Annotated in this window: 212 protein-coding genes, 2 tRNA genes and 2 riboswitches (2 of these 216 cut by a window edge); of the genes, 94 read left to right on the forward strand and 120 right to left on the reverse strand. The window is 63.0% G+C overall.

Annotated features, from left to right (window positions below):
- From H7F36_RS20860 to H7F36_RS20880, 5 genes are all read left to right on the forward strand, one after another.
- Positions 1–82 carry the end of a Gfo/Idh/MocA family protein gene (locus tag H7F36_RS20860; protein ID WP_187052563.1) on the forward strand. The gene continues 1,082 nt to the left of window position 1, outside the view, so the window shows 82 of its 1,164 coding nt (coding positions 1,083–1,164); the start codon falls outside the window, past its left edge; its stop codon occupies positions 80–82.
- 13 nt (positions 83–95) lie between these two features.
- Positions 96–1,295 carry a dihydrodipicolinate synthase family protein gene (locus H7F36_RS20865; protein ID WP_187052564.1) on the forward strand — a complete coding sequence of 400 codons (1,200 nt, stop codon included), beginning with the start codon at positions 96–98 and terminating at the stop codon, positions 1,293–1,295.
- Positions 1,296–1,303: 8 nt separating this feature from the next.
- Positions 1,304–2,182, forward strand: coding sequence for a sugar phosphate isomerase/epimerase family protein (locus H7F36_RS20870; protein WP_187052565.1), 879 nt, complete (start codon positions 1,304–1,306; stop codon positions 2,180–2,182).
- A gap of 102 nt (positions 2,183–2,284) precedes the next feature.
- The gene (locus H7F36_RS20875) at positions 2,285–3,379 is read left to right on the forward strand and encodes a DNA glycosylase AlkZ-like family protein (protein WP_187052566.1); all 1,095 of its coding nucleotides are present in this window, start codon (positions 2,285–2,287) and stop codon (positions 3,377–3,379) included.
- Between the two features lie 107 nt (positions 3,380–3,486).
- A riboswitch (FMN riboswitch) is annotated at positions 3,487–3,642 on the forward strand.
- Positions 3,643–3,745: 103 nt separating this feature from the next.
- The gene (locus H7F36_RS20880) at positions 3,746–4,258 is read left to right on the forward strand and encodes a 6,7-dimethyl-8-ribityllumazine synthase (protein WP_187052567.1); all 513 of its coding nucleotides are present in this window, start codon (positions 3,746–3,748) and stop codon (positions 4,256–4,258) included.
- A 34-nt stretch (positions 4,259–4,292) separates the two neighbouring features.
- Here the strand turns inward: H7F36_RS20880 and H7F36_RS20885 are convergent, their stop codons facing one another.
- A complete protein-coding gene (locus tag H7F36_RS20885; RefSeq protein ID WP_187052568.1) occupies positions 4,293–5,549 on the reverse strand; it encodes an MFS transporter in 1,257 nt (418 codons plus the stop codon).
- A 55-nt stretch (positions 5,550–5,604) separates the two neighbouring features.
- Entirely contained in the window at positions 5,605–6,858 is a 1,254-nt protein-coding gene (locus H7F36_RS20890) for an MFS transporter (RefSeq protein WP_187052569.1), read from the reverse strand.
- A gap of 89 nt (positions 6,859–6,947) precedes the next feature.
- Between H7F36_RS20890 and H7F36_RS20895 the strand changes: the two genes are divergently transcribed.
- Both H7F36_RS20895 and H7F36_RS20900 read left to right on the forward strand, forming a co-directional pair.
- Entirely contained in the window at positions 6,948–7,829 is an 882-nt protein-coding gene (locus tag H7F36_RS20895) for an AraC family transcriptional regulator (RefSeq protein WP_261802422.1), read from the forward strand.
- Between the two features lie 49 nt (positions 7,830–7,878).
- Complete coding sequence (locus H7F36_RS20900) at positions 7,879–8,271, forward strand: DUF2501 domain-containing protein (RefSeq protein WP_187052571.1); 393 nt, start codon at positions 7,879–7,881, stop codon at positions 8,269–8,271.
- Here H7F36_RS20900 and H7F36_RS20905 read toward each other — a convergent pair.
- Positions 8,246–8,656: a hypothetical protein gene (locus H7F36_RS20905; protein ID WP_222620410.1), complete on the reverse strand. Its 411-nt coding sequence runs from the start codon at positions 8,654–8,656 to the stop codon at positions 8,246–8,248. The two genes, H7F36_RS20900 and H7F36_RS20905, sit on opposite strands and share 26 nt — an antisense overlap.
- Before the next feature lie 303 nt (positions 8,657–8,959).
- On the opposite strand from H7F36_RS20905, the gene H7F36_RS20910 reads away from it, so the two are divergent.
- Positions 8,960–10,639: a SulP family inorganic anion transporter gene (locus H7F36_RS20910; RefSeq protein WP_187052573.1), complete on the forward strand. Its 1,680-nt coding sequence runs from the start codon at positions 8,960–8,962 to the stop codon at positions 10,637–10,639.
- A 25-nt stretch (positions 10,640–10,664) separates the two neighbouring features.
- On the opposite strand, the gene H7F36_RS20915 is transcribed toward H7F36_RS20910, so the two are convergent.
- The 12 genes from H7F36_RS20915 to H7F36_RS20970 all read right to left on the reverse strand — a co-directional run bounded on the left by H7F36_RS20915 (position 10,665) and on the right by H7F36_RS20970 (position 22,467).
- Positions 10,665–11,054 (reverse strand): response regulator, encoded by a 390-nt coding sequence (locus tag H7F36_RS20915; protein WP_187052574.1) that lies wholly within the window; start codon positions 11,052–11,054, stop codon positions 10,665–10,667.
- A gap of 90 nt (positions 11,055–11,144) precedes the next feature.
- Positions 11,145–11,555, reverse strand: coding sequence for an alternative ribosome rescue aminoacyl-tRNA hydrolase ArfB (arfB, locus tag H7F36_RS20920; protein WP_187052575.1), 411 nt, complete (start codon positions 11,553–11,555; stop codon positions 11,145–11,147).
- A 7-nt stretch (positions 11,556–11,562) separates the two neighbouring features.
- Positions 11,563–12,747, reverse strand: a complete 1,185-nt coding sequence (locus tag H7F36_RS20925; RefSeq protein WP_187052576.1) for an acetyl-CoA C-acyltransferase family protein — start codon at positions 12,745–12,747, stop codon at positions 11,563–11,565.
- Between the two features lie 7 nt (positions 12,748–12,754).
- Positions 12,755–13,069, reverse strand: a complete 315-nt coding sequence (locus H7F36_RS20930; protein WP_261802423.1) for a hypothetical protein — start codon at positions 13,067–13,069, stop codon at positions 12,755–12,757.
- Positions 13,070–13,077: 8 nt separating this feature from the next.
- A complete protein-coding gene (gene clpB / locus H7F36_RS20935; RefSeq protein ID WP_187052578.1) occupies positions 13,078–15,717 on the reverse strand; it encodes an ATP-dependent chaperone ClpB in 2,640 nt (879 codons plus the stop codon).
- A 157-nt stretch (positions 15,718–15,874) separates the two neighbouring features.
- Positions 15,875–16,372, reverse strand: a complete 498-nt coding sequence (locus tag H7F36_RS20940) for a molybdenum cofactor biosynthesis protein MoaE (RefSeq protein ID WP_410003052.1) — start codon at positions 16,370–16,372, stop codon at positions 15,875–15,877.
- Positions 16,373–16,385: 13 nt separating this feature from the next.
- A complete protein-coding gene (locus H7F36_RS20945; protein ID WP_187055133.1) occupies positions 16,386–16,637 on the reverse strand; it encodes a MoaD/ThiS family protein in 252 nt (83 codons plus the stop codon).
- Positions 16,638–16,668: 31 nt separating this feature from the next.
- Positions 16,669–17,922, reverse strand: coding sequence for a gephyrin-like molybdotransferase Glp (gene glp / locus H7F36_RS20950; RefSeq protein ID WP_261802424.1), 1,254 nt, complete (start codon positions 17,920–17,922; stop codon positions 16,669–16,671).
- Complete coding sequence (gene mobB, locus H7F36_RS20955; protein WP_187052579.1) at positions 17,915–18,457, reverse strand: molybdopterin-guanine dinucleotide biosynthesis protein B; 543 nt, start codon at positions 18,455–18,457, stop codon at positions 17,915–17,917. Before mobB ends, glp begins: the two co-directional genes overlap by 8 nt.
- Positions 18,458–18,463: 6 nt before the next feature.
- The gene (gene thrC / locus H7F36_RS20960) at positions 18,464–19,891 is read right to left on the reverse strand and encodes a threonine synthase (protein ID WP_187052580.1); all 1,428 of its coding nucleotides are present in this window, start codon (positions 19,889–19,891) and stop codon (positions 18,464–18,466) included.
- An 8-nt stretch (positions 19,892–19,899) separates the two neighbouring features.
- Positions 19,900–21,222: a homoserine dehydrogenase gene (locus H7F36_RS20965; protein ID WP_187052581.1), complete on the reverse strand. Its 1,323-nt coding sequence runs from the start codon at positions 21,220–21,222 to the stop codon at positions 19,900–19,902.
- Between the two features lie 21 nt (positions 21,223–21,243).
- Positions 21,244–22,467: a pyridoxal phosphate-dependent aminotransferase gene (locus H7F36_RS20970; protein WP_187052582.1), complete on the reverse strand. Its 1,224-nt coding sequence runs from the start codon at positions 22,465–22,467 to the stop codon at positions 21,244–21,246.
- 99 nt (positions 22,468–22,566) lie between these two features.
- Between H7F36_RS20970 and H7F36_RS20975 the strand changes: the two genes are divergently transcribed.
- From H7F36_RS20975 to H7F36_RS20985, 3 genes are all read left to right on the forward strand, one after another.
- Entirely contained in the window at positions 22,567–22,953 is a 387-nt protein-coding gene (locus H7F36_RS20975; RefSeq protein ID WP_187052583.1) for an Mth938-like domain-containing protein, read from the forward strand.
- A 121-nt stretch (positions 22,954–23,074) separates the two neighbouring features.
- The gene (locus H7F36_RS20980; protein WP_187052584.1) at positions 23,075–23,551 is read left to right on the forward strand and encodes a peroxiredoxin; all 477 of its coding nucleotides are present in this window, start codon (positions 23,075–23,077) and stop codon (positions 23,549–23,551) included.
- A 187-nt stretch (positions 23,552–23,738) separates the two neighbouring features.
- Complete coding sequence (locus tag H7F36_RS20985; RefSeq protein ID WP_187052585.1) at positions 23,739–25,541, forward strand: PhoH family protein; 1,803 nt, start codon at positions 23,739–23,741, stop codon at positions 25,539–25,541.
- 153 nt (positions 25,542–25,694) lie between these two features.
- Here the strand turns inward: H7F36_RS20985 and dnaB are convergent, their stop codons facing one another.
- The 7 genes from dnaB to ppsA form a co-directional block, all read right to left on the reverse strand.
- Entirely contained in the window at positions 25,695–27,098 is a 1,404-nt protein-coding gene (gene dnaB / locus H7F36_RS20990) for a replicative DNA helicase (protein WP_187052586.1), read from the reverse strand.
- A 224-nt stretch (positions 27,099–27,322) separates the two neighbouring features.
- Positions 27,323–27,775 (reverse strand): 50S ribosomal protein L9, encoded by a 453-nt coding sequence (gene rplI, locus H7F36_RS20995; protein ID WP_187052587.1) that lies wholly within the window; start codon positions 27,773–27,775, stop codon positions 27,323–27,325.
- A gap of 13 nt (positions 27,776–27,788) precedes the next feature.
- On the reverse strand, positions 27,789–28,070 hold the full coding sequence (gene rpsR / locus H7F36_RS21000) for a 30S ribosomal protein S18 (RefSeq protein ID WP_068632397.1): 282 nt from the start codon (positions 28,068–28,070) through the stop codon (positions 27,789–27,791).
- 18 nt (positions 28,071–28,088) lie between these two features.
- The gene (gene priB / locus H7F36_RS21005) at positions 28,089–28,403 is read right to left on the reverse strand and encodes a primosomal replication protein N (RefSeq protein ID WP_261802425.1); all 315 of its coding nucleotides are present in this window, start codon (positions 28,401–28,403) and stop codon (positions 28,089–28,091) included.
- Between the two features lie 4 nt (positions 28,404–28,407).
- Positions 28,408–28,785, reverse strand: a complete 378-nt coding sequence (rpsF, locus tag H7F36_RS21010) for a 30S ribosomal protein S6 (RefSeq protein WP_187052588.1) — start codon at positions 28,783–28,785, stop codon at positions 28,408–28,410.
- Between the two features lie 126 nt (positions 28,786–28,911).
- A complete protein-coding gene (locus H7F36_RS21015) occupies positions 28,912–29,475 on the reverse strand; it encodes a hypothetical protein (RefSeq protein ID WP_187055136.1) in 564 nt (187 codons plus the stop codon).
- Between the two features lie 202 nt (positions 29,476–29,677).
- Positions 29,678–32,071, reverse strand: coding sequence for a phosphoenolpyruvate synthase (gene ppsA, locus H7F36_RS21020; protein ID WP_187052589.1), 2,394 nt, complete (start codon positions 32,069–32,071; stop codon positions 29,678–29,680).
- 182 nt (positions 32,072–32,253) lie between these two features.
- Here ppsA and H7F36_RS21025 point away from each other — a divergent pair, with 182 nt between their 5' ends.
- Positions 32,254–33,075: a pyruvate, water dikinase regulatory protein gene (locus tag H7F36_RS21025; RefSeq protein ID WP_187052590.1), complete on the forward strand. Its 822-nt coding sequence runs from the start codon at positions 32,254–32,256 to the stop codon at positions 33,073–33,075.
- Between the two features lie 43 nt (positions 33,076–33,118).
- Here the strand turns inward: H7F36_RS21025 and ahpF are convergent, their stop codons facing one another.
- The gene (gene ahpF, locus H7F36_RS21030; RefSeq protein WP_187052591.1) at positions 33,119–34,714 is read right to left on the reverse strand and encodes an alkyl hydroperoxide reductase subunit F; all 1,596 of its coding nucleotides are present in this window, start codon (positions 34,712–34,714) and stop codon (positions 33,119–33,121) included.
- 87 nt (positions 34,715–34,801) lie between these two features.
- Complete coding sequence (gene ahpC / locus H7F36_RS21035; protein WP_187052592.1) at positions 34,802–35,365, reverse strand: alkyl hydroperoxide reductase subunit C; 564 nt, start codon at positions 35,363–35,365, stop codon at positions 34,802–34,804.
- Between the two features lie 248 nt (positions 35,366–35,613).
- Here ahpC and bfr point away from each other — a divergent pair, with 248 nt between their 5' ends.
- From bfr to hemP, 11 genes are all read left to right on the forward strand, one after another.
- Entirely contained in the window at positions 35,614–36,090 is a 477-nt protein-coding gene (gene bfr / locus H7F36_RS21040; protein ID WP_187052593.1) for a bacterioferritin, read from the forward strand.
- A 215-nt stretch (positions 36,091–36,305) separates the two neighbouring features.
- Positions 36,306–36,971 (forward strand): PepSY-associated TM helix domain-containing protein, encoded by a 666-nt coding sequence (locus H7F36_RS21045; protein ID WP_187052594.1) that lies wholly within the window; start codon positions 36,306–36,308, stop codon positions 36,969–36,971.
- Between the two features lie 21 nt (positions 36,972–36,992).
- A complete protein-coding gene (locus tag H7F36_RS21050) occupies positions 36,993–37,526 on the forward strand; it encodes a DUF2271 domain-containing protein (protein ID WP_187052595.1) in 534 nt (177 codons plus the stop codon).
- Between the two features lie 52 nt (positions 37,527–37,578).
- Positions 37,579–38,385, forward strand: a complete 807-nt coding sequence (locus H7F36_RS21055; RefSeq protein ID WP_187052596.1) for a DUF4198 domain-containing protein — start codon at positions 37,579–37,581, stop codon at positions 38,383–38,385.
- Positions 38,386–38,387: 2 nt separating this feature from the next.
- Positions 38,388–39,467 (forward strand): FAD:protein FMN transferase, encoded by a 1,080-nt coding sequence (locus H7F36_RS21060; protein WP_187052597.1) that lies wholly within the window; start codon positions 38,388–38,390, stop codon positions 39,465–39,467.
- Positions 39,464–40,912 carry a sulfite reductase subunit alpha gene (locus H7F36_RS21065; protein WP_187052598.1) on the forward strand — a complete coding sequence of 483 codons (1,449 nt, stop codon included), beginning with the start codon at positions 39,464–39,466 and terminating at the stop codon, positions 40,910–40,912. Before H7F36_RS21060 ends, H7F36_RS21065 begins: the two co-directional genes overlap by 4 nt.
- A 132-nt stretch (positions 40,913–41,044) precedes the next feature.
- The gene (locus H7F36_RS21070) at positions 41,045–41,317 is read left to right on the forward strand and encodes a bacterioferritin-associated ferredoxin (RefSeq protein ID WP_187052599.1); all 273 of its coding nucleotides are present in this window, start codon (positions 41,045–41,047) and stop codon (positions 41,315–41,317) included.
- Between the two features lie 98 nt (positions 41,318–41,415).
- The gene (locus tag H7F36_RS21075) at positions 41,416–42,114 is read left to right on the forward strand and encodes an energy transducer TonB (RefSeq protein ID WP_410003095.1); all 699 of its coding nucleotides are present in this window, start codon (positions 41,416–41,418) and stop codon (positions 42,112–42,114) included.
- Positions 42,115–42,127: 13 nt separating this feature from the next.
- Positions 42,128–42,844, forward strand: a complete 717-nt coding sequence (locus tag H7F36_RS21080) for a MotA/TolQ/ExbB proton channel family protein (protein WP_187052600.1) — start codon at positions 42,128–42,130, stop codon at positions 42,842–42,844.
- A 5-nt stretch (positions 42,845–42,849) separates the two neighbouring features.
- Positions 42,850–43,263: an ExbD/TolR family protein gene (locus H7F36_RS21085; RefSeq protein WP_187052601.1), complete on the forward strand. Its 414-nt coding sequence runs from the start codon at positions 42,850–42,852 to the stop codon at positions 43,261–43,263.
- Positions 43,264–43,399: 136 nt separating this feature from the next.
- Positions 43,400–43,615, forward strand: a complete 216-nt coding sequence (hemP, locus tag H7F36_RS21090; RefSeq protein WP_187052602.1) for a hemin uptake protein HemP — start codon at positions 43,400–43,402, stop codon at positions 43,613–43,615.
- 196 nt (positions 43,616–43,811) lie between these two features.
- Here hemP and H7F36_RS21095 read toward each other — a convergent pair whose 3' ends face one another.
- Complete coding sequence (locus H7F36_RS21095) at positions 43,812–44,219, reverse strand: GlcG/HbpS family heme-binding protein (protein ID WP_187052603.1); 408 nt, start codon at positions 44,217–44,219, stop codon at positions 43,812–43,814.
- 162 nt (positions 44,220–44,381) lie between these two features.
- On the opposite strand from H7F36_RS21095, the gene H7F36_RS21100 reads away from it, so the two are divergent.
- Positions 44,382–45,092 carry a Bax inhibitor-1/YccA family protein gene (locus H7F36_RS21100; protein ID WP_187052604.1) on the forward strand — a complete coding sequence of 237 codons (711 nt, stop codon included), beginning with the start codon at positions 44,382–44,384 and terminating at the stop codon, positions 45,090–45,092.
- An 81-nt stretch (positions 45,093–45,173) separates the two neighbouring features.
- On the opposite strand, the gene rlmD is transcribed toward H7F36_RS21100, so the two are convergent.
- Genes rlmD through surE form a run of 4 tightly spaced genes read right to left on the reverse strand, consistent with a single transcriptional unit; the run spans position 45,174 to position 49,177 of the window.
- Positions 45,174–46,607 carry a 23S rRNA (uracil(1939)-C(5))-methyltransferase RlmD gene (rlmD, locus tag H7F36_RS21105; RefSeq protein WP_187052605.1) on the reverse strand — a complete coding sequence of 478 codons (1,434 nt, stop codon included), beginning with the start codon at positions 46,605–46,607 and terminating at the stop codon, positions 45,174–45,176.
- A 46-nt stretch (positions 46,608–46,653) separates the two neighbouring features.
- Positions 46,654–47,607 (reverse strand): peptidoglycan DD-metalloendopeptidase family protein, encoded by a 954-nt coding sequence (locus tag H7F36_RS21110; protein WP_187052606.1) that lies wholly within the window; start codon positions 47,605–47,607, stop codon positions 46,654–46,656.
- Positions 47,608–47,617: 10 nt separating this feature from the next.
- Positions 47,618–48,400 carry a protein-L-isoaspartate(D-aspartate) O-methyltransferase gene (locus tag H7F36_RS21115; protein ID WP_261802426.1) on the reverse strand — a complete coding sequence of 261 codons (783 nt, stop codon included), beginning with the start codon at positions 48,398–48,400 and terminating at the stop codon, positions 47,618–47,620.
- A gap of 9 nt (positions 48,401–48,409) precedes the next feature.
- Complete coding sequence (gene surE / locus H7F36_RS21120) at positions 48,410–49,177, reverse strand: 5'/3'-nucleotidase SurE (protein WP_187052607.1); 768 nt, start codon at positions 49,175–49,177, stop codon at positions 48,410–48,412.
- 126 nt (positions 49,178–49,303) lie between these two features.
- On the opposite strand from surE, the gene H7F36_RS21125 reads away from it, so the two are divergent.
- Positions 49,304–50,290, forward strand: coding sequence for an NADPH:quinone oxidoreductase family protein (locus tag H7F36_RS21125; protein WP_187052608.1), 987 nt, complete (start codon positions 49,304–49,306; stop codon positions 50,288–50,290).
- Positions 50,291–50,455: 165 nt separating this feature from the next.
- On the opposite strand, the gene H7F36_RS21130 is transcribed toward H7F36_RS21125, so the two are convergent.
- The 10 genes from H7F36_RS21130 to uvrC form a co-directional block, all read right to left on the reverse strand.
- Entirely contained in the window at positions 50,456–50,794 is a 339-nt protein-coding gene (locus H7F36_RS21130; RefSeq protein ID WP_187052609.1) for an H-NS family nucleoid-associated regulatory protein, read from the reverse strand.
- 140 nt (positions 50,795–50,934) lie between these two features.
- Positions 50,935–51,010, reverse strand: a tRNA-His gene (locus tag H7F36_RS21135).
- Positions 51,011–51,040: 30 nt separating this feature from the next.
- Positions 51,041–52,954 carry a SurA N-terminal domain-containing protein gene (locus H7F36_RS21140; protein ID WP_187052610.1) on the reverse strand — a complete coding sequence of 638 codons (1,914 nt, stop codon included), beginning with the start codon at positions 52,952–52,954 and terminating at the stop codon, positions 51,041–51,043.
- 87 nt (positions 52,955–53,041) lie between these two features.
- A tRNA-Val gene (locus H7F36_RS21145) sits at positions 53,042–53,117 on the reverse strand.
- Positions 53,118–53,133: 16 nt separating this feature from the next.
- On the reverse strand, positions 53,134–53,406 hold the full coding sequence (locus H7F36_RS21150) for an HU family DNA-binding protein (protein WP_187052611.1): 273 nt from the start codon (positions 53,404–53,406) through the stop codon (positions 53,134–53,136).
- Between the two features lie 251 nt (positions 53,407–53,657).
- Entirely contained in the window at positions 53,658–54,743 is a 1,086-nt protein-coding gene (locus H7F36_RS21155; protein WP_187052612.1) for a tartrate dehydrogenase, read from the reverse strand.
- 22 nt (positions 54,744–54,765) lie between these two features.
- Positions 54,766–55,653, reverse strand: a complete 888-nt coding sequence (locus H7F36_RS21160) for an alpha/beta fold hydrolase (protein WP_261802427.1) — start codon at positions 55,651–55,653, stop codon at positions 54,766–54,768.
- 62 nt (positions 55,654–55,715) lie between these two features.
- On the reverse strand, positions 55,716–56,591 hold the full coding sequence (locus tag H7F36_RS21165; protein ID WP_187052613.1) for a DMT family transporter: 876 nt from the start codon (positions 56,589–56,591) through the stop codon (positions 55,716–55,718).
- Positions 56,592–56,604: 13 nt separating this feature from the next.
- Entirely contained in the window at positions 56,605–57,171 is a 567-nt protein-coding gene (pgsA, locus tag H7F36_RS21170) for a CDP-diacylglycerol--glycerol-3-phosphate 3-phosphatidyltransferase (protein ID WP_187052614.1), read from the reverse strand.
- Positions 57,172–57,227: 56 nt separating this feature from the next.
- Positions 57,228–59,207: an excinuclease ABC subunit UvrC gene (gene uvrC / locus H7F36_RS21175; RefSeq protein WP_187052615.1), complete on the reverse strand. Its 1,980-nt coding sequence runs from the start codon at positions 59,205–59,207 to the stop codon at positions 57,228–57,230.
- Between the two features lie 74 nt (positions 59,208–59,281).
- Here uvrC and earP point away from each other — a divergent pair, with 74 nt between their 5' ends.
- The 3 genes from earP to H7F36_RS21190 all read left to right on the forward strand — a co-directional run bounded on the left by earP (position 59,282) and on the right by H7F36_RS21190 (position 62,142).
- Positions 59,282–60,406, forward strand: a complete 1,125-nt coding sequence (gene earP, locus H7F36_RS21180; RefSeq protein ID WP_187052616.1) for an elongation factor P maturation arginine rhamnosyltransferase EarP — start codon at positions 59,282–59,284, stop codon at positions 60,404–60,406.
- Between the two features lie 128 nt (positions 60,407–60,534).
- Positions 60,535–61,089 (forward strand): elongation factor P, encoded by a 555-nt coding sequence (gene efp, locus H7F36_RS21185; RefSeq protein ID WP_068632364.1) that lies wholly within the window; start codon positions 60,535–60,537, stop codon positions 61,087–61,089.
- 189 nt (positions 61,090–61,278) lie between these two features.
- Positions 61,279–62,142, forward strand: a complete 864-nt coding sequence (locus H7F36_RS21190) for a TIGR00730 family Rossman fold protein (RefSeq protein ID WP_187052617.1) — start codon at positions 61,279–61,281, stop codon at positions 62,140–62,142.
- On the opposite strand, the gene H7F36_RS21195 is transcribed toward H7F36_RS21190, so the two are convergent.
- From H7F36_RS21195 to pncB, 5 genes are read right to left on the reverse strand one after another with little or no spacing between them, the layout of a single operon-like run.
- Positions 62,130–63,338, reverse strand: a complete 1,209-nt coding sequence (locus H7F36_RS21195; protein ID WP_187052618.1) for an MFS transporter — start codon at positions 63,336–63,338, stop codon at positions 62,130–62,132. The genes H7F36_RS21190 and H7F36_RS21195 overlap by 13 nt on opposite strands.
- A complete protein-coding gene (locus H7F36_RS21200; RefSeq protein ID WP_187052619.1) occupies positions 63,335–64,696 on the reverse strand; it encodes a DNA recombination protein RmuC in 1,362 nt (453 codons plus the stop codon). Before H7F36_RS21200 ends, H7F36_RS21195 begins: the two co-directional genes overlap by 4 nt.
- Before the next feature lie 9 nt (positions 64,697–64,705).
- Positions 64,706–65,692 (reverse strand): 2-hydroxyacid dehydrogenase, encoded by a 987-nt coding sequence (locus tag H7F36_RS21205; protein ID WP_187052620.1) that lies wholly within the window; start codon positions 65,690–65,692, stop codon positions 64,706–64,708.
- Positions 65,693–65,713: 21 nt separating this feature from the next.
- Positions 65,714–67,051 (reverse strand): sodium:proton antiporter, encoded by a 1,338-nt coding sequence (locus H7F36_RS21210; RefSeq protein ID WP_187055140.1) that lies wholly within the window; start codon positions 67,049–67,051, stop codon positions 65,714–65,716.
- A gap of 25 nt (positions 67,052–67,076) precedes the next feature.
- Entirely contained in the window at positions 67,077–68,285 is a 1,209-nt protein-coding gene (gene pncB, locus H7F36_RS21215) for a nicotinate phosphoribosyltransferase (protein WP_187052621.1), read from the reverse strand.
- Between the two features lie 213 nt (positions 68,286–68,498).
- On the opposite strand from pncB, the gene H7F36_RS21220 reads away from it, so the two are divergent.
- A complete protein-coding gene (locus H7F36_RS21220; RefSeq protein WP_187052622.1) occupies positions 68,499–68,732 on the forward strand; it encodes a CsbD family protein in 234 nt (77 codons plus the stop codon).
- Between the two features lie 43 nt (positions 68,733–68,775).
- The gene (locus H7F36_RS21225; protein ID WP_187052623.1) at positions 68,776–69,180 is read left to right on the forward strand and encodes a hypothetical protein; all 405 of its coding nucleotides are present in this window, start codon (positions 68,776–68,778) and stop codon (positions 69,178–69,180) included.
- Positions 69,181–69,248: 68 nt separating this feature from the next.
- Here H7F36_RS21225 and H7F36_RS21230 read toward each other — a convergent pair whose 3' ends face one another.
- The gene (locus tag H7F36_RS21230) at positions 69,249–69,713 is read right to left on the reverse strand and encodes an acyl-CoA thioesterase (protein ID WP_261802428.1); all 465 of its coding nucleotides are present in this window, start codon (positions 69,711–69,713) and stop codon (positions 69,249–69,251) included.
- 186 nt (positions 69,714–69,899) lie between these two features.
- Here H7F36_RS21230 and H7F36_RS21235 point away from each other — a divergent pair, with 186 nt between their 5' ends.
- Complete coding sequence (locus H7F36_RS21235; RefSeq protein ID WP_187052625.1) at positions 69,900–70,451, forward strand: phasin family protein; 552 nt, start codon at positions 69,900–69,902, stop codon at positions 70,449–70,451.
- 143 nt (positions 70,452–70,594) lie between these two features.
- The gene (locus tag H7F36_RS21240) at positions 70,595–71,350 is read left to right on the forward strand and encodes a 3-hydroxyacyl-CoA dehydrogenase (RefSeq protein WP_187052626.1); all 756 of its coding nucleotides are present in this window, start codon (positions 70,595–70,597) and stop codon (positions 71,348–71,350) included.
- Positions 71,351–71,374: 24 nt separating this feature from the next.
- Here H7F36_RS21240 and H7F36_RS21245 read toward each other — a convergent pair whose 3' ends face one another.
- Complete coding sequence (locus H7F36_RS21245) at positions 71,375–72,301, reverse strand: YihY/virulence factor BrkB family protein (protein WP_187052627.1); 927 nt, start codon at positions 72,299–72,301, stop codon at positions 71,375–71,377.
- 97 nt (positions 72,302–72,398) lie between these two features.
- Here H7F36_RS21245 and dnaG point away from each other — a divergent pair, with 97 nt between their 5' ends.
- From dnaG to H7F36_RS21260, 3 genes are all read left to right on the forward strand, one after another.
- Positions 72,399–74,330, forward strand: coding sequence for a DNA primase (gene dnaG / locus H7F36_RS21250; protein ID WP_187052628.1), 1,932 nt, complete (start codon positions 72,399–72,401; stop codon positions 74,328–74,330).
- Between the two features lie 281 nt (positions 74,331–74,611).
- Positions 74,612–76,987 (forward strand): RNA polymerase sigma factor RpoD, encoded by a 2,376-nt coding sequence (gene rpoD / locus H7F36_RS21255; protein WP_187052629.1) that lies wholly within the window; start codon positions 74,612–74,614, stop codon positions 76,985–76,987.
- Positions 76,988–77,090: 103 nt separating this feature from the next.
- A complete protein-coding gene (locus H7F36_RS21260; protein WP_187052630.1) occupies positions 77,091–78,320 on the forward strand; it encodes a multidrug effflux MFS transporter in 1,230 nt (409 codons plus the stop codon).
- A 25-nt stretch (positions 78,321–78,345) separates the two neighbouring features.
- On the opposite strand, the gene H7F36_RS21265 is transcribed toward H7F36_RS21260, so the two are convergent.
- Positions 78,346–79,284, reverse strand: coding sequence for a LysR family transcriptional regulator (locus H7F36_RS21265; protein WP_187052631.1), 939 nt, complete (start codon positions 79,282–79,284; stop codon positions 78,346–78,348).
- Between the two features lie 107 nt (positions 79,285–79,391).
- On the opposite strand from H7F36_RS21265, the gene hpaH reads away from it, so the two are divergent.
- The 4 genes from hpaH to H7F36_RS21285 are packed head-to-tail and all read left to right on the forward strand — an operon-like array spanning position 79,392 to position 83,543.
- On the forward strand, positions 79,392–80,195 hold the full coding sequence (gene hpaH / locus H7F36_RS21270) for a 2-oxo-hept-4-ene-1,7-dioate hydratase (protein ID WP_187052632.1): 804 nt from the start codon (positions 79,392–79,394) through the stop codon (positions 80,193–80,195).
- A gap of 7 nt (positions 80,196–80,202) precedes the next feature.
- The gene (locus H7F36_RS21275) at positions 80,203–81,675 is read left to right on the forward strand and encodes an aldehyde dehydrogenase family protein (RefSeq protein WP_187052633.1); all 1,473 of its coding nucleotides are present in this window, start codon (positions 80,203–80,205) and stop codon (positions 81,673–81,675) included.
- Positions 81,676–81,687: 12 nt separating this feature from the next.
- Positions 81,688–82,596, forward strand: a complete 909-nt coding sequence (locus H7F36_RS21280) for an extradiol ring-cleavage dioxygenase (RefSeq protein WP_187052634.1) — start codon at positions 81,688–81,690, stop codon at positions 82,594–82,596.
- Positions 82,593–83,543, forward strand: a complete 951-nt coding sequence (locus tag H7F36_RS21285) for a fumarylacetoacetate hydrolase family protein (protein WP_187052635.1) — start codon at positions 82,593–82,595, stop codon at positions 83,541–83,543. Before H7F36_RS21280 ends, H7F36_RS21285 begins: the two co-directional genes overlap by 4 nt.
- Here H7F36_RS21285 and H7F36_RS21290 read toward each other — a convergent pair.
- The 5 genes from H7F36_RS21290 to thiC are packed head-to-tail and all read right to left on the reverse strand — an operon-like array spanning position 83,500 to position 89,274.
- A complete protein-coding gene (locus H7F36_RS21290; protein WP_187052636.1) occupies positions 83,500–85,188 on the reverse strand; it encodes a bifunctional hydroxymethylpyrimidine kinase/phosphomethylpyrimidine kinase in 1,689 nt (562 codons plus the stop codon). The two genes, H7F36_RS21285 and H7F36_RS21290, sit on opposite strands and share 44 nt — an antisense overlap.
- Positions 85,185–86,036 (reverse strand): thiazole synthase, encoded by an 852-nt coding sequence (locus H7F36_RS21295; RefSeq protein WP_187052637.1) that lies wholly within the window; start codon positions 86,034–86,036, stop codon positions 85,185–85,187. The genes H7F36_RS21290 and H7F36_RS21295 overlap by 4 nt, the downstream gene beginning before the upstream one ends.
- Before the next feature lie 15 nt (positions 86,037–86,051).
- A complete protein-coding gene (gene thiS, locus H7F36_RS21300; protein WP_261802429.1) occupies positions 86,052–86,309 on the reverse strand; it encodes a sulfur carrier protein ThiS in 258 nt (85 codons plus the stop codon).
- On the reverse strand, positions 86,306–87,343 hold the full coding sequence (locus H7F36_RS21305) for an FAD-dependent oxidoreductase (protein WP_187052638.1): 1,038 nt from the start codon (positions 87,341–87,343) through the stop codon (positions 86,306–86,308). Before H7F36_RS21305 ends, thiS begins: the two co-directional genes overlap by 4 nt.
- Positions 87,344–87,378: 35 nt before the next feature.
- Positions 87,379–89,274 (reverse strand): phosphomethylpyrimidine synthase ThiC, encoded by a 1,896-nt coding sequence (gene thiC / locus H7F36_RS21310; RefSeq protein ID WP_187052639.1) that lies wholly within the window; start codon positions 89,272–89,274, stop codon positions 87,379–87,381.
- 79 nt (positions 89,275–89,353) lie between these two features.
- A riboswitch (TPP riboswitch) is annotated at positions 89,354–89,456 on the reverse strand.
- Between the two features lie 116 nt (positions 89,457–89,572).
- On the opposite strand from thiC, the gene H7F36_RS21315 reads away from it, so the two are divergent.
- From H7F36_RS21315 to H7F36_RS21325, 3 genes are all read left to right on the forward strand, one after another.
- Entirely contained in the window at positions 89,573–90,301 is a 729-nt protein-coding gene (locus H7F36_RS21315) for a Coq4 family protein (RefSeq protein WP_187052640.1), read from the forward strand.
- Between the two features lie 22 nt (positions 90,302–90,323).
- Positions 90,324–90,797, forward strand: a complete 474-nt coding sequence (locus H7F36_RS21320) for a C40 family peptidase (protein WP_187055142.1) — start codon at positions 90,324–90,326, stop codon at positions 90,795–90,797.
- Positions 90,798–90,861: 64 nt separating this feature from the next.
- Positions 90,862–91,305, forward strand: a complete 444-nt coding sequence (locus H7F36_RS21325; protein WP_187052641.1) for a universal stress protein — start codon at positions 90,862–90,864, stop codon at positions 91,303–91,305.
- A gap of 14 nt (positions 91,306–91,319) precedes the next feature.
- Here the strand turns inward: H7F36_RS21325 and H7F36_RS21330 are convergent, their stop codons facing one another.
- The gene (locus H7F36_RS21330; protein WP_187052642.1) at positions 91,320–91,535 is read right to left on the reverse strand and encodes a hypothetical protein; all 216 of its coding nucleotides are present in this window, start codon (positions 91,533–91,535) and stop codon (positions 91,320–91,322) included.
- An 83-nt stretch (positions 91,536–91,618) separates the two neighbouring features.
- Entirely contained in the window at positions 91,619–92,581 is a 963-nt protein-coding gene (locus tag H7F36_RS21335; RefSeq protein WP_187052643.1) for a helix-turn-helix domain-containing protein, read from the reverse strand.
- A gap of 179 nt (positions 92,582–92,760) precedes the next feature.
- On the opposite strand from H7F36_RS21335, the gene H7F36_RS21340 reads away from it, so the two are divergent.
- Both H7F36_RS21340 and H7F36_RS21345 read left to right on the forward strand, forming a co-directional pair.
- Positions 92,761–93,831 carry a carbon-nitrogen hydrolase family protein gene (locus H7F36_RS21340; protein WP_187055143.1) on the forward strand — a complete coding sequence of 357 codons (1,071 nt, stop codon included), beginning with the start codon at positions 92,761–92,763 and terminating at the stop codon, positions 93,829–93,831.
- A gap of 37 nt (positions 93,832–93,868) precedes the next feature.
- On the forward strand, positions 93,869–94,933 hold the full coding sequence (locus tag H7F36_RS21345; RefSeq protein WP_187052644.1) for a phenylacetaldoxime dehydratase family protein: 1,065 nt from the start codon (positions 93,869–93,871) through the stop codon (positions 94,931–94,933).
- Positions 94,934–95,008: 75 nt separating this feature from the next.
- Here H7F36_RS21345 and H7F36_RS21350 read toward each other — a convergent pair whose 3' ends face one another.
- Both H7F36_RS21350 and orn read right to left on the reverse strand, forming a co-directional pair.
- Positions 95,009–96,994 (reverse strand): DEAD/DEAH box helicase, encoded by a 1,986-nt coding sequence (locus H7F36_RS21350; protein WP_187052645.1) that lies wholly within the window; start codon positions 96,992–96,994, stop codon positions 95,009–95,011.
- 264 nt (positions 96,995–97,258) lie between these two features.
- Positions 97,259–97,891, reverse strand: coding sequence for an oligoribonuclease (gene orn, locus H7F36_RS21355; RefSeq protein WP_187052646.1), 633 nt, complete (start codon positions 97,889–97,891; stop codon positions 97,259–97,261).
- Positions 97,892–97,949: 58 nt separating this feature from the next.
- Between orn and H7F36_RS21360 the strand changes: the two genes are divergently transcribed.
- Genes H7F36_RS21360 through rsgA form a run of 3 tightly spaced genes read left to right on the forward strand, consistent with a single transcriptional unit; the run spans position 97,950 to position 100,576 of the window.
- Positions 97,950–99,221: a M48 family metallopeptidase gene (locus H7F36_RS21360; RefSeq protein ID WP_187052647.1), complete on the forward strand. Its 1,272-nt coding sequence runs from the start codon at positions 97,950–97,952 to the stop codon at positions 99,219–99,221.
- A 27-nt stretch (positions 99,222–99,248) separates the two neighbouring features.
- The gene (locus tag H7F36_RS21365) at positions 99,249–99,599 is read left to right on the forward strand and encodes a 4a-hydroxytetrahydrobiopterin dehydratase (protein WP_187052648.1); all 351 of its coding nucleotides are present in this window, start codon (positions 99,249–99,251) and stop codon (positions 99,597–99,599) included.
- A gap of 26 nt (positions 99,600–99,625) precedes the next feature.
- Positions 99,626–100,576: a ribosome small subunit-dependent GTPase A gene (gene rsgA, locus H7F36_RS21370; protein WP_187055144.1), complete on the forward strand. Its 951-nt coding sequence runs from the start codon at positions 99,626–99,628 to the stop codon at positions 100,574–100,576.
- Here the strand turns inward: rsgA and H7F36_RS21375 are convergent.
- From H7F36_RS21375 to rpsP, 8 genes are all read right to left on the reverse strand, one after another.
- On the reverse strand, positions 100,570–101,607 hold the full coding sequence (locus tag H7F36_RS21375) for a TraB/GumN family protein (RefSeq protein WP_187052649.1): 1,038 nt from the start codon (positions 101,605–101,607) through the stop codon (positions 100,570–100,572). The genes rsgA and H7F36_RS21375 overlap by 7 nt on opposite strands.
- Positions 101,607–102,695, reverse strand: coding sequence for a histidinol-phosphate transaminase (gene hisC, locus H7F36_RS21380; protein WP_187052650.1), 1,089 nt, complete (start codon positions 102,693–102,695; stop codon positions 101,607–101,609). Before hisC ends, H7F36_RS21375 begins: the two co-directional genes overlap by 1 nt.
- A gap of 5 nt (positions 102,696–102,700) precedes the next feature.
- Positions 102,701–103,702 (reverse strand): CobD/CbiB family protein, encoded by a 1,002-nt coding sequence (locus H7F36_RS21385; protein WP_187052651.1) that lies wholly within the window; start codon positions 103,700–103,702, stop codon positions 102,701–102,703.
- Between the two features lie 40 nt (positions 103,703–103,742).
- Positions 103,743–104,471, reverse strand: coding sequence for a CoA pyrophosphatase (locus tag H7F36_RS21390; RefSeq protein ID WP_187052652.1), 729 nt, complete (start codon positions 104,469–104,471; stop codon positions 103,743–103,745).
- A 190-nt stretch (positions 104,472–104,661) separates the two neighbouring features.
- On the reverse strand, positions 104,662–105,054 hold the full coding sequence (gene rplS / locus H7F36_RS21395) for a 50S ribosomal protein L19 (protein WP_187052653.1): 393 nt from the start codon (positions 105,052–105,054) through the stop codon (positions 104,662–104,664).
- Between the two features lie 112 nt (positions 105,055–105,166).
- Entirely contained in the window at positions 105,167–105,922 is a 756-nt protein-coding gene (trmD, locus tag H7F36_RS21400) for a tRNA (guanosine(37)-N1)-methyltransferase TrmD (protein ID WP_187052654.1), read from the reverse strand.
- Positions 105,923–105,953: 31 nt separating this feature from the next.
- Positions 105,954–106,505, reverse strand: coding sequence for a ribosome maturation factor RimM (gene rimM, locus H7F36_RS21405; protein WP_187052655.1), 552 nt, complete (start codon positions 106,503–106,505; stop codon positions 105,954–105,956).
- Positions 106,506–106,518: 13 nt separating this feature from the next.
- On the reverse strand, positions 106,519–106,782 hold the full coding sequence (gene rpsP / locus H7F36_RS21410) for a 30S ribosomal protein S16 (protein ID WP_187052656.1): 264 nt from the start codon (positions 106,780–106,782) through the stop codon (positions 106,519–106,521).
- Positions 106,783–106,989: 207 nt separating this feature from the next.
- On the opposite strand from rpsP, the gene H7F36_RS21415 reads away from it, so the two are divergent.
- Complete coding sequence (locus H7F36_RS21415) at positions 106,990–107,514, forward strand: GNAT family N-acetyltransferase (protein WP_187052657.1); 525 nt, start codon at positions 106,990–106,992, stop codon at positions 107,512–107,514.
- 9 nt (positions 107,515–107,523) lie between these two features.
- On the forward strand, positions 107,524–107,970 hold the full coding sequence (locus H7F36_RS21420) for a hypothetical protein (protein WP_187052658.1): 447 nt from the start codon (positions 107,524–107,526) through the stop codon (positions 107,968–107,970).
- Between the two features lie 36 nt (positions 107,971–108,006).
- Here H7F36_RS21420 and H7F36_RS21425 read toward each other — a convergent pair whose 3' ends face one another.
- The 5 genes from H7F36_RS21425 to hda form a co-directional block, all read right to left on the reverse strand.
- Positions 108,007–109,017, reverse strand: a complete 1,011-nt coding sequence (locus H7F36_RS21425) for an inorganic phosphate transporter (protein WP_187052659.1) — start codon at positions 109,015–109,017, stop codon at positions 108,007–108,009.
- 14 nt (positions 109,018–109,031) lie between these two features.
- Positions 109,032–109,676 carry a DUF47 domain-containing protein gene (locus H7F36_RS21430; protein ID WP_187052660.1) on the reverse strand — a complete coding sequence of 215 codons (645 nt, stop codon included), beginning with the start codon at positions 109,674–109,676 and terminating at the stop codon, positions 109,032–109,034.
- Positions 109,677–109,770: 94 nt separating this feature from the next.
- Positions 109,771–110,373: a 2-amino-4-hydroxy-6-hydroxymethyldihydropteridine diphosphokinase gene (gene folK / locus H7F36_RS21435; protein WP_187052661.1), complete on the reverse strand. Its 603-nt coding sequence runs from the start codon at positions 110,371–110,373 to the stop codon at positions 109,771–109,773.
- A complete protein-coding gene (gene pcnB / locus H7F36_RS21440) occupies positions 110,370–112,031 on the reverse strand; it encodes a polynucleotide adenylyltransferase PcnB (protein ID WP_187052662.1) in 1,662 nt (553 codons plus the stop codon). The genes folK and pcnB overlap by 4 nt, the downstream gene beginning before the upstream one ends.
- Before the next feature lie 15 nt (positions 112,032–112,046).
- Entirely contained in the window at positions 112,047–112,733 is a 687-nt protein-coding gene (gene hda / locus H7F36_RS21445) for a DnaA regulatory inactivator Hda (RefSeq protein WP_187052663.1), read from the reverse strand.
- Positions 112,734–112,866: 133 nt separating this feature from the next.
- Here hda and purM point away from each other — a divergent pair, with 133 nt between their 5' ends.
- Together purM and H7F36_RS21455 are read left to right on the forward strand one after the other, a co-directional pair.
- Positions 112,867–113,919, forward strand: coding sequence for a phosphoribosylformylglycinamidine cyclo-ligase (purM, locus tag H7F36_RS21450; protein WP_187052664.1), 1,053 nt, complete (start codon positions 112,867–112,869; stop codon positions 113,917–113,919).
- A 51-nt stretch (positions 113,920–113,970) separates the two neighbouring features.
- Positions 113,971–115,086, forward strand: a complete 1,116-nt coding sequence (locus H7F36_RS21455; RefSeq protein ID WP_187052665.1) for an AI-2E family transporter — start codon at positions 113,971–113,973, stop codon at positions 115,084–115,086.
- 15 nt (positions 115,087–115,101) lie between these two features.
- Here the strand turns inward: H7F36_RS21455 and yccS are convergent, their stop codons facing one another.
- The 4 genes from yccS to murJ all read right to left on the reverse strand — a co-directional run bounded on the left by yccS (position 115,102) and on the right by murJ (position 120,417).
- On the reverse strand, positions 115,102–117,378 hold the full coding sequence (yccS, locus tag H7F36_RS21460) for a YccS family putative transporter (protein ID WP_187052666.1): 2,277 nt from the start codon (positions 117,376–117,378) through the stop codon (positions 115,102–115,104).
- Positions 117,379–117,506: 128 nt separating this feature from the next.
- On the reverse strand, positions 117,507–117,935 hold the full coding sequence (locus H7F36_RS21465; protein ID WP_187052667.1) for a bleomycin resistance protein: 429 nt from the start codon (positions 117,933–117,935) through the stop codon (positions 117,507–117,509).
- Positions 117,932–118,780, reverse strand: a complete 849-nt coding sequence (locus H7F36_RS21470; RefSeq protein WP_187052668.1) for a SirB1 family protein — start codon at positions 118,778–118,780, stop codon at positions 117,932–117,934. Before H7F36_RS21470 ends, H7F36_RS21465 begins: the two co-directional genes overlap by 4 nt.
- Positions 118,781–118,854: 74 nt before the next feature.
- A complete protein-coding gene (murJ, locus tag H7F36_RS21475; RefSeq protein WP_187052669.1) occupies positions 118,855–120,417 on the reverse strand; it encodes a murein biosynthesis integral membrane protein MurJ in 1,563 nt (520 codons plus the stop codon).
- Between the two features lie 108 nt (positions 120,418–120,525).
- Here murJ and rpsT point away from each other — a divergent pair, with 108 nt between their 5' ends.
- Positions 120,526–120,840 carry a 30S ribosomal protein S20 gene (rpsT, locus tag H7F36_RS21480; protein WP_187052670.1) on the forward strand — a complete coding sequence of 105 codons (315 nt, stop codon included), beginning with the start codon at positions 120,526–120,528 and terminating at the stop codon, positions 120,838–120,840.
- A 126-nt stretch (positions 120,841–120,966) separates the two neighbouring features.
- On the opposite strand, the gene H7F36_RS21485 is transcribed toward rpsT, so the two are convergent.
- On the reverse strand, positions 120,967–121,284 hold the full coding sequence (locus tag H7F36_RS21485; protein ID WP_187052671.1) for a DUF3579 domain-containing protein: 318 nt from the start codon (positions 121,282–121,284) through the stop codon (positions 120,967–120,969).
- A 157-nt stretch (positions 121,285–121,441) separates the two neighbouring features.
- On the opposite strand from H7F36_RS21485, the gene H7F36_RS21490 reads away from it, so the two are divergent.
- From H7F36_RS21490 to kynA, 5 genes are all read left to right on the forward strand, one after another.
- A complete protein-coding gene (locus H7F36_RS21490) occupies positions 121,442–122,647 on the forward strand; it encodes an aspartate aminotransferase family protein (protein WP_187052672.1) in 1,206 nt (401 codons plus the stop codon).
- Positions 122,644–123,576 carry an ornithine carbamoyltransferase gene (argF, locus tag H7F36_RS21495; RefSeq protein ID WP_187052673.1) on the forward strand — a complete coding sequence of 311 codons (933 nt, stop codon included), beginning with the start codon at positions 122,644–122,646 and terminating at the stop codon, positions 123,574–123,576. Before H7F36_RS21490 ends, argF begins: the two co-directional genes overlap by 4 nt.
- Positions 123,577–123,689: 113 nt before the next feature.
- Positions 123,690–124,340, forward strand: coding sequence for an arylformamidase (kynB, locus tag H7F36_RS21500; RefSeq protein ID WP_187052674.1), 651 nt, complete (start codon positions 123,690–123,692; stop codon positions 124,338–124,340).
- Positions 124,337–125,650 carry a kynureninase gene (kynU, locus tag H7F36_RS21505; RefSeq protein ID WP_261802430.1) on the forward strand — a complete coding sequence of 438 codons (1,314 nt, stop codon included), beginning with the start codon at positions 124,337–124,339 and terminating at the stop codon, positions 125,648–125,650. The genes kynB and kynU overlap by 4 nt, the downstream gene beginning before the upstream one ends.
- Positions 125,651–125,676: 26 nt before the next feature.
- Complete coding sequence (gene kynA / locus H7F36_RS21510; protein ID WP_187052675.1) at positions 125,677–126,513, forward strand: tryptophan 2,3-dioxygenase; 837 nt, start codon at positions 125,677–125,679, stop codon at positions 126,511–126,513.
- A gap of 7 nt (positions 126,514–126,520) precedes the next feature.
- Here the strand turns inward: kynA and H7F36_RS21515 are convergent, their stop codons facing one another.
- The 15 genes from H7F36_RS21515 to H7F36_RS21585 all read right to left on the reverse strand — a co-directional run bounded on the left by H7F36_RS21515 (position 126,521) and on the right by H7F36_RS21585 (position 158,293).
- A complete protein-coding gene (locus tag H7F36_RS21515) occupies positions 126,521–127,693 on the reverse strand; it encodes a Wadjet anti-phage system protein JetD domain-containing protein (protein ID WP_187052676.1) in 1,173 nt (390 codons plus the stop codon).
- Positions 127,690–131,064 (reverse strand): ATP-binding protein, encoded by a 3,375-nt coding sequence (locus tag H7F36_RS21520; RefSeq protein ID WP_187052677.1) that lies wholly within the window; start codon positions 131,062–131,064, stop codon positions 127,690–127,692. Before H7F36_RS21520 ends, H7F36_RS21515 begins: the two co-directional genes overlap by 4 nt.
- On the reverse strand, positions 131,057–131,743 hold the full coding sequence (locus H7F36_RS21525) for a DUF4194 domain-containing protein (protein ID WP_187052678.1): 687 nt from the start codon (positions 131,741–131,743) through the stop codon (positions 131,057–131,059). The genes H7F36_RS21520 and H7F36_RS21525 overlap by 8 nt, the downstream gene beginning before the upstream one ends.
- Positions 131,744–131,760: 17 nt before the next feature.
- Complete coding sequence (locus tag H7F36_RS21530; RefSeq protein WP_222620411.1) at positions 131,761–133,209, reverse strand: DUF3375 domain-containing protein; 1,449 nt, start codon at positions 133,207–133,209, stop codon at positions 131,761–131,763.
- A gap of 2 nt (positions 133,210–133,211) precedes the next feature.
- Complete coding sequence (locus H7F36_RS21535; RefSeq protein ID WP_187055146.1) at positions 133,212–134,288, reverse strand: YhcG family protein; 1,077 nt, start codon at positions 134,286–134,288, stop codon at positions 133,212–133,214.
- Between the two features lie 179 nt (positions 134,289–134,467).
- Positions 134,468–135,652 (reverse strand): FAD-dependent monooxygenase, encoded by a 1,185-nt coding sequence (locus H7F36_RS21540; protein WP_187052680.1) that lies wholly within the window; start codon positions 135,650–135,652, stop codon positions 134,468–134,470.
- A gap of 5 nt (positions 135,653–135,657) precedes the next feature.
- Positions 135,658–135,909 carry a DUF6587 family protein gene (locus H7F36_RS21545; RefSeq protein ID WP_187052681.1) on the reverse strand — a complete coding sequence of 84 codons (252 nt, stop codon included), beginning with the start codon at positions 135,907–135,909 and terminating at the stop codon, positions 135,658–135,660.
- A gap of 15 nt (positions 135,910–135,924) precedes the next feature.
- Positions 135,925–137,829 carry a ferrous iron transporter B gene (locus H7F36_RS21550; protein WP_187052682.1) on the reverse strand — a complete coding sequence of 635 codons (1,905 nt, stop codon included), beginning with the start codon at positions 137,827–137,829 and terminating at the stop codon, positions 135,925–135,927.
- Positions 137,822–138,133, reverse strand: coding sequence for a ferrous iron transport protein A (locus tag H7F36_RS21555; protein WP_261802431.1), 312 nt, complete (start codon positions 138,131–138,133; stop codon positions 137,822–137,824). The genes H7F36_RS21550 and H7F36_RS21555 overlap by 8 nt, the downstream gene beginning before the upstream one ends.
- A gap of 123 nt (positions 138,134–138,256) precedes the next feature.
- Positions 138,257–141,127 carry an aconitate hydratase gene (locus tag H7F36_RS21560; RefSeq protein ID WP_187052683.1) on the reverse strand — a complete coding sequence of 957 codons (2,871 nt, stop codon included), beginning with the start codon at positions 141,125–141,127 and terminating at the stop codon, positions 138,257–138,259.
- A 104-nt stretch (positions 141,128–141,231) separates the two neighbouring features.
- Positions 141,232–143,352: an HlyD family efflux transporter periplasmic adaptor subunit gene (locus H7F36_RS21565; RefSeq protein ID WP_187052684.1), complete on the reverse strand. Its 2,121-nt coding sequence runs from the start codon at positions 143,350–143,352 to the stop codon at positions 141,232–141,234.
- Positions 143,346–144,698: an efflux RND transporter periplasmic adaptor subunit gene (locus H7F36_RS21570; protein WP_187052685.1), complete on the reverse strand. Its 1,353-nt coding sequence runs from the start codon at positions 144,696–144,698 to the stop codon at positions 143,346–143,348. Before H7F36_RS21570 ends, H7F36_RS21565 begins: the two co-directional genes overlap by 7 nt.
- A gap of 34 nt (positions 144,699–144,732) precedes the next feature.
- On the reverse strand, positions 144,733–145,518 hold the full coding sequence (locus tag H7F36_RS21575) for an efflux RND transporter periplasmic adaptor subunit (protein ID WP_187052686.1): 786 nt from the start codon (positions 145,516–145,518) through the stop codon (positions 144,733–144,735).
- Positions 145,515–147,416, reverse strand: coding sequence for a TolC family protein (locus tag H7F36_RS21580; protein WP_187052687.1), 1,902 nt, complete (start codon positions 147,414–147,416; stop codon positions 145,515–145,517). Before H7F36_RS21580 ends, H7F36_RS21575 begins: the two co-directional genes overlap by 4 nt.
- A 35-nt stretch (positions 147,417–147,451) precedes the next feature.
- Positions 147,452–158,293: a VCBS domain-containing protein gene (locus H7F36_RS21585; RefSeq protein ID WP_187052688.1), complete on the reverse strand. Its 10,842-nt coding sequence runs from the start codon at positions 158,291–158,293 to the stop codon at positions 147,452–147,454.
- Between the two features lie 299 nt (positions 158,294–158,592).
- Here H7F36_RS21585 and H7F36_RS21590 point away from each other — a divergent pair, with 299 nt between their 5' ends.
- Positions 158,593–159,093 (forward strand): pyridoxamine 5'-phosphate oxidase family protein, encoded by a 501-nt coding sequence (locus tag H7F36_RS21590; RefSeq protein ID WP_187052689.1) that lies wholly within the window; start codon positions 158,593–158,595, stop codon positions 159,091–159,093.
- Positions 159,094–159,199: 106 nt separating this feature from the next.
- On the opposite strand, the gene H7F36_RS21595 is transcribed toward H7F36_RS21590, so the two are convergent.
- The 4 genes from H7F36_RS21595 to H7F36_RS21610 all read right to left on the reverse strand — a co-directional run bounded on the left by H7F36_RS21595 (position 159,200) and on the right by H7F36_RS21610 (position 164,620).
- On the reverse strand, positions 159,200–161,809 hold the full coding sequence (locus H7F36_RS21595) for a bifunctional aconitate hydratase 2/2-methylisocitrate dehydratase (protein WP_187052690.1): 2,610 nt from the start codon (positions 161,807–161,809) through the stop codon (positions 159,200–159,202).
- 118 nt (positions 161,810–161,927) lie between these two features.
- Positions 161,928–162,575, reverse strand: coding sequence for a hypothetical protein (locus tag H7F36_RS21600; protein WP_261802432.1), 648 nt, complete (start codon positions 162,573–162,575; stop codon positions 161,928–161,930).
- A gap of 28 nt (positions 162,576–162,603) precedes the next feature.
- The gene (locus H7F36_RS21605; RefSeq protein ID WP_187052691.1) at positions 162,604–163,599 is read right to left on the reverse strand and encodes an HpcH/HpaI aldolase/citrate lyase family protein; all 996 of its coding nucleotides are present in this window, start codon (positions 163,597–163,599) and stop codon (positions 162,604–162,606) included.
- 34 nt (positions 163,600–163,633) lie between these two features.
- A complete protein-coding gene (locus H7F36_RS21610) occupies positions 163,634–164,620 on the reverse strand; it encodes a malate dehydrogenase (protein WP_187052692.1) in 987 nt (328 codons plus the stop codon).
- A 156-nt stretch (positions 164,621–164,776) separates the two neighbouring features.
- Here H7F36_RS21610 and H7F36_RS21615 point away from each other — a divergent pair, with 156 nt between their 5' ends.
- The 19 genes from H7F36_RS21615 to accD all read left to right on the forward strand — a co-directional run bounded on the left by H7F36_RS21615 (position 164,777) and on the right by accD (position 184,266).
- Positions 164,777–165,532, forward strand: a complete 756-nt coding sequence (locus H7F36_RS21615) for a GntR family transcriptional regulator (protein WP_187052693.1) — start codon at positions 164,777–164,779, stop codon at positions 165,530–165,532.
- 144 nt (positions 165,533–165,676) lie between these two features.
- On the forward strand, positions 165,677–166,123 hold the full coding sequence (gene sdhC, locus H7F36_RS21620) for a succinate dehydrogenase, cytochrome b556 subunit (RefSeq protein ID WP_187052694.1): 447 nt from the start codon (positions 165,677–165,679) through the stop codon (positions 166,121–166,123).
- Positions 166,124–166,133: 10 nt separating this feature from the next.
- On the forward strand, positions 166,134–166,499 hold the full coding sequence (gene sdhD / locus H7F36_RS21625; protein WP_187052695.1) for a succinate dehydrogenase, hydrophobic membrane anchor protein: 366 nt from the start codon (positions 166,134–166,136) through the stop codon (positions 166,497–166,499).
- Between the two features lie 4 nt (positions 166,500–166,503).
- Positions 166,504–168,312, forward strand: a complete 1,809-nt coding sequence (sdhA, locus tag H7F36_RS21630) for a succinate dehydrogenase flavoprotein subunit (RefSeq protein WP_187052696.1) — start codon at positions 166,504–166,506, stop codon at positions 168,310–168,312.
- 48 nt (positions 168,313–168,360) lie between these two features.
- On the forward strand, positions 168,361–169,062 hold the full coding sequence (locus H7F36_RS21635; protein WP_187052697.1) for a succinate dehydrogenase iron-sulfur subunit: 702 nt from the start codon (positions 168,361–168,363) through the stop codon (positions 169,060–169,062).
- Between the two features lie 10 nt (positions 169,063–169,072).
- On the forward strand, positions 169,073–169,387 hold the full coding sequence (locus tag H7F36_RS21640) for a succinate dehydrogenase assembly factor 2 (protein ID WP_187052698.1): 315 nt from the start codon (positions 169,073–169,075) through the stop codon (positions 169,385–169,387).
- Positions 169,388–169,405: 18 nt separating this feature from the next.
- The gene (gltA, locus tag H7F36_RS21645) at positions 169,406–170,716 is read left to right on the forward strand and encodes a citrate synthase (protein ID WP_187052699.1); all 1,311 of its coding nucleotides are present in this window, start codon (positions 169,406–169,408) and stop codon (positions 170,714–170,716) included.
- Between the two features lie 177 nt (positions 170,717–170,893).
- Positions 170,894–171,034: an entericidin A/B family lipoprotein gene (locus tag H7F36_RS21650; RefSeq protein ID WP_187052700.1), complete on the forward strand. Its 141-nt coding sequence runs from the start codon at positions 170,894–170,896 to the stop codon at positions 171,032–171,034.
- A 160-nt stretch (positions 171,035–171,194) separates the two neighbouring features.
- Positions 171,195–172,163: a LysR family transcriptional regulator gene (locus H7F36_RS21655; RefSeq protein WP_187052701.1), complete on the forward strand. Its 969-nt coding sequence runs from the start codon at positions 171,195–171,197 to the stop codon at positions 172,161–172,163.
- 42 nt (positions 172,164–172,205) lie between these two features.
- Positions 172,206–173,657, forward strand: a complete 1,452-nt coding sequence (gene leuC, locus H7F36_RS21660) for a 3-isopropylmalate dehydratase large subunit (RefSeq protein WP_187052702.1) — start codon at positions 172,206–172,208, stop codon at positions 173,655–173,657.
- A gap of 36 nt (positions 173,658–173,693) precedes the next feature.
- The gene (leuD, locus tag H7F36_RS21665) at positions 173,694–174,359 is read left to right on the forward strand and encodes a 3-isopropylmalate dehydratase small subunit (RefSeq protein ID WP_187052703.1); all 666 of its coding nucleotides are present in this window, start codon (positions 173,694–173,696) and stop codon (positions 174,357–174,359) included.
- 42 nt (positions 174,360–174,401) lie between these two features.
- A complete protein-coding gene (gene leuB / locus H7F36_RS21670; protein WP_187052704.1) occupies positions 174,402–175,502 on the forward strand; it encodes a 3-isopropylmalate dehydrogenase in 1,101 nt (366 codons plus the stop codon).
- A gap of 82 nt (positions 175,503–175,584) precedes the next feature.
- Positions 175,585–176,757, forward strand: coding sequence for an aspartate-semialdehyde dehydrogenase (gene asd / locus H7F36_RS21675; RefSeq protein WP_187052705.1), 1,173 nt, complete (start codon positions 175,585–175,587; stop codon positions 176,755–176,757).
- Positions 176,758–176,921: 164 nt separating this feature from the next.
- On the forward strand, positions 176,922–179,648 hold the full coding sequence (locus tag H7F36_RS21680; RefSeq protein ID WP_187052706.1) for a FimV family protein: 2,727 nt from the start codon (positions 176,922–176,924) through the stop codon (positions 179,646–179,648).
- Positions 179,649–179,675: 27 nt separating this feature from the next.
- A complete protein-coding gene (gene truA, locus H7F36_RS21685; protein ID WP_187052707.1) occupies positions 179,676–180,488 on the forward strand; it encodes a tRNA pseudouridine(38-40) synthase TruA in 813 nt (270 codons plus the stop codon).
- Positions 180,485–181,174, forward strand: a complete 690-nt coding sequence (locus H7F36_RS21690; protein WP_187052708.1) for a phosphoribosylanthranilate isomerase — start codon at positions 180,485–180,487, stop codon at positions 181,172–181,174. The genes truA and H7F36_RS21690 overlap by 4 nt, the downstream gene beginning before the upstream one ends.
- Before the next feature lie 54 nt (positions 181,175–181,228).
- Positions 181,229–182,509: a tryptophan synthase subunit beta gene (gene trpB, locus H7F36_RS21695; protein ID WP_187052709.1), complete on the forward strand. Its 1,281-nt coding sequence runs from the start codon at positions 181,229–181,231 to the stop codon at positions 182,507–182,509.
- Positions 182,506–183,363, forward strand: a complete 858-nt coding sequence (trpA, locus tag H7F36_RS21700) for a tryptophan synthase subunit alpha (RefSeq protein ID WP_187052710.1) — start codon at positions 182,506–182,508, stop codon at positions 183,361–183,363. Before trpB ends, trpA begins: the two co-directional genes overlap by 4 nt.
- Positions 183,364–183,393: 30 nt before the next feature.
- Positions 183,394–184,266, forward strand: a complete 873-nt coding sequence (gene accD / locus H7F36_RS21705; protein WP_187052711.1) for an acetyl-CoA carboxylase, carboxyltransferase subunit beta — start codon at positions 183,394–183,396, stop codon at positions 184,264–184,266.
- Positions 184,267–184,285: 19 nt separating this feature from the next.
- Here accD and H7F36_RS21710 read toward each other — a convergent pair whose 3' ends face one another.
- A complete protein-coding gene (locus tag H7F36_RS21710) occupies positions 184,286–184,846 on the reverse strand; it encodes a YggT family protein (RefSeq protein WP_187052712.1) in 561 nt (186 codons plus the stop codon).
- A gap of 49 nt (positions 184,847–184,895) precedes the next feature.
- On the opposite strand from H7F36_RS21710, the gene H7F36_RS21715 reads away from it, so the two are divergent.
- The 4 genes from H7F36_RS21715 to H7F36_RS21730 all read left to right on the forward strand — a co-directional run bounded on the left by H7F36_RS21715 (position 184,896) and on the right by H7F36_RS21730 (position 189,119).
- On the forward strand, positions 184,896–185,543 hold the full coding sequence (locus H7F36_RS21715) for an LON peptidase substrate-binding domain-containing protein (RefSeq protein WP_261802433.1): 648 nt from the start codon (positions 184,896–184,898) through the stop codon (positions 185,541–185,543).
- A 194-nt stretch (positions 185,544–185,737) separates the two neighbouring features.
- Positions 185,738–187,303: a lysine--tRNA ligase gene (gene lysS, locus H7F36_RS21720; protein WP_187052714.1), complete on the forward strand. Its 1,566-nt coding sequence runs from the start codon at positions 185,738–185,740 to the stop codon at positions 187,301–187,303.
- Positions 187,300–188,580 (forward strand): Hsp70 family protein, encoded by a 1,281-nt coding sequence (locus tag H7F36_RS21725; protein ID WP_187052715.1) that lies wholly within the window; start codon positions 187,300–187,302, stop codon positions 188,578–188,580. The genes lysS and H7F36_RS21725 overlap by 4 nt, the downstream gene beginning before the upstream one ends.
- Before the next feature lie 29 nt (positions 188,581–188,609).
- Positions 188,610–189,119 carry a M48 family metallopeptidase gene (locus H7F36_RS21730; protein ID WP_187052716.1) on the forward strand — a complete coding sequence of 170 codons (510 nt, stop codon included), beginning with the start codon at positions 188,610–188,612 and terminating at the stop codon, positions 189,117–189,119.
- A gap of 2 nt (positions 189,120–189,121) precedes the next feature.
- Here H7F36_RS21730 and nagZ read toward each other — a convergent pair whose 3' ends face one another.
- The 22 genes from nagZ to H7F36_RS21840 form a co-directional block, all read right to left on the reverse strand.
- The gene (nagZ, locus tag H7F36_RS21735; RefSeq protein WP_187052717.1) at positions 189,122–190,195 is read right to left on the reverse strand and encodes a beta-N-acetylhexosaminidase; all 1,074 of its coding nucleotides are present in this window, start codon (positions 190,193–190,195) and stop codon (positions 189,122–189,124) included.
- On the reverse strand, positions 190,192–190,584 hold the full coding sequence (gene acpS, locus H7F36_RS21740) for a holo-ACP synthase (protein WP_187052718.1): 393 nt from the start codon (positions 190,582–190,584) through the stop codon (positions 190,192–190,194). The genes nagZ and acpS overlap by 4 nt, the downstream gene beginning before the upstream one ends.
- 13 nt (positions 190,585–190,597) lie before the next feature.
- Positions 190,598–191,356 carry a pyridoxine 5'-phosphate synthase gene (locus H7F36_RS21745; RefSeq protein WP_187052719.1) on the reverse strand — a complete coding sequence of 253 codons (759 nt, stop codon included), beginning with the start codon at positions 191,354–191,356 and terminating at the stop codon, positions 190,598–190,600.
- A gap of 21 nt (positions 191,357–191,377) precedes the next feature.
- Positions 191,378–192,151 carry a DNA repair protein RecO gene (recO, locus tag H7F36_RS21750; RefSeq protein WP_187052720.1) on the reverse strand — a complete coding sequence of 258 codons (774 nt, stop codon included), beginning with the start codon at positions 192,149–192,151 and terminating at the stop codon, positions 191,378–191,380.
- Positions 192,152–192,154: 3 nt separating this feature from the next.
- The gene (gene era, locus H7F36_RS21755) at positions 192,155–193,204 is read right to left on the reverse strand and encodes a GTPase Era (protein WP_261802434.1); all 1,050 of its coding nucleotides are present in this window, start codon (positions 193,202–193,204) and stop codon (positions 192,155–192,157) included.
- Positions 193,201–193,908: a ribonuclease III gene (rnc, locus tag H7F36_RS21760; RefSeq protein WP_261802435.1), complete on the reverse strand. Its 708-nt coding sequence runs from the start codon at positions 193,906–193,908 to the stop codon at positions 193,201–193,203. The genes era and rnc overlap by 4 nt, the downstream gene beginning before the upstream one ends.
- A 26-nt stretch (positions 193,909–193,934) precedes the next feature.
- A complete protein-coding gene (locus tag H7F36_RS21765) occupies positions 193,935–194,282 on the reverse strand; it encodes a DUF4845 domain-containing protein (protein WP_187052721.1) in 348 nt (115 codons plus the stop codon).
- Positions 194,283–194,313: 31 nt separating this feature from the next.
- Positions 194,314–195,285, reverse strand: a complete 972-nt coding sequence (gene lepB, locus H7F36_RS21770) for a signal peptidase I (protein WP_187052722.1) — start codon at positions 195,283–195,285, stop codon at positions 194,314–194,316.
- Positions 195,286–195,290: 5 nt separating this feature from the next.
- Positions 195,291–197,102, reverse strand: coding sequence for a translation elongation factor 4 (lepA, locus tag H7F36_RS21775; protein ID WP_187052723.1), 1,812 nt, complete (start codon positions 197,100–197,102; stop codon positions 195,291–195,293).
- 532 nt (positions 197,103–197,634) lie between these two features.
- Positions 197,635–199,173, reverse strand: a complete 1,539-nt coding sequence (locus H7F36_RS21780; RefSeq protein ID WP_187055150.1) for a DegQ family serine endoprotease — start codon at positions 199,171–199,173, stop codon at positions 197,635–197,637.
- A 121-nt stretch (positions 199,174–199,294) separates the two neighbouring features.
- Positions 199,295–200,365, reverse strand: coding sequence for a MucB/RseB C-terminal domain-containing protein (locus tag H7F36_RS21785; RefSeq protein WP_187052724.1), 1,071 nt, complete (start codon positions 200,363–200,365; stop codon positions 199,295–199,297).
- Between the two features lie 21 nt (positions 200,366–200,386).
- The gene (locus H7F36_RS21790; RefSeq protein ID WP_187052725.1) at positions 200,387–201,103 is read right to left on the reverse strand and encodes a sigma-E factor negative regulatory protein; all 717 of its coding nucleotides are present in this window, start codon (positions 201,101–201,103) and stop codon (positions 200,387–200,389) included.
- A 13-nt stretch (positions 201,104–201,116) separates the two neighbouring features.
- Complete coding sequence (gene rpoE / locus H7F36_RS21795) at positions 201,117–201,809, reverse strand: RNA polymerase sigma factor RpoE (RefSeq protein WP_261802436.1); 693 nt, start codon at positions 201,807–201,809, stop codon at positions 201,117–201,119.
- A complete protein-coding gene (locus H7F36_RS21800; protein WP_187052726.1) occupies positions 201,806–202,291 on the reverse strand; it encodes a hypothetical protein in 486 nt (161 codons plus the stop codon). Before H7F36_RS21800 ends, rpoE begins: the two co-directional genes overlap by 4 nt.
- 13 nt (positions 202,292–202,304) lie before the next feature.
- Positions 202,305–203,549 carry a beta-ketoacyl-ACP synthase II gene (fabF, locus tag H7F36_RS21805; protein WP_187052727.1) on the reverse strand — a complete coding sequence of 415 codons (1,245 nt, stop codon included), beginning with the start codon at positions 203,547–203,549 and terminating at the stop codon, positions 202,305–202,307.
- Positions 203,550–203,607: 58 nt separating this feature from the next.
- The gene (acpP, locus tag H7F36_RS21810; protein WP_187052728.1) at positions 203,608–203,847 is read right to left on the reverse strand and encodes an acyl carrier protein; all 240 of its coding nucleotides are present in this window, start codon (positions 203,845–203,847) and stop codon (positions 203,608–203,610) included.
- A 99-nt stretch (positions 203,848–203,946) separates the two neighbouring features.
- Positions 203,947–204,690, reverse strand: coding sequence for a 3-oxoacyl-ACP reductase FabG (gene fabG, locus H7F36_RS21815; RefSeq protein WP_187052729.1), 744 nt, complete (start codon positions 204,688–204,690; stop codon positions 203,947–203,949).
- Between the two features lie 40 nt (positions 204,691–204,730).
- Entirely contained in the window at positions 204,731–205,684 is a 954-nt protein-coding gene (fabD, locus tag H7F36_RS21820; RefSeq protein WP_187052730.1) for an ACP S-malonyltransferase, read from the reverse strand.
- A gap of 31 nt (positions 205,685–205,715) precedes the next feature.
- Complete coding sequence (locus H7F36_RS21825) at positions 205,716–206,693, reverse strand: beta-ketoacyl-ACP synthase III (RefSeq protein WP_187055152.1); 978 nt, start codon at positions 206,691–206,693, stop codon at positions 205,716–205,718.
- Entirely contained in the window at positions 206,693–207,745 is a 1,053-nt protein-coding gene (gene plsX, locus H7F36_RS21830) for a phosphate acyltransferase PlsX (protein ID WP_187052731.1), read from the reverse strand. The genes H7F36_RS21825 and plsX overlap by 1 nt, the downstream gene beginning before the upstream one ends.
- A 97-nt stretch (positions 207,746–207,842) precedes the next feature.
- Entirely contained in the window at positions 207,843–208,025 is a 183-nt protein-coding gene (gene rpmF / locus H7F36_RS21835) for a 50S ribosomal protein L32 (RefSeq protein ID WP_007830466.1), read from the reverse strand.
- A gap of 121 nt (positions 208,026–208,146) precedes the next feature.
- Entirely contained in the window at positions 208,147–208,695 is a 549-nt protein-coding gene (locus H7F36_RS21840; RefSeq protein WP_187052732.1) for a YceD family protein, read from the reverse strand.
- 36 nt (positions 208,696–208,731) lie between these two features.
- Here H7F36_RS21840 and H7F36_RS21845 point away from each other — a divergent pair, with 36 nt between their 5' ends.
- The 3 genes from H7F36_RS21845 to H7F36_RS21855 are packed head-to-tail and all read left to right on the forward strand — an operon-like array spanning position 208,732 to position 211,240.
- Positions 208,732–209,313, forward strand: coding sequence for a Maf family protein (locus tag H7F36_RS21845; RefSeq protein WP_187052733.1), 582 nt, complete (start codon positions 208,732–208,734; stop codon positions 209,311–209,313).
- Positions 209,310–210,068: an SAM-dependent methyltransferase gene (locus H7F36_RS21850; RefSeq protein ID WP_187052734.1), complete on the forward strand. Its 759-nt coding sequence runs from the start codon at positions 209,310–209,312 to the stop codon at positions 210,066–210,068. The genes H7F36_RS21845 and H7F36_RS21850 overlap by 4 nt, the downstream gene beginning before the upstream one ends.
- A 2-nt stretch (positions 210,069–210,070) precedes the next feature.
- The gene (locus H7F36_RS21855; protein WP_261802437.1) at positions 210,071–211,240 is read left to right on the forward strand and encodes an MFS transporter; all 1,170 of its coding nucleotides are present in this window, start codon (positions 210,071–210,073) and stop codon (positions 211,238–211,240) included.
- 45 nt (positions 211,241–211,285) lie between these two features.
- Here H7F36_RS21855 and H7F36_RS21860 read toward each other — a convergent pair whose 3' ends face one another.
- From H7F36_RS21860 to H7F36_RS21875, 4 genes are read right to left on the reverse strand one after another with little or no spacing between them, the layout of a single operon-like run.
- Positions 211,286–212,329 (reverse strand): S49 family peptidase, encoded by a 1,044-nt coding sequence (locus H7F36_RS21860; RefSeq protein WP_187052735.1) that lies wholly within the window; start codon positions 212,327–212,329, stop codon positions 211,286–211,288.
- Positions 212,330–212,341: 12 nt separating this feature from the next.
- Positions 212,342–212,707, reverse strand: coding sequence for a Rieske (2Fe-2S) protein (locus tag H7F36_RS21865; RefSeq protein ID WP_187052736.1), 366 nt, complete (start codon positions 212,705–212,707; stop codon positions 212,342–212,344).
- On the reverse strand, positions 212,704–213,390 hold the full coding sequence (locus tag H7F36_RS21870; protein WP_187052737.1) for an HAD family hydrolase: 687 nt from the start codon (positions 213,388–213,390) through the stop codon (positions 212,704–212,706). Before H7F36_RS21870 ends, H7F36_RS21865 begins: the two co-directional genes overlap by 4 nt.
- On the reverse strand, positions 213,387–214,460 hold the full coding sequence (locus tag H7F36_RS21875) for an RluA family pseudouridine synthase (protein ID WP_410003053.1): 1,074 nt from the start codon (positions 214,458–214,460) through the stop codon (positions 213,387–213,389). The genes H7F36_RS21870 and H7F36_RS21875 overlap by 4 nt, the downstream gene beginning before the upstream one ends.
- 553 nt (positions 214,461–215,013) lie before the next feature.
- Between H7F36_RS21875 and H7F36_RS21880 the strand changes: the two genes are divergently transcribed.
- From H7F36_RS21880 to H7F36_RS21925, 10 genes are all read left to right on the forward strand, one after another.
- Complete coding sequence (locus H7F36_RS21880; protein ID WP_187052739.1) at positions 215,014–218,253, forward strand: Rne/Rng family ribonuclease; 3,240 nt, start codon at positions 215,014–215,016, stop codon at positions 218,251–218,253.
- 535 nt (positions 218,254–218,788) lie between these two features.
- A complete protein-coding gene (locus tag H7F36_RS21885) occupies positions 218,789–219,511 on the forward strand; it encodes a sugar transferase (RefSeq protein ID WP_187052740.1) in 723 nt (240 codons plus the stop codon).
- Positions 219,508–220,950 carry a mannose-1-phosphate guanylyltransferase/mannose-6-phosphate isomerase gene (locus tag H7F36_RS21890; protein ID WP_187052741.1) on the forward strand — a complete coding sequence of 481 codons (1,443 nt, stop codon included), beginning with the start codon at positions 219,508–219,510 and terminating at the stop codon, positions 220,948–220,950. Before H7F36_RS21885 ends, H7F36_RS21890 begins: the two co-directional genes overlap by 4 nt.
- 20 nt (positions 220,951–220,970) lie before the next feature.
- On the forward strand, positions 220,971–221,957 hold the full coding sequence (locus H7F36_RS21895) for a GDP-L-fucose synthase family protein (protein ID WP_187052742.1): 987 nt from the start codon (positions 220,971–220,973) through the stop codon (positions 221,955–221,957).
- The gene (gmd, locus tag H7F36_RS21900; RefSeq protein ID WP_187052743.1) at positions 221,954–223,078 is read left to right on the forward strand and encodes a GDP-mannose 4,6-dehydratase; all 1,125 of its coding nucleotides are present in this window, start codon (positions 221,954–221,956) and stop codon (positions 223,076–223,078) included. Before H7F36_RS21895 ends, gmd begins: the two co-directional genes overlap by 4 nt.
- Positions 223,079–223,088: 10 nt before the next feature.
- Entirely contained in the window at positions 223,089–224,600 is a 1,512-nt protein-coding gene (locus H7F36_RS21905; RefSeq protein ID WP_187052744.1) for a lipopolysaccharide biosynthesis protein, read from the forward strand.
- Positions 224,597–225,871, forward strand: a complete 1,275-nt coding sequence (locus H7F36_RS21910; RefSeq protein WP_187052745.1) for a hypothetical protein — start codon at positions 224,597–224,599, stop codon at positions 225,869–225,871. The genes H7F36_RS21905 and H7F36_RS21910 overlap by 4 nt, the downstream gene beginning before the upstream one ends.
- A complete protein-coding gene (locus H7F36_RS21915; RefSeq protein ID WP_187052746.1) occupies positions 225,868–227,091 on the forward strand; it encodes a glycosyltransferase in 1,224 nt (407 codons plus the stop codon). Before H7F36_RS21910 ends, H7F36_RS21915 begins: the two co-directional genes overlap by 4 nt.
- 1 nt (position 227,092) lies before the next feature.
- Entirely contained in the window at positions 227,093–228,043 is a 951-nt protein-coding gene (locus tag H7F36_RS21920) for a glycosyltransferase family 2 protein (protein ID WP_187052747.1), read from the forward strand.
- Positions 228,040–228,914, forward strand: partial view of a glycosyltransferase WbuB gene (locus H7F36_RS21925; RefSeq protein ID WP_187052748.1) — the 5' portion only. It continues 349 nt past the right edge of the window; the window shows 875 of its 1,224 coding nt (coding positions 1–875); the start codon lies at positions 228,040–228,042; its stop codon lies off the right edge, out of view. Before H7F36_RS21920 ends, H7F36_RS21925 begins: the two co-directional genes overlap by 4 nt.

Raw genomic sequence — 228,914 nt, forward strand, 5'->3', positions numbered from 1 at the left:
CAAGGGCGTGCAGTTGGTCGAAGCCGCGCTCGAAAGCTGGGGCGAGCGCCGTTGGGTGGACGTGCCTGCGCTGAGCATCTGACGAGGTCGACAGCATGGCGTTGACCCTCACCCTCCCGACCGCCGACGGCGCGCTGTCAGCCTATTCGTTGCGCGGCGCTATGCCCGCCAAGCCGGCGGCCGGCGTCGTTTTCAACCGCATCGCCTATTCGGCAGCACACGTCGTCGCCGATCCGGTGGCCGCCATCGATCCGTGGTTGCAATGCGCGGTCGACTGGGACGCGACCATTGGTTATCGCCGGCATCTGTGGTCGCTTGGTCTTGGCGTCGCGGAAGCGATGGATACAGCGCAACGTGGCATGGGCCTCGACTGGCCGACCTCGCTGGAGCTCATCCGCCGCTCGCTCGATGCGGCGAAGGACTTCTCTTCGAAAGACGGCAGCGCGCTCGTCGCGTCAGGCTGCGGCACCGACCATCTCGACATCGACAGCGTCAAGAACGTCGACGATGTGATTCGCGGCTACGAAGAACAGATGGCCGCCATCGAAGCGCTCGGCGGCAAGCTGATCGTCATGGCAAGCCGCGCACTGGCCCGCGTCGCGAAGAGCCCGGCCGATTACGAGCGCGTGTACGACCGCGTGCTGTCGCAGGCGAAGCAGCCGGTCGTGCTGCATTGGCTCGGCCCGATGTTCGACCCCGCGCTGGCCGGTTACTGGGGATCGGCCAATGTCGACAAGGCCATGGACACCGCGCTCGGCATCATCGCCGCGCACCCGGACAAGGTCGACGGCATCAAGATTTCGCTGCTCGACAAGGACAAGGAAATCGCAATGCGGCGACGGCTTCCGCCGGGCGTGCGCATGTACACCGGCGACGACTTCAACTATGCCGAGCTGATTGCCGGCGATGGCTTCGGCAGCGACCCGACACACGGTCAGAGCGACGCGCTGCTTGGCATCTTCGACGCGATTGCGCCAGCGGCCAGCGCGGCGCTCGGTGAGCTGGCTCTGGGCAACGTCGACAAGTTCCACGCCATCCTCGGCCCGACCGTGCCGCTGTCGCGCCACATCTTCGCGGCGCCCACGCGCTTCTACAAAACCGGCGTCGTGTTCATGGCGTGGCTCAACGGCCACCAGTCGCACTTCACCATGGTCGGAGGCCAGCAAAGCACGCGGTCGTTGCAGCATCTGGCCGAGTTGTTCCGCCTTGCCGATGCGGCCGATCTGCTGGAGCATCCGGCGTTGGCCGTGCACCGCATGAAGACCTTGCTCGCAATGCACGGCGTCGAAGCCTGAGGCGACGTATGCGCGACTTCTCGCAGAACCACGACGGGCTGTCGATCAACACCGCGACGGTGCGCAAACAACGCGGCGTCGAAGTCCCGCTCGACCGCATCGTCGACCAATGCGCCGAGCGCGGCATCAGGGCGATCAGCCCGTGGCGCGATCAGGTCGCAGCGGTGGGCATCGACAAGCTCGCCAAGCAACTCAAGGCGCATGACATCGGCCTTTCGGGCTACTGCCGCGGTGGCTTCTTTCCGGCACCCGATTCGGCTGGGCTCAAAGCCGCACTCGACGACAATCGCCGCGCGATCGACGAAGCAAAGACGCTCGCCGCACCGTGTCTCGTGCTCGTGGTGGGCGCGCTGCCCGGCGCGCTCGATGGCAAGGCGGCTTACAAGGACATCGGCCGCGCGCGCAACGAGGTGCGCGACGGCATCGCGGCATCTCTGGAGTACGCACGCGAAGTCGGCATGCCGCTCGCCATCGAGCCGCTGCATCCGATGCAAGCCGCGGACCGCGCCTGCATCAACACGCTGGAACACGCATTGGACCTGTGCGACGCGCTAGACCCCGGCAAGACCGGCGCACTCGGCGTGGCGCTCGACATCTATCACGTGTGGTGGGACCCGAAGCTGCAGCAGCAGATCGAACGCGCGGGCAAATCGCGCTTGCTGGCGTACCACGTTTGTGACTGGTTGACGCCGACACGCGACCTGTTGTCCGACCGCGGAATGATGGGTGATGGGGTGGTGGAGCTGAAGAAGATTCGGGGCTGGATGGAGGCTGCGGGCTTCGAGGGATTCAGCGAAGTCGAGATTTTTTCCAATCTCGACTGGTGGCAACGTACCGGAGAAGAGACGCTCGACGTTTGCATTGCGCGGCACAAGACTGTGGTGTGAACACGAAGGCGGGGGACATGAGCGGAAGGGGGTCACCCGGCGCCATCGGCCACCCCACAAAACGCCGCTCCAGCAAACAAGCGTTGTGCTGCAATCACCAGCATGTCAGACCCGACCCTCGATGAGCTGCGCCGCTACGCCGTAGCCCGCACCCTCTTCAAACCGACGACATTGCCGCGTGCGATCCAGCGTCTCGGGTTCGTGCAAGCCGACCCGATTCGCGCACCCGCAAGAGCGCAAGACCTCACGTTGCGTCATCGCGTGAAGGACTACCGCGCCGGTGACCTCGAAGCGCGTTACCCAAGACTTGCGATCGAAGAAGACAGCCTCGTCAACTACGGCTTTCTGCCGCGCGAACATTTGGCGTTGATGCACCCGCGTGAGCCCAAGTTGGCTTGGGATGCGGAGACTCGGCGCAAGGCTGCGGACGTGCTGGCCTTCGTGCGCGAGCGCGGGCAAGTGCATCCGCGTGATGTCGATGCGCACTTCTCGCACGGCCGCATGACCAACTATTGGGGTGGATCGAGCAACGCGAGCACACACCTGCTCGACGGCATGCACTACCGCGGCATGTTGCGCGTAGCTCGGCGCGACAGCGGCACGCGCGTCTACGAAGCGGTCGACCATGCACCACCGATCGATGACAGCCCGACCGGTCGCGCATTGCGTGCTGCGGCGCTGCTCGAACTCATCGTGCGCAAGTACGCCCCGCTGCCAGCCGCGAGCCTCACCTACCTCGTGCGCTTGCTCAATTACGGTGCGCCACATCTGAGCACGCACACCCAGGCCGCGCTGAGTGAAGCACGCGAGGTGCTCGCCAGCAACCGCATCGACGGCACGATCTGGTACTGGCCGGTCAACGAGAACCCAGCTTCCAAGCGTCACGCGCCTGACGATGCGGTTCGGCTGCTGGCGCCGTTCGATCCGGTGGTGTGGGACCGTCGCCGCTTCGAGTTGCTCTGGGGCTGGACGTACAAGTTCGAGGCTTACATGCCAGCGCCGAAGCGGCAGTTCGGCCACTACGCATTGCCATTGCTGTGGCACGACCGGGTGATCGGCTGGGCGAACGTGACAGCCACGGCAGGACGGTTGAAGCCGAGCTTCGGCTATATCGACAAGAAGCCGAACGGCGCTGCGTTTCGTGCGGCCCTCGACGACGAGTTTCAACGCATGACGGCCTTCATGGCGCCGCGCTGAAGGTCCCGAAACCGCAGCACGACTCGCCGTGGGGCTTTGGCTCGTGCGTGACAGCGCCGCCCTGCGCTCGTCTCTAGAATCGACATCGCTCCGATGCAAGTCGGGGCAAGCGTTCTCAGGGCGGGGTGCAATTCCCCACCGGCGGTAATGGCGACTCGTTCGCACAAGCCCGCGAGCGCCCGGTCTTCCACGAAGGTCGGGGTCAGCAGATTTCGGTGCGATTCCGGAGCCGACGGTCACAGTCCGGATGAAAGAGAGCGCGAACCGTCTGCATTGCCGCGCGCATTACGTCGCGTGGCTTTGCCGTCGCCTTCGTGCGCCCTGATTCAGGAAACCTGCTTTTTTTCAAAAGGCATCAGAGGCACCATGAGTCAGATCAACGACCTTCCCCTTTCCGTCACGGCCGCCACCGATGCGCCACGCGGTAACCGTATCGCCTTCGTCGAAGCGCAATGGCATGCCGACATCGTGCATCAGGCACGCGACGCTTTTCTCGCCGAGATGGAGCGCCTGGGCGTGCCTGCCGACACCATCGATGTGTTCGACGTTCCAGGCGCTTTCGAGATTCCGCTGCACGCCAAGCGGCTGGCCAACTCGGGCAAGTACGCCGCCATCGTCGGCTGCGCGCTGGTGGTCGACGGCGGCATCTACCGTCACGAGTTCGTCGCGACCACCGTGGTCAACAGCCTGATGGCGTTGCAGCTCGAAACCGGCGTGCCGATCTTGTCTGCCGTGCTCACACCGCATCACTTCCACGAGCATGCGGAACACCGCAAGTACTTCCACCGCCACTTCGCGATCAAGGGCACTGAGGCTGCCGAAGCCTGCGTGAAGACGATCGAAGGGTTGCGAAAAGTCGACGCGCTCTGCGCGAGCTAGAGAACGCGGGCTGAAAGACGCGAAGTAAAAGACTTCAGACGGCTGCGGGCACAGCGCCGTGCAACCGACGGGTTCGCAGCAAGAGCATCGCGGCGATCGACATGTTGAGCAGGTTCCAAGCGATGCCGTTGACAAAGGCCGCGTGATAGCTGCCGGTGAGATCGAACACCTTGCCCGACATCCAGCCACCGAGCGCCATGCCCAGCAACGTGCAGCCGATGACGGTGCCCACGCGCGCGCTGGCCTCGGCCGGCGGAAAGTATTCGCGCACGATGATCGCGTACGACGGAACGAGGCCGCCCTGGAACAAGCCGAACATGGCCGACACCACGAAGAGCGGCACCATGCCGTCGAACGGCAGGAACATGAAGAGCGCGACGCATTGCAGCATCGATCCGAGCAACAGCGTGCGCAAGCCACCGATGCGGTCGCAGAGGGCACCGGAGACAAGGCGACTCACGATGCCGCAGGCGAGCATCAACGACAGCATTTGCGCCCCGCGTGCAGCGCCGAAGCCGAGGTCGGTGCAGTAGGCGACGATGTGAACCTGCGGCATCGCCATTGCCACGCAACAGGCGGTGCCAGCTACGCACAGCAACCCTTGCGCCGTCCCTAGGCTGAAGCCGAAGGGGCGGGCCGCCGCGTCGATACCAGCGCGGCCCGCAACCGCCGCGGGCGGCGCATCCATGACGTTCGCCGGTGGCCGCGTTCGCATGAACAGCGACAGCCCCGCCATCGCCAGCCCGCAAAACAGGCCCAGCCCCACATAGGTCGCTCGCCAACCGGAGGCCTCCACGAACTTCTGCACGATGGGCGGCCACACCGCCCCCGCGAGGTAGTTGCCGCTGGCGCACACGGCCACCGCCATGCCGCGGCGCTTGACGAACCACAACGAGGTGTCGGCTACCAGGGGCGCGAACACCGCACCGCTGCCCAGCCCGACGAACACTCCCTGCACCACAGAAAAAGCAACGATACCGGTCGCGAAACTGGAGGCCACGAAGCCGACACCCACGCACACTGCGCCCAGCAGCAGCGGCCACATCACGCCATGGCGGTCGGCCAGCTTGCCCATGACGATTCCGCCAAGACCGAAGCCGATCATCAACAGCGTATAGGGCAGCGAGGCCTCGGCCCGCGCCACGCCGAAGTCGGACTGGATTGCCGGCAACACCACCGACACGACATACATGCCGCAACTACCGACCGTCATGATCAGCAGCGTGACGAAGAGCCGCAGCATCGCGTATCGCGAATCGGGCTGATGACGTTGCAAGGCGTTGGTCGACATGGTGCTCAGTGTGCGCGCCGACCCTGCAACGGCAGCGCGGGCAGTGCAGCAGCGCTCAAGCAGTCGCGGAGACCAGTGACGTGCGCCGCACGCGCGTCACATTGAACGCGCTCGCTATCAACACACCCTGCACCACTGCCAGCCCGACGATCACGCTCATGTACTGGCCGTTGTCCATCAAGCGGCCGAACACCAGCGGCGCCAGAGCCTGGCCGATGTCGAGTCCGGCGTAGACCACGCCATAGACGCGCCCCGTCGCATTGGGCGGCGTCGAGCGCTTGACCAGCAGATCGCGCGAAGGCCCCGCGATGCCGGACGCGAAGCCCATCGCCCCGAAGATCACCGGCACCAGCATGCCGGGGAAGTCTCCAAAGGCCAGCACCAGCGCCAGCGCAGCCGCGACGCCAAAGCCCGCGCCGACGATGCGCGCACAGCGTGTCGGGTCCGACGCGAGAAAGCCGCCGAACACCATGCCCGCGGCACTCGCAACCATGTAGACCGTCAGGCAAACCGCGACCAGGGCGACCGGCACGTCGTGCAGATGGCCGGCCGCGACGGGCGCGAAGGTCTGCACCACGCTGATGACGGCGGCGTAGAAAAAGAAGAAAGCGAAGCACATCCACACCGCCGGAATGCGCAAGAAATCGAACTCTCCGCCGATGGGCGCAGCGCCGGCATGCCCGGTCGCTTTCTGCACCGTCTTGACGTCGAGCGACAGCACACTGCGGTAGATCCAAAGCACCAGCAGCACGACCACGGCGAGTACACCGGCCGATGCCAATGCCACGCGCCATGAATACGCGATGGCGATCGGCACCACGAAGGCCGGCGCCAACGCCCAGCCCAGACTGCCAGTGATGCCGTGCACGCTGTACGCATGGCCGAGCCGCGTCGGCGCGACCTTGCGGTTGAAGAGCGTGTAGTCGACCGGATGAAAGACACCGTTGCCGATGCCGCCCAGCACCGCGAAGGCCAGCAGCATCCAGTAGCTCGTCGCCATCGCGTAGCCAAAGGCCGCCAGCGCCAACGCGCCGAGTCCGACGAACAGCACCGGACGCGGGCCGAGCTTGTCGACGATGAATCCCGACGCCGCCTGCACCAGGCAAGAGACCACGAAGAACACGGTCAACACCGCGCCCAACTCGGTATAACTCACGTTGAAAGCATCTTTCAACCACGGAAACAGTGGCGCCAGCACCAACTGGCTGAAGTGGCTGACGGCATGCGCGAGGCCCACAAGGCCGATCAACTGGGCGTCGGCACGCAAGGTGGGTGTCGAGGATGAAACTGCTGTGGCTGAAGACGACATGGATTGCTACAAATATGACGGGCGGGCCTTGATCCTATGTCGCCAGCTGCCGTCAGAATGACGATACAGCGACAACATTTGTCGGAACCATGCCAGCCACTGCTTCTATACCTGCCGCTCTTCCAGCATCGCCGCCATCATCGACCGTCGTGCAACCGTCGCTGGCACCGTCGATCAGCGTGGGCCCGCTCACGCCGCATCTCTATGCGCCTGATGCCGTGCGGCCGCTGCGCGCCAAAGAGCATTTCCTCAAGGCCGACACGCTGGTCGAGCTCCATGCGCATCCGTGGCCCCAGCTGACCTTCTCGACCCGCGGCGTGATCCGGCTCAGCACCGAAGACGGCAGCTACATCGTTCCGCCGTCGCGCGCGCTCTGGGTGCCGGCTGATATGCAGCACAGCATCACGCTCATCGAAGATGCTGAGCTGCGCACCATCTACCTGCATGCTTGGCTCGCACCTAGCTGGGAGAAATGCGAGGTGCTGGAGATCAGCCCGCTGCTGCGCGCATTGATGCTGGCGCTCGACACCACGCCCGATGGCTTGCCGCCGGTCGATGCCGAAGCCGCGCCGCGTGAACGCATGATCGCGCCGTTGCTCATCAGCGAACTGGAACGCGCGACGCAGATTCAGATCGATGTACCGCTGCCCAACGACAAGCGACTGCGGCAGCTCTGCGAGACGTTGCTGCGCAACCCGGCCGATCGCGCAACGCTGGCGGAACGGGCCGCCGCCATCGGCGCCAGCGAGCGCACCGTGGCGCGACTGTTCAGGGTTCAGCTCGACACCAGCTGGCAGCAATGGCGACAGCAAGCCGTGATGGCGCATGCCCTTCCTTTGCTGGCGCGCGGTATGGCGGTGAGTCGTGTCGCAGCGGCCAGCGGCTACGCCACGGACAGCGCGTTCTGCGCCATGTTCAAGGCCGCGACCGGGCAATCACCGACCGCGTTCCAGCACAAGAAACGACAGTAAACATCGCGCTCATCCATACCACCCAACTCATCTTCAAAGAATAGCCACCATGAAAACACGCACCGCTCTCGCTTCACTTCTTCTGGCGTCCATCGGCGCATCGGTCGGCGCATCCGCTGGCGCTTCGAACCTGCTCGACTCGCTCAAGTCACAGGCCGGAAACTACGCGATGCCGGCGATGGGCAGCAACACGGTCGGCAATGCGGCCGGCGTGCTGCAGTACTGCGTCAAGAACAACTACCTCGGCGGCGATGCAGCGTCGATCAAGGACAAGTTGCTCGCCAAGGTCACGGGTCAACCCCAGCAACAGACCGGCTTTGCCAACGGTGCCAAAGGGTTGTTGCAGGGCGACGGCAAGTCGATCGACTTGAAGTCGGTGTCTGGCAAAGTAAAAACGAAGGCCTGCGACTACGTGCTTAAAAACGCGAAGTCGTTGATCTAGCGTCGGCGCCGACGCCGTCTGCCCAGCGCATGGCTGGTGAGTCGAGCGTGCGCACCGCTTCGGCTGCACCGGGCAACCAGAGCTGCACTGTCGTCAGATAAATGCGCAGCAGAAAACGCATCGCCTCCATTGCAGCCTCTTCGCGGCCAATCGCTTTGAGCAGCGCCCAGTCGGCTTCTGCGGCCAGCGGCAGGCCGGTCGCCTGCGCGTCCTGCAGCGCGTACCAGACCGATACCGTCGCACGCGACGCAGGCTGGCCCAAGGCGGGCCGCGCACGCTCCGCGAGCGTGACGTCGAGCCAGCGTCGAAGGCCATCGTCGATCCCGGTGACCGAATGGACCAGCGCATGGGCCAACGGTACTGCCGTCAAAGGCAACGCTTGCACTGTGAGGCCGTAGGGACCAAACCGGTCGAAGCGATCGAACGAGCGTCGCGTCTGCCAGCTCCGGAGATCGGCGAATGGGCGAAACCATTTGTGCATAGTCGAGCGTCGCTGAAGCAATCGGTTTGCGATGTAGGCGCAGTCTGAATCGTGATGCGTTTTTCGACGCATTTCTCTGTGATTCACGCCTCTATACTTGGCGTTCATCCTCAATCAAAAACAAGTGAGAGGCGCGCCAAGACGCCACTCCAAGCTACGGTTTTGATAGCAACCACGCCTTCTTTGCGGCAGCGGCTCGCCCGCTGGATGCCCTGCCTCGCATGGCCGTGCCCGAGTCGCACGCTGTTGCAAGGCGAGGCACTCGCCGGAATCACGGTCGCGCTGATGGTGATCCCGCAAGGCGTTGCGTACGCAGCCCTCGCCGGCATGCCGCTGGTCACCGGCGTGTACGCGGCCCTGTGGCCCGCACTGGTCGCGGTGCTGTTCAGTTCGTCGCAGCGCCTGTCGGTCGGGCCGACTGCCCTCACCAGTCTGCTGGTCGGTGCTTCGCTGGCGCCCCTCGCGGTCGCGGGCAGCGCCGAGTGGGTGGCAATGGCGGTGTGGCTGACCCTACTGTCGGGTGGCATCCAGATCCTGATCGGTGCCGGGCGACTCGGCTGGATACTGCGACTGGTCAACTCGCCGGTGCTCACCGGATTCACGCAGGGCGCGGCGATTTTGATCGCGGTGTCGCAGCTGCCTTCGCTGCTCGGGTTCACCGGTCGTACCGTGCCGCAGCTTCTGCGCGGTGGCTCGCCTCCGGACTGGACTGCGATGGCTTTCGGCCTTGGCAGCATGGCCGTGCTGTGGGCCGGCAAGCGCTGGCTGCCGCGCTTCCCCACGACCATGGCGCTCGTCGCCGGCGCAGCGGCGTTGAGCTGGTCGCTCAGCTATGCGCTCCTCGGCGGCGCCGTGGTCGGCGCACTGCCTTCGGGCTTGCCGTCCCTGTATTGGCCAAGCGCTCTGCCAGGCGGCACGCTGCACACGCTGGGCATGTTGCTGCTGCCCGCGCTCACGATCACCTTGGTGAGCTTTCTCGAAACGGCATCGAGCGCGAAGATCGACAACGCACGCGCGGGCACGCTGTGGAACGAAAACCAGGACTTGATCGGCCAGGGCCTCGCCAAGGTGGCGTCGGGCCTGACCGGTGCTTTTCCGACCAGTTCGTCGTTCTCTCGTTCGGCCATCACGCTGTATGCGGGCGCGCAGACCGGCTGGGCCACGCTGTTCAGCGTCGTCGTGGTGGCGCTCACATTGCTATGGCTGATGCCGCTGCTCTATCACGTGCCGCAGGCCGTGCTGGCCGCAGTCGTGATGACGGCCATCATCGGGCTCATCAAGCCGCGCAGCTTCGCGGTGCTGTGGCGTGTGTCGCGCATCGAGGCCGGCATCGCCATCGGCACCTTCGCACTCACCATCGCGACCGCGCCGTCGATCTACTGGGGCGTGCTCGGCGGGCTGCTTGCGAGCCTCGCGAACTACATGTACCGCCACCTGCATCCGCGCATCATCGAGGTCGGCTTGCACGGCGACGGCAGCCTGCGCGACCGGCATCTGTGGCATTTACCACCGCTGGCGCCCACTCTCTACGCACTGCGCATGGATGCGGAGCTCGACTTCGCTTCTGCGGGCACGCTCGAGCGCGCGATTGCCGAAGTGCTTGCAGCGCGGCCTGAAGTCACCGACGTCTGTCTCTTCGCGCATCCCATCAACCGCATCGACATCAGCGGCGCCGAGGTGTTCGGCTCGCTGCGTCGCTTGCTCGAGAGCAAGGGCGTGCGGTTGCACCTCAGCGGCCTCAAATTACCGGCGCAGCAAGTGCTCGACCGTGCGGGCTTGCTGGTGCCCGGACCCATGCTCTTCAACTACCGTACCGATGCCGATGCGCTGCAAGCGTTGATGAAGCACTGCGCGCGGGACGAGTCGCGATCGCCGCCAGCGGGCTAGGCATATGGGCCGCGACGCGCGGCCGCTACAACGCCGAAAACTGCGAAGGCCGATCGGTATTGCAGAAGTCGAAGAACGCGTCGAGCTCGTTGGACTTGTCGAACACCGCATCGGCGCCCAACTCAGTACAGCGGTTGCGCATTTCCGGCGTCGCGTAGTTACTGAGCACCACGACCCGCTGCTGTTCACCGCGCTGCCGGCATGCGGCCAGCACGCCCAGACCGGAGCCCTGCTTCAGGAACAGGTCGACGACCGCCAGGTGCCAATCGTCGCGGTGGGAAGCGAGCCAGTCGATCGCATCTGCCTCGGATTCCGCGAAGCCGGCCACCTCGGCGTTTGCCAGATCTTCCAGTGTCGGGATGAGGTTCTCCCGAATCGTGGGGTTGTCTTCGACGATAAAGGTGATGAGCGACATGGCGGGTGATGAGCGTCGCCAGTTTATGCCACGCCGCGGCGTTGTCGGAGCGTCCACTGAAGATCGTGCGGCTTCGCGGCCAGACCAGACTCAGTCCTGCACACGTCCCCGCAGGTTCTTGATTTCCGAGCGCTGGCTCTTGCCTTGCAGCCGTCGCTGCTTCGAACCATAGGTCGGCTTGGTGGCCCGACGCACCAGGGGCGCCGTGGCCACGCTGTCGACCACCTCCTGCAACCGCGCCAGCGCGTCGCTGCGATTCATCTCCTGGGTGCGGTGCTGCTGCGCCTTGAGCACCAGCACGCCTTCTTGCGTGATGCGGTTGTCGCGCAAGGACAGCAGTCGCTCCTTGACGTCGTCCGGCAGCGAGCTGGCCGGAATGTCGTAGCGCAGATGCACCGCACTCGAAACCTTGTTGACGTTTTGGCCGCCCGCACCCTGCGCACGAATGGCGCTCAGTTCGACTTCGTTCTCGTCGACAAGGATCGGCTTGCGCAGCGGCATCGTCCGCTCAAACTCTCTCGAAAATCGCCGCGATCCCCTGCCCGCCGCCGATGCACATCGTGACCAACGCATAGCGCCCGCCGGTGCGGTGCAACTCGGCAATGGCCTTGGTCGTGATGATGGCGCCGGTCGCGCCGACCGGGTGTCCCAGCGAGATGCCCGAGCCGTTGACGTTGACCTTGGCCGGGTCGAAACCCAGCTCCTGGATAACGGCACAAGCTTGCGCCGCGAAGGCTTCGTTCGACTCGATCACGTCGAGGTCGCTCACCTTCAAGCCGGTGCGCTCCAGCACCTTGCGCGTGGCCGGCACCGGGCCGATGCCCATGTAGGCGGGCTCGACGCCGGCATGTGCGTAACCGACCAACCGGGCCAGCGGCTTGAGGCCGAGCGCCTGCACGCGTGAGCCTTCGGCCAGCACCACCGCGGCAGCACCGTCGTTGATGCCCGACGCATTGCCCGCCGTCACCAGGCCGTCCTTCTTAAAGGCCGGTTTCATCTTGCCCAGCGTTTCCATCGTGGTGTCGGCGCGCACATGCTCGTCGGTGTCGAACAGCACGATGCCCTTGCGCGTCTTGACCTCGACCGAAACGATCTGCTCCTTGAAGCGGCCAGCCGCGATGGCCGCAGCAGCGCGCTGCTGGCTCATGACCGCCAGCTCGTCCTGCTGGCCGCGCGAGATGTTGTAGCGCGCTGCCACGTTCTCGGCAGTGATGCCCATGTGCATCTTTTCCCAGGGGTCGTGCAGGATGCCGAGCATGTAGTCGACCAGCACGGCATCGCCCATGCGCGCGCCATAGCGCGCCGAGGTGTCGAAGTAAGGGCCACGACTCATGGATTCGGAGCCACCGCCGATGGCGATGTCGCAATCACCGAGCTGGATCGCCTGCGCCGCCGAAATGATCGCCTGCAGGCCGGAGCCGCAGAGCCGGTTCACGTTGAATGCGGGCGTCTCGATCGGGCAGCCGGCATCAATGGCGGCGACCCGGCTCAGGTACGCGTCCTTGACGTCGGTGGGGATCACGTTGCCCATGACGACGTGGCCAATGGCGTCGGGCGCCACGCCGCTGCGCTGCAGGGCGGCCTTGACGGCGGTGGTGGCCAGCTGGGTGTTGGGCACGTCTTTCAGCGAGCCGCCAAAAGTGCCGATGGCGGTGCGGGCGGTGCCGACCACGAAGATGTCTCGTTGAGTCATGTCAATCTCACTTGGGTTGAACGTCTGTCACGCCGCCGCCAACGCCATGCACACGCACCGGACGCTCCGAAGACTCACCCAGCGCGCGGGCGCTGACGACGTCGGCGGCCGAAGGTTCGACTGGCTGCGCCGCTGCGCGAAACCGGTTGAAACCTGCCCCTGGGTTGAAGCGCATGACCCACGGCGTGACGGGTCGGCCGGTGAGCCGTGCCCAGCCGTAGCGCACGCCCCAAACTGCCGCGAGCAACAGCACCGCAACGGCGAGGCTGGCCGCGAAGACCAGGCCCAACATGAAGAGAACCAAGCGAAGGATGAAGTTCATCACTGCGATTAGGCCACCGTCTCCGATGTTGGTTCCCCGACCTCACCGGTGCGCGTTGTCCGCGCAAACTCGAACTTGCCCGGCGAATGGATCGGATCGGTCGTCACATGGATCGTGTCCTTCGGCCCAAAGCTGCCGTCGAGCAACAGCTTCGACAGCGGGTTCTCGATGCGCTGCTGAATGGCGCGCTTCAGCGGCCGCGCGCCGAACACCGGGTCGAACCCGACCTTGGCGATCTCGGCCAGTGCCGCAGGTGAGACCGCGAGCGCCATGTCCATCTTGGCGACACGCGCCTGGAGCACCTTGAGCTGGATCGCGGCGATCGATTCGATGTTCTTCGCGTCGAGCGCATGAAACACCACGGTTTCATCGATCCGGTTCAGGAACTCGGGTCGGAAGTAGTTCTTCAACTCGTCCCACACCGCTTCCTTGATCTCCTCGTTCGGCTTGCCGACCATCGCCTGGATGATGGGCGAGCCGATGTTGCTGGTCATCACGATCACGGTGTTCTTGAAGTTGACGGTGCGGCCTTGGCCGTCGGTCAGGCGCCCGTCGTCGAGCACCTGGAGCAGCACGTTGAAGACGTCCGGATGCGCCTTCTCGACTTCGTCCAGCAGCAGCACGCTGTAGGGCTTGCGGCGCACCGCTTCGGTCAAATAGCCGCCCTCTTCATAGCCGACGTAGCCGGGCGGCGCACCGATCAGGCGCGCCACTGAATGCTTCTCCATGAACTCGCTCATGTCGACGCGAATCAGGTGGTCTTCGCTGTCGAACAGGAAGCCGGCCAGCGCCTTGCACAGCTCGGTCTTGCCGACGCCCGTGGGGCCCAGGAACAAAAAGGAACCGGTCGGACGGCCGGGGTCCGACAGGCCCGAGCGCGAGCGGCGAATCGCATTCGCGACCGCGCCGATGGCCTCGTCCTGGCCGACCACGCGCTCGTGCAGCTTGGCTTCCATCACCAGCAGCTTGTCGCGCTCGCCCTGCATCAGCTTGGCGACCGGAATGCCGGTGGCGCGCGCCACGACTTCGGCTATTTCTTCGGCACCGACCTGCGTGCGCAACAGCGTCGGAACGCTCGATTTGCCCTTGCTCGTCTCGCTTTCCTGCGCCTCTTTCAAACGCTTTTCGAGCGCCGGCAGTTGGCCGTACTGCAGCTCCGCGACCTTGTTGAAGTCGCCCTTCTGCGTGAACTCGGCGATCTGAAAGCGCATCTTGTCGATGTCTTCCATCACCGTCTTGGAGCCCTGGGCTTGCGCCTTTTCAGCCTGCCAGATCTCGTCGTAGTCGGCGATCTCTTTCTGCAACTTGGTGATCTCGTCTTCGATCAGGCCGAATCGCTTTTGCGACGACTCGTCCTTCTCGCGTCGAACCGCTTCGCGCTCGATCTGCAGCTGAATCAGGCGACGGTCCAGCCGGTCCATCACCTCGGGCTTGGAGTCCATTTCAATCTTGATCTTGGCAGCCGCCTCGTCGATCAGGTCGATCGCCTTGTCGGGCAAAAAGCGGTCGGTGATGTAGCGGTCGGAGAGCTCGGCCGCGGCCACGATGGCCGGGTCGGTGATCTGCACCCCATGGTGCACTTCGTACTTCTCCTGCAGCCCACGAAGGATGGCGATGGTCGCCTCCACGCTCGGCTCGCCGACGATGATTTTCTGGAAGCGACGCTCCAGTGCGGCGTCTTTCTCGATGTACTTGCGGTATTCGTCGAGCGTGGTCGCACCGACGCAATGCAATTCGCCACGCGCCAGTGCGGGCTTGAGCATATTGCCGGCGTCCATCGCGCCCTCGGCCTTGCCAGCACCGACCATGGTGTGCAGCTCGTCGATGAAAACGATGGTCTGGCCTTCGTCCTTCGCGAGCTCGTTCAGCACGGTCTTCAGACGCTCCTCGAACTCGCCGCGGAACTTGGCACCGGCCAGCAGCGCGGCCATGTCGAGCGACAGCACGCGCTTGCCCTTCAGCGAGTCGGGCACCTCACCGGCGACGATGCGCTGGGCCAGACCTTCGACGATGGCCGTCTTGCCGACACCGGGCTCGCCGATGAGCACCGGGTTGTTCTTGGTGCGGCGCTGCAGCACCTGGATGGCCCGACGGATTTCTTCATCGCGGCCGATAACCGGGTCGAGCTTGCCGAGCCGCGCGCGCTCGGTCAGGTCCATGCAGTATTTCTTGAGCGCCTCGCGCTGGCCTTCGGCATCCGCGCTGTTAACGCCCTGCCCGCCCCGCACTGCCTCGATGGCAGCTTCGAGCGACTTGCGCGTGACTCCGTTGCTGCGCGCAAGGTTGCCGATGTCGGCCTTGCTGTCGGCGAGCGCAAGGAGGAACAGTTCACCGGCGATGAACTGGTCGTTGCGCTTGATGGCTTCCTTTTCGGTGGCCTGCAGCAGCTTGCCGAGATCGGGCCCGACCTGAACCTGGTCATTGCCCTGCACTTGCGCCAGCTTCTTGATGGCGGCCTCGGCCGCTTGCGACAGGCCGGGCACGTTGACCCCGGCGCGCTCGAGCAGTGCACGCGGGCCCTCGTCTTGCCGCAGCATCGCCGCCAGCAGGTGAGCGGGCTCGATGTAGGCGTTGTCGTTGCCGAGCGCAAGCGACTGGGCGTCGCTCAGCGCTTCCTGGAATTTGGTGGTGAGTTTGTCTTGGCGCATATAAGTTCCTGCATTCGAAATAAGGTCGTTTGCACGGCCTTCAAGGGCGGACCGGCTCTTCGAGCGCGGCCGTCGCCCCGCGTCGTTGCCCTCCTTGTAGACGCCGCAGGGCTGTCAGGCCTTGCGCAGGCGCAAGCTAACGAGAAATCAGGAGGGATCAGCCGTTGGTCGCGGCGATGCCCCAGCGCGCGAGCGCCTTGTCGTCGGCAACGCGGGCATCGACCCAGCGCGCACCCTCGGACGTCTGTTCTTTTTTCCAGAACGGAGCCTGCGTCTTCAGGTAGTCCATCAGGAATTCGCAGGCCTGAAAGCTTTCGCCGCGGTGCGCGGACACCACCGCGACCATCATGATCTGTTCGAGTGGCTGCAACAGGCCGATGCGATGGATCACGCGGGCTCCGAGGATGTCGAAGCGACGGTGCGCTTCGTCGATCATGGCCTCGATGGCCTTCTCTGTCATGCCCGGGTAGTGCTCGAGCTCCATCGACGCCACGTCGGCCCCGTCGTTGCGGTCGCGTACCGTGCCTACAAAGCTGCAGACAGCGCCGACGGCCGAATTGCTCGCGCGCAGAGCAGCGATCTCGGCCGCGAGATCGAAGTCGGCGGCTTGGACGACGACGCGCAATGACATGTTCCCAGAGGCGCTGGTGGACATGCGTTGGCCGCCTTCAGCCGCCGGTGACAGGCGGAAAGAACGCCACTTCAGCGCCGTCGACCAGCCTGGCGCTCTCCGCGCTCATCACCTGATCGAGCGCCATGCGGACCGCCTTGCCACGCGCCAGTGCTTCCGCGTAGGGAGCACCCCGCGCGATCAATTCGTCCCGCAACACAGCGAGCGTTTCGGCATTCGTCTCCACGGACTCGCTGGACTTCGCAAGAGCTTCGCGGACCGAGGCGAAGTAGCGAATCGAGATTTTCATGTGCGTCTTTGTTGCGGCAGTCATCGAGCGCTCATGCAATCAGCGAGGCGAACGGAATGAACCTCACCGTATCGCCCTTGTTGATCGGCTGGCCTGCCGGGGTATCGACGACGCCGTCACCCCAGACGGCGGAGGTCAACACGCCCGAACTCTGATTGGCGAACAGATCCAGCCCGCCGTCGGCGTTGCGACGTGCGCGAAGGAACTCGCGGCGCCGGTCGGGCCGTGGCCAGTCGAAGTCTGCGCGCATCGCGACAGATTCCACCGTCACGCGCGCCGCGCCTTGCAAGGTGAGGATGAAGGGCCGCACCAGCAACAGAAATGTCATGAAGCTCGACACCGGATTGCCGGGCAGCCCGGTGATGTGCGTGCCGTTGATGTTGCCGTAGGCAAACGGCTTGCCCGGCTTCATCGACAGTGACCAGAGCTGAAGTTCGCCGAGTGCCTGGATGGCGGCCTTGATGTGATCTTCTTCGCCGACCGACACGCCCCCTGTCGTGATGATGAGGTCGTTGTTGGCCGCTGCTGTGCGCAGCGCATCGATGGTCGCATCGCGCCGGTCGGGCACGATGCCGAGGTCGTTGACCTCGCAGCCGAGCCGGTGCAACAGCGCGCGCATGAAGAAGCGGTTCGAGTTGTAGATGGAGCCCGCCTTCATCGATTCCGGCGCCACTTCGCCGGGCATCACGAGCTCATCGCCGGTCGACAGCAGCGCGACGCGCGGGCGCTTGGCGACAGTCAGTCGATCGAAGCCGACGCTGGCTGCGAGACCGAGCGCTGCGGGCGTCAGGCGTTCGCCGCGCGCCAGCACGACATCGCCGGCCGCGACGTCTTCGCCGGCTCGGCGAATCCACTGGCCAGCGTCTGGCGCGACGTTGATGCACACGCTGCCGAGCCCGTCTTCCTGCGGCAACGTCGACGTGTCTTCCTGCATCACGATCGCGTCAGCCCCCTCGGGAATTTGCGCGCCAGTGAATATCCGGGCGGCGGTGCCGGCAGCGAGCGCCGAGCCGACCGTGCCAGCAGGAATGCGCTGCGTCACCTGCAAAACCGAATCGGCGGTGGCGCAATCGGCTGCTCGCACAGCGTAGCCATCCATCGCGCTGTTGTCGCGCGGCGGCACGGTCAGCGCCGAGACGACGTCTTGCGCCAGCACGCGTCCGTCTGCTTCGAAGGTGAGGACGCTTTCAGTGCCGACCGCGGGCGCGGCCTTGGCAAGCAGGCTGGCGACCGCCTCGTCGAGCGGCATCAACGAAGGACGTGAGGTTGGCGCGGATTCAGGCATGGTGCTGGTTGTATTCGAAGCGATCGCCGCTGTCGATCAGCCAACGCGCCAGTGCTTCGGCATCGTTCAGGTCGAACACCGGCAGCGTCGTGGGCGCAGACAGGCGGGTCGCATCGTCGGTCGCGATGCCGACGATGAAGCGATCGTCGATGTAGTGCGCGGTGCGTGCCGCCTCACCGTCTTGTGCTGCACGCCAGACCTCGATCTTGGGCAAGTCGGCATGCCGAAAGCCTTCGACGAAAACCCAGTCGATTCGGGCATCGAGTTCGGCGATGAGGTCATGGACCGAAAGCTGCGTCGGCTGTTCGAACTCGCGCATCAACGCGAGCCGCTTGTCCGACGCCACCACTACCTCGAAGGCGCCCGCCTCACGATGACGGTAGGTGTCCTTGCCCGGACGATCGACGTCGAACTTGTGGTGCGCATGCTTGACGACCGAAACGCGTCGGCCCTGTCGCTTCAACACCGGTATCAAGCGCTCGACCAGCGTGGTCTTGCCAGCGCCGGAATATCCAGAAAAGCCGATCGCTTTCATGCCGACTCAGTCCGAGTTTTGCGCAATGTAGGCTTTGATGGCTTCGGCATCGGCCGGCAATTTGACGACACGCTTGGGCAATGCCTCGATGCCTTCGAAGCCCGGGGGCCGCTCTGGCTCACGACCCAGTGCCTCGACGATCGTTGCGGCGAACTTGATCGGCAGAGCCGTCTCCAGCACGATCATCGGCACGCCCGGCGTGAGGTGTTCGCGCGCAGCCTTGAGGCCGTCGGCGGTGTGCGTGTCGATGAGCGTCGCAAAGCGCTTGTCGGTGTCGCGAATCGTGGCGAGCCGGTCGGCGTGCGTGCTGCGGCTGCTTTTAAAACCAAACCGCGTGGCCGCCTGTGCGAACGCCGGATCGTCGCTCAGGTCGAAACGGCCGGTGCGTGCGAGCTCGGTGTCGAACAAGCTGTGTAAACGCTTCGCGTCGCGGCCCAGCAAGTCGAACACGAAGCGCTCGAAGTTGCTGGCCTTGCTGATGTCCATCGACGGGCTCGATGTCTCGTGCGTGTCGGCGGCCGCGCGCACACGGTAGACGCCGGTGCGAAAGAACTCATCGAGCACATCGTTCTCGTTGGTGGCGACCACCAGCGTGTGGATCGGCAGGCCCATCATCCGCGCGACGTGGGCGGCGCAGACGTTGCCGAAATTGCCGGAGGGCACCGCGAAGCTCACTTGCTTGTCGTTCCCATCTTTCGCTGCCGGCGTCGCCTGGAAATAACCAGCGAAGTAGTAGACGACCTGCGCCAGCAACCGCGCCCAGTTGATCGAATTGACCGTGCCGATCTTGTACTTGCGCTTGAAAGCGAGATCGTTCGACACCGCCTTCACGATGTCCTGGCAATCATCGAAAACGCCGGCGATCGTGATGTTGTGAATGTTGGCGTCTTGCAGGCTGAACATTTGTGCCTGCTGGAACGGGCTCATGCGGCCTTCGGGTGACGTCATGAAAACGCGCACGCCCTTTTTGCCGCGCATCGCGTATTCGGCCGCGCTGCCAGTGTCGCCACTGGTCGCACCAAGGATGTTGAGTTCGGCGCCACGGCGCGCCAGTTCGTACTCGAACAAATTGCCGAGCAACTGCATCGCCATGTCCTTGAAGGCGAGCGTCGGGCCGTTCGAGAGGGCTTCGAGGTACACACCGTCTTCGAGCTCGCGCAGCGGCACGATCTCGTCGCTGCCAAAGACTTCAGCGGTGTACGTCTTAGCGCAGAGCGCTTTCAGATCGGCCGGCGGAATGTCGTCGATGTAGAGCGACAGGATCTCGAATGCGAGTTCGGCATAGGGCAGATCGCGCCACTTCGCCAGCATGGCCGAATCGACTTGCGGATAGTGCTCGGGCAGGTACAGGCCACCGTCGGGTGCCAAGCCTTCGAGCAGGATTTCGCAAAAGCGTTTGCGATCGGGGTGACCGCGCGTACTCAGGTAGTTCATCGATTCGGTCAGCTCAGTTCTTCTTTGCGAATCCGCACGATCGGCGCCAGCACCGTCGGCAGCGCCTGCAGCTCGGCAATCACGTCGTTGACCGTGCCCTCGCGCGCGTCGTGCGTGAGGATGATGAGGTCGGTCTGCGTCGAGCCCTCGCCGCCCACCTCGTCGGCTTCGCGCTGAAGCACGGCGTCGATGCTGATGCCGGCGGTCGCCAGCAGGCCGGTTACCTTGGCGAGCACGCCTGCCTGGTCGGCCACGCGCAGCCGCAGGTAGTAGCTGGTGACGACTTCGGTCATCGGCAGCACCTTGAGGTCGCTCATCGCGTCGGGATGGAACGCCAGATGCGGCACGCGGTGCGCGGCGGCGGCCGTGTGCAGGCGCGTGATGTCGACCAGGTCGGCGATCACGGCGCTGGCAGTAGGCTCGCTGCCCGCGCCCTTGCCGTAGTACAGCGTGTTGCCCACCGCGTCGCCGTTGACCAGGACGGCGTTCATCGCGCCTTCGACGTTCGCCAGAAGGCGCTTCGACGGCACCAGACTCGGGTGTACGCGCAGCTCGATGCCGTTGGGCATGCGCTTGGTGATGCCGAGCAACTTGATCCGGTAGCCGAGCTGTTCGGCGTACTTGATGTCTTGCGCCGACAGCTTGGTGATGCCCTCGACGTGCGCCTTGTCGAACTGCACCGGAATGCCGAAAGCGATCGCGCTCATCAGCGTGACCTTGTGCGCGGCGTCGACGCCTTCGATATCGAAGGTCGGGTCGGCTTCTGCGTAGCCGAGGCGTTGCGCATCCTGCAGCGCAGTTGCAAAGTCGAGACCCTTGTCTCGCATCTCCGACAGGATGAAGTTGGTCGTGCCGTTGATGATCCCGGCAATCCACTGGATGCTGTTGGCAGTGAGCCCTTCGCGCAGCGCCTTGATGATCGGGATGCCCCCGGCGACTGCGGCTTCGAAAGCGACCATCACGCCCTTGGCGTGTGCAGCCGCAAAAATCTCGGTGCCGTGCACTGCGAGCAGTGCTTTGTTGGCGGTGACCACGTGCTTGCCGGCCGAAATGGCCTCGAGCACGAGTTGCTTCGCAACGCCGTAGCCGCCGATGAGTTCGACCACGATGTCGATGTCCGGATTGGCGATGACGGCGCGCGCATCGTTCACGACCTGCACGGCGTCGCCGACGACGGCTTTGGCGCGCTCGGTGTCGAGGTCGGCCACCATCGTGATCTCGATACCCCGGCCGGCCCGGCGTTTAATTTCTTGCTGGTTGCGCTCAAGCACCTTGAAGGTGCCGCTGCCGACCGTGCCGATGCCGAGCAGGCCTACTTGGATGGGTTTCATTCTTGGAATCTCTTCGAAAAATCAGGCGTTGCGCGTGCGGTAGCGTTCGAGGAACTTGGCGATGCGGTTGATCGCTTCGCGCAGGTCTTCTTCGTGCGGCAAAAACACGATGCGGAAATGGTCTGGCGTGGCCCAGTTGAAGCCGGTTCCTTGCACCAGCATCACCTTGGTTTCCTTCAGCAACTCGAGAAAGAAAATCCGGTCGTCGTCGATCGGGTAGACCTTCGGGTCGAGCTTGGGAAACATGTAGAGCGCAGCCACCGGCTTCACGCAGGTCACCCCAGGAATGGCGGTGATCAGTTCGTACGCCATGTCGCGCTGGCGGCGCAAGCGCCCTCCCTTGCCCACCAGATCGTTGATGCTCTGGTAGCCGCCGAGAGCGGTTTGAATCGCCCACTGGCCCGGCACATTGGCGCACAGCCGCATGTTGGAGAGCATGTTGAGCCCCTCGATGTAGTCGAGCGCCTCCTTCTTGTCGCCCGACACCACCAGCCAGCCGGCGCGGTAGCCGCACGAACGATAGCTCTTGGATAGCGAGTTGAAGGTGAGCGTGAGCACGTCGGTGCTCAGGCTGGCAATGGCGGTGTGCTTGACGCCGTCGTACAGCACTTTGTCGTAGACCTCGTCGGCCAGCAGCACCAGGCCATGCTCACGCGCGATGTCGACAATGGCCTTCAGAATCTCGTCGGAATAAAGTGCTCCGGTCGGGTTGTTCGGGTTGATGACGACGATGCCCTTGGTGCGCGGCGTGATCTTGGAACGCAGGTCGTCCAGGTCGGGCATCCAGCCGTTCGCTTCGTCGCACAGGTAGTGCACCGGCGTACCGCCCGACAAGCTCGACACCGCAGTCCATAGCGGATAGTCCGGCGCCGGCAGCAACAGTTCGTCGCCATCGTTCAGCAGTGCGTTGGTGGCCATGGCAATGAGTTCGCTTGCGCCATTGCCCAGATAGATGTCGTCGAGCGTGACGCCGGCAATGCCCTGCTTTTGCGTTTCGTGCATCACCGCCTTGCGCGCTGCGAAGATGCCCTTGCTGTCCGAGTAACCCGCCGACGCCGGCAGATTGCGGATCATGTCTTGCTGCACCTCCTCAGGTGCGTCGAAGCCGAACATGGCGAGGTTGCCGATGTTGAGCTTGATGATCTTCTGGCCCTCTTCTTCCATCTGCTTGGCGGCATCCATGATCGGACCGCGGATGTCGTAGAGGACGTTGGCCAGTTTGGCCGATTTCTTGATTTGCTTCAAAACGGAAAGCCCTCCCGGGCGGGTTGCTCGAAAGGCCCTGCGGGGCCTCGTGTCACTGGAGAAAACCTATAATTTGACCACAGTTCGCACCCCTGCCAGATGAAGCTCCAGCCCGACAAATCCGACGTTCAGACTCTCACCGCGCACGGCCCTGGCTGGGTCGCGATCAACAACGAAAAGGTCGAGGGCAGCATCGTGGTGGGCTCTCGCGGCGAGCGTTTCGAGTGGGACTGCACCAGCTTCGACCAGATCGGTGCCGAGCACTTTGCCCAACTTGCTGCGCTGGGGGCCGAGCTCATCATTTTCGGCAGCGGCAAGCGCATTCGGTTTCCGCAAGCGGCGTGGCTTCAGCCGTTGATGGCAAAGCGCACCGGCGTCGAGACGATGGACACTCCCGCCGCCTGTCGCACCTACAACATCCTGGCCGGTGAAGGACGCCACGTGGTGGCGGCCCTGCTGGTCGAGCCGCCCGACGGTGCCGGATAGTTCTCTTTTCGGGGTAAAATCGCGGGTTGCGACACGGCGAGCTGCCCTCAGTTAGCAACGACCAATCCTTCACTTCGACGAGTGTGCTCGCAAGTGAAACCCAACGGAGAAAACAAGTTTCATGGCGATCGTTGTCAACAAACCCATCCCTGAATTCGATGCCAACGCCACTGGTGGCCTCAAGGTTTCGAACACTTCGCATCTCGGTCACGTACTGGTGATGTACTTCTACCCCAAAGACAACACCCCTGGTTGCACGACTGAAGCAATGCAGTTCCGCGACCGGTTCAAGGACTTCGTGAAGGCTGGTGCCACTGTGTTTGGCGTGTCCCGCGACAATATGAAATCGCATGACGAGTTCAAGGCCAAGCTCGAGCTTCCTTTCGAACTGATCGCCGACACCGAAGAGAAGATGTGCCACATGTTCGGCGTGGTCAAGAACAAGATCATGTACGGCAAGAAGGTCAAGGGCATCGAGCGAAGCACCTTCCTGATCGGCGCCGATGGCATTCTGAAAGCCGAATGGCGCGGCCTCAAGGTTCCAGGCCATGTCGACGACGTGCTCAAGGCCGTCAAGGCCCTGAAAAAAGCCGCATGAAAATGCGATTAGTCGCTGTTTGACCGTTGCAGCCGCAACACGAACGGCTTCGGATGCGTCATCCGTGGTGTGCATAATGGCTTCATGCCGTTGAGCTCCACGACCGCATTCCTCGAACAAAGCCGCCTTGGCCTTAAGGCGGCTTTTTCGTTTTCTGGTTCCCCCTATCCTGCGAGCGAACTCCCACATGCCCTTGCCTCCTGCCCCCACGAAACGCGCCGCCCTGCTCTCTCCCGACGCGCTCGACGCGCCAGCGCACTCATCGCAAAAGGCGCCCCGACGCGGTGGCGGCCGCCACGCTGACGAAGCGCCGGTCGCCAGCACTCAGCCGCTGGAATTGTTAGATCGCCGCAATGCCGACGCAGGCGGCGCGTCCACCACCGGGCCGGCCCAGCAAGTCGAGACGAAGCCACGTCCCGTCGTCAGGGCGGAACTGTCATCCGAACCGACGCAAGCCAGGGCCGAACGCACGCCTTCGCCGGCTCAGACGCCAGTGCCTGCGCCCGCCCCGGTAACACGTGCGCGGCCAGAGCGCGCACCGCAGGACAGCGCGCGGCCGCGCCGCGCAAAGTCAGCAGGCCCGGCCAAGCTGTTCGTGCTGGACACCAACGTGCTTCTGCACGATCCGATGTGTCTGTTTCGCTTCGAAGAGCACGACATTTTCCTGCCGATGATCGTGCTCGAAGAACTGGACGGTCACAAGAAAGGTACGACCGAAGTCGCGCGCAATGGCCGCCAGACCAGCCGCACGCTGGACGCACTGGCCGGCGCCAAGGATGCCGATATCACCAAGGGGCTGAAGCTCGACGCCACCGGCCATCGGGGTGCGGGTGGCAAGCTGTTCTTTCAGACGGCGCCGCTCGATTACTCGCTGCCGACCAGCCTGCCGCAAGGCAAGGCGGACAACCAGATCCTGGGTGTGGTGCAGGCGCTGCGCGACCTCTATGCCCAGGACGCACCAGGTCGGCCGAAGCAGGAAGTGGTGCTGGTGTCGAAGGACATCAACATGCGCGTGAAGGCGCGCGCACTGGGCCTTGCGGTCGATGATTACCAGAACGACAAGACGCTCGAAGACGGCGACCTTTTGTACGCCGGCTCCTTCGCCCTGCCGCTCGACTTCTGGACGCGTCAGAGCAAGACGGTCGAAAGCTGGCAGAGCGGTAGCACGACCTTCTATCGGATCAGTGGCCCCATCGTGCCCAACCTGTACATCAACCAGTTCGTGTACTTCGAGGCGCCCGGCGAGCCGAGCATGTACGCTCGCGTGACTGAAATCCGTGAGAAGACCGCGGTGCTCAAGACGCTCAAGGACTACAGTTCCGGCAAGAACGCGGTGTGGGGCGTGGCCACCCGCAACCGCGAGCAAAACTTCGCGATGAACCTGCTGATGGACCCGGACATCGACTTCGTCACGTTGACCGGTACTGCCGGCACTGGCAAAACACTGATGGCGCTGGCGTCGGGTCTCACGCAGGTGCTCGACGATCGGCGCTACACCGAGATCATCATGACTCGCGCCACGGTAAGCGTGGGCGAGGACATCGGCTTTTTGCCGGGCACGGAAGAAGAAAAGATGGGCCCGTGGATGGGGGCATTGGACGACAACCTCGAGTTCCTGGCCAAGGGCGATGGCGGCGGCGCCGGCGAGTGGGGCCGCGCGGCCACCAATGAGTTGATCCGCAGCCGCATCAAGATCAAGAGCATGAACTTCATGCGCGGGCGGACGTTTTTGAACAGGTACGTGATCGTCGACGAGGCACAGAACCTGACGCCCAAGCAGATGAAGACGCTCATCACCCGGGCCGGACCGGGCACCAAGATCATCTGCATGGGCAACCTCGCGCAGATCGATACGCCGTACCTGACCGAAGGCTCGTCGGGTCTGACCTTCGCGGTCGACAAGTTCAAGGGATGGCCACACGGCGGCCACATCACGCTGGCGCGCGGCGAGCGTTCGCGACTCGCGGACTTCGCCAGCGAAGTGCTCTAGGCCAACGCGCATCACCGAAAGAGCCCGCGCTGCCGATGGTTGCGCGGGCTTTTTCGTCTACAAAAAAACTCGTTGCAACGACGTTGTTGAAAGGTGTGCCATCACCGAGTCTTGCCGCGATGTTGCGACGCCTGCAGCTTATTCCGCAGCGGGCTAGTACTCGTACCCGCCGCCGCTCGCCAGACTCTCGAACTTGGTGATCGGCTTCAGGAACGCAAGCTTGATGGTGCCGGTTGGCCCGTTTCGCTGTTTGCTGATGATCACTTCTGCAACGCCCGGCTCTTTCGAATCCTTGTTGTAGTAGTCGTCGCGGTAGATGAACATGATCACGTCAGCGTCCTGCTCGATGGCGCCCGACTCGCGCAAGTCGCTCATCATCGGACGCTTGTCGGTGCGGCTTTCAACACCGCGACTCAACTGCGACAGCGCGATCACGGGGCACTTCAGCTCCTTGGCGAGCATCTTCAAACCGCGAGAGATTTCACCCACCGCAGTGGCACGATTTTCATCGCTCATCGATGTCGAGACGCTCATGAGTTGCAGGTAGTCGACAACGATCAGGCCGAGCTGTCCGCAGGTGCGAGCCAGCCGCCGCGCGTTGGCGCGCAGTTCACTTGTCGTGAGGCCTGGCGTATCGTCGATATGCAGCGAGATGTTTCGCAGTTTCTCGATGGCTTCGGTCAAGCGCGGCCACTCTTCGTCGGTCAGCTTGCCGGTGCGCAGATGCGTCTGGTCGATGCGGCCGATGGAACCGACGATCCGCACCGCAAGTTGCGAGGCACCCATTTCCATCGAAAACACCGCGACAGGCAGGCCTTCGTTGAGCGCAACGTGCTCGGCAATATTGATCGCCAGGGCGGTCTTTCCCATCGAAGGGCGAGCGGCCAGCACGATCATGTCGCCCGCCTGAAAGCCCGAGGTCATCCGGTCGAGGTCCACAAAGCCGGTCGGCACGCCCGTGATGTCGTTCGGGTTGTCTGCCATCTCGGTCACGCGATCGAGCAGTTCGACCACCAGGGAATCCATCCCCTGGAAACCCTGCTTCATGCGCGAGCCTTCCTCGCCGATGTTGAAGATCTTTTGCTCGGCCTCGTCTAGGATTTTGTCGACGGCTTTGCCTTGCGTATTGAAGGCGTTGGTGGCGATCTCGTCGCTGGCCGAAACCAGCTTGCGCAAGATCGAGCGCTCTCGAACGATCTCCGCGTAGCGTCGGATGTTGCTCGCGCTCGGGACGTATTGCGCGAGCGAATTCAGATAGACGAGGCCACCGATTTCGTCGGCCTTGCCGAGGTTCTGCAAGTGCTCGTAGACGGTGATCACGTCCGCCGGCTTGGTCGCATTGATGAGTGCACCGACCGACGCGTAGATCAGCTTGTGTTCATAGCGATAGAAGTCACTGTCGACCAGCAGGTCGCCCATCCGGTCCCATGCGTTGTTGTCGAGCAGCAGGCCGCCGAGCACGCTCGACTCCGCTTCGATGGAATGCGGCGGGATGCGAAGTTGCGCAACCTGACGGTCGGAAGAATCGTTTTCGACGAAAGAAAAAACAGCGGACATGGGGCCTCGAATTGGAACGGCATGCTACGCCCACGAAGGGCGCAGCGTCCATGCACAACGCTGTGCATGTGCTGTGTATCTGCTGTGCAAAACCCTGTGCACAGGCGCTGAACAACATGGGAAAAGCTGGGTGACCGTCGAGGGGACAAAGAAAAAGCCGCCCGGAGGCGGCTTTCGCAGCGGCGCACCTCTGTGCGCTCCATCAACTTGGTTTCAGGCCTGGATCAGGCGGTTTCGCCGTACACCGTCACGGTGATGTCCACCACCACATCAGTGTGGAGCGCCACGCTCACAGTGCTGTCACCGACTATCTTGATCGGACCGTTGGGCATGCGCACTTGCGACTTGGCAACCTTGTAGCCCTGCTTGTTCAACTCTTCGGCGACATCGCCGTTGGTGACAGAGCCGAACAACCGACCGTCGACGCCAGCTTTTTGTGTGAGCTTGATGGCCGTGCCGCCTAGCTTTTCGCCTTGTGCCTGCGATTCGGCGAGCTTGGCAGCCGCCGCTTTTTCGAGATCGGCGCGCTTGGCGGCGAATTCGGCCTTGTTGGTTTCCGTGGCGCGACGAGCGCGGCCCGACGGAATCAGGAAGTTACGTGCATAGCCGTCCTTGACCTTGACGATATCGCCGAGGGCGCCGACGTTGACGATCTTGTCCAGAAGAATGATTTGCATGGTGTCGAACTCCTTAGACGCGGTGCTGGTCGCTGTACGGCACCATTGCGAGGAAGCGTGCACGCTTGATCGCGGTGTTGAGCTGGCGCTGATAAATCGCGCGGGTGCCGGTCAGTCGTGCGGGAATGATCTTGCCGTTTTCGCTGATGAAATCGCGCAGGGTGTCGATGTCCTTGTAGTCGATCTCTTCGACATTCGCGACGGTAAAGCGGCAGAAACGCTTGCGCTTGAATAGCAGCGACTGGGTGTTGCGCTTCGGACGCTTGTCTTTATTGAATTTCTTGAACGTGGCCATGATGGGACCTCTCGAAAATTAATCTTGCTGAAAATCCTGGATGTGCAGTACGGGATGCTTACCGTTGCCGGGAGTCGCCAGAAAGCCCTGAAATCGCCAGAGACTTCCCAACGCCTGACTTGCGAGTCGCTCGGCGGTTGTGCCGAACGCCACGGCCTTCAAAGCCGCCTTCACCTGCCTGGCCTGCCCTGCTTCTTCGATCTTCGATTCATGGTCGAGTCGAAGATCAATGGCGGGCAAGCCGGATGGCGTGAATCGCAAGGCACCGAGTTCGGCGACCACGGCTGTCAGCAGGAGCTGATTGGCCGCGACCGCTTTGTCGGTCACCGTCACACCATCAGTTGTTGTTGTTGTTCGCGTACTCGGCTTGTTGGGCCTTGCGAGCCTCTTCGCGCTCGACCGTCTTCATCATCGACGAAGGACCAGTGTCGGCCTTCTTCTTGACCACGGTCAGGTGGCGCAGCACGGCGTCATTGAACTTGAACGCGTGTTCGAGTTCTGCCATCACGGTTTGCTCAGCTTCGATGTTGACGCACAGGTAGTGAGCCTTGCTGAGCTTGTTGATCTGATAGGCCAGTTGGCGACGGCCCCAGTCTTCAACGCGGTGGATCTTGCCGCCACCGGTCGTGATGAGACCCTTGTAGCGCTCCAGCATGGCCGGAACTTGTTCGCTTTGATCCGGATGGATCAGCAGAATGATTTCATAGTGACGCATAGCACTCCTTGTGGAATTTTCCTCAAAACGAGGGGAAAGCCACCCGCAGCGTCGGACGCGGTGTGGCAAGGGAAAGCCAACGATTATAGCAGTCACCCCTCCCACGACGCACTTCGCGTGCCTGCATCAGCCTTCGAGTGCGCGGTCGAGTTCAGCGGCTTTGTCCGCACCAACGGCTGAGCGGATCTTCGGCGCCAATGCCAGGAGCTCGTCGTACGTGGAGGTGCCCTCGACCGACAGGTTCAAGCGAAAACCGCGCAACCCGAGTGATCCGGTCAGCCGCGTCGCAATGGGATAAGCGTCTTGATATCTTTGTTGGCGCGAGCGCGTGGACGTTGGCTGCAACGGGGCGGCAGCAAGAAAGGCGGGGGCGGCCGCCGGGGACGACAACGGCGCGGGTGAAAACGGCTGGGTTGCTTGTACAGGCGCGGGACGGCTGGGAGCAGGAGCGGGCTCCGCCGATACAGATCGAGCCATCGCATGCGCGCCCATTCCGGTGAGCAGCGCGAGCAGCCCCAAATCAACCATGTGATCGAGATCTTCTTGCGAGATTCCCATGCCGGCCGCGAGCACGTCGTCGATCGAACGCCTGCCGTCGCACAGGATGAACGCCGAGCGCTGCCGCGGCGTCAGCCGCACCGAACGGTCCTTCAACGTCTGCTGACCCGAGTCGGTCTTGACAAGAATCATGATTTCGATGGTCCGAAGTGAATGGTCGATTGCCGCCAGCGCATCGGTTGCTACCAACACCGCCGGACGCGCTTCATCGATTTCGGAGTTTGACATCAAAAAAGCATTTGGTTGCAATTACACGAAGCTGACGCGGGCATTGCGTCAGCAGTGTGAATAAATTGGCAGCGCGGGCGCAACAGCCGCACGCTGCCCGGCAGGCTCAGCGGGCAGCCAGCTGCTTCCAGGTGTCGATCACGCTGTCTGGATTGAGAGAGATGGATTCGATCCCCTGCTCAGCGAGCCACATCGCGAAGTCCGGGTGGTCGCTCGGGCCCTGACCGCAAATGCCGACATATTTTCCTTGGGCCTTACATGCCTTGATGGCGCGGCTCAGCATGGCTTTGACCGCCGGGTCGCGCTCGTCGAAGTCGGCCGCCAAAAGCTCCAGGCCGGAATCACGGTCCAGTCCCAACGTCAGCTGCGTCAGGTCGTTCGAGCCGATGGAGAACCCGTCGAAGAACTCCAGGAACTCATCCGCCAGGATGGCGTTGCTCGGCACTTCGCACATCATGATGATCTTGAGGTCGTTCTCGCCGCGCTTGAGACCTTCGGCTGCCAGCAGGCCGGTCACGCGCTCAGCTTGACCCAGCGTGCGCACGAACGGCACCATGATCTGAACGTTCACCAGGCCCATCTCGTTGCGCACCCGCTTCAACGCTTCGCACTCCATCAGGAAGGCTTCGCGGAAATCGTCGCTGATGTAGCGAGCGGCACCGCGGAAGCCGAGCATCGGGTTCTCTTCTTCCGGCTCGTAACGCGAACCGCCAATCAGCTTGCGGTATTCGTTCGACTTGAAATCAGACAGTCGCACGATCACGGGCTTGGGCCAAAAGGCTGCGGCAATGGTCGCGATGCCTTCGGCCACCTTGTCGACGTAAAAAGCGCGTGGCGACGCATGGCCTCGCGCCACCGATTCGACGGCCTTTTTCAAGTCGTTGTCGACGTTGGGGTAGTCGAGGATCGCCTTGGGGTGCACGCCGATGTTGTTGTTGATGATGAACTCGAGCCGCGCCAACCCGACCCCATGGTTCGGTAGTTGCGCAAAGTCGAAAGCAAGCTGCGGGTTGCCGACGTTCATCATGATCTTCAGATCGATGTCCGGCATCGTGCCGCGCTCGACCTCGGTCACTTCGGTTTCGAGCAAGCCGTCGTAGATGAAGCCGGTATCGCCTTCCGCGCAACTTACAGTGACGAGTGTTCCTTCTTTCAGCAGATCGGTCGCGTCCCCGCAACCAACGACGGCCGGAATGCCGAGCTCGCGCGCAATGATGGCGGCGTGACATGTGCGCCCGCCGCGATTGGTCACGATGGCGGCTGCGCGCTTCATCACCGGCTCCCAGTTGGGGTCGGTCATGTCGGTCACGAGCACGTCGCCAGCCTGGACCTTGTCCATCTCGCTGATGTTGTAGACAAGGCGAACTGGCCCCGTGCCGATCTTCTGGCCGATCGCGCGGCCTTCGGCCAGCACGGCACCCTTGCCCAGCAGCTTGTAGCGTTGCTCGGCTTTGCCCTGCTGCTGGCTCTTCACTGTTTCAGGCCGCGCTTGCAGAATGTACAAATGGCCGTCGGTGCCGTCCTTGCCCCACTCGATGTCCATCGGGCGACCGTAGTGCTCTTCGATAACCAGCGCGTACCTGGCGAGTTGCTCGACGTCGGCATCGGTCAGCGAATAGCGATTGCGCTGTTCGGTAGGCACGTCGGTTGTCTTGACCAGCTTGCCGCTCGCCTTTTTCTCATCGGCGCTGGCGAATTCCATCTGGATCAGCTTCGAGCCGAGGTTGCGGCGGATCACCGCGCGCTTGCCGGCACGCAAGGTCGGCTTGTGCACGTAGAACTCGTCGGGATTGACGGCGCCCTGCACCACCGTTTCACCCAACCCATAACTCGAAGTGATGAACACCACGTCTTCGAAGCCAGACTCGGTGTCGATGGTGAACATCACGCCCGCCGCGCCCAGGTCAGAACGCACCATCCGTTGCACGCCCGCCGACAGCGCCACGACGTCATGGGCAAATCCCTTGTGCACGCGGTAGCTGATCGCACGGTCGTTGTAGAGGGAGGCAAACACTTCCTTCATCTTGTGCAGCACGTCTTCGACACCGACCACGTTGAGAAAGGTTTCTTGCTGTCCAGCGAAGGACGCATCGGGCAAGTCTTCGGCCGTTGCCGACGAACGCACGGCAAAGCTGGCTTGCGGGTTGCCCGCGCTCAGCGTGGCAAAGGCGTCGCCGATGGCTCTTTGCAAGTTGTCGGGAAATGGCTGAGCTTCGACCATCGACCGGATCTCCGCGCCGACCCTGGCCAGCTCGCGCACGTCTTCAGTGTCGAGCTTGGCAAGCACAGCGCTGATCTTCCCGGCCAGTCCGTCATGGGCCAGGAACTCGCGGAAGGCGTGGGCCGTGGTCGCAAAGCCAGTCGGTACGCGCACGCCTTGAGGCAACTGCGAAATCATCTCGCCGAGACTGGCGTTCTTGCCACCCACCGACTCGACGTCGGTCATTCTCAGATTCTCGAACGGTACGACCAGGGCGGTCGCTTCGAATAGTTCAGACATGGGAAAGCTCCAGAAGTTAAAACCGGTGCCGCATGCAGTCGACTCAGCACGATCGTTCTCGTTGCTCTGGGTGCGTAGGCGTTCTGCATGGGATGTGTGGAGGGCGGGTAGCAGATTCCCGATAATGGGCCGAATTGTAGGCGTGGCACCGTTGTACGCGCCGCAGGACAAGGCCGCAGATCATGCAAACCCGTACCGTTTTCTTCATCTCCGACGGCACCGGCATCACTGCCGAAACCTTCGGCAACGCCGTTCTGGCCCAGTTCGAAATGAAGCCGCGCCACGTTCGGCTGCCCTTTACCGACACGGTCGACAAGGCGCATCAGGCTGTCAGGCAAATCAACCATACGGCGGAGATCGAGGGCGTACGGCCGATCGTCTTCACCACCATGGCGAACATGGAGGTGCTCGAGGTGATCGAAACCGGCAGCAAGGGCATGCTGCTCGACATGTTTGGCACCTTCGTGCGCCCACTGGAGATCGAGCTGGGCGTCAAGTCCAATCACCGCATCGGGCGGTTCAGCGATGTGAGCAAGAGCAAGGAATACACCGCGCGAATCGCAGCGATCGACTTCAGCCTGGCCCACGACGATGGCCAGAGCAATCGCGACCTCGAAGGTGCGGATGTCATCCTGGTGGGTGTGAGCCGAAGCGGAAAGACGCCGACGTCGCTCTATCTGGCCATGCAGCACGGCCTCAAAGCCGCTAACTACCCGCTGATTCCGGAAGACTTCGACCGGCGCCAACTGCCGCCGGCGTTGCTGCCGCATCGCAAGAAGATGTTCGGGCTCACGATCCAGCCCGAGCGCCTCGCTGAAATCCGCAATGAGCGCCGACCGAACTCACGTTACGCAAGCCTCGAGAACTGCCGGCACGAAGTAAGTGAAGCCGAGGCGATGATGCGGCGTGCTGGCGTTCGCTGGCTCTCGACGACCACCAAGTCGATCGAAGAAATCGCGACCACGATCCTTCAGGAACTGCGGCCCGAACGACTCGTCTATTAGCCGCTCAGACCGCCGCGCTTCCTGCTGAGAGTGCTCATCGCATTCAGGCAGCGACAGCGACCTTCGGTTGCGCAGATTCTTCCTCGATCGGTGCCGTCGTTCGAATCAAGTGATCGAACGCACTGAGCGCAGCCTTGGCGCCATCACCCGCGGCAATGATGATCTGCTTGAACGGCACCGTCGTCGCATCGCCGGCAGCGAACACGCCGGGCACCGAAGTCTGGCCCCGTGCGTCGACGATGATTTCGCCGTGCTTCGACAACTCGACCACGCCCTTGAGCCAATCGGTATTCGGCACGAGGCCGATCTGGATGAAGACGCCTTCGAGCGCAACCGTGCGCAACTCACCCGATACGCGATCCTTGTAGAGCAGACCATTGACCTTCTGGTCGCCGGTGATTTCCGTGGTCTGCGCATTGGTGAAGACCTCGACGTTTTTCAGGCTCATCAGCTTGCGCACCAGCACTGCATCTGCGCGCAGTGCCGTGTCGAACTCGATGAGAGTCACGTGACCGACGATACCCGCCAAATCGATGGCCGCTTCAACGCCTGAATTGCCGCCGCCGATCACCGCAACGCGCTTGCCCATGAAGAGCGGGCCGTCGCAGTGCGGGCAGTACGCCACACCCTTGTTCTTGAATTCGTGCTCACCGGGCACGTTGATGTTGCGCCAGCGAGCGCCCGTTGAAATGATGATTGACCGGCTCTTCAGCGACGCGCCGCTTTCCAGCTGAACCTCGATGAATTCCTTGCCTGGCACCAGTGCCTTGGCGCGCTGCAAATTCATGATGTCGACGTCGTAATTGCGAACGTGCTCCTCGAGTGCGTGGGCGAACTTCGGGCCCTCGGTTTCTTTGATAGAAATGAAGTTTTCGATGCCCAGGGTGTCGAGCACCTGACCTCCGAATCGCTCGGACGCAACGCCAGTGCGGATACCTTTGCGCGCTGCGTACACGGCGGCAGCGGCACCAGCCGGTCCGCCGCCGACGATCAGCACGTCGAACGGGTCCTTGGCGTCGATCTTCTTCGCTTCGCGCTCAACGCCGCTGGTGTCGATCTTGGCGAGAATTTCCTCGAGCGTCATGCGGCCTTGACCGAACTCGGTGCCGTTCAGGAACACGGTCGGCACGGCCATGATCTGACGTTCCCTGACCTCGTCCTGGAAGGTGCCGCCTTCGATCATCGTGGTGCGGATGCGCGGGTTCTGCACCGCCATCAGATTGAGTGCCTGCACGACGTCCGGGCAGTTGTGACAGGTCAGCGAAACGTAGATCTCGAATTCGAAATCGCCGTCCAGCGCCTTGATCTGGTCGATGATGGCTTGCTCGACCTTGGGGGGATAGCCGCCGATCTGCAGTAGGGCAAGGATCAGCGACGTGAATTCGTGGCCCATCGGCAGGCCGGCAAAACGCGGACCGTGGTTCTCGCTCGGGCGATTCACCGAGAAAGAGGGTTTGCGATGGCTGTCGTCGCGGCTCTCGGTCAGCTTGACGAGCGGCGACGATTCAGCGACGTCCTTCAGCAACGACAACAGCTCACCCGAGGCATTGCTGTCGTCCAGCGAGGCGACGATTTCGATCGGCTGCGTCGCACGTTCGAGATAACTTTTCAGTTGGGCTTTGGTGGCGGTGTCGAGCATGACGAACTCACTTCTTTAAGAACGATCTTCTGTAGAAACAAAAAAGCCCGGGAGCAAACGCGCCCGGGCTCGGGCTCAGCTTGGTGCTTAAATCTTGCCGACGAGGTCGAAGGACGGCGCAATCGTCTTGTCGCCTTCGTTCCATTTGGCGGGGCAGACTTCATTTGGGTGTGCAGCGGTGTACACAGCGGCCTTGAGCTTGCGCAGTGTTTCCTTCACATCTCGCGCGATTTCGTTGGAGTGCACTTCAGCGGTCTTGATGATGCCGTCCGGGTTGACCACGAAGGTACCGCGCAAAGCCAAGCCTTCTTCTTCGATATACACATCGAATCCCTTGGCGAGCACATGCGTCGGGTCACCTACCAGCGGGAACTTTGCCTTGCCAACGGCAGGCGAAGTGTCGTGCCAAACCTTATGCGAGAAATGGGTGTCGGTGGTCACGATGTAAACCTCTGCGCCCAGCTTCTGAAACTCAGGATAGTTGTCAGCCGCGTCTTCGACTTCGGTCGGGCAGTTGAACGTGAACGCAGCCGGCATAAAGATCAGGACCGACCATTTGCCCTTGAGCGTGTCGTTGGAAACCTCGACGAACTTGCCATTGAGATAGGCCTGCGTCTTGAAGGGGACGATTTGGGTGTTGATCAGAGACATGCTGGGTTTCCTTAGTGCTTGTGAAAAATTGATTGATTATTATAACTACCGACAAAGTTATTTTAATAGTTCAATGCTATTGAGAGCATTGCATGACGCTATGAAATCCAGAGGCGACGCTGCGCCACCCGGGTTGCCAACGCGAACGTGTATCAGCATCACACGCATGCAGACCGCCTGCGCATGGAATTGCTTGCCCCGACGGGCTTCAACCTCGGACAATCTCCCTTCATAACAAGGAAAAGATCATGAGGGGCGACCCACAAGTCATCGAACACCTGCAGGCGCAGCTTAAAAACGAGCTGACTGCAATCAACCAGTATTTCCTGCACTACCGCATGCTCAAGCATTGGGGTCTGGGCAAGCTGGCCAAGAAAGAATACGAAGAATCGATCGGCGAGATGAAGCATGCCGACTGGCTGATGGACCGCATCTTCATGCTCGACGGCTTGCCCAATCTGCAGGACCTCGGCAAGCTCAATATTGGCGAAGATGTACCAGAGCTGTTGAACTGCGACCTCGGTGCAGAAACCGCAGCGCAAGCGACCATCAAGGCTGGCATCGCACATTGCGAATTGGTACGCGACTATGTCTCGCGTGATCTGCTGCAGAAAATCCTCGACGACACCGAGGAGCACATTGATTTCCTTGAAACGCAGATCGATCTGGTCGGCAAGGTTGGACTGCAAAATTACCTGCAGAGCCAGATGGGCCAACACGAATAAGGCAGCCCTGTCTTGACAAACAAAGCGGGGCCTCGGCCCCGCTTTGTTTTTTGGCTTTACCTGCCGTTTACCCAAGCTACCATGCTATCTATTCGATAGCTCCGCTGGCAATCAGGCGGGGCTATGCGGGCCATTCTCCCCACCATAGACCTGCCTCCAACTGCTATCGGAAATAGTATTCATTCTCATTTGTGAGGATAGAATTGCAGCCTCCGATGACAGCAGCAGCCCCCTCCTCCGCCACTGACAACCGCCGACGCGCCTACTGGCTCAAGACACTGCACGAGTGGCACTGGGTGAGTTCGGCGATGTGCCTGATCGGGTTGATTCTTTTCAGTGTGACTGGCTTCACCCTTAACCACGCAGGCCAGATCGAAGCCAAGCCGGCAGTCACCAATCGCCACGCGAAGCTCGACGCGGCACTGCAGTCCAGGCTTGAAAGTCGAACCGCGGTAGTCAAGGCAGATAAAGCGAGCAAAGGCAAAGCGCCCATGCCGGTCGAACTGCATTCATGGCTACAGAAACAGTTTGCGGTCGACACCTCGGGCCGCGACGCCGAATGGTCCGATGACGAGATCTATCTATCGCTGCCCCGTCCCGGTGGCGATGCGTGGTTGCGTGTCAGCCTTACCGAGGGCGATGCCGAATACGAGCGCACCGACCGAGGCTGGCTCTCGTATCTGAACGATCTCCATAAAGGCCGCAACACCGGTAAGGCGTGGAGCTGGTTCATCGACATTTTTGCAGGCGCCGCGTTGGTCTTCTCGATCACCGGCCTGTTCATTCTCAAGATGCACGCGGGCAACCGACCGTTCACCTGGCCGATGGTCGGCATGGGCTTCGTCATTCCTGTGGTGCTTGCGCTGCTCTTTATTCATTGACTCCTTTCCAAGAGGTTTTACGTGCAACTTCGCTATGCCCTGGCCCCGCTCACCGCTTCGGTCCTGTTCGCCGCCCCGGCCCTCGCTGGCGGCTTGGGCGTGAACATCGAGGTGCCGCGCCTTAGCGGGTCGGAATACCACCGCCCTTACGTTGCCGCGTGGATCGAACGTGCCGACAATTCGCTCGAAACCACGCTCGCGGTCTGGTACGACGTGCGCACCAAGACCAACAACCCCGAAGGCGAAGGCACCAAGTGGCTGAAAGATCTGCGCCAGTGGTGGCGCCGCGGTGGACGAGAGCTCGCAGTGCCTGCCGACGGCATCACGGGCGCCACCAAGCCGGTCGGCAAACAACAACTCAACTTCACCGAAGGCACGGGTGCGATGCCCAATCTCGCTGCGGGCTCATACAAGCTGGTGGTCGAAGCCGCACGCGAAGCCGGTGGGCGCGAAGTCGTGAGCATCCCGTTCCAGTGGCCGCCGAATTCCTCACAGCCCAAGGTGGCAACGGGCAAGGAAGAGCTGGGCGAAATTACTCTCCAACTCAAACCGTGATCCGGGCAAACGTCAAGATTGATCGATCCACTCTCAGTCACCGGAGTCAGCTATGAAAATTTCCGTTCTCTCGACCGCCGCCACGGCCCTCGCCCTTACCACCGTGCTCGGAACGGCCCAAGCGCACAACGCCTGGTTACTGCCTTCGACCACTGTATTTTCAAAGGCCGACGTCGTCAGCATCGATGCTGCCGTGTCGAACGATCTGTTTGTCGCCAACCACGCTCCGCTGCGTCTTGACGGCCTTTTGATCACAGCGCCGGACGGCAGCACGATCAAACCCGAGAACGAAGCCAAGCTCAAGCAACGCACCGTGTTCGACGTCGCTGTGGCGCAGCCGGGCACTTACCGCATTGCGGTCATCAATTCCGGCGCGTTCGCTTCCTGGAAAGACAAGGCCGGTGCGCAAAAACGGGCGCGTGGTACGGCGGAAACCATCGCCAGGGAAGTCCCGGCCGACGCGACCGATGTGGTCATCTCGCAATCGTCGGGCCGCATCGAAACCTTCGTTACCGTCGGCAAGCCATCTTTGCTGAAGCCGATCGGCCAAGGACTGGAACTCATCTCGACCGGAAGTCCGACCGATCTCGTCAAGGGCGAGAAGACGAGCTTCACGCTGAACCTCGACGGCCAGCCCGCCAAGGATCTCGAAGTGACGGTGACCGCCGGCAACACGCAGTATCGCGACAAGCTGCAGGAAACGAAGATCAAGACCGACGCCAAAGGTCAGTTCACCGTGACCTGGCCGAACGCCGGCATGTATTGGCTCGACGCCAACACCAAAGACGACAAGACCACCGTGCCACAAGCCAAAGAACGGCGTCTGAGCTACGCGGCCACGCTGGAAGTCATGCCCTGAACGTGCATCGCGACCTTGCTCATTCAAGCTTAGACGCGCCGGCTCGCCCTGCGGCGCCTTCTTTTGCCATTCGGCGTGCCGGCGGCTATGCCAATCTTGCGGTGCCGCGCCGCGCGGACCCGGTGCGCTTGCAGCAGCTGGGCGGTCGCACGATGGGCACGACGTGGTCGCTGCGTTTCGACAACCCGCGCATGCTTCCATTGCCGCAAGTGCGTTCCGTCATCGACGAATCACTGGCGCGCGTGATCGGCCAGATGAGTCATTGGGAACCCGCATCGGACATCAGTCGATTCAACGCGGCGCCCGCAGGCTCGCGTCACACCATCGCCCCGGAGTTTCGCGATGTCCTGATGTGCGCGCTACGGTGGGCCGAGGCCAGCGGCAACGCGATCGATCCCACGATCGGCGCGCTCGTTGGCTGTTGGGCTTTCGGTCCGGACGCAGACGAGTCGACGGCGGCATTCGTTCCGTCGGCCGATGCAGTCGCCGGTGCGCGCGCGCGCACCGGGTGGCAAGGGCTTGACTTCGACGCAGCGACCGCAACGTTGCTCCAGCCGGGCGGTTTGGCGCTCGATTTTTCAGGCATCGCAAAAGGCTTTGCCGTCGACCATTGCGTCGCGTCGCTTCACGCAATCGGGCTGCATGACTTGCTGATGGAGATCGGTGGCGAACTCCGCGGCGCCGGACGGCGACCAGACGGTCATCCATGGCAAGTCATGATCGACTCGCCGCTTTCCGAAACCGACGACACGCCGCAACGTGTGCAACTCAACGACCTTGCCATCGCAACGTCCGGCGACCGCTGGCACACGCGCGAGCGCGACGGCAGGCGCTGGTCGCACACCATCGATCCACGCAGCGGCGAGCCGGTTTCAAACGAACTCGCTGCGGTGACCGTGCTGCATCGGTCCTGCATGGAAGCAGACGCACTGGCGACGGTGCTCACGGTTCTCGGGCCCGTCGACGGCATGGCGTTTGCGGAGACGGGTGACATCGCCGCACGGTTCGTTTGCCGGGGCACCGACGCGCTGGACGTGCGCGCCAGCTCGGCGTGGAATTCACGCGATACCTTGGCGCAATGAGCGACATGTTGGTCCGCACGGTGGGCGCAGGCGCGACGCTGCTGTGCTACGCCGCGTTGTGTTCGGCGGTGTTCATCAGGCAGCGCAGACGGCACGCTGCAAAGCGTCTGGCGGCGCAAGCGCTGGCCGGCGATGGCACCACAGAACCAGCCCTGGTCCTGTTCGCCAGCCAGACCGGGCAAGCCGAATCGATCGCTTGGGAAACCGCGCGCTGGTTGCACGACGCGGGCACGTCGACGCGTGTATTGCCGCTCGACGAGGTCGATGCGACGACCCTCGAAAGCGCAAAACGCGCCTTCGTTATCGCCAGCACCTATGGCGAAGGCGATGCGCCGGATGGCGCCGCCGTCTTCGCGGAGAAAGTGATGGGCCTGTCGCTGAAACTGCCGGCGCTGCGCTACGCCGTCCTCGCTTTGGGCGACCGTGGCTACGACAATTTCTGCGGCTTCGGGCGAGACATCGACAAGTGGCTGACACGCACCGGCGCCCGACCGATGGTGGCGCGCATCGATGTCGACAACGGAGATCCGGCGGCCTTGGCCCAATGGCGGGCGCATTGGCGAACCCCGGCTACAGACGACGCGGTCAGCTCAGGTGAAACAACTTCGAGTGGCGCGGCAACCGGTGAAACCGGCCTGTTCGCTCCCTGGCAGCTTGTCTCGCGAGTGCTGTTGAACGCCGGCAGCGCTGGCGCGCCGATCTATCAACTCGCGTTCGGACCGCCGCGCAGCGTTGTTGCGGACTGGCGTTCCGGCGACCTCGTGCAGATTCAGCTTGCTGGCGATGCCGGGAGGCTGCGCGACTACTCCATCGCATCGATCGCCATCGATGGTCAGCTCGAATTGATGGTGCGGCAAGAGCAACACCCCGATGGCACGCTGGGCGCGGCATCGGGCTTGCTGACGTCGACTCTCTTGATCGGCGACACGGTTGCGATGCGCCTTCGGCCGCACGCGCGTTTTCGGCTCGAGGGCAACGCCAATCGGCCGCTCATCCTCATCGGTAACGGAACTGGCCTCGCCGGTTTGCGCAGCCACCTGCGAGCGCGAGATCCACAGGGCGCAATCGATACCGCGCCTCCAATCGCTGCCAGCCGGAAAGCGTCCGCTGCTACCGCGGACAACTGGTTGATCTTCGGCGAGCGCAACGCTGCGAACGACTTTCTCTGTCAGGCGGAGATTGAGGCCTGGCAGCTCAATGGTCATTTGCAGCGTCTAGACATGGTTTTTTCGCGCGATCAGCCCGAACGACTCTATGTTCAGCACAGGTTGCTGCGGCACGCCGACGAACTGACGAACTGGGTTAAGCGCGGCGCGGCGATCTACGTGTGTGGCAGCGTGAAAGGCATGGCGTCGGGCGTGGACGCTGCGCTGCGGCAGATCCTCGGTGAGGCGGAACTGAACGCGTTATCGCGCGAAGGCCGCTACCGACGCGACGTCTACTAAGAAATATCCAGCCTGCTTCTGACCATGACCCTCCTGAACGCTTGACAGCCGTCAATAGCGATTGCAAATGCGACAGATTCGTATTTATAATCAGGCTTCTAAAACAGCCAGCCAATCTGCCGCTTCACCGCCATGATCGTTTGCGTTTGCCGCCGAGTCTCTGATCGTGAAATCGCACGCCATGCGCGCGCTGGCATGACCTTCGATGAAGTGCAGTTCGAACTCGGCGTGGCCACCCAGTGTGGTCAGTGTGAAGGTTGCGCGCGCGATGTCGTCGCGCAGTGCAGCGCGTCGCATCCGGTAGCCGCGCTGAACCGCGAAACCGGGCAGCAGTCGATCCAGCTTGCTAATTCCATTTCGGAAAGCAAAGCATGGAACTCTTCTCGGCACTCGGTGGCAGCCTGATCTTCGTGGCCGGCTCGGTCTGGTGGATATTTCGCAAGTAAATCGCGGTTTCTGCTGCATCGCGGGCACGTTTTGGCGTGCGCGCTCTCGAATGGTTGATCGTGTCTGACCGCTTTTCTTCACCGCCAACCGCGCTGGGCTTGTCCCGAAACACCGTCATCGCTGGTGGCGTCGTACTCTTTCACCTTGCCGCACTGTGGGCGTTGCAAGCAGGCCTGATTCGCAAGGCAGCAGAGATCGTCATCCCGGTGGAAATAATCAGTCAGTTCATCGATCCCCCGAAAGAACCGCCGCCACCGCCGCCGCCCCCTCCGCCGCCGCAAAAGCAGCTGACAAAGCCGCCACCGCCGCCGCGCCCCCAAGCCATTCGCGAGCCGCGGCCGGTGCCAACGCCGAATGCGCCGGTTGGTGTCGTGGAACCGCCGCCGCCTGCACAGCCGCCGGCTCCAGCGGCGCCGCCTACGCCTCCCGCCCCGCCAGCGCAGCCGCCCGCACCGCCGGCGCCCAAGCTGGTCGAACTGAGCGCGGGCCAGGTGCAATGGATACGCAAGCCGTCGCCCGCCTATCCCGCGATGAGTAAAAAGCTCAACGAGAGCGGGACCGTGATCATCGCGGCCTACTTCAGCAGCAACGGTTCGGCCAAACGCGCAGAGATTGCGAAATCGAGCGGCTTTGAGCGGCTCGATCGTGCCGCCGCCGACGCCGTGTTGCGCTCACAAATCACCCCTATCGTTAGCGGCAACTCAGAGACAGTTTTTCTGTTCAATGCGCCAATCAGTTTTACCCTTTCCGAATAGCCTGGACCCCCGTATGAACAATCAATTTGGCCTGATGAACCTCTGGAATCAGGGCGACATCGTCACCAAGGCCGTGGCCGTGATGCTGATCGGCATGTCGCTCGCATCCTGGATCGTCATCATCATCAAGGCGGTCGACGTCATCAAATACAAGCGACTGGCAAAGCACTCATCGGATTTTTGGCACAGCGAAGATTTTGCGACGGCACTGCAAAAACTCGGCAAGGACGACAGCAATCCGTTTCGCGTGCTGGCACTCGAGGGCCGTGAAGCGACTGCGCACCACCGCAATACCAAGGCGCATCTGCACGACACGCTCGATGTGAGCGACTGGGTCACGCGCAGCTTGCGCAATGGCATCGACGAGTTCACCGCCCGCCTTCAAACCGGCTTGGCGATCCTTGCATCTGTGGGGTCCACGGCACCTTTCATCGGCCTGTTCGGTACGGTCTGGGGCATCTACCACGCGCTGATGAGTATCAGCACGGCGGGTCAGGCCACCATCGACAAGGTCGCCGGGCCGATCGGCGAGGCACTGATCATGACGGCGCTGGGCCTGGCGGTCGCCATCCCAGCTGTACTCGGCTACAACGCACTGGTACGCGGCAACAAGTTCGTGCTGACCAAGCTCAACAGCTTCGCGCATGACCTGCATGCCTACTTCGTGACCGGCGCACGCGTCCAGAGTGGCGGCAACGAAGCCATCGTCGTGCCGCTCAAGAAAGGCTGATCGACATGGCTTTCGGAACCCAAGATGAACCCGATGAAGTGATGAACGAGATCAATATGACGCCGCTGGTCGACGTCATGCTGGTGCTCCTCATCATCTTCATCATCACCGTGCCGGTAATGAAGCACGCCGTGGCCATCGATCTGCCTCGCGCCACGAGCGAGCCGGAGCAGAGCAAGCCGCAGAACATACTGTTCAGCGTGGCGGCCGATGGCAGCTATTACTGGAACGAACAGAAGATCGAAGACAGCGAGTTGTCGGGTCGACTGAGCGCCGAAGCGGCCAAGGAGCCACAGCCGGAGTTGCATATCCGTGGCGACAAGGCAGTGCGCTACGAGCGAGTCGCCAAGGCGATGTCGCAAGCACGTGAAGCAGGTGTGCGAAAGATCGGCTTTATCACTGAGCCCGATCAGAAATGAAGCGCTTCGCAAGTCAATTTAGTTGATCGCCACGATTGACTATGTATTTGAGAATAGTTATCATTTACTCATCGATTCCGAAGCAGGCCTCAGACGGCGGTTTCGTTAGTCAGCCTCACCCGTGCAAAGGATTCATATGCCAACCCCAGCCAAGGCGTTTACCGTTTTGAACCATCCATCGCTCGACAACTCGGGGCGCGGCACAAGTCCGACGACAGCTTCCAGTTCAGCAGCAGGCCTGGTGGAAAGCGCAGAACTTCTTCGCGGCAACAAAACGGTCGGCATCCTGCACAACGGTTCGCTCTACCGGCTGCAGGCCACCAAACTCGGCAAGTTGATCCTCACTAAATAGTCAGGGACCGACCCGCCACCGCGCAAGTTTCATCGTGGGGCGACTCAAGGAGATTCATCTCCGAAGGGTCGTTTTTTGCTAGCCAACGGTTCGCCGACCAGCCAAGCTTTTTTTCACGCTGAACGTTCATGAAAAACGCCGACTCAAGAGTCGGCGTTTTGCTTTTGTCAGCGAGCGGAACTCGACGTCTGAAGGATCAAAGCCCCAAGGCGGCGATCCCGGCCTTCGCGATTTGCGCATCTTCATTCGACTTCACGCCGCTCACGCCGACGGCACCGATCACGACGCCGTCTTTCACGATCGGCACGCCACCTTCGAGCAAAGCATGGACGCCGGGCACAGTCAAAAATGCAGTGCGACCGCCGTTGATAACGTCCTCGTACCCTTTGCTCTCACGACGGCCTAGCGCGGCCGTGTGGGCCTTGGCTGGCCCGATGTGCGAGGAAAGGGCTGCGGCGCCGTCCATACGCTGAAGCCACAGCAAATGTCCGCCGTCATCGACGATGGCAATGGTCACGGCCCAGTTGTTTTTGAGCGCTTCGGACTCCGCTGCGGCGGCAATGACCTTGACGTCGGCGAGTTCGAGGAATGATTTGGTTTTCATGGTCAAAAGCAGGATGTGAAAGGCGAAAGCATAACGGCGAGAGTCCGCCAGCTCTTACATTCCGTCGCTCTGCGCGAATGTAGATTTTTGTCTCGCAACGCTCTTGCAGCCCCCTAGAATGCGCCCACCTGCTGGCTAGCAGCAATCCAAGGAGTTTCAGCAATGAACGACCGCGTAACGACCCTCGAAACCGCCGCCGGCCAAGGGCCATTCGGCCAGACCTTGCCACAAGCCGACCGACAGCGCGTATTGCGCAACACTTACTGGTTGCTTGCGCTCAGCCTCATCCCGACCGTGCTCGGCGCCTGGTTCGGCGTGGCCACTGGTATTACTGGCGCACTTACCGGAGGACTCGGCTTGGTGGTGTTCCTCGGCGGTGCGTTCGGCTTCATGTTCGCCATCGAGAAGACCAAGAATTCCGCCGCTGGCGTGCCGGTGCTGCTCGGTTTCACCTTCTTCATGGGCCTGATGTTGTCGCGGCTGATCGCGATGGTTCTCGGCTACAAAAACGGGTCCGAACTCATCATGACGGCCTTCGGCGGCACCGCCGGCGTGTTCTTCGTGATGGCCTCGCTGGCCACCGTCATCAAGCGCGACCTGTCGGGCATGAGCAAGTTTTTGTTCGTCGGCGTATTGGCGCTGTTGATCGGTGGCGTCATCAACGTCTTCGTCGGTTCGACCACCGGCATGCTGGTGATGTCGGTCGCGGCCATCGGAATCTTCTCGGCCTACATGCTGTATGACCTGAAGCAGATCATCGACGGTGGAGAGACGAACTACATCACCGCGACGCTGGCGCTGTATCTGGACCTTTTCAACGTCTTTCAAAGCTTGCTCGCACTGCTTGGGATCTTCGGCGGGGAACGCGACTGACAGCGACGTCGGATTACGCGCGACAGCACAACGCGACGCGCCAATAGCGCAATGAATGAAAAGGGCTTTCGAGCCCTTTTTTCATGCAAGCTCGAAAACCGCGATCGACTCCACATGTGCTGTATGCGGGAACATGTTGACCACGCCGGAAAACGTGCACCGATAGCCCGCCTGGTTCACCAGCAGCCCCGCATCGCGTGCCAAGGTCGACGGGTTGCAGCTCACGTAGACGATGCGTTGCGGCGGCGCCCAGCCATCGGTACGCAGTTCGGGATTTTCGTGCAGTTCGACCATCGCCTTGGCCAGTGCGAACGCGCCTTCACGCGGTGGGTCGATCAGCCATTTGTCAGCCGCACCGTCGGCCACCAGCATGGCAGCAGTCATCTCGAACAGATCGCGCGCAACGAACTTCGTCGCTGACAACGCGCGGCGACTGGCCGTCGCGGGTCGATTCGCCTCGAAGTTGGCCGTGGCACGCGCCACCAGCGTGTCGCTCCCCTCGATACCCAGCACCTCGCGCGCCACACTGGCAAGCGGCAACGTGAAATTTCCAAGGCCGCAGAACCAGTCGACCACGCGTTCGGTCGGCTGCACATCGAGCAGACGCAAAGCACGCCCGACCAGCGACCGATTGATATGCGGATTAACCTGCGTGAAGTCGGTGGGCTTAAAGGGCATCGTGATGCCGAATGCCGGCAGGTCGTAAGCCAGCGGCGTGCCGCCCTCTTCCAATAGCTTCACCGTGTCCGGGCCTTTGGCTTGCAACCACCATTGCACGCCGCGGTGCTCGCTTGCGAATGCCTTGAGCCGCTCGACGTCTTCGGCCGACAGTAAGTGAAGGTGTCGCAGCACCAGCGCGATCACGCCGAGACCACCATCAGGTGCATCGCCGCAGGCCAACTCGATCTGAGGACAGGTCTCGCGCGCGTCCATTGAGCCGATCAAGGCACGCAGCGGCATCAGCATGTCGCTCACCTGCTTCGGCAGCACGGGGCATATCTTCATATCCGCCAGATACCGGCTTTTTCGCTCATGAAAGCCGATGAGCACCGTGCCTTTCTTGACCACATGGCGTACCGACAAGCGTGCGCGATAACGGTAGTGCCAGGCCGGTCCTTCGAGCGGACGGAGCATGGTCTCGGGCTTGACCTTGCCGAGGTGCCAAAGGTTGTCTTCCAGTGCGCGTTGCTTGACCGCCACCTGGGCAACCGCGTCGAGATGCTGCATCTTGCAGCCACCACAAGCGCCGGTATGCATGCCGAAGTGTGGGCAGCCCGGCCGCACCCGCTGCGACGACTCGCGACGAATGGCCGTCACCGTGCCCTGCTCCCAATTGTTCTTGCGGCGGTGCACATTGAACTGCACTTCTTCGAAAGGCAGTGCGCCTTCGATGAACACCACGATGCCGTCGGCGCGGTGCGCCACGCCCTGAGCTTCGAGGTCGAGCGACTCGACGTTCAGCCACTCGGGCTCGGGATAAATCTTCGTCTTCTTTTCTTCAGTCTGTTCCGTCATGCCGCGATTGTCTCAGTGAGGCATGCACAAACCGGCCGGAGCACGCTCAACGCGATGGCAAATACCGCGCCGGATCGACCGGCTTGCCCTGACGCCGAATCTCGAAGTGCAGCTTGACGCGGTCGGCGTCGCTGTTGCCCATCTCGGCGATCTTCTGTCCCTTTTGCACCGACTGGTCTTCCTTGACGAGCAAGGTCTGGTTGTGAGCGTAAGCCGTCAGATAGGTGTTGTTGTGCTTCAGGATGATGAGGTTGCCATAGCCGCGCAGCCCGGCGCCGGCGTATACGACACGTCCGTCGGCAGCCGCGATGATGGGCTCGCCCACCTTGCCGCCGATGTCGAGTCCCTTGTTCTTGGCTTCATCGAAACCGGCGATCAACGAGCCTTGCGCCGGCCAGATCCAGCCGACGTCTTCATCGCCCGATGCGGCCGCAGCGGGCGCCACGGAGGACGTGGTGACGGGCGGCTTCGCGGGCGTCGCCGCAGCGCTTGCCTGGCCCGTTGCCGCCGACGTTGCGGCCGTTGCGGGTCCGGTCGCAGGCGCGGGCCCACTGATCGTCGATTGCGGCACCACGGGGCGCGTAATGACGCCTGATGCGTCGGTGCTACCCGGTCCGCCGGCGACTGCAGTGCTGCCCGGCGGAATCACGCGGAGCACCTGCCCAACTTCGATCAAGTCCGGGTTGTCGAGGTTGTTCCACTTCGCGATGTCTTGCCAGCGCTGACCGGTGTCGGTCCCGATGCGACGAATGGTGTCGCCCGGCCGCACGGCGTAGTAGCCCGGCTTGCCGTAGTTCTCGATGCCCGCCAGCGGCTTGCCATTGGCATCGGTGGTGACGAGCGGGCCGCCAGGGGTTGTGGGCGTTGCCGATGGCGCCTTGCTCATCGTGCCGCGGTCTTCGACCGGTGCGGGTCCGCGCGGTGCGGCACAACCCGCGATCACGAGCGACAAGACCAGCGCAATGCCGGTAACCCAGCTCCGATTTCCAATACCCTGCATGTGTTCTTCCTTAAGCGATTCCGGATTTTAGGGGGACAAAGTTAACCGCCTCGAGAACGCGGCGCTCGATCCCACGAGCCGTCTTGTCGATGACGACAAGGGCTTGACCTCCGCCCGCAGATTGCGTCGGCGCGACGATGCGGCCACCCACCGCGAGCTGTGCGATCCATGCCTCGGGCACGGCCTCGCCACCTGCCGCGGCGATGATCCCGGCATAGGGCGCGCCCTTGGCATATCCAACCATGCCGTCACCGAACAGCAAGTGCACTGTCGCGAGCCTGAAGTGCCGCAGATTGGTCCTCGCCTTCTCATGCAGACCGCGAAGCCGCTCGATGCTGTAGACCTCGGTCGCGACGTGGCTCAGCACGGTCGCCTGGTAGCCGCAGCCGGTGCCGATTTCAAGCACTCGGCCCAGCTTGTCGTTCGGCTTGCCGACCAGCGCCGGGGCACCGAGGAGCAGCTCGATCATTCGCGCCACGACGTTGGGCTTCGAGATGGTCTGGCCCAGCCCGATCGGCAAGCTGGTGTCTTCATACGCCTGGTTGACCAGCGCACTGTCGACGAAGCGATGGCGCTCGACGGTACCCATGGCACGCAGCACCCGCGTATCGGCAATGCCCTGTGCAGCGAGCCGCTGCACCATGCGCGCCCTGATGGCATCTGAAGCCATCGACGGCGTGGCCGTTATTGTGGGTACCGTCGGCCTTGACGGTGCCGCAGGCATGCGCCCACGCGTGGCTGCGGCGGCGGTCGGCGTGAGCCGCACCGGAAAACTGGGGCGCTGCGTGGCCACGTGTGCGCTTCAGGCGTCTGCCGCGCTCAGGCGCGATACAGAGGCGCGCCAGGCACCGAGTTCGGCGTGATCGGTCAGGTCGATTTGCAACGGCGTGAGCGCCACATGCCCTGCCGCAGTCGCATGAAAGTCAGTACCCTCACCACTGTCTTTTGCACCACCTGCGCCGGCGATCCAGTACATCGTTTCGCCACGCGGGCTGTCTTGAGTGATGACTTTTTCTGCCGAATGACGTCGGCCCAAACGACACACCTTGAGCGGCTTGATTTCGTCGAGCGGCCGGTTCGGAATGTTGACGTTGAGCAAGAACGCGCCACCGTCGAGCATGCGTTCGCGCTCGATGCGCTGCACCAGCAAGCGGGCGATCTGTGCCGCTGCATCGATGTGTGCCCAGCCTTTTTCGATCTGCGAGAACGCAATCGCGGGAATGCCGAAGAGATAAGCTTCCATGGCCGCGCCGACGGTGCCTGAATAAATCGTGTCGTCACCCATGTTGGCACCGTTGTTGATGCCGGAGACGACGAGGTCGGGCCTGTAATCCAGCAGCCCCTTCAGCGCGATGTGGACGCAATCGGCCGGCGTGCCGGTGACATAGCGAAAGCCGTTGTGAGCGTCGCGCACGTAGAGCGGCGCCGCGAGCGTGAGTGCGTTCGACTTCGCGCTGTTGTTGTGTTCGGGTGCGACGACTTCGACATCTGCGATGTCCTTGAGCGCGGCGTGCAATGCAACGATGCCCGGCGCCTGGAAGCCGTCGTCGTTGGAAATGAGTATTTTCATGACGTCGGAGAGTGCGCTTCATTGTAGGTGGCGGCTGCGTCACGGCAGGGACAACGGCACTCCAACACGCCACCTATCATCGCCCGCACTTGCCCCACCCATCCCCCGTACCTCAGGAGACACAACATGCATGCATGGCTTTGCGAAAACCCTATCGGCGTCGATGCGCTGACATGGAAAGAACTGCCGACGCCGCAGCCCGGCCCCGGGCAGGTTCTGATAGAGATCAAGGCCGCCAGCCTGAATTTCCCCGATCTGCTGATCGTGCAGAACAAATACCAGATGAAGCCGCCGCTCCCATTTGTCCCCGGCTCCGAATACGCGGGCATAGTTCAGGCGGTGGGCGAAGGCGTCACGCATCTGAAGGTCGGGCAAAACGTGGCTTGCCTGTCGGGCACCGGCGGCTTCGGTACGCACACCCTGGCACCAGCAGCGCTGTGCATGCCGCTGCCAGATGGATTCGGCTATGTCGATGCAGCTGCATTCATCATGATCTATGCCACCTCTTGGCACGCTCTGATAGATCGTGCGCAATTGAAGCCTGGCGAGACGGTGCTGGTGCTTGGGGCGGCCGGTGGTGTCGGCACCGCGGCCATTCAAATTGCCAAAGCTGCGGGCGCCAAAGTGATTGCGGCCGCATCGACGGATGAGAAATGCGAGCTTTGCAAATCGATCGGCGCCGATGCGACGATCAACTACACCACGCACGCATTGCCCGGCGGCTTTCGCGATGCCGTTAAGACGGCCACCGAGGGCAAAGGCCCCGACGTTATTTACGATCCCGTCGGCGGCGATTTCGCCGAACCCGCATTTCGATCGATCGCGTGGCGCGGTCGTTATCTGGTTGTCGGTTTCGCATCGGGTCCGATCCCATCGTTGCCATTGAATTTGATGCTGCTCAAAGGTGCATCGTTGGTCGGCGTATTCTGGGGCGATTTCGCCAAACGCGAGCCCAAAGCCAATGCTCAGATGATGGTGGAATTGGCGCAGTGGTACAGCGCGGGCAAGATCAAACCGGTTATCGACAGCACGATGCCGATGTCAGAACTCAAAGCCGCCTACGCGCACATGGGCTCGCGTGGCGTCAAAGGCAAACTGGTGATGGTTAACTGATATGCCGGCGACGCCGTTCACGCGGCGTTGCAATAGCGGTGACCCTATCGTCTTTCGGCAACACCGCTGCACCGCTGCACCGCTGCATCGGCTGAAACCGTCCACCCATGAAAAAGCCCGCTGAAGCGGGCTTTTTATTGCTTAACCGATTCCTCGGGTGAGGCGTCAGATCTCGAAATCCGAAAGCGATTTTCCGGCGGCCAGCGCTTCAGTCACCCAACGCGGCTTGCGCCCCCTTCCGCCCGACCATGTTTCACCGGCCGGACCCTTGTATTTGGCAACGCCTTTAGCGGCAGGTACGACGTTCGTCCGTTTAGCCGGGCCACGCCCAGTCAGCTTTAGGTCAGCCGCCGAGATCCCGTATTCAGCGATCTTCTTACGCAGTTCGTCGACAACGCCTGCACGTTCATGATTTCGCAGTTCTTCTGCTTGCTTGCGCAATTGGGCGATCTGTTCATCATGCTTCTGGATCTGAGAATTGAGATCGGCGAGGGTGGAAGCCATCAGAATATTCCTTGGATTGAATGAGTCAAGGCAAAAATTCTAATTCAATTTGCAATTGCGAAATCGATCGGCAATAAAAAAAACGCGCCGGTCACAGGAACCGGCGCGTTTTCGCAATTTCTTCAGTTTTCACATAAATCTGGGGTGGCTGATGGGACTCGAACCCACGACGACCAGAATCACAATCTGGGACTCTACCAGCTGAGCTACAGCCACCGAAGAGCGCACAATTGTAGCGTCAAAAGGCTATCGAATCGCTGGCAGCGCCGAATCGACGGGCTTCTTCGCCACGATTTCCGCTTTGAACCTTTGCTTCAGCATGTCGTAGTACGCCGTGCTTTCGGCACTGGCAACCGCCTGGGCGATTTGTCCGGCCTCTTGTTGGGCGACCTCCGGCGTCGGGGCAGCGCGCGGAATGCTTTTGAGGACGTTCACCACCGCATAGCCTTCAGCGCCCAGATCGACACCCATCAACGCCGGCAGTTTGGTCGTGTCGGCGCGAAGTGCGGCCTCGACGACCGGGATCGGTTGCGACTGCACATCCAGCCGCGACACGGTAACCGGCGCGCCGAAGGTTGCAGCTTTGGCATCCGCTTGCCATGCCGCCAGCTTGGCAGCACCCTCGGACTTGGCCAGGGCCGATGAACGCTCAGCCAGCAGTTGTATACGCACCTTGTCTTTGACCTCGGCGAAAGGCAATGTGCGCGCCACGGCGTACTGTGTCACACGGCCCGCAGCGAGCTGGTTGGCGCCGACCTCGATCGCGTCCGTGTTGTGCTTGCGTTCGAGCGAATCGGGCGTGAATAACGCGGCCAGGAAATTTCGGCTCGCCAGCGCGCCGGTCGCGCCCGGGGCGGGCGTGCGCGGCACATCCGCAGCTTTCAGGATCAAGAGCTTGAGCTTGTCCGCGGCAGGTTTCAAGCTGTCAGGCTGCTGGTACACGAGATCCTTGAACGCATCAGCGGCCTTGGCAAACTCCACGGTGGCCTGCTGGGTACGCAAGTCGTTCTCGACGCCAGCGCGGGCTTGTTCAAAGGGTTGAACCGACGATGGCTTGATGTCGGTCAGTTTGATGATGTGATAACCGAACTGCGTCTCGACCACATCGCTGATGTCGTTCTTCTTGAGCGCGAACATGGCATCTTCGAAGGGCTTGACCATGGCGCCGCGCATCACGAAATCCAGGTCGCCGCCCTTCTCTGCCGAACCGGGATCCTGCGAGTTTTTGCGCGCAACATCGGCGAAGCTGTTGGGAGCCTTCTTGACTTCGGCCAGCAGCTGCTCGGCCTTGGCCTTGGCCTTCTCGCGATCCGCGGCGGGCGCAGTGGCGGGTGCAGTGATGAGGATGTGGCTCGCGCGTCGCTCTTCCTTGGTACCGAGCCGATCCTTGTTTTGCTCGTAGTAGCTCTTGACGTCGGCGTCATTGAGCGCGATGTTCTTTTTTGCGGCGTCCATGTCGAGCACGATGTACTCGATGCTCGCCTGCTCGGGCCGCTGGAACTGAGTAGCGTGCTGGTCGTAATAGGCCTGCAAGTCAGCGTCGGTCACCGTCAATTTAGCTGCAAAGTCGGTGGGATTGAAGCGCGCCACCTGGACTTCACGCTTGTCATAGAACGCATTCAACGCCGCATCGGCCTGGCCCCGAGTCGCGAAGGCTGTACCCGATACGCCCAACAGCACTTGCTGGGTGGAAAGGTCCGAACGCACAGCTGCTTCGTACTGCTCCGGCGTGCGGCCAGTGGCACGCATGAACTGCGCGCGATCGAACTTGCCATCTGCACCGCGAAACGATGCCAGACCCGTGTCTTCGGCGAACAGGCGTGACAGGCGCTCTTCCGACACCGTCATGTTGCTCTTCGCCGCCGCGGCAGCGAGCACACGGTCTCGCACCATGCGCTCGAGCGTTGCGTAGCGAGCAGCGCCAGTGTCGAGCAGTGCAGCATCGACGCTCGGGTTCTGCTGACGAATGCGATCGATCTCGTTGCGGTGTTCCTGGTCCCATTGAGGTTGCGTTATTGCCTGGCCATCGACCGTAGCGACCTTTTCGCCCTGACCGTCGCCCTGGTAGCGCTCCACTCCGAACAACACGAACGAGGGAATGATCAACAAGAACAAGAACACCATCACGAACTTGTTGTACTTGCGGAAGAAATCGAACATTGAAAACTCTCTTTCACGACCGCGTGTGCCGGTCGGCTCTGCAATAAAAAAGGCGAACAACCTGTTCGCCTTTGCATCGGATGGTGGTGGTGGGTGCTGAGGGGCTCGAACCCCCGACCTACGCCTTGTAAGGGCGCCGCTCTACCAGCTGAGCTAAGCACCCCACCGGAAACGATGTCTCAGTTCAACGCGTCTTTCAACGCCTTGCCCGGACGGAACTTCGGAATCTTGGCGGCCTTGATTTTAATCGCCTCGCCGGTGCGCGGATTGCGGCCTATGCGGGCTGCTCGTTTGCCAACGGCAAAAGTGCCGAAACCAACGAGCGAAACGGAGCCGCCCTTCTTGAGCGTGGTGCGAATGGCGCCGATGGTGGATTCCAGCGCGCGGGTAGCGGCTGCTTTGGAAATGTCGGCGTTCTTCGCGATGTGCTCAATCAGTTCGGTCTTATTCACAAGGGCCCCTTGTAGGTATTGAAAATTGATCGGGTGTCGTCAGCGGCGCAGCCATCCTCTCGGCGACACGAATGCCGTTTCGTTCTGGCAAGAGGATGGGCTTTCTGACAAGTCGACAGCGCACTGCCGAAAAAGATTACAACCACTGCTCTACGGGGTGTCAATACGACACGACGTTGCTCAGCTCTGTGAGGATCGCGATTTTAGGGGCGTTTTCGCGAACTGCTTTCAAGTCCTTTTGAACTGTTGTCTCAAAGCGCCGCGGCGATCGCTTTTCCCACATCAGCGGTGCCGGCGTCGCCGCCGATGTCCGCCGTGCGCGGTGCGCCGCTCTGCGGTGCCAGCACCTTTTCGATGGCTGTGAGAATCGCGTCATGCGCGTTCTTGTGGCCGAGGAACTCGAGCATCATTGCACCGCACCAGATCTGGCCGATGGGATTGGCAATGCCTTTGCCGGCGATGTCCGGCGCCGAGCCGTGCACCGGCTCGAACAACGATGGCGTGGTGCGCTCGGGGTTGAGGTTGGCGCTCGGTGCAATGCCGATGGTGCCGGTGCAAGCCGGCCCCAGATCCGACAGGATGTCGCCGAACAGATTGCTCGCGACCACCACGTCGAAAAAGTCGGGGCGCTGCACGAAGTGCGCCGTCAGGATGTCGATGTGAAACTTGTCCAGCATCACTCCCGGGTAGTTCTTGGCCATCTCGACCACACGCTCGTCCCAGTAAGGCATGGTGATCGAGATACCGTTCGATTTGGTCGCGCTGGTGAGGTGCTTCTTGGGCCGCGACTGCGCCAGTTCGAAAGCGAACTTCAGCACGCGGTCCACGCCGACGCGTGACATCACGGTTTCCTGCACCACGATCTCGCGCTGCGTGCCTTCGTACATTCGCCCGCCGATGCTCGAGTACTCGCCCTCGGTGTTCTCGCGCACGATGTACATGTCGATCTCTCCGGGCAGCCGCGGCGAGCCGTCGCGGCGCACCACCGGCGCGATGATGCCGGGCATCAGCCGCGCGGGCCGCAGGTTGATGTACTGATCGAACTCTCGTCGAAACAGCAACAGCGAGCCCCACAGGGACACATGGTCCGCAATTTTTTGCGGCCAGCCAACGGCGCCGAAGAAGATCGCGTCATGCCCGCCGATCTGCTTCTTCCAGTCGTCCGGCAGCATCTTCCCGTGCTTCTCGAAATAGTCCCAGCTCGAAAAATCGAAGTGGTCGAACTTGAGATCGATGCCGAACTTGCGCGCAGCGGCATCGAGCACACGCAGGCCTTCAGGCATGGTCTCCTTGCCGATGCCGTCGCCGGCGATGACTGCGATTCTGTGGCTGGTCATGGTGTCTGTCCTTGCGGATTGGTTATGTTTTGTTCAGGGGCGAAAAGAAGTCGAATGCTTCGGCGAGCACTGCATCGGGCGCTTCTTCAGGGACGTAATGGCCGCACGGTACCGAATGGCCCGACACGTGGTGCGCGACCTCGCGCCACAGCGCCAGCACATCGAAGCATTTGCCGACCGCGCCATGTTCGCCCCACAGCACGCGCAATGGCGACGCGAGCTTGCGGCCGGCAGCAACGTCCTCGCGATCGTGCACGAGGTCGATCGTGGCCGATGCCCGGTAGTCGGCGCAGATCGATTCGGCCGTGCCATCGATGACGATGCAACGCTCATATTCCGCCATGACCTCCAGCGCGAAAGGTGCGAGCCCCGCGTGCCGCCCGCCCATCACGCTGCGCACATAACGGACCGGATCAGATGCGATGAGCGCCTCCGGCAAGGGCGGCGGCTGGATCAAGAAGAACCAGTGCCAATAGGCACGCGCGAACGCTTCCGAAGTGTTCCCGTACATCGACAGCGTCGGGGCGATGTCGAGCAGCAGCATGCGGTCGACTGCCTCACCATGATCGGCGGCGAGCCGGTGCGCCACGCGTGCGCCGCGGTCGTGCGCCAGCACGCCGAAGCGTGAAAATCCGTGATGCGCCATCACGGCTCTGGCATCGCGTGCCATTTCGCGTTTGCTGTAAGCGACATGGTTTGCATCGTCGGCCGGTCGCCCCGAATCGCCATAACCGCGCAGGTCCATCGCGATGACGGTGAAGCGCTCCGCCAATGCTGGGGCAATACCGTGCCAGATGGCGTGTGTCTGAGGATGGCCATGAAGCAGGAGCAAGGGCGCACCGTTGCCGCCGATGCGGCCGTGCAGCACGACGTCGTCTCTCTGTACGTCGAAGGGTGTGAACTGAGTCATCGCGCTGAACATCATCGGATTGTGCGTCGCACGGTCACCTGCATGGAATCGTCAGCGCCGGTTCAGCGTTCCGCGCGCACCACCAGGCTGACACCGATGGCAGTCAGCGCGATACCAGCCACGGCGACCGCGGTGATCGGCTCATCGAACAGCAACCATGCCATGACGGCTGTGCAAGGCGGCACCAGATAAAGCAGGCTTGTTACGGCTGTCGCAGTGCCGCGCTGAATGAGGATGTAGAGCAACGAGCTGCCGCCCAATGTCAGTGCCAACACCGACCACGTCAGGGCGCCGATCGAATGCGAGTTCCACTGAATCGCCTCAGATTCGAGCATTGCGAAAGGCAAGGTCACGATCAGCGCCGCACCGAGTTGCACCACGCTGGCGCTGCGCACATCGCATGGCGCCAAAAACCTCTTTTGATACAGCGTGCCTGCGGTGATGCAGAGCAGTGCCAGCAAGGCAAGGCTCATGGTGACGCCCGTCACCTCCCCGCCCTGCCCGATTTTGCGCGCCACGACAAGGACCAGTCCGGCGAACCCGAGCAACAAGCCCACCCATTGGCGGCGGCTGACGGCGCCGCCTCGCATCGACATCCAGATAGCCGTCAGCACAGGCTGGACCCCGACGAGCAATGCCACCAACCCCGAGCCCATGCCGAGCTTGACTGCAGCCCATACGCCCCCGAGATAACCCGCCTGAATGAGCGTGCCTGTCACCGCAAGATGCCCCCACTGGGAGCGGGATGCAGGCCAGGTCACGTTCGCCAGCCGGACCCATGCATAGAAGCAGACAAGCGACAGCGCGTAGCGCATAGCGAGAAACTTGAACGGCGGCGCGAAGGGCATGCCGTAGCGCGCAACGATGAAGCCGGTGCTCCATATCAAGACGAACACGACCGGCATCGCTCGCAACCAGCCCGCGCCGCGGGCCGTCATGTTCTCGCGAAAGTCATTTGGCCCGGGCCCTGATCTCCGGAATGGCTTTCTGCAGGTAGTACACCATCGACCAGACCGTAAGCACGGCAGAAATCCAGATCAGCCAGTGACCCCACAACCCGGTGTCGATCAGGCCGAAGAGCCTTCCGTTGAAAAGCAGGAACGGTATTGCGACCATCTGCACGACCGTCTTCACCTTGCCGAGCATGTGCACGGCGACGCTTTTTCCGGCCCCTATCTGCGCCATCCACTCACGCAACGCAGAGATGGCGATCTCACGGCCGATGATGATGAGCGCGACGAACACATCGGCCCTTTGCAGATGTACCAGCACGAGCAGCGAAGCACAGACCAGAAACTTGTCGGCCACAGGATCGAGGAATGCACCGAAAGCCGATGTCTGGTTGAGCTTGCGTGCCAGGTAACCGTCGAGCCAATCGGTCAAGGCGAAGATGATGAACATCACCGTCGCGATCAAGTTGCGCATCGGCTCGGCGATGGGCAAATAGAACACGCCGACGATCAACGGGATCGCGACGATGCGCGTCCAGGTCATGATGGTCGGCAGAGTCCAGAACATCGGTCGATTGTGACGTGGTTCGATGACGGGGTTACGGCGCTTCTTGCAGACCTGTGTCAGTGAAGCGCCCGATAGATCTCTTCGGCCAGGTCCGTTGCGATGCCATCGACCGACGCGATGTCTTCGACGCTCGCCGCTGCCACCCCCCGAATGCCGCCAAAACGTTGCAGCAAACGCGCACGCCTCTTCGGGCCGATGCCCGGAATGTCTTCGAGCTGGCTGCCGCCCACACGCACCTTGGCGCGCTTGGCACGCATGCCGGTGATGGCGAAGCGATGCGCTTCGTCGCGGATCTGCGCGACCAGCATGAGCGCGGCGGAATCGCGGCCAAGGTAGACCTTTTCGCGCCCATCGGCAAACACCAGTTCTTCCAGCCCGACCTTGCGCCCCTCACCCTTTTCGACACCGACGATCAGCGACAGTGGAAGCCCCAGCGCGCCGAAGACTTCGCGCGCCATCGACACCTGGCCTTTGCCGCCGTCGACCAGCACCAGGTCGGGCATGCGCGCGGCACGGGTTTTGGCGGGCGCATCGGTGCCAGCGCCGCTCGCATCGCCCGCGGTCGGCGCATCCGTCTCTGCCGCCATGACTTCAGCCAACTTGCTGTAGCGACGGTGCAGAACTTGCCTCATGGCGGCGTAGTCGTCGCCCGGCGTGATGCCCTCGATGTTGTAGCGGCGGTATTCGCGGTTCTGCATCGTGTGATGCTCGAACACCACGCACGATGCCTGCGTGGCCTCGCCAGCCGTGTGCGAGATGTCGAAGCACTCGACGCGGAAGTTGTCGAGATCGTCGGGAGCGAGTTCGAGCGCATCGGTCAGTGCGCGCGTCCGCGCTTGTTGGGAGCCTTCTTCGGCCAGCAGGCGCGCCAGCTGCAGGCCGGCATTGGTCTGCGCCATTTCCAGCCAGCGCCGACGCTGCTCGCGCGGCTGGAACACGGCCGTGATCCGCGTGCCCGACTGCTGCGACACCGCCTCGATCAGCTCGCGGCTGACGAGTTCGCTCAACACCAGCGTGGCCGGCACCGGCACGTCAATGTAATGCTGTGCGATGAATGCCTCGAGCACCTGGACCGCGACCGAATCGATGGCGGCAGCCGGTGCGCCCATATGGGCTACATCGGCTTGCTCGGCTTCGAAGTCATCGCTGTTGATGGCGGTCGCGTCTTCCACATGCACGGGGAAGTAGGGCCGGTCGCCGAGGTGCCGACCACCGCGCACCATCGCCAGGTTGACGCAGGCCTTGCCGCCCTGCACCTTCACCGCCAGGATGTCGACGTCCTTGTCCGAGGCGATCTCGATCGACTGCTGGTGCAACACGCGCGACAGCGCCGACATCTGGTTGCGCAGCTCGGCCGCCTGCTCGAACTCGAGGCGCTCCGCGTGGCTCGTCATGCGGCCTTCGAGCGCGGTCAGCACGAGGTGCGTGTCACCCATCAAAAAGGCTTCCGCGTTGGTCACGTCGTGCGCGTAGTCCTCGGGCGTGATGTTGCCTACGCACGGCCCGGTGCAACGCTTGATCTGATACAGCAGACATGGCCGCGTCCGGTTCGCATACACGGTGTCCTCGCAGGTGCGCAGTTTGAAAACCTTCTGCAGCAGTTGGATCGTTTCCTTCACCGCCCACGCGCTCGGATAGGGGCCGAAGTAGCGGTGCTTGCGATCGGTTGCGCCGCGGTAGTAGGCGAGGCGCGGGAACGTGTGCGAAGCGATCTTCAGGTACGGATAGCTCTTGTCGTCGCGAAAGAGAATGTTGTAGCGCGGCTTGAGCGACTTGATCAGGTTGTTTTCGAGCAGCAACGCCTCGGCTTCCGAGCGCACCACGGTCGTCTCCATGCGCACGATCTTCGAGATCATGTGGCCGATGCGCGTGCCGCCGTGGCTCTTCTGGAAGTAGTTGGCGACCCGCTTCTTCAGGTTGCGCGCCTTGCCCACGTAGAGCACGGCGCCCGCCGCATCGAAATAGCGGTACACGCCCGGCAATTGCGGCAGGGCTGCCACTTCACTCAACAGTTGATCGGAATGCACGTCTGACATGGCGGCTATTGTGGCGCGGCGGCACGGGGTACATCAGCCATGCCGCGCGTCGGCCCTGACGCTAAAGTGCCCGCATGCAATGGGACATCTTCTGCAAGGTCATCGACAACCACGGCGATCTGGGCGTGTGCTGGCGCCTGTGCTGCCAGCTTGCAATGCGCGGGCAACGCGTCCGCCTGTGGCTCGATGAGCGGTCGGCGCTGCAGTGGATGGCGCCGAAGGGACGCGCGGGCGTATCGGTCATCGACTGGAGTGATCCAGACGCAGTGAAGGCCGCCGCCTCGGGCACCCCTTGCGACGTACTGATCGAGGCCTTCGGCTGCGACCCGGCGCCGGAACTGATCGAGCGTTTTGCGAACGCGCAAGACACCACGACATTGCCGCATGGACGCCGGCCGTGGATCAATCTGGAATACCTCTCGGCCGAACCCTACGTGGAACGTTTGCATAGTCTGCCCTCTCCTGTCTTTCGCGGTCCAGGCGCGGGCCTGACCAAGCGCTTCTTCTATCCCGGCTTTACGGCAGGCACCGGCGGGTTGCTGCGTGAACCCGACCTCATGGCCGAACGCACACGATTCGATCGCGCAGCTTGGCTGGCGCAGCGACAGATCGACTGGCATGGCGAACGATTGATTTCTCTCTTCTGCTACGAGCCTCCCGCCCTCGCTGCTCTGCTGAACCAGTTGGCGACCGCGATGGAACCGACGCGGCTGCTGGTGACGGCCGGCCGTGCGACCTTGGCAGTGCAAGCGTGCCTGTCGAGCAGTGCCAACCCTGATGCCGCTTCAACAAGCGAAGGCGCCTTGTCCATCTCCTACCTGCCGCACCTCACGCAGCCAGATTTCGACAGGCTGCTGTGGTCTTGCGACCTCAACTTCGTACGAGGCGAAGACTCTTTCGTGCGCGCCCTTTGGGCCGGTGCACCCATGGTCTGGCAGATTTATCCGCAGGACGACGACGCACACCACGTCAAGCTCGGCGCATGGCTCGACTGGCTCGATGCTCCACCGTCGCTGCGAGCGTTTCATAGGACATGGAACGGCTTTGGCGGTGTCGATTCTGGCGAAGCGGCACTGCCCGCACTCGAAGCCGAAGCGCTCCCTGAATGGCAGGCCACGATCAACGCGGCGCGTGACCGCCTCCTCGCACAAGACGACCTCGTCACCCAACTGATGCAGATGTGCGCCGGGAAAAGCTAAAATAGCGGGCTTTGCGGTCAGACCGCCGAACCCGCCGCGGGAACCATGCATCACCAGGTAGCACTGGACAAAGACCGCCACACTGGCTTTTCGATGCACCGAGCGGCCCAACATCCAGAGACCCTGATATGAAAATCGCTCAAGAAATCCGCGCCGGCAACGTGATCATGCACGGCAAGGACCCGATGGTTGTCCTCAAAACCGAATACAGCCGCGGCGGCCGCAATTCCGCCACCGTCCGAATGAAGCTCAAGAGCCTGGTGGCCAACTTCAACACCGAGCAGGTTTTCAAGGCCGACGACAAGATCGACCAGATCGTGCTCGAGAAGAAAGAGTGCACCTACTCGTACTTTGCCGACCCGCTGTACGTCTGCATGGACACCGAGTTCAACCAGTACGAAGTCGAAGCCGAGAACATGGGCGACGCGCTCAACTACCTCGAAGACGGCATGACACTCGAAGTCGTGTTCTACGACGAGAAGGCCATTTCCGTCGAACTGCCGACCAGCGTCGAGCGCGAAATCACCTGGACCGAGCCCGCCGTCAAGGGCGACACGTCGGGCAAGGTGCTCAAGCCGGCCAAGATCTCGACCGGCTTCGAAGTACCGGTGCCGCTCTTCGTGGCGCAAGGCGACAAGATCGAAATCGACACGCGCACCGGCGAATACCGCAAGCGCGTCTGAGCGCTCCTTTAGCGTTTCGCCCGCTGTCGAAAAAGCTCCCTCGGGAGCTTTTTTTATGTCTTACCCGACCTTCTCTCGTGCCCCGCCGCTGACCGTTCCCCAAGCTGCCGGGTGAGCTGGCCCGTATCCTGCTGTGGCCTCTCCTGCAGACGCAGCAAGCACAATCAGCAAGACTCCCGGAGCCAACGCATGAACAACACACACAACCTCCACGACAAACGCCTGGCCGACGCCTGGGCGACGCTGCAAACCCACTCCGACAAGGGCTTGCCGCTCGATCCGGACCCGTCCCGCCTTGCGTTCGCCGACCCGGAATTCCTGTTGCGCCGCGAGACCCGCGGCCTTCGCATGCAGCTGGAGCTGATGAAGCCCGACATCGAGATGCGGGCGCACGGCATTGAGAACACCGTGGTCGTGTTCGGCAGCGCGCGCTTTCGAAGCGAAGAAGAATCCGGTGCGCTGATCGCCCAGGCCGAGGCGGCGGGCGATGCCATCGCGGTGGAGCGCCTGCGCCGCCTGGCACGCGGTTCGCACTACTACGAGCAGGCGCGAGCCTTCGGCAAGATGGTCGCGCAGTACAGCAACGACAAGGAGCCGGAAGACAAGCTCTTCATCTGCACCGGTGGCGGCCCCGGCATCATGCAGGCCGCCAATCGAGGCTCTTACGAAGGCGGTGGCCTCAACATCGGCCTCGCCATCGCCCTGCCGATGGAAGAGGAACCCAACCCGTACGTCACGCCAGCGCTGAGCTTCAAGTTCCATTACTTCGCGATTCGCAAGATGCACTTCATGATGCGGGCGAAGGCACTGGTCGCGTTCCCCGGCGGCTTCGGCACGCTCGACGAGCTCTTCGAGGTCATCACGCTGGTCCAGACCAAGAAGTCGAAGCCGGTGCCGATCGTGCTGTTCGGCTCCGATTACTGGAAGCAGCTGCTCAACTTCGATTTTCTGGTAGACGAAGGTGTGATCTCGCCCAACGACGTCAAGCTCTTCGAATACGTCGACGCGCCCGCCGATGCTTGGAAAGCCATCAAGGCTTTCTACAAGCTCTGAGCTGTCTGTGCCTCCGGTGCCGGTGCTTCGGGCGGCGGCACCTTGAGGCCCCATACAGAGCGCGTGCCGGCAGCCACCACGCCACCGACGATCCAGAACACGCCCGCCACGCCGATCAAAGCGCCAGCCGCACCGAATAGCATCGGCATCGCCACGCTCGATGCGTTCAGCGTCATCAGACGCAAGCCGAGCGCCTCGCCGTGACGTGAATGCGGCGTTGTCTGGTGCAACATGCTCATCACCATCGGTTGCACTGCGCCCAGCGCCAGGCCGAGCGCAACCGAGCAGCAACCCATGCCGAAGGCTGTGGTCATGAATGGATAGACAGCGAACACGAGCGCTGTGACGACGTTCGACACGGTGATCACGCTGCGCTCGCTGGCCCGTGAAGCAATGGCCGGCAGCACCACGCGCACGGCGGCTGCGGCCACCGCGAAAGCACCGAGGATCGACCCGATGACCGAGGCACTCAAGCCGCGTTGGTGACCGAGCAGCGGCAGCACGAAGGTGTGGACGTCCCACGACGCGGACTGCAGCCAGTTGACGAACAACAGCCGACGGAACATCGGCTCCGACAACAGATCCCAGGCGCGCGGCTTCGGTGCGCCGAGGGCCGACGGCGGCATCGGCAGGTCGCGTGCACTGCGCGCCAGCCACCAGCAGGCGAGCGGCAGCAGCGCCAGCAGTCCGAATGCCACACGGTAGCCGACGATGTCGCCAGGCGCGCCGCCCGCATGGTCGATCAGCAGCCCGACGGCGAACGGACCGACAAAATTGGCAGCAGCCGGCGCGATAGCCAGCCAGCTGAAAACCTGCTTCAACTGAGCCGGACTTTGCGCAGCGCGGCCGACGTGCCGTTGCAATGCGATCACTGCGATGCCGGTAGCGCCTCCGGTGAGAAGTGCGGCGACGCACAACGCCGGAAAGACCGGAAACGCCGCGCACAACGCAGCGCCCAGTGCCGCAGAGACAACAGCGATCAAGAGCGGCTTGCGCAAGCCATGCCGGTCTGCGAAACGCCCGGCCGGCAGCGCCAGAAAAACCTGCGTCAGCGCGAACAGCGCCAGCATGACGCCGACGGCCGCCGGGCTGTAGCCCTGCTGCAGCGCGAGCAGCGGGGCGGCGAGACGCGTACCGGTCATCACGGCATGCAGGCAGACCTGCGCCAGGATCAGGCGCAGCAGTTCAGCTGTCACGGCGTCTCATCATCTCCCTCGAGGGCCGGTGGCAGCAACACCTGCGCCTGGGCTTCAGGCAACGCCTCGACCTGGCGCAGCGCGCGGTGCATGACGTTGCTGCGCGTCTGCGCCTGGTCCAGCGTGTTGAGCACCGTCTGCGCCTGGTTCTTGACGCGCGCGAGCACATCGCCGAACTTGCCGAACTCGGCCTTGACCGCGCCCAGCACCTGCCACACCTCGCTGGAACGCTTTTCCAGCGCCAGCGTACGGAATCCCATCTGCAGCGAATTGAGGATGGCGAGCAAAGTCGTCGGGCCCGCCAGCGTGATGCGATGCTTGCGCTGCAGCCCCTGCATGAGGTCAGGGCGGCGCAGCACCTCGGCATACAGCCCTTCGGTCGGCAAAAAGAGGATCGCGAAGTCGGTGGTATGAGGCGGCGCGATGTACTTTTCTTCGATGGCCTTCGCCTCCAGCCAGATGCGTGCCTCCAAGGCACGGCCAGCCAGTTCTGCGGCGATCGGGTCGGCGCGCTGCTGCGCGTCGAGCAGGCGCTCATAGTCCTCGTTGGGAAACTTGGCATCGATCGGCAGCCAAAGCGCGTCGCCTTCTGCGGTGCGGCCCGGCAGTCGGATGGCGAAGTCCACCGTATGACGCGCACCGGGACGCGTCACGACCTGCGCGGCGTACTGGTCGACAGTGAACACCTGTTCCAGCAGCGCACCCAGTTGCGCCTCGCCGAAGATGCCGCGCGTCTTGACGTTGGTGAGCAAGTGCTTGAGATCGCCCACGCCCTGCGCCAGGGTCTGCATTTCGCCCAGACCCTTGTGCACCTGTTCGAGTCGATCGGCCACCTGCTTGAAGCTTTCGCCGAGGCGCGCTTCAAGCGTGCTTTGCAGCTTCTCGTCGACGGTCTTGCGCATCTCTTCGAGCTTGGCGGTATTGCTCTGCTGAAGCTGCGCGAGCTGCGTTTCCATGGTGGTGCGCACCTCGGCCAAGCGCCGTGCGTTTGATTCCGAGAGGCCTTGCAACTGCGTGTTGAGCGTGTCGGCCAGGGTCTTTTGCAGCATTGCCAATTGCTGGCCGAACGCGTCGATCTGCGCGTTCTGCGTGCGGGTCGATTCGGCACCCTGCTGAAGCAACGCATGCTGGAACGTCGCGAAGACCTGTGCCGTTTCCTGCCGCGTGCCACGCGCGTTCTCGCCGATCTCTCGGCGTAACTCGCGCTCGATGCGCTCGTTGCCAGCGCCGAGCGTCACGATCAGTTCGGTGTGATCCGGCTTGGGTGCACGACGTGCCAGCAACCACACGAGGAGCACCAGCTCGACAGCCGCCAGCACCATCAACACGAGAAGGATCAATGGGAAATCGAATGGCATGTCGACGGTTTATGTTCCTGCCTGGGCCAGGGGTGTGACCGGCGTCACCGGCCCCTTGCCCTCGAAGAATGCGATCAGGTTGTCCGCTGCCAATTCGGCCATGGCACGCCGCGTCGGTACCGTCGCGCTGGCGATGTGCGGAGTCAGCACGACATTCGGCACAGTGAGCAAATCGGGATGCACTTTGGGCTCGCCTTCGAACACGTCGAGGCCCGCCGCGGCGATGCGCTTGTCGCGCAATGCAGCGGCCAGCGCCGCATCGTCGACGATGCCGCCGCGCGCGATGTTGACCAGCGTCGCGGTCGGCTTCATCAACGCAAGTTCAGCGGCGCCGATGGTGTGGTGCGACGCTGGTGTGTAGGGCACCACCAGCACCACGTGATCGGCGGTCCTTAGCAATTCTTCCTTGCTCACATAGCTGGCCTTGCACTCGGCTTCGAGTGCAGCATCGAGCCGCGAACGGTTGTGATAAATCACCTTCATGCCGAATCCATGCGCGCCGCGTTTGGCGATGCCCTGTCCGATGCGTCCCATGCCGATGATGCCAAGCGTTGCGCCGTGGATGTCGGAGCCGGAGAACATGTCGTACGCCCACTTGTTCCACTTCCCCGCGCGCAAGTAGTGCTCGCTCTCGGCGATGCGGCGCGCCGTGGCCATGAGCAACGCGAAGCCGAAGTCGGCTGTCGTCTCGGTCAGCACGTCGGGTGCATTGGTGCCCGTGACGCCGCGAGAGACCATGGCATCGATATCGAAGTTGTTGTAACCGACGGCCATGTTGGCGCAGATCTTCAGCTCGGGGCAAGCGTCGAGCAACTCGCCATCGATGCGCTCGCTGCCGGTGGTGAACACGCCGGCTTTGCCCTTGAGTTTGTCGATAAGCCGGGCTTTAGACCACACGTCGTCGGCCTGGTTGGATTCGACGTCGAAGTGCTGCGACAGGCGCTCGATGGTCTCGGGAAAGATGGCTCGCGCGATCAGGATTTTTGGTTTGCTCATGATGATCCTTTCAGCGCACGTTCAGCGAAAAAACAGGAACGTGCAGACGACAAAAAGCGGCAGCAAGATGGTGCACGACCAGGCGATGTAGCCGAAGAAGCCCGGCATGCGCACGCCCCGGCTCTCGGCAATGGCCTTGACCATCAGGTTCGGTGCATTCCCGATGTAGCTGACCGCCCCCATGAACACCGCGCCGGCCGAGATGGCGGCCAGGGTCGATGCACGTGCGGTCATCAGAACATCCGCGTCGCCGCCGGCGGTGTTGAAAAAGACAAGGTAGGTGGGTGCGTTGTCAAGAAACGCGCTCAGCAATCCGGTGGCCCAGAAATACATCGGCGGGTTCGGTTCACCACCGGGCAGCGTGACGGCTGCGACCACCGCGGCGAACGGCCCAGCCGCCCCTGCCTTGAGCATCGTGATGACCGGCGCGATGGTCACGAAGATGCCGGCGAAGAGCTTGGCCACTTCGCGCATCGGCTCCCACTCGAACTGGTTGGCGGCGTGAACCGGGGCGGCGGTGAGCTTGAGAGAAATCAGCGTCAGCACCACCAGGCCGACATCGCGCACCAGTCCCGGCAGCCCGACCGATGTGCCATACACATCGAACACCATGTCCGACTTCCACAGGCCGCTCATCAACACCAGCCCGATCACGCCGGCCAGCAAGATGAAGTTGACGCCACCGTCGATGCCGATGCGCCTGGTATCGGGCGTCGGGTCTTGCGGCAGCACGCCTTCTTTGCGGTACCAATGGCGGTCGAGTAGATAGAAGATGGCGAGCAACGCGGCGACCAGCAGCAGTGTCTCGGGCAGGATGTTGCGCGCAGTCCAGAAGAAATCCACGCCTTTCAAAAAGCCGAGGAACAGCGGCGGATCGCCCAGCGGCGTCAGCGAGCCACCGATGTTCGACACGATGAAGATAAAGAACACGACCGTATGCACCTTGTGCACCCGGTTGTCGTTGGCGCGGATCAGCGGACGTATCAACAACATCGAGGCGCCGGTGGTGCCCATGACGCTCGCCAGCAGCCCGCCGATGGCAAGGATGGTCGTATTGGTCACCGGGTCGCCGTGCAGATTGCCGCTGATATGAATGCCACCCGATACCGTGAACAGCGCGACCAGCAACAAGATGAACGGAACGTACTCAGCGAGCAATGCATGCACAAGCTCATGCGCCGCGGACGAGGAGCCGAACACGGTCATCAACGGCAACAGAAACGAAAGCGCCCAACCCAACGCCACCTTGCCGTAATGCCCGTGCCAGAAGTGCGGCGCAATGAGTGGCAGCAGTGCGATAGACAGCAGCAACCCGGCAAAGGGCAGCGCCCACATCACGGACAGCGTGGCGCCGTCCATCAGCGCTGTACCGTCGTGCGGGCCGTCATGCGGGCTGCTCGATCTCAAACACCTGGCGCAGGTAGGCCAGATATTTTTCGTCTTCGCACATGTTCTTGGATGGCGTGTCCGACAGCTTCGCGACTGGCTGGTCGTTGCAGCGGATCATCTTGATCACGATCTGCAGCGGCTCGTAGCCGAGGTCGTTTGTCAGGTTGGTGCCGATGCCGAAGGCGAGCAGGCACCGCCCGCGAAACTGCTGGTACAGCTCAATGGTGCGCGGCACCGTGAGTCCGTCACTGAAGATGAGCGTCTTGGTACGCGGGTCGACACGGTTGGCCGTGTAGTGCGCCAGCATGCGTTCGCCCCACTGGAAAGGGTCGCCGCTGTCGTGCCGCGAGCCGTCGAAGAGCTTGCAGAACAACAAGTCGAAGTCGCGCAGGAAAGCGCTCATGCCATACACATCGGACAGTGCGATGCCGAGGTCGCCGCGGTATTCGCGCCCCCACATTTCGAAGCCGAAGACCTGGCTGTCGCGCAACCGTGGGCCGAGCGCCTGACACGCCTGCAGATACTCGTGCGCCATGGTCCCGAGCGGGATCAGACCGAGCTTCATCGCGAAGAGGACATTGCTGGTGCCGGCGAATTGCGGCGGCTTGGGGGTGGCTCTGGACGGCACCAGCACCGGCCCCAATTGGGCACTGAGGGTCCGCAGTATCTCTTCGTGCCATTCCTTGGAGAAGCGGCGACGCGTGCCGTAGTCGGCGATCTTCAGGTCTTCGAGACCGTCTGCCTGCAACTGCGAGATCTTGTTCTCGAGCCGGCGCCGCCCCTCGTCAACATCGGCCTGCGGCTGGGTGTTGCGAAAGTAGACCTCGTTGACGATGGCCAGCACCGGGACCTCGAACAGGATGGTGTGCAGCCACGGTCCTTTGATGCTGATCTCGAGTTCGCCCGAGGGTTGCGGGACGATGTCGATGTACTTCTCGTTGAGCTTGAAGAGCCCGAGGAAGTCGACGAAGTCGCTCTTGATGAAACGCATCGAACGCAGGTATCCGAGTTCAGCGTCGAGAAACTGCAGGGAGCATAGGGAACGCACTTCGTCGCGAATCTCGTCGGCAAAGCGAGCCAGATCGACGCCCGGGTTGCGGCACTTGAATCGGTATTCGACCTGCGCCCCAGGAAAGTGGTGCAGCACGACTTGCATCATCGTGAACTTGTAGAGGTCGGTGTCCAGCAGGCTTTGAATGATCATGGTGCAGCGCGTGTGTCTCTCTTCAAGGTGCAAGGCTTTGCGACTGGGCGTCGACGATGACGTCGCTTGGGGTGGCTCGATTATCACGGGGCGCGTCGGCATGTGCCTACGGTCGGTTGCCGGGGCGTCCTACCGGCTCGCCACGATGCCGCTACGTACATTTTCTCCACGGCAACACGGCACGCCGGACCACCCAAACCGAAGGAGAAAGTCATGAACAAAGACACCGTTGAGGGCAACTGGAAACAGCTCAAGGGCAAGCTCAAGGAGCAGTGGGGCAAGCTGACCGACGACGATTTCGACGTCATCGCCGGCAAGCGCGACCAGCTGCTCGGACGCATCCAGGAGCGCCACGGCATCAGCCGTGACGAGGCCGAAAAGCAGGTCAAGGATTGGGAGGGCCGCGATGGCCGTACGCCTGACGCACTCTGGTTCGAAAAAGTCTGAACCGCTGAATCTTCAATTTATCAACTCAACGAGGGAAACTCTCATGAAAAAACATCTGCTTATGCTGGCACTCGCATCGTCTTGCTTCGTGATGACGCACGCCAGCGCCATGACAAAGGACGAGTACAAAGTCGCCAAGCAAAAGATCGAATCCGACTACAAGGTCGCCAAGGCGCAGTGCGACACGATGAAGGACAACGCCAAGGACGTGTGCATGAAGGAGGCCAAGGGCACCGAGAACGTGGCCAAGGCCGACCTTGAGCAGCAATACAAGCCGAGCGACAGCCACGCCCGCAAGGTCGCTGAAGAAAAGGCAACGATGGCCTATGACGTCGCCAAGGAAAAGTGCGACGACCAGAAGGGCGATGCCAAGAGTGCATGCGTGAACCAGGCCAAAGCCGATCACGACAAGTCCAAGGCCGACATGAAGGCCATGAAGAAAGGCTGATCCAGCGGTCGCCTTTTGGGACGGCTTCTTGGCTATCAGCAAAAAAACGGCGCCTCGTGCGCCGTTTTTTATTGTGCTCGGAGTTCGTCGGCAACGTGCCGCAACCCCTGGGGCAACGGTACCGGCCTCTGTGTCGAGCGGTCAACATACACATGAACGAGGTGCCCTTGTGCTGCAGCCATCTCGGCGCCCCGGGCGAACAGCGCGATTTCGTATCGAACACTGGAACTGCCGGCCTGAGCGACACGCAGGCCAGCTTCCACCGTTTGCGGAAACGCCAGCGGCGCGAAGTAGTTGCATTGCGTCTCGACAACGAAGCCGATGATCTGGCCCGCGTGAATGTCCAGTACGCCGCGCTCGATGAGTTCCGCATTGACCACCGTGTCGAACCAGCCGTAGTACACGACGTTGTTCACGTGGCCGTACATGTCGTTGTCGGCCCAACGCGTGGGGATGGTCCTGAAAGTGCGGTAGGCGCTGCGACTCTGAGGTTGGGGACGGGCAATGACAGGAGGCTGTGGACGTTCGCTCATGGCGCCGAATTCTGCCAGCCACTGCATCGGCAGGCGTTTTAGAAAGCCCGTTCTAAATTGCTGCATAGCAGCAAAAAACGCTTGAAAGCTGTAGTCAGCTCCCTATACTTCAGTCCATGCTGCAGCGCAACATAGACGGCTCGGCAACGTACCAAGCACCCCTTTTCAACACTACTGGAGATCATCATGGCCCTCAACGCTGACCAACTCATCGCTTCGCAAAAAGCTTCGCTCGAAACCCTGTTCGGCCTGACCACCAAGGCATTCGAAGGCGTCGAGAAGCTGGTCGAACTGAACGTGACCGCCTCCAAGGCAGCACTGACCGAAGCTGCTGGCACCGCCAAAGCCGTGATGGGCGTCAAGGACGCACAAGAACTTTTGGCTCTCCAAGCCAGCCTGTTCCAGCCGCTCGCCGAAAAGACCGCTGCCTACAGCCGTCACCTGTACGACATCGCACAAGGCACCAGCGCCGAGTTCACCAAGGCATTCGAAGCCAAGGCCGCCGAAACGCAAGCCACCATCGTCGGCATGGTCGACAGCGCTTCGAAGAACGCACCTGCAGGCTCTGAAACCGCCGTCGCCATGATGAAGAGCGCCGTGGCTGCCGCCAACAACGCATTCGAATCGGTGCAGAAGGCTGTCAAGCAAGCTTCCGACGTTGCCGAAGCCAACTTCACCGCCGTGTCGACGCAAGCCGTCAACGCTGCCAAGACCGCTACCGCCAAGACCAAGCGTTAATTCACAAGTTGTCTCCTTGGGTCCTCACGGATCCAATTCAGGGCCCTGTTTTCGGACAGGGCCTCTTTTTTTGTCCGACCGCTTTTGCGCACCCTGCATGCCGGCGTCTTCGATAATGCGACCCTCACTATTTGGAGATACGCATGCAGATCGAAGGCAAGGTTTTCATCGTCACCGGCGGCGCGTCGGGGTTGGGCGAGGGCACGGCACGGATGCTGGCCGCCAACGGTGCCAAGGTCGTGATCGCCGACATGCAGGACAAGGGCGAAGCGGTCGCACAAGACATCGGCGGCGTGTTCGTCAAGTGCGACGTAAGTCAGGAAGCCGACGGGCAAGCCGCCGTCGCTGCCGCGCTCAAGCTGGGCAAGCTTTTCGGCCTCGTCAACTGTGCCGGCATCGCGCCGGCCGAAAAAACGGTGGGCAAGAACGGCGCGCACGCGCTGGCTGTTTTCAGCAAAACGGTGACGGTGAACCTCATCGGCAGCTTCAACATGATCCGCCTCGCGGCCGAAGCCATGGCCAAGAACGAGCCCGAGTCGACCGGCGAGCGCGGCGTGTTGATCTCGACGGCTTCCGTGGCGGCCTACGATGGGCAAATGGGCCAGGCCGCCTACGCTGCGTCGAAGGGCGGCGTGGTCGGCATGACACTCCCGATCGCGCGCGATCTTGCGCGCAACGGCATCCGCAACATGACGATCGCTCCCGGCATCTTCGGCACCCCGATGCTGTTCGGCATGCCGCAAGACCTGCAAGACGCGCTGGCCGCCAGCGTGCCGTTTCCGTCGCGCCTCGGCACGCCGGAGGACTACGCCAGGCTCGCGAAGCACATCATCGAAAACGACATGCTCAACGGCGAAGTGATTCGCCTCGACGGGGCGATCCGGCTTCCGCCGCAATAACTGCCTCGCCCATGACTGACGGCGTCAAGCGTCGTCTGCAACGCCGATGCGGCCTTCGATCGGCTCGGTGCTCCCGGTGCGCTCCAGCCGTTCATATTGCGAGATGACCTGGGCGCCGAAGAGCACCAGCGTCGCGGCGATTTCCAGGCTCAGAAGCACCACGATGGCCGTCGTCAGCGAGCCGTATACGACATTGACTTGCGACAGCGACGAGAAATACCAGACCAGGATGCGTCGCGTGACTTCCCACAACAATGCCGCAGTAATGCCGCCCAGCAGCGCGTGGTGCAGCGACAGCCGCCCGACCGGCATCACCAGGTAGAGCGAGGTCAGCATGAAGATCTCGCCGCCGAGGCCAAGCAAGTAAAGCAGCACGCCCGACACACCTGAGAGCGACCAGCTGCGCCCGAACAGGTCGACGCTCGATTGCCCGATGAGCTGCAGCGCGCCCGACACCACCGTGACCAGCAGCAGCCCGACGCACAGGCACAGGATGTAGACGTAGGGCATGACCACCGACAACAGCGCATGGCGCCGATGAGTCGACTTGCGGTGATGAAAGATCACTGTCATCGCCGCTTCGAGCACAGTGAAGGCCAGCGAGCTGAAGAAGATCATCGTCACCAGCAGCACCGGCCCGAGCACGTCGCGATGGTCGAGAAAATTCGACAGCTCCTGCACGACGGCCTTCGACTGGCCCGGCAGCAGCCATTCGAGATAGCGGCCGATCGTCATGAGCAACTCGCGCTGATCTATGAAATGCGACAGCGCGATGACGCTGACGATCAGTAGAGGGACGATCGACAGCAGCGCGTAATAGGCGACCGCGCCCGCGAGCAGCAAACCCTGGTTGGCGCGAAAAGCCTTGAGCGCGTCCCAGATGAAACGGACCGGATGGCGCAGCAGCGGCGCCGCATGACGTGCGGCTTGTCGAAGGGGGCGGGGTGTCATGAGGCGGCGATAAACCGGATGGAACCTGTTGAGGCAAGTATGCCGGCTGAGCGTGTGGCCGCGAGCGGATGCGTATGATTTGGCGCTCCCGTCCCACATGACCATCCCCGCCTCTTTCATCCAGGAACTCATCGCACGGGCGGACGTGGTGGAGATCGTCGGACGCTATGTGCAGTTGAAGAAGGCCGGCGCCAATTTCATGGGGCTGTGTCCGTTCCACGGCGAGAAATCACCCTCGTTTTCGGTGAGCCCGACCAAGCAGTTCTATCACTGCTTCGGCTGCGGAGTGCATGGCAACGCGATCGGTTTTCTGATGGAACACGCGGGCATGGGCTTCGTTGAAGCGGTGCACGATCTGGCCGGTCAATACGGCCTGCAGGTGCCTGAAGACGATGCCTCGCCGGAGGAGCGCGCCCGCGCCGCCGGGCAGCGCCAAAAGCAGGCGACTTTGTTCGACGTGCTCGAAAAAGCCGGCGAGGCCTACCGCAAGCATTTGCGCAATGCACCGGGCGCCATCGACTACCTGAAGCGCCGCGGCGTCTCTGGCGAGGTCGCTAAACAGTTCGGCATCGGCTATGCGCCGGCCGGCTGGCGCGCGCTGGCCAGCGTCTTCCCCAACTACGACGATCCGTTGCTCGCAGAAAGCGGGTTGGTCATCGTCAGCGAAGACACGCAAGGCGTGAACGGGGCGCAGGCCAGCGAAGGCGAAGCGCGACGTTACGACCGCTTTCGCGACCGCGTGATGTTCCCGATTCGCAACGTCAAAGGCGAGTGCATTGGCTTCGGCGGACGCGTGCTCGGCGACGAAAAACCCAAATACCTCAACTCGCCCGAGACGCCGGTATTCAGCAAAGGCCGCGAGCTCTACGGCTTGTACGAAGCACGTGCAGCCTTCCGGGAGCGCGGCTTCGCGCTGGTGACCGAGGGCTACATGGACGTGGTTGCGCTGGCGCAATTGGGCTTTCCGAACGCCGTCGCCACGCTCGGTACGGCCTGCACGCCGGAGCATGTGCAAAAGCTTTTTCGCTTTACCGAATCGGTCGTGTTCAGCTTCGACGGCGACGCGGCCGGCCGGCGCGCAGCGCGCAAGGCGCTCGACGCTGCGCTGCCATATGCGAACGATGTCAGGAGCATGAAGTTCCTCTTCTTGCCGACCGAGCACGACCCCGACAGCTTCATTCGCGAGTTCGGCGCCGACGCTTTTGCTCGCTTCATCGACGACGCGACACCCTTGTCGCGCTTCATGCTCGAAGCCGCGCGCGAAGGTTGCGACCTGGCAACCGCCGAAGGGCGCGCTCACATGACCAGCAACGTGCGACCGCTGTGGGGCGCCCTGCCCGACGGCGCCTTCAAGCGCCAGTTGCTGGGCGACATTGCAGGCATGGTTCAGATGGGCGTCGAGGCGCTGAACGAACTTTGGGGTTCGACGGCAGCGCCTCGAAATGCGCCGTCATCCGCGTCTGTGCCGACCAGTCGTTACAGAAACGACGGTGACCGAACCGTATCCGATGGTCGGTATGGCGGCAAGCCATCGCAAAGTCGGCCGCCGAGCCGCGGGCGCGTGCTGCCGCTCACCCGCCCCGACCTGGCGGTGCGGCTGCTGCTTTCGAACATGACCGAATGGGAAGGCCTCTCGCACGAACAGCACGCCATGCTGTGCGACCTGCCCGGTGAGCACGGCCGTTTGTTCGCCTGGCTCGACAGCCAACTGCACGAGCACGGAGCTCAGCCGTGGGCGGCGTTGCGCGAAGGCCTGCGCGAGCAGCCGTTCGACGGGCTGGCGACGCGGCTCATGACAGCCCCCGACGGCGGCCCGATCGGCGATCCCGAGGGAGACCAGGCGGCCGATGCAGCGCGCGAACTGCGCAGCGTGCTCGACTTCATGCTGGACGATCGGCTCAAAGCGCAGCAGAGCGAGGCGATCGCGGCGGTCGGCACCGACCCGCAGGCGCTGGAGCGCTACAAAGCGCTCGAATCGCGCCGGCTGACGCTGCGCGCTCGCCTTAAAAGCAACACAGACACTGCTTGAAAAAAGCGCAGCGCGCTATAATGTCAGGCTTCGCTATCAGCGAATTCGGCAAGAGCGACAGCAGCACCTCCGGTCCGGCCCCATGCGCAATGCACTCCCCTAGCGGGAACGGGCCAATACACCGCAAGGACTGCACACCAAATGTTCGCCCAACATCTTGCCGGTGTGCTTAGTCAGTTTGGCCCATGAGGATTTATTTCCTCTGTGCCCCCTTGTATGCCTGCGCCGGGTCCGTGGTGCGCGTGTGATTCCGCTTGTTAATTCTTGATGTTCGAGGTTGTATGCCCAGTTCAAAGAAGCCTGCCGTGTCCGCCAGCCACCCCGCTGCTAAAAAACCGTTGAAGGCGACCATTGCACCCTCAAGTGCAAAGGTAACCAAAGCGGGTGCCGCCGCCTCAAAGCCGGCTGCCGCAACGAAAGTGAAAACAGTGCCCACGACCAAATCGAATCCTTCCGCCGACCTGAAGAAGCCCGCTGCAACCGCCGTGGCCGCGACGCCAGCCGCACCCGCTCCAAAGAAAGTGGGCCGTCCGCCCAAGGCAGCCGCTGCTTCAGGCGCGGCCGCACCCGCTGCCACCGGCGCCAAGCGCGGCCGAAAGCCCAAGGCTGGCAACGAAGCACCCACGAGCGACGTCGACCTGTCGGACATCGAGGACGATCTGGCCGGTGAACCCGTCGTGACGTCGACCGAAGAAAAGGTCAAGCCACTGCGCATGAAGATCAGCAAGGCGAAAGAACGCGCCTTGATGAAGGAGTTCGGTCTCGACGAGACCGTGCTGTCTGAAGAAGATCTGGCCAAGCGCCGGTCGCGCCTCAAGACCCTGATCACGCTCGGCAAGACCCGCGGCTACCTGACGCACGGAGAAATCTCCGACCACTTGCCCGACAAGCTGGTCGACGCCGAAACGATGGAAGTCGTGGTCACCATGCTCAACGACATGGGCGTGGCGGTTTACGAGCAGACACCCGATGCCGAAACGCTGCTGCTGAACAACACGGCCCCGACTGCCGCGACCGTCGAAGAAGCCGAAGAAGAAGCCGAAGCTGCCCTTTCGACCGTCGACAGCGAATTCGGCCGCACGACCGACCCGGTTCGCATGTACATGCGCGAAATGGGCACCGTCGAACTGCTGACGCGTGAAGGCGAAATCGAAATCGCCAAGCGCATCGAAGGTGGCTTGATGGCGATGATGGAAGCGATTTCCGCATCGCCCGCCACCATCGCCGAAATCCTGCGGCTGGCCAACGAAATTCGTGCCGGCGTGGGCAAGGCCGTCATCACCACCTTCGTCGACGGTTTCTCGAACCCCAACGAGGCCGACGACTATGTGGCCGAAGAAGACTTCGACGAGTTCGATGCCGAAGACGACGACGACGGCAAAGGCGGCTCCAAGGCGCTGACCAAGAAGCTCGAAGAACTCAAGCGCGATGCGCTCGAACGCTTCGACCGCATGGCCACGATGTTCGAAAAGATCCACAAGATCTACGAAAAAGAAGGCTACGGCACGCCTTCGTATGTCAAGGCGCAAGCAGCCCTGAGCGAAGAGCTCATGACCATCCGTTTCACCGCAAAGACGATCGAAAAGCTGTGCGACATGGTGCGCAGTCAGGTCGACGATGTGCGGAAGAAAGAGCGCGAGCTGCGCCGCATCATCGTGGACAAGTGCGGCTTTCCGCAGGACGACTTCATTCGCGACTTCAGCGGCTACGACAAGAACGGCAACCGCGTTGCCTCGCACCTGCTGAACCAGAAATGGGTCGAGAAGCACGCCGCCTCCGGCAAGGCTTGGAGCGTGGTGCTCGCACGGAACATCCCACCGGTACAGGAACTGCAGCAAAAGCTCGCCGACATCCAGGCGCGCGTCGTGGTGCCTCTGCCTGAGCTGAAGGACATCAACAAGCGCATGAACGAGGGCGAATATTCGTCGCGCGCCGCCAAGAAGGAAATGATCGAAGCCAACTTGCGCCTCGTGATTTCCATCGCCAAGAAGTACACCAACCGCGGCCTGCAGTTCCTCGACTTGATCCAGGAAGGCAACATCGGCTTGATGAAGGCGGTCGACAAGTTCGAATACCGTCGCGGCTACAAATTCTCGACGTACGCGACCTGGTGGATTCGCCAGGCGATCACCCGCTCGATCGCCGACCAGGCACGCACCATCCGTATTCCGGTGCACATGATCGAGACGATCAACAAGATGAACCGCATCAGCAGGCAGCATTTGCAGGAGTTCGGCTTCGAGCCTGATGCGTCCATCCTGGCTGCCAAGATGGAGATCCCGGAAGACAAGATCCGCAAGATCATGAAGATCGCCAAAGAGCCGATCTCCATGGAAACGCCGATCGGCGACGATGACGATTCGCACCTGGGCGACTTCATCGAGGACAGCAGCAACACGGCGCCGATCGAGGCTGCCATGCAGGCGGGCCTGCGCGACGTGGTCAAGGACATCCTCGACTCGCTGACGCCACGCGAAGCCAAGGTGTTGCGCATGCGCTTCGGCATCGAGATGAGCACCGATCACACGCTCGAAGAAGTCGGCAAGCAGTTCGACGTGACGCGTGAGCGCATTCGCCAGATCGAAGCGAAAGCGTTGCGGAAGTTGAAGCACCCGAGCCGTTCGGACAAGCTGCGTTCGTTCATCGACACGCTCTGACCCCCCGGATCCCGTCACAAGGATCTCGAGCCAAAGCGCCCGCTGCGCCCTTCACAGGGTGCCGGGCGCTTTTTTTATCGCACGACAACAAAGAGAGACAAGCATGAATCCGGACGCCGCCAAACTCTGGCAAGCCCCCCGATGGGCGCTTGCCGCGCTGCTGGCTGTGCTCGGCATGGTCGGGCCCTTTTCGATCGACACCTACATCCCGGCGTTCTCGGGCATCGCGCAATCGATTGGGGCGACGCCGGTCGAGATGCAGCAGACGCTGTCGGCGTACCTCTTCGGCTTTGCCTTCATGAACCTGTTCCACGGTGCGCTGTCGGACAGCTTCGGGCGTCGGCCGGTCGTGCTGTGGGGTATGGCGGTGTTCACGCTCGCGTCGCTCGGCTGTGCGCTGTCGCAAAGCATCGGCCAACTCGTGCTGTTCCGCGCGCTGCAGGGCCTGTCGACCGGTGCCGGCATCGTGGTGTCGCGTGCGGTGATTCGCGACATGTTTCCGCCCGCCGAAGCACAGCGCGTCATGTCGCAAGTCACGATCTACTTTGGCGTCGCGCCGGCCATTGCGCCCATCGTCGGCGGCTTTTTGTTCGTGCACCTGGGTTGGCACAGCGTGTTCTGGTTTCTGGTGGCGGTCGGCTGCGTGCTGTTCATCGCCAACTACAAGCTGCTGCCAGAGACACTGCATGTCGACCACCGACAGCCCTTCGAGTTCAAACACCTGATGCGCGGCTATCGGGATTTGTGTTCCGACCCGCGCTTTCTGCTGCTTGCGCTGGCCAGCGGCGTGCCGTTCAACGGCATGTTTCTCTACGTGCTCGCTGCACCGGCTTTTCTCGGTGACCATTTGCAGCTCGCGCCGACGCAGTTCTTCTGGTTTTTCCTGCTGACCATCGGCGGCATCATGTCGGGCGCATGGGTCAGCGGCCGCATGGCCGGCAAGGTCACGCCCAAGCGGCAGATTCGCGATGGCTTCCTGATCATGCTGGTCACGTCTATCGCCAACGTGGCGGCCAACGCCGTCTTCGCGCCGCACGCGGCCTGGTCGCTATGGCCGATCGCCTTCTTCGCGTTCGGCTGGGCGCTGATGGTTCCGGTGGTCACGCTGCTGGTACTCGATCTGCATCCCGAACGCCGCGGCATGGCGTCGTCACTGCAGGCCGTCATCGGCTCGACCGCCAACGGCATCGTCGCTGGCGTGATCGCGCCGCTCGTCATGCACTCGCCATTGGCGCTCGCGGTGACGTCGATCCTGATGCTGTCCATCGGGCTCGTGGCGTGGGTCTGGCTGCATGGCCGCTGGCCGGAGATCGGCCGGCGCATCGCGGTCTGAACAGACTGACCACGTCGCAGGCAAGTCACCCGCGCCTGGGCGACGGCGTGAAGCGCGGGCCTTCGGCCTTCATCCACTTTTCCAGCGCTTCCGCGAAGCCTGCAGACGCCGGTGACGTCACGCGGCGCAGCGGCCGGTACAGGCAGACGTGGCGCACGACTTCGGGTGCCGTCACACGACGCATCACCAGGCCCCAGCGCTCACCCGCCCACACGCCGACATAGGCCGGTGACAGCGTCGCTGCCAGGCCCGCCGCGGCAATGCCGAGCGCAGTCGAGATGTTGTCGACCACGTCGATCGGCGTGATGCGCTCTTCTTCCGGCAGGCCGAGCCGCATCTGCGCCACGCTGCGCTCGTGGTCGCGACCGGCGGTGACGAGCGCATGCGCACGCAGGTCGCGCCAGCGCAGCGTGCGCTTGGTGGCCAGCGGATGGTCCGGCGCACACCACAACACCCACGGACTTTCGAACAGCGGCACGCGCTGCACATCGTCGCCGGTCGGCCTGTCAGGACCGATCGCGAGATCGACATCACCACTCGCGACCATCTCGACGAGTTGCTCGACCGCGGCGTCGCGAATGCGGACGACGACCTTGGGCCGCAGCCCTGCGTAGTCGCGGATCGCGCGCGGCAGCATGGCGCTCGCGATAACCATCGGCGCCGCCACTCGCACCAGCCCGGCCGCGCGATTGCGCAGATCGGCAGCGGCCGCTTCGGCCAGCCGCAGGTGCTTGAGCACGGGCTCGATGGCACCCAGAAACTCCTTGCCCGCAGCCGTCAACGCGACGCGACGCGTGCTGCGCTCGAACAATTTGAAGCCAGCCGAAGACTCGAGTTCGACGACGAGTTGACTCACTGCCGATGGCGTGAGCGCCAGTCGATCGGCCGCGGCAGTGAAGCTGAGCGTGTCGGAAACGCTAGTGAAGGCGTCGAGCTGGCGCAGTGTGTAGCGGGGCAATGGCATCGTTCGATTATCCAGCCCAGCTACGCAATCGACCCAAAAGCATCGATTGTCTTCATGGCCGCTAGCAGGGAGACTTGCGACCGTTACAACGAACGAGAGACAACGCGATGCTCGACCACGCGACACACATGACGCTCGCGCTCGAGCTGCACGAATCCGAACGCAGCCGCGTGCAGGTCGAACATTTCTCCAAGCGCTATCCGGCGATGGAGATCGCAGACAGCTATGCCATCCAGCGCGAATGGGTCGCCCTCAAGCTGGCCGAGGGCCGCACCATAAAAGGCCACAAGATCGGCCTCACATCGCGCGCGATGCAGGTGTCGTCGAACATCACCGAGCCGGACTACGGCGCGCTGCTCGACGACATGTTCTTTCGCGAAGGCGCCGACATTCCGGCCGCACGTTTCATTCTTCCGCGCGTCGAGGTCGAGCTCGCCTTCATATTGCAGCGCGACCTGCGTGGCCCCAACGTCAGCATCTTCGACGTGCTCGCAGCGACCGACTACGTGGTGCCCGCCATTGAGATCATCGACGCGCGCATCGAGCAGGCCGATCGCCTCACGAAAGTGCCGCGCAAGGTGTTCGACACCATCGCGGACAACGCCGCCAACGCCGGCATCGTGATGGGCGGCCGGCCGGTCAAGCCCGATGCGGTCGACCTGCGCTGGTGCGGCGCCCTGCTCTACAAGAACGGCGTCATCGAAGAGTCGGGCTTGGCAGCGGCCGTGCTCAACCATCCCGCCAACGGCATCGTGTGGCTGGTCAACAAACTGGCAGCGCACGACGAAGGATTGAAGGCCGGCGAAGTGGTGCTGGCGGGCTCGTTCACGCGGCCTGTAGCAGCGGCGGCGGGCGATGTTTTTCACGCCGACTACGGCCCGCTCGGTGCCATCGCATTTCGATTCGTCTGAACACACCATGACCTCCATGATTCACGTCGCCGGCGTCCACGTCTCGCCCGACCACTACATCGACGGCCAGCGCGTCGCATCGACCGAAACCTTCGAGCTGCGCTCGCCGATCGACCAGCGCGTGCTGGGCCATATCAGCGAAGGCAGCGATGCCCAGGTCGACGCCGCCATCACGGCAGCGCAGCGCGCATTCCCTGCCTGGGCCGCACTTGGCGCCGAAGGCCGCAAGCCCATCCTCGACCGCTTCGCCGACGAAATCGGCAAGCGTGCCGACGCCTTCTGCATGCTCGAATCGAACGATGCCGGCGTGCTGCTGTCGCGCATGAAGCATGGCGTCGTGCCACGCGCGATGCTCAACATCCGCTGGTTCGCCGAGCACGCACTGACGTTGCAAGACAGACCGATCGAGACCGAGCAGGCGACGCACATCGTGCGGCACGATGCGGCCGGCGTCGTCGCCATCATCACGCCGTGGAACGCGCCGCTGATGCTCACGACCTGGAAGCTCGGTCCGGCGTTGGCAGCGGGCAACACGGTCGTCGTCAAACCGCCTGAATGGGCGCCGCTCACCTGCTCGATGCTGGCCGACGCGGCCCATGCGGCCGGCCTGCCGCCGGGTGTTCTCAACTTCGTGCAGGGCGCGGGCGCAACCACCGGCGCGCGTTTGGTGAGTGATCCGCGACTCGCGCGCGTTTCGTTCACCGGTTCGGTCGGTACGGCCAAGCGCATCGCGCAGGCCGCTGCGGCCAACCTCGTGCCATGCAGCCTCGAACTCGGCGGCAAGTCGCCCTTCATCGTGCTCGAAGATGCCGACCTCGACGGCGCTGCTGCGACGGGTGCGCTGATGTACCGCAACGCCGGTCAGGTGTGTCTTGCGGGCACGCGCTTTCTCGTGCACTCGAAGGTCGTCAACGTCTTCGTCTCGCGCATGCGGGCGCATGTCGAACAGCTGACCGTCGGCGATCCGCGCGAGGCTGCAACGGAAGTCGGCCCCATCATTCATCCGCGCCAGGTCGAGCGCGTGAAAGCGTTCGTCGAACGCGCCTTGGCAGACGGCGCCGAGTTGCTGTGGGGCGGCGCAATGCATCCGTTCGGCGCGCAGTATTTCCAGCCGACCATGCTCACTCAGGTGAAGCAGGGTTCGGAGATCGTGCAGAACGAAGTCTTCGGCCCGGTGCTCACGCTGCAGACCTTCGACGACGACGACGAGGTCATCGCCATGGCCAACGGAACCGACTACGGCCTTGGCGGTGTCTGCTACGGAGAGGTGGCGCATGCGACCGCCATTGCCATGCAGGTCGCGACCGGTTTCATCTGGGTCAACTCCTTCGGCATCCGCGATCTGGCGGCGCCGTTCGGCGGCATCAAGCGCTCCGGTGTCGGACGCGAAGGTGGCGACTGGAGCTTCGAATTTTTCTGCGACGTGAAAGACGTCGTCGTGCCGAAGAAGCCTTTCAAGGCCAGCTTCAGCCACCGCTGAAAGGAGAACGACATGGCACAGATCGTCGGCGCCGCACTGGTGTCGCACCACCCCGGCTTGATGCAGGACGACGACTTCCGCGTGAAGATGGGCAACGGCGCGGATTCTGACCTGATCGCTGGTTACCAGCGCCTGCGCGACCGCATCGACGCAGTGCGGCCCGACACCTTCGTGCTGTTCGATACCCACTGGTTCACCACCGGCTACCACCTGGTCGACGGCGGTGCGCACATGCAAGGCACCTACACCTCCGACGAGATGCCCTGGTACCTGCACGGCCAGCACTACGACTACCGCGGATCGCCCTCGCTCGCGGGGCTTATCGAAGAGGTCGCGGTGGAACAGGGCGTGATGAGCAAGGCGATCTATGACGAAGCGTTGCCGCGACATTACGCGACCATCAACGTGGTCAACAAGCTGGTGAGGGGCGAGCGCGTGGTGTCGGTCAGCACCTGCCAGAACTGCCAGCCGCGCCACTACCTCGAGTCGGGCCGCGTCATCGGCGAGGCGATTCGGCGCATGGGCGTTGACATCGGCGAGCGCATCGTGCTGCTGGCTTCCGGGGCGTTGAGTCACAAGTTCAATGAGATCGACTGGGTGCAGAAACATCCGCGGATGTACCACGAGACCAACGTGTCACGGCCATCGAACGTGGCGGCCGACAAGGAAGCGATCGCGCTGCTTGCGCAAGGGCGGCACGACCTCGTCCTCGACCAGTGGGACAGCAAGTTTCGCCCGCTGCCCTGGGAAGGTTTTGGCGGCCATTACCTGCAGATGATCGGTGCGCTCGGTGGCGCCGATTGCCGCAGCAAGGGGACCGCGTTGTCCGACTACGAGAACGCACGCGGTACCGGCAACGTCCACATGTGGTTCGACATCGAGACCACCGAAGCGAAGACAACACTGGAGGCTCTGGCATGAGCAAGTACCTGCACGAATTTCCGTTCGCCGAACTGCCCGCGGTGATGCGCGGCCCGCGTGTCGAGCGCCGCCGTGTGCTGAGCCATGGCTCGCCTTATTGGGGCACTGTGATCGACGGCAACACGCTGCGACTCGACGACGGTCGCGAGGTCGCGCTGGCAGATGTCACGCACCTGCCGCCGTGCGAGCCGACCAAGATCATCTGCGTGCATCTGTCGTACAGCTCGCGCGGCATGGAGACGCGCAACAAGGCCAGGCCGACCGAGACGCCGACCTATTTCACCAAGCCTCCCACCGCGATGAATGCACATGGCGGTGAACTCGTGAAGCCTGCCGACTGCACCTACCTCAACTACGAAGGCGAACTCGCCGTGGTCATCGGCAAGGTGTGCCGCAACGTGACGCCCGACGAAGCGTGGGACTACATGCTCGGCTTCGCGCCGGCGCTCGATATGGGACTGCAGAACTTTCGCGATACGGATCAAGGCTCGATGTTGCGCGTGAAGGGCGCCGACGGGCTGCTGCCGATCGGTCCCGGCCTGGTGACCGGCGTCAACATCTTCGACCAGACCCTGCGCACCTACCGCAACGGCCTGCTCGTGCAGGAGGCCCACATCGGCGAAGAAATGGTCTGGGGCCCGCACTACATGGTGGCCGACATCGCGCGCCACATCACGCTGATGCCCGGCGACGTGGTGCTCACCGGCACGCCGTGTCATTCACGATCGGTCGATCCGGGAGACACGGTCGAGGTGGAGATTACCGGTATCGGGCGCCTTTCGAGTCACGTCGTCGCGGGGCCGGTGCCGCGCGCTTCTGCACTCGGCGTCGGGCATGCACCGACGGATTCGGACGAAGTTCGGCGCGTGGCGATGGGTCACGATCCACGGGTGCCGGATCGCTTCAAGGACAACTACCGGGCGGCGGCGCAAGTCCCCAACCGTTAGGCAGGCTCGGGTGCGGCAGGGGCAGCAGCGACTCTTGCCGAGCTCGCTCCGGTCGCTCGTGCTTCTTCAATGCCGTGGTCGCGACGCCTTCGCGCAATGCCGTCGCCAGCACCGGCACGGTGGTCGTCGCGTCGACGCCCAACGCGCGTACCACGCACACGCCAGAGACACCGCACGCGGCCGCCTCACTCACCTGCCCCGGCTGCAGGATGCCGCCAATCGCAACGACTGGCGCACCGGCCATGGCGTTCCACCAGCGCAAGTTGTCCAGACCTTGCGGGCGCCACGGCATGTCTTTGGTGAGCGTCGGCCACACCGGCCCACACGCCACGTAGCGCGGCGCCAGGGCACGGGTCCGGCACAGCTCCCACAGGCTGTGCGAACTGATGCCGAGTGCCAGCCCGCTGCGCAGCAGCTCGCCGCGACCCGCCTCACCCAGCGCCAGTAAGTCTTCCTGCCCGAGATGCACGCCGCTGGCGCCCAACTCTTGCGCCAGCGCCCAGTGGTCGTTGATGAACAACTCCGCCTTCGCCGCGCGGCAGGCCGCCACGCTGCGCGCGATTTCGTCGCGCAGCAGCGCGGTCCAGCGCGCGTCGGGCGCTTGGGCCGGATTCGCTGCATCGGACAGCGGCGGCGTCTTGATGCGCAGTTGCACCGAGCGCACACCCGCGGCCAATACCTGCCGCACCCGTTCGGCGCTGTCGACGATGGCGTAGAGACCCAGCAACGGGTCGTCGCTGCGGCGTGGTGCCGCGAAGCAGGCCGCCTCGCCCCACGACATGCGCGGCAACAGCGCAGGGTCGGCGTGGAAGCCCGGCAGGGCCATCACAGGTCCCGCGCCCGCGCCCGCCGCATGACCGCCGCGCAGTGCCTGCGTGGTCGCCATCTTTGCCAGGACGAGCGCATCGGCCGCGACGTAGCCGAGTGCCAACGCTGCGGCAACACTGCTCGCGAAAGTGCAGCCGGTGCCGTGGTTGTGCTTCGTGTCGACACGCGGCGATGCGAGCCAGCCGGCGGCGTGCTCGGTGTCGATCCAGTCGAGTGCTTCACGCTCCGCACTCTGCACGTGGTCCGTGCTGTCGCCGCCGGTAATGCAAACCGCCGCAGCGCCGGCCGCGCGCAGTCGCCGGGCGAGTGCCGGCACGTCGCTGCGGCCAGCGTCATCGCTATCGCCAAGGCCGCTGTCGTGCGCCTCCAACAAGCGATGCGCCTCGTGCAGGTTCGGCGTGACGACCGTGGCGCGCGGCAGCAGCAGATCGCGGTACGCCCGCAACACGGCCGCGTCGGCGAACTGCGCACCGGTGCTCGCCCCCAGCACAGGATCGACCACCAGTGCGACAGGGCGCTCGCGTCGCAGCAGGTCGACCCATCGTGCGACGCATTCCACTTGCGCCACACCGCCGAGCAATCCGGTCTTGATGACCAGCGGCGGCATGTCGGCAGCGAGTGCTTCGAGTTGTGCGTCGAGCCACGCGACCGGCAGCGGCTCGATGCGCGCGACGCTGTGCGAGTTCTGCGCGGTGACAGCGGCGACGACCGTACAGAGATGAACGCCGAAGGCATCGGCCGCGCGCTGATCGGCCGCCAGCCCCGCGCCGCCACCGCTGTCGGTGCCGGCGATGCTCCAGATCACGGGCGGCCTCATCGCGCGGCCTCGCCAAGCAGAAACGGCTGGCCGCCGACCGGAGTGCTGGCCACCGCAAAATCTTGCCGCGCCATCACACCGGCTTGCCAGCCACCGCGGCCGGCCTCGACGGCATGGCGAAACGCGGTCGCCATTCGCACCGGATCGCGCGCCTGCGCCACCGCGGAATTCAGCAGCACGGCGTCGAAGCCCATCTCCATCGCCTGCGCCGCGTGCGAGGGCGCACCGAGGCCGGCATCAACGATCAACGTCGCGTCCGGCAACCGCTCGCGCAAGGTGCGCAGGGCCCAGGGGTTGAGCAGGCCCTGCCCAGATCCGATCGGCGCACCCCACGGCATGAGCACGGCGCAGCCCGCGTCGAGCAATCGTCGACAAGTCACCAGATCGTCGGTGCAATACGGCCAGACCACGAAGCCATCGCGCACCAGGGCGTGCGCAGCGACCAGCAGTTCGGCCGGGTCGGGCTGCAGCGTGTGCTCGTCGCCCACGACCTCCAGCTTGATCCACCGGGTGTCGTACATCTCACGCGCCATGTGGGCCAGCGTGACCGCGTCGCGTGCGGTGCGACAGCCGGCGGTGTTGGGCAGCAATCGCGCACCCTGCTGCGCCAATGCCTCGCGCACGATCGTCATGAAGCCGTTGTCGCCACCGCCGCCATCCGTTCTTGCCATCGCGCGCTTCAGGCCGACGGTGACCACCTGCGTGCCGGCTGCTTCGATGGCATCGCGCAACGTATGGGGCGATGGATAGCCGGCCGTGCCCAGCAGGAAGCGGCTGCTCATCGGCACGCCGTCGACCGTCCAGAGGTCGGCAGCGGGTCGTTCTGGTTGCGCCTGTTGTCGTGTCATCGAAGTCTCCCCGGCTCAGCCGCCGACGATGGGTTGAAAGAACAGCACGACATCGCCGCTTTGCAGCACGCGCCGATCGCGTTGAGCGCGCGGCACGAAGTCGCCGTTGATGGCCGTGCTCATGGCCAGCGGGGCGTGGCCCAGCGCCTGCATCAATGCAGCCAGCGTTGTGCCGGCAGCGACCTCGCGCGGTGCACCGTCGAGTTGCACGGTGATCGTTGCGATGGGCATGCCGGGATGCGTGTTTGTGGCGGTGGCGGTGGCGTCGTTCATGCAGCAAGCGCCTCTTCCACCAGCGCTGGCGCCAGCAGCCAGCCATGCCTGAACAGTCCGTTGATGCGCACCAGTCCGTCGCGCACTTCCACCACCGGCGCATGGTCAGGCAACGCCGGTCGCAGGTTGCGGTCGAGCCGCAGGATGCGTGCTTCGGCAAGTGCCGGCAAGACGCTGTGCGCCGCAGCCATCAACTCGACCGCGCTTTGCAGAGACACCGGCGACCGGTCTTCGCTTTCGATCTCGCTGGCGCCCACGATCACAACGTCGCCGGGGCGTGGCACGACATACACGCGGTGCCGCGGATGCAGCAGTCGCACCGGCCGCGTCAGCCCGAGTCCCGGCGCATGCAGCCAGACAGTTTCACCACGAACGCCGCGCACCGGCAAGGCGGGCCGCGCGCCCAGGCCGCGCACGTCGAATACCGTGTCGAAGCGCTGCCAGCCGAGTCCCTCGACGTACAGGGCGCCGGGCTCGAGGTCGGTCACGCGACGCTGCCAACACCAGCGCACACCGGCCGCGCCGTCGTGCAACGCCGCCATCGCGGCAACGGCGTCGATTTGCGCTTCACCCGGCAACAGCCATGCGTGCGCCACGCCCGCCAGCGCCGGCTCGAGCGCTGCCAATGCGGCTGCATCGAGAGTCTCTGCCGGCATCAGCCCAGCGACTTCGTGGTTGCGAAGGCGTGCGAGCACGCGCTCGGCGCTGCCCTTGTCGGCGCGGTGCGCGAGCATCAGACTGCCGCGTTCCGCGAAGTGCGGCGGGCCCGGTAGCTGCCGCACGATGTCGCGCCAAAGCCCAACGGAACGCAGGCCCCGCACGGCGATGTCGGAGGTCGCGTTGTCGAGTTCGGCCAGCGGGCTCAACATGCCGGCCGCGGTGAAGCCGGCGGCACCCTGGCCGTCGAAGCGCGCTACCGCGTCGTCCGCCGGATCGAACACCGTCACCGCATGGCCGGCGCGCGACAGTTGCCAGGCGAGCAAGCGCCCGAGCAAACCGGCACCGGCGATGCCCATGCTTTTGGCGTGCGCCATGGAGAGCGTTGTGGAGGACGTTGTCGAGGACCCCACTAGGCCTGCGGCACGATCGGAATGTAGAGCTCGCCGCCGGCTGCCTTGAACTCGCTGGACTTGCTGGCCATGCCCGCATCGAGCGCCTGTGTTTCCGTCAGGCCGCGCAGTGCCGCGAACTCGCGCACCTCCTGCGTGATCTTCATCGAACAGAATTTCGGGCCGCACATGGAACAGAAGTGCGCGACCTTGCTGCTGTCCTTGGGCAAGGTCTCATCGTGGAATTCGCGTGCCGTGTCGGGGTCAAGACCGAGGTTGAACTGGTCCTGCCAACGAAAGTCGAAACGCGCCTGCGACAGCGCATCGTCACGCGCCCGTGCCCCTGGATGCCCTTTGGCCACGTCGGCCGCATGGGCTGCGATCTTGTAGGCGATGATTCCCTGCTTCACGTCGTCGCGGTCCGGCAGGCCCAGGTGTTCCTTGGGCGTGACGTAGCACAGCATGGCGGTGCCGGCCCAGCCGATCATGGCCGCGCCGATGGCGCTGGCGATGTGGTCGTAGCCCGGCGCGATGTCGATGGTCAACGGGCCGAGTGTGTAGAACGGCGCCTCGTGGCAGGTCTTCAGCTGCTCGTCCATGTTGGCCTGGATCAAGTGCATTGGCACGTGGCCCGGTCCTTCGATCATGGTTTGCACGTCGTGCTTCCAGGCGATCTTCGTGAGCTCGCCCAGCGTGTGCAGTTCGGCGAACTGGGCCTCGTCGTTGGCATCCGATGCGCAGCCCGGGCGCAACGCATCGCCCAGCGAGAAGCTCACGTCGTACGCCTTCATGATGTCGCAGATGTCTTCGAAGTGCGTGTAGAGAAAGCTCTCCTTGTGGTGCGTGATGCACCACTTGGCCATGATCGAGCCGCCGCGCGACACGATGCCGGTACGCCGCCCCGCCGTCAGATGGATGAAGCCCAGGCGCAGTCCGGCGTGGATGGTGAAGTAGTCGACGCCTTGCTCCGCCTGCTCGATCAGCGTGTCGCGGTAGATCTCCCAGGTCAGGTCTTCGGCCACGCCGTTCACCTTCTCGAGCGCCTGGTAAATCGGCACCGTGCCGATCGGTACCGGGCTGTTGCGCACGATCCAGTCGCGCGTGGTGTGGATGTTGCGGCCGGTCGAAAGGTCCATCACGTTGTCGGCGCCCCAGCGGATCGACCACACCAGCTTTTCGACTTCTTCCTCGATGCTCGAGGTGACCGCCGAGTTGCCGATGTTCGCGTTGATCTTGACCTTGAAGTTGCGCCCGATCGCCATCGGCTCGACTTCGGGATGGTTGATGTTGCCCGGGATGATGGCGCGGCCACGGGCCACTTCGTCGCGCACGAACTCGGGCGTGATGATCTTCGGGATCTGCGCGCCCATCGGGTTGCCGGCGAGGCGTTTTTCGCGCGCGGCGTCGGACATGTATTGCGCCATCCATTCGCGCTTGCCGTTTTCGCGCAACGCGACGTATTCCATTTCCGGCGTGACGATGCCGCGCCGCGCGTAGTGCATCTGCGTCACGTTGCCGCTCTGGCCGGCACCGGTGCGGGCGCGCCGTGGCGTGCGTTGCAACGCGGCGGCGCCGGCACGCAATTCGGCAATGCGCTGGGCATCGCGGTCGGCATGCGTGGCACCATCGTCGAGCGCCAGATGCAGGCGGCCTTCGTAGCTTTCGGTGTCGCCGCGCTCGGCCACCCACACATCGCGCACGCTCGGCAGTCCGCGGCGCACGTCGATGTCGATCGCGGCATCGGTGTAAGGGCCGGAGGTGTCGTAGAGCGAGACGCGCTCGCCATTGGTTAACGCCACCTCGCGCACCGGCACGTTGAGGTCTGGGCGGCTGCCGGCGATGACGCCTTTGGTCGAAGCGGGAAAGGGTTCGCGGGTGAGCGCGAGAAGAGACGCGAACTTGTCGATGGCATTCATGCGGGGCACTCCTGGTTGCAAGACAACGGGTGCTCCGCGATGGCTCCTGGGCGGCGCCCGTCATCGGCGGACGGGCACTCAGGGGAGTCGCAGCTCTTCTTACGCTGGTATGAACCAGATCAAGTTCGCGGGTTCGGACTGACCATCTCAGCACGCGCTTGCGTGCACCCCGGAGCGGTGTTGATTCTGGGCACGGTGCGCGCGGAAGTCAACCAGTGCCGCTCGGAACGGAGGTCTTCGAGGACAATGAAGATGCCCCCAAAATACGTCTGACCCCGGGATTTTTCAAGAAAGCGCGATGACCACTTCCGCATCTCCGACTCCCTACAAACGAGACTTCCCGACGGCGTTCGGCGCCATTCGCAAGCTGCTCGCCGATGGCAACGACACGACACAGGTGTTCGTCATCATGCGAGCGCTCAACGGCCCGGTACCGCGCCAGAACTACGCTCGCTTGATGCAGACGCCGGCTGGCAGAAAGCTTGCCTACCGACGCGTCGAACTCGCGGATCGGTTCTCTGATCCGGCCTTCATCGCGAGCTTTGCGCCGGGCACCGTCGGCGCTGAGTACCGCGCGTTTCTTGAACGAACCGGATACAGCGCCGCCGGTCTGGCAGAGATCTCCAATCTCAACCGTGAGCCGCTGGTCGAAGACCCTTACGCATGGAGCGCAAGGCGGACGCGCGACGTGCACGACATCTGGCACGTGCTCACCGGCTACAAGACCGACGAGAGTCTGGGTGAAGCGGCGCTGGTCGCGTTCAGCTTCGCCCAATCGGGCGGACTGGGCTGGGCCTTTATTGCGTTGGCTGCCTCCTTGAAGAGTCTGCGCGTGACTGGAAATGCCGTGTTCGCGCGTGCGGTGATCGAAGGCTGGCGCAACGGCCGAAAGGCGGCGTGGCTACTGGGTGAAGACTACGAGTTGCTTTTGAACGAGCCGCTGCCCGCAGCGCGCGAACGCCTCGGCATCGCGCCTCCAACCCGCTATGTGTCGGCGCAAGGCGTGCTGGCCGAGCATCTCGCCTGATGGCGCTCGTTCGATGACGCCTATGCGGCGGCTGCCCGGCTCGGCGCTTCTCCTGGCCGCCGCATTGCTCTCGGGTTGTGCCAGTCAGCAAACTTCAGCGCCCCGCGCGCCACGCGCCGCGCTGTCATCGGAGCAAGCCAACGACATCGCGATCCATGCACTCGGCCTGGTCGGTACGCCCTATCGATACGGGGGCAATACGATCGAAGGCGGCTTCGATTGCAGCGGCCTCATCGGCTATGTCTACCGCTCCCGCATGGGCGCCGCGCCGCCGCGCACGGTGGCGCAACTCTCCGACTTCGGAGATCCGGTAGCGACACGCGAACTCCGCTCCGGCGACATGGTGCTTTTCGGACACGGACGGCCGACGCATGCCGGCATCTACGTCGGTGAAGGGCGCTTCGTGCATGCGCCTTCGACTGGTGGCGAAGTACGGCTCGACCGGCTCGACGGTCCTTACTGGTCGCGGCAGACGCTCAAGGTGCGGCGGCTTTGATGTGCGTCAAGGCCGACGACATCGCTTGGCCGGAAGATCGCGCCAGACACTTGAGGATCGATCCATGTTCAAACGCATTCTTGTCGCCACCGACGGCTCTACGTTGTCGAAGAAGGCCGTGCGCGCTGCCATCACGCTGGCGGCGCTGCACGACGCGCAACTGGTCGCGCTGACCGTCGTGCCGCGCTATCCGACGAGCTACCTCGATGGCGCGATGGCGTTTTCTGCCGAGGAAATCGCAACCACCGAAAAGCGCTGGGCCGATTCCGCGCAAGCCGTGCTCGACGACATCGTTACGGCCGCCAAGGCCAAAGGCGTGGACATCAAGACCGCGACCATGAGTTCCGATCAGGTGGCCGAGTCGGTGATCCGCGCGGCACGCAAGCATCGCAGCGACCTGATCGTGATGGCATCGCATGGCCGCAAGGGGTTGAAGCGGTTGCTGCTGGGCAGCGAGACGCAGCATGTGCTCACGCACTCTTCTCTGCCGGTGCTGGTGCTGCGCTGAAGCTCATCTGAACATCAAGGAAGCAACCGCTGCCACAACGGCTTGCGCTTTGGCTCCAACGCCTCCAACGTCCCGTTGATGGTCGTCGCGCCGGCGAAGCGACGTCGCGCTTCCTCCTCGTGCGCTTGCGCCACATGACGTGCCCCCTCGTCGCCATGCATGACCGCGCGGCGCCAGTTCAAGGTGCGTGCAATGAGGTCTTGATCTGTCAGTTGGTCGGGTTGTGTCATGCCCGGATTGTCAGTTACATATCAGTTACAAATAGGGAACTTTCGCACGGCTGCGAGCTAAAAGCGGGCTGCGCGCCTCAGGGTCATTGCATCCGTGAATTACGCCACTCGCGCGGTGACCGACCGAAGCGCTCACGGAACGCGCGGCTGAAATGCGCGGCGTCGTTGAAGCCGCGCGCATAGGCGATTTCACCCACAGGCCGACCGACCAGCCGTGGCTCGAGCAGGTCTTTGCTGCACGCTTGGAGTCGGCGTTCCCAGATGTATTGCGAGGCGGTGAGCGGCTCGCTCTTGAAGACCCGATGGATGTGGCTGGCCGACACACCGAGCTCGGCGGCCAGGCTGCTCACGGACAACGTCGGGTCGGCCAGTTGCTCGTCGATGCGGCGCTTCACGCGCGCCAAGTGATAGGCCGTCAGATTGCTGAGGCCGGGTGCGCGCGCCGCCGGCAAGGTCTGCAGACCCGCGACAAGAATGCTCTGCACGCCGTTGGCCACGGCGAGCGCTGAAGCCGGCTGCAAGGTGTCGATGTCTTCTCGCAGCGTGCGAATCATGCCGAGCAACAGGTGCCCGGCGCCTTCACGGCCGGACACCGTGGTGGCGGTCAGTGTTTCGGTGTTGCGCAGTTCGCTGCGCAGGCGCTCGCCCGGCAGCTTGAGCACGATCTGCTCGAACGCATCGTCGAACAGCAACTCGTAGGGCCGAGTGCTGTCGTACAGCGCAAAGTCGCCGGCCGACAGCACCGCGTCGCGGCCGTCTTGCCGCACCACCCCTTTGCCGCGCGCCTGGATGCTCACCAGAAAATAATCGTCCGACGAGCGTGCAATGTGGCCTGCGGTGCGCGTCACGTTCTGTGCGCTCGACGTCACCACAGACACGTCGAGGCTGGGCAGCGTGTGCTGCCGGATGCTGCCTTCGAAATTGCCCGCCTCGTCCGGGCGTACCGGATCGCATCCGAGCTGCACGTAGACGTTGCAGATCATGTCGGTCCAGTAGGCGAGTCGCTGGTTGCGTGGAACCGCGTCGGTGCTGAGCAATTGATTCATGGGTAACTCCCGAAGTGCGTTCTCGAAATGCGTTCTGCCACGCTGGAACAAGAACGCCGCGCGTGTCGGACAAAGTGTTTGCTGGCGGCGAACTTACGCTTCAAGCAACCCGCATGCCATCGCGCAAACCCGAAGCGCACGGCGCGGCCGATCCTTCCAACCCGCCAGGAGAAATCAACATGCCCCGTGCTGCCCATCCCAAGTTTCGCGTCGCTGCCGTGCAGGCGGCGCCGGTGTTCCTCGACCTCGACGGCACCATCGACAAGACCATCGACCTGATGGCCGACGCTGCCGCGCAAGGCGTCAAGCTCATCGCGTTTCCGGAGACCTGGCTGCCAGGCTATCCGTGGTGGATCTGGCTCGATTCACCAGCGTGGGGCATGCAGTTCGTGCAGCGCTACAACGACACCTCGCTGGTGGTCGGCTCACCCGACTTCGACCGGCTCCGCGATGCGGCGCGCAAGCACAAGATCTGGCTGTCCACGGGCTACAGCGAGAAAGCCGGCGGTAGCCTCTACATCGCGCAGATGCTGATCGACGACCAGGGCAACACGGTGCAGACGCGCCGCAAGCTCAAGCCCACGCACGTCGAGCGCACGGTGTTCGGCGAAGGCGACGGCTCCGACCTGACGGTGTGCGAAACAGCGATCGGCAATATCGGCTCGCTCTGCTGCTGGGAGCATCTGCAACCGCTCAGCAAGTACGCCATGTACGCGCAGAACGAGCAGATCCATTGCGGCGCATGGCCGAGCTTTTCTCTTTACCGCGGTGGCGCATACGCGCTTGGAGCCGAGGTCAACAACGCGGCGAGCCAGGTCTATGCGGCGGAAGGCCAGTGCTTCGTGATCGCACCCTGTGCCACCGTGTCGCCGACGATGAGCGACCTGCTGTGCACCGACGCGGGCAAGAAGCAGATGCTGCTCACCGGAGGCGGCTTCGCGCGCATCTACGGCCCGGACGGCTCGCCAATGGGAACCAATCTCCCGGAAGACCAGGAAGGCCTGGTCATCGCCGACATCGACCTCGGAATGATCTCGCTCGCCAAGGCGGCGGGGGACCCGAGCGGGCACTACTCGCGGCCCGACGTCACGCGCCTGCTGTTGAACAAGACACGGCGTGAGGCGGTGGTTTTCGAGCGGCCGGCCGAGCGCGAATCGGGTGCGTTCGAGGTGGCGGCGGCGGTCGCCCCTTCGCCCACCGTTGCCGCGGAATCCACCTCGCCAGGCGCGCGCGTCCCGCTCGCTGCCTGACCGCAACCGACATTGCAACCCAGCCACGGAGCACCTCATGGAATCCGCCATCGCAGAGCATTTGAAGTGTCCGCGTACACGGCATCGCCGGGTCGAGGACGACTACGCACCGCCCTACCCGGTGTGGTCGGCGCGTGCCGCGCCGTCGGTCACGCAGGTCGTAATGGGCTACTTCGGCGTGCAGTCGCGCGGCGTTGCGATGCAGGGCAAAGCCTGCGCTGCACTGATGAAGATCGCTGCCGGCTTCGCGCTTGCCGACGGACCGGGCCATCACGACCTCACGCACTATGTCGATACCGATGGCTTCGACAACATGATCGCCATCGCGTACTGGAACGACACGGCGAGCCATGCACGCTGGTGCGCGACTCCCGCAATCGATGCATGGTGGTACGACGACGCGCGGCTCACCGAAGGGCTCGGCTACTTTCGCGAGATCGCATCGCCGCGTGTCGAGCACTACGAGACCATGTTCAACACGCCCGATCGCTTCGAAGGTGTCGGCATGGTCATGGGCGAACTCAGCGGCGAACTGCAGGAGCACGGCTACTGGGGCTCGATGCGCGACCGCATTCCACTGTCGCAGACCGATGCGATGTCGCCGTCGGGCTCGCGCGCAATCGTGACCGGTGCGCCGCTGCCAGGTCAGCGCGTTCAAGTCGCTGGTCACCAGAACATCGCGATGATCCGCTCCGGTCAGGAATGGGCCGACACCGCGGGCACGGAACGCACGATGTACGTCGAAGAAATGGAGCCCGTGTTGCGCGAAGGCATGGACTTTCTGCGCGACCGGGGTTTGTCGATCGGCTGCTACAGCAACCGCTACATGACCCATCTCGACGCCGCGGGTGCGCCACTGCAAAAGTCGTTCGGTCTCAGCTATTGGCGGTCATTGGCAGACATGGAACGCTGGGCCGAATCGCATCCGACGCACGTGGCGATCTTCGGAGGCTTCATGCGCTACGTGCAGGCGCTCGAGTTCCAGGTCAAGCTGCGCGTGTATCACGAGGTCTCGGTGTTGAAGGCGGACGAGCAGCGCTACGAGTACATCAACTGCCATGCACGCACCGGACTCATGAACGGCTTGCAACATGCGAGTTGAGTAGACAACGAAAGGCCCGCCGTCTTGCGAGGGCGGGCCTTTCGATCAAGCGCCATTGAGGCGCTGACATTCGGTTTAGCGCGTCGGCTTGAACGGAGCGCGCTTGGCAGCTTCGCGAGGAACGAACACCTTGCCGGCACCACCGTGGCCTGCACCATGACCAGCGCTTGCGCCGCGGGGCGCGAAGCCCTCGCTGCGACCACCGCCAGCACCACCGCGCGGTGCGCCATCGCCGAAGCCAGGCTTGCGACCGTAGCCGCCGCCTTCTTCGCGAGCACCGCCACCGAAGCCGGCATTGTTGCCACCGCCGAAGCCGCTATTGCCGCCGCCGTTACCGCCGCTGTTGCCCTGGTAGTTGCCACGCGGGCCCGGTGCGCTCGGACCACGCGGAGCGCGGTCGTTGAAGCCGGTCGCACCAGCGTAGTTGCTGTTGCCGCCACCGAAGCCGCCGCCATTGCCGCCGCCGAAGCCACCACGATGGCCGCCAGCGCCACCACCGCCGCCGAACTTGCGGTCGCGCGAATGGTTGTCACGGCTGTCGCGGGCACCGCCGCGGAACTCGCCCATCGGCGGGCGCGATTGCGGCATGCGCTGTTGCGGTTCCAGACCGGGGATGGTCTCGGAGTTGAACTGCTGACGGCTGTACTGCTCGATGTCCATGATCTTGCGGCGATCGCGGAACTCGGCGAACGTGATGGCCAAACCATCGCGCCCTGCACGGCCTGTACGACCGATGCGGTGGGTGTAATCCTCGGCCTTCATCGGCAAGCCGAAGTTGAAGACGTGGGTGATCGTCGGCACGTCGATGCCGCGAGCGGCCACGTCCGTTGCCACCAGGATCTGCACCTGGCCCTGGCGCAGTGCCATCAGGCGACGATTGCGCAGGCCCTGGCTCAGCGCGCCATGCAATGCCACGGCGCTGAAGCCGGTTTGCTGCAGGTCGGCGGCGAGGCCGTCGCACTCGACTTGCGTGCTGGCGAACACGATCGCCTGGTTGATGGTCGTGTCACGCAACCAATGGTCGAGCAGCTTGCGCTTGTGCTGGCTGTTGTCGGCCCAGAACAGCACTTGCTTGATGTTCGCGTGCTTTTCTTGTGGGCTGTCGATGGTGATGCGCTGGGGTTCGCGCATCACGCGCTGGGCCAGTTGCTGAATGCGCGGCGCAAAAGTCGCGCTGAACATCATCGTTTGCTGGCGCCCGATCGTGAGCTGGTTCACTTCTGCGAGATCGTCGGAAAAACCGAGGTCGAGCATGCGGTCGGCTTCGTCGACGACCAGAAACTTGACCTGATCGAGCTTGATTTGCATCGAGCGCTGCAGGTCGAGCAAACGACCTGGCGTGGCGACGACGAGGTCGGCGTTCTGCAGCTTGGCGATCTGCAACTGGTAGGGCATGCCGCCCACCACGTTGGCGATGCGCAGGCCGCGGCAATGCTTGACCAGCTCGATGGCGTCGTGTGCGACCTGCTGCGCGAGCTCGCGCGTCGGGCACAGGATCAAGGCGCCGGGCGTGGCAGCCTTGAAATTGCGGTTGCTGGTCGGGTCTTTGCGCTTCGGCTTCTTGAGCGGTGCTTCGCCGCGGGCAGCAGCTTCAGCGGCCTGGCGCTGAAACTCGGCCTTGGCTTCGGCTTCGGCCTCTGCCTGGCGCTTGAGCAGCGTGTGCAGCACAGGCAGCAGGAAAGCGGCGGTCTTGCCGCTGCCGGTCTGGCTCGACACCATCAGGTCGACGAAACGTGCAGCGCCGTTTTGATCGACATCGCCACCCATGGCGAGCGGAATGACCTTGTCTTGCACGGTGGTCGGCTGGGTGAAGCCCAGGTCGGCCACGGCGGCGATCAGTTCAGGTGCGAGGCCGAGGCGGATGAAGCCGTTTGGCAGCGCAGGCGCTTGCACGATTGCTTCATCAGCAGCGGTAGCGATTTCGTTGCTTGGTTCGACATCCGGCGCGACTGCGTCGAGTGCTTCCAGGATGGGCGCTTCCGACACGGTGTCGGGAGCAACGGAAAACTCAGTGGATTGCACAGGCGCGAATTCGCCCTGCGCTTCAAAAGCGTCGGTCATGATTCAATCTTCATACGCGAGCGCTGCCGTGAGCGGCGCTCCGTTGGTGGTTAAAAACATCAACCATCCAACGACATTCAGCAGAGGCTTTCGCCAGGGCTGCGGCCTTTTTGATTTGCAGCCGGAACCAGAAAGACTGGTTACCGAAAGCAATCGGGCGCGGTGTGCAAGACAGGGAGATGCGAGAGACGCTGCCGTTGCCACCTAAGGCTCACTGCAGCGAAGCCATCGATTATCGCATGGCTCCGGGTTTTTACCTAATCGTCAGTCGGTCAAACGCAGAAAGGTGGTGCGGTAGTGCGCCAGCTCTTCGATCGACTCGTGCACGTCGGCCAGTGCGGTGTGCGCTTGCTGCTTCTTGAAGCTGCTGTACGCACTCGGCTTCCAGCGCTTGGCCAGTTCCTTCAACGTGCTCACATCAAGGTTGCGGTAGTGAAAGTACGCCTCGAGCTTCGGCATGTACTTGACCAGAAACCGCCGGTCCTGACCGATGGTGTTGCCGCACATCGGCGAGCTGTTCTTGGGAATGTATTTAGAGACGAACTCGAGCATCTGCTGCTCGGCGGCCGCTTCGTCGAGCGTCGACGCTTTCACCTTGTCGACCAAGCCGCTACGGCCATGCGTGCCCTTGTTCCACGCATCCATGGCGTCCAGCACTTCGTCGGTCTGGTGAATGACCAGCACGGGGCCTTCGATCCGAGGCGTCAGATCGGGACCGGTGACGACAACGGCGATCTCGAGCAAGCGCTCTTTTTCCGGATCGAGGCCGCTCATCTCGCAATCGAGCCAGACCAGGTTCAGGTCGCTCTTTTTAAGCGTTACAGGCGCTGCGGCGGACGCAGGGGTCGCGGTTGCAGCAGTGGTCGGAGCACCAGTCGAATCAGTAGGTTCAGGCATCGGGGGATTGTCACCGATGGCCTGCGAGGCGCAGGCGCGGGGACTAAACTCATCGCCCATGTCCTCATCGATGATCTTTACTGTCGCCTTCGCCGCTGCGCTGGTTGCCGGCCTGCTGGTGAAGTTCTGGCTCGCCTCACGGCAGATGCGCCACGTCGCCCGGCACCGCAACAACGTGCCGACGCCGTTCGCTCAAACCATCAGCCTGGCGGCGCACCAGAAAGCGGCCGAATACACCATCGCCAAGTCGCGCTTCGGCTTGATCGAAATGGCGTGGGGCGCTGTAATTTTGCTGGGCTGGACGCTGCTCGGTGGCCTCGATGTGGTCAACAAGCTGCTGCTCGCTTGGCTTGGCGGCGGCATGACCCAACAATTGGCGCTTCTCGTCGCGTTCGCGGCAATCGGTGGCTTGCTCGAACTGCCCTTCACGCTCTGGCAAACCTTCCGGTTGGAAGAGCGCTTCGGCTTCAACAAGATGACGCTCAAGCTGTGGCTGGCCGATGCCGTGAAGTCGACGGTGTTGGGCACGGTAATCGGCCTGCCCATCGCTGCGTTGATCCTCTGGCTGATGGGCGCAGCCGGCACCTTCTGGTGGCTTTGGGCCTGGTGCGCGTGGATGGGTTTTAACCTGCTGCTCATGCTGATCTACCCCAGCTTCATCGCGCCGCTCTTCAACAAGTTCAAGCCGCTCGACGACCCGACGCTGCAGGCGCGCGTGACCGCGTTGATGAAGCGTTGCGGCTTCGCGGCCAAAGGCCTGTTCGTGATGGACGGCAGCACGCGCAGCGCGCATGCCAACGCGTACTTCACCGGCTTTGGTGCAAGCAAGCGCGTTGTGTTCTACGACACATTGCTACGCCAGCTGAGCGCCTCCGAGGTCGAGGCCGTGCTCGCACACGAACTCGGACACTTCAAGCACAAGCACATCGTGAAGCGACTGGTCGCCATGTTCGCCTTGAGCCTCGCAGGCTTCGCGTTGCTGGGTTTGGTCTCGTTGCAGGGCTGGTTCTTTGCCGGTCTGGGCGTGCAGCCCAACATGGGTTCGCCCAACAGCGCGTTGGCCCTGCTGCTTTTCATGATCGCTGTGCCGGTCTTCGGCTTCTTCGTGGCGCCGCTGTCGGCACGCCTGTCGCGCAAGCACGAGTTCGAAGCCGACGCGTATGCCGTCTCGCAAAGCAGTGGCGCCGACCTGTCTGCCGCACTGCTCAAGCTCTATCAAGACAACGCCTCGACGCTCACGCCTGACCCGGTGTTCGTCAAGTTCTACTACTCGCATCCGCCCGCCTCCGAGCGCCTGCAACGCATGGCGCTCGCGCCGGCAACAGCCTGACCCTGAAAGCGCACCATGAGCGACAGCATGTTCAAACCCAAAGACTGGAAAGTCTTGCCGCGCAGGGCATTGACTGCGACCGAGATCGTCGCCAGCCTGTCGAAGCTCGCCGGCTGGAAGCTGAGCGGCGACGGCGCGGATGTCGTCATCGAAAAGACGTACAGCTTCAACAACTACTTCGAGACGATGGCGTTCGTGAATGCGCTGGCCCTCATCGCCCACACGCAAGACCATCACCCCGATCTGTCGGTGCACTACAACCGATGCGTGGTGCGCTTCAACACACATGACGTGAGCGGACTTTCAGCCACCGACTTCGACTGCGCCCGCCAAGCCGATGCGCTGCTATCGACCGTTTCCACCGCTTCCACCGCATGAGATTCGCTGCATGAGCCATATCAGGTATCGCGCCGTTGGCTAAGCAGCCACGCGATCTTCCCGGCGGCGCCACCCTGCGCGATGGCCTCGTCATCGCTGCCCACGGCCGTCACTGCCTCGTCGAAACGCCCGAGGGCGAACGCCTCATTTGCCACCCGCGTGGCAAGAAGAGCCAATCGGTCGTCGGTGACCGCGTGCGCTGGCAAGCGACCGAAGACGAAGGCACCATCGAGCAGGTGCTGCCGCGTCGCAACCTCTTCTATCGGCAAGACGAGATCCGCACCAAGTCGTTCGCGGCCAACCTCGACCACGTGCTGATCCTGATCGCCGCCGAGCCTGAATTTTCAGAGCATCAACTTGCGCGAGCGTTGATCGCTGCCGAGGCTGAGCGCATCACACCGATCATCGCGCTCAACAAGAGCGACTTGGCGCTGCCCTTCGAACGCGCCTGGGCAAAGCTGTTGCCGTACCGGCGAATGCAGCATGGCGTGCTGCCGTTGTCTCTGAAGGCATCGGGCGAGGCCGATCGCGAATCGCTGATGAAGCTTTTGGCTGGCAAAACGACGTTGGTGCTCGGCCCCTCGGGCGCCGGCAAGAGCACGCTTATCAACCTGCTGGTGCCGGGTGCCTCGGTGCTGACCCGCGAAATTTCACAGGCGCTGAATTCGGGCAAGCACACCACCACCAGCACGACCTGGTACTGGGTCGATGCCGACCACACCACCGGACTGATCGACTCGCCGGGGTTCCAGGAGTTCGGCCTGCATCACATCGCGCCGACGCAGCTCACCGGCCTGATGCCAGATATCGCCGCGCACGCGAACAACTGCAAGTTCTACAACTGCACGCATCTGCACGAACCGGGCTGCGGTGTCATTGCGAATGTAGAAACCGCCGACAAACCCGGCGACATCAGCGCGACTCGCTACAAGATATACGGCGAATTGTTTGCCGAGTTGAGCCAGACGCGCTACTGAGCAGGCAGTGCGTTAGGAGCGGCGCGCGGTATGACAGCCGCACCCGATGCGAACGCCACGCGCTCCACCCGGTAGCCGCGCTGGCGCAAGAGCTCTGGCAGGCCGGCGGGCCCGATCATGTGAAGCGCGCCCACCGCGGCGAACACGCTGCGGCCTTTTTTGTGTAGCGCATCGATGGCATCGGCGAGCGCCGGATTGCGGTCGTCGATCAAGCGCCTGATCGCGGCGATCTCTTTTGGCGTGGTCATGCAATCGCACCACTGTGCGTAGCTTTCGAGTCTGGACAAATCCGACTCCGCCCAGGTCGCCAGCAGCGTTCGGGTCAAGGCTTTGGAGCGATCTCCTTCCAGCGCGTCGAGCGCCTCCCTGATTTCGTCGACGTCGACCACAGCGTCCGGGCCAAGCATCGCATCGGCCTGTACCTCCGGCGTTTCGAGCGAGACGATCGGCTTGCGTTCGGGGCGTGCCTGCTCGGCCAGCATCTGGTCGGCACCGTATTCGAAGTACAAGCCATCGGCACGCAGGCCGATCAATTCGATGGTGCTCAGCAACATCGAGGGGTGCATTTTTCCGACCAAAGTTTCGGGCAGGCAAACGCGTGCCAGCTGCGCATTCACCCGCGGCACGAGCGCCGTCGGCACGTCGCCAGCGTGGCGCGAGATGAGCTTCGCGAATCGCTGCTGGATCGAAGGATCGTCAACGTCCATTTCCAGCGCGAGCGTCTTGCTTGCGCGCAAGGCCGCAGCAGTCTTTGGTCCCGGCAACGCCCAGTCCTGCTTGTTGATATGGATCGTTCCATAGAGCCATGACGTGTGGCTGGCCGCACTGATGCGCCAAAGAAAACCGCGATCGCGCGGTTCGCCCAGCGTCGGTGTCAGCTGGTCTGCAGCCAATTTCGGCGCGGGCGGACATTCGGCCCCATGCGCCGCGCTGGCCCACAGCGACAGCCACGCGACGACGATCACGAAGGCTGCCATCCAGCGGCCACCGTAGCGGCGACCATGATCGACACCGAGACCGGCGCAGGACATCAGCCGAGCACGGTCTGCAGCGCATCGATCAGTGTGCTGCACTGATCGCGCGTGCCAATGCTGATACGCAGGTACTGGTCGATGCGCGGCCGTGCGAAGTGGCGCACAAGCACGGCCCGTTCCCGCAGCGCGGCAGCGAGCATGGCTGCATCGTGATCAGGATGGCGCACGAAGACGAAGTTGGCTTGTGACGGCAGCACTTCGAAGCCCAGGTCTTCCAGCTGCAAGCTGAGGCCCTCGCGCGTGTCCATCACCGCTTTGCGCGTGGCTTCGAAATAGCGCCCGTCCTCGATCGCCGCGATTGCGCCAGCGCTCGCGAGGCGATCGAGCGGATACGAGTTGAAGCTGTCTTTGACGCGCGTCAAAGCTTCGATCAGATGCGACTGCCCGCAGGCGAAGCCGACACGCAATCCGGCCAGCGAGTGTGACTTCGACAAAGTTCGCACCACGAGCAGGTTCGGATAAAGCGCCACCAGCGGCAATGCACTTTCGCCGCCGAAGTCGACGTAGGCCTCATCGACCAGCACGACGCGATGCGGGCAGGCAATCAGCAATTGCTCGATGCGTTCGAGCGGCAGGCCGATGCCGGTCGGTGCATTCGGGTTGGCTATGACGATGCCGGCACAGCCGTCGACAGACTGCGCGCGCGCAGCTAGCGCATCGACGTCGATGCGCAGGTCATCATCCACTGGCTGCAGCTCGCAGGCGATGCCATAGAGTTGCGCGTACACCTTGTAAAAGCTGTAGGTGATGTCGGGAAGGAGCAGCGGTTCAGCCCGCTGAAAGAAAGCGAAGAACGCGTGCGCAAGCACTTCGTCCGATCCGTTGCCGACGAAAACCTGCTGCGCGTTCAACCCATGTCGATGCGCGATGGCTTCACGCAACGCCATCGAAGTCGGATCGGGGTAGCGCTCCAGCCCGCTTTCAGACGCACGCTGTATCGCATCGATGGCAAGCGGTGACGGCGGGTACGGGTTCTCGTTGGTGTTGAGCTTGACGAGATTGTCGATGCGCGGCTGCTCGCCCGGCACGTACGGTTGCAGTGCCGCGATGCGCGGGCTCCAGAAGCTTGACCCGGGCGCGCTCAACGCGCTCAACCAAGCAGGCGCGCCAGCGTCAACAGCGCCAGCAACACCATCCACATCACGACCGATCGCCACACCAGGCCGACCACACTGCGTAGATGCGCCGGCTCGGGCTCGCGGCCCGGCGTGCTTCCGCTGTCGAAGGTGCGCGCGCTCAGCAGAGGGTCGCCGGCCTGGGCGCGCTGCAGCGGATCGGTGATCGGCACCGGGCTGAGCGTACCGCCGCCTAGCCGCACATTCACTGCGCCCGAGGTCGCTGCGAGGATCACGCCGTCGTTCGGATCAGGGAAGCGACTCGCGTCGTTGCGCCAGCAATCGATCGCCTCCTCGAAGCTGCCGACCACCGCGAAGCCGAGCGCCGTGATTCGCGCCGGTAGCCGGTCGATGACACTCCACGCACGGTGCGCCGCCTGCTGCACCCACACGCTCGACGGCTGGTTCGTAGCGCCGCTCTTGTGCGCCCAGTAGCGCGCCACGAACTCGCTCATGCGATAGAAAACGGCGCCGGCCGGCCCGAGCCCGAACGCGGCCAGAATCGAAAACCACGCCAGCACGCCGAACACGTGTCGGTGAGCAGCAATGACCGAATGCTCGATCACATGACGCACGATTTCGCTGCGCGGCAAGTCGGCTGCGTCGACACGCTGCCAATGCGCCAGCAGCGATCGGGCGAGCGGCTCATCGCCATCGTCGAGCGCATCGCGAATGCCGGTGAAGTGATGGCTGAACTGCCGAAAGCCCAAGGTGACATAAAGCACCGCGATGCTCCACAGTACGGCAAAAGGCAAGCCCAGGGTGAGCACCAAAAGCCAGTGCACGCCGAGTGCGATCAGCGTCGGTATGAACACGGAAATGGTCCATGCGATCCACCCGTGATGCGGCTTGCCCGCATCGAAATTGCGGCTGATCCAGCGCGTCCAGGCGAGCACGCCGCCGTAGATCGGGTTATGAAAGGCGAGCGGCCGCACCTGTTCGATCAGCAACGCGCACAGGATGGCAAAAAAGCTCATTCTTCGATGATAGCGACGAGGGCTTTTGCGACAACGGCTATCAGGCGATCATGAAGCGATAGAGATTGCGCAGCATGCCGGCCGTGGCGCCCCAAACGAAGCGCTCGTGCGCACCGTCCTGGTAAGGCATCGAGAACCACTCGCGCCGCTGCGATTCGCCATCGGCTGATCGCCACACAATGGTGTGACGACGGTGGTTCGCAGGGTTCATGAGGAACGCCAGCGGCACTTCGAACGAGTCCGCGACTTCGTAGGGGTTGATGGTGAGCTCGAACCCCGGCTTCACCAGCGCGACCACTGGCGTGATGATGAAAGAAGTGCCAGTGGTGTAAGTTGGCAAGCTGCCCAGAACCTCGATGAAACGCGACTCCAATCCGACCTCTTCCCACGCTTCGCGCATCGCCGCCGCGGCGACGTTGATGTCTTCCGGATCGACACGGCCACCCGGGAATGCCACCTGGCCGGAGTGGGTCGACAGATGCGTCGTGCGCTCGGTCAGCAGCACCGTCGGCACCTCGCGCATGACAATCGGAACCAGCACCGCTGCCTGAGCCGGCACGCGGTCGGCAAAGCGCGGCTCACGCCGCACTTCAGGCGACCAGGTTGGCGGTGTCCCAAAGCGCGCACGCAACGCAAGGGCTGTCAGCTGCGACGCAGCGACTACGGGCAACTGGTGGTCGACGGCCGTAACGGGCACGGTGCGTGGATCGAACGATGGCATGGGCACGAAAGGCGCCGCGTTGATCGGTTCGATAGGGTCGGATTGCATGGAAAAAATAGGGATCGGCTTCGATGGTGAGCGCCTGAAACGGCACAAAAGACGCAGAGGTCACAGAATGCGCTGACCATAGCGCGCAACGACGAAGACTGCCGTCGCGTCCGGCCAATCGAGGCGCCAATGCAAAAAGCCGCCATGACGGCGGCTTTTCGATGCACAGGAACAAGTGCCTGGAGGCTGCTTATTGCGCAGCGGCTGCCGGTGCGGCAGTCTTGCTGCGAAGTTGCAGCTTTTCCTTGATGCGTGCTGAACGACCGCTGCGCTCGCGCAGGTAGTACAGCTTGGCGCGACGTACGTCACCGCGGCGCTTGACTTCGATGGCGGCGATCAGCGGGCTGTAGGTCTGGAACGTACGCTCCACACCTTCTCCGCTCGAAATCTTGCGCACCGTGAAGCCGCTGTTGAGGCCGCGATTGCGCTTGGCGATCACGACACCTTCGTAGGCCTGAATACGCTTGCGGGTACCTTCGACCACGTTCACGCTGACGATGACCGTGTCACCGGGCATGAAAACGGGGATCTTTTTGTCGAGGCGGACGATTTCTTCCTGCTCGAGGGTTTCGATGAGATTCATGACTTTCCTGATGTCGATCGTGCTCGCGCTACACAAAAGGCGTTTGGCGGGTTCGACTCTGAAAGAGTCGAGGTACGTCACGCGGCCGGGCAGAGGATCGGGGAGCCCGAAATTATAGCTTTTTCTTCAAAGCCGTCTCGTCGGCCGCATCCAGACGACCAGCTGCGCGCGCTGCCTCGATAAGCTCGGGGCGTCGCGCCGCCGTGATCGCAAGGCGTTGATCGCGCCGCCAACGCTCGATCTGCATGTGGTGACCAGACATCAACGGCGTTGGGACGCTCACACCGTTCCATTGCTCGGGGCGCGTGTAGTGCGGGCAGTCCAGCAAGCCATCGAGCGTCGGGTTGAAACTGTCCTGCGCATGACTGGCCTCGTCGCCGAGCACGCCAGGTTGCAGACGGGCAACGGCATCGAGCAAGGCCATCGCAGCGATCTCTCCACCCGACAGCACGAAGTCCCCGAGGCTGATCTGATGCGTGACGCGCGTATCGATAAAGCGCTGGTCGATCCCTTCGTAGCGTCCGCAGATCAACACCGCGCCCTCGCTCGCCGACCAAAGTTCGACAGCCGCGTGCCGCAAAACTTCGCCGATGGGCGAGAACAGCACGACGGGTGCGGCAACTGACGAATCCCCCCGCGCAGCCTGCGCCGCAACGAGGCAAGCGGTGAGCGGTTCGGCCATCATGACCATGCCCGGACCGCCGCCAAAGGGTCGATCGTCGACACGCTTGTAGTTGCCTTGCGCAAAATCGCGCGGATTCCAGAGGACGACCTCGACCTGCTTCGATTCGTAAGCGCGACGCGTGACACCGCTCGCAAAGAAGGGCGCGAACAGTTCGGGAAACAGCGTGATGAGGTCGAAGCGCATGGCGGTTCGATGAGCGACTAACGCGCGGCGCCTAGTACTCGGGCTGCCAGTCGACCGTGATCAGCCGGCCGGCGAGGTCGACCTTGTCGACGTAGACGGACACGAACGGCACCATGCGTTCAATCGGCTTGCCGTCTTCTTCGGCCGTCAACACCAGCGTGGTTTGCGGACCCGTCGCGAGCAGTTCACGCACGCTGCCGAGCGCTATGCCCTCGCGATTGACGACGTCGAGACCGATCAAATCGACCCAGTAGTACTCGTCTTCAGCCGCAGTCGGAAAGCTCGAACGCGGTACGAAAACGCGCGCACCTCGCAGCGCTTCAGCCGCGGTGCGGTCAGGCACGTCGTCAGAGTGCGCGACGACCCAATTGGAATGTTCTTTGGCCTCGCGAATCGCGAGCTTGAAGGGGCCGGAAGTTCCGCCAGGCGGCTGGATGAACCAGCGCTTGGAAGAAAAAAGCGCCTCGGGTTGGGCGCTGTGGGGCATGACCTTAAACCAGCCTTTGATGCCCCAGGCATCGGCAATGCGCCCCACCTCGATCGCATCCGCCGGCAGTGCGGCGGCTTCGAGCGTGGGCAGCATTACCTACCGCCGATCAGGCTGCTGCCTTGGGTGCCGCAGCAGCGGCTTGCTTGACCAGACGCATCACGGTCGGAGAAGCCTGTGCGCCGACGCCGGTCCAGTAAGCCAGGCGGTCCGATGAAATGCGGATGCTCTCTTCATTTTCCTTGGCGGCCGGGTTGTAAAAACCCAGACGCTCGATGAAACGGCCATCGCGGCGAACGCGCTTGTCCGACACGACGATGTTGAAAAACGGACGGCCTTTGGAGCCGCCGCGGGAGAGTCGAATGACGACCATGATTTATCCTTCGGGTGGTGCAGCAAGCCGGGAAAATCCCGATAACGCTTGCACACGGTGTTCTTCCAGCGTCGAGACACGCGACATGGCCACCCGGCCAGCGACACGCTGAAAAGCCCATGATTATAGCCCGCCCACCTGATTGTCAGACTCGGCCCGTCCCGCCCCCGTACCTCGTCCACCACAAATCGCCTCCCAGGCTTCCTGATGACCACCATTCGCCCCAGCCGTGAAGACGATCTGCACGCCATCACCGCGATCTACGCCCACCATGTGCTGCACGGCACAGGCACCTTCGAAACCAATCCACCCACGGCGGCAGACATGACCGCGCGCCGCGCCGATGTGCTGTCCAAAGATCTGCCCTATCTGGTGGCAGCAGGCGACAACGGCGAGGTGCTCGGTTTTGCGTACTGCAATTGGTTCAAGCCACGGCCGGCGTACCGATATTCGGCGGAGGATTCGATCTATCTCGCCGAGAGCGCCCGCGGCCAGGGACTCGGCACTCAGTTGCTGGCCGCGCTGATGCAGGCTGCCGAAGAGGTCGGCGTGCGCAAGCTCATCGCGGTCATCGGCGATTCGGCCAACCTCGGCTCGGTCGGCGTCCATCGAGCGCAAGGCTTTTCACACGTCGGTGTGTTGAAGGATTGCGGCTGGAAGTTCGGTCAATGGCGAGACGTGGTGTTGATGGACAAAGTTTTAGGCCGGGGCAGCGACACCGCGCCGGAGTAAAAAGGCGCGATGAAAAACAAGACCCTGGCCGCGTGGCTTGCCTTTGTCGGCGGCCCGCTCGGCCTGCATCGCTTCTACCTGCGTGGCCTTGGCGACATGCTCGGCTGGCTTCTGCCCATTCCGACCGCGCTGGGCCTCTACGGCATAGAACGCGCGCGGCTCAACGGTCTGGATGACCAATGGAGCTGGCTGCTCATCCCATTGATCGGTTTCACCATCGCTGGGTGCGCGTTGACCGCGATCATCTACGGCCTGATGACGCCTGAAAAATGGAACGGGCGCTTCAACGCCGGAGCGGCACCCGATGCACCTCCCGGGCAAACCGGATGGCTCACCATCGGCGCCATCGTCGTGTCGTTGCTGATCGGCACGACGGTCCTCATGTCGAGCATTGCGTTCAGCTTTCAGCGCTACTTCGAATACCAGGTCGAAGAAGGCCGAAAGATGTCGCAGTAACTTTTCGCCCGCTGCGCGCCAGCCCACGATCGGCTGCTAAAAAATCTGCAGGCTGATCCAGTAGGCGATCGCAGCGACGAAAGCCGATGCAGGAATGGTGAAGACCCACGCCCACACGATGTTGCCCGCCACGCCCCAGCGCACGGCACTGGCACGCTGAGTGGCGCCGACACCGACGATAGCGCCCGTGATGGTGTGCGTCGTCGACACCGGAATACCCAGGGCGGTTGCAAGAAACAAGGTGAGCGCCCCACCCGTCTCCGCACAGAAGCCGCCGACCGGCTTGAGCTTGGTGATCCTCTGCCCCATGGTCTTCACGATGCGCCAGCCGCCGAACATCGTGCCGAGCGCGATCGCGGTGTAGCAGCACACGATGGTCCAGGTCGGCGGACTGGCGTCGTTGGCATTGGCATAGCCGGTGGCAATCAGCAGCATCCAGATGATGCCGATGGTTTTTTGCGCATCATTGCCGCCGTGGCCCAGGCTGTAGGCGCCGGCCGAGACGAGCTGCAGCCGGCGGAACCACCGGTCGACCCGCGATGGCGTCGATCGGCGAAACACCCAGGCGACCAGGATCATCATGAAGGAGCCGAGCAAGAAACCGAGCAGCGGCGACACGAAGATGAAGGCCACGGTCTTCCAGATGCCCGAAGCCACCAGCGCACTCGAGCCGGCCTTAGCGATCACCGCGCCGACGATGCCGCCGATGAGCGCATGCGAAGAACTGCTCGGAATGCCGTAGTACCAGGTGGCAAGGTTCCAGCTGATGGCGCCGATCAGCGCACCGAACACCACGTGCACGTCGATCACGCTCGGCTGCGCGATGCCTTTGCCGACCGTCGCCGCCACGCTCAGGTGAAAGACGAAGATCGCCACCAGATTGAAGAACGCCGCGAAGACCACCGCCTGACCCGGCTTCAACACACCGGTCGACACGACCGTCGCGATCGAATTCGCGGCGTCGTGAAACCCGTTCATGAAGTCGAACAGGATCGCCAGCACGACGAGCAAAACCACGACCCACAGGCTGACCTGAACTGCTGCCATGCGCGCTTACCGAATCACGAGTTTTCGAGGACGATGCCCTCGATCACGTTCGCCACGTCTTCGCATTTGTCGGTGATGGTTTCGAGAAGTTCGTAGATGGCCTTCAGCTTGATGACTTCGCGCACATCGGGCTCTTCGCGAAAGAGCTTGCTCATGGCGCTGCGCATCACGCGGTCGGCGTCGGATTCGAGCCGGTCGATTTCTTCGCACGTCTTCAAGACTGCCTCGGCCACGGCCGGGTCGGCGATCTTGCCGAGAAACTTGACTGCGTCTTTCAGGCGGTCGCAGCACTTCACGCTGAGCGCGGTGAGGCGCACGATCTCGTCGGTCATGTGACGCACGTCGTACAGCGCCATGGTTTCAGCAGAGTCCTGGATCAGATCGGCCACATCGTCCATCGTGTTGATGAGCTTGTGGATCTGCTCGCGATCGATCGGCGTGATGAAGGTCTTGTGAATCAACCGGTTGACGTCGTGCGTCACGCGATCGGCTGCACGCTCGGCATTATCGACATCGCGGTTGTACTGCTCACGCAGGTGGACATCGTTGTAGTTGGCAACAAGATTCTCGAAAGCACGTGCGGCCTCAACGATCCGCTCGGCGTGCTGGTTGAACATCTCGAAAAAATTCCCCTCGCGGGGTAGCAGCTTGCCGAACATAGCGCTCTCCTGAATGCGCGGCTAACACACGTTCATGACGCCGCTGTGAAAAACCGCGCAAGTGTAATGGCCGGCCGCGAAGGCAGCCCCGCGCTCAGACGATGCGCTTGACCACCTGGCCCGAGACACGCGCCAGCGCGGCAGCAGGCACCTTGTCGGGCGCGATCTCGGCCAGCGGCTTGAGCACGAAGGCGCGTTCGCGCATGCGCGGATGCGGCAGTGTCAGCGTGTCGCTGTTGCGCACTGTGTTGGCATACATCAACAGATCGAGATCGAGCGTGCGCGGCGCATTAGGAAAAGGCCGTTCGCGTCCGGCAGCTTCTTCGAGACGCTGCAACGCAGCGAGCAACTGCTCGGCATCGAGGCCGGTGCGCAAGGCCACCACCGCATTCACGAAATCCGGCCCTTCTGCATTGACGGGCTCGCTCCGGTAGAGCGACGAGCGTGCGGTGACGACGGTTCGCTGCAATGCGCCGAGCGCAGTCATCGCCTCTTGCACCGTGGCCGCTGCGTCGCCCAGGTTGGCGCCGAGCCCGACGTAGGCAGACACCGTTGGGTACTCGTCCCGGCCCCGCCGTACCGGCGCAGCCGAACGCTTCGACGGCGCGCCCTTGCCGCTGGCGGCACGCCGGGGCGGCGCGCCGCGTGGCGGTCCGCTGTTGGGCCGTCCGGCCGGACGCGCTGGAGATCGGCTCATGCTGCTGCAGCGCCCCCATCGCCCTCTGCACCGCCGTCGCTGCCTTCGCCGCCACCGCCCGCGCGCGGCTTGCGCCGGCGACGTCGTTTGCGCGGTGCAGCCGTACCCTCGCCCTCCTGCGGGAACTCACCGCCCGGCGCATCGGCCTCATCGCGTTCACCGCGATCGTCCTGGTCACCGCCGATACCACGAACATCCTGCGGCTCACGCGGCGCGTTCGGCGAAGCACTGTCTTTTGGCAGCGGATCGCGGACGCGCACCCGTTGTCTCGTTTTCTGTTCGTCGCGGACCTGGTCCATCAGGTCTTGCCGGCGCAGATCGTCTGCCGTGCTGAATTCCTGCCACCACTCGCCGATGGCCTCGCTGATCTCACCGACATCGGCGCGCAACCGCATGAAGTCGAACGCGGCGCGAAAGCGTGCCTGCTCGACCAGGCTGTAAGGCGTCGCGCCGCTGCGCTTGTCGAAACGCGGCTGCATCATCCAGATCTCGCGCATGTCGGCGGCCAGCTTGCCGCGACCCGACACGTCGCCGATGCGCGAATTGAAGACGTCGTCGATCGCGTCTTGCAGTGCCGGATAGGCCGGCTGGCCGCGTTGTCCGTTGCGGCCTTCGAGTCGCGCTGCCCAGCCGTCGCGCACATCGGCCCACAGCACGCAGGCCAGCAGGAAGCTCGGCGCCACCGGCTTTCCTTCACCGACACGGCGGTCGGTGTCGATCAATGCGGCTTTGACGAAGGCCTGGTCGGCCCGCTCGACCACCACATCGAGCAGCGGATAGATGCCCTTGGCGAGCCCGAGCTTGCGCAGTTGTGCGACTGTTGCAATCGCGTGCCCGGTTTGCAGCAACTTCAGCATCTCATCGAACAAGCGGCTCTGCGGCACGTCGGCCAGCAGTTTGCTGGACTCGATCAATGGCGCGGCCGTTTTCGCTTCCATCTTGAAGCCGAGCGCAGCCAGCTTGGCCGAGAAACGGATTGCGCGAATGATGCGCACCGGGTCTTCGCGGTAGCGCGTGGCCGGATCGCCGATCATCCGGAGCGTCAGCTTCTGCGCGTCCTTGATGCCGTTGTGATAGTCGACGACCACCTGATTGGCGGGGTCGTAGTACATCGCGTTGACGGTGAAGTCGCGGCGCGCCGCGTCTTCTTCCTGCGGGCCCCAGACGTTGTCGCGCAACACGCGGCCGCTGGCGTCGACCGCATGCTTCATGCTGGCCAGTTCGCCCTTGCTGGTGCGCTCGTTACCGGCGACCTGCTCGGCGGCGGCGTTGTCCATGTAGGCGCGAAAGGTCGAAACTTCGATCACTTCATGTTCGCGGCCACGGCCGTACACCACGTGCACGATGCGAAAGCGCCGGCCGATGATGAAGGCGCGGCGAAAGAGCCCCTTGACTTGCTCCGGCGTTGCGTTGGTCGCCACGTCGAAGTCCTTGGGACGCAGGCCGAGCAGCAAGTCGCGCACCGCGCCGCCGACCACATACGCCTCGAAGCCGGCCTGTTGAAGCGTGGTGACCACGTTCTTCGCGCGCTCATCGACCAAAGCCGGGTCGATGCCGTGCACCGAGGCGGCGACCTCCTGGCGCTTGCCGAAGCGGCTTTTGCCGCGGGAGCCGTCGGCGGATTTGCCGAGCAGTTTGTCGATGAATGTCTTGATCATTGTGTTTGGTAGCTCTTACTCATTTTCAAGCATCGCGCGAATCAACGGGATCGTGATCGCGCGCTGCGTTTGCAGTGCATAGCCGTCGAGCTGATCCAACAGCTCCATCAGGCTTCCCAGGTCGCGGCTGAATCGATGCAGCACGTAGTCGAGCACATCGTCCGACAACAGGACGCCGCGGGCATCGGCCGCCTGGCGCAACACCGCGCGGCGCTCGGGTTCGCTCAGCACCTGCAAGTGAAACACGTGCCCCCAGCCAAGCCGTGTGCGCAAGTCTTCACGCAACGGCAAGTCGGCCGGCGGCAGCGCGCCCGCTGCCACCACGCCACGCTGAAGCGTCTGCGCATTGACGAACCAGTTGAAGGCCGCGTGCTGCTGCACCGCCGTGTAGAGATGGACGTCGTCCATCAGCACGGCGCTCCATCGCTCATCGAACTCGAGCGGCTCGATCACACCTGCATGCAGCCAGCCGACGGTTGCGCCTTGCTCCCGCAACGCGACCCGAACCGATTCGAGCAAATGCGTCTTGCCGCTGCCGCCTTCGCCCCACAGGTACGTCGGCACCGGGGAATGCAATGCGGGGCCTGCACCGGCACCGACCCACAACTGCAGATGCCGCAGCGTCGCTTCGTTCGGGCCCGCAAAGAAGCCCGCGAAGGTCGGACCTGTGGCAATGCCGATGTCGAGCGCCAGCTGTTTCATCCCGGAAGGTTCATGGAGGAGGCCAATGGAGCGAGTTGTCGCGGCCCTTAAAATCGTGAGGAATTCTATCGGCCCGGCCACCATGGTCGCTGGCGCCTGTCTCTGTTCAGCCCTCTTCTTCTATCGACCGCCCATGACTTCTTCTTCGTCCACCCCGCTCAGCTACAAGGATGCCGGCGTCGATATCGATGCCGGCGACGCGCTGATCGAGCGCATCAAACCGCTCGCGAAGAAGACGATGCGCGAAGGCGTTCTGGCTGGCATCGGCGGCTTCGGCGCGCTCTTCGAAGTGCCCAAGCGCTACAAGGAGCCGGTGCTGGTGAGCGGCACCGATGGCGTCGGCACCAAGCTCAAACTGGCTTTCGAATGGCAGATGCACGACACGGTCGGCATCGACCTCGTCGCCATGAGCGTCAACGACGTGCTGGTGCAAGGCGCCGAGCCGCTCTTCTTTCTCGACTATTTCGCCTGCGGCAAGCTCGACGTCGACACCGCGGCGGCCGTGGTCGGCGGCATCGCACTGGGTTGCGAACTCAGCGGCTGCGCGCTGATTGGGGGCGAGACGGCCGAGATGCCGGGCATGTACCCGAACGGCGAATACGACCTCGCGGGCTTTGCCGTCGGCGTTGTCGAAAAATCGAAGATCCTGACCGGTCAGAGCGTCCAACCCGGCGACGTGGTGCTCGGCCTCGCCTCGAGCGGCGTGCATTCCAACGGATTCAGCTTGGTGCGCAAGGTGATCGAGCGGGCGCAGCAAACCGACGGCGGCGGCTTGCCGGCGACGCTCGATGGTCAGCCCTTCCGCCAAGCGGTGATGCAGCCGACGCGGCTGTATGTGAAGCCGGTGCTCGCAGCGCTCGCTGCCCATCCGATCAAGGCGCTGGCACACATCACCGGCGGTGGTTTGCTCGAGAACATTCCGCGCGTGCTGCCGGAAGGCACCGCCGCGCACCTGAAGAAGGGCAGCTGGCCCAAGACCGAGCTCTTTGCGTGGCTGCAAAAGATCGCCGGCATCGACGATATCGAAATGAACCGGACCTTCAACAACGGCATCGGCATGGTGGTCGTGCTCGACGCAGCCGAAGCCGCCGCCTGCGCCGAAACGCTGCGAACCGCCGGTGAAGCGGTGTACGAGATCGGCACGATCGCGGCGCGCGGCGATGGCGCTGCTGTCGTCGTGGCCTGAGCAGGCGTCAGTCCGTCCGTCTCTGTCCGCCCGTTTGCATCACACCGGCACATGGCCCGTTCGAACAAGTCTCCCGAATCCGCAGTTCCCGCTCGCAGCAGTGCGCAGCCGCCGCGCGTGACAGCGGCCGAGCGACCGGCGTCTCGCACCGTCGTGATCGCAAGTTACCTGCTCATCACCGGCGGACTGCTGCTGGTGATGTGGAAAGACCTGCTTCCCGGCCTGCTCTTCGTCTGCATCGGATTTCTTGCGACCCGCGCGTTTGCGCGCGGCATCGAAAGCCTGGTGCGCCGCGCTCTGCCTGCCCGCATGGGTCATCCGATCACATCGACTTTGCCCGGCGTGCTCGCGGCTGCTTTCGTGGTGCTCGCCCCCATCGGGCTGGTCGCGCTCGCCTTCGCCGAGGCGCGCGAGTTCGTTCTCACTGCGCCGGAGCAATACAAGGAATTGCTGGATTACATCGCGCGCACCGTGCTCGAACTGAAGCTCAAGCTGCCTGAGACAGTGAGCGTGTATCTGCCCGACGGCGCTGCGGAAGTTCAGCGCATGGTTGCCAGCTATTTGCGTACGCAAGCTGGCGCGCTGGCGCTCACGGGCCGGGCCTGGCTGGGCGGATTGCTGTTCGCTTACGTCGGGTTGATCGTCGGTGCGCTGGCTGGCGTCTCGCGCGGGCATCTGGTGCAAGGTCCGCTGGCGACGCAATTGGAGCAGCGCATACGGTTGTTCGGCGAAGCCTTTCGGCAAATCGTCGCAGCCCAGTTCTGGATTGCAGCGTTCAACACGCTGCTTACCGCAGGCTTTCTCTTGCTGCTGCTGCCGTTGTGGGGCATGCGTCTGCCATACGAGCCGGCGCTGATCACCTTGACATTCGTGGCGGGGTTGGTGCCGATCGTAGGCAATCTCTTGTGCAACACGGTGCTGACGCTGGTCGGCCTGTCGGTGTCGCCTGCGGCTGCCGCTGCATGCCTCGTATTTCTCATCGTGATCCACAAGGGCGAGTACGTCATCAACGCCAAAGTGGTCGGCACCAAGACACACATGGCGGTGTGGGAGTTGCTGGCCGTGATGTTCGTGGCCGAGGCGGTTTTCGGGCCTGCCGGGCTGGTGGCGGCACCGCTGTTCTATGCGTACCTGAAGAAAGAGCTGGAAGCGAATCGGCTGGTGTGAAGTGGCGATGTCAGGTCAGGTGGTCGGTGCAGCCGGGTTCGGTAAGGGCGTGGCTTCCGGTGCATCCGGGTCCATCCACTTCGCCGCATGGCTGCGCAGTGCATCGAGCTGCAACCAGATCAACGCGAGCTGCGTTCGCACCAGACGAACTTGCGCATCGTCAGCGCCTTCCGTGATGTCTTCTGCCAGTGCATTGAGGGCTGCGCGCGCGGCCAATGCAGCCGGCGTCTCGTTCCAGTAAAGATTGCTGCCGCCAAGCCCCTCGGTCAAACGTTCTAAAGCCAGCGCAGCCTGTTCGGCCGCTTCGCGCAAGACGACCGCACGCGGTACGTCCCGCAACACCTCGCGATGGGCGCCGAGCGCCGACAGATAGCTCAGCATGGTGTGCGACTGGATCAAAAAGCGCAGGGCCACGCCGGCACGCGGCCGCACGAAATTCGGCTCACGGAACATCTCGGAAACTGCCGTCGACAGCGCCGCATCCGAATTGTGCGCATTGCGCCGTGCGAGACGGTAGTCGAGATCGTCGCGGGCGCCCGAACGATATTGCTCGACGATCTGCCGCAGATAGCCAGCGTGGTGCCGCATCGCCAGCGCCGCCAGTTCGTGAATGCGCCGACCCTGCCAGTGCGGCAGCACGAACAGCACGGCGAGCCCGGCGATGATGCTGCCGATGGCAGTGTCGAGCAGGCGCGGCACGATCAACACCTCACTGTCGCCGACCTGGTTGAAGCACATCAGCACCAGCAAAGTCATCGCCGCGGTGGCAACGAGATAGCGCGTGGTACGCGTCGCGAAGAAGAGCACGCCGGCGGCCACGGCGATCATCGATTGCAGCAATGGCTGCGGAAAAAGATCGAGCAAGGCCCAGCCCGCCACGACACCGATCACCGTTCCGGCGATGCGCTGCCCCATTCGCGTGACGGTGTCGCCATAGCTTTGCTGGCAGACGAAAAGCGTAGTGAGCAAAATCCAATAGCCTTGTGCCGGATGGATCGCGCGCATTACGCCGTAACCGACGGTCAGCGCAATGGCCAACCGCATCGCGTGGCGAAACAGCGGTGCGCGCGGCGTGAACTGCCGTTGCACGCGCTCGGCGGCATCGCGCCAGGAGCGCGGCGACCGGTCGAGCAGGCTCATGTCGGTGCGGCCGAGGCCCGCGGCCGGGTGCGCGGTGTGGCTGGCGCCGGCCAGTTGACCGTCGAGCTGCGCGAGGTTGCGCGCCAGCGCTTCGACGGACGGCAGCAAGGCCGCCCGCGCCGCGCGACCCTCTGACTTGGCCGCGTCCGGGGAATGCGCGTCCGCTTCGGCGCGCGCATGTTCGAGGGCATTCCGCAGTTCGGCTAGTGCATGAACGCTGTAGCCGTCTGACACGAATGGCTCGCGTCGCGCGATCGACTGCCCCAGTTGTTGGCAGGCGCGCCCCTGAAGCCCGAGCACACGCTGGCAGCGATAGAGCAGGTCGCTGTGAAAGAACGCATCGGCCAGCGCGTTGTAGTCCTCGTGAGACGAACTCGCCCGCTCGTGCACATCCTGCGCGATCAGGTACAGGCCGCGATAGCGTGCGATACGACCGGTCGGAGCCCGTGCGCCGATGCGGCGAAAGATACTTTCCTTGGCATTGTTGAGTTCGGTCACCACGGTCGCATTGAGCTGCGCCAGCGCGAGCCGTTTGTGCTCGATGTCGATATCGCGCAACGGCTCGAACAGCGACGCCTTGAACTGCACGTAGTCACCGAGCACGGTGAAGAGCCGCACCAGCATCGCCTGCACGGGTTGTGCAGGAAACAAGGCGCACCACGCCACCGACAGCACGCCGTACCACGCAGCGCCCGCCAGCAAGAGCAATGGTTCACCGTCGTGCGGCAATCCGGCACTCAGCGCGTTGTCGGCGGCTAGCGTGGCGTACAGCGCCAGGATCAGCGTGGCGTAAGCGATGGCTTTGTAGCGCGCTCCAACGGCGCCGAGCATCGTCAACACGAAGGCTGTCAGTGCCAGTGTGGCGATAAACAGTGGCGGCCAATCGAAGAGGAATTCGACCGAATAAGCCGCCGCCGCGAAGCAGGCCAGCGTAACCACCTGCGCCCGGAACCGGCCGCGCCAGCTGTCGTCGGTTTCGGCCAGCGCGCTGGCGATGGCACCAAGAAAGAGCGGGATCATCACGTCCTGCCGCTCAGTCAGCCAGCAGGCGGCCATCAGGCTGCCGAGCGCGAGCAGCACGCGCAATGGCTGGGCACGCGCAGCGAGCGCGCGCCAATGCTGGCGCAGGGAATGGAGGGTCGAATTGGTCATTGCTATGTAGTGGTGCAGGATGCGTGCCAAGTGGCCGCGCCCCCAGTTTGCAACTGCCGCCGCGCTACCCATTTGATAGCGTCATCTGCAGGCGCAGCGCGTGCGGTGGTTGCTTTTGGCGGCGACGCCTAGACGTAGCCGCAGAAGCGCAACGCATGACCGTCGGGTTCACGAATCGCGAACTCGCGCAGGCCCCAGGGCTGCGATACGGGTGATTCGATCACCGTCACGCCGCGCTTCAGGTAAGCCTCGTGCAAGCCGTCGACATCGTGGCCAACGTGGACGACGATCTCGCCCCGCCACTGCCGCGTCTCGCGCGCATTGCATTGCCAGAGGCGGATGTAGACCGGGTCACCGTGGGTGCGATCGCCCTTCTTGACGCGCGCATAGCTCGGCGGCTCGCCAGCGATGAAGTCAAGCTCGAAGCCCAGCACGTCGCAGAAATAGCGTGCGGCACGCGCCGCATCGGCGACGGGCAACACCGGCTGGATGCCGTGGAATCGATGCAGTGTGCCGAGGTCGACAACGCCGAGCCGCGGAACCGGCGCGGTGCTCATGCCACGCGCCGCAGCGTGGCCACGCGCTCGGCGATGACGTCGATGTCGAGCGCGTCGTCGGCGTGCGTCAGGTAGGTTTCGAGATCGCGCACCGCCTCCGCGGTATTGCCCTGTTCGGCATGGGCAAGGCCGCGGTCGCGGTGCTCCGACCATGCGTCCGGCAACAGGGCCACGAGACGATCCTGGACCGCGATGGCGCGTTGCCAGTCTTCCTGCGTGCGGTGCACTTCCTTCAGATTGCGCAGCATGCGCGCGATGATTTCACGGGGTGCCGCGGGCTGCAGGTACAGCCCGAGCGGCACATCGAAATCGTCGACCAGGCCATTGCTGCGCTTGTACGGTTCGAGCCGCTCGCCGAGTTCTTCTCGCGAGAGTGATTTGCCGGTGAAAGGGTCGATCACGACCTGTCCTTTCGGCAAGGTCACCTTCAACATGAAGTGACCCGGAAAGGCAACGCCGCGTGCGTGCAGCCCGAGCCCCTGCGCCAGCTCCATCCACAGCACCGCGAGCGAGATTGGGATGCCGCGGCGGGTGCGCAGCACGGCGTTCAGATAGCTGTTGTCCGGGTCGTAGTAGTCGTTGACGTTGCCGCCGAAACTCAGATCGTGAAAGAAGAACTGATTGAGCAACCGCAGCCGTTGGAGCGGCGCGGCATCTGCCGGCAGGCGGCGCTTGAGCCGGGCCAGCAATTGGTCGACATCGCCGAGGACCTGTTGCACATCGAGCTCGGGGTACTCATCCTGCGCCAGGCTGGCGGCGGCTTCGAGCAGCGGAAAGTGGTCGTCGCTCTGCACGAGCGAGCCGAAATACTCAAGAGCGGTGGGCGCTGAAAAGCGGAGGGACATGTGTCTTTGTAGTGGAGGCATCCGGGAGCGTCAAGCTCTGACGCACGGACCCGTTCAGCGCTGCGTCGAGGAGTTCAACGCCGCATGAAGCTGCGAAGCTTGACGCCGACCAGCGCCAGCGTTGCAAAGTAGAGGGCCGCGGCACTCACGACGATGCCTGCCAGCAGCCCGACACGCAGCAGGCGCTGTTCGCGCAGGGCGATCCAGTCGAAGTGCTGGTTACCCCACACGAGCAGCGCGCCCAGCACCACTGTCCCGGCCAGCACTTGCGCAATGAAGCGGCCCCAACCGGGTTCAGGCTTGAAGCTGCCGGCCCGGCGCAGGCCGATGAGCAGCAGCAGCGCATTCACCAGCGTCGCGATGCCGATCGACAGGGTCAGCCCTGCGTGCTGCATCTGCGGCACCAGAAAAATGTTGAGCACCTGCGTCAACGCCAGCGCGCCGAGGCTGATGCGCATCGGCGTGCGCATGTCGTGCCGCGCGTAGTAGCCGGCGGCAAGCACCTTGATGGCGACGATGCCGAGCAGGCCGGTGCCGTAGCCCATCAAGGCCGCCGTGGTGCGCTGTACGTCGAGCGCGCTGAACGCGCCGTTGTGAAAAAGCACCGCTACCAGCGGCTGCGGAAACACCAGCAGCGCGACGGCGCACGGCACGGTGAGCAGCACCACGAGGCGCAGGCCCCAATCGAGCATTGCCGAGTAACGGATGTCGTCCTTGGCGGCACGCGCGGCGGCGAGTTGCGGCATCAGCACCACGCCCAGCGCCACGCCGAGCATCGCGCTGGGGAACTCCATCAGCCGATCGGCGTTGGTGATCCAGGTAACGCTGCCTTCGGCCAGATGCGATGCGATCTGCGTGTTGATAAGCAGCGAAATCTGAGCGCCGCTGACACCGATGAGCGCAGGCAGCATCAGCCTGAGGATCTTGCGCGTGGTCGGGTCGGCCCATGCGGCTCGGAGCGCGGCCCATCGCACGCCGATGCGCGGCATCATGCCGAGCGAGCGCAGCGCAGGAATTTGCAGCGCCAGTTGCAAGATGCCGCCGACCATCACGCCGATGCATTGCGCATAGATGGGCTCGATGCCGTAGCGCCTGAAAAGCGGTGCACCGAGCACGATCGAAGAAATCAGCGCCAGGTTGAGCAAGACCGGCGAGGCAGCCGGCACGACGAACTTCCGCCACGTATTGAGAATGCCGCCCGCCAACGCCACCAGCGCCATGAAGCCGATGTACGGAAACATCCAGCGCGTCATGACGACCGCGCTGTCGAAGCCGCCCGATTGCTTCAGTCCACTGGCCATCGCCCACACCATCAGCGGCGCGGCCACGACGCCGACCACGCACAGCACCACAAGGGTCCAGGTCAGCAACGTGCCGACGTGGTCTATGAGCTGCTTGGCGCCTTCGTCGCCGTGCTCCGTCTTGCAGGCGGCCAGCACGGGCACGAAGGCCTGACTGAAGGCGCCTTCGCCGAGCACGCGACGAAACAGGTTGGGGATGCGAAACGCGACGTAGAAAGCGTCGGTGAGCGCGCTGACGCCGAACACCGAGCTCATCAGCACGTCACGCACGAGACCGGTGATGCGCGAGGCCAGGGTCAGCAGCGAGACGGTGGAGGCAGAGCGAAAAAGTGACACCGGTCGAGTGTATGTGCGCACCGTGCCGCTGCGGATGGCGTCGCGTCCGGCTCCGCTTATAATAGAAGGCTTTGCTGCATCATCCTCAGACACTAAAGGATCCGAATCATGGCATCAGCCAAACCCAAGAAAAAGAACCCCCGCCTCGCATCGGGCCGTAAACGCGTCCGTCAGGGCACGAAACTGAACGCTGCGAACACCTCGCTGCGCTCCAAGTACCGCACCGCGGTCAAGAACGTCGAAAAGGCTGTTCTGGCCGGCGACAAGACCAAGGCGACCGAACTGTTCGCCAAGGCACAAAGCATTGTGGACACGGTTGCCGACAAGGGCATCTTCCACAAGAACAAGGCAGCTCGCGACAAGAGCCGCCTCTCGACGAAGGTCAAGAACCTCGTCCTGGCGCCTGAAAAGGCCGCCGCCTGACACCAGTCAGGCAAACAGCCCGGACGGGTCTCCCGTCCGCCGTTTGATCGGGGTGCGCTGCAGCAAAGTGAAAAAACCGCCTTCGGGCGGTTTTTTCATGTCTGCGCTCTTTGCGCTATCTGAGTTCTAAGCCTTCTTGGCATCCGGCACGCCGCAAACCTCACCGACCTGCAAACCGTTGTCGCGGGCAAAGTTCATGACGAAGTCCCAGGCCATGACCTCGTGCTCGCGCAGTTCGCGATTCACGATCACGCACTTGACGCCGTTGATGGTGGTCGGAACGCACCAAGGCGAATAGCTCAAATGATCGCCTGGCACGGCGCCGCCCGGCCTGAACGAACTCATGACGCCCGCCAGACGTTCGGCCCAATCGCTGGGCCGAAATGCACGGCCATCACTCGTGATGCCCTGGACAAATATGACTTGAGAGGCGGGGGAGTCCATGAATCGGGTTGAACTGCACCAGGATGCTGCAGCGCACCATGATTTTAGCCATGCGCTCTGCACAGGACGTGCCAAGGGCATTGCTGTGATGCGGAATCGTCACCGCCTGCGACGATGACGCCGCCTAGAATTCCTTTTCCTTTTCTCGGAGTACCGCATGAGCGCCCCAGTGCAACCCACCTCGCCCCACGTCATGAACACTTACGGTCGGCTGCCGATCGCGCTGTCGCACGGCCAGGGCTGCCGAGTCTGGGACACCAACGGCAAGGCTTATCTGGACGGACTGGGCGGCATCGCGGTCAACACGCTCGGCCATAACCATCCAGAGCTGGTGCCGGCCTTGCAGGACCAGATTTCGAAGCTGATTCACAGCTCCAATTACTACCACGTGCCCGGCCAGGAGCAACTGGCCGCCAAGCTCTGCGAACTGTCGGGGCTGACCAACGTGTTTTTCTGCAGCACCGGTCTGGAAGCCAATGAGGCGGCCCTCAAGCTGGCGCGCAAGTTCGGTCACGACAAGGGCATCGAGCGACCTGAAATCGTCGTCTATGAGCACGCCTTTCATGGCCGCAGCATCGCCACGCTGTCGGCCACCGGCAACCCGAAAATTCAGGCCGGTTTTGGCCCGCTGGTTGAAGGCTTTATCCGTGTGCCGTTGAACGACATCGAGGCGTTGAAGAACGCCACCCAAGGCAATCCGAACGTCGTCGCCGTGTTCTTCGAGGCCATTCAGGGCGAAGGCGGCATCCACCCGATGGCGCTGGAATACATGAAGCAAGTGCGCGCCCTGTGCGACCAGAAAGACTGGCTGATGATGATCGACGAGGTGCAGTGCGGCATGGGTCGCACCGGCAAGTGGTTCGCGCACCAGTGGGCCGGCATCTTGCCCGACGTGATGCCTTTGGCCAAGGGCCTGGGCTCCGGTGTGCCGATCGGCGCGGTGGTGGCCGGCCCGAGGGCCGCGCATATCTTCGGCCCGGGCAACCACGGCACCACGTTCGGCGGCAACCCGCTGGCGATGCGTGCCGGCGTCGAAACCATCCGCATCATGGAAGAGCACAAGCTGCTCGACAACGCGGCCAAAGTGGGCGCCCATTTGAAGGCGGCGCTGGAGAGCGAGTTCGAAGGCTTGGCGGGCGTGAAGGACGTGCGCGGACAGGGGCTGATGATCGGCATCGAACTCGATCGTCCCTGCGGCATCATCCTGAATCGCGCTTGCGAAGCTGGCCTGCTCCTGAGCGTGACGGCCGACAGTGTGATCCGCCTGGTGCCTCCGCTCATCCTGAGCACGGCCGAGGCCGACGAAATCGTCGCCCTGCTCGCACCGCTGGTGAAAGCCTTTCTGGCGGAGCCGATCAAATGACCGCAGCCACCAGCCAGCCGGTTCGCCACTACCTGCAGTTCTCCGACTTCACCGCGGACGAATACGCCTATGTGTTCGAGCGCGCGGCGATCATCAAGCAGAAGTTCAAAGCCTACGAAAAGCACCAGCCGCTGACCGACCGCACGATGGCGATGATTTTCGAGAAGGCTTCGACGCGAACGCGCGTCAGCTTCGAAACGGGCATGTACCAGCTCGGCGGCAGCGTGGTGCATCTGACCACCGGCGACAGCCAACTCGGCCGCGCGGAGCCGATCGAGGACAGCGCGAGAGTCATCAGCCGCATGGTCGACATCGTGATGATCCGGACTTTCGGGCAAGACAAGATCGAGCTCTTTGCCGAGCACTCGCGCGTGCCGGTCATCAACGGCCTGACCAACGAATTCCATCCGTGCCAGATCCTGGCCGACATCTTCACTTTCATCGAGCACCGTGGCTCGATCAGGGGCAAGACAGTGGCGTGGGTCGGTGACGGCAACAACATGGCAAACACCTGGCTGCAGGCCAGCGAGATCCTCGGCTTCAAGGTTCATGTGAGCACGCCGAGCGGCTACGAAGTCGACCAGTCGGTCGCCGGCATACGCTCGACCGACAGCTACAAAGTCTTCAAGGATCCGATGGAAGCCTGCCGCGGCGCAGACCTGGTCACCACCGACGTCTGGACCAGCATGGGCTTCGAGGCGGAGAACGAAGCACGCCGTGCCGCGTTCGCCGATTGGTGCGTCGACACGGAAATGATGGGCGCGGCGCAACCCGACGCGCTCTTCATGCACTGCCTGCCGGCACACCGTGGCGAGGAAGTCGAAGCCGATGTCATCGACGGGCCCCAGTCGGTGGTGTGGGACGAGGCGGAAAATCGCCTGCACGCGCAAAAAGCGCTGATGGAGTTCTTGCTGCTCGGGAAGCTTTAAACGGCTTCACTTTGCAAGCCGTCCTGCAAGACCGTGATTCACGGCTGATCGGGTTTATGTGCTGTTGGAAATAACCGACACCACGACCCCTTGCGCGGCGCTAACTTCGCTGCATGACTTTCTCTTCCACCGCGCTGCGCCTCTGGGACATCTCGCCGCCGGTTTACGTAGGGGCACCAGTGTTCCCCGGCGACACGCCGTACCAGCAGCGCTGGGCCGCCAGCATTGGGCCGGGTTGCCCGGTCAACGTGAGCGAGATCACGCTGTCACCGCACGTCGGCGCGCATGCCGATGCCCCACTGCACTACGACGCTGACGGCGCGAGCATCGGCGACCTCGATCTCACACCTTTTCTCGGGACTTGCCGCGTCATTCACGTGATCGCGCGCGGTCCGCTGATCGAGTGGTCGCACATCGCGCATGCGCTCGCCGACCTGCCGCAGCGCGTTCTGGTACGCACCTACGAACATGCACCGGTCGATCGTTGGGACGGCGACCTCGCCGCCTACGCGCCGGCCACCATCGAACGGCTTGCCGCGCTCGGCGTGCTGCTCGTCGGCATCGACACGGCGAGCATCGACCCGGCTGACAGCAAGACGCTCGACAGCCATCAGGTCATCCGCCGACTGAATCTTCGCGTATTAGAAAACCTGGTGCTCGACGACGTTCCCGAAGGCGACTACGAATTGATCGCGCTGCCACTCAAGCTCGTCAGCGCCGATGCCTCCCCCGTTCGTGCCGTCCTTCGCCAATTGCCCCAATGAGCTCCACCACCATGACACTCGACGACTGCCGCGCACTCGACCGCGAAGACCCGCTGCGCAACCTGCGCGACCAGTTCACGCTGCCCGAGGGCGTGATCTACCTCGATGGCAACTCGCTCGGTGTGCTGCCGAAATCGGCGCCCGCGCGCATTGCAGAAGTCGTCACGAAGGAATGGGGCGAAGGCCTCATCCGCTCGTGGAACACCGCAAGCTGGTTCGACTTGCCGCAGCGGCTGGGGGACAAGGTCGCGCGGCTCATCGGCGCAGCACCGGGCGAAGTGGTCTGCACCGACAGCACGTCGATCAACCTGTACAAAGTGCTGTTCGCGGCGCTGAGTCAGGTCGCGCAGAGCGGATCGAACCGCAAGGTCGTGGTGAGCGAGCGCAGCAACTTTCCGACCGACCTCTACATCGCCGAGTCGCTCTGCCGCGAGCGCGGATTCACGCTCAAGCTCATCGAAGCCGCCGACCTTGCCGCATCGCTGACCGACGAGGTGGCCGTGCTGATGCTCACGCACGTCAACTACCGCACCGGCGCCATGCACGACATGAAGGCCGTCACCGCGGCCGCGCATGCTGCCGGTGCGCTCACCGTCTGGGACCTGGCACACAGCGCTGGCGCCGTACCCGTCGCGCTCAATGAATGCGATGCCGACTTCGCAGTCGGCTGCAGCTACAAGTACCTGAACGGCGGCCCCGGCGCGCCGGCTTTCGTCTGGGTCCACACGCGGCACGCGGGCCAGTTCGAGCAACCACTGTCCGGTTGGTGGGGCCATGCCGCGCCGTTCGAATTCACCCCGCACTACAGGCCCGCACCGGGTGTGAGCCGATACCTTTGCGGCACCCAACCCATCGTCTCGCTCGCCGGCCTCGAATGCGGTCTCGACACCGTCCTCGCGGCCGAAGCCTTCAACGACGGTTTCGGCAGCATGGCTGCATTGCGCACCAAATCGCTCGCGCTCACCGATGCGTTCATCGCGCTGGTCGAAGCACGCTGCCCCGATCGCTTCGCGCTCGTCACGCCGCGCGACCACGCGCAACGCGGCTCGCAGGTGTCCCTCGCGATGGCAGATGCCGCCGAGGCCGACGCCAACGCGGCCTACGCCGTCGTGCAGGCCTTGATCGCACGCGGCGTGATCGGCGACTTTCGCGCAGGCGATGCGCAAATGCCGCACCTCCTGCGCTTCGGCTTTACGCCGCTTTACCTCGGCTTCGAAGATGTCTGGCACAGCGTGGAACACATCGTGCAGGTGCTCGAAACCGAAGAATGGAAACGCCCCGAGTTCAACCGGAAGAACGCGGTGACCTGAAACACCAGGAGCACCGGAAGCACGCCATGAGCACCGAAAAAATCGTCAGTCAAGAGAACGCGCAACTCGACTTCAGCACGTCGATGAGCTACGGCGACTACCTGCATCTCGACGAGATCCTGAACGCGCAGCACCCGCTCTCGCCGACGCACGACGAGATGCTCTTCATCGTCCAGCACCAGACCAGCGAGCTTTGGATGAAGCTCATGCTGCACGAGCTGCGCGCCGCGATCGCCTGCGTCGCTTCAGGGGAGTTGCCGGACGCTTTCAAGATGCTCGCGCGAGTCACGCGCATCATGGAACAGCTGGTGAGTGCATGGACCGTGCTGTCGACGATGACGCCGCCCGAGTACAGCGCGATGCGCCCGTACCTTGCCAACTCCAGCGGCTTTCAGAGCGCGCAGTACCGCTGCATCGAGTTCGCGCTCGGCAACAAAAATCCCGCCATGCTCAAGCCCCATGCGCATCGGCCCGATCTGCTGGCCCAGGTGGAAGCGGCATGGCGCTCGCCGTCCTTGTACGACGAGTCGTTGCGACTCCTGGCACGTCAAGGTCTCGCCGTGCCAGCCGACCATCTCGATCGCGACTGGACGCTGCCGTATGAATCCAGCGATGCAGTCGAAGCGGCATGGCTCGTGGTGTACCGCGATCCGCGCGCGCACTGGGACCTGTACCAGCTAGGCGAGAAGCTGACCGACATCGAAGACGCTTTTCGTCTCTGGCGCTTTCGGCATGTGACCACGGTCGAGCGCGTCATCGGCTTTAAGCGTGGCACTGGTGGCACGGGGGGGGTGAGTTATCTGCGCAAGATGCTCGACGTGGTGCTGTTCCCGGAGATCTGGAAGCTGCGTACCGAGCTTTGAGCGTTGGTCAATCCAACGCTGCCAAAGTGCCCTCAACCCAAGAGAACCCTATTCGCTCTTGCTCGAGGCGCAAGCCTTGACGAATACGGTTGTCGCGCAGATCGTCGTAGAGCGCTTTCTCCTCCGGCCTCAATCGCGGCAAGTCACGTAGCGTTTGCGCGCGCTCGTCGCCCCACTGCGATTCGAAGGCCATCAGGGTCGCGCGGTCCATCAAAAACGACTCGACATGCTTGAGTCGAGCGCGCAATTGATCGAGGATGGCAAAGCCATGGGTGTCGATATCGCCCCAGTAATAGACCGGAATTCCTGTTAGCCACTCCGCCTGGGCCAACATCTCGAAGCCATAGCCAGCACCAAAAATCACCATGCTGCGCTCGGTGAGTGGAAACGACAGAAAGTTGATCTCGTTCTCCGTCACGAACACCCGCGACAGGCCGAGGTCGAGCCGACTGAAGCTGCCCGCATCCAGTGTGATGTCTTGCGCCGGCGCCGGATCACCCATGGCACGCGTCGAGTCGAATAATCGAAACCTGACGCGAAGTGGCTTGTCGCGAAAGCCATAGCGCAAAGCGAATGCGTTCAAGCCGGAAGCCGTCATATTCACGGCTTCAGGCGGCAGCACGAGATCCAGACACTCGGCAAGCACGGCCCGATGCGCCTCGATGAATTTGGTGTGAACACCGGCAATGTCGAGCTGACGCAGATACACGTCTGGCCGCGGATTTGCTCGCAGCCAGGCCACGATAGCCAACAGCCGTGACCACTCGGTCGACAGCTCCAGCGCCCGCAGCGGTCGCCTTGCGAGCCAGGCCAGCAACTGCGGTTGGTGTTCGCGTGTGGCATCGACCAACGCGATGAAGCGCAGGCTTTCTTGCAGTTTGCCGATGAGCTTCAGCGCGTCTTCCAACGTGTCGATCCATGCCTCTTCCGGTACCGCGTTCGCACCCAGCACCCGGTGTCTGAAGTCTCGCATCACGATCCTGTAGTCCGACGCGCGAACTTCCCGACTCCAGTTACGCACTTCATCGAACTTATCTGTCATTTCCGCAGATGTCGGGGTTTTGAGCATCAGTCGTCTCGGGAAGAGCGGTGTTCCTGTGACGATGCTGGCGAGCAGATCACCACGCTCCCACAGCTTGAGCAACTGCAAATTCAAATCGGCTGGCTGCGTCCAACTCATCCTGCCGCCTTCGCTTTCTCGACCTGATATTCCTCGATGGAGAGGTTTCGCAGCCGCGACGCGCGACCCTCTTCGTTGTGTACGAAGCCCACGCTGGAAACAAAGGGTTCGATGATGTGGATCTTCTGCAGTGGCGTCACGATCAACAACTGCAAGTTGAGTTGTGCAAACAGTCTCAAGCCATATTGGGCGGACTCGTCGGAACCGCGACCGAAGGCCTCGTCGATCACTACAAATCGAAAAGTTTTGGATCGCACCGCGCCCCACTCCAAACCGAACTGATAGGCCAGGCTCGCAGCCAGGATCGTGTAGGCCAACTTTTCTTTCTGACCGCCTGACTTGCCACCCGAATCGGAATAGTGCTCGTGCTCGGCGTCGCTTTCGCGCCAACGCTCGCTCGCGGCGAACACAAACCAGCTGCGCACGTCCGTTACCTTGCCGGTCCAGCGGCGGTCTTGCTCCGACAACCCCTCGCGCCCCCGAAAGCGTTCGATGATCCGTCTAACCTGCAAAAACTTGGCCTCCGAATACTGGGCATCGTCGGACCCCGTCACCGTGCCGTCCGTGCAGGCGCGCAGTTCAGTCTGGAAATCCCGAACGTCTGCATCGGGTGTGGCTTGCGCTTCGAGCACGATATAACGCCCAGCGTTGTAGTCGATCTGCGTCAGCGACTCGTTGATGCGGGCGATGCGCTCCTTGATGGTCTTGCGCTCACGCTCCAACTGCGCGTTAAAGGTGGCGACCTCACGAATCGTGTTCTCGTTGAGCAATTCCTTGAAGCGCGCCTCGAAGCGGGGCAGTCCGTCCGCTTGCAGGCTCCGCAGCATCTCCTGGTACTCGAATGCCGCCTCGACGCTGGCGTCCACCTCGGCGGTTTCGAGTTTGTAGGCTTCCTTGTATGCCGCCATGGCCTGAATGACTTTGTCGCGCAGTCGTTTGGCTTTGAGGCCTTCGGCATCGATCTCGCTCTGCAACCCGTCGCGCAGGTTGCGCTCGGAGTTTTCGCAAGACTCGATCGTCAATTGATGCTCACCCGGTGTTTCCGCGCGCAACGAATCCAATTTCTTGAAGCAGGCCGCATGCACTGAGAAATCCGGCTCCTCCAGCGTAGTCCGGGTTTGCACGCGCTGGCCAAAGGCGGTGTCTCTCTTCTCCTCGGTCTTCGATCGCTTGTCGCGCTGCTTCTGTAGCTCGACTTCCTTGTTCTGCATCTGAACCACGAGTGCGTCCAGTTGGCCAGTCAACGTTTTCAGCACATCCGAAGCCGCCTCGATCTCTTCTTTCTGGTCCTGCAACCGGGATACTTCAGTCGCGACGGATTGCCAATCGAGCTCGACAAATTCAGCATACACGTCGAGCTTCGACAAGGCGTTGGATCGCTCTCTCAAGCTATTCTGTTCGATCTGAATGGCGGCAATGCGACCGCCAAGATCCGCCAGTTCACTCTCCATCTGCCGGGCCTTGGTCTCCAGTGCGGCAATCTTGGCGGCATTGGTCCACCCGAGCACATAACGACTGCGGTCGTCCAGGCGATGACGGTCATCCTTCTCGTGACGCTCGCCTTTGGCCTTGATCTGCCCGGCACGGGTGATCGCATGTGTCTCGCGGCGAAATTGCTCCTGTGTGGCGCAGCACGCCACATCAAAGCGGTGCGCAATTTCGCGTTCAATCCAATCGTAGAACGGAGAGTCCGGCTTGATCGACACCTTGCGCGCCAATGAATCCCGATGAAGCCCATGCAGGTCACCACGCGGGCCACTGCGCACGCGAAAGTAAACGATGCGGCCCCGAAGATGAGTCTTGTCGACCCATTCGGTCACGTCCGCGTAATTCTTGTCCGACACCAGCAGCGACAGGCCAAAGCTCCTCAACAGGCGCTCGGCCGCGCCCTCCCAATCAAGCTCGTCGTCCCGCACTTGCAAGAGTTCGCCGGCGAAGGGCATCGCATCGGCAGCGAGTCCGAGCGCCTGACACAACGCACCGCGCATAGCGATCTGGTCCGCCGGGATATTGCTGCGCCTAGCCCGCAGGCTTCGGATCTCGCCTGTCAGCGCGGCGTGCTCCGCCTTGCCCTGTCGCATAGTCACGCCGTTTTCGGTAGCGTCGTGCTGCAGTTCGCTTTCGCGATCCTGCGCCGCTTGCTTCATGCCCTCCAGGTTCTGACGCTGCACCAGAAAGTCGGCAGCGGAACTCATCTGAAGCAAACCGACAGATCGCGCAAGCTGGTTGTAATTGGTCGCCTTGATGCGTCGTTTCTCCAAGTCGATCTGCCAAACGTGGATCGCTCTTTCGAGCTGACCGAGACGGTCTCCGCCGTTCATGGAAATGCTTTGTCGAAGTGTCAGTTCCTGTTCGTAGTGCGCATCGCGAGCAATTTCGCTGAGCTCCACTTGATCGTTGTACCGTTCCCATTCCTCGTTCAACAGATTGATGCGCGTGTCGAGCAAATCAAGCTTCAGGCCGGCGAAGTACGGTCTGAGTGCCTCGCGACAACGCCGCAGTTCATCGGCGCGCACGACCAGCAACGCATGGCGGTCGCAATCGGCGACCAGCGGCGTCAGCAGCTCGACTTGGCGCTTCGCCTTGAGCACCGCTTCGTGCGCGCGGTTCAAGTCATCGAAGTGGCCGATCAATGCCACGATGCGTGGCACCACATCGAACGGCTCCAGCATGTGACTGCGCACAAAGTCGGTCAGATTGCCGACCGACTTCATCGACACGGTCTGGTGAAACAGTTCGAGCGCCTGCTCGTTTTCGATTCCGAAGCGGCGGCGAAACCAGGCGCCATACGGCGGAAAGCCATCAAACAACTCAGCGCCGGCAGTACGAAGCTTTTTTCGCAACGCGGGGATGTCTGTTCCGAAGTTGGCAAAGTCGGCAGCTATGGAGAGGTCGCGTTCCGCCCCCACGAAGAAGCGCGCAGGCTGGCCCTGCGCATCCTTCATCCAGAACACCTGCGCGATGGTGACGGTCTGGTCATAGCCAGCGTTGTGGAACACGCCAAGAATGACGCTGTAGCCGTTGTGGTCGCGCAGCGCTACCGGCTTGGCCGCGCCACTCACCTCGTTGCGCTCGGATTTGTAGTGACCGAGCACATAGGAACGCAGCGTGCGCTCTTTGTTGTCGGCACCCGCCGCCTTGTTGTAGGCAATGCGATGCGCGGGCACCAACAGCGTCGTCACCGCATCCACCAGGGTCGATTTTCCCGAGCCGATGTCGCCAGTTAGCAGAGCATTTCGACCGCCGGGGTGAAGCACCCATACGCGTGCGTCGAAGGTGCCCCAGTTGAAAACTTCAAGCCTCTGCAAGCGAAAACCGGAGAGTGCGTCATCGGTCGCGAAGTCCAGGTTGCCTGTCAAATGTTCAGTCATCGGCAACGCCATCGATGCCGACATGCAACTGCACGCGGTAAGACTCGAGCTTCGCGTCGAACTCGGACAGCCATTGCGCATCGACAAAGGCCTTGAGAATGCGCCGAACCTCGAACGATGGCGCTTGCCCGCTTGGTGCACCGGCGGCTGGCTTCAGCTTTCGCAAGAAGCCGAGGTCGACGATCTTTCCAAGATGCGTCTCGATCTGATCTACCACCCTCGACTCGTTGCTGTTGTCGGGCAAAAATACCCTGGTCATTTCAACGATCTGGTCACGCGAAAGAATCAGTCGGGTTTCACCGCCACCGGCGTCGAACTCGGCCAGTTTTTTGCGCAACAGCGCCAGCAGCAAACTGACCATCAAGCCCAATGGCCGCCTTGTGATCAACCGCGGCAATGGTGCCGCGGACGCGTCATCCGCATCGTCGGCAAGCGGCGTGCGCGACCGCAAGAAGGCATAGCCCTCCGCTTCGTCCAGCACCAATTCCAGCCCCAGCACAGCGACATAGTCGCGAACCCGAAACTGCAAGCCGTAGAGCGCACTCCACAAATTTGCGGCAGCTTCGCGGTAGATGACCCCCTTCAGGAGCGGAACGACCAGCGCCGACAGATCAGGCTCGGGAGCACTGGCGGTTGGTACTGACTTTGCCTTGACATCCTCATCCTCATCCTCATCCATCGCTTTATGCCTTCACGCTATCGAACGAAAATCACGCGTGGCAGACGTGCCCGCCGCGGATGCGAAAGCGCGTCGCGCCCCATGCTGTTCCAGACGATCAGATCCTCGTTTGTTTCGTCGACGACGGCGCCGAAGGTTTCATCCGCCAACTGCAAATAGGCCACGAGTTCCGCGAGTCCGTGGTGCAGTGGATGCATCTGCGTCACCTCTTTCAATGTCACTTGAGTGCGCTCTTGCAAAGCCTTTCGCACATGCCGTTCCAGCTGTGCCTTGTCGACCACCACTTGCGAGAAAAGCGCTGCGGCATCGCCGTCGGACTTACCCGTGTCCAGTGCAACGTCGGCGATCCTGGGCTTGAGCGCCGGTGCATAGAGTGGCCGCTCCATCGGCAGTTCGATATTGACCGAGGTGCTTGCAATGCGCATCACTTCGCCGGGGAGAGGCGCTTCGCGAAGCGTTAGCGCCTTGGACTCGATGCCGCGCAGGATGTCCATGATCCTGCGATTTTCCAGCCAGGCCTGATCGTCGAGAAAGCGGCGCAATTGCTGCGAGAGTTGCGCGACAGTGCGTTGCGTGTGTTCGCCCGCCTCGATCCAGTCGTAGTGCACACGACGCGTACGCACGTCGGGTTTGAGTTCTGCGACGGCGGGCAACGTCAACACGCGCTCCAGCAAAACCGAAAGCTCGTCTTGCCTGAGACTCGACAGCAAGAAGTCCCAGAACGCCGTAAAGCTGCGGCCTTGATCCGAATCGGCAATCGCGTCACGTTCACCCATGATCTGTTCTAGCAACTCTCCTTTGCCGCCTTCCCATAACGTGATGCGCTCGCGCACACGTCGATCGAGACCGCGAAAGTTCTGTTCCACTTCCCGGAAGTCGGTCATCAACTCACGCGCCAAACTCGTGAATTGCTGGAATCGTTCTTTCAGCGCTGTGTCGTCGAGAACGGGAATGTCGCCTCCCATGACTCTGGCGATATCGCTGTCGATTTCGTCGCGGCGCCGGTGCAGTTCGGCAATGCGTACCACCGGGTCGGTTTCGCTGCCCTGGCTCATTTGCTTGAGCAACTCGAACAGCGTCAGCAAGCGCGACTCGGTTCCGACAAAGTTCCGCTCCGCAAGCGTGCCGAGCCAGGCGATCGCCTTCTCGGTGGCGGGCATCAGATCGAACTGTGGCTCGTCTGTGCCCGCGGCGTAGAACTTGCGCATCCACCCTTTGTCGTTGGCGGTCCAGTCGTTCAGATACTCGAGCGCAGATTTGGGAAAGGCGTCTGCACCGATCCTCTCGCGCAGACCGAACAGTTCGTCTTCGAGCGTTTCGGCCAGGTCAGCCTGAGCCATCACGCGCACGTTGGGAGCAATGAATACGCGGTGCAAAAAGGCGGCGATCAAGACGGCATAGTCCGAGCGCAAGAGGCGCCACGCCGGATGGTGTTGCCGCAGCACGTCGAGCGTGGCGTAGTCCATGCTCACTCGGCAACGTCCCCGTGGCCATGGTATTGCTCAAGTTCCTGCTCGATTTGCTCAATGGTCGGCAGACTCGACTGCAGTTCCTCCGGCAGCGATGCAACCAGCTGGTACTCCGCGACGCCGATCGGTTTGTTGGAGTCGCGCAACGCGTACTCAGCCACCACGCGGTTCCGGGTCTTACACAGCAGCAGGCCAATCGTTGGTGCATCGAGCGCCGATTTGAGCTGCTCATCGACGGCCGTCAGATAAAAGTTCAATTGGCCCGCGTGCTCGGGCTTGAACGCACCGGCTTTGAGTTCAACCACCACATAGCAGTGCAGCTTCAGGTGATAGAACAATAGATCGATGAAAAAATCGTCACCGCCGACCTCCAGCGGAACCTGACGGCCGACATAGGCAAAGCCCGCACCTAGCTCCAACAAGAAACGCGAGACGTGCTGGACCAACGCCGCTTCGATTTCTCGCTCTCCAGCCTCCTGTCCGATGCCGAGAAAATCGAAAACGTAGGGGTCTTTGAGTGCCTGCTGCGCTAGGTCTGACCCGTTTGGCGGCAGCTGCGCCGCAAAATTGGTAACCGCTTTGCCCTCTCGTTCAAGCAAGCGTGTTTCGATGTGGATATTGAGGACACTGCGTGACCAGCCTTGATTCACCGCTCGCTGGGCATAGGCCAGACGCTGCTCGGGGCCTTTCAGCTTGCTCAGCAGAACCAAGTTATGCCCCCAAGGCAATTGTCCAACAGCCTGTTGGACAATTGCATCCTCAGGCCACGCCTCGGCAAACGCGCGCATGTACATAAGGTTGGCGCGAGACAGACCCCTCATGTCCGGAAACGCGACGCGCAGGTCGTGTGCCAGCCGCTCGATCACTTTCGCGCCCCACCCTTGCTCCGCCTGCCGAACCAGAATGTCGCGGCCAATCTGCCAATAGAGTAAGACGAGTCCACGCGTCACAGTCACTGCAGCACGCCGCTGAGCGCCATCGATACGTGCCTTCAGCTCGACCAGCCACTCGGCGTAGCCTTTTGGGACGCTGCTCACAGAAGGAAGACTCGAACGGGTCACAGAAAAAATCTCCATGGTCGGGTGCTCAACCCTTTTCCAGACGGCCGCCTCAACGGCGATAAAGCGAACAAGCACTGGAATATGCACTGGTTCTTCCGAAGCCCCGCGCACGGCAACTGAAGCGATGCGCAAGTTCATGTGCGCGAGCTTCACTTCTTGAAGTGTTCAGCCGGCCCTGGCACCGCTCTCAGCGTTCATCCCGCAAAAAGCCAAGGCTGATCAAGCAAACGCGCGCCCAGAGTGCGCATCGCCATGTCACGACCAAGCCGCACCGGCCCGACCGCATGAAAGATGTCGCCGTTGCGCCGCGCCCTTGCTTGCACCCGTGCGTTGCGCTGCCAGCGTGCCTCGGCGTAGCGGCGGAAGGCGGTCGGCACGTCTCGCGCGCCGCCGTCGCGCAGCGCATCGGCCAGCGCCATCGCATCTTCGATGGCCATGCCGGCGCCTTGCGCAAGGTAAGGCAGCATCGGATGCGCGGCATCGCCGAGCAAGGCGATGCGGCCGTCCGCCATGTCGCCAGCCGAAGTCAGCGGGGCACGATCGAACAAGGTCCACGCGCGCCACGAGGGCATGGCTTCGAGCAGCGCCTGCAATGCTGCGCCCGTGTTGCCGGTGGCTTGCTTCAGGGCGTCGAGGCTGCTGGCCTGATCCCAGTCGCGCGCGTCGCCTGCGGGTGCCGACTCTGCGACGACGATCACGTTGAGCGCAGCACCTCCGCGCACCGGATACGCCACCGCATGCAGCCGCGGCCCGAGCCAGACATCCACGCGATCGACGTTGCGCAGCGCAGCCGGCAGCGACGACATCTCGACCAGCGCGCGCCAGGCCGTGTGACCAGTGGCGCGCGGCGGCACGTCGTTGGGCACGACCTGCATGCGCACGACGCTCCACAAACCGTCGGCGCCGATGAGCGCATCGCCTTCCCAGGCGCGCGCGTCGTCGGTCGCCACGCAAACGATGTCGTCGCCCGTTGCGATCTCGGTGATGCGCGCACCGCCGTTGAGAGCGTCGCTCGCATCACGCGTGCGTACCGCATCCACCAGCATCGAGTGCAGATCTGCCCGGTGCACGCAAAGGTAAGGCGCTCCGTAGCGCTCCTGCATCGTCTCGCCGAGCGGCAATTTCGCGATGGCGGCATGGCTGCCTGCGCTGCGCACCACGAGCGTCGTCGGGCGTGCAGCCATGGCCGCCAGGGGCACGCCAAGGCCGAGCGCCTGGAGCCGTCGTGTGGTGTTCGGGCCGAGCTGCACGCCTGCACCGACTTCGTGGAAGGCATCGGCCTGTTCGAGCACCTCGATGCGGTGGCCTCGACGCGACAGCGCCAGCGCGCTGGCCAGTCCGCCGATGCCGCCGCCCGCGACGAGGATGCGCGCGGGCATCGACCTCAGTGCGTTGTGAGCGGCTTGGCGTCGGCCTTGCCGCAAGCACCACAGGTGTCGCAGGCGCCGCAGCCGGAGCTCTTCGCGAGCGATGCCGCGAGCTGGTCGGCACGCGCCTGATTGACCAGCCCCGCTCGGTGCGTGCCGCTGGCCAGCTTCTGCGCCGCGCTGCGGCGCCAGCCGGCAGGCATCCAGCGCCACGTCGCATACAACGCGGCAAAAGCGACGATCAATGCGACGACGATGTTCTGGGTCATATCAACTCCGACTGTTCAGCCCCAACCAAGGGCCACCGCGATGCGGTATGTGATGAAGCATGCGCCATACGCCAGCGCGAACAGATAGCCCGCCATGATCCAGACGTATTTCCAGCTGGCCGTCTCGCGCTTGACGGCGGCCAGCGTCGAGATGCATTGCGGCGCAAAGACATACCAGACCAGCAACGACAACGCCGTCGCCAGCGACCAGGTGTGCGCGATCAACGGCTGCAGCTGGCTCGCAACTTCTTCGCCGGTCGCCGAGAGCGCATACACCGTGCCGAGCGCACCGACAGCCACCTCACGCGCCGCCATGCCCGGCACCAGCGCGATCGAGATTTGCCAGTTGAAACCGATCGGCGCGAAGATGTGCTCGAGCCCGCCGCCGATCATGCCGGCCAGGCTGTACTGAATAGCGGGCCCGGTCGCACCATCGGGCGGCGACGGAAAGGTCGACAGAAACCACAGCAGGATGGTCAGCGTGAGGATGATCGTGCCGACGCGTTGCAAGAAGATCCATGCGCGCTCGTACAAACCCAGCGCCAGATTGCGGATGCTCGGCCACCGATAGGCCGGAAGCTCCATCAGCAAAGGCGAGTGCGACTGGCTTCCTCCGCTCTCCCTGAAGCGCTTCATGACCCACGCCACCGCCATCGCCGACACGATGCCGAAGACATACAGCGCGAACAACACCACGCCCTGCAGGTTGAACACGCCGGCAACGCTGCGCTCCGGAATGAACGCCGCGATGAGCAATGCATACACCGGCAGCCGCGCCGAGCAGGTCATGAGCGGCGCGATCATGATGGTTGTCAAGCGGTCGCGCCAGTTGCTGATGGTGCGCGTCGCCATCACGCCCGGAATAGCGCAGGCGAAGCTCGACAGCAACGGAATGAACGAGCGCCCCGACAGGCCGACGGTGCCCATCACGCGGTCGAGCAGGAAGGCTGCGCGCGGCAGGTAGCCGGAGTCTTCGAGGGCGAGGATGAACAGGAAAAGGATCAGGATCTGCGGCAGGAAGACGATGACGCTGCCAGCCCCGGCAATCACGCCATCGGCCAGCAGACTTTGCAGATGGCCCGCGGCCATGTGCGTCTTGACGAAGGTCCCGGTCGCTTCGGTGACCGCCTTGATAGCGTCCATCGGCACGTTGGCCCAGCTGAACACGGCCTGGAACATCAGGAACAGCGTGACCGCCAGCACCAACATGCCCCACAGCGGGTGCAGCACCACCCGGTCGATGCGGTCGCTGGTCGCCAGGCTGTCCATCGGCTCGCGCACCGCCAGGCCGAGGATGCGGCGCACTTCACGCTGGGTTGCCAGCACATCGTCCAGCGCAGGTGCTTGCCAAGGCACCGGCGCGGCCGCCGCCACGGGCGTGTCGAGCGCGGCCAGCAATGCCTGGGCACCGTCGTTTTGCACGCCGATCGTTTCGATCACGGGCACGCCCAGTTCGCGCGACAGCACAGCTACATCGACCGTGATGCCCTGCTTCTTCGCCATGTCGGCCATGTTCAGCGCCACGACCATAGGCAAGCCGAGCTTTTTGGCCTCGAGCACCAGCCGCAGGTTGAGCCGCAGATTGGTCGCGTCGGTCACGCACACCAGCAGGTCGGGCAAGGCCTCCTTGCTGCGGCCGGTGACGACGTCGCGCGTCACGGCTTCGTCGGCACTCAGCGCATTCAGGCTGTAGGCGCCCGGCAGGTCAAGCACGAAGATGCGGCGGCCGGCGGCAGTGCGCAGCGTGCCTTCCTTGCGCTCGACCGTCACGCCCGCATAGTTGGCGACCTTCTGGCGACTGCCCGTCAACAGGTTGAAGAGCGCGGTCTTGCCGCAGTTCGGGTTGCCTAGCAAGGCGATGCGACCCGGCTGGCCTTTGGGCGCGAAGCCGCCGGGTCCGCTGATGACGGCGTCAACCATGGTGCTCGGCGCCCGGCGTCACGCGAATGAAGGCGGCCTCGTAGCGGCGCAGTGCGAAGGTCGTGTGGCCCAGGCGCACTGCAAGTGGCTCACGCCCGGGCGCGCCACTGGCCACGATGCGAACCGACTCTCCCGGCACGAAGCCGATTTCGGTCAGTCGCAGCACCAGCTCCCGGTCTTCCGCACCCGTCGGGCGCAGCAGGTCCAGCACGGTCGCCCATTGATGGCTAGGAAGCTTGTCGAGGCTGAGCGCGCTCGACGGCAAAGCGGCCGCCGATGCCGCAGCAATCGTTGTTGTCGTCACCCGGATATCCACAGATCAAAACGAGAATTATTCTCGAAAACTCGATCAACGTGGAGAGAACGGTTATCGATACAGTAAATCTGGAGGTGAAATGCGCGTTTTAAGGCCTCCGTCAGGCCCCGGTCAGGCTGCTAAAAGCTGTCTCAACACGAACGGCAAGATGCCGCCGTGCTTGTAGTAATCGACCTCGATCGGCGTGTCGATGCGCAGGCGCACCGTGACCTCCTGGTGCGAGTTGTCGGGCCGATGAACCACCAGCTTCACGTCCATCTGCGGCTTGAGTTCGCCGCCGATGACCACGTCGATTCGCTCGTCGCCGGTGAGCGCAAGCGTTTGCCACGAATCGGCGCCACGGAACTGCAAGGGCAGCACGCCCATGCCGACCAGGTTGGCGCGGTGGATGCGCTCGAAGCTGCGTGCAATCACCGCTTTGATGCCCAGCAACTGCGTGCCCTTGGCAGCCCAGTCGCGCGATGACCCCGTGCCGTACTCCTCGCCGCCGAACACGACCGTCGGCACCCCCAGCTCGATGTACTTCATCGCCGCGTCGTAGATGAACATCTTCTCGTTGCCGGGCTGAAAGCGCGTCACGCCGCCCTCTTCCTGCGTGCCCTTGTCGTCCGGCGGAATCATCAGGTTCTTGATGCGCACGTTGGCGAAGGTGCCGCGCATCATCACGTCGTGGTTGCCGCGGCGCGAACCGTAGCTGTTGAAATCTTCCTTCTTCACGCCGTTGGCCTTGAGCCAGATGCCCGCAGGCGAACTCTCTTTGATGGAGCCGGCGGGCGAGATGTGGTCCGTGGTGATCGAGTCGCCGAACAGCGCCATGACCCGCGCCGACTTGAAGCCCGCATCGGCGGCATGTGGTTTCATCTTGAAGCCGGCGAAGAACGGCGGCTCTGCGATGTAGGTCGACTCGGGCCAGTCGTACACCTGGCCGCTCACGCCCTTGATGCTGCTCCACAGCTTGCCGGGGTTCTCCTTGATCTGCTCGTAGTTCTTGCGGAACGACTTGGCATCCATCGCGTGGCGCAGGTTCTCGTCGATCTCGGCCATCGTCGGCCAGATGTCGCCGAGGTACACGTCCTTGCCGCCCTTGCCCTTGCCGACGGGTTGCGTCATCAGGTCGACCATCACGTTGCCGGCGATGGCGTAAGCCACCACGAGCGGCGGCGATGCCAGAAAATTCGCCTTCAGGTTCGGATGAATGCGCGCTTCGAAATTGCGATTGCCCGACAGCACCGCGGCACCGACCAGATCGTTCTTGCTGATGACCTCGTTGATCTCGGGCGACAGATCACCGGCATTGCCGATGCAGGTCGTGCAACCGTAGCCGGCCAGGTAGAAGCCGAGCTTTTCGAGGTACTGCAGCAGGTCGGCCTTGACCAGGTAGTCGGTCACGATGCGCGAGCCGGGTGCCAACGAGGTCTTCACATGCGGCTTGACCGTCAGCCCTGCCAGTACCGCCTTCTTGGCAAGCAGGCCGGCCGCCAGCATCACGCTCGGGTTCGACGTGTTGGTGCACGAGGTAATGGCGGCGATCAACACGTCGCCATTGCCGATCGTCACGCCGCTGGCTGGCGCTTTGGGGGCCGACGCCACGGAATGCGCAGCGGCCTTGGTCGACCGGTTGGCCACCATTTCCACGACCTCGCGTGGCGCGCCGGCCTTGGTCGGCGGCTGCTCTTTTTCTTCCACCGATACGCCTTCGTGTGCCAGCGGATAACGCATCCTCAATTTGTTGGCCGGCTGGTTGAACCCGTTGGCTTCGTTCGGCTTGCTGAACAGTTCCGAAAACTTGGTGGACATGTGGCCGAGGTCGATACGGTCTTGCGGGCGCTTGGGGCCGGCCAGGCTGGGCGTGACCGTGCCGAGGTCGAGCCGCACGATCTTGGTGTAGTCGAGCTCGCCCGGCGCTGGCATGCCGAACAGACCCTGCGCCTTGTAATAGGCCTCGAACAGTTCGACTTCCTGGTCCGTGCGGCCGGTGCCTTTGAAGTACGCGACCGTCATTTCGTCGACCGGAAAGAAGCCCATCGTCGCGCCGTATTCGGGCGCCATGTTACCGATGGTCGCGCGGTCGGGCACCGCGATCGAACCCGCACCGGGGCCGAAGAACTCGACGAACTTGCCGACCACTTTTTCGCCGCGAAGAATGGCGGTGACGTAGAGCACCAGGTCGGTCGCCGTCACGCCTTCGCGCAGCTTGCCGGTGAGCTCGAAGCCGACCACGTCGGGCGTCAGCATGTAGACCGGCTGGCCCAGCATGGCGGCCTCGGCCTCGATGCCGCCGACGCCCCAACCGACTACGCCGATACCGTTGATCATGGTGGTGTGGCTGTCGGTGCCGACCAGTGAATCGGGGTAGTACACCGGCACATCGGTCTTGTCGTTCGGGCTTGTGTAAACACCGCGCGCGAAGTATTCGAGGTTCACCTGATGCACGATGCCGAAGCCCGGCGGCACGACCCGGAAGGTGTCGAAGGCCTGCATGCCCCACTTCATGAACTGGTAGCGCTCGTTGTTGCGTTGGAACTCCAGCTTCATGTTGAGATCGAGCGCCTTGGGCGTGCCGTAGTAGTCGACCATCACCGAGTGGTCGACCACCAGATCGACCGGCACCAGCGGCTCGATGGTCTTGGGTGATTTGCCGAGCGCCGCGGCCACACTGCGCATCGCGGCCAAGTCCGCCAGCAGCGGCACGCCGGTAAAGTCCTGCAGCACCACGCGGGTGACAACGAAAGGAATTTCGTCGGTGCGCTCCGCGTTGGGCGCCCAGTGCGCCAGCTCGGCGATGTGCGCGGCGGTCACCTTTTGCCCATCGCAATTGCGCAGTACCGATTCGAGAATGATGCGGATCGACACCGGCAGTTTTTCGATGCCCGGGTACGCCTTGGCCAGTTCCTTCAGTGACCAGAACTTTCCGGATTTCCCCGAGGCAGTTTTGAACGTCTTGAGGGCGGAAGAGAAAGCGTGAGCGGCGTCGTGGGCCATGAAAGAACTCCTTGGTTCGGTCGTTGTACCTTGTGTTCTTTAAAGATAGCAGGCTTCGAAGTCAACGGTTGTAGTCGGGGCACCCATCAGCTCCGCCCAGACGCTCAAAGGCCCGACTGCTGAATCAGCACCGACAGCGCACTGTCGATCCAGCCTTTCGCCAGGCTTTCATGCGTGCCGTCGAAATGCACGCGCACTTCATGCACGGCCTCAACCGGTGCAGCGCCCTCGCCTTCGACAAGCACCCGAAACCACGCCTCCGCCGGCTTCAAGTCCTTCTTCGGCGAGGTCGGGTTCAAGGTGATCGGTCCGCCGTGGTCTTGTGCAAGCAGCAGGTGCGGCAATCGGTTGACGGGGCTGTTGTCGATGGCGGTCACCGTGCCATCGAGCTTCTGCGTCCGGCCTTTGACGATGACGACCGCCTTTGCGCCCGCCGACAAGCGCTGCCGATCGCGCTCCGACACCAGCGCTTCGACGCGCCAGCGGCGCCCGTCGACCACCATGGCGATCAGCTGCGTCGGGCCGACCCACGTGCCCGCGCGGAGATCAGGGTCGACATCGCGCACATCGCCGTCACGCGTGGCCACGATGCGCAGGCGCAGCAGTTCGGCCTCGCGCGCACGGCGCTCCGCGTCATAGCGTGACGCGAGCTGTTCGGCCACGGCCAGTCGCGCAGCGCCGTCTTCGACCATGCCGAGCGCACCGCGTGCCGAGCGCGCATAGGCGGCAGACAACGCAACCGCCTTGTCGCGTTCTTCTCCCTGACTCGGCGCGTCGAGTTCGACCAGCACGCCATCGGGGCGGATCGCTGCGCCATTGCGAATGGTGATGTTCTCCAGCCGTGCGGCGTAGGGCGAATACACCGGCTGCTCCGACGCCGCCTTCAACACACCAGGTGCCGAGATGCCGGAAAACAAAGGCAGGAAAAGCACGAGCGCGAAGGCCACGCTCAGCAGTGCACACACCACCGAGCGTCGCCGTGGAATCTCGGCCCGCCTCTGCCACCACACGCGCAACTCCGCGCAGATCGGCCGGCCCAGAAACACCGAGATTTCCACCACGAACAGCAAAATGCCCAGCGCCTTGAAGAAGGCGTGATAGACCACCACCGCGATGCCGATGAACAGTACCAACCTGTAGATCCAGGTAGCGAATGCGAACGACACCAGGAAGCGCCGGAACGATGGCGTAAGCACCTCGCTCGAAGGCTCCTGCAAATCGGGAATCCAACGGCGCAACACGCGCCGAGCCTGCTTGCCGGCGCGCTCGTGCAACCCCGGGAAATCCAGCGCGTCCGTCAGCATGTAGTAGCCGTCGAAGCGCATGAAAGGGCTGGCGTTGACCAGCAGCGTCAGCACCCATGCGGTGGTCGCCAAAAAGAACAGCGCGTTGCGGAAGTTGCCGTCGGGCATGAACGCCCACAAAAAAGTGGACCACGCGGCGAGCACAAGCTCGGCTGCGATGCCGGCGGATGCGATGGCAAAGCGATGACGCGATCGTTCCAGCTTCCAGCTCTCGCCGGTGTCGGTGTACGGCATCGGCCACATCACCAGCAGCGCCACGCCCATGTGCCCCACCCGCACACCGTGGCGTGTCGAAACGATGGCGTGCCCCAGTTCGTGCAACAGCTTCGAGAACACCAGCGCGGAAGCAAAACCGACCACGCCATCCCAGCTCAATGCGCCGCGCAGGTTCGCTTCGACCACGTCGAGCTGGCGCGCCGCAAGCACGATGCCGGTGAGCGCCGCGAGCCCGGTGATGCCGACGAACCAGCCGCTGAACAACCAGCGCACCCACGGCATCGCCACTGCGAGCCAATGCGCTGGCCGCACCAGCGGAATCCGGATGAAAAGATAGTTGTTGAGCAACCAGCGCCACAGCGGCGTCGCCGGCTTCTGGCGTGCAGTTCGTAGCAATTGATGCTGCATCAGGAAACGGATGAACTGATCGACATCGTCCGCCACCGGCGCCAAGGCTGTCGAAGCGTCGATGTCCTGCGCAATGGCTTTTGAAGAAGCCATCTCCCAGCGCTGCAGGATCTCGAACTCAAGCCAGCCGATGCGAAAGAACAGGTTGCGCACCGGATCGCAGATGTGCCATGCGGGTGAGCCGTCACGATTCGATCCGGCCCCGTGGATCTGCAACTCTTCGCGCAATGCGGGCCATGGCGCGGGTCGGGTCACCGGGGCCGCGAGCGCAGCGCTCGGCAACTCCGCGCTCAGCATCCGCACCACTCTCGCACCGCCGCAAAAGGCCGGCGGAACATCAGGTATCCCAGCACCGTCCAGTCGCCTGAAATGCGCGCCGTGCCCCGCAGGCCGATGCGAGCCTGCGCCGATGTGCCTTCGACCGTGCCGCGCAGCAGATAACTCGCCACCCCGTTGGGCGCCTCGATCACCTGGTAGCCCGCGTAGTCGAGCCGCGCTTCGACCGGATCGAGCGGCGCCACGCGCATGAAGAGCGTCATGGCCGCGCCGGGCTTCAGGTTGACGGCTTCGTTCACCGGCGCCCAGGCCTGCAGGCCCAGCACGGTTGGGTCGGCGAGCAAGCCGACGCGCTCGCCGGTTTGCACCGGACGGCCGGCCCAGTCGTTCGGGTCGGAATACACGAACACGCCGGCGCTCGGCGCCTTGATGAGCAACTGGCCCATCTCGCGCTGCAGCGCATCGACATCGACCTGGCGCTCGCGCAGCTTGCCTTCGGCGATGTTGAGCTCGGCCTTGGCCGCCTGCGTCTCGATGGCACGCTGCGACGCCTGCAGCAGGTCGACCCGCGCTGAAGCCAGCGCCGCCTGCGCCACCGCCTGTCGGTTGTAGAGCGTGCTGTCGTCGAGTTCGGCCAGCACCGCGCCGGCTTCGACCGGCGTGTTGGGCTTCACGACCATGCGCTTGATGACGCCCTCTCGCGGCGACGAAATCACCTGGCTGTGGTTGGACACGACCTCTGCTGGCACCAGCGCGTATTCGCGGACCGGCACCAGCAATGCCAGCGGCAAGGCGATCAGCGCCCAGCGAAATGCGCGTCGCGCCCACAAGCCCGACCACAGGGTGCCGACCGATCGGCGCCGCTCGGTCAGCGCCCACCATGCGTGGCCGTACATCGCTGCGGCCTGCAGCAAAAGAAACTCGGGCGCACCGGCATCGAACTCGGCTGGCCAAGGTGTCTCGCGCCCCAGGAAAAGCGCGGCACGTGCCCGGCCATCGGGCCCGGCGAGCGACATCACCCAGACGTGGTCGGGCATCCAATCGGCCCACTGCGCGGCCAGTGCAGACGGCAGCATCGCCGGCGACAACGCAAGAACACGCGCGCTGGCCGGCAAGCCATCGAGTTGCTTTCGAACATGGTTGGCCACGTCTGCGAGCCACAGCGCATAGGGCGAATTGGCGTCGATATCGGCCAGGCCCGAATGCGCTGCCAGCCGCGTGCGCCGGGCGCCGAAAAATCCGACCAGCGCCGCTTGCCGGTAGCTTGCCAGTGCATGGGTCTCGTTGCAGAAAATGAAGGCGAGGTCGGCCGCGCTGGGAGCCGCGTGCACCTTCGCTGCCAGGGCGTGAAACGCAAGGTCTGTCACGAACTATCTCCGGGAGGGCAGCCCGCGCACGCCCTCACAAGGCCGACGGCGCGCGCACTTGCCCGCTCATGCCGGGCAGCACCACACCGGTGGTGCTGGCAAGTTCGGTCTCGATCTCGACGGTCTGGCTCACCGCATCGACGCGGGCGGCGATGCGCGTGACCTTCAAGGCGACGACACCACCGGTTTCGTCGACCTTGCCGTCGAGCTTTTCGCCCGTCTTCAACCACGCGAGCCATTGCGAGGGCACGTTCATGCGCGCCTTGAGCGGGCCACTGCCCACGAGCTCGATCACGGGTGCACCCGGGTTCACGCCCTGCCCCACCTTGACGTGCACGCGCGCGACCTTGCCCGCGAACGGCGCGACGATGGCGCACTGCGCCACTTGTGCATCGAAGATCTGGACCTGGCTTTGCGCTTTGTTCACGTTGGCCGCGGCGAGCTCGACTTCGACCTCGGCGGCCGACTGCAGGCCCTGCAGCTTCTGCTTGGCCTCGTACTGCACGCGGGCTGCCTCGTGCTCCGCCCGTGCAGCACCACGGCGCGCCTGAACTTCGGCGCAGTCAAACGACGCCACGACCTGACCGGCGCGCACGCTGTCGCCCAGACCGACCGGCACCTTCGCGATGCGGCCAGCGACCGAGGCTGAAAGAATGCTCTCGTGCGCTGCGACGACTAAAAATCGGACGGGGGCGACGTTGGCCGACGCCGCAGCCGGCTTCGCCTGTGCGAAAGCGCAAGCGCCCAGGCACACCCCACCCATCCAGAGCACCAGCGCGGCGGCCAGCTTTACCGGCCTTGCCGAACGACACACCGTCATGGCTGCTGCGCCACGGTCGACTCGGTGCGCGCGGCACGACGCACATCACCGATGACCGACAACGTCGCGGCCTCGGCAAACGCACCAAGCGAACGGTCGCTGGCCTCGCTCGGCAGGAAGCTGACATAGTTCTGTTGCAGCAATTGCTTGCCGGCCGGGTCGGTCAGCGTCATGCGCCACTGCGCACGCATCGTCGCTTTCGATTCCATGCGCTGAAAGCTCAGCGTCAGCACCAGTGCATCGGTGCCCTGCCCGGCCACGAGTTCGTTGCGCACCACGATGCGCTCGACCGCGCTACGCACCGCCGCTTCGTTCACGCCACGCGGCAGGTCGGCGATGCGCACCGACACCGGGCGGCTCGCCAACTGCAAGCCCATCGGCCTCAGGAAGACGCTCTTCTCGCCGTCGAGCAGGCTCGCATCGATCGCCTTTGCCAGCGTCGGAATGTCGGTGCCGGTGACGGTGTCGGGCAGCAGGTCGACGCCGACCGAGTTCAGCACGCGGCCATAGGCGGCCTGCGTCGCGGCATAGGCGGTGGCGAGCTGAAAGCGCGACACCAGCGCACGCGAATCGGTGCGCAGCGACTCGAGCTCGCTCTCCAGCCGGTTGCTGGCACCAGCGCGCGACACGCTCGACAGTCGCTGGTCGACACGGCTCGATTCGGCTGCGAGGTCCTGGTCGACCACCGCGAGCTTGTAGCGTTCGACCGACACCCGCACCTGGGTGAGTACGGCCATTGCCAGCGCCTGGCGGCGAGCCTCGTCGGTCTTTTGGCGCGCCTCGTTGGTGCGGTTGATCGCGGGTATCGACGCCAGTCGAAACAGGTCCATCGACAGGTTCAGACCGGTGTCGGACCAGTTGCTGTTGTAGAGATAACTGTTGGAGTCGTACCGTGCACCGGCGTAGAGGTTGAGGCTCGGAAACAGGGCCGCGATCTGCTTTCTGGTTTCATACACACCGATGCGCGCCTTGTAGTCTTCTTCGCGCAATTCGGGCCGGTTGGTGAGGGCCGCGATCTCGAGCTTGTCGATGTCGACAGCGGCAGGCGCGAGGCTGTCTTCTGTGCTCTCGACCAGCGTGAACTCGGTCCCGGGCGGCAGGCTCATGAGGGCTGCCAGCTCGCGCTTGGCGAACTGCATTTCCTGCCGCTTGGCGTTGACCAACGACATCGCATCGAGCAATGCGCGCTGGTAGCTCAGGCCTTGCGTGGGCGGTAGTACGCCGGCGCGTTCGGCCTCGCGCGACTTGCCGAGCGCGTCGTCGATGCGCGTCGCGAGCTGGTCGGCATCGGCGAGCAAGCGCTGTGCGCCGAGTGCGCGCCAGTAGGCGTTGCGCACGTCCTGCACGATGTTTTGCAGGATCTTGCGGCGGCGCTCGTCGGCGATATTGACCTCGTCGCCGGCCTGCTTGGCGCGAAAGTAGCTGATGCCGAAATCCAGCGCGTTCCACGACAGCGTGGCGCGGCCGTAGTAGTGCGAACGTGTCTCCGAGGTCGACGGCCGCAAGCTGATGACGCGGTCCTCGATGCCGACGCTGGTGCCGCCCGAATCGTTGCTGCGGTCGTTGTAGCCGGCTTCGGTGACGAGCTTGGGCAGCATGTCCATGGCGGATACGTCGAGCAGGCCGCGCGCCAGCGTGGTCTCCATCATCTTCAGGCGATAGTCGAGGTTGTATTTGAGCGCCCGTGCCAAGGCATCGGAATAGCTGATCCGACCGCTTACCGGAACCTGGTCCCTGTACATCTGCTCCTGGTCGCTTCGCACGCGTTGTGCCACTTCTTCAGGCGTGACCTTGACGGGGTTCATGCTGCAACCTGCCAGACACAGTGCCGCGGCCAGTGCGGCCCATGTCGGTTTCGACGGAAATTTCGTTGTCTTCACGATGTTGTTTTCGTTCATGGTTCCGGGGGCTTGAAAAACGGGGGAGCGCTGCTTCATCGCGGCGCGGCGGGCACTTTGACGCGCACCGGTTCCCGATGGTGCTGCTGCACCTTGACCCGGTCACGCACCGTGCCGCGCTCGGCGGCGGTGGCCTGGAGCCGGTCGGTGAAAGAGCGCGCGGGTCGGGCCGTTGTCGCGATAGGCAGCACCACTGCTTGCGTCGATGCATCTGCACCCGAAATGACGATGCGCTCACCGGCAAAGCCGTTGAACCGACCGAACAGCGCATTGCCGTCACCGTCCAGCGCGCTTTCGCCGAGGCCCTTCTTCGCCAGCGTCAACTCGACGTCACGCACCATCGCCAGCGAGAACGCAACGCCGTCGCGGCTCACGTGCTCGGCCGGGTCCATGTACTGCGTGATGCCGAAGTTGTAGGTGCTGGCGTCGCGGCGATCTTCTTCGTACGGCTGGTCCATGCCGCCCGCAACCCGTGTCGCGATGCCGTCCGTGAATGTCTGGCTCAGGCGCTGCGACTCGCGCACCGCCAACTGCACGAACAGCGCGGGCTGCATGCTCTGCGTGACGGTGCGCACCGGCGTGCGGAAGTCGCTCGGCCAGATTTGGTCGCCGGCCGGTGGCAGCCGCGACGACGCGCCTTTGATCGTGACCACCAATTGCGCGACGCTGGTGCTGCCGTCCGAATCGGTGATGGTGTAGCTGAACACCTCCGTCAACGTCTTGCCCTCGCCGAGCGCTGCCACGCGGGCGTTGCTGCCGTTTACCGCGTACGTGTAGCTGCCGTCGGCGGCCAGGCGCAACGAACCGTAGGCGCCGGCCAGCGGCGCACCGCCGACCACCCCGGCACGGCCTTCGAACGAAAAGCCGCTGACAGGCGTCGGCGTGTAGTCGGCACCGATGCGATCGGCCACGTCGCCGGGCCCGCGGCCAGGGCCGCCGACGAGATTGCCTGCCACCGTGGCGCCCGGCAAGGCAGTACCGATCGAGGCGGCGTCGCTGCGCGCGGTCGGCACGTCGTCGACGACCAGCACGGTCAACGTGCCGCTGGTGGTGTAGCCATCGCGGTCGCGCACCGTGATGGTGATCGGGTCGGTCACCGGACCACCTCCGTGCTGCTGCCTGCTGCCGAGCGTGTAGCTGTAGCTGACGACGCCGGTCGTTGCGTCGTAGCCGGTCAGGGTGATCTGCCCGATGCGGGTGTCGATGACCACCGGCACACCGCCCAGATTGCCGAGCTGCGCCGGCGTCACCGCGGTGCCACCGACCACGATGCCGTCGAGCCCGTCGGGCGCGCCGATGACGAATTGGCCGATGGCCGTCTCGCTCGGGTCGGCCGCATCGCCCAGGCCGTGTTCGCTCACGCTTGCCCGGCCGGTTGTCGTGGGCCCATCCCTCTCGCCCTTGCCAGCGCTGCCGCCGTTGGGGATGTTGAGCGTGGGAACGTCATTCGTCCCGTTGATGGTGATGGTCAACGTGGCTGCCGACGAGTCACCATCTGCATCGGTGATGGTATAGCGCACGATCTCTGTCAGCGTCTCGCCGGCGATCAGGTGTTGCACCGCCGGGTTGCTGTTGTCGAGCGTGTAGCTGTAGCTGCCATCGGGGTTGACGACGACGTGGCCGTACGCCGTTGTCAGTGGACTGCCGACGGTGCCGATGGTGCCGCCGAAAGCGATGCCCGTCACCGGCACGCCGTTGGCGTTGTCGGCACCGTTCAGGTCGTTGCTCTTCACGTTGCCGATCACCGTAGCCGGTCCGTCTTCGGTCACGGCCGCAGCGTCGTTGGCCGCGACCGGCACGTCGTCGACGACGCGCACCTGCAGCACACCGCTGCTGGTGCCGCCGCCCGCATCGAGCACCGTGAGCGCCACTGCATCGACGCTTTCGGTTGCTCCCGGCTGCGCCACCTGGCCGGTCAGCGTGTAGGTGTAGACGATGTTGCCGGCGATCGGCACCGCACCGTTCAGCACGACGCCGTTGAAGCCGGTGAGCGTCAGCGTGCCGTCCGGCGTTGTGATCGTGATCGGCGTGGTGCCGAGGGCCTGCAGCTGCGCTGCGGTGACGACCGTGCCACCGATCGTGACCGACCGCAATCCATCGGCCGCGGCGACCGCGATGGTGCCGGTGTTGCGCTCGCTGGTGTCGGGGCCGCCCGGCCCGTCGACCAGTCCATGCTCGAGCACATCGGTTTGCCCAGTGGCTGCACCGTTGCCATCGACCGGCACGATCGATGGTCCGGCTGCTGCGTCGGTATGGCCCTGGATGGTGATGGTGAGCGTCGTCGGCGACGTGTTGCCGTCGCCATCGGTGATGGTGTAGTTCACCACCTCGGTCAGCGTCTGGCCGGTCTTCAGTGCGTTGACGGTCGGGTTGGTGTTGTCCAGTGTGTAGACGTAGCTGCCGTCGGCATTCAGCGTGACCGTGCCGTAGGCGGTCGCAAGCGCGTTGCCCACGGTGCCGTTCGTTCCACCGAAGCCGACCGCCGTCACCGGGCCGCCCGCGGCAACGCCGTCTGCGCCGATGCGGTCGTTCGTGGACACGTTGCCACCGACCGTGCCGGGCGTCGCGTCTTCGATGATCGTGGCCGTATCGGGCCGGGCCGTGGGCACGTCGTTGACGATGCGAACGGTCAGCGTGCCGCCGGCCGTGCCGGTGCCCGGCGCACTGGCCAGGTCGGTCACCACCAAGGCAATGGCGTCGACGCTTTCAGTGGCGCCCGCCGGCTGCGATTGCGTGGCGTTCAGCGTGTAGCTGTAGGCCAGGCTGCCGCTGGTGGGTACGCCCGTGGGCGAACCACCGACACGCGAATCGACCGTGAAGCCCGTCAACAGCAGCGTGCCATCGGCCGTGGCGATGCTGACCGGTGTGCCGCCCGACAGCGCCGCGAGTTGCGCCGTGGTCAGCACGGTGCCACCCACGCTCACTGTTTTCAAGCCGTCCGCGGCGCTGACGGTCACGGCGCCTGTGGCGGTACGACTTTCCCCGGCAGGACCATCCGAGGTGAGACCCGATTCGAACACCGTGGCCTGCCCGCTCGATCCGCCGTTGCCATCGACCGGCGTGATGGCCGGTGCGCCATCGGTATGGCCCTGGATGGTGATGGTGAGCGTCGTCGGCGACGTGTTGCCGTCGCCATCGGTGATGGTGTAGTTCACCACCTCGGTCAGCGTCTGGCCGGTCTTCAGTGCGTTGACGGTCGGGTTGGTGTTGTCCAGCGTATAGACGTAGCTGCCGTCGGCATTCAGCGTGACCGTGCCGTAGGCGGTCGCAAGCGCGTTGCCCACGGTGCCGTTCGTTCCACCGAAGCCGACCGCCGTCACCGGGCCGCCCGCGGCAGCGCCGTCTGCGCCGATGCGGTCGTTCGTGGACACGTTGCCACCGACCGTGCCGGGCGTCGCGTCTTCGATGATCGTGGCCGTATCGGGCCGGGCCGTGGGCACGTCGTTGACGATGCGAACGGTCAGCGTGCCGCCGGCCGTGCCGGTGCCCGGCGCACTGGCCAGGTCGGTCACCACCAAGGCAATGGTGTCGACGCTTTCAGTGGCGCCCGCCGGCTGCGATTGCGTGGCGTTCAGCGTGTAGCTGTAGGCCAGGCTGCCGCCTGAAAAACCGATGAGCGACAAAGTGCCCTTGCCCGTGTCGATGACGATCGGCGCGGCCGGCGTCAAGGCGGCGAGCTGCGCTGCGGTCACGTCGACGCCGCCGACATCGATGCTCTTCAATCCGTCCGGTGCACTCACCGTGATCGAGCCGGTGGTAGTGCGGCTTTGCCCGCCGGGACCGTCGGGCGTCAGTCCCGATTCGAAGACAGTCGCCTGGCCCGTGGCAACGCCGTTGCCATCGACCGGCGTAATGACCGGTGCGCCATCGGTGCGACCCTGGATGGTGATGGTCAGCTGCGCGGTGTCGATGCCACCATGGCCGTCCGACAGCGTGTACGTATAGACCTCGGTGAGCGTCTGCCCGTTCTTCAATGCGTTGACCGTCGGGTTCGCGTTGTCGACCGCGTACGTGTAGCTGCCGTCGGCGTTGAGCACCAGCGTGCCGTACGCGCCGGCGAGGCCGGACCCGACCGTGCCCGCCGTGCCGGTGCCGGCTTCAGACCCGGTTCGCACAGCGCCGATCGACAGATCCGCGATGCGGTTGTCGACGTCGGTGTCAGCCACGTCGCCGGCCGCGCCGAGCGCGATCACGTTGCCGGTGATCGGTGCGGTGTCTTCGCCGACCGAGCGTGTGTCGTCGTGCGCGACCGGCAGATCGTCGACCGCGGTGATGCGGATGGTGCCGGCCAGCACGTTGCTGTCGAGCGCTGCGGGTCCGCCTGCGTTGGCGCCGCCGACCTGCGTGTTGTTCCCGTCGTTCACCACGATGGTGTAGCTGCGGTCGCGATTGGCCGGCGTGTCGTAGTGGGTCGGGTTGTCGTTGCTGCTGCGATAGGCCACGCGCTCGATGGCGTCCTGGACTTGTGCCGCCGTGGTGCTCGGGCCGAAAGTGATGACCAGCGGCGTGCCGCCGGTGCCGCCACTGACCGAGAAGCCTGCCGGAAGCGGCGTGCCGGAAAGCCCGGAGACGACCAGTTCATCCCCGGTGAAGTAGGTCGCACCCAGGCTGACGGTGACGCTGCCAGAGCCGAAAGCGGGCAGGCCCGGCGTGGTCGACAGGTCGACGTCGTACAGGATCGCGGAGCCTGCAGTGACCAGCCGGACCTCCGGCACACCGGGCGTGTTGGCCGCATTGGGATATTCCGCCACGTCGCGAATGCCCGTCGTGCCGCCCAGCACCGGTGCGTCGTTGGTCGGCGTGACGGTGACGTCGAAGGTGCGCGTCGTGACGAGATGGTTGTCCGTGCCGTTCTCGTACGAATAGACGCCATGGTCGCTATTGCTGCTCGGCGCCAGCACGCCGGGTCGCGCGCCCGTGTTCCCGTTGTCGTCGACCACCACGGTCACCGCGAAGGTGCCGTTCCAGTCGGCCGAAGTGCCCGGGCCGCCCGCATCGGGGTCCGGCAACCGAACCACGATGGTGTCGACGCGGTTGTTGATCTGGGTCAGCGTGCCGGTCAACACGACCGACAGGCCATCGCCAGAAATCACGGCCGTGCCGCCGGCGCCGCCGACGGCCGTGATCGCGAAGCCCGACGGCACCGAGACGGTGGCCGTCAGGATGCTCGTGGCCTGCGCATCCTGGTCGCTGATGTCGATGTTGTTGAGCGTGACCGTGCCACCGGCCTCGGCCACCGTGAGCGGTGTGCCGTCGATGTGCGAGGGGTCGTTGAGGGCCGACGGAAACACCGTGCGGTAGCCCCGGCTCACGTTGGCGCTCAGTGCCGCGATGTCGCTGGTCGTCGCTGCATAGGGGTCCACCGCCGTGATCGGCACGGGTGTCGTTCCGTTGGCGGGCAGGCTCGCGTTCTCGCCGCCATTGGCGGCCGTGCCTGTCAGGTTGCCCAATGCATCGCGCAAGCGGTCGTCGGCAATGACTTCGACGTGATAGCCCTTGTCGGTATTGGCCAGCGTGCCCTCCAGCGCCACCTGCAGGCCATCCAAATAGCTCTGCACCTGTGCCCGCGTGCCACGGATGACCAGCGCGCTTCCAGTGCCGCTGTAAACGCTATCGACGCTCAGGCCCGCGACCGTGTGGTCCGACTGGATGACGACCGCGCCGACGTAGGCTCCGGCGGCCAACGGCGTGCCGTTGGTTTCGGTGATGCGCACGGTCACCTGCAGGAAGTCGACTTCCCCGGTGGTCACGTCGGCGGTGTTGCCGGCGCCGTTGTCGATGTCGTTGGTGATGTCGAGGTCGTTGACGTCGAAGCCGGTGACGGCGGAAGGTGCGGTGCCGCCGGTGAGAAACAGCGGCGTGTCGGCCACGGCGCCACCGGTAAGCGACACGACGGGCGCATCGTTGACCGGCACGATCGTCAGCGCGATCGTCAGGTCCGCCGGCACGTTCGAAACGCTGCCGCTGCCGACGTCCCCGCCGATGCGTGAGCCGCTGTCGTCGACCGACATGCGCAAGGTGACATCGCCAGCGGTCGTGCCATTGAGGTCGTTGTTGACGTTCAAGGCGCTCTGGTAAGTCAGCCCGGTCGCCGCGCCGCTGTTGAGCAGAAACTCGATGTCGCTGGCACGGCCGGTCAGCACCAATGCGCCGGTGTTGTCGCCCTGCACCGTCACCGCCTGATGGCCGCTCAGCGTGACGCTTCCCTGCGTCGCACTGCCGCCCACGCCCAGGGTGCCGCTGGGCACCGTGAAGGTCACGCTCACGGGCGTATCGAATGCAGCCGACTCGGCGTCCGACACGGCGAAGCCGCCGCCGATGTAAGTGGGTTGGTCTTCGTAGACGGTCTTGGATGAAGGCGCGCTCGTCGCGACGGCCTCGTTCACGTCCGATGCATACACACGCACCGAGGCCGCCGAGATGTTGCCGACGATGTCGCCGGTGGTCGGCACCGCGTTGCCGTACCACGTGTACGCGGTGGTCGGCACCGGCGCATCGGTGGTCGCCGGGTCGACGGTGTCGTTCAACGTGCCGCCGTTGGCGCCTGTGGTCAACACGCCCGCACCATCGCGCAAGCGGTCGTCGGCGATCACCTGGACCTGGTAGACCGCGTCACGGTCGCTGCCGAAGGTGACGGTGAGCCCGGCGAGCGCCGTATTCACCTCGGCGCGCGTGCCCCTCAACGTGAGGTAGTCGCCCGCGCCGTCTTTGTCGCCATCGCGTGTGGCGCTCCCCAGTGTGGTGGTGTCGATCGTCACACCCGTGTAATCACTGGCGCCGAAAGCCGTTCCGGTGCTGTTGAGCAGGCGCACCGTCACCTGGATGAAGTCCTGCTCACCCGCCGTGATAGCAACGAGGTCGGGGTCGGCCACGCTGAAGCCCGCGACCGGGTTGTCTGCTGCGATCGTGCTGGCGAGAGCGATCGGGCCGGCCGGTGCCGTCACCACCGGTGCATCGTTGGTCGGCGTGACGTAGATCCAGAACTCGGTGTTCGCCTGTTCGCCGCCGCCGTCGGACAGCGCGAAGGTGAACTTGTCGTCTTGCCCGGTGGCGTACGCCGTACCGGCGGTTTCGGTGCCGTCGTGCACGTAGAAGACCCGGCCGGCTTCGATGTCGGCCTGGGTGAACGACGAGTTGACGCCGAGCACTTTGACCGTCGCGCCGCCATCGGTGGAGTACGCGACGTAGCCGTGTGCCGGCGCGCTCGTGATGCGGTATTGCACCTGTGTGGCGGTGCTGTCGGGGTCGTAGGCCTGCAAGAGCGCCGAGCTGATGACGGCCTTGCCGCCTTCGTTCACATAGAGCGGATCGTTGGTCGGCGCATGGTTGGATGGGGCTGCGACGGCATTGGGCGAGTCCGACGGCACCGTCGGATCGGCCAGGTCGGGCCTTGCCGCGATCGTCGGCGGGTCGTTGACGTTGGTGATCTGGATGTTGACCGGGCCGGTGTTCGACGAAGCGCCCCAGCGATCGACGGCGTGCAGGTTGAACGAGGCGCTGCGCGTCTCCGAGCCGTTGCTGACGAAGCGCAGGCCCGTGGTGCCGGCGTCGCCGGTGATCAGCGATGCATCGATGAGCGTGGACCCGATGACGACGTTGTTCCAGTGGCCGCCGCCATCGGTGGAGTACTGCAGGGTGCCGCCTGCAGGCGCAGTGTCGATGACGAACTTCAGCGCGTTGGCGCCGGTCGCATCGTTGTTGACGGCGTAGTTGGTACCGCCGCCCGCAAGCGCCGTGGTGCCTTCGAGGTAGGGCTCGCTGGTCGCGTCGTCCGGGTCTGAAATACGGAGTTGCCCCGTCGTGATGCCTACCGTCGCGCCTTCGGCGACCACCGCGGCCGACCCGCCGGTCACCACCGGCGCGTCGTTCACCGGTTTGATGAAGAAACTGAAGGTGGTGGTCCAGTTGTCGGGGTGCACGGTACCGGGATTGGCAGGGTCCGCCACCAGCACGCCGGCCGACGCAGACAGTCGCACGCTCGACTCGAAGTCTTCGCTGTCGGGGTTGTGTTCGTAGCGGACCGCACCGTTGTTCAGGTCGGCCTGCGTGAAGGTGTCGTACGCATTGAGCTTGATCCAGCTACCGCCGACCAGGCGCTCGATAGCGCCGTTCCAGTTGGGGTCGCTGACGCCGTCGAGCCCGAGGATGGTGTAGACCACCTGCGACGGTGGCACGCCGTCGACGGTGTAGCTCAAGCCCGGCGCGGCCGTGAAGTCGGAGCCGGTCCCGCCCAGAACCACCGAGCCGTTTTCGTCCAGCACACCACGCGCTGACCCCGAGGTGTTGGTGCCGGCGTACGAGGAGTCCGCGTGCGCAGCGAGGTAGGTCGGCGCCGTGAACTGGGAGGTGTTTCCGGTCGGCGTCGGCTGCAGGTCGATGGTGAAGTTGAAGGTGTGCAGATGGTCGTCCGCCAGATTGCCCGGTGTACCGCGGTCGTCGTAGACACCGCCCACGCGCTGCAGGCTGGTGCCGTCGCTGTTCCAGCGCAGGCTCTGGGTGTTGTCGACCAGCTGGAAATCGAAGGTGTCGGTGTCTCCTGCGACCGCGCCTGCCGTTTGCACGTACTGCACGCGACCGGCGCGCACATCGGCCATGGTGAAGACGCCACCGATGGGCAGCAACTTGCCGTCGAGCAACAGCGAGCCCTGATCGAGCCCGGCCTGCGACGTGACCGCGAAAGTCAGCCGGTCGTCGCTCGAGTCCACATCCGTCGCGTTGAGCAGCGCGGTCGTGAGCGTGACGGCATACGGCCCGCGATACGTTCCCAAGTTGTCCCCCGCCGCCGTCACCGTAGCGACCGGCGTCGGCGATGACGTCAGAACCGGGTCGTCGTCGATAGGGCGCACGTTGATGCCGATATGGGTCGTGCCCGTGACGCCAGGCGTGCCCGTGCCGCCGCCGCCGTCTGCGACCACCACATCGAAACCATCGGCGTACGGATAGGGCGTCGAAGGGTCCTGGTCGCGGTTGCCGGTGTTGCTGTAGGTGAGTCCGCCGCGCGCCGTGTAGGCGAAGGTGAAACCGGCCGTGATGTCGTCCGCCGTGACCAGGTGGCCGGTGGTGTACGTCACGGTCGAGCCGTCGGTCAGCGTGACCGTGCCTGCGAAGAAAAGCGTGCCGTCTGTCGGCAGCGCAGTGAGGCGAACGGTGAGCGTGCCATCGGCATCGTCGCCACCTCCCGAGGCGGTGATGAAGCTGCCGACATCCGACTGCGCCGTGGCACCGTCGTGCGCATTGGCAGGCTGGCCTTCGTAGATGTTTCCCGAGCCCGAGGCCGTTGGCAGCTGGTTGAACGGCGTGATGTTCAGCGTGATGGTGGCGGGGTCTGAAAGGTTGGCAGGCGTCGCGCCGTCGTTCACCTTGACCGTGAAGCTGTCGGCGGTGTTCTGGTCGGCGCCGATGCCGGTGTGCACGTAGATCACGTGGTTCGCGATCACGTCCGCCTGCGTGAAGACCGAGCCCACGCCGAGTCGGTTGCCGTCCAGCGAGAGATAGCCGTAGCGCGGGTTGCCAGTGACCGAATAGACGATCTGTCCGGGCGTTTGCGTCGGTGTCGCGGCATCGACTTCCGGGTCGCGGGCGTTGAGCGTCGTGGCAGTCAGTACCGTGCTGCCCACCTCGGCCACGCTTTGCGACGAGTCGCCCAGAACGGTCGGGTCGTTGGAAGGCGTGACCGTGACGGACAGCGTCTTCGTCGCGGTGAGGGACGGCGTCGCCGAGTCGGCAACGGTCACCCTGATGACGGCTTGTGCGGCGGTCACGCCGAGTTCGGTGTCGGTCGCATGAAAGACGATGCCGTTGAGCCAGGTGTTGGCCGCTGCCACGGTCCCGCTGAAGGACAGCGACGACGCGGCATTGCCGGTGGCGCCCGCCGTCAGGCCGCCGACGATCGTGTCGGGATTGCCGTCTGCCGCGCCGTTGACCACGCCGTCGACGGACACGGTGACGGACACGTTGCCCGATGCATCGGCAATGGTCCAGCCACTCAACTGCACCGCGTCGGCGCCGGGTGCATTCAGCGTGCTCGGCTCGGCGACGTTGAGCTTGGTCACGGTCGTGTCGACCGTCGGCTGCGCCAGCAGGCCGTCGTATCCAGCGTCGGCGAAGGGCTTGGCCTCGATGTGGCCGACCGATGCTTCGAGCGTCCAGTCGCCGCCCAGCCGCGCCGCACCGGTCGCGTTGGTGGAGGCCGCGATGTCGGCCCCGGTCAGGCTTGCCATCTGCAGCAGCAGGCCATTGCCTTGCTGGGCCACGTCGCATCCGTACAAAAGGATGTCGCCATTGGCGGTCAGGCTGGCGCCGATGGCTTGCCATGCCGCGGCATGTTCGGCGATGTTGTCGGTCGTGATCGTGCTGTTGCCGAGCGTGATTTCGCCGGCAGCGCCGTGGCTCACGATCGACAGCGCGCTGATATCGGTGCGACCCCTGAGCGCGTTCGCAAGTTGCGTTGCGCCGTCGGAGTTCGCGTCGATCAGGATCACATCGCTGCCCTTGGGCAACGCGCCGACGATCTGCTGCCAGTCGGCCACGCTCTGGTCTACGACATACACGACGTGAGGAGCGGTTTCAGTCGACGGTGCAATCGCCAAGGCGGCGATGGAGCGGTCGGCAGACTCCGTCGATATCGCGGGAGTGCTTTGGGTGCTGTGGTCCGCGGCATGGTCCACACCGCGATTGGCCGGCGGCACGAGCGGCGAAACAGATGCAGCAGCGGGCGGAGGAAGCGGCGCCTCGGCGTGATGGCCGTCGGTTGAATCTGCGGAATGAGCGGCGGCTGCCACCACGAGCGCGGCTCCGTCGAACAGTTGGCGGCTTTCGAGTGCGTAACGGTGCGATTGCGGCCGAAGAAGTGAAGCGAGACGGGTCAGGGGCGGCATTCGTGAGATCCACTTAACACTTAAGCATTCACAGTGGCACTGCAATGCTTGCAAGAGTTGTCAATAAGATGTGAATGTTAGTGCTCATTGTGTAAATAACCCGCGTCGGCACTCGACTCGATCCTCGAACGTTGTGTTCATGACGAACAAACGAACGCCTTCTTACTAATTCATGCTTGTGTACGTAAGACCTCATTCGTCAGCATGGGATGACACAAGGTCGCGTCATAGGCAACTGTCCGCAGCGCCATCAGGCTCGTACGTTCGGTTTTTCAAACCTCACTGGCAGACCACCGAACATGACCACCACCAACGAACACGACAAGCTCTTCGACCTGATCAAGGACACGCGCTTCGGCATGCTGACCCACCGTCATAGCGACGGTCAGTTGCACAGTCACCCGCTGACCACGCAGAACAAAAAGGTCGATGAGGCTTCGACGCTCTACTTCTTCGTGCCGAAAGATGGCGACATCGCCCGGCACGTGGCGAGCGACGGCAGCGTGAACGTGGCGTATGCCAACACCGATGCCGACAGCTATGTGTCTGTCACGGGTCAGGCGTCGCTGCTGGAAGATCAGGCCAAGAAGAACGAACTGTTCAACCCTGCCGCCAAGGCGTGGTTTCCCAAGGGTCCGACCGACCCGAACGTGGGTTTGCTCGCCGTCAAGATCCTCGATGCGGAATACTGGGACGTTACCGACAGCAAGATGGTCCAGCTCTTCAAGATAGCCAAAGCCGCGATGACCGGCGAGCCACTGAAAGATCTGGGCGAGCACAAGAAACTGAACGTGACCTGAGGCTCCGGATCCGGTCGCCGTGCAGCGACTAAGGCCGGTCCGCGGTCAAAAAAAAGCCCCGCGACGCGGGGCTTTTTTATGGGCAGGCGCCGCGGTGGCCGTCAGGTCAGGCCGCTACGGTGTCCGCCACCGCCTGGTATTCCTCGATCTTGTCGAAGTTGAGATACTGATAGATCTGTGCGCTCGACGCATCGAGCACGCCGACGCTGTCCATGTACTCTGCCTTGGTCGGGATGCGACCGAGGCGCGAGCAAATAGCGGCCAGCTCGGCGCTGCCCAGGTATACGTTGGAGTTCTTGCCCAGTCGGTTGGGAAAGTTCCGGGTGCTGGTCGACATGACCGTCGCGCCTTCGCGTACCTGCGCCTGGTTGCCCATGCACAGCGAGCAGCCCGGCATCTCGGTGCGCGCGCCGGCATTGCCGAACACGCCATAGTGGCCTTCTTCGCTCAGCTGCTGCGCATCCATCTTGGTCGGCGGTGCGATCCACAGCTTGACCGGAATGTCGCGCTTGCCTTCGAGCAGCTTTGACGCCGCGCGGAAGTGACCAATGTTGGTCATGCACGAGCCAATGAACACTTCGTCGATCTGCACGCCCGCCACGTCGGACAGCGTCTTCACATCATCCGGGTCGTTAGGGCAGGCACAGATCGGTTCGTGGATGTCGGCCAGGTCGATCTCGATGACGGCGGCGTAGTCCGCATCGGCGTCGCCCTTCATCAACTGCGGGTCGCGCAGCCAGGCTTCTTGCGCAGCGATGCGGCGCGCCAGAGTGCGGCCGTCTGCATAGCCTTCGGCGATCATCCAGCGCATCAACGTGATGTTGCTGTTGATGTACTCCATGATCGGCTCCTTGTTCAGGTGCACCGTGCAGCCTGCCGCCGAGCGTTCGGCCGATGCGTCACTGAGCTCGAAAGCCTGTTCGACCTTGAGGTCGGGCAGGCCTTCGATCTCCAGGATGCGGCCTGAGAACACATTGACCTTGCCTTGCTTGGCGACAGTCAACAGGCCGGCCTTGATGGCGTACAGCGGGATCGCGTTGACCAGGTCGCGCAAGGTGACGCCGGGTTGCATCTTGCCCTTGAAGCGCACCAGCACCGACTCGGGCATGTCCAGCGGCATCACGCCGGTGGCGGCAGCAAAAGCCACCAGTCCGGAGCCGGCCGGAAAGCTGATGCCGATCGGGAAGCGCGTGTGGCTGTCGCCGCCGGTGCCGACGGTGTCGGGCGTAAGCAGGCGGTTCAACCAACTGTGGATCACGCCGTCGCCAGGGCGCAGCGAGACGCCGCCACGCGTGGCCATGAAGTCTGGCAGCTCGTGGTGCATCTTGACGTCGACCTTTTTCGGATACGCCGCGGTGTGGCAGAACGACTGCATGACGAGGTCGGCGCTGAAGCCCAGACAGGCCAGGTCTTTCAGCTCATCACGAGTCATCGGGCCGGTCGTGTCTTGCGAGCCCACGCTGGTCATCTTCGGCTCGCAATAGGTGCCGGGGCGTACGCCCTGCTGATTGCCGTCGACCACTGGCAGACCGCAGGCGCGGCCGACCATCTTTTGCGCAAGCGTGAAGCCTTTGTGCGTGTCGACCGGGCTGATCGGCAAGCGGAACAGGGTCGACACCGGCAGGCCGAGCGCTTCACGCGCCTTGGTCGTCAGGCCGCGTCCGATGATCAAAGGAATTCGGCCACCGGCGCGCACTTCGTCGAACAGCACGTCGCTCTTGACCTGGAACTCGGCGATGACCTTGCCGTCTTTCAATGCCTTGCCGTCGTAGGGACGCAGCTCGACCACGTCGCCCATTTCCATCTGGCTCACGTCGAGCTCGATCGGCAGTGCGCCCGAGTCTTCCATCGTGTTGTAGAAGATCGGCGCGATCTTGCCGCCCAGGCAGACGCCGCCGAAGCGCTTGTTGGGCACGTACGGGATGTCTTCGCCGGTGAACCACAACACCGAGTTGGTGGCGCTCTTGCGGCTGGAGCCGGTGCCGACCACGTCGCCGACATAGGCCACGAGGTTGCCGCGGGCCCGCAGGTCCCCGATGAACTTCACCGGGCCGCGCTTGCCGTCTTCTTCGGGCAAGGCACGCTCATCGAGGCCGGGGCGTGCGTTCTTGTGCATGGCTAACGCGTGCATCGGAATGTCGGGGCGGCTGAAGGCATCGGGCGCCGGCGACAGGTCGTCGGTGTTGATTTCACCGGGCACCTTGAAGATGCTGACGGTGATGCTTTGCGGAACTTCGGGCCGGCTGGTGAACCATTCGGCATCGGCCCAGCTTTGCAGCACGGCGATGGCGTTGGCATTGCCCTTGTCGGCCTTTTCCTTGACGTCGTGGAACTGGTCGAACATCAACAGGGTTTTCTTCAAGCCTTCGGCTGCGACCGGCCCGACTTCCGGGTCGTCGAGCAGGTCGACCATCGGGCTGATGTTGTAGCCGCCGAGCATGGTGCCGAGCAGTTCGGTCGCACGGGCACGCGACATCAGCAACGTCTTTTCGGTGCCGTGCGCCACGGCCGCCAGATAGCTGGCCTTGACCTTGGCCGCGTCGTCGACGCCGGCAGGCACGCGGTAGGTGATCAGGTTGAGCAAAAACTCGCCGTCTTTCGACGTCGCGTTTTTCATGAGCTCGATGACTTCGGACGTTTGCTGCGCGGTGAGCGGCAGCGGCGGAATGCCGAGTGCAGCGCGCTCGGCAACATGATCAACGTAGGCTTGCAACATCTTTTTCTCCAGAACGGGGCAGATTGGGACTGCCGGAAAGCAGGGGCGGAAAGCGGAGCGGCTCGAGCGACAAGCAAGAGCCGCGCCGCGGGACAGGCCCCCAGCGGTAGGGCAGCGATTACTTCTTGACGGGCTTTTTCGCGGTCGAGGTCGGAGCAGGAGCGGCCGCCTGGGTCGCAACTTCAGTGCTCTTGGTATTGGCTGGTGCATCCGCGCCCTCGAACAAGCTCTTCGGCGGGTTCTTCTTCATTTCTTCCGCAAACGCGACCTGCTCTGCCGTCTGGCATTCGTCGGCGATGCGCAAGCCGGCCGACTGGTTCATCAGCATCGACTTGTTGCCGAGCTGCAGCCACACCGCGCCCTGGCGTGGGTCTTCGAGGCGAATGGCGCCGGTGCGGCTTTCGACCGGGTGCATGCGGAAACGCTGATTCTTGGTGCTCACGGAGAAATAGCCCGGCTTCTTTTCGTCGAGCTGCACCGACACATCGGCGCCGAGTTCGCACTGCGCGCGGCCGACCGAAACGCGACGGGCGACGGCCAGATCGGCCTCGGACAATTCGACGTCGACTTCCTGGCTCACAGGCGTCACTTCTTCCACTGCCTTGGCTGCGCGGCGCGTGACCTGGCGCTTCTTGGGCTCGGTTTTTGCGGCCGCTTGCTTCGTAGCCGCCGTCGTTGCGGCGGGCTTTGCGGTGGTCGCAGTTTGCGCAATGGCTGCCAACGGCAAGGCCAGCGCGAGGGCGGCGATCAGAGCGAGTTTTTTCATGGAGTCTCCTTGATGAGGTTCGTGGGGTTCAGGAATCCGGGCCAGCAAACCAGGCCTGGGCTTCAGAGGGGAGCGCGCGCCCGGTAGCGTGCGCGCGCGCGAGGACTTGCCAAAAATGGCGATAGCTGGCGCGGTCGTGCAGCGCGCCTTCGAAGCTGACCGGCGCCCAGTCTGCGCCGACTGCGGCCAGCAAGATTCTTGTCGCGACGTGGATCTGCGCTTCGTCAGGCGCAAACGCGTCGAGGATGGGTCGGATCTGGTTCGGGTGGATGCTCCACATCCGGGTGTAGCCGAACAGGGTCGCCGCTTTTTTTGCGGCAGCGCGCATCGCATCGATGTCGCTGAATTCGGTCACGACGCAATGCGACGGCACCTTGCCGTACGCATGCGCCGCCGAGGCGATGGCCAGCTTGGCGCTCACCACCAGCGGATGAACGAACTGCCCGATGGCACCCATGCCATCGGCCGGAATCGCGCCGGCATGTGCCGAAACGAAATCCATCAGTCCAAAGCTGAGCGACTGCACGCGTGGATGCGCAGCGATCTCGAAGGCGTTGTGCACTGCCAGCGGCGATTCGATCAGCACGTGCAGCGGCAATGCCTCTGCATCGACCGCGTCGAGTGCAGCGACGGCTTGCAGCACATCGGCGATCGACTCGACCTTCGGCACCATCAGATGGCTCAAGCTGCCCGCGGCACGACCGGCGATGGTCATCACGTCACCCGGAAACGCAGGATGGTCGACAGGATGCACCCGCACACCGACGCGCATGCCGGGCTTGGCGCCCAACGCGAGTTCGGTTACCAGCGCAGCGTGTTCGGATTCACCGCCGACCGGCGCGCCGTCTTCGCAGTCGAGCGTCACATCGAAGACACAAGCGCCGAACTCTTCGGCCATGTCGGCCTGTAGCGCGAGACTTTTTTTCATACGGGCTTCGACGCCACTGTAGTGATCGCAGACCGGCAGCACGATCGCGCCAGCCTGCGCACCCAACAGCACGTCGCCGGGATGGGCTGTCTTCATGTCTGGCGCCGCAGCTCGAGCATCGGCGACGCGATCAGAGCAGGTGAGCGACGCCGGCTTGTTCGTCGGTCAGTTCCTTGAGCGTCTTGTCGATGCGCTCCTGGCTGAAGGCGTCGATCACCAAGCCTTCGACGATCTTGTATTCACCGTTTTCACAGGTGACCGGGAAGCCGAACATGACGTCTTTCGGAATGCCGTATTCGCCATTCGACGGGATGCCCATCGTCACCCATTTGCCGTGGGTACCCAGGGCCCAGTCGCGCATGTGGTCGATGGCGGCGTTGGCAGCCGAAGCTGCCGACGACGATCCGCGCGCTTCGATGATGGCAGCGCCGCGCTTGCCGACGGTCGGCAAGAAGGTGTTGGCGTTCCATTCCTGGTCGTTGATCATCTTGGCGACGCTCTCGCCGTTGATGGTCGCGAAGCGGTAGTCGGCGTACATCGTGGGCGAATGATTGCCCCACACGGTCAGCTTTTCGATGTCGGCCACCGGCTTACCGGTCTTGGCGGCGATCTGGCTGGCAGCGCGGTTGTGGTCCAGGCGCAGCATGGCGGTGAAGTTCTTGGCGGGCAGGCCCGGCGCGCTCTTCATCGCGATGTAGGCATTGGTGTTGGCTGGGTTGCCGACCACCAGAACCTTGACGTTGCGGCTGGCGACGGCGTCGAGCGCCTTGCCTTGCGCCGTGAAGATCGCGCCGTTGACGGCCAGGAGTTCAGCGCGTTCCATGCCCGGCCCGCGGGGGCGCGAGCCGACCAACAAAGCGTAGTCGGCATCCTTGAAAGCCGTCATCGGATCGCCATGGGCTTCCATGCCGACGAGCAGCGGGAAAGCGCAATCGTCGAGTTCCATCATCACGCCTTTGAGCGCTTTTTGCGGGCCTTCAACCGGCACTTCGAGCAGTTGCAGGATGACCGGTTGGTCTTTGCCGAGCATTTCGCCGGAAGCGATGCGAAACAACAGGGCGTAACCGATTTGGCCGGCTGCGCCGGTGACGGCAACGCGGACGGGTTTTTTGCTCATGGGGAGACTCCAGAAGGTGAGAAACAGGTGGCGGACGGGTGTCGGGAGGCGCAGGGCCGGCCGGCATTTTATGCCCATTCGAGGTTTCGATGGCGCCCGTCTTATGTCTTATATAAGATTGAAGGCCAGCACCGCCGCGGTGCATCGTCTCATTGAATGAACAACCGCACTGTCCTCGAAGCCGTGACGCCCTCTTTTAGCCCGTTGTACCAGCAGATCAAGGCGCTGATATTGCAGAGCTTGCAAGCCGGCGAATGGAAGCCGGGCGAACCGATTCCGAGCGAGATGGACTTGGCAGCGCGTTTCAGGGTCAGCCAGGGAACTGTGCGCAAAGCGATCGACGAACTCGCGTCAGAGAACCTCGTCGTGCGGCGCCAAGGCAAGGGCACTTTCGTCGCGACGCATGCCGAGCACCAGGTCCAGTACCGCTTCTTGAAGCTCGTGCCGGATTCTGGTGACACCGATGCAGAAGGGCCTGCCCAGCGCACCATCGTCGACTGCAAGCGGCAACGCGCTTCGGCGGACGTCGCGCGAGCGCTGGCCTTGCGCACAGGCGACGGCGTGTTGCAGGTGCGGCGCGTGCTGGCCTATGCGGGCGTACCCACCATTCTCGAAGACCTGTGGTTGCCCGGCGCGCCCTTCAAGGGACTGACGACAGAACGCCTGAGAGCTTCCCGTGGGCCGATGTATGCGCTCTTCGAAGCCGAATTCGGCGTACGGATGGTGCGGGCCGAAGAAAAAATCCGAGCCGTGCTGCCCGACGCGCAGCAGTCGAAATTGCTCGACGTAGCACCGGGCACGCCATTGCTCAGCGTGGAGCGAGTAGCCCACACCTACCACGATGCACCCATGGAACTGCGACGTGGGCTCTACCGCACCGACACGCACCATTACCGCAACGAACTCGGATGAGATTGCCCACGCGTGCACTGTGTTGACTCCGGGGTGCCCGCTGACGGATGGTGCATTGCAATAGAATTTTGTGTGCTTTGCACTTATGCCGAATAACAAGCCGACAAGCCATCCCGCTCGAAAAGCTACGAAAGCCATCTCCCCATGACAGAGCTTGCCTCCTCCCCCCGGCCGCGGCGCCGCGAGTTTCGCAACATCAATGCGTTCACCGACCTGACCACCTACCGGCTTCCGCCAGCCGGAATCGTCTCCATCTTGCACCGCGTCAGCGGCGCCCTGATGTTCCTGCTGATGCCGTTCATCATCTGGATGTTCGACACGTCGATCTCTTCCGACATTTCATTCGCACGATTCAAGGCCGCCTTCAACAGTGGCCTTGGCTTCGTTCCGGGATGGTTCATCAAACTGGTCGCATTGGCGCTCATCTGGGCGTTTTTGCACCACTTCATCTCCGGACTGCGCCATCTCTGGATGGACACCCACCACGCGGCAGTTACCAAGGAATTCGGAAAAACCTCGGCAATCGTCACGCTGGCGCTCAGCATCAGCGTCGCGATCGTTCTCGGCCTGAAGCTCTTCGGCGCTTATTAAGGAGCACATCATGGCAGTGAACTACGGCACCAAGCGCATCGTTGTCGGCGCGCATTACGGACTTCGCGACTGGCTGAGCCAGCGCATCACGGCGAGCCTGATGGCGCTCTTCACGATCATCGTGGTGGCACAGGTAATTTTTTCGCATGGTCCGATCGGCTATGACAGCTGGGCCGGAATCTTCGCGACCCAGTGGATGAAAGTTCTGACTTTTGTCGCCATCGTTTCCATGCTTTATCACGTCTGGGTCGGCATGCGCGACATCTGGATGGACTACGTGCAGCCAGTCGGCATCCGACTGACTGCCCAAATTTTCACGATCGTCTGGCTCGTAGCGTGCGCGGCCTGGGCCATCCAAGTGCTCTGGAGACTCTGATTCCATGTCGTATACCAAAGAACAAATCACCAAGCGCAAATTCGACGTCGTCATCGTCGGTGCGGGTGGCTCCGGCATGCGTGCCTCGCTGCAGCTGGCGCGCGCTGGCCTCAACGTGGCGGTGCTCTCCAAAGTGTTCCCGACGCGCTCGCACACGGTGGCTGCACAGGGTGGCATCGGCGCCTCGCTCGGCAACATGAGCGAAGACAACTGGCACTACCACTTCTACGACACCATCAAGGGCTCCGACTGGCTCGGCGACCAGGACGCGATCGAGTACATGTGCCGCGAAGCACCCAAGGTGGTGTACGAGCTAGAACACTTCGGCATGCCGTTTGACCGCAACCCGGACGGAACGATCTATCAGCGTCCGTTCGGCGGTCACACCGCCAACTACGGCGAAAAGCCGGTGCAGCGCGCCTGCGCCGCAGCCGACCGCACCGGCCACGCGATGCTGCACACGCTCTACCAAAAGAACGTGGAAGCGCGGACCCAGTTCTTCGTCGAATGGATGGCGCTCGATCTGATCCGCGATGACGACGGCGACGTCGTCGGCGTCACCGCGCTGGAGATGGAAACCGGCGACCTGCACATCCTGCAGGCCAAGACCGTGCTGCTGGCCACCGGGGGTGCCGGCCGTATTTTTGCGGCCTCGACCAACGCCTTCATCAACACCGGCGACGGGCTGGGCATGGCGGCTCGCGCAGGCATTCCTTTGCAGGACATGGAGTTCTGGCAGTTCCACCCGACCGGCGTGGCCGGTGCCGGCGTGTTGCTGACCGAAGGCTGCCGTGGCGAAGGCGCGATTCTGCTCAACAGCAACGGTGAGCGCTTCATGGAACGCTACGCGCCGACCATGAAAGACCTGGCACCGCGCGACTTCGTCTCGCGTTCGATGGACCAGGAAATCAAGGAAGGTCGTGGCTGCGGTCCCAACAAGGACTACATCCACATGAAGCTCGACCACCTTGGCGCCGACACCATCCACAAGCGCTTGCCGTCGGTGTACGAGATCGGGATCAACTTTGCCAATGTCGACGTGACCAAGGAGCCGATCCCCGTGGTGCCGACCATCCACTACCAAATGGGCGGCATCCCGACAAACATCAAGGGTCAGGTCGTGATCCAGAAGGACGGCGACAACAGCGCGGTGGTCAATGGCCTCTACGCCGTGGGCGAATGCTCCTGCGTCAGCGTGCACGGCGCCAATCGCCTGGGCACCAATTCGTTGCTCGACCTGTTGGTGTTCGGCAAGGCTGCCGGCAACCATATCGTCGAGTTCAACGACAAGCTGAAGGAGCACAAGTCGCTGCCAGCCGATGCAGCCGACCGCTCGCTCGAACGCCTGAACCAGCTCGAAAGTTCGAGCGAAGGCGAGTACGCCCAAGACGTGGCCAACGACATTCGCGCTGTGATGCAGCAGCATGCAGCGGTCTTCCGCAAGCAAGTCACGCTAGACGAAGGGGTCGTCAAGATCGCCGACATGCGAAGGCGCGTCTCGGGCATCACGCTGAAAGACAAGTCGCGCGTGTTCAACACGGCACGCATCGAGGCGCTCGAAGTCGACAACCTGATCGAAGCCGCGCAAGCCACGCTGATTTCGGCCGCCGCCCGCACCGAATGCCGCGGCGCGCATACGGTCGAAGACTACGAACGTCCGGCCGACGACGCAGCGGCACCGCTCGGCCGCGACGATACCAATTGGATGAAGCACACCCTTTGGTACAAGCAGGACAACCGACTGTCATACAAGCCGGTCAAGCTGCAACCGCTGACCGTGGCATCGGTTCCGCCCAAAGTGCGAACGTTCTAACGTCCACGTAATACCAGGCCAATACAAGGTTCAAAAAAGGTCACCACGATGAAGCGCACATTTCAAATCTACCGCTACGACCCAGACCGCGACGCCAAGCCTTACATGCAGACCATCGAGGTCGAACTCGAAGGCAACGAGCGCATGCTGTTGGACGCACTGATGAAGCTCAAGGCACAAGACCCGACGCTGTCGTTCCGGCGCTCGTGCCGCGAAGGCGTTTGCGGCTCCGACGCAATGAACATCAACGGCAAGAACGGTCTGGCCTGCCTGACCAATATGCTCACGCTCAAGGGCAATATCGTGCTGAAGCCGCTGCCCGGCCTGCCGGTGATCCGCGACTTGATCGTCGACATGACGCAGTTCTTCAAGCAGTACAACTCGATCAAGCCTTACCTCCAAAACGATTCGGTTCCGCCTGAAAAAGAACGCCTGCAATCGCCCGAAGAGCGCGAGGAGCTCGACGGTTTGTACGAATGCATCTTGTGCGCGAGCTGCTCGACGAGTTGCCCGAGCTTTTGGTGGAACCCTGACAAGTTCGTCGGCCCCGCCGGCCTGCTGCAGGCCTATCGCTTCATCGCCGACAGCCGCGATGAAGCCACCGCCGAGCGCCTCGACAACCTCGAAGACCCGTACCGCCTGTTCCGTTGCCACACCATCATGAATTGCGTCGATGTGTGCCCGAAGAACCTGAACCCAACCAAGGCGATCGGCAAGATCAAAGAACTGATGGTGCGTCGCGCTGTCTGAGGCTTTTGCCATGCAAGTCGTTGAAAATCCGGACGATTCGATCAGCGTGCGCGCGCTCAGCAAACTCCGGTGGCGCTGCCGCCGCGGCTTGCTAGAAAACGACCTGTTCATCGCCCGGTTTTTCGATCGGCATGAATCTCGCTTGACCTTCGGGCAGGCACACGCGCTTGAAAGACTGATGGATCTGGCGGACAACGACTTGCTCGACCTGCTGATGCGTCGCAAAGAACCCGAAGCCGAACTGGCAACGCCGCCGGTGATGGCGCTCCTGGCTCTCATGCGGGTATCGCAGACACCCGATCCCTTATCTTCATCCCGAACTTAAATCCGAAAGAAAGTTGCAATGAAAGCTTCCGACACCAAGGCCACCTTGTCGTTCAGCAATGGCGGCGACAACGTCGAGCTGCCGATCTATAAGGGTACGCTCGGCCCCGATGTGATCGACATCCGCAAGCTGTACGCCCAGACCGGGATGTTCACGTACGACCCCGGATTCATGTCGACAGCATCGTGCCAGTCGGCGATCACGTACATCGATGGTGACAAGGGCGAGTTGCTGTACCGCGGCTACCCCATCGAGCAGCTCGCGACCAAGTGCGACTTCCTAGAGACCTGCCATCTGCTGCTGTACGGAGAACTGCCCGACGCGCCGAAAAAAGAAGAGTTCACCAAGCTCGTGACCAACCACACGATGGTCAACGAGCAGATGCAATTCTTCCTGCGCGGCTTCCGTCGCGATGCGCATCCAATGGCGGTCATGACCGGCTTGGTCGGTGCACTGTCGGCCTTCTATCACGACAGCACGGACATCAACAATCCGAAGCACCGTGAGATCGCTGCCATCCGCCTCATCGCCAAGATGCCGACGCTGGTGGCCATGACGTACAAGTACACCGTGGGCCAGCCCTACATGTACCCGAAGAACGACCTGAGCTACGCAGGCAACTTCCTGCACATGATGTTCGCGACGCCCTGCGAGGAGTACAAGGTGAGCCCGGTGCTGGAGCGCGCGCTCGACCGCATCTTCATCCTTCACGCAGACCACGAGCAGAACGCGTCGACCTCGACCGTGCGCCTGTGCGGCTCGTCGGGCACCAACCCGTTCGCAGCGATCGCGGCCGGCGTGGCTTGTCTCTGGGGCCCGGCTCACGGCGGTGCCAACGAGGCAGCGCTCAACATGCTGGGCGACATCCAAAAGGCCGGCGGCGTCGAGAAAATTGGCGAGTTCATCAAGCAGGTCAAGGACAAGAATTCGACCGTCAAGCTGATGGGTTTCGGTCACCGCGTGTACAAGAACTACGATCCGCGCGCCAAGCTGATGCAAGAAACCTGCAAGGAAGTGCTGCAAGAACTCGGTCTTGAAAACGATCCCCTGTTCAAGCTGGCCATGGCGCTCGAAAAGATCGCCCTGGAAGACGAATATTTCGTGTCGCGCAAGCTCTACCCGAACGTCGACTTCTACTCTGGCATCGTGCAACGCGCCATCGGCATCCCGGTGCCGCTGTTCACCGCTGTGTTCGCGTTGGCGCGCACGGTCGGCTGGATCGCCCAATTGAACGAAATGATCGGCGACCCGGAATACAAGATCGGCCGCCCGCGTCAGCTGTTCGAAGGCTCGGTCCAACGCAATGTCAAGCCGATCGCATCGCGCTGAACGTCTTCCGGCTTGGTGATCGGTCCGGCGACGGGCCTAATCAATTGCCCTTAAAAGCTGCCTACGGGCAGCTTTTTTGCGTCTTGGCTTACAGGATCACTCCGGTCGACGACGTACTTTGCCGAGTGGAGGGCAACTCCAACCGTTCGATCCACCATCCGCTCCAAGGAGTTTGAAATGAAGAAAATCGCTGCACTGATGGCTGTCACTTTCGCTTTCGGCGTCTCGCTCGCTGGCTGCAACACCATGGCCGGCGCGGGCCAGGACGTGCAGCGAGCCGGTCAGAAGATGGAGAACGCAGCCGAAAAGAAGAACTGACAGCGCAGCCAACACCGCGCGTCGGGCAAACCAGCGGGCTTCGGCCCGTTTTTTTCATCTCGCTGCGGCATCGCTGTCATCTTGGATTGCGATGGCTCGATAGTCGAAAGAGTTGCAAAATCTTCTTTTCGTCATCTCGAATCGCGATGACTGATTAGAAATGACGCTCTCGCTCCCCACCCCTCCTTCCCCGGCTTCCGAACGCAACTTCGCCCGCCGCATCGACTTGACGTCGTTGCAGCTGTTCGTTGCGGTGTGCGAGCTGGGCAGCATCGGCCGTGCCGCAGAGCGCGAGTTCATTGCCGCGTCAGCGATCAGCAAGCGGTTGGCCGACCTCGAGGCGACACTCAGCACCACTCTGCTCTATCGCCACGCCCGCGGCGTCGACCTCACGCCCGCGGGCGAGAGCCTGCTGCATCACGCACGGTCGGTGCTCTACAGCCTTGAAAAAATGCAAGGCGAGTTGAGCGAGTACGCCGACGGCGTGCGCGGGCACGTGCGCGTGCACGCCAACATTTCGGCCATCGTGCAGTTTTTGCCTGAAGACCTGGGCAGTTTCAGCCGAGCGCAGGAGGCCATAAAGATCGACCTCGAAGAGCATCTGAGCAGCGAGGTGATGCGCGCGGTGCAGGAAGGTGCCGCCGACCTCGGCGTGTGTCACGTGGCGCCCGGCACCAGCGATCTGCAGAGCCTGCCGTACCGGCGCGATCGCCTTGTGCTGGTCGTTCCAGCCCATCACGCGCTGACGGTGCATGACACCATCGATTTCGTCGACTCGCTGGAGTTCGACCACGTCGGCTTGCATGCCAACAGCTCGATCTACGTCGCGATGCATCAGGCCGCCCTCGACGCGAGCCGGCCCATCAAGCTGCGCATCCACGTCACCGGGCTCGACGCCATGTGCCGCATGATCGAAAACGGCCTCGGCATCGGGGTGATGCCCGCGCGCGCCTTCGAACTCATGCAGAACGGCATCGGCCGCGGCCTCGTCGCCCTTGCTTTGAACGATGCCTGGGCAGCACGCGAAATCCGCTTGGTGGCACGCGACTTTTCGACCTTGCCCGTGGCCGCACGCTCCCTTGTGAATCATCTGCAGACGCCGGCCGAAGCGATGACTTTGGCGGCCTGACGGACGACATCAGAATAATTATCCCCACGAAAGAAGAGACCTATGCCACGCACGCTCTACGACAAGCTCTGGGACGAACACGTCGTCCATACCGAAGAAGACGGCACTTCGATTCTCTACATCGATCGCCACCTGGTCCATGAAGTGACCAGCCCGCAGGCCTTCGAAGGCCTGCGGGTGGCGGGCCGCAAGCTCTGGCGCATCAGCTCGGTCGTGGCCACTGCCGACCACAACACACCCACGACGCATTGGGAGCGCGGCTACGACGGCATCAGCGACCCGATCAGCAAGGAGCAGATCACCACGCTGGACACCAACATCGCCGAGTTCGGCGCCGCCGCGTTCTTTCCGTTCCTGAGCAAGCGCCAGGGCATCGTGCACGTGATCGGCCCCGAGTCGGGCGCGACGCTGCCGGGCATGACCGTGGTCTGCGGTGACTCGCACACATCGACGCACGGCGCGTTCGGCGCACTCGCACACGGCATCGGTACCAGCGAGGTGGAGCATGTAATGGCGACACAAACGCTGCTTGCCAGGAAGGCCAAGAACCTGCTCGTGAAGGTCGATGGCAAGCTGCCGCTCGGCTGCCAGGCCAAGGACATCGTGTTGGCGATCATCGGCAAGATCGGCACGGCCGGCGGCACCGGCTACACCATCGAATTCGCCGGCTCTGCCATCCGCGACCTGAGCATGGAAGGCCGCATGACGGTCTGCAACATGGCGATCGAGGCCGGCGCGCGCGCCGGCCTCGTGGCGGTGGACGACAAGACCATCGCGTACGTCAAGGGGCGCTCCTTTTCACCCGGCACCGATCCAAAGACCGGACTCTTCATCGGTGGCCCGGAATGGGATCAGGCCGTGGCTTACTGGGAGACCTTGCATTCCGACCCCGATGCCAAATTCGACGCCGTGGTCGAGCTCGATGCATCGCAGATCCAGCCGCAAGTCACCTGGGGCACGTCGCCTGAAATGGTCGTCGACATCAACGGCCGCGTGCCCGATCCGGACAAGGAAAAAGACGCCAACAAACGCGATGCGATCGAACGCGCACTGGTCTACATGGGCCTGGAGCCCAACAAGCCGATGAACGACATCTTTCTCGACAAGGTGTTCATCGGCTCCTGCACCAACAGCCGCATCGAGGACATGCGCGAGGCCGCCGCCGTGGTGAAGAAGCTTGGCCAGAAGGTGGCTAAGAACGTCAAGCTGGCGATGGTCGTGCCCGGCTCCGGCATGGTGAAGGAACAGGCCGAGCGCGAAGGCCTCGACAAGATCTTCATCGCCGCCGGCTTCGAATGGCGCGAGCCCGGCTGCTCGATGTGTCTGGCGATGAACTCCGACCGGCTCGAACCGGGCGAGCGTTGCGCGTCGACCAGCAACCGCAATTTCGAGGGCCGGCAAGGCGCCGGTGGACGTACGCATCTGGTGAGCCCGGCGATGGCCGCTGCCGCTGCGGTACATGGCCATTTCGTCGACGTTCGGCAGTTTGCTTGAGCCATCGCTATTCAAGGAACAGGCAAGGAAAACACCATGCAGAAATTCACCGTACACAAGGGTCTCGTTGCCCCTATGGATCGCGAAAACGTCGACACAGATGCGATCATTCCCAAGCAGTTTTTGAAGTCGATCCGCAAGACGGGCTTCGGCCCGAACCTGTTCGACGCCTGGCGCTATCTGGACCCGGGAGAGCCGGGGCAAGACCCTGCGAGCCGCAAGCCGAACCCTGATTTCGTGCTGAACCAGCCGCGCTACACCGGTGCCTCGGTGCTCATCGCCCGCAAGAACTTCGGCTGTGGTTCGTCGCGCGAGCACGCTCCGTGGGCGCTCGACCAATACGGCTTTCGCGCCATCATTGCACCGAGCTACGCCGACATCTTTTTCAACAACAGCTTCAAGAACGGCCTTCTGCCGATCGTGTTGCCAGAAGCGCAAGTCGCTCAATTGTTCGACGAGACTTTTGCCTTTCCGGGCTACAGCCTGACGGTCGATCTGGAGCGCCAGGTGGTCGTCAAGCCGGACGGCGGCGAGTTGGCTTTCGAAGTGCAGGCCTTTCGCAAGTTCTGCCTCGTCAACGGGCTCGACGACATCGGCCTGACGCTGCAAAAGCGGGACAAAATCAAGGCCTTCGAAACCGAGCGACTGGCGCAAAAGCCGTGGCTCGCGCACAGCCTCATCGCGTCGCCGATCTCGCATTGACGACCGTCGACCGCATCTCAACCACATAAGAAAATCGAACTCATGAAAATCGCAGTCCTTCCCGGCGATGGCATCGGCACCGAAATCGTGGCGGAAGCCATACGCGTGCTCGACGTGCTCGACCTTCCGTTCGAAATGGAAACGGCGCTGGTCGGCGGCGCGGCCTATGAAGCGCACGGACATCCGCTGCCGGAGGCGACTCTCAAGCTCGCGAAAGAATCCGATGCCGTGCTGTTCGGCGCGGTCGGCGACTGGAAGTACGACAAGCTAGACCGGCCGCTGCGTCCGGAGCAGGCGATCTTGGGTCTGCGTAAAAACCTGGGGCTGTTCGCCAATTTCCGCCCGGCCATCTGTTACGAGGAACTGGTCGGTGCATCGAGCCTTAAGCCTGAGCTGATTTCGGGCCTCGACATCCTGATCATTCGCGAGTTGACTGGCGACATCTACTTCGGCGCGCCGCGTGGGCGCCGCACTGCCGTGGACGGGCACTTTCCTGGCGCCGAAGAGGCCTTCGACACGATGCGCTATTCCAGACCTGAAGTCGAACGCATCGCCCACGTTGCCTTTCAGGCGGCGCGCAAACGCAGCAAGCGCGTGACCAGCGTCGACAAGGCCAACGTGCTGGAGACTTTCCAGTTCTGGAAAGACATCGTCACCGAAGTCGGCAAGGAATATCCAGATGTCGAACTGGACCACATGTACGTCGACAACGCAGCCATGCAACTCGTCAAGGCGCCAAAGAAGTTCGACGTGATCGTCACCGGCAACATGTTCGGCGACATCCTGTCGGACGAGGCGGCGATGCTCACAGGCTCGATCGGCATGCTGCCTTCGGCATCGCTGAATTCGAGCAATCAGGGCTTGTATGAGCCGAGCCACGGCAGTGCGCCCGACATTGCCGGCCAAGGGGTTGCCAATCCGTTGGCTACAATTCTGTCCGCTGCCATGATGCTCCGCTTCTCTCTCAATCAACCCGAAGCTGCCGACCGAATCGAGTCGGCGGTCAAGTCGGTGCTCGCCTCGGGCTTGCGCACTGGCGACATCTGGTCGGAAGGCACGAAGCGCGTAGGCACCCGCGCCATGGGCGACGCAGTGGTGGCAGCGCTTGCTTCTGCGATCACCAAAAAGACGATCACCGGCTAACCGCAGCCCGCTTCGTCACGCCCCCCGGCTCGACGAGCCGGGTGCCAAAGAGAAAACACTTTTTTGACAAGGGCACATTGAAATGACGAACGCATCCTCACAACCTCTGGTCGGCCTCGTCGGCTGGCGCGGCATGGTCGGCTCGGTCTTGATGGACCGCATGCAGACCGAAGGCGACTTCGGTCTCATCGAGCCGATGTTTTTTTCGACTTCCAACGCTGGTGGCAAGGCCCCGGCGATGGCAAAAAACGAAGGCACCTTGAAGGATGCGCACGACATCGACGCGCTGAAGAAGTGCGACATCGTCATCACCGCCCAGGGCGGCGAGTACACCAGCGAGGTCTACCCCAAGCTTCGCGCGGCCGGCTGGACCGGCCACTGGATCGATGCGGCGTCGACACTGCGGATGAACGACGACGCGATCATCGTGCTCGACCCGGTCAACCTGCCAGTAATCCAGACGGCGTTGGCCAAGGGCGGCAAGAACTGGATCGGCGGTAACTGCACCGTCAGCTGCATGCTGGTGGGCGTTGGTGCGCTCTACAAGGCCGGCCTGGTCGAGTGGATGACCAGCATGACCTATCAGGCAGCTTCGGGTGGCGGCGCGCAGCACATGCGCGAGTTGCTGACGCAGTTCGGCACGCTGAATGCCGAAGTGCGCTCGCTGCTCGATGACCCGAAGTCGGCCATTCTCGAAATCGATCGCAAGGTCCTGCACAAGCAGCAGAACCTGAGCGCTGCCGAAACCGCGAACTTCGGTGCGCCGCTGGGCGGCTCGCTCATTCCGTGGATCGACAAGGACCTGGGATTAGGCAAGAACCCGGGCGATGTCGATTGGGGCATCTCCAAGGAAGAGTGGAAGGGCGGCGCTGAGACCAACAAGATCCTCGGCCAAGGTCCGGGCTTCGACGTTGCACCCACGCCTGTCGACGGTTTCTGCGTGCGAGTCGGCGCCATGCGCTGTCACAGCCAGGCATTGACCTTCAAGCTGAAGAAGAACGTCCCGGTCGCAGACATCGAAGCGCTGATCGCTACTGACAACGCCTGGGCCAAGGTCGTGCCGAACACGCGTGAAGCCACCGTCGCGCAACTCACACCGGTGGCAGTCACGGGCACGATGGACATCCCGGTCGGCCGTATTCGCAAGCTGGCGATGGGGCCAGAATATGTAGGCGCCTTCACGATCGGCGATCAATTGCTTTGGGGCGCTGCGGAGCCATTGCGTCGCATGCTGCGAATCCTGATCGAGGCTTGAGCGCATTTTTGAGCGCCAAAGTAGTAGTGGGCGTTGCCTCGTCGCAACACCCTCGACACGCCGAAGTTGGCGCGCACTGGGTAGAACGGCCGCGCCGGCTTGTCAGTGCCGAATGATGGTGTTAACGTCCTCTTACACTTTTGGGCCGAGCTGCCCCTCACAGCATGACAAGACCTATGTTGCCTGCGGCCAGCGTGCCGGCCATCCGACCGACCAACAAGTTGGCCGGTTGCGGCCAGTTGTCGCTCCTCAGTGTCGCCATCGCGCTGGCACTCGGCACTGTCAGCATCGACGCCAGCGCGCTGGCGCTCGGCCGACTGAACGTGCAGTCCGCTCTGGGCGAACCGCTTCGTGCCGAGATCGATGTCACCGAGATCACTGCTTCTGAAGCCGACGGCATGAAGGTCGCCATCGCCTCGTCGGAAGCGTTTCGCGCCGCCGGTGTGGCCTACAACCCTGCACTTTCGGACGTTCGGGTGAGCCTGCAACGGCGCGCCGATGGCCGCTACGTGGTTCGCCTGACCGGTACCCGTTCGCTGAGCGATCCGTTTGTCGACCTGCTGGTCGAAGCCAACTGGAGTGCCGGCCGCATCGTGCGCGACTACACGGTGCTGCTAGATCCACCTTCCAGCCGTCAGGCCGCCGTGCCCGTGGTGCCGCTGGCGCCGCAAATCAGTGCAGCGCCGCCCGTGCAACGTGCTCCACCCGCGGCTGTACCCGCCGTTGTGCCCCCGGTGCCGCGCCGAGAGCGTCCGGCCGCAGTCGCACCCGCGCCTGCAACGGCGGCGGAGGCGCCCGTACGCACCGGTACCGCCTCGGGCGGCACGGGTACCGGTGACCAGGTCACGGTGCGCCCCGGCGACACGGCCAGCAAGATTGCAGGCGCATACAAACCCGCCGACGTTTCGCTCGACCAGATGCTGGTAGCGCTGCTGCGCGCCAACCCGAACGCGTTCGTCGGCGGCAACATCAATCGCATGAAGGCCGGCGCCGTGCTCGACGTGTCGGCCGGTTCGCAAGCGGCAAACGTGCCACCGGATGAAGCCAAAAGAACCGTCACCGCGCAGAGCCGCGACTTCGGCGAATACCGCCGTCGTCTGGCAGAAAACGCTCCTACGGCGCGCGTTGCCGCTGCCGACAGGCAAGCCGCGGGCAAGCTGCAAGCCAACGTCGAAGACCGTAACGCAGCCGCGGCATCCCCTGACAAGCTCACCATTTCACAAGGCACTGCGGCAGCGCGTGCGAACGAGGAAAAGCTGGCGCGTGACCGTCAGGCGCAAGACGGCAAGAGCCGTGTTGCCGAACTGTCGAAGAACATCAACGAACTGAACAAGCTCCAGGCGGCCACGGGCACTGGTGCGACAACGGCAACGCCAGCGACACCCGCAGCACCTGCACCTGCACCTTCACCTGCAGCGGCACCGACCCCGGCAGCGACGGCTTTGCCCGCTCCGTCCCCCGTACCCGCTGCTGCTCCCGCTGCTGCGCCCGCCCCCGCAGTTGCCGCGACGCCGGCAGCAACCGCGCCAGCGACGCCGACCGCAAACCCAACGACTGCATCGACCACCGCGCCCCCGACTCCGGCCGCCACGACCCCCACACCGGCAGTGCCGGTCGCCAAGGCCACGCCGCCCGCTGCTGCGCCAGTCGAGCGCGGCTTCTTCGCCGAGCTGATGGACAGCCCGCTCATGCTCGGGGCTGCTGCACTGATCGCGCTGCTTATCGCGTTCATTCTTTATCGCGTGCTAGGCCGCAAACGGCAAGACGCCGGCGACAGCGTGTTTCTCGAGAGCCGCATGCCGAAAGACTCGTTCTTCGGCGCCAGCGGCGGCGAGTCGGTCGACACCAAGAACCGCGGCAACTCGGTGGTGTCGTCGCTCTCGTATTCGCCGAGTCAGCTCGATGCAGGCGATGTCGATCCGGTGGCGGAAGCCGATGTCTACCTCGCCTACGGCCGCGATTTGCAAGCCGAAGAAATTTTGCGCGAAGCCCTCCGAGTGAATCCGGAACGCGCGGCCATTCACCTCAAGCTGCTTGAAATCCACGCCAAGCGACGCGACTTGCGCGCTTACGAAGCGCTGGCGACCGACGTGCACAAGCTGACCGGTGGCAGCGGCAACGACTGGAACCGCGTCGTAGAAATGGGCAAGGAACTCGATCCGGGCAATCCTCTGTACGAAGCCGGTGTGCGCAGCGTTCCGCTGGCAGACACCACGCCGCAGCCGCTGAGCGATAACGAGATCACATTGCCGATCGTCAAGGCGCCGACGGCTACTGCGCCCGCAGTGGCTCCGCCGCCCGCCTTCGTCCCATCCGTCGCACCGCTGGACTTCGACCTCGACCTGAGCAAGCCGCCGGCACCCAAGCCTGTGGCAGCACCCGTCAGTGCCAGCTTGCCGCCGGTTTCCGCGCCTTCGCTGAGCCCGGTCGCCATGCCGTTCTTGCCGAGCCTGAACGACACATCGCGCGGAAAGCCGGCGGCCACCACGGCACCGGCACCGTTCAGCCACCGCGATGTGCTCGATCTTGAAAATGACTTCGATACCGCGCCAGGTGCCCTGGAGCCTGTAACCCGCGCCGTTGGCCTCGACGACGAGCACACGCAGCCCGCCACCTTGCGCGCTGGACTGCCGGGCGACTCGGGCTTCATCGAGTTCGACATGAGCTCGCTCGCCGGTTTGCAACGCGCGCCGAGCGACACCGAACCCGGTCGCCTCGAACCGCTCGACGAAGGCGGCGAAAGCCCGCATGCGGTCAAGCTGTCGCTGGCCCGCGAACTGCAGGCGCTTGGCGACGTCGAAGGTGCGCGCTCGCTGGTCGAAGAAGTCGAATCCGAGAGCTCGGGCGAACTCAAGTCGCAGGCCAAGCATCTGCTCGCCCAACTCCATTGAGTGCTGGCGCGGGCCGATGATCGTGTCGTGAGACTGGCCCTCGGCGTTCGCTACAACGGCCAAGCCTATGAAGGCTGGCAAAGCCAACTCTCTGGCCGCACGGTGCAGGACAAGCTCGAAACGGCGCTGGGTAAATTGGCCGGCAAGCGAATTTCGACTTTGTGCGCCGGTCGCACCGACACCGGCGTTCACGCATTGATGCAGGTCGTGCATTTCGACACCGAAGTCGAGCGCGAACTGGTGTCCTGGGTGCGCGGCACCAATCGCTTCCTGCCTTCGGACATCGCGGTGCAATGGGCGCATCCGGTGCCCGACGCTTTCCATTGCCGCGCGAATGCCGTGGCTCGCCGCTATCTCTACGTGCTCTCGCAGTCTCCTGTGCGGCCCAGCCTGGATGCGGGCCGCGTCGGCTGGTCGATGTACCCGCTCGACGGCAACGCGATGCGTGCTGCAGCCGCGGTGTTGCTCGGCTCACGCGATTTCACCTCGTTTCGCGCCTCGTCCTGCCAGGCGCGATCGCCCGTCAAGGAGATGCGCCGTATCGTCATCACGCGCCATGGCGAAGGCGAGCGTTGCCGATGGCACTTCGAGTTCGAGGCCGACGCCTTCCTACACCACATGATTCGCAACCTGATGGGCTGCCTCGTGCGCATCGGGCGCGGCGACGAAAAGCCCGAATGGATGCTGACCGTGCTCGAAGCGCGCAGCCGCATGGCCGCAGCGCCGACCTTCTCCCCGGACGGCTTGTACTTCGTGGGACCGTTGTACGACGCCAAGTGGGGCCTGCCGGCCGACGCCACCTTACAACCAGGAGGCGGCCCCTATGATGGGCCGCCATGACCCGTACCCGAATTAAGATCTGTGGCCTCACGCGTGAGCAAGACGTCGACGCTGCCGTCGCCGCCGGCGCAGACGCCGTCGGCTTCGTGCTGTACGCGGGAAGCCAACGCGGGGTAACGCCGCAGCGCGCTGCAGTGCTGGCATCGCGCCTGCCGCCCTTCGTGACGCCCGTGCTCCTCTTCGTCAACGAAGACCCAGCCCAAGCCCTCGCCGCACTGGCTACCGTACCGGGTGCCATCGCGCAGTTCCACGGCGACGAAACGCCGCAGCGATGTCTTGAGTCGAGCGGCGCGGGGCGCTATCGCTTCATGCGCGCGGCCCGCATTCCCCTTGGCTTGGCCGGGATCGACTTCGACCTCGTAAAATACGCTTCCGATTTCTCTCACGCCCAGGCCATCCTGCTCGACGCGCATGTCGACGGTTACGGCGGTGGCGGCAAGGCATTCGATTGGTCACTTCTTCCACCCGCCGTCGACGCTCACCTCGTCTTGAGTGGTGGACTCACACCTGCAAACGTGGGCGATGGCATTCGCCAGTTGCGGACATGCGGCAAAACGCTGTCCGTTGATGTGAGCTCCGGCGTCGAAGCCGATGCACCCGACGGCATGACCGTCAAGGGCATCAAGGACGCCGACAAGATCCGCGACTTCGTGACGGCCGTCCGGGCCGCCGACGCTGCTTCCTGATTCCGCCGCACCGCCTCGACAGGCCGGGCGCGGCCCAACCGATCGAGACCCTTCATGCAAAGCACCTATCAGCAACCTGACGCCACCGGCCACTTCGGCATCTACGGCGGAAGTTTCGCGAGCGAGACGCTCACACATGCCATCGCCGAATTGCGCGATGCGTACGCGAAGTTCAAAGACGATCCAGCCTTCCTTGCCGAGTTCCACTACGAGCTGAAGCACTTCGTAGGGCGACCATCGCCGATCTACCACGCCGCGCGCACCAGTCGTGAAATGGGCGGCGCGCAGATCTACCTGAAACGCGAAGACCTGAACCACACCGGCGCACACAAGATCAACAACGTGATCGGCCAGGCGATGCTCGCCCGGCGCATGAGCAAGCCACGCATCATTGCGGAGACCGGCGCCGGCCAGCACGGCGTGGCGACCGCGACCATCTGCGCGCGCTACGGCCTCGAATGCGTGATCTACATGGGCAGCGCCGACGTCCAGCGCCAGAGCCCCAACGTCTACCGCATGAACCTTCTCGGCGCCACGGTGGTGCCGGTCGAATCGGGTAGCAAGACACTGAAAGACGCGCTGAACGAAGCCATGCGCGACTGGGTCGCCAACGTCGACGATACCTTCTACATCATCGGTACGGTGGCCGGACCGCACCCCTATCCGATGATGGTGCGCGACTTTCAGAGCGTGATCGGCACCGAGTGCATCGGCCAGATGCCGGCCATGCTGGCTGCGGATGGAATGACCGGAGAAGCTGAAGGCAAGCAACCGGATGTGGTTCTGGCCTGCGTCGGCGGCGGCAGCAACGCGATGGGCATCTTCTACCCTTACATCCCGTTCGCGAATACGCGCCTTATCGGTGTCGAAGCCGCGGGCGAAGGCCTCGACAGTGGCAAGCACTCGGCGTCGATCCTGCGCGGCAGCCCCGGCGTGCTGCACGGCAACCGAACCTACCTGCTGCAAAACGAAGACGGCCAGGTGACCGAAACGCACAGCATCAGCGCGGGCCTGGACTATCCCGGCGTGGGACCGGAGCACGCCTATCTTTCGGACATCGGCCGCGCCGAATACGTCGGGGTGACCGACACCGAAGCACTCGAAGCCTTCCACTATCTTTGCCGCACCGAAGGCATCATTCCGGCGCTGGAGCCCGCCCACGCCCTGGCCTACGCCATGAAGCTGGCCAAGACGATGCGCAGCGACCAGTCGATTCTGGTCAACCTCTCGGGACGCGGCGACAAGGACATCGGCACGGTGGCCGACTTGGCAGGCGTCGACTTTTACGACCGACCCTCGATGCGCGGTTTTCAGGTGAAAGGAGGCAAAGCATGAGCCGCATTGCCGCCACCTTCGCTGCCCTCCAAAAAGATGGGCGCCGAGCGCTCATTCCTTACGTCACGGCCGGCTTTCCGTTCGCCGACATCACGCCGGAGCTGATGCACGGCATGGTCGCAGCAGGCGCCGACGTGATCGAGTTGGGTGTTCCCTTCTCCGACCCGATGGCCGATGGCCCGGTCATTCAAAAGGCCGGCGAAGCTGCCCTCGCTTTAGGCGTCGGCATGAAGCAGGTGTTGGCGATGGTCGGCGCCTTCCGCAGGCAGGACACGACCACGCCGGTGGTGCTGATGGGCTACGCCAACCCTGTCGAAAAGTACGACCTGGTACACGGCGCTGGCAGCTTCATTCGCGACACAGTGGTGGCCGGCATCGATGGATTGCTTATCGTCGACTACCCACCCGAAGAGTGCGAGGACTTCGCTGCACGACTGCAGGCCGCCGGCATCGATCTGATCTTCTTGCTGGCACCGACGAGCACCGAAGCGCGCATGGCGCAGGTGGCTCGCATTGCAAGCGGCTACGTCTACTACGTCTCTTTAAAGGGTGTGACGGGCGCGGGCAACCTCGACACGGACGCTGTCAGCAAGATGCTGCCGCGCATCCGCCGGCACGTGAGCATTCCGGTCGGCGTGGGCTTCGGCATTCGCGACGCGCACACGGCGCGGGCGGTCGGCGCTACGGCGGATGCCGTTGTGATCGGCACGAAGATCATCCAGTTGATCGAGACCCAGCCGCGTGAACGAGTGGTGCCTGTGGTCAGCGAATTTCTCGCAGGGATCCGCGAGGCGCTCGACGCCCTGCCCGCCTTGACCACGACGGCGACCGCCAGCGATTCGGCTGGTCGATAATCTTGTCTGGCTTCCCTCCAGGACTGAATCATGAGCTGGCTTGAAAAACTGCTACCCGCGAAGATCGCGCAAACCGACCCGAGCGAGCGCCGCCAGGTACCCGAAGGGCTCTGGATCAAGTGCCCGAGCTGCGAAACGGTGCTCTACAAGACCGACCTCGAGCACAACCAGAATGTCTGCCCGAGTTGCACCCATCACTTTCGAATCGGCGCGCGCGCACGGATCGACAGCTTCCTCGACGCTGAAGGCCGCTATGAAGTCGGCCAGGAAGTGTTGCCCGTCGATGCGCTCAAGTTCAAGGACAGCCGCAAGTACACCGAGCGCCTGAAAGAAGCGCTTGAAAACACCGGCGAGACCGATTCGCTCGTGGTCATGGGCGGCTCGGTGCACAGCATCAGCGTGGTGGTGGCTTGCTTCGAGTTCGAGTTCATGGGCGGCAGCATGGGCAGCGTCGTCGGTGAGCGCTTCGTGCGCGGCGTGCAGACGGCCATCGAGCAGAAGGTGCCGTTCATTTGCTTCACCGCCACCGGCGGCGCGCGCATGCAGGAAGGCCTGCTGTCGCTGATGCAAATGGCCAAGACCAATGCATCGCTCACCCGACTCGCCAAGAAGGGCTTGCCGTACATCAGCGTGCTGACCGACCCCACGATGGGCGGCGTGTCCGCTGGCTTCGCATTCGTCGGAGATGTGGTGATTGCCGAGCCGAAGGCGCTGATCGGCTTTGCCGGGCCGCGCGTCATCGAGTCGACGGTGCGCGTTACGCTGCCGGAGGGTTTTCAGCGCTCGGAATTCTTGCAGACCAAAGGCGCAATCGACTTCATCAGCGACCGCCGCGAACTGCGCAAGACCATCGCCAGCACGCTGGCCATGCTGCTGCGCCAGCCGGCGGACGCGGTCGTTTAAAAGCTGTTGATCGGGCTGGCTAGCGGCCCAGCGTCCAGGCCCAGCCCATCGCATTGCCGAGCAGGATCGCCGCAACCTGCAGCAACACGATCGCCACCAGCGGCGACAGATCGACACCGCCGATCAGTGGAATGAAGCGGCGTAACGGCCGTACCAAAGGCTCGGCGAGGCGCGCAATGAGATCGAGCAGCATCGCGTTGGCGCCTGGCACCCACGACAGCACCGCGTAGACGACCAGCAACGCGGTCAGCCCCGACACCGCTAGTTGCGCAAGTCCGATCAGAGAAATCAGCGGCAATACCGTGATCTTGCTGAGGTTGCCGAGCAGCAGCCACAGCAGCAAGAACTTCATCATGACCAACAGCCATGCCGCTATCGGGCTGGCGATGTCCCAACGCTTGTACGACGGCACGATGCGGCGCAGCGGCATCACGATCCAGTCGGTTACTGCGAAGACGAAGCGCCCCAGCGGGTTGCCGAAAGGCACGCGGTGATACTGCATGTAGAGACGCAGCAGGCATGCGCCGCCGAGCAGGCCGACGATGACGTCGAGCAAAAACGAGGGGATCTGATAGAGCATGGCGCGAGGTCTTGAGCGGAATGCGATGATAGCGACGCAAGGTGCATCGATGACGACACAACCCCTTCTGCTCTCCCTCCCTTTGTTCCCGCTGGGCACGGTCCTTTTTCCTGGAGGCCTGCTTCCGCTGCGAATCTTCGAGGTGCGTTACCTCGACATGATCGGCAAGTGCCACAAGGCGGGCACGCCGTTCGGCGTGGTGAGCCTTAACCAAGGCAGCGAAGTCCGCAAGGCCGGCGCTGGCGCCGAGAGTTTTGCTTCGACCGGCGTGCTGGCTTCGATTCGAGAGCTGACCACGCCGCAAAGCGGCTTGCTGGAGATCGAATGCGTCGGGACACAACGGTTTCGCGTGGTCGGCACCGAGCTGCAAAAGCATGGCCTCTGGACCGCGGAAGTCGAAGCAGTGCCCGACGATCTGGCACTCGCCATCCCTGAAGACCTGCAGCACACGACCATGGCATTGCAGCGGCTGTTGAACACGCTGGAAGAGCGCCGCGCCGCCGAGGGCGAAGAAGAGGTCCAGTTGCCGATCGGCAAGCCCTATCGCTTCGAGGATTGCGGCTGGGTCGCCAACCGCTGGTGCGAACTTCTGCCCGTGCAGCCTGCCGTCAAACAGCGCCTGATGGAACTCGACAGTCCGCTGATGCGACTCGAGTTGGTGAGTGATTTGCTGGCACGTACCGGCATCGTTGAATAGCTTGCTACTTTTTTCATAGCATCGAGCGCAGATTCGACGTGCGTTTCGAGCCGATTCTGGGCTCGGAGCTTGGGATAAAATTGCGGCCTTTCGTGCTGGCAGTCCCGCCTTGGCTATTCGCTCGCTGCGCCCTGCCTCCCCACTGCGTTTTCTCCGCACCTCTGCATCCTCCAGCCCTCGCCTTTCAGCTTCCCATGTCCGACCCTTTGATCCCCGCCACGCCGACGCCCGTCGCGCCCGCCACCGTCACCGCGCCCGCGGTCGACGAGAACCAGCTCATCGCCGAGCGCCGCGACAAGCTCGGCCTGATGCGCATCGCGCAGGCTGCCGGCAAAGGCGTCGCATTTCCCAACGACTTCAAACCCGCCGACCGAGCAGCCGGCTTGATCGCCGCGCATGGCCTTACGGAGCCGGAGCCGCTCGAAGCGCAGGCCGTACCTGTGAGCGTGGCCGGCCGGATGATGTTGAAGCGGGTGATGGGCAAGGCCAGCTTTGCGACCGTGCAGGACGCTACCGGGCGCATCCAGCTGTACGTGACGCGTGATGGCATCGGCGAAGACGCCTATGCCGATTTCAAGCGCTGGGATTTGGGCGACATCGTCGGCGCCGAAGGCACCATGTTCAAAACCAAGACTGGCGAGTTGTCGGTCAAGGTGAGCAAGCTGCGCATGCTCACCAAGAGCCTGCGCCCACTGCCAGACAAGTTCCACGGCATGGCCGACCAGGAACAGAAGTACCGCCAGCGCTACGTCGACCTGATCACCGACGAAGCCGCGCGCGACCGCTTCAAGGCGCGCAGCCGCGCCGTCAGCGCATTGCGCGAATTCATGGTGGCCAACGATTTCCTCGAAGTCGAAACGCCGATGCTGCATCCGATTCCGGGCGGCGCCAACGCCAAGCCATTCAAGACGCACCACAACGCGCTCGACCAGGAAATGTTCTTGCGCATCGCGCCCGAGCTCTACCTGAAGCGGCTGATCGTCGGCGGCTTCGAGCGCGTCTTCGAGATCAACCGGAGCTACCGCAACGAAGGCATATCGGTGCGGCACAACCCCGAGTTCACGATGATGGAGTTCTACGCGGCGTACTGGACCTACCTGGACCTGATGGACTTCACCGAGATGATCATTCGCACCATCGCCAACAAGGTGTGTGGCGGCGCGCAGCTCACGTACCAGGGCAAGGCCGTCGACCTGAGCCAGCCCTTCGAGCGCTTGACGATCCGCGAAGCGATCTTGAAGCACACCGATGCCGGCGCCAACGTCGACGACATCACTTGGCTCCTCAACGCGCTGCGCAAGCTGGGCCTGAGCGAAGCCAAGAACAAGCTGTCGCACCGCAGCCTGCCGAGCCTGCAAGTGATGTATTTTGAAGAGACCGTGGAAGACAAGCTGTGGCAGCCGACCTTCATCATGGAACACCCGACCGAAATTTCGCCGCTGGCACGCGCCAATGACGACCGGCCGGAGGTCACCGAGCGCTTCGAGCTGTACATCACCGGACGCGAATTCGGCAACGGCTTCAGCGAGTTGAACGACGCCGAAGACCAGGCCGCGCGCTTCAACGCGCAGGTCGCCGCCAAGGACTCGGGCGACGACGAAGCGATGTTCTACGACCACGACTTCGTGCGGGCGCTCGAGTACGGCATGCCGCCGACCGGCGGTTGCGGCATCGGCATTGACCGCTTCATGATGCTGTTGACCGATTCGCCGAGCATCCGCGACGTCATCCTGTTTCCGGCGTTGCGGCGCGAGGCTTGAACGCGCTCGCAACCTCCATCGGCATCGACTTCGGCACGTCGAACTCGGCGGTGTCGTGCGCGATTGGCGATGGGCCGGCACGTCTGTTGCCGATCGAAGGCGACGCGACGACATTGCCGACCGCATTGTTCTTCAACGCCGAAGACCGCACGACGCACTTCGGTCGCGACGCCATGGCGCACTATCTCGCCGGCACCGACGGCCGCCTGATGCGCTCATTGAAGAGCTTGCTCGGCAGCGCGCTGATGCAGGAAACGACTGCGGTGTACGACGGCCTGCTGAGCTTCCAGGACATCATCGCGCGCTTTCTGCATGAGCTCGGATCGCGCGCCGAAGCCGAACTCGGCCATCGCCCCGAGCGCGTGGTCATCGGGCGCCCGGTGCATTTCGTCGACGACGACGACAAGCGCGACCGCAAGGCCGAAGACAGCTTGCGACACGCCGCCCGCTCGGCCGGTTTTCGCGATGTCGCCTTTCAACTGGAACCGATCGCTGCAGCCTTCGACTACGAGCAGCGCGTGACGCGTGAGTCGATCGTGCTGGTGGTCGATATCGGCGGCGGCACATCGGACTTCACCATCGTCCGGGTCGGTCCCGATCGCATCGCACGGACCGACCGCAGCGACGATGTGCTCGCTACCAGTGGTGTGCACATCGGCGGTACGGATTTCGATCAACGGCTCAACCTCGAGCGCGTGATGCCCGAGCTGGGCTTTCGTCATCTTGGGCCCGACGGCCGCGAGGTGCCGAGCAAAGTCTTCTTCGACTTGTCGTCCTGGCATCTCATCCACTGGCTGCAAACGCCGAAGGCATTGAGCCAGGCGCAGTCTCTGCGGATGAACTACAGCAATCGACACTTGCACGAGCGGCTGATGACGGTGCTCGACGAGCGCTACGGTCACCGCATCGCCAGCGAAGTCGAGCAGGCCAAGATCCGCGCTTCGATCAGCGGTGAGGCGACCGACATCGATCTGTCGTTCGTTGAAGCGGCATTGCACGCCACGCTGTCGCAGGCCGACATGGAACAGCAACTCGCCGCGCCACTCGAAACGGTGATCGCCTGCGCACACGCCTGCGTCAAGCGGGCCGGGCTGCGAAGCAACGAGCTCGATGCGATCTACCTCACAGGCGGTTCGTCTGCGCTGCGCCCGTTTCAGCACGCGTTGCGCCGCAGTTTTGCCGGCGTTCAGATGATCGAAGGCGACCTGTTCGGCGGCGTTGCAGCCGGCCTCGCGTATGCGGCGCGTGCGCGCCAGCGGGCGCCTCTATCGACATGATTGCGGCATGACTGCGACATGAACGCCGCATGAAATACCTCGCGGGCTATTCACCCGGCGTGCTGGCGCAAGTCCAGCAGCGCCTGGACGATGGAAGCCTAGGCACCTTGCTGCTACAGCGCTACCCTTCTGTACACGAGGTGCGAACCGACCGCGCGCTCTACGACTATGTGACCGATCTCAAGAGCGAGTTCATGCGCAAGGCAGATCCACTGTCGAAGGTGGCGTTCGACAACAAGTTGCACGTCATCTGCAACGCGCTCGGCACGCACACCACCATCTCGCGCGTGCAAGGCGGAAAGCTCAAAGCCAAACGCGAAATTCGCGTGTCGAGCCTGTTCAAGGAAGTCCCGATCGAGTGGTTGCGGATGATCGTCGTGCACGAACTCGCGCACATGAAAGAGCGCGATCACGACAAGGCGTTCTATGCACTGTGCACATACATGGAGCCAGACTATCACCGGCTGGAGCTCGATCTGCGGCTGTACCTCACCCACCTGGATGCGGGTGGGGCGCGCTTGTGGTTGTCCGGTGCCTGACCTCAGACCGCACTGGCGATCAAGTCGCGCGCGCGCAGATAGCCTGGAGAGCTGATGAGGGGCTCCCACTGCAGCGCCGCCGTCGTCGGTAGCAGCGCACGCCTCCGCGCTTCTCCGGCAGCGCTCGGTTGCCAGCGACCATCCGTTTGCGCAGCGGCCATCCCACCCAGCAATTCATCCAGTGGCGCCCCGTCACCCACGCTCTGGTTACACAACAGTGCCAAGTCGCAGCCGGCACCGAGCGCGGCCAATGCAGCATCGACATAGCTCAGCAGTTCGCCATCGATCCGGCGCGCCGCTTCCATGCTCAGGTCGTCGCTGAAGACCGCGCCGTCGAAGCCGAGCCGCCCGCGCAGGATGTCCTGCAACCACTTCGCAGAGAAGCCGGCGGGGCGCGCGTCGACCTTCGGATAGATGACGTGCGCCGGCATCACCGCAGCGAGCGCACCGCCGAGCCAATCGAACGGCCGCGCGTCGTCGGCAAGGATCGCCTTCAAGCTGCGCCGATCGATCGGGATCGCCACATGCGAGTCCGCCTTGACGAAACCATGCCCCGGAAAATGCTTGCCGCAGTTGGCCATGCCGGTTTGCAGCAGTCCATGCATGACGCTCTTGGCCAGCAAGGCGACCACCCGCGGATCGCGATGAAAACTGCGGTCGCCGATGACGCTGCTTTCGCCGTAGTCGAGGTCCAGAACAGGAGCGAAGCTGAAGTCGACGCCGCAGGCGCGCAGTTCGCTCGCGAGCACATAGCCAACGGCCGACGCCCGCCGCGTCGCCTCCATCGGATCGCGCATCCACGCTTCGCCAAGCGAGCGCATCGATGGCAGGCGGGTAAATCCGTCCGTTCGAAAACGCTGCACGCGACCGCCCTCGTGGTCGACACAGATCAGCAGATCGGGTCGGAGCGCCTTGATGTCGGCGTTGAGGGCGGAGAGTTGAGCCCGGTCGTACCAGTTACGCGCGAAATGGATGACGCCTCCCACGAGTGGGTCGGCAAGCCGGCGATGGTCGGCCGCTGTCAGCTCGGTGCCGGCCACGTCGATGATGAGAGGGGAATGTATGGCGTCGGTCATGTTTTTTCCACGACCACGAAGCTCGCGGCGTAATCAGTTTCGTCGGTGACGGTCACATGGGCGGTGAGCCCCTCGGCCTCGAACCAGTCCTTGAGGCCGCCGTGCAGCACGATCACCGGCTTGCCGCTTCGCAGGTTGGCGATCTCGCAGAGGCGCCAGCTCATCGGCATGCGCATGCCGGTGCCGATGGCCTTGCTGAAGGCTTCCTTTGCAGAGAAGCGCGTCGCGAGATAGCTGATGCCGCGCTTGGGCCAGCGAACGCTCCGGCTTTGCCAGATAGCGAACTCGGCGTCGCTCAACACGCGACGCGCAAAGCGTTCGCCCTGTCGCTCGTAAGTGGCCGCGATGCGGCGCACATCGCAGATGTCGGTGCCGATGCCGTAGATCACGGGGCGTCGACGATCACTTCGCCTCGGCGATGCAGCGCAGGTACTCCAGAGTGGCGGACGTATAGCCGAGCTCGAGCGCGTCTGCGACGAAGGCATGGCCGATCGACACTTCGCGCACACCGCGTACCGCGCGCAAGAATTCGGTCAGGTTGTCGCGGTTCAGGTCGTGACCGGCATTGACTTCGAGCCCCACCGCCTGCGCTGCGCGCGCCGTATCGACGTAGAGCTGCAGCACGCCAGCCGCGCGCGAAGTGCCGCGAGACGAGGCATAGCCTTCGGTGTAGAGCTCGACGCGGTCGGCGCCGACCGCCTTGGCTGCAGCCATCATGTCCGGCTCGGGGTCCATGAAGAGGCTGACACGCACGCCGAGCGCCTTGGCTTCCTCGATCAACGGGCGAAGCCGGTCGGTATCCTCAGGGAACACCCAGCCGTGATCGCTGGTCGATTGGGTTTCGCTGTCGGGCACGAAGGTCGCCTGGTGCGGCCGCTGCTCCCGCACGAAGTCCATCAGGTTGTGAAAGGGGTTGCCTTCGATATTGAATTCGACGTCCGGCCAGTCTCTCGCCAGCAGCGCCGACAGGTCGTACACGTCCTGCGCACGGATGTGACGCGCGTCAGGTCGGGGATGCACCGTGATCCCGCTGGCGCCGGCGTCGAGGCACATCGACGCGGCGAACAGCACGCTTGGAATACCGAGCTCGCGCGTGTTGCGTACCAGCGCGACCTTGTTGAGGTTGACCGAGAGGGCCGTCGTGTTTGAACGCGTGGTCATAGGTATGCAGGATCGATTCGATCAGAGGGCTTGCAGGTCTCGCATCATCTGCCGGGTGCGCAGGGTGGACACGCCACAATGGTAGTTGAGCAGGACCCGCAATTGACTACGCAATGCGGCGTTGCTGCCGACATTGAGCGTCGCAATGCACCGCAGGGTTGCGGTGAATGGCGTGTGATCGTCCAGCGCCGCCTGCAGTGCCTGCCACTCGGCGCCGGTTAACGCGGCATCCTGTGCTTCGGCCAGACGCAGACCGGCCTCGGAAACCAGCGTGTAGCGCAGCTCAGGCGCCAACGATGACAGCGTCATCGTCTGGGCGTCGAGCGCAGGCAGCAGACCGACCTCGCGCAGCAGCAACAGTTCGAAAGCTCGAAGCGCCGCTGCTTGGGTAGCGGCCTGCGCGCCTGCATGCTCCCCGGCAAGCACCTCGACGACCCCTGCGTATGAATCGAAGAGAGATTCGTGGGCATCGTCGCGCGCCAGCAGGCGCAGCAAGAGCTCGTTGACATACAAGCCCGAAAGCAGCGACTCGCCAGTCGGCATGACATGGCCGCCGACCCATTCGGCGCCCTTGAGCGCGCGGATCTCGGCGTCGCCGCCGTAGTTCAACAGGAGGGGCTGCAGCGGCAGCAGCACCGGTCGGAAGTTCGAACTCGGCCGTTTCGCGCCTTTGGCAACCAACGCAATTCGGCCATGGTGCCGGGTGAAAACTTCAAGAATCAAACTCGACTCGCTCCAGTCGTAGCGATGCAGGACGTAAGCCGGCTCATGAGAAACGCGATGCCCCGTCGCCATCCTTTACTCGTAGCCGAACGACCGCACACGGGCCTCGTCGTCGGCCCAGCCAGAGCGCACCTTGACCCAAAGCTCGATGAACACCTTGGCGTCGGCCAGCCTTTCGAGCTCGACGCGTGTCTCCATGCCGATGCGCTTGATGCGCTCGCCCTTGTCACCGATGACCATCGCCTTGTGCCCGTCACGCTCCACCACGATGGTCGCGGCGATGCGGAGCAGCCGTTTCTGACCCTTGCGCTGCGGCGGCTCCTCTTCGAACTTGTCGATGATGACGGTCGAGGTGTAGGGCAGTTCGTCGCCGGTCAGGCGGAACAGCTTTTCACGGACCAACTCACCGGCGAGAAATTTCTCGCTGCGGTCGGTAAGTTCATCTTCGGCATAGAACCAGGCTTGCTCGGGCAGGTATTTTTCGCAAATGGCGAACAGGCGCTCGACATCCCTGGCGCTCTTGGCCGACATCGGGACGAACTCGGCAAACGCATGTCTTGCCTGCATCGTCTGAAGCCAGGGCGCGATGTCGCCGCGGCGATGGATGTTGTCCAGTTTGTTGGCGATCAGCAGCGTCGGGATGTCTTTGGCGAGCAGCGCCAGCACGCGCGCATCCGCCGGCGTGAAGCTGCCGGCCTCGACCACGAACAGGATCAGGTCGACGTCGGCCACGGCACCCAGCACGGTCTTGTTGAGCGACTTGTTCAACGCGTTGGCATGCAGCGTCTGGAAGCCTGGCGTGTCGACGAAGACAAACTGCGTGGCGCCCACCGTGCGCATGCCGGTGATGCGATGCCGCGTAGTCTGCGCCTTGCGCGAGGTGATGCTGATCTTTTGGCCGACCAACGCGTTGAGCAGGGTCGATTTACCGACGTTGGGCTTGCCGACGATCGCGATCAGGCCGCAATGGCGTGGGCCTTCGGCGGTGGGCGGAGCGACCGAAACGCCGACGGCGTGCGAGTCGTCCACATCGGCGTCGTTGCCGTTGTCGTGGTTGGCGTCGTTGTCGGGCTCGACGGGTGGGATGGGATCGATGACGGGTTCGGTCGAATCGGTAGTGGTCATGCAGCTTTCGTGCTTCGGGCTTTAAGTTTGATCAGCATCGCGGCGGCAGCCGCTTGTTCGCCAGCGCGGCGCGAGCCACCGATGCCGCGTTCGGTCAGGCCCAGTTCTTCCACCGCGCATTCGACGTCGAACGTTTGCTTGTGCGCCGCGCCTACGGTGCCTGCCACGCGGTAGGCAGGCAGCTTCATTTTGTGGCCCTGCAGCCATTCCTGCAATTCGGTTTTCGGGTCTTTGCCGACCGCGTCCATGCGCGGGTTGATCTCGACGGCCTCGAAGAGCCGATGCACCAGCGCCTGGGCAGCCGGATACCCGGCGTCGAGGTACACCGCGCCAATCAACGCCTCCAGCGCGTCCGCCAGGATCGAAGGCCGCGCCGAGCCGCCGGAGCGCGACTCGCCTTCTCCCAGCCGCAGCAAGGGCGCAAAGCCAAGTTTGATCGCCAGTTGGTGCAGCGTTTCCTGCTTGACCAGATTGGCACGAACGCGCGAAAGGTCGCCTTCAGGCAGGCCGCTCAGCTTGACGTAGAGCAGATGCGCGACCGCCAGATTCAGCACAGAGTCACCCAAAAACTCTAGGCGCTCGTTATGGTCCGACGAAAAGCTGCGATGCGTGAGAGCGAGCTGCAACAGGCGCGCATCGGCGAAGGTGTACTCGAGGCGCGCTTGCAGCGCCAGGAGGCCGCCGTCCGCCTTGAGAAGCGGCACGTTCGGCGAGGACTTCTGCGGCGGTTTCAGCGCGACTGACCCTTGTATCGCATGAGAAGCACGGCGGGGCCGAACAACGGGATCTCGCGCTCGTACGAATACGAGACGACCACTTTGTCGCCGTCTTTCTTGACGTCGAGGTCCTTGCCGCTCAGCTTGAAATCGTCGATGGCCTGGGAACGATCGAAGATGGCGCGAACCTCTGGCACCGTGTTGCCTTCCTTGGCCTTGTTCGCTGCCTTGTCGATGGCCTGGTATTCGATAAGAGTCGGAATCACCTGCGCGACGACAACCCCTGCGCACGCCAGCACCACCGCCACGAACAAAAGTCCGATGAACGAAATACCGCGCTGCTTGTATTGACCAGTCTTCATGCCCTCTTACCCCTCGAATGGATGGATCTAATTATTGGAACGCGCCGATGCGTTTGAGATTGCCGAAATTCATCCAGATAAAGAACGCTTTCCCAACGATATTCTTGTCGGGAACGAAGCCCCAATAGCGGGAATCCAGCGAGTTGTCGCGGTTGTCGCCCATCATGAAATAGTGACCCTCCGGCACTTTGCACACGACGCCGTCGACACTGTAACGACAATTTTCACGGTTGGGGAAGGTCATGATCTCAGCCTCCGACAAACCCGCTCTGCGACTGTCGTCGTTCAGCAAGTAGTGCTGACGGCCGACCAGATCCTCTTTGTATTCCTTCAGGTAGCGCATGGCTTCCTCGTCGAAATACTCCGGGACGGCGTCCTTGCTGATCGGCTTGCCGTTGATCGTCAACTTCTTGTTCAGGTATGCGACCTCATCACCCGGCAGGCCGACCACACGCTTGATGTAATCGAGACTCGGCTGTGGCGGATAGCGGAATACCATCACGTCGCCGCGGGCCGGCGGCGTGCCATCGGTCAGCTTGGTGTTGATGACGGGCAGCCGCAGGCCGTAGGTAAATTTGTTGACCAGGATCAGGTCGCCCGTAAGCAGCGTCGGCATCATCGAACCGGACGGGATCTTGAAAGGCTCGAACAAGAACGAGCGCAGCAGGAACACGACGAGGATCACGGGAAACAGGCCGGCGGTCCAGTCGAGCCACCACGGCTGCATGAGCAGCCGCTCGCGCGCCTTCACATCGACCGTGTCGACTTGCGTGATGCCCTTGCCGGCCAGGCGAGCGTTGCGCTCGGCCAATGACGAGTCGATGGCTTCGGCCGCACGTCGACGCTTGGGCAGGAAGTAAAAACGCTCAGCCAACCAGTAGAGACCAGTGACAACGGTTGCCAGGAACAGCAACAACGCGAAGTTGCCTTCGACGGCGCCGAAGTACCAGGCGCCGATGTAGCCTGCAAAGGCCGCGAGGATCAGGGAAGTGAGGAGTGCCATGGTGGTTAGTCTTCGACTTGCAGGATCGCCAAGAAGGCCTCTTGCGGGACCTCGACGGAACCGATCTGCTTCATTCGTTTTTTGCCCGCTTTCTGCTTCTCGAGCAGCTTCTTCTTACGGGAAATATCACCGCCGTAGCACTTGGCCAGCACGTTCTTGCGGAGCGCTTTGATTGTCTCACGCGCAATGATGGTGACCCCGATGGCAGCCTGGATCGCGACGTCGAACATCTGGCGCGAAATGATCTCTCGCATCTTCGAAACCACCGCTCGGCCACGGTACTGCGACTGGCTCCGGTGCACGATGATCGACAACGCATCGACTCGCTCGCCGTTCAACAGGATGTCTACTTTGACGACGTCCGATGCGCGGTATTCCTTGAACTCGTAGTCCATTGAGGCATAGCCGCGACTCACCGATTTCAGTTTGTCGAAGAAGTCGAGCACGATCTCGCCGAGCGGCATTTCGTACGTCAGCATGACCTGCCGACCGTGATACGCCATGTTCATCTGCACGCCGCGCTTCTGGTTAGCGAGCGTCATAACGGCGCCCACATATTCCTGCGGCATATAGAGATGCACCGTAACGATCGGCTCGCGGATTTCCGACATGCGGCCGACGTCGGGCATCTTCGAGGGGTTCTCGACCATGATGACTTCGCCGTCGTTGCGCACCACCTGATAGACCACGCTGGGTGCGGTCGTGATCATGTCCTGGTCGAACTCGCGCTCAAGGCGTTCCTGGACTATCTCCATGTGCAGCAGGCCGAGAAAGCCGCAACGAAATCCGAAGCCAAGCGCCTGGCTCACTTCGGGCTCGTAGCGCAGCGACGAATCATTGAGCTTCAATTTTTCGAGCGCGTCGCGCAGCGATTCGTACTCGCTCGCTTCCGTCGGATACAAGCCCGCAAAAACCTGCGGCTGGATTTCCTTGAAGCCCGGCAACGCTTCCGTCGCAGTTGCCGCTGCGCCGCCCGTGCCGGTCTTGATGAGCGTGACAGTGTCGCCGACCTTCGCAGCCTGCAACTCCTTGATGCCCGCGATGATGAAACCGACCTCGCCTGCTTCGAGCGATGGCCGCGCTTCGGTTGCTGGCGTGAACACGCCAAGACTGTCGGCGTTGTAGCTGGCACCCGATGCCATCATCTTTATGCGCTCGCCCTTGACCAATCGACCATCGACGACGCGCACCAACATCACGACGCCGACGTAGGCGTCGAACCAACTGTCGACGATCATCGCGCGCAGCGGGCCATCGGGGTTGCCGCGCGGTGCGGGCATCCTCTTCACGACGGCTTCAAGAATTTCATCGATGCCCATGCCGGTCTTGGCAGAGCAAGGAATCGCATCGGTCGCATCGATGCCGATCACGTCTTCGATCTCGGTTCTCGCGTTGTCGGGGTCCGCGTTCGGCAAGTCCATCTTGTTGAGCACGGGCACGACGTCGACGCCGAGGTCGAGCGCGGTATAGCAATTGGCAACGGTCTGCGCCTCGACACCTTGCGATGCGTCGACGACGAGCAGCGCACCCTCGCATGCCGACAACGAACGACTCACTTCATATGAGAAGTCCACATGGCCCGGCGTATCGATCAAATTGAGGTTGTAGACCTGTCCATCGAGCGCCTTGTAATGCAACGCAGCGGTCTGCGCCTTGATGGTTATCCCACGCTCTTTCTCGATGTCCATCGAGTCCAATACCTGCGCCTGCATCTCGCGCTCAGCGAGACCGCCGCAACGTTGGATCAGGCGGTCTGCGAGCGTCGATTTGCCGTGGTCGATGTGAGCAATGATCGAAAAATTTCTGATGTGATTCATCAACGGGGACGCTTAAGTACTTGAATTGGCTCGCGCGCAGAAGGCGACAGGCAAGAAAAAAGGGCGCGTCTTCCGGAGACGCGCCCTGAACCAACAAGCAATGGCAACTGCAGTAGTTGGAACTTCATTGTAGGCAAAAAGGAGAGCACGCACATCCAGGAACCCGGTCCGAATAGGTCGTTGCAGGTCAGCAACATGAAAGTTATAAACAGCTTATCAACAATAACTGTGGATCACTCACTGAACAACTTGTGGGCGATCTGTGGACCGCCGGTGGACTGTTCGGTGGAATACCGCATCGTGGAGACGACATGGCTGCTTATGCATCAAGTGGCGTCTACCGAGGCTCCATTCTACCGAAACTGGTTCTTAGCCCGAACGAAAAGTTAGTGATCGCAAACAAACCGGCGCCTTTCGCGAATGTAAAATTTTTTTTACCGACTCTGTTTTCGTTTCAAAGGAGCCTCGAAAAGGCCGAAAACCCGACTGCCGGGCGGGGCCAATACGTCCCGGCGATCAGCATGGGTGCAGATCAGCGCGCCGGCCGAATCAAGGCGTATTGAGCCCATTCGCCGCGGCGCACCAACAGCGTGACCGCTTTGCTCTTGTCAGCCTTGCCAATGGCATTCTCGAATTCATGCACATTGCCGACTTCGGAATTTCCGACGGCAAGGATGACATCGCCCTCCTTGAGACCTGCACGTGCTGCGCCCTCGGTTGCCGTGTCGATCTTCACGCCGCCCTTGAGCTTGAGCTCCTTCTTCTGGGCGTCCCCGAGTTCGCTCACTGCGAGTCCAAGCGACTTTGCAGCCGCCGAAGTCGGTGCGACCTTGGGCGCTGGCTCTTCTTTGTCCGACACGCGTTTTGCAGGCTTGTCAGGCTCGATTTCGGCGATTGTCACCGTCAGGTCTTTGGCGCTGCCGCGGCGGAACACCGTCAGGGTGCTCTTGGTGCCGGGCTTGGTGTTGCCCACCAACCGCGGCAAATCACTCGGCTTGTCGATCGCCTTGCCGTCGAACTTGGTGATGATGTCACCCGGTTCGACGCCGGCCTTCTCTCCCGGCGAGCCCGCCTCGACGCTGCGCACCAGTGCGCCTTGCGCTTTGCCCAACCCGATCGATTCGGCAACATCCTTGCTGACCTGATCGATCTGCACGCCGATGCGCCCGCGGGACACGCGACCCGAGGTCCTGAGCGCGTCGCTCACGCGAATCGCCTCGTCAATGGGGATCGCAAAAGAGATGCCCATGAAACCACCAGAACGCGAATAGATCTGGCTGTTGATGCCCACGACTTCACCGCGCATGTTGATGAGCGGTCCACCCGAGTTGCCAGGGTTGATCGCCACATCGGTCTGGATGAACGGCAGGTACTCACCCGTGTCGCGCTGCTTGGCGCTGACGATGCCAGCCGTCACCGTGTTCTCGAGACCGAACGGTGAACCGATGGCCATCACCCATTCGCCGACCCGGAGCTTGGTGATATCGCCGACCTTCACCGCCGGCAGGCCGGTCGCTTCGATCTTGACCACCGCCACGTCGGAACGTTTGTCAGCGCCGATGAGCTTCGCTTTGAACTCGCGCTTGTCGGGCAAGGTGACCATGACCTCTGACGCGTCTTCGACCACATGCGCGTTGGTCATCACATAGCCGTCTGCCGTGAGGATGAAGCCCGAGCCCACACCACGTGGTCGCTCTTCTTCAGGGACCGGCTGCTGCGGCCGATTGGGCTTGGGGGCGCCACGCGGCGTGCCCGGTGTGCCCGGTGTGCCGCCCGGACCACCGGGGGCGCCGGGCGCACCGGGAGGAGGCTGCCCGAAGAAGCGGCGAAAGAACTCCTGCATCTCTTCGTCCATCTCGCCATTGCCCGCGCGCTGTGCGACTTTTTCGATGGTCCGGATGTTGACAACCGAAGGCCCGACCTGGTCGACGAGATCGGTGAAATCCGGCAGCGTGCGCGTTTGCGCCTGGACTGACGTGACTGGCAAAAGCGATGCAGTTGCACCAGCAACCACCATGGCGCAAACGAACAGGGAGGCGCGAAGTTTTGTACCCTCGGCGTAGAACATCATCATCGAATTTCTTTCAATAGAGGGCAGCGGGACGGTGCTACGAATTGAACGCTACCAGTTTGGTTCAGCACGGTCGAGCGAGGGGAGATCGAAGAACTCCGTGCGGCCGCGCTGATGGCGCTCAACGCGTCCGCGCAAGACTCTGAGCAAAGGCCTCGAGCGTCTGCGGCGGCACTTCGCCGACCACTGTCAGCCACCAGTCTCCGCCCTTGTCGACCAGACGACGGGTCATCGTGTAGGTGGCGCCGAGCATCAACACAACTTCCTGCGGCTGACGCTGCGCGTCGTACGGCTCGATAAAGAGCGAGACCGAAGCAAGCCCGTCGGAGAACGTCCACTGCACGGTGCGCTCGCGCGCGCCGGCGCCACCCATGGCCCGTCGGTAGCAGCTGGTCGGTTTGAAGCCTGCCACGGGCGTTTTAAGCGCCCAGCCTTCGGCCATCGACGTGGTGCGCTCGAGTTCGGACTTCTCGACGCGGTAGCCCGCAGTGCTCTGCATCATTTGCGAAAGCGCATGCACCTTGACCGGCGCGTCGAGCTGCAATTCAGAAAAAGCCGACTGCTCCACGACTTTGCCATCGCCGTCGACGGTCTGCAATTTGACGACGAGGCCGGACCGGTGTTCACTCCAGATCCGATAGCCGAAGCGAAGGCTGTCGCGCGGTACCAGACTGATGACGTCGGTGTCGAAACCTGCGACCCGATCATGTCCCAGCACGCGCACGCCGTAAAAGTCGGCGATCGAAGAATCGGGCGCGCCGAGCAGATTGGGAAACAGCTCCAGGCTCTCGCGCTTCTCGCTCTTCACGACTTTGGTGTCGGGAAGAAAGGTCATTACGTGGTCGTTGCGCCGGAACGTGGACCGCGCGGGCCCGGTCAGTGCCTCAACGCGCTCCAACTGCAGGTCGCCTTCGCACGCGTGCCAGATGCGCGCGCTCGAAAGATTGCCCGCTGAAGCCGACACCACGAATGTGCCCACGTAACTCCGCTCGCGTGATGCCGTGTGCAGGCGTTGGAGCCATTCGACGACACCGAAGCTCGCAAGGTTCGGCGCCTCACCGACAGGTGCTCGGGTCATCGGCTTTTTCGCAGCCGGGTCGCTGCGCAGTTGCGCCACCGCGAACGGCGTCACGCACAGGGCAACGAACACGACTGCGAGCCTGCGCGCAGGAATCGGCATCGAAAGATTCATCGGTTCGATCGACTGCCGATGTCAGCGCGAAGGCGCTTCGAAAGTCGCGTTGCGCAGGAAGCCCGAAGGCATTTGCGATGCGCCACCGGCCTGGCGATGCGCCTCGAGCAGTTCGTCTAGTCGCGGGTCGCGCAGCATCACCTGAGGATTGCCGTTGCCGACCATCACGCGGGTTGCAGAGAGGGCGGTCAGGCTCGGCGACGGCACAGGTGTCGGGCTGGCCGACGATGTGATGGCCGTATTGGCAACCGCCACGACAGGAGCGGTTTGGCTTGGCTGTGGCTGCTGTTGTTGCTGTTGTGCCAACTGCGGACCGGCTGGCGCGGTGTTCATCGCGACCCAACTCCATCCGATCGAAGCGGCAGCGGCAATCGAAGCCACACCTGCCACCAATTTCCAGCGGAACACTGGCTCGTTGGCAGCCTCGATCTGATTTGGTAACTGCGTTTGAATTTGCGCCGGCATAGGCTGCGCAAGCCGCGCCTGCGCGGGCGCTGCCAGGAGAGTCGGGTCCTGGGACAGCCGCTGCTGAAAGCGGGCAAGAAACATCGTGCTGTCGCTGCATGGCGCATGCGTTCCGGATCGCAACACGTCACCCATGAGGTGGTAGCTTTGCCAAGTTGCGCGCAAATCTTCTTCCTCGGCGAGTCGGGTCAAGACGGCGACAAATTCTTCGCCTTGCAACTGACCATCGGCAAGGGCGGAAATTTGTTCGAGGACTGTTTTTGACTGGTTCATTTCATTCACCTGCTTACCAACGCTTGCCGGACTGGTTGTCCAGCATCGGTTTAACCCGGGCCGATATGGCCTCCCGCGCGCGAAAAATCCGCGACCGCACCGTGCCGATCGGGCAATTCATGACCTCGGCAATCTCTTCGTAGCTCATCCCCTCGATTTCGCGCAGCGTGACCGCTTGGCGCAATTCGGCCGGCAGTGCTTCCATCGCGGCTTCGACGGCGCGAGCGATTTCGGCGGCCGCCAGCACGGTTTCGGGAGTCTCGTCGCTGATTGGTTCGTTTCCGGGCCGGTAAGTTTCATCGTCGTCGTCGGAACCGGGACGCAACGCACTTTCGGAGATGGTCGGATCACGCTTCATGTCGACCAGAGCCTTCTTGGCGGTGTTGACAGCGATCCGGTAGAGCCAGGTGTAGAACTGCGCGTCGCCCCGAAACTGGTGCAGTGCGCGATACGCCCGAATGAAGGTTTCCTGGGCGATGTCTTCGACCAAGTCGACGTCGCGAACCATGCGGCCGATCAGCCGTTCGATGCGTCGTTGGTACTTGATGACCAGCAGTTCGAAGGCCTTTTGGTCGCCGGCTACCGTCCGCTGGACGAGTTGAAAGTCGACTTCGCCGGGTTTGGGCGCGGCGGCCACGTCCTCTGCGCCATCGGGTTCAGCACCCACATGAGGAACGGGCGCGATGGGGGGAGGGGTTTCGCTCATGGCGCTGCAACCACCGTGCCGGCGGGGTCGACGGCGGTAGTGGGAGTTGTAATGGGTGCGCCGGACAGCGCACGCGAGTAAACCGCGCGGCGCAGATCTTGCCAACGCTCGGGGCGGGCCCGGCGTTCAAGCCACAGCCAGCGCACGCGTCGAGTCGGCTCATCGAGTCGCACCAACAACAAGGATTGTAGATCCAGCACCACGACGATTCGCGCCACTTTGCGCGATGCCAATCCAGAAAGAGACCAGTCCTGCCCGTCGAAAGCGAGATCGATGGGCTGCACCGGGCCCAACGTCCGTCGCGCAGCCGTCGCAGTCAAGACCACGCTCCCAAGGATCAGCACATGCCGCCAACCGACATGGTCGAACTGAAAAAGCGCAGCGCCCGCGCAGCAAGCGCCAGCAACCCATAGCACCGTCAGGAGCCGCGTCGCGTTGCGCGAGCGCCCCACCGGGTAGCTCACCGACGGGGCGCTGTGCATGCGAAAGCGGTGCTCAAGCGCGCTTGAACACCAGCGTGCCGTTGGTGCCGCCGAAGCCAAAGTTGTTTTTGACAGCCACGTCGATCTTCAGGTCCCGCGCTTCGTTGGCACAGTAGTCCAGGTCGCACTCCGGATCCTGGTTGAAGATGTTGATGGTCGGCGGGCTCTTTTGATGATGGAGCGCGAGCACCGTGAAGACCGATTCGATGCCTCCGGCGCCGCCCAACAGATGGCCGGTCATCGACTTGGTCGAATTCACGACCAACTTCTTCGCATGTGCGCCGAAAGCATTCTTGATGGCGTTGGTCTCATTCACGTCGCCGATTTGCGTCGAGGTGCCATGCGCATTCAGATACTGCACTTCGTCGGCGTTCACGCCCGCGTTGGTCAGCGCCATGGCCATCGAACGGCGCGGTCCGTCCACGCTCGGCGCGGTCATGTGATAAGCGTCCGCACTCATGCCGAAGCCAGAAATCTCAGCATAGATCTTGGCGCCGCGCGCCTTTGCGTGCTCGTACTCTTCGAGCACCACCACGCCGGCGCCCTCGCCCAATACGAAGCCGTCTCGGTCTTTATCCCAGGGGCGCGATGCCGTCTTCGGATCTTCGTTGCGCGTCGAAAGTGCGCGCGCGGCCGCAAAGCCTCCAATGCCAAGTGGCGACACGGTCGCTTCGGAGCCGCCGGCCACCATCACATCGGCGTCGCCGTACTCGATCATTCGAGCCGACAGACCAATGGCATGAAGACCCGTGGTGCAAGCCGTGACGACAGCAATATTCGGTCCCTGAAACCCGTACTTGATCGACACGTGACCTGAGATCATGTTGATGATCGACGCCGGCACGAAGAAAGGTGAAACGCGGCGGGGCCCACGGTTGACCAGCTCAGCGTGCGTGGCTTCGATCATCGGCAGACCGCCGATGCCCGAACCAATGTTGCAGCCGATGCGGGTGGCTTCTTCGGGCTCCAGCGCATCGCCGGTTTTGAGGCCGCTGTCTTGTACCGCCTGCATGGCTGCCGCCATGCCCAGGTGAATGAAACGGTCCATATGACGCGCTTCTTTCTCCGAGATGTACTTCGTGATGTCGAAGCCCCTCACTTCGCCGGCAAACTTGCAGGCAAAGGGACTGGCGTCGAAGGATGTGATGGTGTCGATGCCCGAATTGCCAGCCAACAAGTTGGTCCAGGATTCGGCCACCGTGTTTCCGACAGGAGCGATGCAACCGAGTCCGGTCACGACGACGCGGCGTTTGGTCATGCCGGCAACCTTTCTGGGAGCGTCGGGCCGGGAACATGCCCTCGGCCCAACCGGCCGTTCAGGCCTTTTGATTCTTGGATGCGTAGTCGACGGCGTTTTGAACCGTCGTGATTTTTTCTGCGTCTTCGTCAGGGATCTCGATGCCGAATTCGTCTTCGAGTGCCATCACGAGTTCGACCGTGTCGAGCGAGTCAGCACCGAGGTCTGCAACGAAAGACTTTTCGTTGGTGACCTGGGACTCTTCCACGCCGAGTTGTTCGGCAATGATTTTTTTGACACGTGCTTCGATATCGCTCATTTGATTCCCTCTGGGGGTTGTAAGTAATCGGTGGATTTTAGCCGGGCGGATTGTGGCATTTGCCGCACTGCCCAGACCGGGAAAGATTGCGCCGGAGAACTACATGTGCATGCCGCCGTTGACGTGCAGTTCTTGCCCCGTCACATAGGCTGCCTGCGGCGAAGCAAGGTAGGCGACTGCATGTGCGATGTCTGCGGGCTTACCCAGATGTCCCAATGGGATTTGCAACAGCAGCGCTTGCTGCTGGGCAGGCGGCAAGCCAGCTGTCATGTCGGTTTCGATGAAGCCGGGCGCAACGCAGTTGACGGTGATGTTACGGCTGCCCAGTTCGCGCGCCAATGCGCGCGTCATGCCTGCCACACCCGCTTTGGCGGCCGCGTAGTTGGCTTGGCCCGCATTACCCGACGCGCCCACCACGCTGGTGATGCTGATGATGCGGCCGTAGCGCTGCTTCATCATCGGACGGATGACAGCGCGGGACACGCGAAACACCGCTTTTAGGTTGGTGTCGAGGACGGCATCCCAGTCATCGTCTTTCATGCGAATCGCGAGGTTGTCCCGCGTCACGCCGGCGTTGTTCACCAGCACGTGGATCGCGCCAAAGGCCTTTACGATCTCTTCGATCAGTGCCTCGACGGCCGGGGCATCGTTGACGTCGAGCGAGCGACCACGTCCATCGAAGGCCGCCAGCGTCGAGCTGATTTTGGCCGCGCCGTCGTCGGTGGTTGCGGTGCCGATAACCTTCAGGCCACGCTGCGCGAGTTCGAGCGCGATGGCGGCACCGATACCACGCGACGCGCCGGTGACCAAGGCGACCTGTCCTTCGAATTTTGGAGTGCTCATATCAAGGGGAGTGCTGCAGGCTGTCTGCTGTCGGGGCCGGTCAGCCGGCGAGCGAGTGTTTAGTTTCGGCGAGCGTCGCTGGGTCGTATACAGACCCCGCCATCAGCTCGGGAGCGATGCGCTTTGCCATTCCCGCCAGGACCCTGCCCGGCCCGCACTCGATGATGGCGCCGACGCCGCGTGCTTTCAAGGCCAACACAGTTTCGACCCAGCGAACCGGACCGGCCGCTTGCCGCACAAGTGCGTCTCGAATGCGATCGGCATCAATTTCGACATTCACATCGATATTGTTGAGGACAGGCATCTGCGGCGTCGACAAAGCGACCGTCGCGAGTTTGGCGCGGAGGGCTTCAGCCGCTGGCTTCATCAGACTTGAATGAAAAGGCGCCGACACCGGCAACAGCAGTGCGCGCTTGGCCCCGTTCGCCTTGAGCAGTTCGCACGCCTTGTCGACCGCGGCTTTGCTGCCGGCGATCACCGTCTGCATCGGATCATTGAAATTCACGGCTTCGACGATTTCGGCGCTGTCAGCGCCGAAGCTCGCTGTCGCTTCAGCGCAACCTGCGATGACTTTGGCGCTGTCCAGGCCGAGAACGGCCGCCATGGCACCGGTTCCCACCGGAACAGCCTTCTGCATCGCTTCGGCCCGGAAGCGAACCAACGGAGCGGCCTGCGCCAACGTCAACACGCCGGCGGCCACCAGCGCGGAATATTCGCCGAGCGAATGGCCCGCCAATACGCTAGGCATCGCGCCGCCTTCTGCACACCAGGCACGCCATGCCGCCACGCCGGCAACCAGCATCACGGGCTGGGTGTTCGTGGTGAGCGCGAGCGCCTCTTTTGTGCCGTTCTTGATCAACGCTCCGATGTCTTCGTCCAGAGCATCGGAGGCTTCGCGAACGGTTTCGACGACCGCAGGATGGTCGCCCCAACCGTCGAGCATGGCCACAGCTTGAGAGCCCTGACCCGGAAAAACAAAAGCGAAAGATGTCATATTTTTATGTCTCCGACGAAGCCGCAGCACTCTACAAATTCAGTAGCACTGCACCCCAGGTGAAGCCACCGCCGACGCCTTCGAGCATGATGATGTCGTTCTTCTTGACTTTGCCAGAGCGCACTGCTTCGTCGAGCGCCAGCGGAATCGAAGCAGCAGACGTGTTGCCGTGCTCGTGCACGGTGACGATCAGTTTTTCGAGTGGCAACTTCAGCTTCTTGGCCGTACCTTCCATGATCCGGATGTTGGCCTGGTGCGGGATGAGCCAGTCGATGTCGGCTTCGGTTTTGCCCGCTTTGATCAGTGTGGCCCGCGCAGCATCTTCCAGCACGCGCACGGCCAATTTGAAGACAGCCTGGCCATCCATGTGCAGTAGCGGTGTTCCAAGGACCTTGCCGCCAGAAACGTGTCCCGGTACGCACAAGATGCCGACGTGCTTGCCGTCGGCATGGAGATCGCTCGCAAGAATGCCGGGTTGATCGCTCGCCTCAAGGACGACAGCACCGGCACCGTCGCCGAACAGGACGCAGGTAGTGCGATCGTTGAAGTCAAGAATGCGGGAGAACACCTCGGCGCCGATGACCAGCGCGCACTTCGCTGTTCCGGTCTTGATCAGGGCGTCGGCCACTGTGAGCGCATAAACGAATCCACTGCAAACCGCTTGCACATCGAAGGCCGGGCAACCCGCGATGCCCAGTTTGTGCTGAAGGATCGCGGCGGACGAAGGGAACACCATGTCCGGCGTCGATGTCGCCACGATGATCAGGTCGATGTCGCTGGCCTTGCGCCCGGCCGATTCCAGCGCGTGTTTTGCAGCTTCGAGCGCAAGGTCGCTGGCACCGATATGTGGCTCGGCGAAATGACGGGCATGGATACCCGTGCGATCGATGATCCACTGGTCGGAGGTTTCAATGCCCCGCAGCGCCAGATCGGCTGCGAGTTCGTCGTTGGTCACCCGGCGCGGTGGCAAAAAGCTTCCGGTACCGGTGATGCGTGAAAAAGGAATCATCAAGCGTGAAGCGCCGCAGGTGCGACCGGCGCCGTCGAATCATGCCGAGCAAGCAGTGGCGCGGCATGGGCGATGCGGGTTCGCACGCGATCTAGCAAGTTGTTGCGAGCGGCATCATAAGCGCGATCCAAAGCGTGCCCGAAGGCCACTGCATCCGCGGAACCATGGCTCTTGAACACCAAGCCACGCAAGCCCAACAGCGCAGCGCCGTTGTACCTACGGTGATCCAAGCGACTTTTAAATGCTTTTAGAACCGGATACGCAACGACGGCTGCTGCTTTGGTGAAGATGTTTCGCGAGAACTCTATTCGAATGAACTCACCAATCATCGACGCCACACCTTCGCTCGCCTTCAACGCGACGTTGCCAACAAAACCGTCGCACACCACGATGTCGGTAGTTCCCTTGAATATATCGTTGCCCTCGACGTTGCCGTAGAAGTTCAAATCCTGGGAATTAGCAGCCATTCGAAGCAATTGGCTGGCTTTTTTGATCGTATCGCTCCCCTTTATCGCTTCTTCACCGACGTTTAAAAGTCCCACCGTCGGGGATTCGTTGCCGGTAAGCGCCGACACGAGCGCGGAACCGAGGACCGCGAACTGGAGCAGGTCCTCTGCATCGCAGTCGATATTGGCACCCAGATCAAGCACGGTGGTGGCACCACCCTTGATATTCGGCAACTGCGGCGCAATGGCAGGCCGGTCGATGCCATCCATTGTCTTAAGCAAATAGCGGGCGATTGCCATCAAAGCACCCGTGTTACCTGCCGAGATTGCGGCTTGCGCGGATCCATCCTTCACCTGCTGGATGGCGACCCGCATAGACGAATCCTTCTTGCGCCGCAATGCGACCTCGATCGGGTCGTCCATTGCCACCACTTCGCTTGCCTGGATAAGCGTCGCCCGCGGATGTGAAAAGCCGGCCAATGCAGCCGGTGCGCCTACCATCAGCAGAGCGGCTCCGGTATGCCGATCGAGAAAGGCACGACAAGCTGCAAGCGTGACGCTGGGACCGTGGTCGCCGCCCATGCAATCCACGGCAAGCGTGATCACAGGAGGCACAACGGATGAGGCAGAAGACGTAGCCATCAAAACAAAGGCCCGACGCTACGGAAAAAGTAGCATCGGGCCTTGGCCTTGGCGTGCGAAATCAGGCTTCGGACTTGTTCTTGAGCACCTGACGGCCACGGTAGAAACCGTTGGGGCTGATGTGGTGGCGCAAGTGCGTTTCGCCCGTGGTCGGCTCGACGGCGATGCCGGGAACCACGAGTGCGTTGTGCGAACGATGCATGCCGCGCTTTGAGGGCGACTTTTTGTTTTGCTGGACGGCCATGATGGCTCCTGGGCTGATAAGGGGGTGAGTGGATGCGCTTCAGGGCTGCAGGCCCCGAGACCGAAAGTGGCGCACGCGAAGCCCATGATTATAGCCCAGGCATTGAGGTTTCGCCAGTCGGCTACTCGCCCTTGCGTGGTCGCAAGGCGCCCAGCACGGCAAACGGATTGGGCTTGGCGGCCTCGGACTTATCGAAATCCGCGTCGGCCACCGATAGTTTGACGGGCACAGGACAAACGTCGTGCACCGGGGTAATAGGGATTTCCATCAGCAACTCGTCTTCGACAAGCTCCTGCACGTTGAAATCGCGGCTGGTCACGAGGAGGTCTTCTTCGGAGCCATCGTCCTCGGCTTCAGCGGTGGTCTCGTCCGCCACGAAGCGGAACCAGCGGTCGACCGCCAGTTCGGTATCGACCGGCGTCAGGCATCGCTGGCAAACCAGTGGCACGGCGGTGCTGGCGACGAGATGAAGCCAAGGCACCGTACCGCCGGTCGCGCCGGGGCGCTGTGCGCCATGCGCTTCCCATCGGACGGCAATGTCGTCGGCCGGGTCGGCAAGTTCAGACACTAGGCGCGGGTATTTTGCAATCAGGTCGACTGCCGCGAGCGTGCCTTCTTCGGCAGCAAAGCCAGCCACATCCAGCCGCGTGGGGGCGAATTCTCTGTTCATTTGCGCCAGTCTAGCGCTCCCGCACAATCGCGGTTCATGCAACGCACTCTCATTCTGGCTTCCACATCCCGATACCGTCGCGAACTGCTCGACCGCCTGCGACTGCCCTTCGAAGTTCACGCACCCGATGTTGACGAAACGCCACATTCGCAAGAGACGCCAAGAGCGCTTGCCGAGCGCCTCGCGCTTGAAAAGGCGAACGCCGTCGCCACCCGATTTCCCGAAGCCATAGTGATCGGTTCCGATCAGGTCGCCGACCTGGCCGGCGAAGCGCTGGGCAAGCCCGGCGACCATGCTCGCGCCGCGGCCCAACTGCGGCGCATGCGCGGCCAGACACTGATATTCCAGACAGCAGTGGCAGTCGTGTGCCACGCCACCGGCTTTGCTCAGCGCGACATCGCTCCGGTGCGCGTCGTCTTTCGCGAACTCGGCGACGACGCCATCGAAAACTATTTGCAGGCAGAACAACCGTACGACTGCGCCGGCAGCGCCAAGAGCGAGGGCCTAGGTATCGCGTTGCTTGACGCCATCGACAGCGACGACCCGACGGCTCTCGTCGGCCTGCCGTTGATTCGGACCTGCCGAATGTTGCGCGCCGCCGGGATCGAACTGCTTTGACGCCCGGCAAGCTTTATTTGGTCCCGGCGCCGCTCGACTTCGGTTGCGACGTCCAGGCGCCGCTGCAAGACGCGCTGCCGCTCGGCACGCTGCAGACGGCTGCGGGCATTACCCACTGGATCTGCGAAAACGCAAAATCTGCGCGGGCTTACCTCAAGCGCATCGACACCGTGGCACCACTGGCTGCACCGTTGCAGGCGCAGCAGATCCAAGAACTGCCACGGGAAGTTCACAAAAAAGGCGACCACGCCGGCCAATTCGATGCCAAGCCGCTATTGAAAGCTGCACTGGAGGGGCATGACATCGGTCTGCTCAGCGAAGCCGGCATGCCCGCTGTGGCCGACCCGGGCTCGTCTGTCGCACGCGCTGCGCACGAGTTGGGAATTGCCGTCGTGCCGCTGACAGGCCCGGTATCGCTGTTGCTGGCACTCGCAGCCAGCGGGTTGAACGGCCAGAACTTTGCCTTCGTCGGCTACCTCCCGCAGGATGCAGATGCCCGCAACCAACGCATTCGCGAGCTCGAAACGCTGGCGTTGCGCACTGGGCAAACGCAGCTCTTCATCGAGACACCGTATCGCAACACTGCGATGCTCCAGGCGTTGACGCAAACGCTGCAGCACAACACACGGCTCTCAGTGGCCCGCGGCTTGACCTTGCCGACGGCGAGCGTTCGAAGCGACACGGTTAAGGCCTGGCGCGCCAAGACGATCGCCGTGGATGAACGGTTGCCCGCGGTATTTGCGATCGGACGCTAGCGTTGGGTGCTGCATCGACCATCGATCGGGCTGTCGAAGGCGTCACCGCCATCACACGTTGGGCGATCCGCTCGCAGTTCTTTTTCTCCGGGTTCATCTTCGCGACATGGGGCGTCCATGTGCCGACCGTAAAGGCGCACTACGCCATCGACGAGGCGCAGTTGGGCTTTGCCATGCTCGCCGCCGGTTTCGGCGCGCTGGCCGGCTTGTCGCAGGCAGGCCGCCTCATCGGCCGGTACGGCGCGGGGATCGTTGGCGCGCTGTGCGGATGCGTCTATGCGCTGCTGCTGGCCGGACTGCTCTCGATGCCCGGCTACACGTCGCTGCTGCTGTTGCTGGCCGGCTTCGGCCTCGTGACGAGCGTGTTCGATGTGGCCATCAACACCGAAGCCGCGCAACTCGAATTGCGCAGCGGCAAGACATTGATGAGCGGCATGCACGGCATGTTCAGTCTCGGCGGCATGGCAGGCGCCGTCAGCGGCAGCGCAGCGCTCGCTGCGGGTTTGCCGCCGCGTTGGCACCTGATCTTGGTAGCGGCCGTGATGGCGCTCGGCATCGGTTTGTCCGCAGCCTGGATGTCTCCGAAGGCGCCCGCGACAAGCGCACCGCCTGAACCGGGCTCTCGACTGCCGCACGGCGCACTCGTGATCCTCGGTGTGCTGGCCGCGCTCGGATTGATTGCCGAAGGCGCCATATACGACTGGAGCGTGCTCTATCTTCAGCAGGAGCTCGGCAGCCCGCAGCAGCAGGCGGCGCTCGCGTATGCGAGCTTTTCGGGAGCGATGGCGGCCGCGCGTTTTGCTGGAGATGCCATGCGCGCTCGTTTCGCGCCGGCCGTTCTGCTGCGCTGGAGTGCGCTGCTGGCAGCGGCATCGATGTCCGTCGTATTGATCACCGAGATGCCGTGGCTCGCTCTGGTCGGCTTTGCTGGCGTAGGCGTGGGCTTTGCCAACGTCGTGCCGATCCTGTTTTCCGCATCGGCACGCGTGCCCGGCGTCGAACCTGCGCGCGGCATCGCAACCGTATCGGCTGCAGCCTATCTGGGATTCATGGCCGGGCCACCGGTGATCGGCCTGCTTGCCCGACTCGGCTCTCTGACTGCGGCTTTGTATGTCGTCGTCGTGTTCGCCGTGGCGCTGGCGGCATCAGCCCGATACGCCGACGGCCGCTGAAATTGCAAGCGACCGAACTTGGCTTGACGCGGCTTTCAGCGCAACTTATCGCAGTGCAGGGACTGTATGCAGCGCACGAACGGAGGCATCGCCCATCGCAGCGCCAAATTTCTTGGCGAGCTTCTCGGCCACGTTGTCGCGGCGCGTGTAGTCGATGACTTCTTCGGCCTTCACGATTTCGCGCGCCACGTAATCGACATTGCCCAACTGGTCGGCCAGGCCCAGATCGATGGCTTGCTGACCGCTCCAGAACAAGCCACTGAACAGGCCCGGGGTGCTCAGCTTGAGCCGATCACCGCGGCCGGTCTTCACCACATTGATGAACTGCTCGTGGATCTGGTCGATCAGTTGCTGCGCATGAGCGCGTTGCGCGTCGTTGACCGGGCTGAACGGATCGAGAAAGCCCTTGTTCTCGCCGGAAATGATCAAACGTCGCTCGACACCGAACTTCTCCATGGTGCCGGTGAAACCGAAACCGTCCATCAGCACGCCGATGCTGCCGACGATACTTGCCTTGTCGACGAAGATCTTGTCGGTTGCCGCAGCGATGTAGTACGCAGCCGAGGCACAAGTCTCTTCAACTACGGCGTACACAGGCTTGTTGTACTTGGCCTTCAGCCGCTTGATCTCGTCGCTGATGATGCCGGCCTGCACCGGGCTACCGCCGGGCGAGTTGATCAGCAGCACCACCGCCTTCGCTCCATCGTCCTCGAACGCGGTCTTCATCGCAGCGACCACGAATTCGGCGCTCGCATCGGCGCCGTTGGCGATCTCGCCCTTGATCTCTACGACTGCCGTGTGCGACGTGGTCTTGGCGGTCGTCGGCGTGGCGCGCGACACTCCAAACCACACCAGGAAGATGAAAAAGAGCAACCAGCTCAGCCGCACGAACGTCTTCCAGCGGCGCGTCGCCTTTTGCTCTTTCAACGATGCGAAGGCAAGCTTCTCGAGTGTCGCGCGCTCCCAACCGATCGTCTGTGTCGGATCGCCTCTGCCTGTGTTCTTCGGAGCGCTGTGGGGAGGTGGAACGGGCGCTGCGGGATCAAAAGGCTCAAAACCTTCAGGTTCCGTGCGGTTCGGGTCGGTCATGTGGAAAACGGCTTAAAAGGCCAGAGGTTGCAGGTTCCAATCAGTATGCCAGTGCACCACGCCGCCACTCTCGCCGAGGGTGATCTTGACGAGGCCACCGCGGCACGGTCCACCGACGCATTCCCCAGTGTGCGGCGCATAAACGGCACCATGCGTTGCGCACATCAGCCACTGACCGCTGTCGTCGAAAAATCGGTTGGGCTGGAAGTCCATTTCCATCGCGACATGGCTGCATCGATTCAAGTAGGCATGCGGCACACCATCGAAGCGGACCGCGAAGCCACGGCAGGTCTCGCCGGCATAGACGACATCGAACGGCACGGCACGGTCGCCTTCCACGAGGTCGGACGAGCTGCACAAGGGAATCGCCCGGGTCATGCGTTGGCTGCCAGCCACCCCTGCAGGTCCGCAACCGAATGCGCAGTGTGGAGAGGCTTGAACGCATCGAACGCCGCCGGTTCATGGGCGCCATAACTCACGCCGACGCTGGCACAGCCCGCGTTGATGGCCAACTGAAGGTCGTGCGTCGTGTCACCGATCATCAAGGTGCGCCCAGGGGCAACGTCGAGTTCTTCCATGAGTTCGAGCAACATGCGGGGATGCGGCTTGCCCGCAGTCTCGTCGGCCGTGCGCGAGGCGTCGAAGCGATCGCGCAGCGCTACCGTTGCCAGCGCATCGTTCAATCCGCGACGCGACTTGCCGGTGGCGACCGCGAGCTTGTGGCCGCGCGTGCGCAGCGCGTCGATCATCTCCAGCACTCCATCGAAGAGCACCAGATCGTCCTGGTGCTGCAGATAGTGATATCGGTAGCGGGCACCCAATTCGACGTACTTTTCTTTCGGAACGTCGGGAGCGGCGCGCGCCAGCGCTTCCGCAAGCCCCAGGCCGATGACCCAGGCCGCGTCGTCCTCGCTCGGCTTGGCACCGCCGACGTCGATCACCGCCGCCTGGATACAGCGCGCGATGAGACGCGTGGAGTCGTAGAGCGTGCCGTCCCAATCGAAGGCGATCAGGTCGAAGCGGAGGAGTCTGGAGGCGTGCGAATTGATGGAATCGGTCATGCGTCGGATGTCGGGGTCGGATGTTGGGCGAGTGCGTCGAGCGCCGATGGCGGCATCAGCGCGTGAAGTTCGGGGGGAAGATCAGTCTGCAGTGAAACGCGCTCGCCGCTTGCCGGATGTGTGAATTGAAGACGCCAGGCATGCAGAAACATTCGCTTCAGCCCGAGTTTCGCCAAAGCGCGCTGTCGGTCGGATTCGCCGTACTTGTCGTCGCCCGTGATCGCATGGCCAGCCGAAGCCAGGTGAACCCTGATCTGATGGGTGCGTCCGGTCTTGATTGTCACGGCTAGCAGCGACACCGGTGCCGCATCTCCAGGCAACGTGAGCCGCGCGAGCACGCGCACCAGCGTGACGGCGCGCATCGCATCCGGATGGTCCTTGGCAACCACCCGCACGCGGCGCTCTCCAGCCTCCGGCGCGCCGTCTTTGCCGGGCAGCAGGTATTTGGCGAGCGGCGCGTCCAGCACCTTCTTGTTGGCAGGCCAGGCTCCTTCGACGAGCGCCAGATAGGTCTTGCCAGTTTCACGTTCGCGAAATTGTTCTTGCAACGCGGTCAGCGCGCTTCGCTTTTTTGCGACCAGCAGAATTCCGGACGTGTCGCGATCCAACCGATGCACGAGTTCCAGAAACTTCGCCGTCGGGCGCGCGCTGCGCAATTGTTCGATGACGCCGAAGCTAACGCCGCTGCCGCCATGCACCGCCACGCCGGCAGGCTTGTCGATCCCGAGCAAGGCGTCGTCTTCCAGCAGCACCGGAAACTGCCGTCCCGGCGCGGGCCTTGCTGCGTTTTCTTCCACGCGTGCAGAAATGCGCACCGGCGGTAGCCGCAGCACATCGCCAAATCCGATCCGGGTCTCGGCTTGCGCCCTGCCCTTGTTGATACGCACTTCGCCGGAGCGGATGATCCGGTAGACGTGGGTCTTGGGCACGCCCTTCAAATGGCGGAACAGAAAGTTGTCGAGTCGCTGCCCGGCCGACTCTTCATCGACTGTCAAAAATTTGACAACCGAATCCAGCGAGCCCGTTTCAGTGGCCGCGGAGGCCGGCTTCACACCTATAATGTTTTTCACCAGCGCGGTCATGTAAGTGCTTGATTAGACAGAAGTTTAGAGCACCCAAACCCGCGTTGTGAGGTCGATGCCGCTTTGGTGTTGAGTTCGCAAGCCAAGCGCAACGGCGCAGGGCGGCGGGCAAAACATCCAAGTCAAGCCGATGCCCACGAAACACCGATACGGAATACCCAGCAAATAGCCTTCCAGCTTTTTGCGGATCGAAGCGAGTCCCTTGTGTTGATGCTGCTGATTCAGATCTGCCTGCGCTGCCCCACCTGGCTAATGCCCGGTTGGCCAGTGGCCTCGGGCATTGAATCGCCTGCAGCGCGCGCCACCCTTGCGCACCCCGCCGTCGAACCGATGGCAAGTCAACACCGAATCTGGCTCGCACCCATCCACGCGCCCCCACCCCGCTTGTCGTTGAGCTGACGCTCAAACGGCTGACCGCGCTCGTCGCGGAAGGCTGGGACATTCGGGGCCAAGCGGCAATTCCTTCGTTTCGCAGGCGTCGTCAGTGCATCGTTGGCTCGTCATGAGCCGGTCAGAACGATACGAACAAGGACAACCCAATATGAAGCGGATGTTGATCAATGCCACGCAGCCTGAAGAGCGCCGCCTGGCCATCGTCGATGGGCAAAAGCTCCTCGACTACGAGATCGAAATCGAAGGACGTGAGCAGCGTAAAGGCAACATATACAAAGCAGTCGTGACGCGGGTCGAGCCGTCGCTCGAAGCCTGCTTTGTCGACTACGGCGAAGACCGCCACGGCTTTCTGCCGTTCAAGGAAATCTCCAAGCAATACTTCGCCGAAGGCGTGTCGGCCAGCCAGGCCCGCATCCAGGACGCTATCCGTGAAGGCCAGGAACTGGTCGTTCAGGTTGAAAAGGAAGAACGCGGCAACAAGGGCGCTGCCCTGACCACCTTCATTTCGCTGGCCGGCCGCTATGTCGTGCTGATGCCGAACAACCCGCGTGGCGGTGGCGTTTCGCGTCGCATTGAAGGCGAAGATCGGGCTGAGCTCAAGGAAAACATGGACCAGCTGGAGTACCCGAAGGGTGCCAGCATCATCGCCCGCACCGCCGGCATCGGCCGCTCCGCACCTGAACTGCAGTGGGACTTGAATTACCTGCTCAAGCTGTGGACGGCCATCGACGGCGCATCGAAGGGCGCGAAGGGCGCCTTCCTGATCTATCAAGAGTCGAGCCTTGTCATCCGCGCTATTCGTGACTACTTCAATCACGACATCGGCGACATCCTGATCGACACCGACGACATCTACGAGCAGGCGCAGCAGTTCATGGCGCACGTCATGCCCGAGCACGCAGCCCGCGTAAAGCGCTACCGCGACGACGCGGCGCTGTTTTCGCGCTTCCAGATCGAGCACCAGATCGAATCGGCGTATGCCCGCACAGTGCAACTGCCGAGCGGCGGCGCCATCGTGATCGACCACACCGAAGCACTGGTGTCGGTCGACGTCAACTCGGCCCGAGCCATCAAAGGCGGCGACATCGAAGAAACCGCCACCCGCACCAACCTCGAAGCCGCCGATGAAGTGGCTCGCCAGATGCGCCTGCGCGATTTGGGCGGGCTGATCGTCATCGACTTCATCGACATGGACGAGTCGAAGAACCGCCGCGAAGTCGAAAGCCGCCTGCGCGATGCGCTGCGCCAAGACCGTGCGCGTGTTCAATTCGGCTCGATCAGCAAGTTCGGCCTGATGGAAATGAGCCGTCAGCGCCTGAAACCGGCACTGAGCGAAGGCTCGTCGATTCCTTGCCCTCGCTGCGGCGGCTCGGGCCACATCCGCGATACGGAATCCAGCGCGCTGCAGATCCTGCGGATCATTCAGGAAGAATGTCTGAAGGACAACACGGCCGCGGTGCACGTTCAAGTGCCGGTCGAAGTCGCTTCGTTCCTTCTGAACGAAAAGCGCCCCGAAATCGCCAAGATCGAACTCAAGCAGCGCGTGACCGTGCTGATGGTGCCGAACAAAACGCTCGAAACGCCGAACTACCGGCTCGAGCGCTTGAAGCACGACGACCCGCGCCTCGACCACATCGAAGCCAGCTACAAGATGGCCGAAGAAATCGAAGATCCGACTTCGGTCACGCGTCGCTCGCAAGAGCCGACCAACAAGCAAACGCCGATCATCAAGGGCGTGCTGCCCGATGCACCCGCTCCGGTGGCAGTGCCCAAACCTGAGGTCGTGCGCGCAGCACCCGTCGCGGCTCCGGTGGCGGCAACGCCAGCCCCGGTCGCGCCTCCTGTAATTGCCAAGGCGCCTGCAGAAACCGGCTTCTTTGCCAAGCTCAAGAGCTGGTTTGCCGCTCCAGCAGCACCCATGCCAGCACCAGCACCTGCCGTCATTCCGGTGGAAGCGGCAAAGCCGGCGCGTCGCGACGGACGTCCGTCCCGCGATGGCGAAAGCCGCGGAGCGCGTGAAGGCGAGCCGCGCCGCGGTGGACGCGGTGGCGAAGGCCGCGACCGGGGTAATGGTCGCGATGGCGAGCGCCGCGGTGGACGCGGCGGTGAGCGTCGCGACGGAGAGCGTCAAGGCGGAGAACGCCGCGAGCCGCGCGAAGGTCAAGCCGAAGTGCGCAGCGAAGCGCAAATCCGGGAGCCTCGCGAAGCGCGTGAGGCACGCGAACCACGGGAACCACGCGAAGGCCGCGGCCCTCGCGACGGCGAACGTCGTGGTCGCGGCGGACGCCGCGATGCAGAAGTGCGCGCTGATGCCCCTGAAACCCTGGAAGGCACCGCGCTTGAGGGTGCGGCAGCGACGCCGCAAGCACTGGCTGGTGAACCCGGCGCAGCGCCATCCGAACGCGCGCCGCGTGGACGCGGTGAGCGTCGCGATCGCTCGGACCGCAACGACCGTGGCGATCGAAACGATCGCAATGCAGATGCGCCGCGTGATCGAGGCACCGATGCGCCGAACGACGCCGTCGCCGATGGCAGCGTCGAGGGCGCTCCGAGCGGCGAGCGCAGCACGCGCGGGGGACGTGGCGACGAGCGGTCGTCCCGCGGTGAACGCGGTGAGCGGGGTGAGGGCCGCCGTGAACGGCGACCTGAAGACGGCGCTCGCCCTAGCGAGGACGCGGCTCAAGGAGCAAACCCTGAACTGATGGTCGAACCCTCCGACGCCAATCAACAGGGCGACGTGATCGGCAGCGAAGCGCCACGGCGCGAAGGCGACGACCGTCGCGGCCGCTCGCGCGACCGGTTCGGTCGTGACCGCCGCGAAAGGGCGCCACGCGAAGGCGCGGAAGAGGCTGGCGTTACTGCGCTTGCTCCGGAGTCGCTCGCGCACGCCGAGTCGTCTGACGAGCGAGCCGAGCCACTTGCACCGACGTCGTACTTTGCTCCCTTCCGGGCAGCGGCAGCCCAGGCACCAGCGCTTGCCGCTGAGACGCCGCAATCGGCGGGCGGTGTTGCTGAAACAACCGCAATCGCTACGGCGCCGGTACCAGCGCCAGCAGCAATCCCGGCGCCTGCACCCGTGAAGGCATCGACCGCTCCTCAAACTTCACGCGCTCTGCCGAAGGTTCAACCGTTCGAACTACCTCTTGCGGAATTGGCGCAGGTCGCCGAAGGCTCCGGACTGCATTGGGTGAACTCCGATGCCGCACGGATCGCCCAGGCACAGGCAGCCATGGCTGCGGAGCCGCGGCCGGCGCACGTGCCGCGTCCTCGCCCACCCGCGGTGGTGCTGGAAGAAGGTTCGCTGGTACTGGTCGAGACGCGTCGCGACCTTGCCGGCATGACGCTTCCGTTCGAGCAAGCCGTTCAGCAAATCGACTCGGCGCGCTAAGAAAGCGCTTTCCGTTTTACCGAAAGGGCGGCACTTGCCGCCCTTTTTTTGTTTGAGGCCAGCCATGAACACTGGCCGCGCTGGTCGGGCACGGGTGCTGCAAAGGCAATCTGTCGCTCAATGGCTTATCACTCGCTTAGCTCCATGACCGGCAAAGACGTGGCTGTAGCCCGCTGCCGAGACATACAGCCAGTGGAGAGTCGTTTCGGCCCGATTTGTTCCCTCACAAGGTTTTGAGTCGATACGGGTAATCCACGAGAACTAATTGGCATAACGGCGCGCCAAAGCAACATTTTTTGTCCAGCCCCATTAACATCTTGTCATACAAAAGGACTACACTAATTCCATCGAATGTTGCGGCGCATCAACCCGTTGCGACATTGTGGGCAGAGGGTAGTTCTCCGATGTTGGTCGGAAGATGTACGGCATTTGCTGACAACACAAGCCCAAGCGGATGTGTTCGAATTCTTTCGTATAGTAGTAAAGCGTTACACTGCCGCGCTGGTGGGCAGAAACCCTTTTTAGGGGGACTTTCATGTTTCGTACCGACTCGAACGCAGATGGCAATGTCGTGCGGCGCCCGACGCCAGGAGGCGGCGGTTCGCCCGCCTTCCCGGCCCCGGTCCAGCCCAAGCGGCTTAGCACTGCTCAGCGTGTCACCAAGCGCGCTGTCGATGTCCTTGGCGCGCTCGTTTTCTTCGCCTTGTTCGGCCCGCTGTACCTCCTGGTTGCACTTTGCGTAGCGGTCAGCATGGGGCGACCCGTGCATTTCTGGCAAAACCGGCTTGGCGAAAGAGGCCAGCGGTTCCGCTTCTACAAGTTTCGCTCTATGGTGCACAACTCGGAAGAAGTACTCGACGATTACCTGAGTCGCAATGACATGGCCCGCACAGAATGGGACACCTTTCAAAAGCTCGAGAAAGATCCACGCATCACGCCGCTGGGGCAATTCATTCGCAAACTGAGCCTCGACGAAATTCCGCAGTTCTGGAACGTGTTGAAGGGTGACATGAGCCTCGTCGGCCCGCGCCCTTGCATGGAACGTCAGCGTTCGTTGTATGGCAAGCATTGGCCACACTACTGCTCGATGCGCCCTGGAATCACAGGTCTGTGGCAGGTGAGCGGGCGCAACAAGCTGTCTTACGCCAAGCGCGTCGAACTCGATGCGCAATATGTCAATAACTGGTCCTTGATGTTCGACGTCCAGATTCTGGTTCGGACAGTCAAGACTGTGATTACTGGAGACGGATCGCGATGAATCCAATCAAGCCGGTCATCTTGTGTGGCGGCGCAGGGACCCGGCTTTGGCCCTTGTCGCGCAAGGCGCTTCCCAAGCAGTTCGCACCTTTGCTCAATGGCAAGAGCCTGTTGCAGCTGACGTTGGAACGACTGCGTGTACTCAACGCCGAAGTGATGTGCGTCGCTGCAGAAGAGCATCGCTTCCTTGTCCAGGAAGCGATCGATGCAGCGGCAGTGCACGGCACCCAATTGCTCGAACCTGTCGCACGCAACACAGCTGCTGCTATGGCTATCGCTGCCCTGCTGTGTGAGCCGGATCAGTTGATGTTGTTTGCACCGGCCGACCACCACATCCCCGATGCCGAAGGCTTCGCCGCTACGGTGCGCAGCGGCATTGAAGCTGCGATGGCGGGCAACATCGTCACGTTCGGAGTGGCCCCTACTTTTCCGAGCACAGGCTATGGCTACATCCGCCAAGGCGACGCGCTCGGTTTGGACGGCGACATGGCGATCGCGCGCCGTGTCGATGCCTTCATCGAAAAACCGGTGGCTGCGGACGCCGTTCAGTTGGTATTGGCCGGCGGGAATTTTTGGAATGCGGGCATCGTGCTGGTCAGGGCCAACGTCCTGGTAGATGCCCTGCGCGCACACGCGCCAGACATTCTGGAAGCCTGCAAATTGGCCACCGCTGCGCCTGAGCAGGATGGCAGCTTCCTGCGAATGAACCGAAGCGCATTCGAGAGTTGCCGCAGCCAGAGCATCGACTATGCGGTGCTGGAGCAGTGCGACCACGTCGCGGTCGTCCCGTTCGCAGGGGTCTGGAGCGATGTGGGCAGCTGGAACGCAGTTGCAGAGCTCTATCCGCAAGATGCTGACGGAAACCGGGTGCATGGTCACGGCTTTTCGGTCGACTCTCGCAACACGTTCATCCATGCACCGAACCGTCCAGTCGTTGCGCTGGGCACCGACGATCTCATCATCGTCGACACACCGGACGCAGTGCTCGTTGCCCACGCGAGCAACGCAGAGCAAGTGAAGAACGTCGTGAACCTGCTTGTGTCCAACGGGCAGGTTCAGGCCACCGAACACAGACGCGTCGCGAGGCCCTGGGGTGCGTACGACAGCGTCGACAACGGCGAGCGTTTCGAAGTCAAGCGGCTGAGTGTCAAACCTGGTGCCAAGCTCTCACTGCGCATGCATCACCACCGCGCCGAGCATTGGGTGGTCGTCAAGGGCACCGCTCGCGTGACACGCGACAACGAAACGATTCTGCTGCGCGAGAACGAATCGATTTTTATCCCGCTTGGTAGCGTCTATCGACTCGAGAATCCGGGAAAGATCCCGCTCGAAGTGATCGAAATCCAGTCCGGGAGCTATCTCGGCAAAGACGACATCGTGCGCTTCGACGACAACTACGGTGTCGTCATTCCTGTCACCGTGCCGCGTAAGCACGCATAACCGACCGCCTGGAGCACCTCATGAGCTTGCCATCCGACACATCGAAGCGAATTTACGTTGCCGGCCATCGCGGCATGGTGGGTAGCGCGATCGTTCGCGAACTGCACCTTCGCGGATTCATGAACATCGTGACGCGTACCCGTAGCCAACTCGATCTGACCAACCAGAGCGAGGTCAAAGCCTTTTTCAAGAGCGAGGCCGTCGACGAGGTCTACATGGCAGCGGCCAAGGTCGGCGGCATCCACGCCAACAATACCTACCCTGCCGAGTTCATCTATTCCAACCTGATGGTGGAAGCCAACGTCGTGCATGAAGCTTGGCGTGCAGGCGTCAACAAACTTTTGTTTCTTGGGTCGAGTTGCATCTATCCGCGACTTGCGCCGCAGCCGATGGCAGAGAACGCGTTGCTGTCAGGTTCGCTCGAACCTACCAATGAGCCATATGCCGTCGCCAAGATTGCCGGCATCAAGCTGTGCGAAAGCTACAACCGTCAATACGGCACCGACTATCGAAGCGTCATGCCGACCAATCTGTATGGTCCCGGCGACAACTACCATCCTGAAAACAGCCACGTGCTGCCGGCGATGATCCGTCGATTCCACGAAGCGAAGCTGGCTGAAACGCCGCAAGTCGTCATCTGGGGCACAGGCTCCGCCAAGCGCGAGTTCCTGTACGTCGACGACATGGCCAAGGCCTGCATTCACGTGATGGATCTGTCCGCGCACACGTACAAGGCAAACACCGAGGTCATGCACAGCCACATCAATGTCGGCACAGGTGAAGATCTTTCGATCGCCGACCTTGCGCGCCTGGTTGCCAAGGTCGTCGGTTATGAGGGCGAGATCGTTCAGGATGTGAGCAAGCCCGACGGCGCGCCGCGCAAACTGCTGAACGTCGACAGGCTGAACAATCTTGGCTGGCAAGCCAGTACCGAACTCGGAGCCGGCATCGCACTGGCTTACGAAGACTTTATCGAAACCACGCAATCTGTAGAGCACGCCCAATGACTTTGAAGAAAGCCCTGATCACCGGGATCACCGGCCAGGACGGCTCGTACCTTGCGGAACTGCTGCTTGAAAAGGGATATGAAGTGCATGGCATCAAGCGCCGCGCTTCCTCGTTCAATACCGAGCGCATCGATCATTTGTTGGAAGACACGCCCGATCATGATCGCCGCCTGCATATGCACTACGGTGACCTGACCGACACCAGCAATCTCACGAGCATCATCCAACAGGTCCAACCCGACGAGGTGTACAACCTCGGCGCGCAAAGCCATGTCGCGGTGAGCTTCGACTCGCCCGAGTACACCGCCAATGTGGACGCGATGGGCACGCTTCGTTTGCTCGAAGCGATTCGAATCCTCGGACTGCAGCACAAGACCCGCTTCTATCAGGCGAGTACCAGCGAACTGTATGGTCTCGTTCAGGAGATTCCGCAGCGCGAAAGTACACCGTTCTATCCACGCAGCCCGTACGGCGTGGCCAAACTCTACGCTTACTGGATCACCAAGAACTACCGAGAGGCCTACGGCATGTATGCCTGCAACGGCGTACTCTTCAATCACGAGAGCCCGCGCCGTGGAGAAACGTTCGTTACCCGCAAGATCACGCGCGGGCTGGCCAACATCGCTCAAGGCCTAGAGCAGTGCATACACATGGGCAACCTGGATGCGCTGCGCGACTGGGGCCATGCGCAAGACTACGTCCGCATGCAGTGGATGATGCTGCAGCAAGAAGAGGCACGCGATTACGTCATCGCGACCGGCGTGCAATACAGCGTGCGCGAGTTCATCGCAAAGGCAGCCGAACAGTTGGGCATCACGCTCGAGTTCGTCGGCAAAGGCGTCGAAGAGAAAGCGATCGTTCGCAAGATTACCGGGGATAAGGCGCCTGCCGTCCAGGTCGACCAGGTTCTAGTACAAGTCGAAGCTCGGTACTTTCGCCCCGCCGAAGTCGAAACACTGCTGGGTGATCCTTCACTGGCAAAATTGGATCTCGGATGGGTGCCCCAAATCACCCTCGACGTCATGGTTGCCGAGATGGTGGCAAACGATCTCGACCGCGCCAAACGATATGCCTTACTGAAGACACACGGCTACTCGATATCCGTCAGCAAGGAAGATTGAGCGCATTCCCATGGTGATTTCTCTACGCCGTTTTGCGAGCAACGCCGCGCTGTCCGTGCTGCAGGTGCTTGTCTCCGGCGTTATCCTTTTTCTGTTGTATCGCTATCTGCTCAAGCACCTCGGTGCCGAGCAGTTGGGCCTGTGGTCGGTGCTGCTTGCCAGCACGTCGTTCGCGCGACTGAGTGATTTCGGATTGACCGGCGGCGTCGTCAAGTTCGTTGCTCGTTATCGCGGCAAGGACGACCCGGTCGGTGCCTCGGAAGTCGTTCAGACCACCGTGTTGACCATCGCCGTGGTAATGGGCGCGGTGCTGGTGGCACTCTATCCATTGCTCATCCACATCCTGAACTGGACGCTTCCCGCAGCCTCTATCCACGAAGCACGCAGCATCCTGCCGTGGGCTGTGCTGAGTGTTTGGGTCGGGGCCATTGCGGGTGTGTTTCAGGCAGGAATCGACGGCTGCCAACGCGCGGGCTTGAGGCACATCATCTCCATCGGCGGAAACGTCTTCCTGATCGTTTGCGTCATCTGGTTCGTGCCCAAGTACGGTCTGGAAGCTTTGGCTCGCGTGCAAGTCGCGCAATGGGTTGTGGTCGGCATCGCCAACTGGGTTTTGTTGCGTTTCCTGATGAAGGAACTCCCGCTGCTTCCATGGCGCTGGTCGAAGCCGCGTTTCAAGGAAATGCTTGGCTACGGCCTCAACTTCCAGTTCGTGATGATCGCCGTCATGCTGTGCGACCCGGTAACCAAACTCCTGATGAGCCGGTTTGGTGGCTTGAGTTCGGCGGCGTATTACGAAATGGCTAGCCAGCTCGTCATCCGTGTTCGGACGCTTCTCGTTTCGGCCAACGCAGTCATCGTTCCTGTCATCGCTGAACTTCAGGAGAAGTCGCCGGAGAAGTTGCGTGACGTTTACGTCCGTGCCTATGAAACGGTTTTCTTTCTGGCACTGCCGGTCTATGCGGGCATGTTCTTGCTTTTACCGTTGGTGTCGGAAGTCTGGATCGGCCACGTCGAACCGCAGTTCATCGTCTTCGCCGCCATCCTGATAGGCACCTACTTCCTGAACAATCTGGAAGTACCCGCGTATTTCGACAACCTCGGGACGGGCGAACTGGGCTGGAACAGCGTGGCGCACTTCACTATGGCCGGGCTGAACGCCGCTCTGGGTGCGTTGTTCGGCTACCTGTGGGGCGCCGTTGGCGTCGCAGCAGGCGCATCCATCGCATTGCTGGTGTCGAGCGCCATGGTGCTGTGGTTTGTCAACCGCAAATACAAGGTGCCTATGCGGCAATTGATCCCGCGCGATCACCGACTGATCGCCGTGGTGATCGGCTGCGTCACGATCGCCGGCATCGCCTGGCTGGCGTGGATCCAGACTCAGGGCCTGAGCATCCTCACGAACACGGGCATGGCGGTTGCGGCATTCGTCGCCGCGTACGTCGCGGTGGGCTGGAGGCATCCGTACCGCCATCAACTCGAGCGCTCCTGGCGCGACCACTTCTCGGGGACCGCCAAATGAGTACAGCCGTCGCATCGCCCATCTCGATCTCGCTCTCTTCGCTCCGCGTGATGTGGATCGCCATGGGAATGATCGCGGCCGTCAAGATCAATGTGATCGGCGAGATTTATATCGGCGAGGTGCTGGCCCTTGTCGCGCTGCCATTCCTCTTGTTGAAGCGCAGGGTCGACAGGAACGTCGCTTTTGTCATCGGTCTCGCGGTGTTCTGGAGTGCGGGGCAGTTCATCTCCGACCTGATCAACCAGACCGATCGCAACCTGTCTGTGAAGGGTGTAATGGCACCCCTCGTGTTCGCGGCCACCATCGGCTCGACGATGATCCTTTTCGATCGCTACCCAAAGCGCATGCCATCACTGTTGCTGGGCGTTGCCCTGACGCTTTTCGTCGATGTGATCTTCACGCCTACGCCTGAGCAAATCTTCGAGCCCTGGAAATGGGGATACGGCGTCGCCACACTCGGCATAGGCTTGGTCTGGCTTTCGTTCTTCCGTGCGCGAAGCCTGTTGCTCATGAGCCTCGCGGTGCTTGCCTTCTTTGTCGCATGCATTCTTGCCAGCGCGCGGTCACTCGCCATGATCCCCCTCGCAGGTTTCGCGGCTTACGTTTTTTGGCACACCGACATTGCACGCAGTTTCAAGCGCTGGCTCACCGGCCGCTTCGGGCCTCTCAAGATCGCGGCGCTCGTCATCGCAGTAACTTGGGCGCTGAACACCGGCCTGACAGCGTTTTTCTCATCCGGCGTGCTGGACCCGTTCCTTGCACCGACAGTGTCGGCCAAATACAAGCAGCAGGCTTCCGCCGACGTGGGGCTGCTTCTTGCCGGGCGTTCTGAATCACTCATTTCGATCCAGGCCTACCTCGACGCACCGATAGTCGGCCACGGTTCGTGGGCACAAGACAAATCCGGCTACATCTCGCGCTACACGGCGCTGTTGTACAAGCTGGGCATCACCGACAACCTGAATAACGACGACGCGACCGACCTCGCGCTCATTCCTGCGCACTCGTATCTTTTCGGTGCCCTGGTGTGGAGTGGCGTGGCAGGCGGCATCTTCTGGATTGCCTTTACGTTCCGCGTCATAAAGCGATATTTGAAGTTCGCTACGCGCCTTCCGCTCTACTTTCATGTGGGCTTGGTCAACTTGCTCTGGAACCTATTTTTCTCCCCCTTTGGTGCCGACGCACGCTGGGCCGTCGCGGTGTTTATCGCGGCGCTGTTTGCGTGTTGCAACCAGTTGGGCAGAACCACCACTCAGTCGCCAGCCGCGTGAAACTCCTGCATCTCGTTTCCTCGATCGATCCCCGTGGCGGCGGCATTTCCGAAGGTGTCGTCCGCCTACAAAGCGCCTTGTCGCGGGCCGGCCATGAAGGCGAAATCCTTACGCTCGATGCGCCGGACGAGCCATTCGTTAAAGCGTTTCCCGGGAAGATTCACGCGCTCGGCCCTTCGCGCGCCACCTATGCCTACACGCCTGGGCTCACCCCCTGGCTCCGCCAGCATGCAAGCGACTACGACGCCGTCATCGTGAATGGCCTCTGGCAGTACACCGGTCTGGGTGCTCTGCGGGCACTGGGTGCGCTGGGCGATGCCGCACCGCCTTATTTCGTTTTTCCGCATGGCATGCTGGACCCTTGGTTCAAGCGACGCTATCCACTCAAGCACCTGAAGAAATCGCTTTACTGGGCACTGGCGGAGTACAGGGTCTTGCACAACGCGGCCGCCGTGCTCTTTACGTGCGAAGAAGAAAGATTGCTCGCACGCGAATCGTTCTGGCCCTACCGCTGTGACGAGGCAGTCGTGTCCTACGGCACTTCAGAGCCGCCCGCTGAATCGAGCCACCTCACCGAAAGCTTTCTTCAAACCTTTCCGGCGTTGCGCGAAAAGCGACTCGTGCTTTTCCTGGGTCGTATCCACGAGAAGAAAGGTTGCGATCTTTTGATCGACGCCTTCGCGCAGGCAGCAGCCCGTTCGCCCGATGTTCATCTTGTCATGGCCGGCCCTGACCAGGAAGGCTGGGTCGACGCTTTGCAGGCGCGTGCCCAGGAACTCGGGATCGCCAATCGCATCACTTGGGCCGGAATGCTCTCGGGTGACGTCAAGTGGGGTGCCTTCTATGCCTGTGAAGTGTTTTGCCTGCCGTCGCACCAGGAGAATTTCGGGATCGCCGTGGCCGAGGCACTTGCCTGCGGTCGACCCGTGCTGATCTCCGACAAGGTCAACATCTGGCGCGAAGTGGCGGACGATGCCGCCGGCCTCGTCGATACCGACACGCTGCCAGGCACCCAACAGCTGCTGCAACGCTGGCTCGATGCGACGCCGGCAGAAATGGCCGCGATGAGATCAGCCGCACGGCGCTGTTTCGAGCAGCGCTTTCGCATCGAGCAAGTCGCACAGAATCTGGTCCAGGCGATTCGCCAGTACGCGCCCAGCCTGTCGGTTGCGGCAACTGCTCAGAGTCCTGCGCAGGATGTGCAGGACGTAGGCGTTTGAAATGACAGCGACGTTGGGGTTGTGCGTGGTCGTGCTCACGCACAACGAAGAGCAGCACATCGAGCGCGCGCTGAAAAGCGTGGCGGGTATTGCGAGCGAGGTGTTCGTCGTCGATTCCGGATCAACCGATCGCACCACTGAAATCGCAAGACAGCACGGCGCCACTGTGCTGTTTCATCCGTTCGTCAATCAGGCGCGCCAGTTTCAATGGGCGCTCGACCACGCGCCAATCACCGCCGACTGGATCATGCGGCTCGACGCCGACGAAGTGATCGAGGCAGATCTCTCGGCCGAGATCGCGACGAAGCTTCCACACCTGCCCAAAGAAGTCGTCGGCATCAACCTGAAGCGAAAGCACATCTTCATGGGCCGCTGGGTGCGACACGGCGGCCGCTACCCGCTCGTCCTGCTTCGCATATGGCGTCGTGGTCTGGGCCGCGTCGAAGATCGCTGGATGGACGAACACGTGATCGTTCGCGGTGGCCGCACCGAAACATTCGATGGCAGTTTTGCGGACGACAACCTGAATGACCTGAGTTTCTTCACGCAGAAGCACAATAAGTACGCGACGCGCGAAGCAATCGAAATCCTCAATCAGCGGCATAACCTGTTCCCGCACGACGACGGCATGAGCAAAGACAGTGCATCGACGCAGGCGTCGGCCAAGCGCTGGATCAAGGAGCGTGTGTACAACCGCATCCCCTTCACGGTCAGCGCCCCTGCTTATTTCATCTGGCGTTATGTTTTTCAGCTCGGGTTTCTCGACGGCCGTTCCGGCTTGGTTTATCACGCACTTCAAGGGTTTTGGTATCGGTTTCTGGTTGGTGCGAAGGTGATGGAACTTGAGCGTGCCACCGCCCACCTCAACGACAAGAATTCAATGATTGCCGAGTTATCGCGCCTCACGGGCCACACTCTGGCGCGTCCGCCCGCTGAAGGCGCTTCGCGGTGAAGATCCTGGTTTATGGAATTAACTTTGCACCTGAATTAACCGGCATCGGCAAGTATTCAGCGGAGATGGCCGCGTGGTTGGCGGCTGCGGGCCACGAGGTGCGGGTTGTCACCGCACCTCCCTATTATCCGAAATGGGCGGTATGGCCCGGCTATCACGCTGGCCGGTACAGCAGTGAAACATGGCAAGGCGTGACCGTGTTCCGTGCGCCGGTTTGGGTTCCACGCAAGCCGACCGGCCTGACGCGCGTAATTCATCTCGCCAGCTTCGCGCTGGCCAGCATTCCGTCGTTGCTGGCGCAATGGCGCTGGCGACCCGACGTGGTCTGGTTGGCCGAACCTCCCCTCTTCTGCGCACCGGCCGCCGTCGCTTTCGCACGACTCGTTTCAGCCAAAGCATGGCTGCACATCCAGGACTATGAAGTCGACGCCGCCTTCGACCTTGGTCTTCTCAAAGGCCGATGGGTGCGGCGTATGGTCATGGGCGGTGAGCGCTGGCTGATGCGTCGCTTCGATCGTGTGTCGACCATTTCCGAGCGGATGCTCCAGCGCGCAAGCGACAAGGGCGTCGATTCATCACGGCTTGTCTCGCTGCCGAACTGGGTCGATGTTTCGGCGATTCGACCGTTGACCCACTCTAGTCCGTACCGCGCGGAGCTCGGCATTCCCGACGACGCGATCGTGGCGCTCTACTCGGGAAACATGGGCGGCAAGCAAGGGCTGGAAGTGCTGTCCGAAGCAGCCAGTCATTTGAAAGCCGTACCCGGTATCGTGTTCGTGCTGTGCGGCAACGGGTCGGGGCGCGCTGACCTGATGCAACGCTGCAGCGGACTTCCGAATGTCAAGTTCATCGAACTGCAGCCGCTTGAGCG

The organism is Variovorax sp. PAMC28562 (assembly GCF_014303735.1).
Classification (GTDB): domain Bacteria; phylum Pseudomonadota; class Gammaproteobacteria; order Burkholderiales; family Burkholderiaceae_C; genus Variovorax.

What these genes read in the sequence shown, in the direction of transcription:
- H7F36_RS21345 (WP_187052644.1), top strand. Translation starts at nt 93,869, where the DNA reads ATGGAATCCGCCATCGCAGAGCATTTGAAGTGTCCGCGTACACGGCAT.
- H7F36_RS21560 (WP_187052683.1), bottom strand. Translation starts at nt 141,127, where the DNA reads ATGGCCCACGACGCCGCTCACGCTTTCTCTTCCGCCCTCAAGACGTTC.
- H7F36_RS21745 (WP_187052719.1), bottom strand. Translation starts at nt 191,356, where the DNA reads ATGACCACGCGTTCAAACACGACGGCCCTCTCGGTCAACCTCAACAAG.
- H7F36_RS21615 (WP_187052693.1), top strand. Translation starts at nt 164,777, where the DNA reads ATGAACAACCGCACTGTCCTCGAAGCCGTGACGCCCTCTTTTAGCCCG.
- rpmF (WP_007830466.1), bottom strand. Translation starts at nt 208,025, where the DNA reads ATGGCCGTCCAGCAAAACAAAAAGTCGCCCTCAAAGCGCGGCATGCAT.
- leuD (WP_187052703.1), top strand. Translation starts at nt 173,694, where the DNA reads ATGCAGAAATTCACCGTACACAAGGGTCTCGTTGCCCCTATGGATCGC.
- H7F36_RS21420 (WP_187052658.1), top strand. Translation starts at nt 107,524, where the DNA reads ATGAAAAACAAGACCCTGGCCGCGTGGCTTGCCTTTGTCGGCGGCCCG.
- H7F36_RS20985 (WP_187052585.1), top strand. Translation starts at nt 23,739, where the DNA reads ATGCCCTTGCCTCCTGCCCCCACGAAACGCGCCGCCCTGCTCTCTCCC.
- dnaG (WP_187052628.1), top strand. Translation starts at nt 72,399, where the DNA reads ATGACCATCCCCGCCTCTTTCATCCAGGAACTCATCGCACGGGCGGAC.
- H7F36_RS21080 (WP_187052600.1), top strand. Translation starts at nt 42,128, where the DNA reads ATGAACAATCAATTTGGCCTGATGAACCTCTGGAATCAGGGCGACATC.
- H7F36_RS20965 (WP_187052581.1), bottom strand. Translation starts at nt 21,222, where the DNA reads ATGAAACCCATCCAAGTAGGCCTGCTCGGCATCGGCACGGTCGGCAGC.
- H7F36_RS21130 (WP_187052609.1), bottom strand. Translation starts at nt 50,794, where the DNA reads ATGGCTTCCACCCTCGCCGATCTCAATTCTCAGATCCAGAAGCATGAT.
- H7F36_RS21275 (WP_187052633.1), top strand. Translation starts at nt 80,203, where the DNA reads ATGACCTCCATGATTCACGTCGCCGGCGTCCACGTCTCGCCCGACCAC.
- H7F36_RS21125 (WP_187052608.1), top strand. Translation starts at nt 49,304, where the DNA reads ATGCATGCATGGCTTTGCGAAAACCCTATCGGCGTCGATGCGCTGACA.
- H7F36_RS21895 (WP_187052742.1), top strand. Translation starts at nt 220,971, where the DNA reads ATGAGCTTGCCATCCGACACATCGAAGCGAATTTACGTTGCCGGCCAT.
- lepA (WP_187052723.1), bottom strand. Translation starts at nt 197,102, where the DNA reads ATGAATCACATCAGAAATTTTTCGATCATTGCTCACATCGACCACGGC.
- glp (WP_261802424.1), bottom strand. Translation starts at nt 17,922, where the DNA reads ATGCCTGAATCCGCGCCAACCTCACGTCCTTCGTTGATGCCGCTCGAC.
- pgsA (WP_187052614.1), bottom strand. Translation starts at nt 57,171, where the DNA reads ATGTTCTGGACTCTGCCGACCATCATGACCTGGACGCGCATCGTCGCG.
- argF (WP_187052673.1), top strand. Translation starts at nt 122,644, where the DNA reads ATGACCGCAGCCACCAGCCAGCCGGTTCGCCACTACCTGCAGTTCTCC.
- H7F36_RS20880 (WP_187052567.1), top strand. Translation starts at nt 3,746, where the DNA reads ATGAGTCAGATCAACGACCTTCCCCTTTCCGTCACGGCCGCCACCGAT.
- sdhA (WP_187052696.1), top strand. Translation starts at nt 166,504, where the DNA reads ATGTCGTATACCAAAGAACAAATCACCAAGCGCAAATTCGACGTCGTC.
- gmd (WP_187052743.1), top strand. Translation starts at nt 221,954, where the DNA reads ATGACTTTGAAGAAAGCCCTGATCACCGGGATCACCGGCCAGGACGGC.
- H7F36_RS21485 (WP_187052671.1), bottom strand. Translation starts at nt 121,284, where the DNA reads ATGGACTCCCCCGCCTCTCAAGTCATATTTGTCCAGGGCATCACGAGT.
- H7F36_RS21885 (WP_187052740.1), top strand. Translation starts at nt 218,789, where the DNA reads ATGTTTCGTACCGACTCGAACGCAGATGGCAATGTCGTGCGGCGCCCG.
- pcnB (WP_187052662.1), bottom strand. Translation starts at nt 112,031, where the DNA reads ATGATCAAGACATTCATCGACAAACTGCTCGGCAAATCCGCCGACGGC.
- H7F36_RS21780 (WP_187055150.1), bottom strand. Translation starts at nt 199,173, where the DNA reads ATGATGTTCTACGCCGAGGGTACAAAACTTCGCGCCTCCCTGTTCGTT.
- hemP (WP_187052602.1), top strand. Translation starts at nt 43,400, where the DNA reads ATGCCAACCCCAGCCAAGGCGTTTACCGTTTTGAACCATCCATCGCTC.
- efp (WP_068632364.1), top strand. Translation starts at nt 60,535, where the DNA reads ATGAAAATCGCTCAAGAAATCCGCGCCGGCAACGTGATCATGCACGGC.
- H7F36_RS21245 (WP_187052627.1), bottom strand. Translation starts at nt 72,301, where the DNA reads ATGACACCCCGCCCCCTTCGACAAGCCGCACGTCATGCGGCGCCGCTG.
- orn (WP_187052646.1), bottom strand. Translation starts at nt 97,891, where the DNA reads ATGCCTGAACCTACTGATTCGACTGGTGCTCCGACCACTGCTGCAACC.
- sdhD (WP_187052695.1), top strand. Translation starts at nt 166,134, where the DNA reads ATGGCAGTGAACTACGGCACCAAGCGCATCGTTGTCGGCGCGCATTAC.
- H7F36_RS21205 (WP_187052620.1), bottom strand. Translation starts at nt 65,692, where the DNA reads ATGAGCAAACCAAAAATCCTGATCGCGCGAGCCATCTTTCCCGAGACC.
- H7F36_RS21070 (WP_187052599.1), top strand. Translation starts at nt 41,045, where the DNA reads ATGATCGTTTGCGTTTGCCGCCGAGTCTCTGATCGTGAAATCGCACGC.
- accD (WP_187052711.1), top strand. Translation starts at nt 183,394, where the DNA reads ATGAGCTGGCTTGAAAAACTGCTACCCGCGAAGATCGCGCAAACCGAC.
- H7F36_RS21015 (WP_187055136.1), bottom strand. Translation starts at nt 29,475, where the DNA reads ATGATTCTTGTCAAGACCGACTCGGGTCAGCAGACGTTGAAGGACCGT.
- thrC (WP_187052580.1), bottom strand. Translation starts at nt 19,891, where the DNA reads ATGAACTACCTGAGTACGCGCGGTCACCCCGATCGCAAACGCTTTTGC.
- H7F36_RS21415 (WP_187052657.1), top strand. Translation starts at nt 106,990, where the DNA reads ATGACCACCATTCGCCCCAGCCGTGAAGACGATCTGCACGCCATCACC.
- hpaH (WP_187052632.1), top strand. Translation starts at nt 79,392, where the DNA reads ATGCTCGACCACGCGACACACATGACGCTCGCGCTCGAGCTGCACGAA.
- H7F36_RS21790 (WP_187052725.1), bottom strand. Translation starts at nt 201,103, where the DNA reads ATGAACCAGTCAAAAACAGTCCTCGAACAAATTTCCGCCCTTGCCGAT.
- H7F36_RS21650 (WP_187052700.1), top strand. Translation starts at nt 170,894, where the DNA reads ATGAAGAAAATCGCTGCACTGATGGCTGTCACTTTCGCTTTCGGCGTC.
- H7F36_RS21785 (WP_187052724.1), bottom strand. Translation starts at nt 200,365, where the DNA reads ATGAATCTTTCGATGCCGATTCCTGCGCGCAGGCTCGCAGTCGTGTTC.
- H7F36_RS21225 (WP_187052623.1), top strand. Translation starts at nt 68,776, where the DNA reads ATGAAAAAACATCTGCTTATGCTGGCACTCGCATCGTCTTGCTTCGTG.
- recO (WP_187052720.1), bottom strand. Translation starts at nt 192,151, where the DNA reads ATGGCGACGGGGCATCGCGTTTCTCATGAGCCGGCTTACGTCCTGCAT.
- H7F36_RS21190 (WP_187052617.1), top strand. Translation starts at nt 61,279, where the DNA reads ATGAACAACACACACAACCTCCACGACAAACGCCTGGCCGACGCCTGG.
- H7F36_RS21375 (WP_187052649.1), bottom strand. Translation starts at nt 101,607, where the DNA reads ATGTCCTGCGCCGGTCTCGGTGTCGATCATGGTCGCCGCTACGGTGGC.
- rplS (WP_187052653.1), bottom strand. Translation starts at nt 105,054, where the DNA reads ATGAATCTCATCGAAACCCTCGAGCAGGAAGAAATCGTCCGCCTCGAC.
- H7F36_RS20940 (WP_410003052.1), bottom strand. Translation starts at nt 16,372, where the DNA reads ATGTCCACCAGCGCCTCTGGGAACATGTCATTGCGCGTCGTCGTCCAA.
- sdhC (WP_187052694.1), top strand. Translation starts at nt 165,677, where the DNA reads ATGACAGAGCTTGCCTCCTCCCCCCGGCCGCGGCGCCGCGAGTTTCGC.
- H7F36_RS20900 (WP_187052571.1), top strand. Translation starts at nt 7,879, where the DNA reads ATGAAAACACGCACCGCTCTCGCTTCACTTCTTCTGGCGTCCATCGGC.
- asd (WP_187052705.1), top strand. Translation starts at nt 175,585, where the DNA reads ATGACGAACGCATCCTCACAACCTCTGGTCGGCCTCGTCGGCTGGCGC.
- H7F36_RS21525 (WP_187052678.1), bottom strand. Translation starts at nt 131,743, where the DNA reads ATGGATGAGGATGAGGATGAGGATGTCAAGGCAAAGTCAGTACCAACC.
- H7F36_RS21890 (WP_187052741.1), top strand. Translation starts at nt 219,508, where the DNA reads ATGAATCCAATCAAGCCGGTCATCTTGTGTGGCGGCGCAGGGACCCGG.
- H7F36_RS21825 (WP_187055152.1), bottom strand. Translation starts at nt 206,693, where the DNA reads ATGATTCCTTTTTCACGCATCACCGGTACCGGAAGCTTTTTGCCACCG.
- H7F36_RS21100 (WP_187052604.1), top strand. Translation starts at nt 44,382, where the DNA reads ATGAACGACCGCGTAACGACCCTCGAAACCGCCGCCGGCCAAGGGCCA.
- H7F36_RS21870 (WP_187052737.1), bottom strand. Translation starts at nt 213,390, where the DNA reads ATGACCGATTCCATCAATTCGCACGCCTCCAGACTCCTCCGCTTCGAC.
- H7F36_RS21055 (WP_187052596.1), top strand. Translation starts at nt 37,579, where the DNA reads ATGAAAATTTCCGTTCTCTCGACCGCCGCCACGGCCCTCGCCCTTACC.
- fabG (WP_187052729.1), bottom strand. Translation starts at nt 204,690, where the DNA reads ATGAGCACTCCAAAATTCGAAGGACAGGTCGCCTTGGTCACCGGCGCG.
- H7F36_RS21860 (WP_187052735.1), bottom strand. Translation starts at nt 212,329, where the DNA reads ATGACCGACCCGAACCGCACGGAACCTGAAGGTTTTGAGCCTTTTGAT.
- H7F36_RS21165 (WP_187052613.1), bottom strand. Translation starts at nt 56,591, where the DNA reads ATGACGGCCCGCGGCGCGGGCTGGTTGCGAGCGATGCCGGTCGTGTTC.
- H7F36_RS20890 (WP_187052569.1), bottom strand. Translation starts at nt 6,858, where the DNA reads ATGTCGTCTTCAGCCACAGCAGTTTCATCCTCGACACCCACCTTGCGT.
- kynU (WP_261802430.1), top strand. Translation starts at nt 124,337, where the DNA reads ATGAGCTCCACCACCATGACACTCGACGACTGCCGCGCACTCGACCGC.
- H7F36_RS21230 (WP_261802428.1), bottom strand. Translation starts at nt 69,713, where the DNA reads ATGAGCGAACGTCCACAGCCTCCTGTCATTGCCCGTCCCCAACCTCAG.
- H7F36_RS21365 (WP_187052648.1), top strand. Translation starts at nt 99,249, where the DNA reads ATGTTCAAACCCAAAGACTGGAAAGTCTTGCCGCGCAGGGCATTGACT.
- H7F36_RS20895 (WP_261802422.1), top strand. Translation starts at nt 6,948, where the DNA reads ATGCCAGCCACTGCTTCTATACCTGCCGCTCTTCCAGCATCGCCGCCA.
- H7F36_RS21455 (WP_187052665.1), top strand. Translation starts at nt 113,971, where the DNA reads ATGGCCCGTTCGAACAAGTCTCCCGAATCCGCAGTTCCCGCTCGCAGC.
- H7F36_RS21880 (WP_187052739.1), top strand. Translation starts at nt 215,014, where the DNA reads ATGAAGCGGATGTTGATCAATGCCACGCAGCCTGAAGAGCGCCGCCTG.
- kynA (WP_187052675.1), top strand. Translation starts at nt 125,677, where the DNA reads ATGAGCACCGAAAAAATCGTCAGTCAAGAGAACGCGCAACTCGACTTC.
- trpA (WP_187052710.1), top strand. Translation starts at nt 182,506, where the DNA reads ATGAGCCGCATTGCCGCCACCTTCGCTGCCCTCCAAAAAGATGGGCGC.
- H7F36_RS21045 (WP_187052594.1), top strand. Translation starts at nt 36,306, where the DNA reads ATGACAGCAGCAGCCCCCTCCTCCGCCACTGACAACCGCCGACGCGCC.
- earP (WP_187052616.1), top strand. Translation starts at nt 59,282, where the DNA reads ATGCAATGGGACATCTTCTGCAAGGTCATCGACAACCACGGCGATCTG.
- H7F36_RS20915 (WP_187052574.1), bottom strand. Translation starts at nt 11,054, where the DNA reads ATGTCGCTCATCACCTTTATCGTCGAAGACAACCCCACGATTCGGGAG.
- kynB (WP_187052674.1), top strand. Translation starts at nt 123,690, where the DNA reads ATGACTTTCTCTTCCACCGCGCTGCGCCTCTGGGACATCTCGCCGCCG.
- H7F36_RS20980 (WP_187052584.1), top strand. Translation starts at nt 23,075, where the DNA reads ATGGCGATCGTTGTCAACAAACCCATCCCTGAATTCGATGCCAACGCC.
- H7F36_RS21340 (WP_187055143.1), top strand. Translation starts at nt 92,761, where the DNA reads ATGCCCCGTGCTGCCCATCCCAAGTTTCGCGTCGCTGCCGTGCAGGCG.
- H7F36_RS21265 (WP_187052631.1), bottom strand. Translation starts at nt 79,284, where the DNA reads ATGCCATTGCCCCGCTACACACTGCGCCAGCTCGACGCCTTCACTAGC.
- H7F36_RS21535 (WP_187055146.1), bottom strand. Translation starts at nt 134,288, where the DNA reads ATGGAGATTTTTTCTGTGACCCGTTCGAGTCTTCCTTCTGTGAGCAGC.
- rlmD (WP_187052605.1), bottom strand. Translation starts at nt 46,607, where the DNA reads ATGACGGAACAGACTGAAGAAAAGAAGACGAAGATTTATCCCGAGCCC.
- lepB (WP_187052722.1), bottom strand. Translation starts at nt 195,285, where the DNA reads ATGGCACTCCTCACTTCCCTGATCCTCGCGGCCTTTGCAGGCTACATC.
- H7F36_RS20910 (WP_187052573.1), top strand. Translation starts at nt 8,960, where the DNA reads ATGCCCTGCCTCGCATGGCCGTGCCCGAGTCGCACGCTGTTGCAAGGC.
- H7F36_RS20930 (WP_261802423.1), bottom strand. Translation starts at nt 13,069, where the DNA reads ATGAACTTCATCCTTCGCTTGGTTCTCTTCATGTTGGGCCTGGTCTTC.
- H7F36_RS21800 (WP_187052726.1), bottom strand. Translation starts at nt 202,291, where the DNA reads ATGCACAGCGCCCCGTCGGTGAGCTACCCGGTGGGGCGCTCGCGCAAC.
- lysS (WP_187052714.1), top strand. Translation starts at nt 185,738, where the DNA reads ATGTCCGACCCTTTGATCCCCGCCACGCCGACGCCCGTCGCGCCCGCC.
- uvrC (WP_187052615.1), bottom strand. Translation starts at nt 59,207, where the DNA reads ATGTCAGACGTGCATTCCGATCAACTGTTGAGTGAAGTGGCAGCCCTG.
- H7F36_RS21095 (WP_187052603.1), bottom strand. Translation starts at nt 44,219, where the DNA reads ATGAAAACCAAATCATTCCTCGAACTCGCCGACGTCAAGGTCATTGCC.
- H7F36_RS21155 (WP_187052612.1), bottom strand. Translation starts at nt 54,743, where the DNA reads ATGACCAGCCACAGAATCGCAGTCATCGCCGGCGACGGCATCGGCAAG.
- H7F36_RS21520 (WP_187052677.1), bottom strand. Translation starts at nt 131,064, where the DNA reads ATGACTGAACATTTGACAGGCAACCTGGACTTCGCGACCGATGACGCA.
- purM (WP_187052664.1), top strand. Translation starts at nt 112,867, where the DNA reads ATGACTTCTTCTTCGTCCACCCCGCTCAGCTACAAGGATGCCGGCGTC.
- rpsT (WP_187052670.1), top strand. Translation starts at nt 120,526, where the DNA reads ATGGCATCAGCCAAACCCAAGAAAAAGAACCCCCGCCTCGCATCGGGC.
- rpsP (WP_187052656.1), bottom strand. Translation starts at nt 106,782, where the DNA reads ATGGTCGTCATTCGACTCTCCCGCGGCGGCTCCAAAGGCCGTCCGTTT.
- H7F36_RS21840 (WP_187052732.1), bottom strand. Translation starts at nt 208,695, where the DNA reads ATGAACAGAGAATTCGCCCCCACGCGGCTGGATGTGGCTGGCTTTGCT.
- H7F36_RS21140 (WP_187052610.1), bottom strand. Translation starts at nt 52,954, where the DNA reads ATGTTCGATTTCTTCCGCAAGTACAACAAGTTCGTGATGGTGTTCTTG.
- H7F36_RS21655 (WP_187052701.1), top strand. Translation starts at nt 171,195, where the DNA reads ATGACGCTCTCGCTCCCCACCCCTCCTTCCCCGGCTTCCGAACGCAAC.
- H7F36_RS21490 (WP_187052672.1), top strand. Translation starts at nt 121,442, where the DNA reads ATGAGCGCCCCAGTGCAACCCACCTCGCCCCACGTCATGAACACTTAC.
- H7F36_RS21590 (WP_187052689.1), top strand. Translation starts at nt 158,593, where the DNA reads ATGACCACCACCAACGAACACGACAAGCTCTTCGACCTGATCAAGGAC.
- fabD (WP_187052730.1), bottom strand. Translation starts at nt 205,684, where the DNA reads ATGACATCTTTCGCTTTTGTTTTTCCGGGTCAGGGCTCTCAAGCTGTG.
- H7F36_RS21465 (WP_187052667.1), bottom strand. Translation starts at nt 117,935, where the DNA reads ATGAGCACCGCGCCGGTTCCGCGGCTCGGCGTTGTCGACCTCGGCACA.
- H7F36_RS21290 (WP_187052636.1), bottom strand. Translation starts at nt 85,188, where the DNA reads ATGAGGCCGCCCGTGATCTGGAGCATCGCCGGCACCGACAGCGGTGGC.
- fabF (WP_187052727.1), bottom strand. Translation starts at nt 203,549, where the DNA reads ATGACCAAACGCCGCGTCGTCGTGACCGGACTCGGTTGCATCGCTCCT.
- H7F36_RS21305 (WP_187052638.1), bottom strand. Translation starts at nt 87,343, where the DNA reads ATGGCGCACGCCAAAAGCATGGGCATCGCCGGTGCCGGTTTGCTCGGG.
- gltA (WP_187052699.1), top strand. Translation starts at nt 169,406, where the DNA reads ATGAAAGCTTCCGACACCAAGGCCACCTTGTCGTTCAGCAATGGCGGC.
- H7F36_RS21715 (WP_261802433.1), top strand. Translation starts at nt 184,896, where the DNA reads ATGACGACACAACCCCTTCTGCTCTCCCTCCCTTTGTTCCCGCTGGGC.
- H7F36_RS21430 (WP_187052660.1), bottom strand. Translation starts at nt 109,676, where the DNA reads ATGTTCGGCAAGCTGCTACCCCGCGAGGGGAATTTTTTCGAGATGTTC.
- H7F36_RS21470 (WP_187052668.1), bottom strand. Translation starts at nt 118,780, where the DNA reads ATGTCCCTCCGCTTTTCAGCGCCCACCGCTCTTGAGTATTTCGGCTCG.
- H7F36_RS21200 (WP_187052619.1), bottom strand. Translation starts at nt 64,696, where the DNA reads ATGCCATTCGATTTCCCATTGATCCTTCTCGTGTTGATGGTGCTGGCG.
- H7F36_RS21920 (WP_187052747.1), top strand. Translation starts at nt 227,093, where the DNA reads ATGACAGCGACGTTGGGGTTGTGCGTGGTCGTGCTCACGCACAACGAA.
- H7F36_RS21065 (WP_187052598.1), top strand. Translation starts at nt 39,464, where the DNA reads ATGAGCGACATGTTGGTCCGCACGGTGGGCGCAGGCGCGACGCTGCTG.
- clpB (WP_187052578.1), bottom strand. Translation starts at nt 15,717, where the DNA reads ATGCGCCAAGACAAACTCACCACCAAATTCCAGGAAGCGCTGAGCGAC.
- H7F36_RS21640 (WP_187052698.1), top strand. Translation starts at nt 169,073, where the DNA reads ATGCAAGTCGTTGAAAATCCGGACGATTCGATCAGCGTGCGCGCGCTC.
- ppsA (WP_187052589.1), bottom strand. Translation starts at nt 32,071, where the DNA reads ATGTCTGAACTATTCGAAGCGACCGCCCTGGTCGTACCGTTCGAGAAT.
- H7F36_RS21540 (WP_187052680.1), bottom strand. Translation starts at nt 135,652, where the DNA reads ATGCCCGCGCGCATCCTCGTCGCGGGCGGCGGCATCGGCGGACTGGCC.
- H7F36_RS21595 (WP_187052690.1), bottom strand. Translation starts at nt 161,809, where the DNA reads ATGTTGCAAGCCTACGTTGATCATGTTGCCGAGCGCGCTGCACTCGGC.
- H7F36_RS21585 (WP_187052688.1), bottom strand. Translation starts at nt 158,293, where the DNA reads ATGCCGCCCCTGACCCGTCTCGCTTCACTTCTTCGGCCGCAATCGCAC.
- H7F36_RS21765 (WP_187052721.1), bottom strand. Translation starts at nt 194,282, where the DNA reads ATGAAGACTGGTCAATACAAGCAGCGCGGTATTTCGTTCATCGGACTT.
- H7F36_RS21680 (WP_187052706.1), top strand. Translation starts at nt 176,922, where the DNA reads ATGACAAGACCTATGTTGCCTGCGGCCAGCGTGCCGGCCATCCGACCG.
- leuB (WP_187052704.1), top strand. Translation starts at nt 174,402, where the DNA reads ATGAAAATCGCAGTCCTTCCCGGCGATGGCATCGGCACCGAAATCGTG.
- H7F36_RS21635 (WP_187052697.1), top strand. Translation starts at nt 168,361, where the DNA reads ATGAAGCGCACATTTCAAATCTACCGCTACGACCCAGACCGCGACGCC.
- mobB (WP_187052579.1), bottom strand. Translation starts at nt 18,457, where the DNA reads ATGAAAGCGATCGGCTTTTCTGGATATTCCGGCGCTGGCAAGACCACG.
- H7F36_RS21160 (WP_261802427.1), bottom strand. Translation starts at nt 55,653, where the DNA reads ATGACTCAGTTCACACCCTTCGACGTACAGAGAGACGACGTCGTGCTG.
- H7F36_RS21575 (WP_187052686.1), bottom strand. Translation starts at nt 145,518, where the DNA reads ATGACGGTGTGTCGTTCGGCAAGGCCGGTAAAGCTGGCCGCCGCGCTG.
- H7F36_RS20945 (WP_187055133.1), bottom strand. Translation starts at nt 16,637, where the DNA reads ATGAAAATCTCGATTCGCTACTTCGCCTCGGTCCGCGAAGCTCTTGCG.
- H7F36_RS21235 (WP_187052625.1), top strand. Translation starts at nt 69,900, where the DNA reads ATGGCCCTCAACGCTGACCAACTCATCGCTTCGCAAAAAGCTTCGCTC.
- rpsR (WP_068632397.1), bottom strand. Translation starts at nt 28,070, where the DNA reads ATGGCCACGTTCAAGAAATTCAATAAAGACAAGCGTCCGAAGCGCAAC.
- H7F36_RS21515 (WP_187052676.1), bottom strand. Translation starts at nt 127,693, where the DNA reads ATGAGTTGGACGCAGCCAGCCGATTTGAATTTGCAGTTGCTCAAGCTG.
- yccS (WP_187052666.1), bottom strand. Translation starts at nt 117,378, where the DNA reads ATGACCAATTCGACCCTCCATTCCCTGCGCCAGCATTGGCGCGCGCTC.
- H7F36_RS21025 (WP_187052590.1), top strand. Translation starts at nt 32,254, where the DNA reads ATGCAAACCCGTACCGTTTTCTTCATCTCCGACGGCACCGGCATCACT.
- H7F36_RS21530 (WP_222620411.1), bottom strand. Translation starts at nt 133,209, where the DNA reads ATGGACTACGCCACGCTCGACGTGCTGCGGCAACACCATCCGGCGTGG.
- folK (WP_187052661.1), bottom strand. Translation starts at nt 110,373, where the DNA reads ATGAGCCGATCTCCAGCGCGTCCGGCCGGACGGCCCAACAGCGGACCG.
- H7F36_RS21845 (WP_187052733.1), top strand. Translation starts at nt 208,732, where the DNA reads ATGCAACGCACTCTCATTCTGGCTTCCACATCCCGATACCGTCGCGAA.
- H7F36_RS20975 (WP_187052583.1), top strand. Translation starts at nt 22,567, where the DNA reads ATGAAGCTCCAGCCCGACAAATCCGACGTTCAGACTCTCACCGCGCAC.
- hda (WP_187052663.1), bottom strand. Translation starts at nt 112,733, where the DNA reads ATGAAACAGCTGGCGCTCGACATCGGCATTGCCACAGGTCCGACCTTC.
- trmD (WP_187052654.1), bottom strand. Translation starts at nt 105,922, where the DNA reads ATGCGCTTCGACCTCATCACGCTGTTTCCCGAACTGTTCGCGCCCTTC.
- H7F36_RS21865 (WP_187052736.1), bottom strand. Translation starts at nt 212,707, where the DNA reads ATGACCCGGGCGATTCCCTTGTGCAGCTCGTCCGACCTCGTGGAAGGC.
- H7F36_RS21330 (WP_187052642.1), bottom strand. Translation starts at nt 91,535, where the DNA reads ATGACACAACCCGACCAACTGACAGATCAAGACCTCATTGCACGCACC.
- H7F36_RS21600 (WP_261802432.1), bottom strand. Translation starts at nt 162,575, where the DNA reads ATGAAAAAACTCGCTCTGATCGCCGCCCTCGCGCTGGCCTTGCCGTTG.
- H7F36_RS21580 (WP_187052687.1), bottom strand. Translation starts at nt 147,416, where the DNA reads ATGAACGAAAACAACATCGTGAAGACAACGAAATTTCCGTCGAAACCG.
- H7F36_RS21260 (WP_187052630.1), top strand. Translation starts at nt 77,091, where the DNA reads ATGAATCCGGACGCCGCCAAACTCTGGCAAGCCCCCCGATGGGCGCTT.
- H7F36_RS20875 (WP_187052566.1), top strand. Translation starts at nt 2,285, where the DNA reads ATGTCAGACCCGACCCTCGATGAGCTGCGCCGCTACGCCGTAGCCCGC.
- H7F36_RS21210 (WP_187055140.1), bottom strand. Translation starts at nt 67,051, where the DNA reads ATGGACGGCGCCACGCTGTCCGTGATGTGGGCGCTGCCCTTTGCCGGG.
- H7F36_RS21910 (WP_187052745.1), top strand. Translation starts at nt 224,597, where the DNA reads ATGAGTACAGCCGTCGCATCGCCCATCTCGATCTCGCTCTCTTCGCTC.
- ahpF (WP_187052591.1), bottom strand. Translation starts at nt 34,714, where the DNA reads ATGCTCGACACCGCCACCAAAGCCCAACTGAAAAGTTATCTCGAACGT.
- nagZ (WP_187052717.1), bottom strand. Translation starts at nt 190,195, where the DNA reads ATGACCGACGCCATACATTCCCCTCTCATCATCGACGTGGCCGGCACC.
- H7F36_RS21545 (WP_187052681.1), bottom strand. Translation starts at nt 135,909, where the DNA reads ATGACCCAGAACATCGTCGTCGCATTGATCGTCGCTTTTGCCGCGTTG.
- H7F36_RS20925 (WP_187052576.1), bottom strand. Translation starts at nt 12,747, where the DNA reads ATGACTCAACGAGACATCTTCGTGGTCGGCACCGCCCGCACCGCCATC.
- H7F36_RS21335 (WP_187052643.1), bottom strand. Translation starts at nt 92,581, where the DNA reads ATGAATCAATTGCTCAGCACCGACGCGGTTCCACGCAACCAGCGACTC.
- rpoE (WP_261802436.1), bottom strand. Translation starts at nt 201,809, where the DNA reads ATGAGCGAAACCCCTCCCCCCATCGCGCCCGTTCCTCATGTGGGTGCT.
- H7F36_RS20885 (WP_187052568.1), bottom strand. Translation starts at nt 5,549, where the DNA reads ATGTCGACCAACGCCTTGCAACGTCATCAGCCCGATTCGCGATACGCG.
- H7F36_RS21220 (WP_187052622.1), top strand. Translation starts at nt 68,499, where the DNA reads ATGAACAAAGACACCGTTGAGGGCAACTGGAAACAGCTCAAGGGCAAG.
- ahpC (WP_187052592.1), bottom strand. Translation starts at nt 35,365, where the DNA reads ATGTCTCTGATCAACACCCAAATCGTCCCCTTCAAGACGCAGGCCTAT.
- H7F36_RS21360 (WP_187052647.1), top strand. Translation starts at nt 97,950, where the DNA reads ATGTCCTCATCGATGATCTTTACTGTCGCCTTCGCCGCTGCGCTGGTT.
- H7F36_RS21390 (WP_187052652.1), bottom strand. Translation starts at nt 104,471, where the DNA reads ATGCAATCCGACCCTATCGAACCGATCAACGCGGCGCCTTTCGTGCCC.
- H7F36_RS21295 (WP_187052637.1), bottom strand. Translation starts at nt 86,036, where the DNA reads ATGACACGACAACAGGCGCAACCAGAACGACCCGCTGCCGACCTCTGG.
- rplI (WP_187052587.1), bottom strand. Translation starts at nt 27,775, where the DNA reads ATGCAAATCATTCTTCTGGACAAGATCGTCAACGTCGGCGCCCTCGGC.
- arfB (WP_187052575.1), bottom strand. Translation starts at nt 11,555, where the DNA reads ATGCCGCTGCGCAAGCCGATCCTTGTCGACGAGAACGAAGTCGAACTG.
- era (WP_261802434.1), bottom strand. Translation starts at nt 193,204, where the DNA reads ATGACCACTACCGATTCGACCGAACCCGTCATCGATCCCATCCCACCC.
- H7F36_RS21285 (WP_187052635.1), top strand. Translation starts at nt 82,593, where the DNA reads ATGAGCAAGTACCTGCACGAATTTCCGTTCGCCGAACTGCCCGCGGTG.
- H7F36_RS20870 (WP_187052565.1), top strand. Translation starts at nt 1,304, where the DNA reads ATGCGCGACTTCTCGCAGAACCACGACGGGCTGTCGATCAACACCGCG.
- H7F36_RS21550 (WP_187052682.1), bottom strand. Translation starts at nt 137,829, where the DNA reads ATGGTTGACGCCGTCATCAGCGGACCCGGCGGCTTCGCGCCCAAAGGC.
- pncB (WP_187052621.1), bottom strand. Translation starts at nt 68,285, where the DNA reads ATGATCATTCAAAGCCTGCTGGACACCGACCTCTACAAGTTCACGATG.
- H7F36_RS21605 (WP_187052691.1), bottom strand. Translation starts at nt 163,599, where the DNA reads ATGAAGACAGCCCATCCCGGCGACGTGCTGTTGGGTGCGCAGGCTGGC.
- H7F36_RS21425 (WP_187052659.1), bottom strand. Translation starts at nt 109,017, where the DNA reads ATGGCAGCAGTTCAGGTCAGCCTGTGGGTCGTGGTTTTGCTCGTCGTG.
- H7F36_RS21690 (WP_187052708.1), top strand. Translation starts at nt 180,485, where the DNA reads ATGACCCGTACCCGAATTAAGATCTGTGGCCTCACGCGTGAGCAAGAC.
- thiS (WP_261802429.1), bottom strand. Translation starts at nt 86,309, where the DNA reads ATGAACGACGCCACCGCCACCGCCACAAACACGCATCCCGGCATGCCC.
- H7F36_RS20865 (WP_187052564.1), top strand. Translation starts at nt 96, where the DNA reads ATGGCGTTGACCCTCACCCTCCCGACCGCCGACGGCGCGCTGTCAGCC.
- rimM (WP_187052655.1), bottom strand. Translation starts at nt 106,505, where the DNA reads ATGCTGCCCACGCTCGAAGCCGCCGCACTGCCGGCGGATGCGATCGAG.
- H7F36_RS21730 (WP_187052716.1), top strand. Translation starts at nt 188,610, where the DNA reads ATGAAATACCTCGCGGGCTATTCACCCGGCGTGCTGGCGCAAGTCCAG.
- acpP (WP_187052728.1), bottom strand. Translation starts at nt 203,847, where the DNA reads ATGAGCGATATCGAAGCACGTGTCAAAAAAATCATTGCCGAACAACTC.
- H7F36_RS21325 (WP_187052641.1), top strand. Translation starts at nt 90,862, where the DNA reads ATGTTCAAACGCATTCTTGTCGCCACCGACGGCTCTACGTTGTCGAAG.
- H7F36_RS21240 (WP_187052626.1), top strand. Translation starts at nt 70,595, where the DNA reads ATGCAGATCGAAGGCAAGGTTTTCATCGTCACCGGCGGCGCGTCGGGG.
- bfr (WP_187052593.1), top strand. Translation starts at nt 35,614, where the DNA reads ATGAGGGGCGACCCACAAGTCATCGAACACCTGCAGGCGCAGCTTAAA.
- rpoD (WP_187052629.1), top strand. Translation starts at nt 74,612, where the DNA reads ATGCCCAGTTCAAAGAAGCCTGCCGTGTCCGCCAGCCACCCCGCTGCT.
- H7F36_RS21110 (WP_187052606.1), bottom strand. Translation starts at nt 47,607, where the DNA reads ATGCAGGGTATTGGAAATCGGAGCTGGGTTACCGGCATTGCGCTGGTC.
- H7F36_RS21350 (WP_187052645.1), bottom strand. Translation starts at nt 96,994, where the DNA reads ATGACCGACGCTTTTGAAGCGCAGGGCGAATTCGCGCCTGTGCAATCC.
- H7F36_RS21610 (WP_187052692.1), bottom strand. Translation starts at nt 164,620, where the DNA reads ATGAGCAAAAAACCCGTCCGCGTTGCCGTCACCGGCGCAGCCGGCCAA.
- H7F36_RS21710 (WP_187052712.1), bottom strand. Translation starts at nt 184,846, where the DNA reads ATGCTCTATCAGATCCCCTCGTTTTTGCTCGACGTCATCGTCGGCCTG.
- H7F36_RS21320 (WP_187055142.1), top strand. Translation starts at nt 90,324, where the DNA reads ATGCGGCGGCTGCCCGGCTCGGCGCTTCTCCTGGCCGCCGCATTGCTC.
- H7F36_RS21315 (WP_187052640.1), top strand. Translation starts at nt 89,573, where the DNA reads ATGACCACTTCCGCATCTCCGACTCCCTACAAACGAGACTTCCCGACG.
- H7F36_RS21385 (WP_187052651.1), bottom strand. Translation starts at nt 103,702, where the DNA reads ATGAGCTTTTTTGCCATCCTGTGCGCGTTGCTGATCGAACAGGTGCGG.
- H7F36_RS21565 (WP_187052684.1), bottom strand. Translation starts at nt 143,352, where the DNA reads ATGCTGAGCGCGGAGTTGCCGAGCGCTGCGCTCGCGGCCCCGGTGACC.
- H7F36_RS21280 (WP_187052634.1), top strand. Translation starts at nt 81,688, where the DNA reads ATGGCACAGATCGTCGGCGCCGCACTGGTGTCGCACCACCCCGGCTTG.
- surE (WP_187052607.1), bottom strand. Translation starts at nt 49,177, where the DNA reads ATGAAAATACTCATTTCCAACGACGACGGCTTCCAGGCGCCGGGCATC.
- H7F36_RS21085 (WP_187052601.1), top strand. Translation starts at nt 42,850, where the DNA reads ATGGCTTTCGGAACCCAAGATGAACCCGATGAAGTGATGAACGAGATC.
- trpB (WP_187052709.1), top strand. Translation starts at nt 181,229, where the DNA reads ATGCAAAGCACCTATCAGCAACCTGACGCCACCGGCCACTTCGGCATC.
- thiC (WP_187052639.1), bottom strand. Translation starts at nt 89,274, where the DNA reads ATGAATGCCATCGACAAGTTCGCGTCTCTTCTCGCGCTCACCCGCGAA.
- leuC (WP_187052702.1), top strand. Translation starts at nt 172,206, where the DNA reads ATGCCACGCACGCTCTACGACAAGCTCTGGGACGAACACGTCGTCCAT.
- rpsF (WP_187052588.1), bottom strand. Translation starts at nt 28,785, where the DNA reads ATGCGTCACTATGAAATCATTCTGCTGATCCATCCGGATCAAAGCGAA.
- H7F36_RS21905 (WP_187052744.1), top strand. Translation starts at nt 223,089, where the DNA reads ATGGTGATTTCTCTACGCCGTTTTGCGAGCAACGCCGCGCTGTCCGTG.
- dnaB (WP_187052586.1), bottom strand. Translation starts at nt 27,098, where the DNA reads ATGTCCGCTGTTTTTTCTTTCGTCGAAAACGATTCTTCCGACCGTCAG.